At 34.1% G+C, this 230,686-nt stretch carries 220 protein-coding genes, 9 tRNA genes, 3 rRNA genes and 4 pseudogenes (2 of these 236 only partly in view); 98 read left to right on the top strand and 138 right to left on the bottom strand.

Annotated elements, in window-relative coordinates; translation table 11 throughout:
- From rpsH to carA, 20 genes are all read right to left on the bottom strand, one after another.
- On the bottom strand, nucleotides 1-101 hold the start of the coding sequence (gene rpsH / locus AAGD65_RS05330) for a 30S ribosomal protein S8 (protein ID WP_007302546.1). Its footprint begins 295 nt before the window's first position; only the first 101 of its 396 coding nucleotides appear in the window; the start codon lies at nucleotides 99-101; its stop codon lies off the left edge, out of view.
- A gap of 22 nt (nucleotides 102-123) precedes the next feature.
- A complete protein-coding gene (gene rpsN / locus AAGD65_RS05335) occupies nucleotides 124-432 on the bottom strand; it encodes a 30S ribosomal protein S14 (RefSeq protein WP_007302545.1) in 309 nt (102 codons plus the stop codon).
- A gap of 12 nt (nucleotides 433-444) precedes the next feature.
- Nucleotides 445-981 carry a 50S ribosomal protein L5 gene (rplE, locus tag AAGD65_RS05340; protein WP_052265060.1) on the bottom strand — a complete coding sequence of 179 codons (537 nt, stop codon included), beginning with the start codon at nucleotides 979-981 and terminating at the stop codon, nucleotides 445-447.
- A 6-nt stretch (nucleotides 982-987) separates the two neighbouring features.
- The gene (rplX, locus tag AAGD65_RS05345) at nucleotides 988-1,305 is read right to left on the bottom strand and encodes a 50S ribosomal protein L24 (protein WP_010404700.1); all 318 of its coding nucleotides are present in this window, start codon (nucleotides 1,303-1,305) and stop codon (nucleotides 988-990) included.
- A complete protein-coding gene (gene rplN, locus AAGD65_RS05350; protein WP_007302542.1) occupies nucleotides 1,305-1,664 on the bottom strand; it encodes a 50S ribosomal protein L14 in 360 nt (119 codons plus the stop codon). Before rplN ends, rplX begins: the two co-directional genes overlap by 1 nt.
- Before the next feature lie 18 nt (nucleotides 1,665-1,682).
- On the bottom strand, nucleotides 1,683-1,913 hold the full coding sequence (rpsQ, locus tag AAGD65_RS05355; RefSeq protein ID WP_010404696.1) for a 30S ribosomal protein S17: 231 nt from the start codon (nucleotides 1,911-1,913) through the stop codon (nucleotides 1,683-1,685).
- Nucleotides 1,906-2,109 (bottom strand): 50S ribosomal protein L29, encoded by a 204-nt coding sequence (rpmC, locus tag AAGD65_RS05360; RefSeq protein WP_007302540.1) that lies wholly within the window; start codon nucleotides 2,107-2,109, stop codon nucleotides 1,906-1,908. The genes rpsQ and rpmC overlap by 8 nt, the downstream gene beginning before the upstream one ends.
- Before the next feature lie 11 nt (nucleotides 2,110-2,120).
- The gene (gene rplP / locus AAGD65_RS05365; protein ID WP_006012233.1) at nucleotides 2,121-2,534 is read right to left on the bottom strand and encodes a 50S ribosomal protein L16; all 414 of its coding nucleotides are present in this window, start codon (nucleotides 2,532-2,534) and stop codon (nucleotides 2,121-2,123) included.
- Nucleotides 2,535-2,545: 11 nt separating this feature from the next.
- Nucleotides 2,546-3,166, bottom strand: coding sequence for a 30S ribosomal protein S3 (rpsC, locus tag AAGD65_RS05370; protein ID WP_264682345.1), 621 nt, complete (start codon nucleotides 3,164-3,166; stop codon nucleotides 2,546-2,548).
- 39 nt (nucleotides 3,167-3,205) lie between these two features.
- A complete protein-coding gene (gene rplV / locus AAGD65_RS05375; RefSeq protein WP_007302537.1) occupies nucleotides 3,206-3,556 on the bottom strand; it encodes a 50S ribosomal protein L22 in 351 nt (116 codons plus the stop codon).
- 9 nt (nucleotides 3,557-3,565) lie between these two features.
- On the bottom strand, nucleotides 3,566-3,850 hold the full coding sequence (gene rpsS / locus AAGD65_RS05380; RefSeq protein ID WP_010404687.1) for a 30S ribosomal protein S19: 285 nt from the start codon (nucleotides 3,848-3,850) through the stop codon (nucleotides 3,566-3,568).
- Between the two features lie 3 nt (nucleotides 3,851-3,853).
- Nucleotides 3,854-4,678: a 50S ribosomal protein L2 gene (rplB, locus tag AAGD65_RS05385; protein WP_264682342.1), complete on the bottom strand. Its 825-nt coding sequence runs from the start codon at nucleotides 4,676-4,678 to the stop codon at nucleotides 3,854-3,856.
- A gap of 1 nt (nucleotide 4,679) precedes the next feature.
- Entirely contained in the window at nucleotides 4,680-4,967 is a 288-nt protein-coding gene (locus tag AAGD65_RS05390) for a 50S ribosomal protein L23 (protein ID WP_015588346.1), read from the bottom strand.
- Nucleotides 4,964-5,578, bottom strand: a complete 615-nt coding sequence (gene rplD, locus AAGD65_RS05395; protein ID WP_006012216.1) for a 50S ribosomal protein L4 — start codon at nucleotides 5,576-5,578, stop codon at nucleotides 4,964-4,966. The genes AAGD65_RS05390 and rplD overlap by 4 nt, the downstream gene beginning before the upstream one ends.
- A 2-nt stretch (nucleotides 5,579-5,580) precedes the next feature.
- Complete coding sequence (gene rplC / locus AAGD65_RS05400; RefSeq protein ID WP_264682337.1) at nucleotides 5,581-6,303, bottom strand: 50S ribosomal protein L3; 723 nt, start codon at nucleotides 6,301-6,303, stop codon at nucleotides 5,581-5,583.
- 9 nt (nucleotides 6,304-6,312) lie between these two features.
- Nucleotides 6,313-6,633 (bottom strand): 30S ribosomal protein S10, encoded by a 321-nt coding sequence (rpsJ, locus tag AAGD65_RS05405; protein ID WP_264683408.1) that lies wholly within the window; start codon nucleotides 6,631-6,633, stop codon nucleotides 6,313-6,315.
- 14 nt (nucleotides 6,634-6,647) lie between these two features.
- Nucleotides 6,648-7,820, bottom strand: coding sequence for an elongation factor Tu (tuf, locus tag AAGD65_RS05410; protein ID WP_264682335.1), 1,173 nt, complete (start codon nucleotides 7,818-7,820; stop codon nucleotides 6,648-6,650).
- Between the two features lie 77 nt (nucleotides 7,821-7,897).
- A tRNA-Gly gene (locus tag AAGD65_RS05415) sits at nucleotides 7,898-7,968 on the bottom strand.
- Nucleotides 7,969-7,972: 4 nt separating this feature from the next.
- Nucleotides 7,973-8,054 (bottom strand) — tRNA-Tyr (locus tag AAGD65_RS05420).
- Between the two features lie 109 nt (nucleotides 8,055-8,163).
- Entirely contained in the window at nucleotides 8,164-9,252 is a 1,089-nt protein-coding gene (gene carA, locus AAGD65_RS05425) for a glutamine-hydrolyzing carbamoyl-phosphate synthase small subunit (protein WP_264682333.1), read from the bottom strand.
- A gap of 289 nt (nucleotides 9,253-9,541) precedes the next feature.
- Here carA and AAGD65_RS05430 point away from each other — a divergent pair, with 289 nt between their 5' ends.
- Complete coding sequence (locus AAGD65_RS05430; RefSeq protein ID WP_264682331.1) at nucleotides 9,542-10,171, top strand: SDR family NAD(P)-dependent oxidoreductase; 630 nt, start codon at nucleotides 9,542-9,544, stop codon at nucleotides 10,169-10,171.
- 132 nt (nucleotides 10,172-10,303) lie between these two features.
- The gene (locus AAGD65_RS05435; RefSeq protein WP_264682329.1) at nucleotides 10,304-10,771 is read left to right on the top strand and encodes a hypothetical protein; all 468 of its coding nucleotides are present in this window, start codon (nucleotides 10,304-10,306) and stop codon (nucleotides 10,769-10,771) included.
- 553 nt (nucleotides 10,772-11,324) lie between these two features.
- Here the strand turns inward: AAGD65_RS05435 and fsa are convergent.
- The gene (gene fsa, locus AAGD65_RS05440; protein ID WP_007302527.1) at nucleotides 11,325-11,969 is read right to left on the bottom strand and encodes a fructose-6-phosphate aldolase; all 645 of its coding nucleotides are present in this window, start codon (nucleotides 11,967-11,969) and stop codon (nucleotides 11,325-11,327) included.
- A gap of 408 nt (nucleotides 11,970-12,377) precedes the next feature.
- On the opposite strand from fsa, the gene AAGD65_RS05445 reads away from it, so the two are divergent.
- Entirely contained in the window at nucleotides 12,378-14,660 is a 2,283-nt protein-coding gene (locus AAGD65_RS05445; protein ID WP_264682326.1) for a hypothetical protein, read from the top strand.
- 368 nt (nucleotides 14,661-15,028) lie between these two features.
- Here AAGD65_RS05445 and AAGD65_RS05450 read toward each other — a convergent pair whose 3' ends face one another.
- The 3 genes from AAGD65_RS05450 to pstC all read right to left on the bottom strand — a co-directional run bounded on the left by AAGD65_RS05450 (nucleotide 15,029) and on the right by pstC (nucleotide 17,995).
- A complete protein-coding gene (locus tag AAGD65_RS05450) occupies nucleotides 15,029-15,370 on the bottom strand; it encodes a F0F1 ATP synthase subunit epsilon (protein ID WP_264682324.1) in 342 nt (113 codons plus the stop codon).
- Between the two features lie 5 nt (nucleotides 15,371-15,375).
- Nucleotides 15,376-16,812, bottom strand: coding sequence for a F0F1 ATP synthase subunit beta (gene atpD, locus AAGD65_RS05455; protein ID WP_264683407.1), 1,437 nt, complete (start codon nucleotides 16,810-16,812; stop codon nucleotides 15,376-15,378).
- A gap of 94 nt (nucleotides 16,813-16,906) precedes the next feature.
- Entirely contained in the window at nucleotides 16,907-17,995 is a 1,089-nt protein-coding gene (gene pstC, locus AAGD65_RS05460; RefSeq protein ID WP_264682322.1) for a phosphate ABC transporter permease subunit PstC, read from the bottom strand.
- Nucleotides 17,996-18,102: 107 nt separating this feature from the next.
- Between pstC and rpmH the strand changes: the two genes are divergently transcribed.
- The 3 genes from rpmH to AAGD65_RS05475 all read left to right on the top strand — a co-directional run bounded on the left by rpmH (nucleotide 18,103) and on the right by AAGD65_RS05475 (nucleotide 18,881).
- Nucleotides 18,103-18,237 (top strand): 50S ribosomal protein L34, encoded by a 135-nt coding sequence (rpmH, locus tag AAGD65_RS05465; RefSeq protein WP_010404613.1) that lies wholly within the window; start codon nucleotides 18,103-18,105, stop codon nucleotides 18,235-18,237.
- A complete protein-coding gene (rnpA, locus tag AAGD65_RS05470; protein ID WP_080589533.1) occupies nucleotides 18,221-18,598 on the top strand; it encodes a ribonuclease P protein component in 378 nt (125 codons plus the stop codon). Before rpmH ends, rnpA begins: the two co-directional genes overlap by 17 nt.
- A gap of 73 nt (nucleotides 18,599-18,671) precedes the next feature.
- Nucleotides 18,672-18,881: a hypothetical protein gene (locus AAGD65_RS05475; RefSeq protein ID WP_264682317.1), complete on the top strand. Its 210-nt coding sequence runs from the start codon at nucleotides 18,672-18,674 to the stop codon at nucleotides 18,879-18,881.
- 123 nt (nucleotides 18,882-19,004) lie between these two features.
- Here the strand turns inward: AAGD65_RS05475 and AAGD65_RS05480 are convergent.
- The 3 genes and pseudogenes from AAGD65_RS05480 to AAGD65_RS05490 all read right to left on the bottom strand — a co-directional run.
- Nucleotides 19,005-19,724: pseudogene (locus AAGD65_RS05480) on the bottom strand (IS66 family transposase); the annotation flags it as partial.
- Between the two features lie 191 nt (nucleotides 19,725-19,915).
- A 5S ribosomal RNA gene (gene rrf, locus AAGD65_RS05485) occupies nucleotides 19,916-20,022 on the bottom strand.
- A 67-nt stretch (nucleotides 20,023-20,089) separates the two neighbouring features.
- Nucleotides 20,090-22,854: ribosomal RNA gene (locus tag AAGD65_RS05490) — 23S ribosomal RNA — on the bottom strand.
- A gap of 331 nt (nucleotides 22,855-23,185) precedes the next feature.
- Here AAGD65_RS05490 and AAGD65_RS05495 point away from each other — a divergent pair.
- From AAGD65_RS05495 to ruvX, 3 genes are read left to right on the top strand one after another with little or no spacing between them, the layout of a single operon-like run.
- Nucleotides 23,186-24,256 (top strand): methyltransferase domain-containing protein, encoded by a 1,071-nt coding sequence (locus tag AAGD65_RS05495; protein ID WP_264682315.1) that lies wholly within the window; start codon nucleotides 23,186-23,188, stop codon nucleotides 24,254-24,256.
- A gap of 48 nt (nucleotides 24,257-24,304) precedes the next feature.
- The gene (locus AAGD65_RS05500; RefSeq protein WP_264682313.1) at nucleotides 24,305-26,089 is read left to right on the top strand and encodes a ribonucleoside-diphosphate reductase subunit alpha; all 1,785 of its coding nucleotides are present in this window, start codon (nucleotides 24,305-24,307) and stop codon (nucleotides 26,087-26,089) included.
- 57 nt (nucleotides 26,090-26,146) lie between these two features.
- Nucleotides 26,147-26,614, top strand: coding sequence for a Holliday junction resolvase RuvX (ruvX, locus tag AAGD65_RS05505; RefSeq protein WP_341810911.1), 468 nt, complete (start codon nucleotides 26,147-26,149; stop codon nucleotides 26,612-26,614).
- Between the two features lie 25 nt (nucleotides 26,615-26,639).
- Here the strand turns inward: ruvX and ruvC are convergent, their stop codons facing one another.
- The 13 genes from ruvC to pheS all read right to left on the bottom strand — a co-directional run bounded on the left by ruvC (nucleotide 26,640) and on the right by pheS (nucleotide 35,893).
- Nucleotides 26,640-27,128, bottom strand: a complete 489-nt coding sequence (gene ruvC, locus AAGD65_RS05510; protein ID WP_127464096.1) for a crossover junction endodeoxyribonuclease RuvC — start codon at nucleotides 27,126-27,128, stop codon at nucleotides 26,640-26,642.
- On the bottom strand, nucleotides 27,129-27,956 hold the full coding sequence (locus tag AAGD65_RS05515; RefSeq protein ID WP_264682306.1) for a cytochrome c oxidase subunit 3: 828 nt from the start codon (nucleotides 27,954-27,956) through the stop codon (nucleotides 27,129-27,131).
- 47 nt (nucleotides 27,957-28,003) lie between these two features.
- Nucleotides 28,004-28,663, bottom strand: a complete 660-nt coding sequence (locus AAGD65_RS05520; protein ID WP_341810912.1) for a TenA family protein — start codon at nucleotides 28,661-28,663, stop codon at nucleotides 28,004-28,006.
- 39 nt (nucleotides 28,664-28,702) lie between these two features.
- Nucleotides 28,703-29,368, bottom strand: a complete 666-nt coding sequence (locus AAGD65_RS05525) for a TenA family protein (RefSeq protein WP_007302512.1) — start codon at nucleotides 29,366-29,368, stop codon at nucleotides 28,703-28,705.
- A gap of 109 nt (nucleotides 29,369-29,477) precedes the next feature.
- Nucleotides 29,478-30,644 (bottom strand): methionine adenosyltransferase, encoded by a 1,167-nt coding sequence (gene metK / locus AAGD65_RS05530; RefSeq protein ID WP_007302511.1) that lies wholly within the window; start codon nucleotides 30,642-30,644, stop codon nucleotides 29,478-29,480.
- Between the two features lie 39 nt (nucleotides 30,645-30,683).
- Nucleotides 30,684-30,760: transfer RNA gene (locus AAGD65_RS05535), tRNA-Ile, on the bottom strand.
- A gap of 8 nt (nucleotides 30,761-30,768) precedes the next feature.
- Nucleotides 30,769-31,038, bottom strand: a complete 270-nt coding sequence (gene rpmA / locus AAGD65_RS05540) for a 50S ribosomal protein L27 (RefSeq protein ID WP_006012184.1) — start codon at nucleotides 31,036-31,038, stop codon at nucleotides 30,769-30,771.
- A gap of 10 nt (nucleotides 31,039-31,048) precedes the next feature.
- Nucleotides 31,049-31,351, bottom strand: coding sequence for a 50S ribosomal protein L21 (rplU, locus tag AAGD65_RS05545; protein WP_007302510.1), 303 nt, complete (start codon nucleotides 31,349-31,351; stop codon nucleotides 31,049-31,051).
- Nucleotides 31,352-31,569: 218 nt separating this feature from the next.
- Nucleotides 31,570-32,034: a P44/Msp2 family outer membrane protein gene (locus AAGD65_RS05550; RefSeq protein ID WP_264682297.1), complete on the bottom strand. Its 465-nt coding sequence runs from the start codon at nucleotides 32,032-32,034 to the stop codon at nucleotides 31,570-31,572.
- 234 nt (nucleotides 32,035-32,268) lie between these two features.
- A complete protein-coding gene (locus tag AAGD65_RS05555; RefSeq protein ID WP_007302508.1) occupies nucleotides 32,269-32,739 on the bottom strand; it encodes a P44/Msp2 family outer membrane protein in 471 nt (156 codons plus the stop codon).
- A gap of 235 nt (nucleotides 32,740-32,974) precedes the next feature.
- Complete coding sequence (locus tag AAGD65_RS05560; protein WP_264377670.1) at nucleotides 32,975-33,535, bottom strand: P44/Msp2 family outer membrane protein; 561 nt, start codon at nucleotides 33,533-33,535, stop codon at nucleotides 32,975-32,977.
- A gap of 78 nt (nucleotides 33,536-33,613) precedes the next feature.
- Nucleotides 33,614-34,849, bottom strand: a complete 1,236-nt coding sequence (locus AAGD65_RS05565) for an NTP transferase domain-containing protein (RefSeq protein ID WP_264682292.1) — start codon at nucleotides 34,847-34,849, stop codon at nucleotides 33,614-33,616.
- Nucleotides 34,850-35,893 (bottom strand): phenylalanine--tRNA ligase subunit alpha, encoded by a 1,044-nt coding sequence (pheS, locus tag AAGD65_RS05570; RefSeq protein WP_264374605.1) that lies wholly within the window; start codon nucleotides 35,891-35,893, stop codon nucleotides 34,850-34,852.
- Between the two features lie 642 nt (nucleotides 35,894-36,535).
- Between pheS and AAGD65_RS05575 the strand changes: the two genes are divergently transcribed.
- From AAGD65_RS05575 to AAGD65_RS05585, 3 genes are read left to right on the top strand one after another with little or no spacing between them, the layout of a single operon-like run.
- Entirely contained in the window at nucleotides 36,536-38,440 is a 1,905-nt protein-coding gene (locus AAGD65_RS05575; RefSeq protein ID WP_264682640.1) for a hypothetical protein, read from the top strand.
- A 40-nt stretch (nucleotides 38,441-38,480) separates the two neighbouring features.
- A complete protein-coding gene (locus AAGD65_RS05580; protein WP_264682639.1) occupies nucleotides 38,481-39,077 on the top strand; it encodes a riboflavin synthase in 597 nt (198 codons plus the stop codon).
- A 57-nt stretch (nucleotides 39,078-39,134) separates the two neighbouring features.
- Nucleotides 39,135-39,722: a CvpA family protein gene (locus AAGD65_RS05585; RefSeq protein ID WP_064085309.1), complete on the top strand. Its 588-nt coding sequence runs from the start codon at nucleotides 39,135-39,137 to the stop codon at nucleotides 39,720-39,722.
- Nucleotides 39,723-39,852: 130 nt separating this feature from the next.
- Here AAGD65_RS05585 and AAGD65_RS05590 read toward each other — a convergent pair whose 3' ends face one another.
- Complete coding sequence (locus AAGD65_RS05590) at nucleotides 39,853-41,178, bottom strand: phosphomannomutase/phosphoglucomutase (protein ID WP_264682638.1); 1,326 nt, start codon at nucleotides 41,176-41,178, stop codon at nucleotides 39,853-39,855.
- A 129-nt stretch (nucleotides 41,179-41,307) separates the two neighbouring features.
- Between AAGD65_RS05590 and AAGD65_RS05595 the strand changes: the two genes are divergently transcribed.
- The 4 genes from AAGD65_RS05595 (at nucleotide 41,308) to AAGD65_RS05610 (ending at nucleotide 46,795) form a co-directional block, all read left to right on the top strand.
- The gene (locus AAGD65_RS05595) at nucleotides 41,308-43,335 is read left to right on the top strand and encodes a hypothetical protein (RefSeq protein ID WP_264682637.1); all 2,028 of its coding nucleotides are present in this window, start codon (nucleotides 41,308-41,310) and stop codon (nucleotides 43,333-43,335) included.
- Between the two features lie 190 nt (nucleotides 43,336-43,525).
- Nucleotides 43,526-45,079 (top strand): hypothetical protein, encoded by a 1,554-nt coding sequence (locus tag AAGD65_RS05600; RefSeq protein ID WP_264682636.1) that lies wholly within the window; start codon nucleotides 43,526-43,528, stop codon nucleotides 45,077-45,079.
- 226 nt (nucleotides 45,080-45,305) lie between these two features.
- Nucleotides 45,306-46,013 carry a uroporphyrinogen-III synthase gene (locus AAGD65_RS05605; RefSeq protein WP_264682635.1) on the top strand — a complete coding sequence of 236 codons (708 nt, stop codon included), beginning with the start codon at nucleotides 45,306-45,308 and terminating at the stop codon, nucleotides 46,011-46,013.
- The gene (locus AAGD65_RS05610) at nucleotides 46,013-46,795 is read left to right on the top strand and encodes an exodeoxyribonuclease III (RefSeq protein ID WP_264682634.1); all 783 of its coding nucleotides are present in this window, start codon (nucleotides 46,013-46,015) and stop codon (nucleotides 46,793-46,795) included. Before AAGD65_RS05605 ends, AAGD65_RS05610 begins: the two co-directional genes overlap by 1 nt.
- A gap of 37 nt (nucleotides 46,796-46,832) precedes the next feature.
- Here the strand turns inward: AAGD65_RS05610 and AAGD65_RS05615 are convergent, their stop codons facing one another.
- From AAGD65_RS05615 to AAGD65_RS05640, 6 genes are all read right to left on the bottom strand, one after another.
- A complete protein-coding gene (locus tag AAGD65_RS05615; RefSeq protein ID WP_406721740.1) occupies nucleotides 46,833-47,699 on the bottom strand; it encodes a hypothetical protein in 867 nt (288 codons plus the stop codon).
- Between the two features lie 714 nt (nucleotides 47,700-48,413).
- Complete coding sequence (gene polA, locus AAGD65_RS05620) at nucleotides 48,414-50,942, bottom strand: DNA polymerase I (RefSeq protein WP_264682633.1); 2,529 nt, start codon at nucleotides 50,940-50,942, stop codon at nucleotides 48,414-48,416.
- 111 nt (nucleotides 50,943-51,053) lie between these two features.
- Nucleotides 51,054-52,520 (bottom strand): Asp-tRNA(Asn)/Glu-tRNA(Gln) amidotransferase subunit GatA, encoded by a 1,467-nt coding sequence (gene gatA / locus AAGD65_RS05625; RefSeq protein WP_264682632.1) that lies wholly within the window; start codon nucleotides 52,518-52,520, stop codon nucleotides 51,054-51,056.
- Between the two features lie 186 nt (nucleotides 52,521-52,706).
- Nucleotides 52,707-55,079: a DNA topoisomerase (ATP-hydrolyzing) subunit B gene (gene gyrB, locus AAGD65_RS05630; RefSeq protein WP_264682631.1), complete on the bottom strand. Its 2,373-nt coding sequence runs from the start codon at nucleotides 55,077-55,079 to the stop codon at nucleotides 52,707-52,709.
- 221 nt (nucleotides 55,080-55,300) lie between these two features.
- Nucleotides 55,301-56,533, bottom strand: a complete 1,233-nt coding sequence (locus AAGD65_RS05635) for a hypothetical protein (RefSeq protein ID WP_264682630.1) — start codon at nucleotides 56,531-56,533, stop codon at nucleotides 55,301-55,303.
- Nucleotides 56,534-56,603: 70 nt separating this feature from the next.
- Nucleotides 56,604-57,470: an ankyrin repeat domain-containing protein gene (locus AAGD65_RS05640; protein WP_264682629.1), complete on the bottom strand. Its 867-nt coding sequence runs from the start codon at nucleotides 57,468-57,470 to the stop codon at nucleotides 56,604-56,606.
- A 234-nt stretch (nucleotides 57,471-57,704) separates the two neighbouring features.
- On the opposite strand from AAGD65_RS05640, the gene AAGD65_RS05645 reads away from it, so the two are divergent.
- Genes AAGD65_RS05645 through plsY form a run of 5 tightly spaced genes read left to right on the top strand, consistent with a single transcriptional unit; the run spans nucleotide 57,705 to nucleotide 62,572 of the window.
- Nucleotides 57,705-58,388: a phosphatidylserine decarboxylase gene (locus AAGD65_RS05645; RefSeq protein ID WP_264374591.1), complete on the top strand. Its 684-nt coding sequence runs from the start codon at nucleotides 57,705-57,707 to the stop codon at nucleotides 58,386-58,388.
- The gene (locus AAGD65_RS05650; protein WP_264682628.1) at nucleotides 58,385-59,155 is read left to right on the top strand and encodes a CDP-alcohol phosphatidyltransferase family protein; all 771 of its coding nucleotides are present in this window, start codon (nucleotides 58,385-58,387) and stop codon (nucleotides 59,153-59,155) included. The genes AAGD65_RS05645 and AAGD65_RS05650 overlap by 4 nt, the downstream gene beginning before the upstream one ends.
- 22 nt (nucleotides 59,156-59,177) lie before the next feature.
- Nucleotides 59,178-60,515, top strand: coding sequence for an alanine/glycine:cation symporter family protein (locus AAGD65_RS05655; RefSeq protein ID WP_264683422.1), 1,338 nt, complete (start codon nucleotides 59,178-59,180; stop codon nucleotides 60,513-60,515).
- A 2-nt stretch (nucleotides 60,516-60,517) separates the two neighbouring features.
- Entirely contained in the window at nucleotides 60,518-61,984 is a 1,467-nt protein-coding gene (locus AAGD65_RS05660; protein WP_319803469.1) for an amino acid carrier protein, read from the top strand.
- A gap of 12 nt (nucleotides 61,985-61,996) precedes the next feature.
- On the top strand, nucleotides 61,997-62,572 hold the full coding sequence (plsY, locus tag AAGD65_RS05665) for a glycerol-3-phosphate 1-O-acyltransferase PlsY (RefSeq protein WP_052264701.1): 576 nt from the start codon (nucleotides 61,997-61,999) through the stop codon (nucleotides 62,570-62,572).
- Here plsY and AAGD65_RS05670 read toward each other — a convergent pair.
- From AAGD65_RS05670 to AAGD65_RS05680, 3 genes are all read right to left on the bottom strand, one after another.
- Nucleotides 62,567-64,378, bottom strand: coding sequence for a hypothetical protein (locus AAGD65_RS05670; protein WP_264682626.1), 1,812 nt, complete (start codon nucleotides 64,376-64,378; stop codon nucleotides 62,567-62,569). The genes plsY and AAGD65_RS05670 overlap by 6 nt on opposite strands.
- A 55-nt stretch (nucleotides 64,379-64,433) precedes the next feature.
- Entirely contained in the window at nucleotides 64,434-65,330 is an 897-nt protein-coding gene (locus AAGD65_RS05675) for a cation diffusion facilitator family transporter (RefSeq protein ID WP_341810913.1), read from the bottom strand.
- Nucleotides 65,331-65,358: 28 nt separating this feature from the next.
- Nucleotides 65,359-65,431: transfer RNA gene (locus AAGD65_RS05680), tRNA-Val, on the bottom strand.
- A 487-nt stretch (nucleotides 65,432-65,918) separates the two neighbouring features.
- On the opposite strand from AAGD65_RS05680, the gene AAGD65_RS05685 reads away from it, so the two are divergent.
- Together AAGD65_RS05685 and AAGD65_RS05690 are read left to right on the top strand one after the other, a co-directional pair.
- The gene (locus AAGD65_RS05685) at nucleotides 65,919-69,425 is read left to right on the top strand and encodes a peptidase M2 (RefSeq protein WP_264682624.1); all 3,507 of its coding nucleotides are present in this window, start codon (nucleotides 65,919-65,921) and stop codon (nucleotides 69,423-69,425) included.
- A gap of 299 nt (nucleotides 69,426-69,724) precedes the next feature.
- Nucleotides 69,725-71,677 (top strand): hypothetical protein, encoded by a 1,953-nt coding sequence (locus tag AAGD65_RS05690; protein ID WP_264682623.1) that lies wholly within the window; start codon nucleotides 69,725-69,727, stop codon nucleotides 71,675-71,677.
- A 309-nt stretch (nucleotides 71,678-71,986) separates the two neighbouring features.
- Here AAGD65_RS05690 and rlmB read toward each other — a convergent pair whose 3' ends face one another.
- A complete protein-coding gene (gene rlmB / locus AAGD65_RS05695; RefSeq protein WP_264682622.1) occupies nucleotides 71,987-72,754 on the bottom strand; it encodes a 23S rRNA (guanosine(2251)-2'-O)-methyltransferase RlmB in 768 nt (255 codons plus the stop codon).
- Between the two features lie 92 nt (nucleotides 72,755-72,846).
- On the opposite strand from rlmB, the gene AAGD65_RS05700 reads away from it, so the two are divergent.
- The gene (locus tag AAGD65_RS05700; protein ID WP_029237658.1) at nucleotides 72,847-73,338 is read left to right on the top strand and encodes a Smr/MutS family protein; all 492 of its coding nucleotides are present in this window, start codon (nucleotides 72,847-72,849) and stop codon (nucleotides 73,336-73,338) included.
- Between the two features lie 11 nt (nucleotides 73,339-73,349).
- Here AAGD65_RS05700 and uvrC read toward each other — a convergent pair whose 3' ends face one another.
- The 14 genes from uvrC to secB all read right to left on the bottom strand — a co-directional run bounded on the left by uvrC (nucleotide 73,350) and on the right by secB (nucleotide 93,236).
- Nucleotides 73,350-75,167, bottom strand: coding sequence for an excinuclease ABC subunit UvrC (uvrC, locus tag AAGD65_RS05705; RefSeq protein WP_264682620.1), 1,818 nt, complete (start codon nucleotides 75,165-75,167; stop codon nucleotides 73,350-73,352).
- The gene (glyS, locus tag AAGD65_RS05710) at nucleotides 75,151-77,259 is read right to left on the bottom strand and encodes a glycine--tRNA ligase subunit beta (RefSeq protein WP_264682619.1); all 2,109 of its coding nucleotides are present in this window, start codon (nucleotides 77,257-77,259) and stop codon (nucleotides 75,151-75,153) included. The genes uvrC and glyS overlap by 17 nt, the downstream gene beginning before the upstream one ends.
- Before the next feature lie 3 nt (nucleotides 77,260-77,262).
- The gene (locus AAGD65_RS05715) at nucleotides 77,263-78,102 is read right to left on the bottom strand and encodes a glycine--tRNA ligase subunit alpha (protein ID WP_264374578.1); all 840 of its coding nucleotides are present in this window, start codon (nucleotides 78,100-78,102) and stop codon (nucleotides 77,263-77,265) included.
- Between the two features lie 44 nt (nucleotides 78,103-78,146).
- A complete protein-coding gene (locus AAGD65_RS05720) occupies nucleotides 78,147-78,905 on the bottom strand; it encodes a phosphatidylglycerophosphatase (RefSeq protein WP_264682618.1) in 759 nt (252 codons plus the stop codon).
- A gap of 591 nt (nucleotides 78,906-79,496) precedes the next feature.
- The gene (gene hemB / locus AAGD65_RS05725) at nucleotides 79,497-80,495 is read right to left on the bottom strand and encodes a porphobilinogen synthase (protein WP_010404406.1); all 999 of its coding nucleotides are present in this window, start codon (nucleotides 80,493-80,495) and stop codon (nucleotides 79,497-79,499) included.
- Complete coding sequence (nuoH, locus tag AAGD65_RS05730) at nucleotides 80,488-81,513, bottom strand: NADH-quinone oxidoreductase subunit NuoH (RefSeq protein ID WP_264682617.1); 1,026 nt, start codon at nucleotides 81,511-81,513, stop codon at nucleotides 80,488-80,490. The genes hemB and nuoH overlap by 8 nt, the downstream gene beginning before the upstream one ends.
- Complete coding sequence (locus tag AAGD65_RS05735) at nucleotides 81,497-81,946, bottom strand: hypothetical protein (RefSeq protein WP_341810914.1); 450 nt, start codon at nucleotides 81,944-81,946, stop codon at nucleotides 81,497-81,499. The genes nuoH and AAGD65_RS05735 overlap by 17 nt, the downstream gene beginning before the upstream one ends.
- Nucleotides 81,930-83,978 carry an NADH-quinone oxidoreductase subunit NuoG gene (nuoG, locus tag AAGD65_RS05740; protein ID WP_264682615.1) on the bottom strand — a complete coding sequence of 683 codons (2,049 nt, stop codon included), beginning with the start codon at nucleotides 83,976-83,978 and terminating at the stop codon, nucleotides 81,930-81,932. Before nuoG ends, AAGD65_RS05735 begins: the two co-directional genes overlap by 17 nt.
- Before the next feature lie 5 nt (nucleotides 83,979-83,983).
- The gene (locus tag AAGD65_RS05745; RefSeq protein ID WP_006279675.1) at nucleotides 83,984-84,196 is read right to left on the bottom strand and encodes a hypothetical protein; all 213 of its coding nucleotides are present in this window, start codon (nucleotides 84,194-84,196) and stop codon (nucleotides 83,984-83,986) included.
- 257 nt (nucleotides 84,197-84,453) lie between these two features.
- Nucleotides 84,454-85,911, bottom strand: a complete 1,458-nt coding sequence (locus AAGD65_RS05750) for a leucyl aminopeptidase (RefSeq protein WP_341810915.1) — start codon at nucleotides 85,909-85,911, stop codon at nucleotides 84,454-84,456.
- Nucleotides 85,912-86,046: 135 nt separating this feature from the next.
- Nucleotides 86,047-86,688, bottom strand: coding sequence for a protocatechuate 3,4-dioxygenase (locus tag AAGD65_RS05755; protein ID WP_064085711.1), 642 nt, complete (start codon nucleotides 86,686-86,688; stop codon nucleotides 86,047-86,049).
- Nucleotides 86,689-86,854: 166 nt separating this feature from the next.
- Nucleotides 86,855-89,995, bottom strand: a complete 3,141-nt coding sequence (gene putA, locus AAGD65_RS05760) for a bifunctional proline dehydrogenase/L-glutamate gamma-semialdehyde dehydrogenase PutA (protein ID WP_264682613.1) — start codon at nucleotides 89,993-89,995, stop codon at nucleotides 86,855-86,857.
- Between the two features lie 127 nt (nucleotides 89,996-90,122).
- Complete coding sequence (gene acnA, locus AAGD65_RS05765; protein WP_264682612.1) at nucleotides 90,123-92,726, bottom strand: aconitate hydratase AcnA; 2,604 nt, start codon at nucleotides 92,724-92,726, stop codon at nucleotides 90,123-90,125.
- A gap of 6 nt (nucleotides 92,727-92,732) precedes the next feature.
- Nucleotides 92,733-93,236 (bottom strand): protein-export chaperone SecB, encoded by a 504-nt coding sequence (secB, locus tag AAGD65_RS05770; protein WP_264682611.1) that lies wholly within the window; start codon nucleotides 93,234-93,236, stop codon nucleotides 92,733-92,735.
- A 164-nt stretch (nucleotides 93,237-93,400) separates the two neighbouring features.
- Here secB and AAGD65_RS05775 point away from each other — a divergent pair, with 164 nt between their 5' ends.
- From AAGD65_RS05775 to AAGD65_RS05785, 3 genes are read left to right on the top strand one after another with little or no spacing between them, the layout of a single operon-like run.
- The gene (locus AAGD65_RS05775) at nucleotides 93,401-94,060 is read left to right on the top strand and encodes a Tim44/TimA family putative adaptor protein (protein ID WP_264682610.1); all 660 of its coding nucleotides are present in this window, start codon (nucleotides 93,401-93,403) and stop codon (nucleotides 94,058-94,060) included.
- The gene (gene dnaQ / locus AAGD65_RS05780) at nucleotides 94,060-94,764 is read left to right on the top strand and encodes a DNA polymerase III subunit epsilon (protein ID WP_264374568.1); all 705 of its coding nucleotides are present in this window, start codon (nucleotides 94,060-94,062) and stop codon (nucleotides 94,762-94,764) included. Before AAGD65_RS05775 ends, dnaQ begins: the two co-directional genes overlap by 1 nt.
- Before the next feature lie 35 nt (nucleotides 94,765-94,799).
- Nucleotides 94,800-95,399 (top strand): SCO family protein, encoded by a 600-nt coding sequence (locus AAGD65_RS05785; RefSeq protein ID WP_264682609.1) that lies wholly within the window; start codon nucleotides 94,800-94,802, stop codon nucleotides 95,397-95,399.
- Nucleotides 95,400-95,451: 52 nt separating this feature from the next.
- Here the strand turns inward: AAGD65_RS05785 and rnc are convergent, their stop codons facing one another.
- Both rnc and AAGD65_RS05795 read right to left on the bottom strand, forming a co-directional pair.
- Entirely contained in the window at nucleotides 95,452-96,144 is a 693-nt protein-coding gene (gene rnc / locus AAGD65_RS05790) for a ribonuclease III (RefSeq protein ID WP_012481989.1), read from the bottom strand.
- A 92-nt stretch (nucleotides 96,145-96,236) separates the two neighbouring features.
- Complete coding sequence (locus tag AAGD65_RS05795) at nucleotides 96,237-97,304, bottom strand: quinone-dependent dihydroorotate dehydrogenase (RefSeq protein ID WP_264682608.1); 1,068 nt, start codon at nucleotides 97,302-97,304, stop codon at nucleotides 96,237-96,239.
- A gap of 103 nt (nucleotides 97,305-97,407) precedes the next feature.
- On the opposite strand from AAGD65_RS05795, the gene AAGD65_RS05800 reads away from it, so the two are divergent.
- Together AAGD65_RS05800 and AAGD65_RS05805 are read left to right on the top strand one after the other, a co-directional pair.
- Nucleotides 97,408-97,755 (top strand): transposase, encoded by a 348-nt coding sequence (locus AAGD65_RS05800; protein WP_264336399.1) that lies wholly within the window; start codon nucleotides 97,408-97,410, stop codon nucleotides 97,753-97,755.
- 28 nt (nucleotides 97,756-97,783) lie between these two features.
- A complete protein-coding gene (locus AAGD65_RS05805; protein ID WP_252154099.1) occupies nucleotides 97,784-98,266 on the top strand; it encodes an IS630 family transposase in 483 nt (160 codons plus the stop codon).
- 31 nt (nucleotides 98,267-98,297) lie between these two features.
- Here AAGD65_RS05805 and AAGD65_RS05810 read toward each other — a convergent pair whose 3' ends face one another.
- The 17 genes from AAGD65_RS05810 to AAGD65_RS05890 all read right to left on the bottom strand — a co-directional run bounded on the left by AAGD65_RS05810 (nucleotide 98,298) and on the right by AAGD65_RS05890 (nucleotide 116,308).
- Nucleotides 98,298-99,095: a hypothetical protein gene (locus tag AAGD65_RS05810; protein WP_006015735.1), complete on the bottom strand. Its 798-nt coding sequence runs from the start codon at nucleotides 99,093-99,095 to the stop codon at nucleotides 98,298-98,300.
- 107 nt (nucleotides 99,096-99,202) lie between these two features.
- Nucleotides 99,203-99,274 (bottom strand) — tRNA-Cys (locus AAGD65_RS05815).
- A gap of 5 nt (nucleotides 99,275-99,279) precedes the next feature.
- On the bottom strand, nucleotides 99,280-100,176 hold the full coding sequence (locus AAGD65_RS05820; protein ID WP_264682607.1) for a class I fructose-bisphosphate aldolase: 897 nt from the start codon (nucleotides 100,174-100,176) through the stop codon (nucleotides 99,280-99,282).
- Between the two features lie 59 nt (nucleotides 100,177-100,235).
- Nucleotides 100,236-101,234 carry a molecular chaperone DnaJ gene (locus AAGD65_RS05825; protein WP_264682606.1) on the bottom strand — a complete coding sequence of 333 codons (999 nt, stop codon included), beginning with the start codon at nucleotides 101,232-101,234 and terminating at the stop codon, nucleotides 100,236-100,238.
- Nucleotides 101,235-101,290: 56 nt separating this feature from the next.
- Nucleotides 101,291-103,570 carry an AAA family ATPase gene (locus tag AAGD65_RS05830; protein ID WP_264682605.1) on the bottom strand — a complete coding sequence of 760 codons (2,280 nt, stop codon included), beginning with the start codon at nucleotides 103,568-103,570 and terminating at the stop codon, nucleotides 101,291-101,293.
- A gap of 297 nt (nucleotides 103,571-103,867) precedes the next feature.
- Nucleotides 103,868-105,076, bottom strand: coding sequence for a DEAD/DEAH box helicase (locus AAGD65_RS05835; RefSeq protein WP_341810916.1), 1,209 nt, complete (start codon nucleotides 105,074-105,076; stop codon nucleotides 103,868-103,870).
- Nucleotides 105,077-105,128: 52 nt separating this feature from the next.
- On the bottom strand, nucleotides 105,129-105,380 hold the full coding sequence (locus AAGD65_RS05840; RefSeq protein WP_007302456.1) for a cold-shock protein: 252 nt from the start codon (nucleotides 105,378-105,380) through the stop codon (nucleotides 105,129-105,131).
- A gap of 174 nt (nucleotides 105,381-105,554) precedes the next feature.
- Nucleotides 105,555-106,889, bottom strand: a complete 1,335-nt coding sequence (locus tag AAGD65_RS05845) for a TldD/PmbA family protein (protein WP_264682603.1) — start codon at nucleotides 106,887-106,889, stop codon at nucleotides 105,555-105,557.
- Between the two features lie 18 nt (nucleotides 106,890-106,907).
- Entirely contained in the window at nucleotides 106,908-107,780 is an 873-nt protein-coding gene (gene atpG, locus AAGD65_RS05850) for an ATP synthase F1 subunit gamma (protein ID WP_063630933.1), read from the bottom strand.
- A gap of 166 nt (nucleotides 107,781-107,946) precedes the next feature.
- The gene (locus tag AAGD65_RS05855; RefSeq protein WP_264682602.1) at nucleotides 107,947-109,167 is read right to left on the bottom strand and encodes a tetratricopeptide repeat protein; all 1,221 of its coding nucleotides are present in this window, start codon (nucleotides 109,165-109,167) and stop codon (nucleotides 107,947-107,949) included.
- Nucleotides 109,164-109,895, bottom strand: a complete 732-nt coding sequence (locus AAGD65_RS05860) for a hypothetical protein (protein WP_264682601.1) — start codon at nucleotides 109,893-109,895, stop codon at nucleotides 109,164-109,166. The genes AAGD65_RS05855 and AAGD65_RS05860 overlap by 4 nt, the downstream gene beginning before the upstream one ends.
- Nucleotides 109,888-111,117 carry a lipoprotein-releasing ABC transporter permease subunit gene (locus AAGD65_RS05865; protein ID WP_264682600.1) on the bottom strand — a complete coding sequence of 410 codons (1,230 nt, stop codon included), beginning with the start codon at nucleotides 111,115-111,117 and terminating at the stop codon, nucleotides 109,888-109,890. The genes AAGD65_RS05860 and AAGD65_RS05865 overlap by 8 nt, the downstream gene beginning before the upstream one ends.
- A 116-nt stretch (nucleotides 111,118-111,233) precedes the next feature.
- Entirely contained in the window at nucleotides 111,234-112,535 is a 1,302-nt protein-coding gene (locus AAGD65_RS05870) for a sugar phosphate nucleotidyltransferase (protein ID WP_264682599.1), read from the bottom strand.
- 109 nt (nucleotides 112,536-112,644) lie between these two features.
- On the bottom strand, nucleotides 112,645-113,886 hold the full coding sequence (locus AAGD65_RS05875) for a hypothetical protein (RefSeq protein ID WP_264682598.1): 1,242 nt from the start codon (nucleotides 113,884-113,886) through the stop codon (nucleotides 112,645-112,647).
- A 76-nt stretch (nucleotides 113,887-113,962) separates the two neighbouring features.
- Nucleotides 113,963-114,328: a succinate dehydrogenase, hydrophobic membrane anchor protein gene (gene sdhD, locus AAGD65_RS05880; RefSeq protein WP_052264670.1), complete on the bottom strand. Its 366-nt coding sequence runs from the start codon at nucleotides 114,326-114,328 to the stop codon at nucleotides 113,963-113,965.
- Nucleotides 114,325-114,702 (bottom strand): succinate dehydrogenase, cytochrome b556 subunit, encoded by a 378-nt coding sequence (sdhC, locus tag AAGD65_RS05885; protein ID WP_264682597.1) that lies wholly within the window; start codon nucleotides 114,700-114,702, stop codon nucleotides 114,325-114,327. Before sdhC ends, sdhD begins: the two co-directional genes overlap by 4 nt.
- Nucleotides 114,703-114,804: 102 nt before the next feature.
- Nucleotides 114,805-116,308: ribosomal RNA gene (locus tag AAGD65_RS05890) — 16S ribosomal RNA — on the bottom strand.
- Nucleotides 116,309-116,461: 153 nt separating this feature from the next.
- Here AAGD65_RS05890 and AAGD65_RS05895 point away from each other — a divergent pair.
- Nucleotides 116,462-117,079 (top strand): hypothetical protein, encoded by a 618-nt coding sequence (locus tag AAGD65_RS05895; RefSeq protein WP_029237695.1) that lies wholly within the window; start codon nucleotides 116,462-116,464, stop codon nucleotides 117,077-117,079.
- Between the two features lie 532 nt (nucleotides 117,080-117,611).
- Here AAGD65_RS05895 and AAGD65_RS05900 read toward each other — a convergent pair.
- The 11 genes from AAGD65_RS05900 to AAGD65_RS05950 form a co-directional block, all read right to left on the bottom strand.
- The gene (locus AAGD65_RS05900) at nucleotides 117,612-117,764 is read right to left on the bottom strand and encodes a hypothetical protein (RefSeq protein WP_029237694.1); all 153 of its coding nucleotides are present in this window, start codon (nucleotides 117,762-117,764) and stop codon (nucleotides 117,612-117,614) included.
- 24 nt (nucleotides 117,765-117,788) lie between these two features.
- Nucleotides 117,789-117,932, bottom strand: coding sequence for a hypothetical protein (locus AAGD65_RS05905; RefSeq protein WP_029237693.1), 144 nt, complete (start codon nucleotides 117,930-117,932; stop codon nucleotides 117,789-117,791).
- A 13-nt stretch (nucleotides 117,933-117,945) separates the two neighbouring features.
- The gene (locus AAGD65_RS05910; RefSeq protein WP_341810917.1) at nucleotides 117,946-118,092 is read right to left on the bottom strand and encodes a GDSL family lipase; all 147 of its coding nucleotides are present in this window, start codon (nucleotides 118,090-118,092) and stop codon (nucleotides 117,946-117,948) included.
- A gap of 616 nt (nucleotides 118,093-118,708) precedes the next feature.
- Nucleotides 118,709-120,607: an RNA polymerase sigma factor RpoD gene (gene rpoD / locus AAGD65_RS05915; RefSeq protein ID WP_264682595.1), complete on the bottom strand. Its 1,899-nt coding sequence runs from the start codon at nucleotides 120,605-120,607 to the stop codon at nucleotides 118,709-118,711.
- Nucleotides 120,608-120,746: 139 nt separating this feature from the next.
- Entirely contained in the window at nucleotides 120,747-121,049 is a 303-nt protein-coding gene (locus AAGD65_RS05920; protein WP_010404276.1) for a cation:proton antiporter subunit C, read from the bottom strand.
- Nucleotides 121,046-121,465 (bottom strand): Na(+)/H(+) antiporter subunit B, encoded by a 420-nt coding sequence (locus AAGD65_RS05925; RefSeq protein WP_264682594.1) that lies wholly within the window; start codon nucleotides 121,463-121,465, stop codon nucleotides 121,046-121,048. Before AAGD65_RS05925 ends, AAGD65_RS05920 begins: the two co-directional genes overlap by 4 nt.
- Nucleotides 121,458-121,982, bottom strand: coding sequence for a DUF4040 domain-containing protein (locus tag AAGD65_RS05930; RefSeq protein WP_213863894.1), 525 nt, complete (start codon nucleotides 121,980-121,982; stop codon nucleotides 121,458-121,460). Before AAGD65_RS05930 ends, AAGD65_RS05925 begins: the two co-directional genes overlap by 8 nt.
- A gap of 11 nt (nucleotides 121,983-121,993) precedes the next feature.
- Nucleotides 121,994-122,266, bottom strand: a complete 273-nt coding sequence (gene mnhG, locus AAGD65_RS05935; RefSeq protein WP_264682593.1) for a monovalent cation/H(+) antiporter subunit G — start codon at nucleotides 122,264-122,266, stop codon at nucleotides 121,994-121,996.
- 6 nt (nucleotides 122,267-122,272) lie between these two features.
- Nucleotides 122,273-122,518, bottom strand: coding sequence for a monovalent cation/H+ antiporter complex subunit F (locus tag AAGD65_RS05940; protein ID WP_319803468.1), 246 nt, complete (start codon nucleotides 122,516-122,518; stop codon nucleotides 122,273-122,275).
- Between the two features lie 29 nt (nucleotides 122,519-122,547).
- A complete protein-coding gene (gene rpoZ, locus AAGD65_RS05945; RefSeq protein ID WP_264682592.1) occupies nucleotides 122,548-122,940 on the bottom strand; it encodes a DNA-directed RNA polymerase subunit omega in 393 nt (130 codons plus the stop codon).
- 60 nt (nucleotides 122,941-123,000) lie between these two features.
- Nucleotides 123,001-123,297 carry a helix-turn-helix domain-containing protein gene (locus tag AAGD65_RS05950; protein ID WP_064085421.1) on the bottom strand — a complete coding sequence of 99 codons (297 nt, stop codon included), beginning with the start codon at nucleotides 123,295-123,297 and terminating at the stop codon, nucleotides 123,001-123,003.
- 862 nt (nucleotides 123,298-124,159) lie between these two features.
- Between AAGD65_RS05950 and purE the strand changes: the two genes are divergently transcribed.
- The 8 genes from purE to AAGD65_RS05990 all read left to right on the top strand — a co-directional run bounded on the left by purE (nucleotide 124,160) and on the right by AAGD65_RS05990 (nucleotide 137,658).
- Complete coding sequence (purE, locus tag AAGD65_RS05955; protein ID WP_264682591.1) at nucleotides 124,160-124,660, top strand: 5-(carboxyamino)imidazole ribonucleotide mutase; 501 nt, start codon at nucleotides 124,160-124,162, stop codon at nucleotides 124,658-124,660.
- Nucleotides 124,660-126,489, top strand: coding sequence for a DNA mismatch repair endonuclease MutL (mutL, locus tag AAGD65_RS05960; RefSeq protein WP_264682590.1), 1,830 nt, complete (start codon nucleotides 124,660-124,662; stop codon nucleotides 126,487-126,489). Before purE ends, mutL begins: the two co-directional genes overlap by 1 nt.
- Before the next feature lie 407 nt (nucleotides 126,490-126,896).
- Nucleotides 126,897-127,922: an FtsH protease activity modulator HflK gene (gene hflK / locus AAGD65_RS05965; RefSeq protein ID WP_264682589.1), complete on the top strand. Its 1,026-nt coding sequence runs from the start codon at nucleotides 126,897-126,899 to the stop codon at nucleotides 127,920-127,922.
- A gap of 2 nt (nucleotides 127,923-127,924) precedes the next feature.
- The gene (gene hflC / locus AAGD65_RS05970; protein ID WP_264374549.1) at nucleotides 127,925-128,797 is read left to right on the top strand and encodes a protease modulator HflC; all 873 of its coding nucleotides are present in this window, start codon (nucleotides 127,925-127,927) and stop codon (nucleotides 128,795-128,797) included.
- A gap of 3 nt (nucleotides 128,798-128,800) precedes the next feature.
- Entirely contained in the window at nucleotides 128,801-130,264 is a 1,464-nt protein-coding gene (locus AAGD65_RS05975) for a DegQ family serine endoprotease (protein WP_264682588.1), read from the top strand.
- 372 nt (nucleotides 130,265-130,636) lie between these two features.
- The gene (locus AAGD65_RS05980; protein ID WP_264682587.1) at nucleotides 130,637-135,103 is read left to right on the top strand and encodes a collagen-like protein; all 4,467 of its coding nucleotides are present in this window, start codon (nucleotides 130,637-130,639) and stop codon (nucleotides 135,101-135,103) included.
- A 4-nt stretch (nucleotides 135,104-135,107) separates the two neighbouring features.
- Nucleotides 135,108-136,430: a hypothetical protein gene (locus AAGD65_RS05985; RefSeq protein WP_264682586.1), complete on the top strand. Its 1,323-nt coding sequence runs from the start codon at nucleotides 135,108-135,110 to the stop codon at nucleotides 136,428-136,430.
- Nucleotides 136,431-136,563: 133 nt separating this feature from the next.
- Nucleotides 136,564-137,658 carry an AAA family ATPase gene (locus tag AAGD65_RS05990; RefSeq protein WP_264682585.1) on the top strand — a complete coding sequence of 365 codons (1,095 nt, stop codon included), beginning with the start codon at nucleotides 136,564-136,566 and terminating at the stop codon, nucleotides 137,656-137,658.
- 672 nt (nucleotides 137,659-138,330) lie between these two features.
- Here AAGD65_RS05990 and AAGD65_RS05995 read toward each other — a convergent pair.
- Nucleotides 138,331-139,464, bottom strand: coding sequence for an alpha/beta hydrolase (locus tag AAGD65_RS05995; protein ID WP_264682584.1), 1,134 nt, complete (start codon nucleotides 139,462-139,464; stop codon nucleotides 138,331-138,333).
- Between the two features lie 68 nt (nucleotides 139,465-139,532).
- On the opposite strand from AAGD65_RS05995, the gene terL reads away from it, so the two are divergent.
- On the top strand, nucleotides 139,533-140,930 hold the full coding sequence (terL, locus tag AAGD65_RS06000; RefSeq protein WP_264682583.1) for a phage terminase large subunit: 1,398 nt from the start codon (nucleotides 139,533-139,535) through the stop codon (nucleotides 140,928-140,930).
- A 130-nt stretch (nucleotides 140,931-141,060) separates the two neighbouring features.
- A complete protein-coding gene (locus AAGD65_RS06005; RefSeq protein ID WP_006013204.1) occupies nucleotides 141,061-141,582 on the top strand; it encodes a pyrimidine dimer DNA glycosylase/endonuclease V in 522 nt (173 codons plus the stop codon).
- A 208-nt stretch (nucleotides 141,583-141,790) separates the two neighbouring features.
- On the opposite strand, the gene trmB is transcribed toward AAGD65_RS06005, so the two are convergent.
- Nucleotides 141,791-142,435 (bottom strand): tRNA (guanosine(46)-N7)-methyltransferase TrmB, encoded by a 645-nt coding sequence (gene trmB, locus AAGD65_RS06010; protein WP_264682581.1) that lies wholly within the window; start codon nucleotides 142,433-142,435, stop codon nucleotides 141,791-141,793.
- Between the two features lie 103 nt (nucleotides 142,436-142,538).
- Here trmB and AAGD65_RS06015 point away from each other — a divergent pair, with 103 nt between their 5' ends.
- Genes AAGD65_RS06015 through AAGD65_RS06025 form a run of 3 tightly spaced genes read left to right on the top strand, consistent with a single transcriptional unit; the run spans nucleotide 142,539 to nucleotide 144,850 of the window.
- Nucleotides 142,539-144,191 carry a 30S ribosomal protein S1 gene (locus tag AAGD65_RS06015; protein ID WP_264682580.1) on the top strand — a complete coding sequence of 551 codons (1,653 nt, stop codon included), beginning with the start codon at nucleotides 142,539-142,541 and terminating at the stop codon, nucleotides 144,189-144,191.
- A 19-nt stretch (nucleotides 144,192-144,210) separates the two neighbouring features.
- Nucleotides 144,211-144,489, top strand: a complete 279-nt coding sequence (locus AAGD65_RS06020; protein ID WP_010404234.1) for an HU family DNA-binding protein — start codon at nucleotides 144,211-144,213, stop codon at nucleotides 144,487-144,489.
- Between the two features lie 43 nt (nucleotides 144,490-144,532).
- Nucleotides 144,533-144,850: a cell division protein ZapA gene (locus AAGD65_RS06025; RefSeq protein ID WP_010404232.1), complete on the top strand. Its 318-nt coding sequence runs from the start codon at nucleotides 144,533-144,535 to the stop codon at nucleotides 144,848-144,850.
- Here AAGD65_RS06025 and AAGD65_RS06030 read toward each other — a convergent pair.
- Nucleotides 144,828-145,094 carry a succinate dehydrogenase assembly factor 2 gene (locus AAGD65_RS06030; protein WP_010404229.1) on the bottom strand — a complete coding sequence of 89 codons (267 nt, stop codon included), beginning with the start codon at nucleotides 145,092-145,094 and terminating at the stop codon, nucleotides 144,828-144,830. The two genes, AAGD65_RS06025 and AAGD65_RS06030, sit on opposite strands and share 23 nt — an antisense overlap.
- 99 nt (nucleotides 145,095-145,193) lie before the next feature.
- Here AAGD65_RS06030 and rseP point away from each other — a divergent pair, with 99 nt between their 5' ends.
- From rseP to ffh, 8 genes are all read left to right on the top strand, one after another.
- Nucleotides 145,194-146,309, top strand: coding sequence for an RIP metalloprotease RseP (gene rseP, locus AAGD65_RS06035; protein ID WP_010404225.1), 1,116 nt, complete (start codon nucleotides 145,194-145,196; stop codon nucleotides 146,307-146,309).
- 7 nt (nucleotides 146,310-146,316) lie between these two features.
- Entirely contained in the window at nucleotides 146,317-148,671 is a 2,355-nt protein-coding gene (gene bamA / locus AAGD65_RS06040; RefSeq protein ID WP_264682579.1) for an outer membrane protein assembly factor BamA, read from the top strand.
- Entirely contained in the window at nucleotides 148,672-149,232 is a 561-nt protein-coding gene (locus AAGD65_RS06045; RefSeq protein ID WP_264682578.1) for an OmpH family outer membrane protein, read from the top strand.
- Between the two features lie 4 nt (nucleotides 149,233-149,236).
- Complete coding sequence (fabZ, locus tag AAGD65_RS06050) at nucleotides 149,237-149,668, top strand: 3-hydroxyacyl-ACP dehydratase FabZ (protein WP_264682576.1); 432 nt, start codon at nucleotides 149,237-149,239, stop codon at nucleotides 149,666-149,668.
- Nucleotides 149,669-149,713: 45 nt separating this feature from the next.
- Nucleotides 149,714-152,527 carry an FAD-dependent oxidoreductase gene (locus AAGD65_RS06055; RefSeq protein ID WP_264682575.1) on the top strand — a complete coding sequence of 938 codons (2,814 nt, stop codon included), beginning with the start codon at nucleotides 149,714-149,716 and terminating at the stop codon, nucleotides 152,525-152,527.
- An 85-nt stretch (nucleotides 152,528-152,612) separates the two neighbouring features.
- Nucleotides 152,613-153,017 carry a hypothetical protein gene (locus AAGD65_RS06060; RefSeq protein ID WP_264682574.1) on the top strand — a complete coding sequence of 135 codons (405 nt, stop codon included), beginning with the start codon at nucleotides 152,613-152,615 and terminating at the stop codon, nucleotides 153,015-153,017.
- 627 nt (nucleotides 153,018-153,644) lie between these two features.
- Nucleotides 153,645-155,204 (top strand): proton-conducting transporter membrane subunit, encoded by a 1,560-nt coding sequence (locus AAGD65_RS06065; RefSeq protein ID WP_341810918.1) that lies wholly within the window; start codon nucleotides 153,645-153,647, stop codon nucleotides 155,202-155,204.
- A complete protein-coding gene (gene ffh, locus AAGD65_RS06070; protein WP_264682570.1) occupies nucleotides 155,189-156,532 on the top strand; it encodes a signal recognition particle protein in 1,344 nt (447 codons plus the stop codon). The genes AAGD65_RS06065 and ffh overlap by 16 nt, the downstream gene beginning before the upstream one ends.
- A gap of 259 nt (nucleotides 156,533-156,791) precedes the next feature.
- Here ffh and AAGD65_RS06075 read toward each other — a convergent pair whose 3' ends face one another.
- Complete coding sequence (locus AAGD65_RS06075) at nucleotides 156,792-157,493, bottom strand: ABC transporter ATP-binding protein (RefSeq protein WP_010405332.1); 702 nt, start codon at nucleotides 157,491-157,493, stop codon at nucleotides 156,792-156,794.
- On the bottom strand, nucleotides 157,486-158,268 hold the full coding sequence (locus AAGD65_RS06080) for an MlaE family ABC transporter permease (protein WP_029237671.1): 783 nt from the start codon (nucleotides 158,266-158,268) through the stop codon (nucleotides 157,486-157,488). Before AAGD65_RS06080 ends, AAGD65_RS06075 begins: the two co-directional genes overlap by 8 nt.
- A 234-nt stretch (nucleotides 158,269-158,502) precedes the next feature.
- Between AAGD65_RS06080 and rpmF the strand changes: the two genes are divergently transcribed.
- From rpmF to AAGD65_RS06100, 4 genes are all read left to right on the top strand, one after another.
- Nucleotides 158,503-158,685 carry a 50S ribosomal protein L32 gene (gene rpmF, locus AAGD65_RS06085; RefSeq protein WP_006014434.1) on the top strand — a complete coding sequence of 61 codons (183 nt, stop codon included), beginning with the start codon at nucleotides 158,503-158,505 and terminating at the stop codon, nucleotides 158,683-158,685.
- An 8-nt stretch (nucleotides 158,686-158,693) separates the two neighbouring features.
- Complete coding sequence (gene plsX / locus AAGD65_RS06090; RefSeq protein ID WP_264682563.1) at nucleotides 158,694-159,731, top strand: phosphate acyltransferase PlsX; 1,038 nt, start codon at nucleotides 158,694-158,696, stop codon at nucleotides 159,729-159,731.
- A complete protein-coding gene (locus AAGD65_RS06095; RefSeq protein ID WP_264377619.1) occupies nucleotides 159,724-160,680 on the top strand; it encodes a beta-ketoacyl-ACP synthase III in 957 nt (318 codons plus the stop codon). The genes plsX and AAGD65_RS06095 overlap by 8 nt, the downstream gene beginning before the upstream one ends.
- 142 nt (nucleotides 160,681-160,822) lie before the next feature.
- Nucleotides 160,823-160,896, top strand: a tRNA-Arg gene (locus AAGD65_RS06100).
- Between the two features lie 8 nt (nucleotides 160,897-160,904).
- Here the strand turns inward: AAGD65_RS06100 and AAGD65_RS06105 are convergent.
- Nucleotides 160,905-161,855 (bottom strand): complex I NDUFA9 subunit family protein, encoded by a 951-nt coding sequence (locus tag AAGD65_RS06105; RefSeq protein ID WP_179945645.1) that lies wholly within the window; start codon nucleotides 161,853-161,855, stop codon nucleotides 160,905-160,907.
- Between the two features lie 48 nt (nucleotides 161,856-161,903).
- On the bottom strand, nucleotides 161,904-163,280 hold the full coding sequence (locus tag AAGD65_RS06110; RefSeq protein ID WP_264336529.1) for a UDP-N-acetylmuramoyl-tripeptide--D-alanyl-D-alanine ligase: 1,377 nt from the start codon (nucleotides 163,278-163,280) through the stop codon (nucleotides 161,904-161,906).
- A 184-nt stretch (nucleotides 163,281-163,464) separates the two neighbouring features.
- Here AAGD65_RS06110 and AAGD65_RS06115 point away from each other — a divergent pair, with 184 nt between their 5' ends.
- From AAGD65_RS06115 to mdh, 7 genes are read left to right on the top strand one after another with little or no spacing between them, the layout of a single operon-like run.
- Complete coding sequence (locus tag AAGD65_RS06115) at nucleotides 163,465-164,199, top strand: hypothetical protein (protein ID WP_264375987.1); 735 nt, start codon at nucleotides 163,465-163,467, stop codon at nucleotides 164,197-164,199.
- 3 nt (nucleotides 164,200-164,202) lie between these two features.
- Complete coding sequence (locus AAGD65_RS06120) at nucleotides 164,203-164,484, top strand: hypothetical protein (protein ID WP_010403548.1); 282 nt, start codon at nucleotides 164,203-164,205, stop codon at nucleotides 164,482-164,484.
- A gap of 6 nt (nucleotides 164,485-164,490) precedes the next feature.
- The gene (locus AAGD65_RS06125) at nucleotides 164,491-164,859 is read left to right on the top strand and encodes an HIT domain-containing protein (protein WP_006014413.1); all 369 of its coding nucleotides are present in this window, start codon (nucleotides 164,491-164,493) and stop codon (nucleotides 164,857-164,859) included.
- A 17-nt stretch (nucleotides 164,860-164,876) separates the two neighbouring features.
- The gene (locus AAGD65_RS06130; RefSeq protein WP_006014410.1) at nucleotides 164,877-165,230 is read left to right on the top strand and encodes an NADH-quinone oxidoreductase subunit A; all 354 of its coding nucleotides are present in this window, start codon (nucleotides 164,877-164,879) and stop codon (nucleotides 165,228-165,230) included.
- On the top strand, nucleotides 165,221-165,724 hold the full coding sequence (locus AAGD65_RS06135) for a NuoB/complex I 20 kDa subunit family protein (RefSeq protein ID WP_264330817.1): 504 nt from the start codon (nucleotides 165,221-165,223) through the stop codon (nucleotides 165,722-165,724). Before AAGD65_RS06130 ends, AAGD65_RS06135 begins: the two co-directional genes overlap by 10 nt.
- Nucleotide 165,725: 1 nt before the next feature.
- The gene (locus tag AAGD65_RS06140) at nucleotides 165,726-166,301 is read left to right on the top strand and encodes an NADH-quinone oxidoreductase subunit C (protein WP_017532371.1); all 576 of its coding nucleotides are present in this window, start codon (nucleotides 165,726-165,728) and stop codon (nucleotides 166,299-166,301) included.
- 3 nt (nucleotides 166,302-166,304) lie between these two features.
- Nucleotides 166,305-167,249, top strand: coding sequence for a malate dehydrogenase (gene mdh / locus AAGD65_RS06145; protein WP_264682559.1), 945 nt, complete (start codon nucleotides 166,305-166,307; stop codon nucleotides 167,247-167,249).
- Nucleotides 167,250-167,254: 5 nt separating this feature from the next.
- Here mdh and AAGD65_RS06150 read toward each other — a convergent pair whose 3' ends face one another.
- Genes AAGD65_RS06150 through AAGD65_RS06160 form a run of 3 tightly spaced genes read right to left on the bottom strand, consistent with a single transcriptional unit; the run spans nucleotide 167,255 to nucleotide 169,113 of the window.
- Nucleotides 167,255-168,043: a TatD family hydrolase gene (locus AAGD65_RS06150; protein WP_264682557.1), complete on the bottom strand. Its 789-nt coding sequence runs from the start codon at nucleotides 168,041-168,043 to the stop codon at nucleotides 167,255-167,257.
- Nucleotides 168,033-168,521: an RNA pyrophosphohydrolase gene (locus AAGD65_RS06155; RefSeq protein WP_264682555.1), complete on the bottom strand. Its 489-nt coding sequence runs from the start codon at nucleotides 168,519-168,521 to the stop codon at nucleotides 168,033-168,035. The genes AAGD65_RS06150 and AAGD65_RS06155 overlap by 11 nt, the downstream gene beginning before the upstream one ends.
- Complete coding sequence (locus AAGD65_RS06160) at nucleotides 168,514-169,113, bottom strand: AAA family ATPase (RefSeq protein WP_064085464.1); 600 nt, start codon at nucleotides 169,111-169,113, stop codon at nucleotides 168,514-168,516. Before AAGD65_RS06160 ends, AAGD65_RS06155 begins: the two co-directional genes overlap by 8 nt.
- A gap of 128 nt (nucleotides 169,114-169,241) precedes the next feature.
- On the opposite strand from AAGD65_RS06160, the gene rsfS reads away from it, so the two are divergent.
- Together rsfS and tyrS are read left to right on the top strand one after the other, a co-directional pair.
- Nucleotides 169,242-169,559 carry a ribosome silencing factor gene (gene rsfS, locus AAGD65_RS06165; RefSeq protein WP_007302263.1) on the top strand — a complete coding sequence of 106 codons (318 nt, stop codon included), beginning with the start codon at nucleotides 169,242-169,244 and terminating at the stop codon, nucleotides 169,557-169,559.
- Between the two features lie 230 nt (nucleotides 169,560-169,789).
- On the top strand, nucleotides 169,790-171,052 hold the full coding sequence (gene tyrS, locus AAGD65_RS06170; RefSeq protein ID WP_264682551.1) for a tyrosine--tRNA ligase: 1,263 nt from the start codon (nucleotides 169,790-169,792) through the stop codon (nucleotides 171,050-171,052).
- A gap of 102 nt (nucleotides 171,053-171,154) precedes the next feature.
- On the opposite strand, the pseudogene AAGD65_RS06175 reads toward tyrS, so the two are convergent.
- Nucleotides 171,155-171,382: pseudogene (locus AAGD65_RS06175) on the bottom strand (ankyrin repeat domain-containing protein); the annotation flags it as partial.
- A gap of 388 nt (nucleotides 171,383-171,770) precedes the next feature.
- On the opposite strand from AAGD65_RS06175, the pseudogene AAGD65_RS06180 reads away from it, so the two are divergent.
- Nucleotides 171,771-172,152: pseudogene (locus AAGD65_RS06180) on the top strand (IS4 family transposase); the annotation flags it as partial.
- Between the two features lie 79 nt (nucleotides 172,153-172,231).
- On the opposite strand, the gene AAGD65_RS06185 reads toward AAGD65_RS06180, so the two are convergent.
- Nucleotides 172,232-172,642: a hypothetical protein gene (locus tag AAGD65_RS06185; protein WP_264682549.1), complete on the bottom strand. Its 411-nt coding sequence runs from the start codon at nucleotides 172,640-172,642 to the stop codon at nucleotides 172,232-172,234.
- Nucleotides 172,643-172,744: 102 nt separating this feature from the next.
- Nucleotides 172,745-173,596, bottom strand: coding sequence for a hypothetical protein (locus AAGD65_RS06190; protein ID WP_264682548.1), 852 nt, complete (start codon nucleotides 173,594-173,596; stop codon nucleotides 172,745-172,747).
- Between the two features lie 79 nt (nucleotides 173,597-173,675).
- Between AAGD65_RS06190 and AAGD65_RS06195 the strand changes: the two genes are divergently transcribed.
- From AAGD65_RS06195 to AAGD65_RS06210, 4 genes and pseudogenes are all read left to right on the top strand, one after another.
- On the top strand, nucleotides 173,676-174,695 hold the full coding sequence (locus tag AAGD65_RS06195) for an Mrp/NBP35 family ATP-binding protein (protein WP_264682546.1): 1,020 nt from the start codon (nucleotides 173,676-173,678) through the stop codon (nucleotides 174,693-174,695).
- 66 nt (nucleotides 174,696-174,761) lie between these two features.
- Nucleotides 174,762-175,109, top strand: a complete 348-nt coding sequence (locus tag AAGD65_RS06200; RefSeq protein ID WP_264336399.1) for a transposase — start codon at nucleotides 174,762-174,764, stop codon at nucleotides 175,107-175,109.
- Nucleotides 175,110-175,137: 28 nt separating this feature from the next.
- A complete protein-coding gene (locus tag AAGD65_RS06205) occupies nucleotides 175,138-175,620 on the top strand; it encodes an IS630 family transposase (RefSeq protein ID WP_252154099.1) in 483 nt (160 codons plus the stop codon).
- A 145-nt stretch (nucleotides 175,621-175,765) separates the two neighbouring features.
- Nucleotides 175,766-175,990 (top strand): annotated as a pseudogene (locus AAGD65_RS06210) (IS5/IS1182 family transposase); the annotation flags it as partial.
- Nucleotides 175,991-176,185: 195 nt separating this feature from the next.
- On the opposite strand, the gene AAGD65_RS06215 reads toward AAGD65_RS06210, so the two are convergent.
- Genes AAGD65_RS06215 through AAGD65_RS06225 form a run of 3 tightly spaced genes read right to left on the bottom strand, consistent with a single transcriptional unit; the run spans nucleotide 176,186 to nucleotide 177,793 of the window.
- Nucleotides 176,186-176,749 carry a DNA-3-methyladenine glycosylase gene (locus AAGD65_RS06215; RefSeq protein WP_264683418.1) on the bottom strand — a complete coding sequence of 188 codons (564 nt, stop codon included), beginning with the start codon at nucleotides 176,747-176,749 and terminating at the stop codon, nucleotides 176,186-176,188.
- A gap of 60 nt (nucleotides 176,750-176,809) precedes the next feature.
- The gene (locus AAGD65_RS06220; RefSeq protein ID WP_264682543.1) at nucleotides 176,810-177,349 is read right to left on the bottom strand and encodes a hypothetical protein; all 540 of its coding nucleotides are present in this window, start codon (nucleotides 177,347-177,349) and stop codon (nucleotides 176,810-176,812) included.
- A gap of 24 nt (nucleotides 177,350-177,373) precedes the next feature.
- Nucleotides 177,374-177,793 (bottom strand): hypothetical protein, encoded by a 420-nt coding sequence (locus tag AAGD65_RS06225; protein WP_264682541.1) that lies wholly within the window; start codon nucleotides 177,791-177,793, stop codon nucleotides 177,374-177,376.
- Between the two features lie 156 nt (nucleotides 177,794-177,949).
- Between AAGD65_RS06225 and mraY the strand changes: the two genes are divergently transcribed.
- Both mraY and AAGD65_RS06235 read left to right on the top strand, forming a co-directional pair.
- Nucleotides 177,950-178,930 carry a phospho-N-acetylmuramoyl-pentapeptide-transferase gene (gene mraY, locus AAGD65_RS06230; RefSeq protein ID WP_264682539.1) on the top strand — a complete coding sequence of 327 codons (981 nt, stop codon included), beginning with the start codon at nucleotides 177,950-177,952 and terminating at the stop codon, nucleotides 178,928-178,930.
- A 5-nt stretch (nucleotides 178,931-178,935) separates the two neighbouring features.
- A complete protein-coding gene (locus AAGD65_RS06235; RefSeq protein WP_264682537.1) occupies nucleotides 178,936-179,529 on the top strand; it encodes a ribonuclease HII in 594 nt (197 codons plus the stop codon).
- Nucleotides 179,530-179,536: 7 nt separating this feature from the next.
- On the opposite strand, the gene virB9 is transcribed toward AAGD65_RS06235, so the two are convergent.
- From virB9 to AAGD65_RS06250, 3 genes are all read right to left on the bottom strand, one after another.
- Nucleotides 179,537-180,322 (bottom strand): P-type conjugative transfer protein VirB9, encoded by a 786-nt coding sequence (gene virB9, locus AAGD65_RS06240; RefSeq protein ID WP_007302273.1) that lies wholly within the window; start codon nucleotides 180,320-180,322, stop codon nucleotides 179,537-179,539.
- Nucleotides 180,323-180,562: 240 nt separating this feature from the next.
- A complete protein-coding gene (locus AAGD65_RS06245) occupies nucleotides 180,563-180,928 on the bottom strand; it encodes a histidine phosphotransferase family protein (protein ID WP_264683417.1) in 366 nt (121 codons plus the stop codon).
- A complete protein-coding gene (locus AAGD65_RS06250; protein WP_012481935.1) occupies nucleotides 180,913-181,188 on the bottom strand; it encodes a hypothetical protein in 276 nt (91 codons plus the stop codon). Before AAGD65_RS06250 ends, AAGD65_RS06245 begins: the two co-directional genes overlap by 16 nt.
- A gap of 137 nt (nucleotides 181,189-181,325) precedes the next feature.
- On the opposite strand from AAGD65_RS06250, the gene purM reads away from it, so the two are divergent.
- Nucleotides 181,326-182,363 carry a phosphoribosylformylglycinamidine cyclo-ligase gene (gene purM, locus AAGD65_RS06255; RefSeq protein WP_264682534.1) on the top strand — a complete coding sequence of 346 codons (1,038 nt, stop codon included), beginning with the start codon at nucleotides 181,326-181,328 and terminating at the stop codon, nucleotides 182,361-182,363.
- Here purM and purC read toward each other — a convergent pair.
- The gene (gene purC, locus AAGD65_RS06260; RefSeq protein WP_264377528.1) at nucleotides 182,360-183,082 is read right to left on the bottom strand and encodes a phosphoribosylaminoimidazolesuccinocarboxamide synthase; all 723 of its coding nucleotides are present in this window, start codon (nucleotides 183,080-183,082) and stop codon (nucleotides 182,360-182,362) included. The genes purM and purC overlap by 4 nt on opposite strands.
- 65 nt (nucleotides 183,083-183,147) lie before the next feature.
- Here purC and trmD point away from each other — a divergent pair, with 65 nt between their 5' ends.
- The 4 genes from trmD to AAGD65_RS06280 all read left to right on the top strand — a co-directional run bounded on the left by trmD (nucleotide 183,148) and on the right by AAGD65_RS06280 (nucleotide 186,521).
- A complete protein-coding gene (trmD, locus tag AAGD65_RS06265) occupies nucleotides 183,148-183,846 on the top strand; it encodes a tRNA (guanosine(37)-N1)-methyltransferase TrmD (RefSeq protein ID WP_211907678.1) in 699 nt (232 codons plus the stop codon).
- Nucleotides 183,843-184,220 carry a 50S ribosomal protein L19 gene (gene rplS / locus AAGD65_RS06270; RefSeq protein WP_264682533.1) on the top strand — a complete coding sequence of 126 codons (378 nt, stop codon included), beginning with the start codon at nucleotides 183,843-183,845 and terminating at the stop codon, nucleotides 184,218-184,220. Before trmD ends, rplS begins: the two co-directional genes overlap by 4 nt.
- Nucleotides 184,221-184,473: 253 nt before the next feature.
- Entirely contained in the window at nucleotides 184,474-185,727 is a 1,254-nt protein-coding gene (locus AAGD65_RS06275; protein ID WP_064085769.1) for a PstA family ABC transporter permease, read from the top strand.
- Nucleotides 185,724-186,521 (top strand): phosphoribosylformylglycinamidine synthase subunit PurQ, encoded by a 798-nt coding sequence (locus AAGD65_RS06280; protein WP_064085770.1) that lies wholly within the window; start codon nucleotides 185,724-185,726, stop codon nucleotides 186,519-186,521. Before AAGD65_RS06275 ends, AAGD65_RS06280 begins: the two co-directional genes overlap by 4 nt.
- Nucleotides 186,522-186,609: 88 nt before the next feature.
- Here the strand turns inward: AAGD65_RS06280 and pdxH are convergent, their stop codons facing one another.
- The 3 genes from pdxH to AAGD65_RS06295 are packed head-to-tail and all read right to left on the bottom strand — an operon-like array spanning nucleotide 186,610 to nucleotide 188,270.
- Nucleotides 186,610-187,194: a pyridoxamine 5'-phosphate oxidase gene (pdxH, locus tag AAGD65_RS06285; protein ID WP_264682529.1), complete on the bottom strand. Its 585-nt coding sequence runs from the start codon at nucleotides 187,192-187,194 to the stop codon at nucleotides 186,610-186,612.
- 15 nt (nucleotides 187,195-187,209) lie between these two features.
- The gene (gene mutM / locus AAGD65_RS06290; protein WP_264682527.1) at nucleotides 187,210-188,025 is read right to left on the bottom strand and encodes a bifunctional DNA-formamidopyrimidine glycosylase/DNA-(apurinic or apyrimidinic site) lyase; all 816 of its coding nucleotides are present in this window, start codon (nucleotides 188,023-188,025) and stop codon (nucleotides 187,210-187,212) included.
- 17 nt (nucleotides 188,026-188,042) lie between these two features.
- Entirely contained in the window at nucleotides 188,043-188,270 is a 228-nt protein-coding gene (locus AAGD65_RS06295) for a hypothetical protein (protein ID WP_341810919.1), read from the bottom strand.
- Between the two features lie 13 nt (nucleotides 188,271-188,283).
- On the opposite strand from AAGD65_RS06295, the gene AAGD65_RS06300 reads away from it, so the two are divergent.
- A tRNA-Thr gene (locus AAGD65_RS06300) sits at nucleotides 188,284-188,356 on the top strand.
- 141 nt (nucleotides 188,357-188,497) lie between these two features.
- On the opposite strand, the gene AAGD65_RS06305 is transcribed toward AAGD65_RS06300, so the two are convergent.
- The 3 genes from AAGD65_RS06305 to AAGD65_RS06315 all read right to left on the bottom strand — a co-directional run bounded on the left by AAGD65_RS06305 (nucleotide 188,498) and on the right by AAGD65_RS06315 (nucleotide 190,363).
- Nucleotides 188,498-188,773, bottom strand: a complete 276-nt coding sequence (locus AAGD65_RS06305) for a hypothetical protein (RefSeq protein ID WP_052264961.1) — start codon at nucleotides 188,771-188,773, stop codon at nucleotides 188,498-188,500.
- Between the two features lie 121 nt (nucleotides 188,774-188,894).
- On the bottom strand, nucleotides 188,895-189,149 hold the full coding sequence (locus AAGD65_RS06310; protein ID WP_264682522.1) for a hypothetical protein: 255 nt from the start codon (nucleotides 189,147-189,149) through the stop codon (nucleotides 188,895-188,897).
- 65 nt (nucleotides 189,150-189,214) lie between these two features.
- Nucleotides 189,215-190,363, bottom strand: coding sequence for a peptidase M61 (locus AAGD65_RS06315; RefSeq protein ID WP_341810920.1), 1,149 nt, complete (start codon nucleotides 190,361-190,363; stop codon nucleotides 189,215-189,217).
- 104 nt (nucleotides 190,364-190,467) lie between these two features.
- On the opposite strand from AAGD65_RS06315, the gene AAGD65_RS06320 reads away from it, so the two are divergent.
- The 3 genes from AAGD65_RS06320 to AAGD65_RS06330 all read left to right on the top strand — a co-directional run bounded on the left by AAGD65_RS06320 (nucleotide 190,468) and on the right by AAGD65_RS06330 (nucleotide 192,770).
- On the top strand, nucleotides 190,468-190,665 hold the full coding sequence (locus AAGD65_RS06320) for a hypothetical protein (RefSeq protein WP_230609272.1): 198 nt from the start codon (nucleotides 190,468-190,470) through the stop codon (nucleotides 190,663-190,665).
- 435 nt (nucleotides 190,666-191,100) lie between these two features.
- Entirely contained in the window at nucleotides 191,101-192,648 is a 1,548-nt protein-coding gene (gene ltrA / locus AAGD65_RS06325; RefSeq protein WP_019236826.1) for a group II intron reverse transcriptase/maturase, read from the top strand.
- Nucleotides 192,645-192,770 (top strand): hypothetical protein, encoded by a 126-nt coding sequence (locus tag AAGD65_RS06330; RefSeq protein WP_255324780.1) that lies wholly within the window; start codon nucleotides 192,645-192,647, stop codon nucleotides 192,768-192,770. The genes ltrA and AAGD65_RS06330 overlap by 4 nt, the downstream gene beginning before the upstream one ends.
- Before the next feature lie 634 nt (nucleotides 192,771-193,404).
- Here AAGD65_RS06330 and AAGD65_RS06335 read toward each other — a convergent pair.
- Together AAGD65_RS06335 and AAGD65_RS06340 are read right to left on the bottom strand one after the other, a co-directional pair.
- The gene (locus AAGD65_RS06335; RefSeq protein ID WP_264682516.1) at nucleotides 193,405-194,931 is read right to left on the bottom strand and encodes an acyl-CoA carboxylase subunit beta; all 1,527 of its coding nucleotides are present in this window, start codon (nucleotides 194,929-194,931) and stop codon (nucleotides 193,405-193,407) included.
- Between the two features lie 124 nt (nucleotides 194,932-195,055).
- Nucleotides 195,056-195,880: a hypothetical protein gene (locus AAGD65_RS06340; RefSeq protein ID WP_264682514.1), complete on the bottom strand. Its 825-nt coding sequence runs from the start codon at nucleotides 195,878-195,880 to the stop codon at nucleotides 195,056-195,058.
- A 135-nt stretch (nucleotides 195,881-196,015) separates the two neighbouring features.
- Here AAGD65_RS06340 and der point away from each other — a divergent pair, with 135 nt between their 5' ends.
- The 4 genes from der (at nucleotide 196,016) to lpdA (ending at nucleotide 201,143) form a co-directional block, all read left to right on the top strand.
- Entirely contained in the window at nucleotides 196,016-197,341 is a 1,326-nt protein-coding gene (gene der, locus AAGD65_RS06345; protein WP_064085773.1) for a ribosome biogenesis GTPase Der, read from the top strand.
- Between the two features lie 132 nt (nucleotides 197,342-197,473).
- Entirely contained in the window at nucleotides 197,474-198,502 is a 1,029-nt protein-coding gene (locus tag AAGD65_RS06350) for a hypothetical protein (protein WP_264682511.1), read from the top strand.
- Nucleotides 198,503-198,600: 98 nt separating this feature from the next.
- Nucleotides 198,601-199,080, top strand: a complete 480-nt coding sequence (locus AAGD65_RS06355) for a disulfide bond formation protein B (protein WP_264682509.1) — start codon at nucleotides 198,601-198,603, stop codon at nucleotides 199,078-199,080.
- Nucleotides 199,081-199,757: 677 nt separating this feature from the next.
- A complete protein-coding gene (lpdA, locus tag AAGD65_RS06360) occupies nucleotides 199,758-201,143 on the top strand; it encodes a dihydrolipoyl dehydrogenase (RefSeq protein WP_264682508.1) in 1,386 nt (461 codons plus the stop codon).
- A gap of 1 nt (nucleotide 201,144) precedes the next feature.
- Here lpdA and AAGD65_RS06365 read toward each other — a convergent pair whose 3' ends face one another.
- Nucleotides 201,145-201,504, bottom strand: a complete 360-nt coding sequence (locus tag AAGD65_RS06365; RefSeq protein WP_264682507.1) for a hypothetical protein — start codon at nucleotides 201,502-201,504, stop codon at nucleotides 201,145-201,147.
- Between the two features lie 73 nt (nucleotides 201,505-201,577).
- Between AAGD65_RS06365 and murG the strand changes: the two genes are divergently transcribed.
- Nucleotides 201,578-202,600 (top strand): undecaprenyldiphospho-muramoylpentapeptide beta-N-acetylglucosaminyltransferase, encoded by a 1,023-nt coding sequence (gene murG, locus AAGD65_RS06370; RefSeq protein ID WP_264682506.1) that lies wholly within the window; start codon nucleotides 201,578-201,580, stop codon nucleotides 202,598-202,600.
- Here murG and gshB read toward each other — a convergent pair.
- Nucleotides 202,585-203,511, bottom strand: a complete 927-nt coding sequence (gene gshB / locus AAGD65_RS06375) for a glutathione synthase (RefSeq protein WP_264682504.1) — start codon at nucleotides 203,509-203,511, stop codon at nucleotides 202,585-202,587. The genes murG and gshB overlap by 16 nt on opposite strands.
- Before the next feature lie 63 nt (nucleotides 203,512-203,574).
- On the opposite strand from gshB, the gene bcp reads away from it, so the two are divergent.
- Together bcp and recF are read left to right on the top strand one after the other, a co-directional pair.
- Nucleotides 203,575-204,042 carry a thioredoxin-dependent thiol peroxidase gene (bcp, locus tag AAGD65_RS06380; protein ID WP_264682501.1) on the top strand — a complete coding sequence of 156 codons (468 nt, stop codon included), beginning with the start codon at nucleotides 203,575-203,577 and terminating at the stop codon, nucleotides 204,040-204,042.
- 8 nt (nucleotides 204,043-204,050) lie between these two features.
- Nucleotides 204,051-205,130, top strand: coding sequence for a DNA replication/repair protein RecF (recF, locus tag AAGD65_RS06385; RefSeq protein ID WP_264682499.1), 1,080 nt, complete (start codon nucleotides 204,051-204,053; stop codon nucleotides 205,128-205,130).
- Nucleotides 205,131-205,145: 15 nt separating this feature from the next.
- On the opposite strand, the gene AAGD65_RS06390 is transcribed toward recF, so the two are convergent.
- The 3 genes from AAGD65_RS06390 to AAGD65_RS06400 all read right to left on the bottom strand — a co-directional run bounded on the left by AAGD65_RS06390 (nucleotide 205,146) and on the right by AAGD65_RS06400 (nucleotide 208,695).
- The gene (locus AAGD65_RS06390) at nucleotides 205,146-206,306 is read right to left on the bottom strand and encodes an aspartate kinase (RefSeq protein WP_264682497.1); all 1,161 of its coding nucleotides are present in this window, start codon (nucleotides 206,304-206,306) and stop codon (nucleotides 205,146-205,148) included.
- Nucleotides 206,307-206,398: 92 nt separating this feature from the next.
- A complete protein-coding gene (locus tag AAGD65_RS06395; protein WP_264682495.1) occupies nucleotides 206,399-208,117 on the bottom strand; it encodes a monovalent cation:proton antiporter-2 (CPA2) family protein in 1,719 nt (572 codons plus the stop codon).
- A gap of 5 nt (nucleotides 208,118-208,122) precedes the next feature.
- The gene (locus AAGD65_RS06400; RefSeq protein WP_052264880.1) at nucleotides 208,123-208,695 is read right to left on the bottom strand and encodes a thioredoxin family protein; all 573 of its coding nucleotides are present in this window, start codon (nucleotides 208,693-208,695) and stop codon (nucleotides 208,123-208,125) included.
- A gap of 106 nt (nucleotides 208,696-208,801) precedes the next feature.
- On the opposite strand from AAGD65_RS06400, the gene tmk reads away from it, so the two are divergent.
- Nucleotides 208,802-209,404 (top strand): dTMP kinase, encoded by a 603-nt coding sequence (gene tmk / locus AAGD65_RS06405; protein WP_264682490.1) that lies wholly within the window; start codon nucleotides 208,802-208,804, stop codon nucleotides 209,402-209,404.
- Between the two features lie 426 nt (nucleotides 209,405-209,830).
- On the opposite strand, the gene AAGD65_RS06410 is transcribed toward tmk, so the two are convergent.
- Nucleotides 209,831-210,022: a hypothetical protein gene (locus AAGD65_RS06410; RefSeq protein ID WP_341810921.1), complete on the bottom strand. Its 192-nt coding sequence runs from the start codon at nucleotides 210,020-210,022 to the stop codon at nucleotides 209,831-209,833.
- 453 nt (nucleotides 210,023-210,475) lie between these two features.
- Nucleotides 210,476-210,552 (bottom strand) — tRNA-Met (locus AAGD65_RS06415).
- A gap of 96 nt (nucleotides 210,553-210,648) precedes the next feature.
- Here AAGD65_RS06415 and AAGD65_RS06420 point away from each other — a divergent pair.
- Genes AAGD65_RS06420 through AAGD65_RS06430 form a run of 3 tightly spaced genes read left to right on the top strand, consistent with a single transcriptional unit; the run spans nucleotide 210,649 to nucleotide 215,474 of the window.
- Entirely contained in the window at nucleotides 210,649-212,667 is a 2,019-nt protein-coding gene (locus AAGD65_RS06420) for a ComEC/Rec2 family competence protein (protein ID WP_264682488.1), read from the top strand.
- Between the two features lie 45 nt (nucleotides 212,668-212,712).
- Complete coding sequence (locus tag AAGD65_RS06425; RefSeq protein ID WP_264682486.1) at nucleotides 212,713-214,521, top strand: coiled-coil domain-containing protein; 1,809 nt, start codon at nucleotides 212,713-212,715, stop codon at nucleotides 214,519-214,521.
- A complete protein-coding gene (locus tag AAGD65_RS06430) occupies nucleotides 214,521-215,474 on the top strand; it encodes an RluA family pseudouridine synthase (protein ID WP_395460862.1) in 954 nt (317 codons plus the stop codon). The genes AAGD65_RS06425 and AAGD65_RS06430 overlap by 1 nt, the downstream gene beginning before the upstream one ends.
- A gap of 6 nt (nucleotides 215,475-215,480) precedes the next feature.
- Here AAGD65_RS06430 and AAGD65_RS06435 read toward each other — a convergent pair whose 3' ends face one another.
- From AAGD65_RS06435 to AAGD65_RS06450, 4 genes are all read right to left on the bottom strand, one after another.
- Nucleotides 215,481-215,828 carry a diacylglycerol kinase gene (locus AAGD65_RS06435; RefSeq protein ID WP_264682484.1) on the bottom strand — a complete coding sequence of 116 codons (348 nt, stop codon included), beginning with the start codon at nucleotides 215,826-215,828 and terminating at the stop codon, nucleotides 215,481-215,483.
- A gap of 301 nt (nucleotides 215,829-216,129) precedes the next feature.
- On the bottom strand, nucleotides 216,130-219,426 hold the full coding sequence (carB, locus tag AAGD65_RS06440) for a carbamoyl-phosphate synthase large subunit (protein ID WP_264682481.1): 3,297 nt from the start codon (nucleotides 219,424-219,426) through the stop codon (nucleotides 216,130-216,132).
- A gap of 422 nt (nucleotides 219,427-219,848) precedes the next feature.
- Nucleotides 219,849-220,589: an SDR family oxidoreductase gene (locus AAGD65_RS06445; protein WP_264682479.1), complete on the bottom strand. Its 741-nt coding sequence runs from the start codon at nucleotides 220,587-220,589 to the stop codon at nucleotides 219,849-219,851.
- 10 nt (nucleotides 220,590-220,599) lie between these two features.
- Nucleotides 220,600-221,415: a YihY/virulence factor BrkB family protein gene (locus tag AAGD65_RS06450; protein WP_264682477.1), complete on the bottom strand. Its 816-nt coding sequence runs from the start codon at nucleotides 221,413-221,415 to the stop codon at nucleotides 220,600-220,602.
- A gap of 128 nt (nucleotides 221,416-221,543) precedes the next feature.
- Between AAGD65_RS06450 and AAGD65_RS06455 the strand changes: the two genes are divergently transcribed.
- From AAGD65_RS06455 to AAGD65_RS06470, 4 genes are all read left to right on the top strand, one after another.
- Complete coding sequence (locus AAGD65_RS06455; RefSeq protein ID WP_214303143.1) at nucleotides 221,544-221,897, top strand: TrbC/VirB2 family protein; 354 nt, start codon at nucleotides 221,544-221,546, stop codon at nucleotides 221,895-221,897.
- Nucleotides 221,898-222,125: 228 nt separating this feature from the next.
- On the top strand, nucleotides 222,126-222,425 hold the full coding sequence (locus tag AAGD65_RS06460) for a transposase (protein WP_264682471.1): 300 nt from the start codon (nucleotides 222,126-222,128) through the stop codon (nucleotides 222,423-222,425).
- Nucleotides 222,426-222,456: 31 nt separating this feature from the next.
- Nucleotides 222,457-222,675: a hypothetical protein gene (locus tag AAGD65_RS06465; protein ID WP_264682469.1), complete on the top strand. Its 219-nt coding sequence runs from the start codon at nucleotides 222,457-222,459 to the stop codon at nucleotides 222,673-222,675.
- Nucleotides 222,632-223,066: a transposase gene (locus tag AAGD65_RS06470; protein WP_341810922.1), complete on the top strand. Its 435-nt coding sequence runs from the start codon at nucleotides 222,632-222,634 to the stop codon at nucleotides 223,064-223,066. Before AAGD65_RS06465 ends, AAGD65_RS06470 begins: the two co-directional genes overlap by 44 nt.
- Before the next feature lie 596 nt (nucleotides 223,067-223,662).
- Here AAGD65_RS06470 and AAGD65_RS06475 read toward each other — a convergent pair.
- The 3 genes from AAGD65_RS06475 to mnmE all read right to left on the bottom strand — a co-directional run bounded on the left by AAGD65_RS06475 (nucleotide 223,663) and on the right by mnmE (nucleotide 226,290).
- Nucleotides 223,663-224,667, bottom strand: a complete 1,005-nt coding sequence (locus AAGD65_RS06475; RefSeq protein ID WP_264682707.1) for an NAD(P)/FAD-dependent oxidoreductase — start codon at nucleotides 224,665-224,667, stop codon at nucleotides 223,663-223,665.
- Between the two features lie 162 nt (nucleotides 224,668-224,829).
- A tRNA-Ser gene (locus tag AAGD65_RS06480) sits at nucleotides 224,830-224,914 on the bottom strand.
- Nucleotides 224,915-224,961: 47 nt separating this feature from the next.
- On the bottom strand, nucleotides 224,962-226,290 hold the full coding sequence (gene mnmE, locus AAGD65_RS06485) for a tRNA uridine-5-carboxymethylaminomethyl(34) synthesis GTPase MnmE (RefSeq protein WP_264682706.1): 1,329 nt from the start codon (nucleotides 226,288-226,290) through the stop codon (nucleotides 224,962-224,964).
- A gap of 189 nt (nucleotides 226,291-226,479) precedes the next feature.
- On the opposite strand from mnmE, the gene nuoI reads away from it, so the two are divergent.
- The 3 genes from nuoI to infC all read left to right on the top strand — a co-directional run bounded on the left by nuoI (nucleotide 226,480) and on the right by infC (nucleotide 229,580).
- On the top strand, nucleotides 226,480-226,962 hold the full coding sequence (gene nuoI, locus AAGD65_RS06490) for an NADH-quinone oxidoreductase subunit NuoI (RefSeq protein WP_012481971.1): 483 nt from the start codon (nucleotides 226,480-226,482) through the stop codon (nucleotides 226,960-226,962).
- Between the two features lie 185 nt (nucleotides 226,963-227,147).
- Complete coding sequence (thrS, locus tag AAGD65_RS06495) at nucleotides 227,148-229,049, top strand: threonine--tRNA ligase (RefSeq protein WP_264682705.1); 1,902 nt, start codon at nucleotides 227,148-227,150, stop codon at nucleotides 229,047-229,049.
- Between the two features lie 12 nt (nucleotides 229,050-229,061).
- Nucleotides 229,062-229,580, top strand: a complete 519-nt coding sequence (gene infC, locus AAGD65_RS06500) for a translation initiation factor IF-3 (RefSeq protein ID WP_341810923.1) — start codon at nucleotides 229,062-229,064, stop codon at nucleotides 229,578-229,580.
- Nucleotides 229,581-229,602: 22 nt separating this feature from the next.
- On the opposite strand, the gene nuoF is transcribed toward infC, so the two are convergent.
- Nucleotides 229,603-230,686, bottom strand: partial view of an NADH-quinone oxidoreductase subunit NuoF gene (nuoF, locus tag AAGD65_RS06505; protein ID WP_064085745.1) — the 3' portion only. The gene runs 170 nt beyond the window's last position; 1,084 of the gene's 1,254 nt are visible here — the last part of the coding sequence; its start codon lies off the right edge, out of view — the gene reads right to left on this strand; it ends in the stop codon at nucleotides 229,603-229,605.

Raw genomic sequence — 230,686 nt, forward strand, 5'->3', positions numbered from 1 at the left:
GAATTCACTTTAGAGAATAGGACTCTTGTTTCCCTATGCATTGCCAATTGAGCATTACGTATTCTTGTTAAAAAATCACCAATACCATCAGATAACGACACTATTACACTCCTTATATCACATTTACCAACTAGATTTTGTAACCCCTGGAACTTGTCCAAAAGAACACAAATCACGTAAAACAATCCTACATAAACCAAATTTTCTATATACTCCTCTCGGCCTACCAGTTAAAGCGCATCTATTCCTAATTCTGATTTTAGAAGAATCTCTAGGCAATTTTTTAATCAGCTTACTTTGAGCTGCAAACCTTTTTGCAATAGATAAATCCTTATTATTCATTATAGATTTTAATTCTTCCCTTCTCTCCCTATACTGATCGCATAACTTTATTCTACGAAGATTCTTCTGTATCATGGATTTTTTTGCCATATATATTTTCTCTCAATTATCAAAAAAAGGGAATTTAAGAGCCAGTAATAATTCCTTTGCTTCCTTATCACTAACTGCACTTGTTATAATATTAATATCCATACCTCTAATTTTACTTATTTTATCATAGTCTATTTCTAAAAATGATATATGCTCCTTGATACCAAGGGAAAAATTACCATGACCATCAAATTGCTTCACACTAAACCCTCTAAAATCTTTTTCCCTTGGCAAAGCAATATATATTAATCTTTCTAAGAATTCATACATTTTATTTCTACGCAAAGTCACTTTACAACCTACAGTTGCACCTTTTCTAATTTTGAAACCAGAAATAGATTTTTTTGCAAAGGTTAACACAGGCTTTTGCCCAGTAATCAAATGTAGATTATCAAATGGCTCATTTATCGCTTTATTGTCCGTAGCAGCATCTCCAACGCCCATATTGATACACACCTTGACAAGTTTAGGCACTTGCATTACATTGCCGTAATTAAACTTATCCTTTAAGGATTTTACTATATTATCTTTATACAATTGTTTAAACATATCAACCTAATCTATCACTTCTCCAGAAACTTTTGCAAAACGCACTTTTCTACCATCTATAATCTTAAATCCTACTTTAGTTGGAGTTTTACACTTAGGATCCAATATTGCAACATTGGATACATCAATAGCTAACTCTTTATTCAATATACCACCACCACTACCAGCTCTTGGTTTAGTATGTCTCTTACACACATTTACGCCAGAAACAACTACTTTCTTTTTAGCATCACGTATTATAACTTTGATTACCTTACCAATTTTTCTCTTATCTTTACCAGTTAAAACTATAATATCATCACCACTTTTTATTTTAGCACTCATTATAAAACCTCATCAGCTAATGACATTATTTTCATAAAAGAACCAGATAACAACTTTTTTACTGGACCAAACACCCGAGTGCCAAGTGGTTCACCTTGATCATTAATTAAAACCACAGCATTGCTAGAAAAACGAATTACAGAACCATCAGATTTCTTAACACTATTTTTTACTCTAACAACAACTGCTTTATATACTTTTCCTTTTTCAACTTTACCTTTTGGGTTAATAGACTTAGTAGATATAATAATCGTATCACCTACAGATGCAGATTTCCTACCACCTAACAAGCCAATACAAAGCACTGCACGCGCACCAGAATTATCAGCTACTTCTAACAATGTATTTTTTTGAATCATATAAATACCTATTCCTTTTTAGCTATTGATAACAACCCATTTTTTAGTAACAGAAATAGGCTTATGTTCCTGTATTAAAACCCTATCTCCCTTTTTGCAACTATTATTCTCATCATGTGCTGTATACTTCTTGTATTTTTTAATAACTTTTTTATACAGCCTATCCTTATACACTTGTAACACCGAAACCTTTACAGTCTTATCAGACTCAGCATTAGTTACGACACCACAAAAAACCTTCTTAGGCATTTTTTCCCTCTCTCTTTCTTCTATTTAATACAGTTAGACTACGAGCTATGCTCTTTCTTATTAAGCTAAAACGCGAAAAATTGTTGCACTGGCCCAGCTTTTTTTGAAAAGCCAAATTAACAAATTCTTTCCTCAAATTCACAAGAAGTTCATGTAATCCTTGTGAAGATTCTGATTCAAATTTAACTATATCCATTGCAACTCCATTCAATTATGATTAGATATAAATTTACACTTCATAGGAAGCTTAGCAGTCGCTTTTTCAAGCGCCAATCTTGCTAAATGCATGGGAACATCACTACTAATTTCAAACAAAACCCTACCGGGCTTAGCTTTAAATACCCAAAATTCAACACTACCTTTCCCTTTACCCATACGTACATCTGCTGGCTTTTTACTAACCGGGGTATCAGGAAAAATTCTTATCCACACTTTACCAGAGCGTTTTAACGTTCTAGATATTACGCGCCTTGCAGTTTCAATATGCTTAGACTGAACCTTACCTACTTCCATAGCTTTTAATCCATAATCTCCAAAAGACAGCGTGCTACCACCCTTAGCATTACCCTTGATTCTCCCCTTAAATACCTTTTTATATTTACTCTTTTTGGGAACAAACATTTCAATATACCTTAACTACCAACATAAACCCAAACTTTAACTCCTATAATACCACATATAGTCTTCGCTTCACAAAAAGCATAATCTATATTAGCACGCAAAGTGTGTAAAGGCAAACGACCTTCTTTGTACCATTCAGTACGAGCTATTTCAGCTCCGCCAAGACGCCCAGAGCAACTTACTTTAATACCCTCAGCACCCATCTTCAAACAATTTTGAATAGCTTTTTTCATCGCTCTTCTACATGAAATCCTTTTTTCTAGCTGATGTATAATACTCCTTGATATTAAAACTGCATCTATTTCAGACTTTTTAACTCCTACTACATTCACTTCGACACTACTTTCTACTTTTTTAGCTATTTTTTGCTTTATCTTCTCAACATCCAAACCTTTCTTACCTATTATAACTCCAGGCTTAGAAGAATGTATTATCACAGACACTAAATTAATTGTACGCTCTACAGTTACTTTAGAAATACCAGCATGCTTAAAGGATTCATTTATATAACTGCGAATAAATAGATCTTGATGCAATTTCTGTTTATAATCGTCTGTAGCACACCAAACAGAATCCCAGGTATTACTATTTATTTGCAATCTAAATACTTTAGGATTAACCTTCTGTCCCATATTTTTACACTTTCCTTATTAATTTTCCATTTCTATAAATCATACAATTTCTTTCAATTTTATAGTTATATTACTATAAAATTTGCTCATTCTATTAGCCCTACCCATAGCTTTTGGATATACTCTACGCAAAGTAAGTGACTTACCTATTAAAATTTCCTTTATATATAAATTATCAACGTTCAATCCATAATTATTTTGAGCATTAGCAATTGCAGAATTCAACACCTTCATTATAAAACCGGCAGCCTTTTTTTCACAAAATCTTAATTGTACATTAGCAAAAGAAACTTTTTTATTACGCACTAAATCAGCAACCAAATTTAATTTGCGAGGAGTTGATCTTAAAACCTTAGAACCAGCCTCAACTATTATATCCCTATTTTTCATATCAATTACCTACCTTCTTGTTGCCTTTTTATCACCACCGTGCCCAGTAAATTTACGAGTAGGTGAAAATTCACCAAATTTATGACCTATCATATTCTGATTATCAACACTAACAGGAATGTAATCTTTACCATTATAAACAGCAAACTTTAAACCCAAACAATTAGGAAGAATTACAGAAGCCCTGGAATGAATTTTTATCACCTTATTAATAGAACCCTCTTTTAAAGCTCTCTGAACTAATCTTAGTACAGATGGATGTAAAAAAGGTGGTTTCCATACAGATCTACTCATAAATTAACCTTTCAATTTTTTTATATACTTATCACTAGATTTATTTTTTTTCCTAGTTTTCTTTCCTTTTGTTGCAACACCCCAAGGAGTAACAGGATGACGACCGCCAGAAGTTTTTCCCTCTCCACCTCCATGAGGATGGTCAACCGGATTCATTGCAACTCCACGTACAGTAGGTCTAATCCCAAGCCACCTACTTCTCCCAGCTTTACCCAACTTTCTATTCTTATGGTCAGGGTTAGATACTACACCAATAGTAGCCTTGCAAGAAGATAAAATCAACCTAATTTGACCAGACCTGAGTCGTAATAAAACATATTGGCCATCACGACCAACGATTTGTGCATAACAACCAGCAGCTCTAGCAATCGCAGCACCATTACCTGGCTTCAGCTCAATATTATGAACGAAAGAACCAACAGGTATATGCTTGAGTAATAAACAATTCCCTGGCAAAATATCAGCATCATCTCCAGCTATCACAACATCACCAGGCTTCATACCTTGAGGAGCTAATATATAAGATTTAGCATCATCTTCCTTATATGATACTAATGCTAAAAACCCACTTCTATTTGGATCATACTCTATTTTCTCAACTATACCCTGATCACTTCTATTACGTTTGAAATCTATAACTCTATACTTCTTCTTGTGACCACCACCTCTATGACGAGTTGTAATTCTACCATGATTATTTCTTCCACCACTGGATTTTTTACCAAATACAAGAGACTTCTCCGGCTTATCTTTTGATAAACCAACTTTACTTATTAATACAGTCCCACGAGAAGACGGAGTAACAGGATTAAAAAATTTCATACCCATATTAAACGCTCATTATATCTAATTTTTGACCATCTATCAAAGAAAAATAAACCTTTTTTCTCTGTTTTTTACAACCAATCACACCCCTAAACCGTCTATATTTAGGTTTAACTCTAATAACATTTATAGAAGAAATTCTGACATTAAATAAAGACTCTATTGCCGATTTTATTTGACGCTTATTTACATTTACAAAAACATACAAAGAGTATTTATTAAACTTCTCTCTTAAAAGAGAAGCCTTTTCTGTGATTACAGGAGATTTTATTATATTATTATATTTAATCATAACAATCTACCTTCAAGATGCTTTAAAGTGTCTTTTGTTAACATCACGCATTCATGATTCAATATATCAAAAACATTTAACCCAATAGGTTTGATTAAATCTACATAATGCAAATTTTTAGCAGCACGTAACAAATCATCTCCATAATCACCAACTATTAAAAAAGAAGAAAATTTAAAATTTTTAATATATTCACACATTTTAGATGTTTTCTTCACATCAACATTTAAACTATCAAGAACAATAACTTGATTATTTAAATATTTTAGAGATAAAGCAATTTTCAAACCAAACTTACGTACTTTTTTATTAAGAGAATAAGCATGACTCCTCACAACAGGACCAAAAATAATTCCACCACCTCTAAACTGAGGAGATCGCAAGCTCCCCTGTCTCGCCCTACCGGTACGTTTTTGACCATACGGCTTAGCTGTTGTACCAGAAACATCACTGATACCCTTTGTTTTATGAGCACCAACTCTTCTCTTTGCTAATTGCCATCTCACTATATCATGCAAAATACTCAATTTTTGCTTGGCAGAAAATATCAAGGGATTAAGCTCAACACTACCTACATTATTATTAGATAGATCAACTAATTCACATTCCATAACTAACTCACCAAATTATTAGCATCATCACTCATATTCAACAGCAGACCTGCTGGAAAAGGAACATCTTTATGTAAAGGCTTTTTAACTGCATCTCTCACAAAAACATAAGAGTTTTTAAACCCAGGAACATTATTACCCTTTACAGCAATTATGCTATCTTCATAATCAATGGATAATATTTTCATATTCTGTACAGTTACTCTGCTATTACCTAAATGACCAGCCATTTTCTTCCCCCTGAATACTCTACCAGGATCTTGACATTGACCAGTAGAACCTTGTGATCTATGAGCAATAGAAACGCCATGAGATGCCCTAAGCCCACTGAAGTTATGCCGCTTCATCACACCAGCAAACCCTTTGCCTAAAGAATAACCCGTAATGTCAAGATATTGACCAACCACAAAATGATTGATTCCCACTTTTTTACCACATTCTATTCCCGACAGGTCATTTAATCTACTTTCGTATAACTTACATTTATTATTTATACCCTTTTTCTTTAAATATTCCAACTGAGGTTTTGCTATATTTTTAAAATCTCCTGTGCCTAAAATGACTGAATTATAACCACATTTATCTTGTCCTTTTATATCAATAATATAAGTTTCGCTGAGATGCAATAAGGTTACAGCCATGCGACTATTATCAAAATACATAGCAGTATGGCCAACATTCGTCATTAACAAACCAATTCTCCTAAGCGAATTTATTCTCTTCATTTCCTTTTCCTAAATATTAACTTCCTTAACCTTTAAATCCACTTCTACACCAGCAGAAAAAGATAAATCTGCAAGCATCTTCATCAGAGTAGAAGTAGGATTATGTACAACAATTAACCGCTTAGAAATTCTCATTTCAAATTGCTCACGAGATTTTTTATCAACATGAGGAGACCTATTAACAGTAAATTTAGAATCTTTTCTTGGCAACGCAATCGGACCAGATAAATCTGCATTAAACTGCTTTAATTGATCAATAAACTCGCGAATACACTTTTCCAACAAAGAACAATCGAAAGCTTTGATTCTAATATATATATCTTGCTTCATCTTAGTTATTACACTCATTCTAAAATTTCCGAAACAACGCCAGAACCAACAGTTCTACCACCTTCTCTTATCGCAAAACGCAATCCTTTATCCATTGCTATTGGTACTTGCAACTCCACTTCTATACTCACATTGTCCCCTGGCATTACCATCTCCTTTCCATCTAGCAATTTTATGCTCCCAGTTACATCCGTTGTCCTTAAATAAAACTGTGGCTGATAATTTCCAAAAAATGGTGTATGCCTCCCTCCTTCTTCTTTCTTCAATATATACACCTCCGCCTTAAACTTTCTATGCGGGGTTATTGTCCCTGGTTTTGCCAATACTTGCCCCCTCTCCACTTCTTCTCTCTTTGTTCCTCTTAGTAGTATTCCTACATTGAGTCCTGCACTTCCCTTATCTAGCAACTTCTTAAACATCTCAACACCAGTACATATCGTCTTTTGCGTCGCTTTCAGACCTATTATCTCTATCTCATCTCCTGCCTTTATCTCCCCCTTCTCTATTCTTCCTGTTACTACCGTCCCTCGACCCGATATTGAAAATACATCTTCTATTGGCAACAAAAACGGCAAATCTATAGGCCTTGGAGGTACTGCCACATACTCATCTAACTTCTCCATCAATTTATCTATTGATTTCTTTCCATACTCACTACTATCATCCTCTAATGCTTTTAACGCAGACCCAACTATCATAGGCACTTCATCACCTGGAAATCCATACTTACTCAGCAACTCTCTCACTTCCATTTCTACCAAATCTATCATATCAGCATCAGCAACATCAGCTTTATTTATATATACCACGATATATCCAACACCCACCTGTTTTGCCAGCAATATATGCTCTCTCGTTTGTGGCATCGGCCCATCAACCCCTGATACTACCAATATCGCTGCATCCATCTGTGCTGCACCTACTATCATATTCTTTACATAATCAGCATGTCCAGGGCAATCAACGTGTGCATAGTGTCTCTTTTCTGTTTGATATTCAACATGCGCTGTTGCTATTGTTATACCTCTCTTTCTTTCTTCTGGCGCTTTATCTATTTGATCATATGCTACAAAATTACCATAATGCTTTGTTATCGCCGCTGTTAACGTTGTCTTCCCATGATCCACATGTCCTATCGTTCCCACGTTTACATGCGGCTTTCCAAATGCTTCTACTATCGCTGTCATAATTTTAACTCTTCTACCTAAAATACAAATACATCAACAAATAATATGTTGATTTTATATAAATACAACAAAAAAAGAGCGGATAGTGGGAATCGAACCCACGTCACTAGCTTGGAAGGCTAGAGCTCTACCATTGAGCTATACCCGCACAATGGAGGAGGTAGGATTCGAACCTACGTACGCAATGCGGACAGATTTACAGTCTGTTACCTTTAACCACTCGGTCACTCCTCCACAAAAATCTGTTAAGAGAACACTACCTTAACTTAAGTTTTATTATTCCTAATATTAAACATCCAAATCCAAAAGATCAAGTAATAAAAGCTAATCTAACTGATTTCAGTTAGATTTTACTTTTATATAACAAAATATTGTCAATAAAACGCCCAAATAAGTAATGTGAATCATGTGTACCTGGCGCTTCTTCTGGATGGTATTGAGTAGAAAAGACTGGGTAATCCTTCATCATTATCCCCTCTACACTATTATCAAATAGAGAAATATGAGTAACTTCAACGTTACTTGGAAGAGAAGCTGAATCAACAACAAAACCATGATTTTGGCTAGTTATCTCAACTTTTTTACTCTCCAGATCATAAACTGGATGATTACTCCCTCGATGACCAATATCCATCTTGACAGTCTTTGCTCCCAAAGTAACTGCAAGTAATTGATGGCCCAGGCATATGCCAAAAACTGGTATTTTAGATTTCACAATAATTTCTATTTCTGAAATTACACTCTCTCCTATCTCTTGTGGATCACCAGGGCCATTTGAAAGCACTATACCATCTGGATTCATGCTTAATATTTTGTGAGCAAAACCTGTATCTGGTTTGACTAATTCAACCGTACAATCAAGTTCTACTAAGCGTGAGATTATACTATTTTTTACACCGAAATCAACAATTACAACCCTATATTTTGCATTAAGAGCGCTTTGAAAGTTATTACTTAAACTGACTTTCTTAGTTATTTCTATTCCATTTACAGATTTGTATTTCTTCAATTCATCTAATATATGTGCCTCACTTGACGGACATATCATTCCATTTTGAGATCCATGTTTTCTCAAATATCTCGTCAAAGCTCTAGTATCAATTCCCGATATCCCAACTACATTATTTTTCTCCAACCAATCATTTAAACTAATATATGAAGAAGAGTGAGACATAGGAGAAAGTTCACGCATAACCACACCACTTGCAAAAACTTTTTCTCCTTCATTATCTTTGTGATTTATTCCAACATTACCAATATGAGGAAAAGTGAACGCTATTATTTGATCAGCAAAAGAAGGATCTGTTATAGTATGCTGATAACCTGTCATACCAGTGGTAAAACAAACTTCACCTATGCATTTGCCTCTTTTACCTACCGATTTTCCCAAAAAGCACTTGCCATCTTGTAAAACTAAAGCTGCATCCTGCATTTAATTCTCTCAACTCATTTAAAATATTATATAAGAATTTTAAATTACAAGTAAGCAAATACTAAACTTCCCTTTAAGTTTATATAAAATTCAAAATTATAAGTAGCTTTCTTTTTTTATTATTTAGCAAAATTATAGCAAACTTAACTTGTGTGAATAGGCAATAGTCATTACATTCATACTTCATGTTATATAAATTCACATGGATAGAAAAACTTGTCTCATTACAGGAGCATCATCTGTCATTGGAGAAAGTCTAGCACGGTTGCTCATTAAATATGGATGATTTGTGGTTGGCATTGCAAGGCGCACTGAAAAACTGGAAAAATTAAAAGAAGAATTAGGTAGTAATTTTTTACCTATAACATGTGATGTAAGCAAAAGTGAAAATATTAAAAACTCGTCTGATTTTTTAAAAAAGCAAAATATTATACCAAATCTCTTTTTTCTTAATGCAGGATGTGGCGAAATAGAAGATAAGTTTCATACCAACATTCATAGAAAAACATTTGAAACTAATTATTTTGGAGTTATCAACTGGATTGAAGAATGGATTCATCATAATTCCTTGGCAACTTTTGCGGTTATATCTTCTCTTGTTGCTATGCATGCAACACCACATGCTTCTGCATACTGTGCCAGCAAAGCAGCACTAAAAAGTTGTTTTCAATCACTAAAAATCCAATATGCTAACAGTAGCACAAAGTTTATCACCATAATGCCAGGGCCAGTAAAAACAGATATGTTTAAGTCTAATAAACCACTTCCCTTCATATGGGAGCCAGAAAAAGCTGCAGCATATATTTTAAAAAGTATATTTAAAGGAAAGAAAGTTATAGCGTTTCCAATTTTCTGGCGGTTATTTTTTCATATTTTACAAATTCTTCCCACTAAAATGACTGCAAGAATCTTACGATAATCACCAAATCTACCATCTTGTAAAGCTAAAGCTCTTCAAAACTCAATCGCAAGCTTCTCCACACAAAAACATCTTGACTATCGCATGTTTCATATTATATGAATAAACTATTAATGAAAGTGGAGGGTTGCAATGCCTAATAATACAGGTCAGTCTAAAAAAATAAATGAGAAATGGTTGTTTATAGGAGGTGCTTCACTGTTTCTTGTAATAATGCTACCATCAATTTTTCTCTTAGCAAAAATAGCTATGATGTTTGTTATAATCTCAACTACAGCAATAGCAATAAAAATTGCCTCAAAAGCAATATCAAACGTTTTAGAGGATAAAGAGAATCAATCAACACAAAATAAAATTATAAACCTAGCTATTGGAGCAGTGTCCATACTTGCGGGTGGGATATCATTACTTATTACAGCAAAAATTGGTTTCATCGCAATATGTTCAACTATAGCTATTTTAGCTCTGTACGAATATATTAAAGATGAAAAAATAGGTAAGGATATAAATGATAAATTCGATAAAATAGCTAATAATACAACTGAGTTTTGCGTCAACAGCATTGAAAAACTTATTCCATCACAAAGTTGTGAAGTGTAATCTTTTGTTTATAAATTTTTAGATGAATGGCTAACCAGTGCTTCTTCTCTTGTCATCCCAGTGCTTGACACTGGGATCCATCATCACTAGAAGCATTGCATTTTAACATTACTTTTATAGTCATAAATTTAACTAGATTCCAGTGTCAAGCACTGGAATGACATTGTTTATTATATGCCGTATTGCAATATTCGTACAGCTGTGTACGTAAAACTGGAATGACATGTTCGTAAAATTACGATAAAAAATTACTTGACAAACTCTAATAGTTTTGTTACCATGCACAGTGAAGGTGTTCTAGAGCTCGGAATCTATCTTCGTCTGCAGACTTTTCAATTCAATTAATCTATAATCTTCAGTTAAAATATATTTTAGCTATACTTCGGTCGTAGCTGTATACATTTTTCTCAATCTTTTTTATTAGTGGAGGACTATCATGTTTAAAACACTGAATTACGCATATCATTGACCTACATGTCTTTAAAGGACAGATGGTACCTATGTCCTTTTTATATAAATTATTGTGTTTTTATGTCTTTTTTAGCAATGTCATTTATTGTTTTACGCCCCAGTCTTTTTCAAATATTGCGAGCCCTTGATCAGTAAGTGGATGATTAATTAACTGTCTAAGTATTTTTGCTGGCACAGTAATTGAATGAGCACCAAGCCGTGCAGCTTCTATTACATGTGCTGGACTTCTTACTGATGCAACAAGAACTTTTGTCTTAAAATTATAATTAGAATATATAGTGCATATATCTTCTATTAGCGATAAGCCATCATAGCTTATATCATCAAGGCGACCAACAAAGGGAGAAATAAAACAAGCACCGGCCTTAGCGGCAAACAGTGCTTGTCCAGGAGAAAAACATAATGTAATGTTAGCAGGTATTTTATGTTCTGTCCACAACTTTTTACAAGAAATTAATCCTTCATGTGTAAGAGGTAACTTTACTACGATATTACTAGCGATTTTCGCTAACTTAAGGCCTTCCTTAACCATATCTTCATGGCTATCTGCAACAACTTCAACACTAACAGGCCCTTTTATAATAGAGCATATTTCGCTTACTAAATCTTCGTACTTATCTTTATGTCCAGATTTTGCTATTAAAGAAGGATTAGTTGTTATGCCATCAATGAACTCTTTTAGCTCCTTAATTTCATTCAAATCAACACTATCAAGAAAAATTTCCATATTATTGTCCTATTAAAAACCTATTTTTACAAAATATTGTCATCTTTGAAAAGTATTAAATAAAATCGGATTTTTAACTCAACTCAATTTTCAGTCCGTTAGGAAAGAAAATATTGCACTGAGACACAGTATAGCGCTTTCCTTAATTGGTTGCATTTTATTAACAAAATTAGCATAACCAATTTCTGAAGTTTACTAGCTTTACGTTCAATAGAAATTCTTGCATAGCCTAAAACTTAGTGCTACTATTAGTATAGTAACACAAATAGGTAGTGAGGAACAATAAACAAAATGACTAAGTTCGAGTTTAACGCTCGCAATTAAATTCAACTAAAAAGGTTAATATAAAAGGAGTTAATCACTCCTAAAGTAAATATATTATCAGAACAATAGTAATAGGGGTATACTATGTCAACAAATTTCCCGACATTGAAAAACATATTAGCAGAGCTGAAAAGAAAAAATAGCATTACTGTTTTAGAAGAACATTGTCAGGAAAAATGGGAGGTTTATGACTTGCTCATGGATTTAACAAATGATGAAAATTTTAAGCAAGCATATATAGATCTATCTTTCAACAAGAGCTTTAAAAAAAACTTTATAGAATTAGCAAATCAGGCAAAAAAAGCTGTAAGTAAGTATTTTAGAGACAAAGACATAGACCTTCGAGCTTTTTATGTAGAAACTAACAATTCTGATAAAGTGTTAAACATTAATCTTATTAATTACAATAGAAGTGAGCCAATAAGAATTAGTGATATCTTACAGCAAGAAAGGGATATTAGCACATTGAATATCTATTGCGATAAAAAGCATGACATATACGCTTACCGAAAAGGTAAGGAAAGACATTATGAATTTAAAGAGGGTGCATATTATGAAATGACAAGCACTTGGCCTGTGCAGGACAAGGATGGGAAAACTTTTACCTGTACTATGGTTATGAATGTAAGTAATTCTGGTATAACTAAAGTACTACAGTTTAATGGTAAAGATTTTGAATCGCCACCTGAGGAGTTTTTGGAATTAATAAGACAAAATGAAGAATTATATATTCAAGGTCTCTCTCTACATGACGCTGTCAAAGCATTATTGAAAAAGAACAAAAATGCTAACATTGCACCGGCTGTTAGTAATCTGCAAAATAACGAACATATCGTAATCAATCAAGACGAAAAGATGAAAGATCTTGAAAATGATGCTAAAAGCAATCCTATTCTTTCTTTCACTAGCAACAATGTATCAGAGGTTAATCCACAGCAGATTGCAACTCAGGCAATTGCAACTCAAACAGAAGTTAATTCACAACAACTAGATCAAAAGCTTACAAAAGCTGAGCAAGAAATTAGAGAATTAAATGAGCAGAGGAACAATTTACAGCATAGGCTCGAAGAGGCCAAGCAAGAATTTGAAGAGCATAATAGTGATTTACAGAATAAACTTGGAGAAGAAAAGCAAAAAAATGCAAAATTACAAACTGAACTGACACAAAAAGATGAAAAACTAGCAAATATGTCAACAGAGCTGCAAGAAAGAGCGCAAGAACTTGAAGGTGCATATGAAGAAAAGAAAGACCTGAAGAAAAAGCTGGAAGTTGCCAATGCAGGAAAAGAAGAGTTGATAAGTGAGTTAAGAAAATTGCACGAGGAATTAAATCAACTGAAAGAAGAAAAGTATAGTTTGGAAGACAAGCTTGATCAATTAGAACACTATAGCAATAGTACAAAAGAAAGCAGTGAACAACAAATATCAGATTTGAAAGAAGAGTTATTATTACTAAAAGAAGAAAATCAAGTGTTAAAAGCAAAGCAAGTAGAATCAGAACAAGAACTCGTGGAGGCTAAGCAAAAAATTGAGGAATTGGAGGAACAGTGCAATGATTTACAAGTTGAGTGTAAAGAAAAGGAACAAAGACTTGAGAAAGAAATGAGTAAAACAGATGAGCGAATAATCCAGCTCAATAAGGAGCAAGAGCAGAAAATTCAAGAAATTTATGGAAAAAATAAGGAACTGGAAGAAAAGGTAGAAGAACTGAAGGAAAAGCTAAAAACTGCTAATGTAGAACAAGAGAAACTACAAGGTAAATTGAACCAGTTTGAAAAAAAAGAGGAAGAGATAGAGGAAGCAGAACACATGATAAGTGCAAGGGATAAGTGTATAGCGAGTTATAAATCTCAAATACAAAATTTAGAAAATGAGCATAACGCACATTTGGAATCTGATGAACAAGAGGCAGATCAGCTAACGTGGGATTTTGAAACGTTAAAGAACGAGCTAGAGCTTAAAGATGAGCAGATCGAGACAATAAGAGGGCAATTACGGCAGGAGATAGAAGAAGAAATAGTTAATAAGTACCGTCCATCACTGGAATTAAAGTTTAAAGAATATGAAGATGAGATTGAAAGATTAATAAGAGAAAAAAAAGAGCTAAAAGGTACAGTGCAATACTTAAATAGCCAAGTAGAACTGTTAAGTCCAGTAATTGATCAAGTACTTGTTAATAAAAAGGAAGTTTTTGATAACAATTCAAAAATGTTTTACCAGCTTACAGAGGAAATTGATGATTCAGAAAAAAAACCTAGGTCTTTAAGCCTTGATAGCGCATTTCATAGCGATCACTGTAATTCACTTCTAGACTTAATCAGCAGTCCATCAAAGGTGTGTAGCCAAAGTCAGCGTGGAAATTCTTAAAGATGCATATGAAACCAGCGGCTTCTTTATTCAAGTAGCCCCTCTTGTCATCCGAGTAGTGTGACACATAGCTGTACGAACATTGCAATACGGCACATAATAAACAATGTCATCCCAGTGCGTGACACTGGGATCTGGACATAAAAACATTTGCAAATTATGCAATGGACAACAGATTCTAGGAACATATGTTAAAATCATATCCATGATGAAAATAAGATAGATCCCAGTGTCACGCACTGGGATGACAAGAAGGAAGATACTGGAATGACATCTTCCCTGAACCATAATGTTCGTACAGTTGTGTGTCAGCTACTTGAAGTGGGAATGACAAGAGTAAACTCATTTCTTGAACACAAAAAGAGCCCCTAAAGAGATTTGACATCAAGATAACTTAAATATATACCAACTCTCTTATCTTTTAATGATTCCTCATCATGAGTCAAATGATCAAAAACCTGAATTTGATTCGTTATAATGCTACAATTATTATTTGCAACCTCTAATATACCATTATCAATTACAACTTTTTCCTTTGTCTGGTTACTCATTTGAACAGTAATTATACCAGGCAATAAATAAATTAAGTAAGGAGAATGGTAAGCTAAAATCACTAGCTCTCCTTCAAGCCCATTCACTGAAAGCGAAACCACTTCATCGAATGAAATTCGATTATCAGGAGAAAAAAATTGCACCTTAAAAGTGTTCATAATCTTTAATGTCCGGCTCCAACTTCAGCTTTTATTGATTCAGCCTTTTCTATTGCTTCACTTATACTTCCCACCATATAAAAAGCAGCTTCTGGCAGATGATCATATTTACCTTCAATAATTCCTTTAAAACTAGAAATAGTATCAGAAAGTGAAACAAATTTGCCAGACATGCCAGTAAATACCTCCGCAACATGAAAAGGTTGAGAAAGAAACTTCTGAATTTTACGAGCTCTATCAACAATAATTTTATCTTCATCAGATAGTTCATCCATACCAAGTATTGCGATAATATCTTGCAGCGACTTATAAGTTTGCAATATACGTTTCACTTCAGAAGCCACATTATAATGCTCTTCACCAATGATTTCAGCAGATAAAGACTGAGAAGTTGAGTCAAGTGGATCAACAGCAGGATATATACCCATTTCAGCTATCTGCCTTGACAATACTGTAGTGGCATCAAGATGAGAGAATGTCGTTGCTGGAGCTGGATCGGTCAAATCGTCTGCAGGAACATATATAGCCTGTACAGAAGTAATAGAACCAGCAGTAGTTGAGGCTATTCTCTCTTGCATAGCGCCCATATCAGTCGCAAGAGTTGGCTGATAACCAACAGCCGACGGTATTCTTCCAAGCAAAGCAGAAATTTCAGAGCCAGCTTGAGTAAAACGGAAGATATTATCTACAAAAAATAGAACATCTTGATTTTCATGATCACGAAAATACTCCGCCATAGTTAGTGCTGTTAAAGCAACCCTAGCCCTTGCTCCAGGAGGTTCATTCATTTGACCATAAACCAAAACGGCTTGAGATTTTTCGTGCTCATTTATATCTATTACATTCGAAGTAATCATCTCGTTATAAAGATCATTACCTTCACGCGTTCTCTCTCCTACTCCAGCAAACACAGAAAATCCTTTATGAGCTTTTGCTATGTTGTTAATCAGCTCCATTATCAGAACTGTTTTACCAACACCAGCTCCACCAAATAAGCCAATTTTTCCTCCTTTAAGATAAGGAGCAAGAAGATCTATAACCTTTATTCCTGTAACTAAAACTTCTTCCTGTATCTTCTGCTCAGTAAAACTTGGAGGTGATCTATGTATAGGTTCTAAATCATACTTTCCTTTTAGCGGACCACACTCATCTATAAGCTCCCCTACAACATTAAAAATCCTTCCTAAAGTTGAGCGTCCAACCGGAACTGATATTGGTGCACCTGTATCAACAAACTCATCACCTCTTGACATACCATCTGTGCTATCCATAGCAATGCAACGAACTATATTGTCACCTATATGTTGTGAAACCTCTAAAACTAGTTCCTTGCCCTTACATTTTAGTTTGCTTTTTAAAGCATTAAATATCTTAGGTAACTCGCCTTCAAATTTTAGATCAACAACTGCTTGAGTTATCTTAACCGTTCTACCTATATTCATCTCTTTCATCACCTAACACTATAATTCTATAAAAGAACTTCTAAAAAATAAATCTTATATTATTAACAGAAATTTTGCAATATTAAAACACTTACTAGTTACGTTTCATTATAAATAGTGCAAATGCATTTAATAGCCAAGTAATAACAAATAACACTAAACTAAGCGCATAAGCAGCAAGAGTTTGCACACTATTGAAATCCTGATCTCCGGTAAGTAATGTAGCAATTTGTACAGTGATAGTAGTAACTGAATTGAGAGGATTAAAGGTCAAATTTGCATTGATTCCCACAGCCATTAGTACAATCATTGTTTCACCTATCACTCTTGAAATTGATAATAAAATTGCACTTAAAATTGTAGGCATTGCATAAGGTATTGTTATATGCCATATAGTTTCCGCTGGAGTTGCACCAAGCGCCATAAAACCATAACGCAAACTTTTTGGAACAGATCTTATAGCATCTTCAAGCAAAGAAATAATAAAAGGAAGAATCATTACCCCGATCGATAAACCAGCAATCAAAGCACTTTCTGAGTGTATACTTAAATTAAAAAAATTTGCTACCTGCTTTATAAAAAAAGACAAAAATACAACTGAGAAGTATCCATATACAACAGTAGGAATAGCAGACAAAACCTGTAAGGCTGTATTAGTAACATAACGCACTTTTTCACTCGCATACTCACTAATATATATTGCAGAAAATAAACCAAGCGGCACCGCAACTAACATTGCTACAATAGTTATAAGTAATGTCCCCACTAAAAGTGGCGCTATACCAAAACACCCCACCTCTCCTTCGCCAATAATAGCTACATTATGCTTCCATTTTAAGCAAAATAAGAATTCTGAAATAGCTACTTTATTAAAAAAAGAAATGGACTGAACAAAAATAGATAGCATTATAAATAAAGTGATAAAAAGTGATATTGCTAAAGCCATAAATAACAAAAATTTTACCATCTTATTTCTTTTACCTTTAAAGATAAAAATCAGCATAAAAAAAAGTAACGCTATAGAAATAGAAGTTATAAAATAACCATCATAGAATGCTAACAAACAAGGTAGCATCCACATACAACTCAAATATATATAAGACTTAACTTTACTTACTGCTTGAAACTTACTCAAACAAAATAAAAGGATTAGTAAAACAGGTACGCCTATAATTAAATTCATTTTTCCATATATCAAATTTTATTCAACAAGAATGCCATAGAAGTTGACCATTATTTGACAATAGAGCAAAATAATTTAAAATAAATAGTTATATTAATATAAAAACAATGAAAAGAACATTTCAACCAAAAAATTTAAAAAAAAAGCACAAACATGGATTTCGTTCACGTATGTCAACAAAAGCTGGAAGAAAAATTCTTAATAAGCGTCGCTCATTAGGGTGTAATAAATTATGCGCATAGTAAGCATAAAAAAAAAGAGTTTTCCTTTGCTTTTAAAAACAGATTAGCACCTGACAGTCTTTTTTATCGAGGGGTATATATATCACTATATGCTATAAAAGAAAGAGAACCTGAAAAGTATATTCATGTTATTAGAGTAGGTCTGGCTATCAGTAAAAAAGTCGGAAAAGCAGCAAAAAGAAATAAAATAAAAAGGCAATTACGAATGCTAGCTAAAGTTAGCATTTCTAATATAAGTAATGTAGGATACTATTACATAATACTAACCCATAAAAACATTATGCAAGCAGGCTATAAAAATTTACAAAAAGACCTCAATATTTGCTTAAAGAAAGATAAAATAAGAAGAAATTTTCACTAAAGTATTTACAGATATATTTTTTATGATAAGATGAGTAAACTTTTTAAAATAAATTAATAGATGTGGGTGCTTGATGGTAGAGAGTATAAGAAAACAAGATAAAAAGCTCGATACAAATAATGCTGAAGAGAGTTTTTCTGAATATAGAAAGTCTAGCTATCGTACACAATGGGGAATGGCATTTGAACAAAGCCAATACTTAGAACAAAATAAGTATGATCCTACAGGGAAGTTGCTAAATTTGAATATAGAAGCAACTTATTACAATAAGAGAATGGTTTGATAAAAGTAAAAGTACCCGTTCAAGGGAGTGGTTCAAGAAACGATAGGCAGGGGATTGTATAGTTCTCTTTATTTCCATGTTAAGTATAATGAAATTATCCTTTCAAGTTCCTAGCTCTGATTACGTAAAATATGAGCTTTTACAGTAAACGATATAATGCCTAATTTGCTGTTCAGCGTGATAGTGGAATACTTTCTGGTTTACTTAAAAAATTTCACATTATTCTTTCAGATTTTAAAATATTTTTCGCAACTTGAAAAGCTCCAGTTGCTTCAGATAGGTAGCTTCAAGTAATACCTTATACGTTTTGCAACTTTCTTACACTTCTGTTTCATTTTTTAATAAAGCTTTTTTTAGCATAAATAATTCAGTGGATGCGTTTTTTAAGTAACAGCCCAGAATTTTAACTTCAATAGTCCAGCTATGTTTCAAAGTACCTGTCAGCGACTATTACGATTGCAACATACACTGTCTTTTAAATCTTCTTTTCCTTTAAAACTTGCAGTATTGCTTCAGCACTAACCAAGTTTACCTTTATTATAACACGTTGATGCGCAAAACCTCACTTTTCTTATTCGATTTGCTCATACACCTTTTTGCATTTTGAGGGAATTCTATATTCACTATTTGATACGCTTTCAATTCACATTAAAAACATCACTTATAATTTTCACGTTTTGAATTTTTATAAAATCCACTGAGTGCTACAATTATCACCTAACTATTGGACCAAATGTATCTGCTTTTTGGTAGTTTGCTACTTCTTCTTTCTCCTCATCTCCAACAACTTAATTAATATTGAATTATATAAAGTTTGATTTTCGGAAGATCAATTGTTTGATGATTTGTTAAATATTGCTATCTCTCCTCCTCATTTGCAAATAGGTGACAAATTCTACTTTTAAATTTTCTACTTTTATTTTAAAGTTTTCGCAAAATTCTAAAAGATCAGTTATATTACCTCATAGCTACTCTATGTTTACCTTGTTTCATCGCTCTACTGAACAGATATAAATAAAAAGAAATTTTTATAAACTTGGCAACGACCTACTTTCCCTTTTTAAGTATCATCGGCGCTAAAAAGTTTCACTTCCGAGTTCGAGATGAGATCGGGTGGTTCATTTTTGCTATAGTCACCAAGTCAATAAAAATTTCTGACTTAACAAATTTCAATTTAATATTTAACACTGCATATGCACATATAGAAAGCAAATAAATCAATCAGGCTATTAGTACCAGTTAGCTTCACATGTTACCATGCTTCTACACCTAGCCTATCAACGTGGTAGTCTCCCACGGCCTTAATTGGGAAATTTTTTTGAAGAGGGTTTCTTGCTTATATGCTTTCAGCAATTATCCCATCTATACATAGCTACCCAGCGATGCTATTGGCATAACAGCTGGTACACCAGAAGTATATCCATCTCGGTCCTCTCGTACTAGAGTCAGATCTTCTCAAATTTCCTTCACCCACGGCAGATAGAAACCGAACTGTCTCACGACGTTCTAAACCCAACTCACGTAACACTTTAATCGGCGAACAGCCGAACCCTTGGGACCTTCTCCAGCCCCAGGATGTGATGAGTCGACATCGAGGTGCCAAACGGTGTCGTCGATATGAACTCTCGAACACCATCAGCCTGTTATCCCCGGCGTACCTTTTATCCGTTGAGCGATGACCCTTCCATACAGAATCACCGGATCACTATGACCGACTTTCGTCTCTGCTTGGCTTGTCAGCCTCGCAGTCAGGCAAGCTTATGCCATTGTACTATCAAGCTGATTTCCGACCAGCTCTAGCTTACCTTCGCACGCCTCCGTTACTTTTTAGGAGGCGACCGCCCCAGTCAAACTACCCACCATACAATGTCCTAGTCCCAGATAATGAAACATAGTTAGATATCAAAAGTGTAAAGGGTGGTATCTCAAGGTTGACTCCATTATAGCTAGCGCCATAACTTCAAAGTCTCCCACCTATCCTGCACATCACACTTTTAATAGCAATGTAAAGCTATAGTAAAGGTGCACGGGGTCTCTTCGTCTAACCGCGGGTACCCCGCATCTGCACGGGGAATTCAATTTCGCTGAAATGATGTTGGAGACAGTGGAGAAATCGTTACGCCATTCGTGCGGGTCGGAACTTACCCGACAAGGAATTTCGCTACCTTAGGACCGTCAGTGTTACGGCCGCCGTTTACTGGGGCTTCAATTTGGAGCTTGTACCCCTCCTATTAACCTTCCAGCACCGGGCAGGCGTCAGACCCTATACTTCCACTTACGTGTTTGCAGAGTCCTGTGTTTTTAGTAAACAGTCGCTACTCCCTATTTTGTGCCACCTACTCATAGTTGCCTAAAAGCAGGTTACCCTTCTTCCGAAGTTACAGGTATAATTTGCCGAGTTCCTTCAACATCATTCTTTCAACACCTTAGTATACTCTACTCATCCACCAGTGTCGGTTTACGGTACGGCCTCATAAATATAAGTGCTATTTCCTGGAGCTTCTTTTAAGCATAGATCAATCCAATAAGACCTATACAAATACAAAACCCGTCACACTTAAGAGGTTTAGGAATATTAACCTAATTGCCATCGACTACTCCTTTACGGACTCGCCTTAGGAACCGACTAACCCTACGCAGATTAACTTAACGTAGGAACCCTTAGATTTTTGGTGAGAGTGTTTTTCACACTCTTTTACGCTACTTATGTCAGCATTCTCACTTCCGATATCTCCAGCAGTTTTTACAAACCGCCTTCACAGACTTACGGAACGCTCCGCTACCGCGCCTATTAATCGAAATCAATAAGCACCCACATCTTCGGTATACAGCTTTAGCCCCGGTACATTTTCGGCGCAGAAAAACTTATTTAGACAAGTGAGCTGTTACGCTTTCTTTAAAGGATGGCTGCTTCCAAGCCAACCTCCTAGCTGTAATGGTTTTTCTACTTCCTTCCCCACTTAGCTGCAATTTTGGGACCTTAGATAGTGATCTGGGCTGTTTCCCTTTCCACCACGGACTTAGCACCCGTAGTGTGTCTGCTGTATAATTAATTGTTGGTATTCGGAGTTTGGTTAGATTTGGTAAGATGATGAATCCCCCTAGTCTATCCAGTGCTCTACCCCCAACAACATACATACAACGCTCTACCTAAATAGATTTCGCGGAGAACCAGCTATTTCCAAGTTTGATTGGCCTTTCACCCCTAATCACAACTCATCCAATAATGTTGCAACATTAACTGGTTCGATCCTTCAGTATGTTTTACCATACCTTCAATCTGGTCATGACTAGATCACTTGGTTTCGGGTCTAATCCATAAAACTAAACGCCCTATTCAGACTTGCTTTCGCTACGCCTACACCTACCGGCTTAAGCTTGCTTCATAGATTAACTCGCTGACCCATTATGCAAAAGGTACGCTGTCACTCTAAATATCAATAAATTGATATAGAGCTCCAACTGTTTGTAAGCACTTGATTTCAGATTCTATTTCACTCCCCTCCCGGGGTTCTTTTCACCTTTCCCTCACGGTACTTGTTCACTATCGGTCGTTAAGGAGTATTTAGGCTTGGAGGATGGTCCCCCCATATTCAAACAGGATTTCACGTGCCCCGCTCTACTCAAGGATTTAAAAACTTTCTATTTATACAGGACTATCACCTTCTATGGTTACCATTTCCAGAGTATTCTAATTCTTATTTTTAAATCACTAGCCTTTTCCGCTTTCGCTCGTCACTACTAACAGAATCTCGGTTGATTTCTTTTCCTTTGGCTACTTAGATATTTCAGTTCACCAAGTTTGCTTTATATACTTAGTATATAATAACTAGCTAAGCTAGTTGGGTTTCCCCATTCGGAAATCTGCGGATCAAAATTTGTTGACAATTTCCCACAGCTTATCGCAGCCTGCCACGTCCTTCATCGCCTCTTAACGCCAAGGCATCCATCAAGTGCTCTTAATAATTTATTTATCTGACTATATGTAGAATATGCAGAGTTAAATATTAACTTACAATTGAATTGAGATTAAATAATCTCTACCATAAAACTTTTCAAACATCTAAAAACTAATCTTTTATATGTTACAATCTGATAAATCATATGTCAACGCCTTTTTACACAAAACATTTACCTATTATTATCAACAACAATATACCAGCAATCTAAAACAGTACAATCTGAGAAATATTCGACAAATTGATATGTACAGAAAAATTAATGAAAAAGATATTTTGTAAGATAAAATGTGTTAAAATTAGTTACCTAAAAATGAAAATGAACATTTGGAGTATTTCTAATGTATGAAAAGTAATCTATCTTTTATAAAAAACTTTGCTTTAAATTGTATATCTAAGCTCACTGGCTTATTAAATATTAAAAAAGTAAAAAATTTCATTATGGATAAATACAATACTCTCCATAAAGAAATTGTAGTGTTTCTTGAAAAATCTAAAAACCTGTTAAATACCAACATTGAAATCGGGTTATATCACTTCTATAAAGGTAATATATCAGATGCAAAGTTAAGATTTTGGTTAATTAGCATATTCTACCCCAATTTACCTATAATCTGGTATAATATTGGAAGATGTCATTTTGCAGTAGGAAATACTAATAAAGCTTATAATTATTTAACAAAGACACTAAAATTAGATAGTAGTCATAAAGAAGCTTCTTACTATATAAAGAAAATAACAAACACATCAGATATCGTGGAATTGCCTGAAAATCTCATAAAGCAATATTTTGATTACACAGGTGAATATTTTGTTGAGCATTGGCTAATTGCCAAACAATACAGAGGACATGAACTAGTACATATGATAATCAAAAAAATCTTTCACAACTCCACTTCTGAACTGAATATACTTGACCTTGGTTGCGGTACTGGAATATGTGGTCACTTCCTAAAAATAAATAATATTAGAAGTCGCATAACAGGAGTTGACATCTCAAATAGAATGCTCAATATTGCAAGAGGATGTCTTATAAAAGGTAAACCTGTTTACAATGAGTTAATACATACAGAAATGAAAGAGTTTCTTAAACAAGAGAAGAACCAGCAGTATGATGTAATTATCTTTGCTGAAGTGCTACACTATCTACATGATTTTCTAGCAGAATTGGAACTAGCAAAAGGATTGACAAACAAAAAAGGGGTTATTGTATGTTTAGTAAGAAGAAAGGAAGGTAAAGGTATTGACTTTGTAAACAAAGGAGATTATTTTCGTCATTCAGAAGATTATATTCAGCATGTTGCAAAAGAAACAAATATGCAAATAAGTCAAATGAGTTACTGTAAAATATATGGCAGTCAGGTTGATGGTATCTTATTTGCATTACAACATCCACAAACAAATTCAACAACTTAATCGAGAAATCGCTCAAATAAATTTCTATATTATCATAAAAGGAGCCTTATGAATTACATTACTATTAATTACGCAAAAGATAGTAAATTAACCGATTTTGGAAAAGCAGTTCTATTGGATAGGTATTTAATAGAAAATGAAAGTTATCAAGATCTCTTTATACGTATTGCTAATTACTATTCTGATGATAGAAAACATGCACAACGTCTTTATGATTACATGAGCAACTTGTGGTTCATGCCTTCAACACCAATACTTAGTAACGGCGGTACCAAAAGAGGATTGCCTATTTCCTGCTTTCTTAATGAAACTGAAGATAGCTTGAAGGGAATAGTTGATCTATGGAATGAAAATGTTTGGCTCGCTGCACGTGGTGGTGGAATAGGTAGTTATTGGGGAAATTTACGTTCAATTGGTGAAAGTGTCAAAGGTAGCGGTAAAACATCAGGAATTGTGCCATTTATCGTAGTACAAAACGCTCTGACGCTTGCAATCAGCCAAGGATCCTTAAGAAGAGGAAGCTCAGCAGTTTATCTTCCTGTATGGCATCCAGAAATAGAAGAGTTTCTAGATTTACGTAAGCCAACTGGTGGTGACCCAAATCGCAAAGCATTAAATATACATCATGCTGTAATAGTAACAGACAAATTTATGCAAGCTGTTGAGAATGATCAAGAATGGAATTTAATAAGCCCTCATAACAATAAAGTTATTTCAACAGTAAAAGCACGGGATATATGGATTAAAATATTAACAGCAAGAATTGAAACTGGAGAACCTTATATTATCTTTCTTAATGCAACAAATAACAATAAACCAGAACCTTACAAAAAGCTCAATTTAGATATCAAAATGTCAAACCTATGCAGTGAAATAACTTTAACTACAGGTTACGATCACCTGAACAAGTCGCGCACTGCTGTATGTTGTTTATCATCCGTAAATCTTGAATACTACGAAAAATGGAAAGATAATGAGCTTTTCATAGAAGATATAATGCGTTTTCTTGATAATGTATTAGAGGATTTCATAAACCACGCACCAAATGAAATACAGCGAGCAAAATATTCCGCAATAAGAGAGCGTAGTATCGGTCTTGGTGTGATGGGCTTTCATTCATTTTTACAAAGTAAAATGGTTCCTTTTGAATCAGTAACAGCCCAACAATGGAATAAAAAAATATTTAAGCATTTGCGCGAGCAAGCAGATGTAGTTTCTAAAAAATTAGCAGAAGAAAAAGGGCCATGTCTTGACGCTAAAGAAATCGATCTAATGGAAAGGTTCACACATAAGCTCGCTATTGCTCCAACTGCCTCAATTTCGATTATCGCAGGCAACACTTCTCCTGGAATAGAGCCGTATGCAGCAAACGTATTTATACAGAAGACACTTACAGGTTCATTTGTAGTACGAAATAAATTCTTGCAAAAACTACTAGCAGAAAAAAATCAAGACAATGATGAAACATGGTCCTCAATTTCAACAAATGAGGGTTCTGTTCAGCATTTAGATTTTCTTAGCAAGCATGAAAAACTGACATTTAAAACAGCATACGAACTTGATCAACAATGGATCATAGAACATGCAAGTGATAGAACTCCTTATATTTGTCAATCTCAATCAGTAAATCTGTTCTTACCTGCCAATGTGCATAAACGTTACTTACACAAAATACATATGCTTGCTTGGAAAAAAGGATTAAAAAGCTTGTATTACTGCAGATCACAATCAATGCAGAGAGCTGACAAGGTCTCACATGACATATTCAAAAAAAGTGAAATATTGCAACAAAAAACAGATATTAATTATGATGAATGTCTATCATGCCAGTAGACTGTACATACCTTACTGTCACAAAAATACAATTGTACAAAAGTTATGTTTTCATAGATGCTACATAGAAATCCAGATGAATTTCTAAAGTCTATTCCAAGAGATAAACGTATAATGTGCCTTGATATGGGAGAAAAACAAATAGGCATAGCATTTAGTGATAAAACACAGCTTATAGCTACAGCTCATAGTATATATTATAGAAGAAATATGAGCAAAGATTTAGGCTATCTAAATAGAATGCTTAAAGAAAATGAAGCTGGATCAATGGTAATAGGACTACCATTCACAATAGATGAACAAGAGACCGAATGGTGCAAAGTAATAATCCAGTTTGCAAATAAAATAATAAAAAAATGCAAAGTACACATATACCTACAAGACGAAAGTCTATCAACATCTCTTGCAACTCACGCACTAAAAATTATTGGAATATCAATCACAAAATCAAAAAAAATAGATGATAAAATTGCTGCATGTATTATTCTGCAACGAACATTGGATAAGATAAATGCCATCAAATAGTTTTTTAAACTGAATTCATGTAAAACTACTCAATAAAACAAGAATTTCTCGTATAAGCATGACAAATTGCTGTAGCAAGAGCATCAGCAGTATGGTGACATTTTATATTTGAGCTTTTAACTATTTGCTTTACCATAAATATAATCTGACCCTTATCAGCATGACCATTTCCAGTAATGCTCTTTTTTATATAGTTTGCATCATATTCATTCATGGGTAAATCCGTCATTCGTAATATTAAAATTGCAATTGCTCTTGCATATCCTAAAGTTAGCGAAGATTTTGGATTCTTATTAATAAAAATTTTTTCCACAGCAGCTTCATTTGGAGAGTATAGGAAAATTACTTTCTTTAATTGTTCAAAAATTATATGTAGACGTTCACCTACACCCAATTTACCATCAGTTGATATGGTACCGCCACCCAAAAATTTAATATTATTCTTTTCTTCCAGTCTAATAATGGCCCAACCAGTCTTACTCATCCCTGGATCTAGACCTATTATTTTAATCACTTAATAAAGGCTTAACCAATAAATAAACAGAAATAAAAATATCCAGACTAGATCGACAAAGTGCCAATACCAAGAAGCAAACTCAAAGCATAAGTGATCTTGAGGTGTAAATTGATCTTTTCGAGCTCTAAATAAACATACTGACAAAAATATTATTCCTATTATAACATGCACACAATGAAAACCAGTAATCATGTAAAAGTTGGATGTATAAATAAGTTTTTCTCCTGTTTCTCGCAAAGAAAAACTTGCTTCATGATATTCGATTGCTTGCACTATTATAAAGAACATCCCAAGCAATATAGTTATAGACAGCATTTTAATCATGCTTTTTTTATCATTTTCAAGTAAAAAATGATGTGCTGAAGTAATTGTTGTACCAGAAAGCAATAATATTAGTGTATTCATAAATGGTAACGACCACGGATCCGGTGGTAAAATCCCTTCAGGGGGCCATTCAACTTTTTTTGTAGGAGAAAACGCTTCAAATAAAAAAACCGGATCAAGCCAGGCTTTAAAGAATGAACAAAAGAACGCTATAAAAAACACAACTTCCGAGAGGATAAATAAGTACATTGCAAGCTTGAGTCCATGTTTTACAATGGCAGTATGGCATTTATCATAAATTGCTTCTCTTATTACATCTCTCCACCAATAAAACAGTACACCTGATACTGCAGAGATTCCTAAAACTAAACCAAATATTCCAGAAGTTTGTTTATGAAATACACCAACTAACCCAAGTGCAAGAACAAAAATTGCTGCTGATATAGCAATTGGCCAGGGGCTTGGATCCACTAAATGAAAATCATGTTCTTTACTTTTCATATCATCTTCAAAAATACGTATTAAGCATACAAATTAGCTTAAAATTGTCAATATTTCTTAGGAAATTGATTAAATCTTGAAAAATTATATGCGCTGTTCCAAAAGTCTAACTCAAATTGTGCAGTTATTTTAAATAATTCAAGCATTCTGGTTCTTTCACTTTCCCTTGCTTTGTTACAATACTCGTCAACAATATCTTCCAAAGCAACACATCCAGATTCCATCAAACTACCGCCAAAAAAATCAAACCAATCCTTATATCTATTATTTTTTTTAATTTTATTTCTCATATTATCAACAATAATTTTATATATAAAATGGCAAGAGTAAAGAACTGTTACAGCTTCATAAATGTCGCTATACGAAGTAGACAAAAGAAAGTTAGTAAAATTGAAACATTCAAGCGACTTTTCTCCATGATTTATGGAGTATACAGTAAAGTAGTGGTCGTATAACACTCTCATAATCTCTATTCCTCCTTTAGCCACCCCAATCAATGGAACAATGTTATTACAACTCTCCATTTTTGATGCAGTCATTAAAACAGTACGAACATAATCAGCTAAAAAGAATGCATCTTGTTGTATATAAAATTTGAAGTTTTCTATGTTTAAAGTATTATTTGCTAATTCAACATTGAAAGGATGCTCAATAATATCCTTTAAAAGATTTGACCCATAATAACTCTTAATTATACCACTAAACATCACATAAACTAGAATATAATTTAGTGTTAATACTACAGATTATGCTAGAGAATACATCTCATCCCAAAACATTATTTCTAGCTCTAGACCTCTCTTAAAAAACTCACGCATCTTTTTCCTCTCACAATCACCAGCCTTTGCATATAGATTATTTGCAACGTCAGTAACTTGATTAATCGTAGCATTCATTACTGTGTTATTATAGATATCAATCCACCCTTGATATCTGTGATCTTCAACTTTTTTAGGCATAACCTCTCCTACCATATGATTTATAATAATTTGGTATATATTAAAACAAGGATAAGACGCTGCTAAAGCTTCAGCAACAGAATTATGATATGCAGCACGCATAAAAAAATCAGTAAAAGCAGAACAAGATTTTGATTTTTTATGATTATCGGATAAATCACAAGTCTCAAAATATTCAGTATACTGCTTTCGAACCGCAAATGTTCCCCTTGCTACATTAACCAAACTGCCCATTATTTCAATGTCATCAACTTTAGCTGCAATAATCAATAAAGCACGAGTACAGTCCACTAAATATAAAAAATCCTGCTGAAGATAAATTTTGAACTTTTCATAATCTAGCGTATTGTTTATCAATTCAACATTGAAAGGATGTTCTTTTATTTCTTCAATAAGATCAGATGATTCTTTTATAGCAATATCATAAAATTCTTCTTTTGGTTTGTTGGACATCTTGTAAGCCTCATAAATATTAAAACTAGTATAGTTACTAAAAAGTTACTTACAATTTATAATAAGTTATTATATCAGTATCAAGCTAGAAATAAAAGAGTTTAATAGTTTAAAGAAATTCTCTCTTTTCTTCTTCTATATTAAATTCTTTACAAAAATCAGTAGATAAGTCCACACCTTCCCAAGAAAATCCACCATCACTTTCTAACTTTTTACCAAAATGCCCATAGCAGGCTGTACGTTTATATATAGGACGATTAAGTGATAAATGTCTTATTATGCCTTTAGTTGATAAATCTATGTTACCTTCAATAAACCCTTTAATCCTCTCTTCATCTATTGTATTCGTGCCAAATGTATCAATGTAAAATGAAGTAGGTTTTGAGACACCAATTGCATAAGAAAGCTGCACAAGACAACGTTCAGCTAAACCTGCAAAGACAATATTTTTAGCAAGGTATCTCGCCATATAAGCTGCGGATCTATCAACTTTTGTTGCATCTTTTCCAGAAAAGGCTCCTCCACCGTGTGGAATATAGCCTCCATAAGTATCAACCATAATTTTTCGTCCGGTTAATCCACAATCACCAACTGGTCCACCAATAACAAATCTACCTGTTGGATTGACTAAGAGATTTTCTTTAGGGCACATCCACCCTTTAGGTAAAGATGAAGCTATGTAAGGATAAATTATTTCCTTCACTTTCGATTGACTCAGATCCTCAAGATGCTGTATTGAAACAACAATACTTTCAGCACGCACTGGAAGGTTATTCTCATACGCCAAAGTGATTTGCGATTTTGCATCCGGACCAAGCTTTACCTCTTTGACCATACTCATGATATTTCTCAGAATCGAGTGTGCATAAAAAATGGGTGCTGGCATGAGGCTTTCTGTCTCTATTGTTGCATAGCCATACATTATGCCCTGATCCCCAGCACCTTGATCCACACCTATTGCAATGTCATTTGATTGTTCATGTAGTAATATATTTACTTTCACTGTTTCCCAGTGGAAACCATCATGCTCATAACCAATATCTTTTATTGTATTCCGTACAATACTTTCAATCTTGCTATTTTCAATGTTCGGCCCAAATACTTCCCCAGCTATAATAACATTATCTTTAGTAACTAAAGTCTCTATTGCAGTACGAGAGGAAGAGTCATTAAAAAGGTATTCGTCAAGTATTGCATCTGAAATCTGGTCTGCTACTTTGTCTGGATGACCGGCTGCTACTGATTCACTGGTTACTGAATTCTTATGTAAAACCATCGTTTAGTTACACGATATCAAAACTATTGCAAATTTAAATGGTGGGTCTGGGAAGAGTTGAACCTCCGACCTCACGCTTATCAGGCGTGCGCTCTAACCACCTGAGCTACAGACCCGTATCTATTCAAGCCAAGGCTTGCATATCATCTGTAGGCACAACATCAATAAACGTCTTTTTATTTGCTGATTTTCTAAAACTCACCCAGCCTTTCGTTTTAGCAAAAATCGTATGATCTTTACCCATACCAACATTCTTTCCAGGATGAAATTTTGTACCTCTTTGACGTACAATTATGTTACCTGGAATAACCTCACCATTCTTCTTTATCCCGAGCCGACGCCCTGCCGAATCTCTACCATTACAGGAACTACCACCTGATTTTTTAGTTGCCATATCTTACCTCTTACTTTTGAAGACTAATTTCATTGATACGAAGAACAGTAATATACTGCCTATGACCATTTTTCCTACGGTAATTTTTTCTTCTCTTTTTCTTAAAGATTATAATTTTTTTATCTCTACACTGCTCCAGTACTTCAGCTTTAACAACAGCATTAGATGAACAAGATAAGCCATTGTTTGAAACACAAATCACTTTATTGATTTCCACTTCCTCTTTTTCTTCAGCTTGTAATCTTTCTACTTTAATTATGCTGCCTTTTTTTACTAAATACTGCTTTCCACCAGTTTCGATTACTGCAAACATGACAAATATCAATTATTGTTATTAACACTAATCGTAAATGATGTCACACATACTGTCAATATAAATAAAAACATGAAATACTTCTACCTTTATCTGCTTTTCCTCGTGGAGAGTAGTCAAGTTTTAAAACTTGACTACTCTCAAATTCTCTTAGTCTCATGAAAACTTTACGACGTTAATAAAAACTCAAGCTTTCACTAAAAACATTCAATCAGAGCTTATAAATTAAAACTCATTCCAAGTTCAAACCCATGAAAAAAATCACTGAACTTGTGAAGTTTATAGCCAGCGAAAACATTCGTTCTCTCAGAAAGTGGAAGATTAATACCAGCACCTATCTGGTAGGAAAAAAACCCTTCTTGTTTTTGAGACATTGCAATAATGCCTCCTGTGCCAAAAGTAATATAAGGAGTAATATCCGTACTTTCAAATTGATGATGATAATGAAGCTTTGCCATAAGCCCCAACTCTAGTCCAGCAAGGTTATACTGACTATTGAGAGTAGGTTTAACTACAGAACCAACCGAAATTTTAACACTATCTGTATAGTGATAACCAAGATCATAATTAACACCAAGATTGCCATATGACGACGAAGTATAGATTCTATCTCTAATCCAATCAACTCCAAAAGACGGTGCTGACAGAGAACAGCAGACTACTAAAGTAAGTAATTTTTTCATTTTTACCCTCTAACCATGAATATACGCATATATACTCACAGAAAAGTTAAAAATTACATAACTTACATAATAAAATCGGAATCACTTTCTTAGCTACTTGCCTTTCTCTTGCAATTGCCAAACTTCTCTTTGTCACATTTTGTTACCTACCGCAATCATCATTTTAGCCTATATCACTTGCTTTTTTTCAACAAAAATTCAAACCAGACTTCACTAAAAACATTCAATCGGAGCTTACAAATTAAAACTCATTCCAAATTCAACCCCATGCGAAAGTTCATGAAACTTCTGCAGCTTGTAGCCAGCAAAAACACTTGTTCTCTCAGAAAGTGGAAGATTAATACCAGAACCTATTTGATAAGAAAAAAATTCTTCTACGTCTGGCCCTTGATTTTCTGAAAGAGGAATTTTAGCAACTCCTCCTACACCAAAAGTAACATAAGGAGTAATATCTGTATTTTCAAATTTATAATGATAATGAAGCTTTGTCATAAGTCCCGCGTCTAAAATCCCTTCACTCATAACAAGTTTAACTGCAGGACCAAATGAAATTTTAATGCTATCTGTACAATGATAGCCAAGATCATAATTAATACCAAGCATACCATACGACGAAGAGGTGTAGGTTCTATCTTTAACCCAATCAACTCCAAAAGACGGTGCTGACAAAGAACAGCAAGCCAAGAAAGTAAGTAACTTTTTCATTTTTATCCTCCAAAGATTAATATATGCATATACAAGCATATAAATATTAAAAATAGTATAAATTGCAAGTAAAAAATTGGAATTATTTTATTTTTTTTGTTATTTGTCTTTCTCTTGCAATTGCAAATTGGCATATCTTTCACTATCTGCTGCAATCATCATTTGAGTCTACATCACTTACTTTCACTTCAATATAATTTCCCACTAGCCTTTACTAAAAATATTCAATCAGAGTTTATAAATTAAAACTCACTCCTAGCTCAATTCCATGGAAAATTTTATGAAACCTTTGCAATTTGTAGCCAGCAAAAACACTTGTTCTTTCAGAAAGTGGAAGATTAATACCAGAACCTATTTGATAAGAAAAAAATTCATCATTGACTACAGCTTTGAAAGCCTCTCCAAGTAGAGCACTTATGTTTTCACCTATACTATCAGCTCTACCTACATTAGGTTTAGCCTTCATTGTACGCACTATAACAGCACCAACACCAGCAGTAATATAAGGAGTAATACCCGTATTTTCAAATTTATGATGATAATGAAGCTTTGCCATAAGCCCCACCACTGCTCCAAATTCTTCATCAAGAGTAGGTTTGATTAGAGAATTAATAATAGGTTTGATTACATAGCCAACTGAAATTTTAACGCTATCTGTATAGTGAAAACCAACGTCATAATTAACACCAAGTCGGCTATATGACAAAGAAGTATAAATTCTATCTTTAATCCAATCAACTCCAAAAGACGGTACTGACAGGAAACAACAGACCACCAAAATAAGCAACTTTTTCATTTTTAACATGTATATTGATATACATGTATACTAATATATATGTTAAAAATAACATAATTCGTGTAATAAAAATTAGAGTTATTTTATTTTCTTAGTTATTTGCCTTTCTCTTGCAATTGCAAGACTTTTCTCTGGCACATCCTCTACTATAACGCTACCTGCTGCAACTAGAGAGTCATCATGAACATTAAGCGGTGCAATTAATGAACTATTGGCACCAATAAAACAATTGCTTCCAATATTTGTTTTATGTTTTTTTTTTCCATCATAATTACAAATAACGGTACCTGCACCTATGTTACTCCCCTGCCCTACCTGAGTATTTCCTATATAACTTAAATGCTTTATCTTAGTATTTATACCTATATCACTTGCTTTTGTTTCAACAAAATTACCTATGATTGCACCATCACCTATTGTTGTATTTTCACATTTGGCAAATGGACCAACCCTAACACCAGATCCTATTTTTACTCCAGGACCAAAAAAAACGTATGGGTAAACAATCGAATCCATACCAATTTGCGTATCAAGAGAGAAGAAAACAGTTTCTGGAGCAACAAGCGTTACTCCAGAGTTAGTGAAAAACTTTCTTTTTTCTTCTTGAAAGTAAAACTCGGCCGTTGCAAGGTCATTCCTATTATTTATGCCAGTTGCCTCCTCCTCATCAGCAATAACATAGCCGACATTTAAATTACTCTTTACTGCAATGGAAACGATATCGGTCAAGTAATATTCATGAGTTTGGTTATTACACTCTATTTTCTCCACCAATTCACATAAATCTTTTGCACGCGCAACCATTATTCCAGCATTAGCAAGAAATTCCTCATCATTATTTCTACCATTTTGTGCTTCTACGATTTCTCTTAGGGAACCGTTCTCAATAATTAGTCTACCGTATCCTTTATTATTAGTTTTAAACCCAAGACAAACTAAAGCATTGCTCTCTCCTAAGCAGCTTATCATTTTAGTTATTGTGCTGCTTTTTATTAGTGGAGTATCCCCATACTGCACAACAACTATATCTGACAATTCTTTCAGGTTTCTCATTGCAATTTTGACTGCATCCCCTGTACCGAGCGTTGACTCTTGTGTAATTAATTTTATATCCTTAAAGCATTCCAGCCTTTGAGTTAAAGGCAAATCGACTACAATAGCTATTTTTTCAGGATTTAGCTGCTTTGCATTGTAAATGACGTGCTCAAGCATGGAAAAATTACCTATTTTGTGCAAAACCTTAGGCAAGCTTGAATTCATTCGTTTACCATGCCCAGCAGCAAGTACAACAAATGTATAAGATTTATTTGTCACTTATCTTAAAGACAAAAAATGAAAACCATAATGGTTGAGCCAACTAACTCTATTGTCGTAAAAGCTCCTTAGATCACTAATTTGATATTTCAGCATTGCTAGCCTTTCTATACCAATCCCAAATGCAAAGCCACTGTATTTAGTATGGTCTATTCCAACATTTTTAAAGACATTTGGATGCACCATACCACATCCAAGTACTTCAATCCATTTACTACCTTTATAACTTATGTCCACTTCTGCAGAAGGCTCAGTAAAAGGAAAAAAACTATTACGAAAGCGTATTTTTAGACCTTTATCTCCGAAAAATTTACTAAGGAAGCGATGAATAGTAAATTTTAATTGGCCCATATTGACATTTTCATTAACATAAAGCCCTTCTATCTGATGAAACATAGGAGTGTGAGTTGCATCAAAGTCATTTCTGTATACCCTGCCTGCAGCTACTATTTTAATTGGAAAAGCTTTTGTCTTTTCCATAGTTCTAATCTGCACAGATGAGGTATGAGTGCGCAGCACCATTCTTTTATCGTTTATTTTATTCTTTAAGTAGAAGGTATCTTGCTCCTCTCGCGCAGGATGATGACTTGGAGTATTTAGCGCATCAAACACGTGAAATTCATCTTCAATATCAGGACCATCAACTGCTTTGAAGCCCATATGTGCAAAAATGAGCTTTACTTCACTTATAACTTTGCTCAGTGGATGAATCTTGCCAATTCTTTCTGGTCTGACAGGCAGTGTGATATCAACTGCTTCATTTTGCAGTTTTAACTTAACTTCTTTATCTTTTAGTTCATTTTCTTTGCTTGTTATAAGCTGGTCTATCTTATTGCGTAAAACATTAATCACTGCACCTAGGTCGCGTTTTTCTCCTGCATCATCTATATTCTTTAAGTCATCGAAATAAGCTTTTACTACACCCTTTCTCCCCAAGTATGACAACCTAACTTTTTCTAAATCCTGCAAAGAAGCAGCATTTTCAATCTCAGAAACTGCCTTATCTTCAAGTAAAGGTATTTCACTTATTAGCTCTTTATTCACCTTAAAAACGCTAGCTTAAACTTTCATTATAGTGCAATCTTTAATATCATCAATAAAACTATTTGGATAAAAAGGTGTCATCAGAGTACTTTCCTTCTTGTCATTCAAGTAGCTGACACATAGCTGTATGAACATTGTGATTTGGGCTAAAAAGATGCAAGTAGCCCCTTCGGTGTCATCCCAGTGCTTGACACTGGGATCCATAACAGGTAGTAAGAAGTGCTGGAATGACATCTCTATAGGACTCCTAACTAATTCAAGATATTAAAAAATTTACCAGGCGAAAAAAAAAGGCAAAAGAATCCCCCAGTAGTGAGTTTAATAATGTAAATTGATAATGTGCTAACAAGCGGATTTTGGCTGAATGTAGAAAAAATAAAAAAGCCGCTATAATTTTATGTAATTTGCCAATAAATATCTGAGTTTTTTACTGAATTTTGTTATTAAATCCGCGGAGATTAAAAACAAGGATAAATACTCTTATTGTCATGATAAGGAAACTGATGAGGTTTGTAAAGTAACTTCTTCTGCTCTTATTGAGTCCAACGCGCCGCTGTTATGCAAGGGCGCTATAATTATTAATTTATTGATTAATTATGTTTTTTTGTTAATATTATATTAATAAATTAAAAAGTTAGAAATATGCACAGTAATAATACCACAACTCCGTGGGAGCAAACAAAAAATTCATTTAAGTCTTTTATAGATAAGTCTAAAAAAACCATACATACAGCAGCTTCCGAAATTCAAAATAAGGTAACACATGAGATAGAAGATTTCTCTAAGTCCTTTAAAAAAGATTGTGAAAACATAAAGGAAGATGTTACTAACCTTAATACCACACTACAGAAACAAGCAAAGAATTTATTTAAAAATAAAGCTCAATACATAGAAAAAAATCTCACCAAAGTTGGAGCTGAGAAAAAATATGAGGTAGAAGATTTACCTAAATTTTTCAAAGATAAATCTAAAGAGATAGGCAAAGTATTTTCCAATGAAGTAATAGAAATCAGCACTATTCGCTCAAGAAGTGTTGTAAGTGATACACAAGAGTTTTCATTTAAGCTCAAGCTGCTAACAGAGGTAAACCCTAATACAATATTACTTCAAATAAAACATTTAATTGACTTTTTTAAAATCTGCCTTTCTCAGGAGAAAAACTTCACAGCCAATATAAAAGTACCAAAAGAAAGCGAAGAACTACACAATAACTACCATAAAGCTAATAAAACTGTAGAAGAATTCATAAGTAATGCTCCAATTCAAATCCTTCTGCAGGGCATAACAATAACGCTACAAACAGACGTTAAAAACATCAACCTCGGTAGCTTGCAACAAATCGAGATATTCTTGAATAAGGAGCTAAAACGTGTGGAAAAAACTAAAAATGAGGAGCAAAGTCAAGATACGTTACAAGCAGAAGAAACTGAAAATAAAAACGAAAATGTGGTTGAAAAAAGGAACAAGCAAGATAAACAAATTGTGCAAGGTTCGTTTGGCTACAATATAGTAAGTAACAGAAAGCAAATTACACGCGCACCAGTAATTGTTGCTGCAATGCATGAAAATATTTCCTGGTTTAGGTCTCTTTTTCAGCCATTCAATTTTTTTAATACGGCACAATTCTTTTTCCCACAACTGCCCAAATTTTCTATACAGAGTAACAATATGCCACCTGGTGTTATTCCAGCACTTGACCAAAAAGAAAAAGAACCAGTGTTAGACACTCGGATAACAGAGGGTAGTATAGGAAATTTAGTCCCTCAAGAAACAGAGCGGGATATAGGTCAAATTAGGTCACACACAGATTATTTTAAGGATAATAGAAAAAAGGAATCCGAAAAGCAGGCTAAAGAATCACTGAGAGAAGAAAAACAATCAATCATAAAACAAGCTCAATTTTATGCTAGAGTAGCCATGACAGATCATTTGGCTGAGCACAAGGAAAAAAAACTCGATGAAATATTTATTGAAGTGATGAATAGATACAAAAATCAAGATCCAGAAATATTTCACAATATTTCCAACTCAGTGTTTAATATTATTTATTTCCAAGATAAACAACTACATGAAATATTAGAACCGAATGAGATATCAGAAGCATTAGAAATGCTGAAGATACCACAACCAGGCGGCAAATCTCATTTTCCAAAAGAGTATTTACACAAGCAAGTATATAGAAAAAAAGAGCAGTTGATTGAATTAGTTTCAGGCCAACCTTCTCCACAGCCTAAAAATGTTTCTCATATTACTTTAAAATCACCATTAAAAACTGTATTTTCCTCAAAAGAAACCTATTTTTGCCTATTTTTAGTAGCAGCTTCTATATCAGCACTCTGCCTATGGCACTTGCCGCTGGGAAAAGTGTCAATTTTAAAGGAATTGGTGCCAACAGAAAAAAGGGAAAGTATCGGTCTAACATTAAACATAGGGTTACCAATATTAATTACACTGTGCGTTTTGAACCTGGCTTACTTTCTATATTCTGAATATTCTGTAGAATCTATTGAGCAGATAAGTAAAAAAGATCTTCCTTTGCGCACCTAACAAATAAGATCTTTTGTGATATAATTATTTATTTTATTGCATGTTTAAAGGAATTATTAAAGATATTGGTACTATAACTGATATCACTATCCACCCTAACTCTGATCAAATCTTCCATATTGAGACACAAAATTTATCCTCTATAAACAAAGGAGATTCAATATCCTGCTCCGGAGTGTGTTTAACTGTTGTCAACATAATGAGCAATGTATTCACAGTTCAAGTATCTCAAGAAACCATGAAGGTTTCTAACTTAAATACGTGGAAAACAGGGAAAAAAATAAACCTAGAACAAGCAATGAAACTGAGTGACAGAATTGACGGCCACTTGGTTCAGGGTCATGTAGATGACATAGCAGAAATTTTAACAATCAATCAAAATTTAGAATCTCATGAAATCAGACTATCATGCCCACAAGAATTAATTAAATTTGTTGCAAAAAAAGGTTCTGTAACGCTAGATGGAGTTTCCCTTACAGTAAATTCAGTTGCCGATCAAGAATTCACTGTGAATATCATTCCCTATACATGGAAAAACACAACTTTTCAGCATAATAAAATAGGTAATTACCTAAATTTAGAAGTTGATATGATTGCTCGGTACTTAGACCAGCTGATAAAATATCAACACAATTAATTTTACAACTTTGTTATTTACAACTATTATATCTTGAAAATCATATAGATAAAAAATATGTTTTTCGATAGCCTAATTATCTTTATTATTGTCTTGTGTGTAATAATATCGATAACTAGAGGTTTTATAAAAGAGCTATGTGCATTAATGTTCTTGCTCTTATCAGTCTTTTTGACAGCTAGTTACTATGATTTTTTTATTATAAATTATAGTAAGTATTTTGACTCTAAAGTTACACAAAACATACTTTCTACAATCTCTGTATTTATTATACTTAATCTTACATTCATGACAATGAATAACTGGCTAATGTACATATTATCACCCATAAGATTGGGATTAATGGATAGAGTTACTGGAATCTTTGTCGGAGCACTCAGAGGAATATTGCTTTCTTATGTACTATTTTTTGCTGTGCACTTATATTGCCACACAGTATACGATAAAAAAGAGGGAGAGTCTAAAATAGACGCAGAAGACATATTGCCCAATTGGATAATAAATTCACACTCTTATCAGGCTTTATTTGTGACAACAGAAGAAGTAATTAACATGTATGTACCAGAGTCATTGATACTAAAAATAAAAGAGATTGGTGAGGAAATGGTTGATCAAGAAAAATCTCAAAACAATAAAGAAAAGTGAGTGTTCATTTTCTATAGCTAAATTAGCTTAGACAGCTGTTATCCACAGCAGTGCGCCATAGGTTACCAATTCCTATTACTAATCAAACAAAACTGCAAACATTGACGAATAAGTAAATCATCAAAAAAATTTAAATGTATAATTTTAGTTCATCAATGTAATAAAACAAAACTTTTTTAGTGAGTTCAAAATCTTCTAAGGTATTTCCTTCACATCTTGCTGTTATGCAGTTTTGCGTATTTGATACTCTAAGAAGCCACCAACCTTTATCATCAGTTACCTTAATTCCATCAAGCTCTGAAAATACAATGTTTTGCTGCTTTAGTGTCTCCTTGATTGATTCAATTATTTGAAATTTTTTCTCATCCTTCACCACAATTTTCACTTCATGAGTGATATATAACTTTGGTAAATCTTCAATCGCCTCAGATAGGCTTTGGTTTTTCTTAAGTAAAATGTCAATGGCTTTAATAGCAGAATATAGTCCATCATCAAAACCTAGCTCAGAAAAGAAAAAATGTCCACTCAGTTCACCGGCAAACTTTGCTCCTTCTTCTACCATCTTTTTCTTAACTAGTGAGTGTCCAGTGGCACAGGTAATTATTTGCCCTCCTAATTTGCTAACGAAATCATGCACTTTCATACTCATTTTTACGTTGGCAATAACCTTGCTTTTTGGGTGTTCCGCCAATACTTCACGTGAAAAAATCATAAACAAGTGATCATTGGAAACAACATTACCTTTATTATCAATCAAGCGTACCCTATCACCATCACCATCAAGTGCAATACCAAGATCACATTTATCTTTCTTGACAATACTGATTAACTGAGCAAGATTTTTTTCTTCTATGGGATCTGGGTCATGCAGTGGAAACGTCCCATCTATAGAGTTATTGGTTATGATGTGTATATGACTTGGTAAAACTTTTTCAATATACCTTACAATTGTTGGACTATTGCCAAAATCCCAGGCTATCTTTAGCTTGCGTGTAGTATTATTTTTTAGTGCATTTTTTAATATGTTAACGTACTCACTATATATATTCGTGTTAATTAAGCTTCCAATTTTCGTGCTGTTTTTAATTGTACTGCCTATAATTTCCTTCATTTCTTGATCTGAGTAAACTTTTTTACTACTGAAAAATTTAAAGCCGTTATATTCTCTGGGGTTATGAGAAGCAGTGATCATAATCCCAAGATCTACCTGCATTGTTGCAGCGTAGAGCATAGGTGAAGAACAGAGCCCAACGCGTATAACATTTGCACCGGATAAAATTAAGCCTCTGATTAATTCTTTTTCTATACTTGGTGAATCTATCCTGCTGTCATAGCCTACACAAACGTTAGCTGCAGTTTGACCGAATTTTCTACCTATTTCATACCCATCACTGATTTGCAGGTCTCTGCCTACCACACCTCTAATATCGTATTTTCTTATAATAGTATTGTCCATACTGCACTTCTTGGAGTGGTTAATATATAACATTCCCGCCAAATACTCAAGTTTATTTAACTATAAGATTAGTTGATTTTTTAAGAAAATATGCTAATATTATAATATAGTTCTCTAAAAATAGAAATTATGCTAAAAGAAAACTTATTTATAGCTGAAAATCAAGGTTTAGATGTAGATGAGCAAAAGAAAAATGATATTTTAAGTTTCATTGAACCTTGCAACAATTTTCAGGATTTTATAAAAAAATTAGAGGAAGAAAACTTAATTTGGTATTTTATTGGCCCTTTACGCAAAGATAAAGACATTAAAGAACAGATAAATTTAAAGTGGGAAAATGAGTTTCAAAAGTTTGAGCAATCAATAACTGCAACACATAAAAAATTTGAAGAATCTCTACCAGGTGAAAATTTCTTAGTATATACAACACAAGATAATGAATTTAAAATTAGATTTGAAAATAAAGAAAAACCAATAGAGATTAGCGCCCTTTTAAGAGCCAGCGACGAAGGTAAGGTTTATAACCTATCTTTAGGGAAAGATAGTCAAATAACTGCAACCAAAAAAGGCAGCGAAAGGCACTATGATTTTACTGGTTCAAGCTCATGTGAGATGACCATTAACTGGCAAGCTAAGGATTCTAAAGACAATAGCGTAGATTGTAGCATGACTGTAGAAGTAAGTTCTAAGGGCATAAAAAGAGTGATTGATGAACCAAAATTTGGAGAAATAACTGACCCAGAAGAGGTATTAAAATTAGTTGAGCAGAATAAAGAAGTTTTTATCAATGGCAAAACTCTATATCAAACTTTCACTGACATGGTCAAAAGTGTGAACGAGCAGCAAACACCAGCAGAGGAAACATTTACAAAAGATTCACCACAGTCAGCTACACCAAGTAGCAGTGGATATTCTTCTCTTAATACACCTTCTTCACGCAGAAGTTCTTTGTCTATTAGTAGTGAATTTAATGGTGAAGATGAAACATTTGAGAGCAACACGTTTGATGAAGAAGAGAACAAACAAGAAGGAAATGAGTTAGAGGATAGAATAGGGGAATTAGAGGAAGAAAACACATATCTCAAGGAGCAAAGCGCAAAGTTAAAAAAACATAATACAAGGATAACAGAAGAAGGTGATGAGGAACTAAATAAATTAACCAAGGAAAAGCAAGATTTGGAAAAAGAAGTCACAAGACTTAAAGATGAATTGAAAAGAAAGGAAAAAGAGTTAGCTGAAAAGGATAAAGACATAGATCGATTAGCACAAAAAGTAACCGTACTAGAACAAAGTCAAAAAGATAAAAATGCTAGAATAACAGATTTAATTAATCAATTGAAAAATAAAGAAAGTGAGATTCAGTCAACAAATAGAATAAATGAAGAGCAGCAGGAAAAATTAGAGCAAAGTGAAGCTAAGTTAAGTGCACTAGAAAAAAAGAATGCAAATTTGGAAAATAATCTAAAGAAAACATTGGAAGAAGGTTCACAAGATAATCATGAAAAGCAGTTGGCAGAACAGTTGATGGAAGCAAAAAATGAAAACGAAAAATTGACTGATACAGCAAATCAATTAGCTGAAGAATTAAATCAACTGCAAAAAGAAGTTTTGGAGGAAAAAATTCGACAACTTGAACCCGGAAGATCACTTGCGGATGAGTTCAGTGAAGTAAATGCGAAAGTAGCTACTTCAACTCAAACTGAAGCTAAATATGAAAGTAGAGGAATCCAGGCAAGTAATCACGAAACTACAGTTCCTAAAACACAAGACCAAGGTACACAAGCTGCGGATAAATCTTCAAGCAAAAGAATTAGTAAATTAGGAAAGGAAAATAAAAGTTTGGCTAGGGACAAACTAATGATATCTGAACAATTAAAACAAAAAACAAAAGAGATTGATGAGTTAAAGAAAAATTTAAAACAATTACAAGAAGAAAATACACAACTAAGACAAAAAGCTACTAAAGATAAAGGAGTTAATGCATCATCTTCAACAGATCAAAAAAAGACTAAAGAAATAGAAATTCAAACTGACGTGCAAATGAATGATTTTCATGATTTATATGATAAAGAACGCAAATATGTCAGAACAGAACTATCAGATCCAAGCGCAGTCTCTGCTCAGGCTTCAGAAAAATCTACTCCTTCAAAAGGATGAGTTTTTACTTCAACTATAGCTAATCCAAACGAAACATCATACCGCAACAATCACTAATTTTCTGTCCTTTCAAAAAAACACATCAAGCAAAATCATTTGAAAGCAAGTGGACATTGTTAGGTGAATTAACCCTAACTTAAGAATCAGATATATACAATATTAGTATGTTTAATTAATAGTGAGGTTAAAAATGTCACCTAGTGAAAAAAACTCTTCAAATTTTGTTGAAACTAAGCAAGATGATCTTAAAATGATTCAAGATTCTTCATTAAATTCAGATATCATTCACGATCCCAAGAAGCTAAAAGACAGAATTATGGATCTGGTAAAAGGAGATACAGAATTCTCTAAAATGAAGCAAGGAGATAAGGCCCTTGTAGTAGGTACAGCAAGTGGATTATTTACAGCAGTGCTACCACTTTTGGCAGTTGGTGCAACACTTGCTATACCAGGTGCTATAGTTGGTCTTACTCTATTTTTCGCTGTGAAAGTTGCTGTAAAAGCAGTTCAATCTGGATATAAAGGACTCAAATGGTCAGCAGAAAAAACAGTTGAAGGAGCGAAGCATATTGGCGGAAAAATCAAAGATGGTGCTGTATATGCCAAGAATTCGGTAAAAGAAACTGCAAGTTCTGTAAAACAGGCAACACAAGAGAGAGCTAGCTCTACATTAAGAAAAATGGGGGATAACATTCAAAACCTTGGAAGGAAGATGAGTGATAGTGGTGCAAGCATGTCTAGTTTAGATGTCATCCCATATTCAATAGGTAATGAAGATCAAACTGTTATTTTGAAAACAGAAGAAAAAACAAGAAATTTCAACAGTGTAAAGGAAATGCTTACCAAGAAAGTTTTTGGAGACAAGACCGTAAACGGCCCTGCTTTCACTAGGAAAATATTTTCTAAGCTGGGGGAAAAAATATCAGAGAAAGCTTATTTTGTTAATGTTCAACACAGTGCCAAAAACTACCAGTTGACCAACCGATTGAAACAGCAAATAGATTTTTGCAATAAATTAGATGCTAAGAAGTTGCAACATTTGTTAGCTAAAGATAATAGCAGCCTATATGAAATTTTTTCTGAACATCATGATGAGATTAAGGAAGTTATTGCAAAATGCAAAGAAGACCACATCCTAAAAGGATCGCTCAAAATGCGTAATAACATGTTTAAAGAAGGGGATAATAACAAACCTAGATCTTTTTCACTAAAGAGAAGTAACTCTGAACAATCTCACAACTTGTCAGGAAGCAGTTCAACGAGTTCTATAAGTACTGTTAGCAGCGAAGCGGAATTATTAAATCCTAATGAGCATAAGGAAGTAAAAGCACCTACTTCACTTTGGAGCAAGTTGTCATCATCACTAAAAGGTGGCAAAAAGCCAGAGGAAGTTACTTGCACAGGATATAAAAGGATTTCTGAGGATGAGATGCCATCTGCGGAGATAGGAAATAGCCGCTCTCGTGTTGCTCCGAAGAAACCGCCAAGAAGCAATTCAACGGGTTCTTTAAGTGCTGGCAGTACTGCTACAACTTCTAGCTTTGCCAGTTACCGTAGTAATTCTGATAGTGGGTTCAATTCACCAAGTTCTTCTACTCCACAAAGACACAGTCCTTCTCAAGAAACAAGATTTGGTCTAGTAGTTACGGAAGAGCTCACTCAGAAGTTGGCAAAACGACGTGCGATTGTAGATCAACCAAACGTAGAATCTGTTCAACAAAAAGCTGAGCCTAGTAAAGGATAAACAAAACCGCTTATCATTCTAAAAGGATGTTACTCAATGAGTAACATCCTTTTTTCCATTTAGTCAAAATGTTCACTTATTTAAGATCAGTTTTCTAGCACTGGGCCAATTATGGAGTTTCTTTTGCCTTTTTTCTAGATTATGCAAGAAACTTAAAAAATGAAAGTTTTTATTCAATAATTTGTGTATAAAGGATATTATTTTACTGCTAGTGAAATAAACCAGAATGAAGTCTATTTTATTGACAAGGCCTTTATTAGATTCGTTGAGCACAAGAAGCACGCTAAAAAAATATGGATACAAAGTTTTTATAGAGCCAGTATTCACAATAAAGTACTTAAATCCTGATATATCCGCGCACGAATTTGATGTTGTGATATCTACAAGTAAAAACAGTGTAAAGGCTTTCAGTCAAATATGCAAAGAGGATACCTTTTCGATTATTACAGTTGGTAATTCAACTATGCAGGCTGCAAAAAATTTGGGATTTTCCGATATAATCTCAGCAGACAGCAACGTTGATGGTCTGATATCATTCATAAAATCTCATTATTCAAATGCAATAAAGTTCTTATATATAAGGGGACAAGAAGTATCATGTGACCTAAAAAAAAGATTATCTGAAGAAGGTTTTAACGTAAGAGAAGTTGTACTCTATAAAACAATTACTAAAAGGAGTCTAACTAATAGGTGTAAAAATTTACTATTGGACGGTAAAATTGATAGCGTTGCTTTTTTTTCCTCACAAACTGCAAGGGTATTTTGTTCATTAGTTCTAAAAAGTGGGCTATCTCCTGTGATGAATAATACAGTTGCATATACCATGAGTAAAAACATTGCTGATAGTTTAAAGTTAATCAAGTGGAAAAAAATTATAACATCGAGGTTGCCCACAGGGGAGAGTTTAATTGATATAATTAATAAGGATTGTTGATGCTAAAGATTGCAACTTGGAATGTAAACTCCATACGTAAAAGAATTAACCAACTTTGTAGTTTTATAGTTGATAGTCAGATAGATATAGTTTTGCTGCAAGAGATAAAATGTACAGAAGAGCAATTTCCTTATGCAGAAATAGAAGAATTAGAATATGAATATGCTATCTATGGACAGGTTGCAAGAAATGGTGTTTGTGTTTTATCTAAATATCCAATACTGGAAAAATTAAAAATTGATGTTGTAGAGAGTCATCAAGAAGCACGTTATATAGAGTGTGTGATAAAACACACCAATAATAAGGTAAGGGTAGGAAGTGTATACGTTCCAAACGGTCAAAGCCCAGACTCTCATACTTTTGAGTATAAACTCAAGTTTTTTGATAACCTATATGAAAGGATGGGCACTTTGTTGAAAAATGAAGAGTTAACTATTATAGCTGGCGATTATAATGTTGCACTGGATGAAATTGATGTTTTTGATTCAAATTTATTAAATGGCCAAGTGTGCTTTCATATAAAAGAGCGTGAGAAATTAAGAGCGATCTTGAATCTTGGTTTTAAAGATGCATTTAGAATATCCCACCCAAATTTGCAACAATTCACTTGGTGGAATTATCAAGGCAATTCACTCAGAAACAATCAAGGAATGCGAATAGATTATATGCTATTATCGCCACAAGCTGCAGATAAATTGGAAATATGTTACATAGATGATAGGTTGCGTAAACTAGAAAACCCATCTGATCATACTCCCGTTGTATGTGTTATAAAACAATAAAAGACCTATTACACAATTCACCTTTGGCAAATAGGTCTTACTTGACTGCTGTCTTTTCTGTGCTTTTGGCTGGCTGATCTATAGTAATTTTTCCATCAAGCATAGTAAGCTGCTTACCCCCTTTATTTCCCACCTGAGAAGCTTGTTTCGGAGTAGGTTGTTTTTTACTCCCGTCAGCAATTGTTTCAAGAGGTCTTTCAATTGGGGTTTTTAAAATATCATCAATGCCATTGCGAATTTTTTCATTCAATTTTTCTCTCTTTTCTATATCATCTTTATCTGGTGAGCTAGGGTCATATAAAGTACCTGGCCTATTATTTGAAAAAAGAACTTCAATTCCTCCCTTTACAGCAAATATTGTACCAATAACAGCAGCAATTATCGCAAGTGTAGTAGGACCAAAAATTAATATTGAAGCAATGGAAAAAAGAATAGGAAGAAAAACTTTACGTAAGAACTTTGTTACCATCTCTTCATCACTAAGTAGTGGTTTATCCTCTCCTTCCTTAACATCTAAAACTTTTCCAAGACCTGGTATTTCTTTTAATAATCCTCTTCCAGGTATTTGACGCTTAAAAAAATCAACAACCCAATCCCAAGCTTCTGTACCACGTATATCAGCTACACAATCATCTACTAATTTCTTTATTTCAACATTCTTGACATTCTCTTTGTTCGCTAATTTTTTCTCTCTAACTTCTTTAAATACAGAAAGTAAAAACTGAGAAAAATTCTCCTCACTGAGTGATTTTATATCTTTTGGATTGACATTATTAAGTAGTATGTCCTTATAAGCTGATATAAAATAATCATTTATTCCTTTGTCCTTCTTTAATTTGGCTTTAACTTCTAATACTTTCACAAAGTCATCATAAATTACCCTATGTTCCTCCTTGAGGACCATCTCATTTTTCTCCACCGCCTGAACAGGTGGCTTCGAAGGTTCCTGATTCTTTGATTGTGAAATTGGTATTCCTGTCATAACTGATCTATCCGTACTAACCTATGCTTTAATTATAGCATATTTTTCGCATTAGTTCAAATTTCCTAAAACCTGTATCGAAAGGGGAAAAAGAAAAGAATAAAGCAAAAAAGAAGAGTAACAAATGATATAAGTGATAAGGGAACGTAAAAAATTGCTTCCATATATTTTAAATCTGATTATAATGACAATTAGAGATATTTTGAGAGCTCAAAAACTTATCTTTGTCTGCAGACTTTTTCTACTAAACAATCAAATTAATTAAAAAATGTAGTGTATCTTCTTCAGTGTATACACGTATACTTAATCTCTGTCGTATGTGCGCTGCACTTTTTTCTAATCTTTTTTACACAGGGGGATTTTATGTGCAGAATTCCAGATACTTGACCTTTATTTTAGCTAAAAACCAATAGGCGCCTATTGTTTAACGCTAATTAAAATAAAAATTTTTCTAATATATAGAAAAATCACTGTTTACTGAAAACGGTGCAAGAAAGCTGCTAATGTCACAGAATTTTAGGTAAATGTTGTTTGCGTGACGTATGAGCGTGCTCTCCTTACTTCAAGAAATATTTAATATGACTATGCTTGTTAATTAAGTCCTTTCAAGACAGGTTCTTAGGGTCTACGGTATAATTAAGAAAAGCCCCAGTTGTCGCTAATTTTTATTTCTACTTCAAGTGGTATAGAAATTTCTACTGCATTTTCCATTATATCTTTCATAAGTTTTGCTGTTTCTTGCACTCTGCTCTCTTCCACTTCTACAAGTAATTCATCATGAACCTGGAGGATTATTTTACCTGACTTTAACTGATCAAAAAGCCGAATCATCGCGCGTTTTATTATATCAGCGGCAGTTCCCTGCAGTGGTGCATTTATTGCTGCCCTTTCTGCAAATTGTCTTAGATAAGGAATTTTATTGTTGATGTCTCTTACAAAACATCTTCTACCAAACAAAGTCTCTACATAACCATGATTTCTCGCGATAGATACTGCTTTTTCCATATAGACCTTTATTTCTGGGTAACAAGAAAAATAGTAATTAATGTATTCAGCAGCCTCTTGAAAGGTAATGCCAAGTCGCTTTGCAAGGCCAAATGGACTAATGCCATATATAATGCCAAAATTAATGGTTTTTGCTTTGCGTCTTAATTGCTCATCTATTTCTTGCACTCCAAAAACTTGTCTTGCAGTGATATCATGAATATCTTGCCTGTTTGCAAAAGCTTCTTTAAATGCGGTAACATTTGCAACGTGTGCCAGGAGTTTTAATTCTATTTGTGAATAGTCAGCAGAAATTATCTTGCACCCTTTTGGCACAATAAACGCTTGCCTGATAAGACTACCTTCTTCGCTTCTGATAGGAATATTTTGTAAATTAGGATTGCTAGAGCTCAGCCTTCCAGTTGCAGTCACAGTGATTGAAAAGCTTGTATGTATCCTACCATCAAGCGGATCAACCTGTTTTATTAACGCGTCAGTATAGGTACCCTTTAATTTACTTGAATGTCGCCAACTTAAAATTTTACCTGCGATTTCTGTCCCCTCCTCTTCAAGTGCCTCTAGAACTTCAGAGTTTGTGCTATAAGACCCAGATTTTGACTTTTTCTTTTTACTTAGCTCCATTTTATTAAACAAAACATCACTTAATTGTTTTGGCGATGCAATGTTGAATTTTTCTCCTGCTAAATTATGTATATCGTTTTCAAGTACAGCAATTAGCTGCTCAAACTTATCAGACAATTCCTGTAGTTTTTGAATATTGAGCAGTATTCCATTTTTCTCCATATCAAATATTACTTTCATGAGAGGTCTATCAAAGCGCTCGTAAATCGTAAAAAGTTTTTCCTGAAATAATCTTTGTGTCAGTTTCTCATGGATCGCTATTAAAATTTTTGCCGAGAAAGTTTCTACATTTTTACTTAAATTGTGTGCAATTATGTTTGGAATGCTGTGATCATGCTTACCTGTGTCAAGGCTGTATGACATGATCATCAGGTCATCAATTGAGTCTAGCACTCTCTCTATTGTAGGAAATATTTCTCTGATCTTTCTAATATCATGTACTATTTTAAGCACCCCATTTGAAAATAAAGTTGAATTTATTATAGTAAGTGCATCTTGTAGGCAGCTTTGATCTATGTAGAAAATATTATCCTCACTACAAGATAAGGAGATTTTGTTCAATCTATTGTTTTCAAAGTGGCAATGAATTGCAATTTTACCTTCATATCTGCAATGCTCCAAAAATTTTTCTAATTCTTCACTACTATATTCTATTTTCTCTTTTGTGCTAGATCCACTATAAGAAAAGAGCTTTTCTACTTTTCCTATCAATGAATTAAATTCATATTTCTTCAAAAAGGATAACAATTTTTCCATATTTGGAGGATGGACTTCATATTTTACAATATCATGTTGAAGATCTACTTTTTTGCATAGTGACAAAAGTTCTCTTGAAATTAGTGCTTTTTCCTTATGCTCAGTAAGAATATTACGAACTCTTGTTTGCTCAATGTTATTGATGTTTTCTATAATGTTATCCAACGAATCAAATTTATCCAGCAATTTAGCTGCAGTTTTTGGGCCTATTCCTGGAACACCTGGAATGTTATCAGATGCATCTCCAGTTAGAGAAAATAAATCAAGAAGCTTATTTGAATTTACACCAAATTTTTCTATCACTTGTTTTTCATCTACGTATATATTTTTAATAGGATCAAATATTAGAATGTTGTAATTCAAAAGTTGAAATAAGTCTTTATCTGATGAGACTACTACTACTTTAAAGTCTTCGTGGTTGGCATATTTTGCAGCTAGTGTTGCAATTATGTCATCTGCTTCATAGCCTTCAATCTCTTCATAGCTGAAGTTAAAAGCTTCTACCGCTTCTCTCAGTATTGTAAATTGTGGAATTAGATCCTCAGGAGGTGTTACTCTGTTTGCTTTGTACTCAGAATATAAACTGTGCCTGAAATTTTTTTTGCCAGAATCAAGTGCTATAGTTAAGTAGTCCGAATGGGAAATATACTTCAGAACCATATTAAGAAAACCGTACACAGCACCTACTGGAATACCAGCTGTGGTAGTCAAATGATGCAAAACGTAATAAGCTCTGAAAAGAAAACCATAACCATCAATGATTGTGAAAGTTTTTTCTTTCATTGTAGATATTTATGTGTGCCTTTGATGGTCTGTTATTTAGCTATAAAAATCAAGCTCTTGTTTCCTATAGCCAAAATAATCATAATGCTATAGTTACTATAAGAAAACATATTACGTAAGGGAATTAACTATTCTGCCACAATTTTGCTCTATCACACTTGCCATATTTAATATTCCAGCTTCATCGTAATAATTTCCAATTACTTGCAAAGCAAGTGGTAAGCCTTCATTGGAAAGTCCAACAGGAACAGAAATAGCAGGTAACCCCGCTAAGCTTGCCGGCACGGTAAACACATCATTGATGCACATAATTAGCGGGTCTGGCTTTTCATTTAAGCCAAAAGCTTCTGTTGGAGCAGATGGCACAAGTATGTAATCTATTTTTTCAAACGCTTTTATAAAATCATTTCTAATTAATGCCCTAATGCACTGTGCTTTTTCATAATACTCATTGTAATGACCTGAAGAAAGCGCATAAGCACCAATTAAAATTCTCCTTTTCACTTCTTTACCAAAACCTTCTGCTCTTGTTAGCGAATACATTTCTTCAAGGGTATCAGCATCAACCCTGAATCCGTAACGTACACCATCATAGCGAGCAAGGTTAGATGAAGTTTCAGCAGAACAAATTAGATAGTAAACCGGTATCGCATATTTAGTATGAGGCAGAGTAATGTCAACAACTTCAGCACCGTTTTCTTTTAAATAGGAAGCAATTTTTTCCCAATTATGAACTATTTCATCTGAAATTCCATCCATTCTATATTCTTTTGGTATACCAATGCGCTTACCATTGATATCACCATTTATAAGATTAGAGAATTTAGGCACTGTCCTTTTGCTCGATGTTGAATCTTTTTCATCATAGCCACAAATTGTTTCCAGCATTAACGCTGAATCAGAAACGGAACGAGTAATTACTCCTGCTTGATCAAGAGAGCTCGCAAATGCAATCATACCAAAACGCGAACACCTTCCATAAGTTGGCTTTATTCCCACTACTCCGCAATAAGCTGCTGGTTGGCGTACAGACCCACCAGTATCGCTTCCTAATGCTCCAGCGCATAAAAACCCAGCAACTGATGCTGCAGATCCACCAGAGGACCCACCAGGAACAACTTTTTCTCCGTCACTTTTTCTAATCCACACATTTTCAACAGGACCAAAATAGCTGTTTGTGTTCGCAGAACCCATAGCAAACTCATCCATGTTAAGTTTACCAAGCATGGCTGCTCCATTTTTTAAAAGCAAGTTAGATACCGTAGATTCATAAGTCGGGATGAAATTTTCCAGCATTTTTGAGCATGCTGTTGTTTTTATTCCTTTTGTACAGAATAAATCTTTAACACCAACTGGTATGCCCATAAGTGGTGAAATATTATCTTTTTGTTTCAAAAAGTATTCATCTGCTATTTTAGCAGCTTTTATCGCGATTTCTGGGGTTTTTGTTACAAATGCATTTAGTTGCTCATTTTCAACTGCATTAACATGCGTCTCTACAAGCTCAACAGCAGAAAAATCTCCCCGCCTAAGTCCATCATGCATCTCTGTAATACTTAGCCTTCTCAATTCATTCATTAATATTCAACTTTAGCGAGGTATTAATTATAACAACAATAGGGCAGAAAATCTATATATTTATGATCGCAAACAGGAATACAACCGAGATCAATTTAGATTTCTGAAATGGATTGGTTAGTAGTACATTTTAAATAGCCGGTTTGGCACACAATGCTGAGCCATAAGGGTTTAGCGTTTCTAAAATCAAATATCAACATCATGTACGTTAAGTGCATTATTATTTATAAAATCACGACGTGGTTCAACTATATCACCCATTAACACCGAGAATATGCTATCTGCTTCCTCACAATCTTTTATTTCAACTTTTAGCAGAGTTCTAGTTTCTGGATTGAGTGTAGTTTCCCAAAGCTGATCAGCATTCATTTCACCAAGGCCTTTAAATCTCTGCAGGGTTAAACCTTTTTTACCATAATCCATCACTATTTTTGCGAGTGCACTTGGAGACTTTATTTTTATTTCAGTTTCTTGCGACTGTAAAAATGAATCACCATTAAATAAGTCAATTATGTTATCAAGAGAACTCAATATATTCCGTATTTCTTTACTTTCAAGCATACTAAGCGAGAATACATATTTGTCTGCTAACCCTTGAAACAATTTAGCAATGTGAATTTCCTCATCTTTTACTTCTACTTCCCAATTATATTCACTATACATCAATTTTAAATATTTTAATATCTCATCAGCAGACAATAGAGCATTCTTTTTGCTTAAAATTAGCAATGATTCTAAGAGATCTTTTGGTATTTCCCTATCATAATTTTTGCTAATGTTTGAAATACTGAGGCACTTATTCAAAACGAAACGCAAATCTTTGCCTACACCATTTAATGTTAATTTTTTAATCGCTGAATTTACTATATACTCTTCAAAATTTTCATCATCTTTGATATAAGTATCTTTAGCATTTTTTGTAACTTTATAGAGCGGTGGCTGCGCTATGTATAAATATCCTTTTTCAATTACTTCACGCATATGTCTAAAAAAGAAAGTTAGAATCAAAGTTCTTATATGCGAGCCATCAACATCTGCGTCTGTCATAATGATAATTTTATGATACCTAGTTTTTTCAATATCGAAGTGCTCACTCCCTATTCCAGCCCCAATTGCCGTGATCAGAGAGCCAATTTCTGCAGATGAAAAAATACGATCCAGCCCTGCACGTTCTACGTTTAGAATTTTCCCTCTTAAAGCAAGTACCGCCTGTGTTTTACGATTACGTCCCTGCTTTGCAGTACCACCTGCGGAATTACCCTCTACTATAAACAATTCCGATAACTCAGGAACTTTTTCCTGACAATCGGCAAGCTTTCCAGGTAGAGTTGCAATATTAATATTGTTTTTATTTTTAACTAACTCTCGTGCTTTTCTTGCGGCTTCTCTTCCTTTTGCTGACCTAATCGCTCTTTCTACTATACTTGCTGCTAACTTGGGGTCAGTTTCAAGTATTGTACTCAACTTGTCAAAAACTATGCTCTCTACAACTGCCCGCGCTTCAGAACTGACCAATTTATCTTTTGTCTGTGAAGAAAATTTAGGATCAGGCATCTTGAGAGATAAAACACAAGTTAAGCCTTCTCTAACATCTTCTCCAGTCAAATTCACTTTTGCCTTCTTCAAAAAACCTTCATTGTTTGCATAGTTATTGATACATCTGGTTAGTGCAGATCTAAACCCTGCCAAATGCGTACCACCATCCCGTTGTCTTATATTATTTGTGAAGCATAGCATATTCTCATAGTAGGAATCATTCCACTCCATTGATATTTCTACACTGGTACCTAGATCTTTTACATCATCTCTAATGCTGGCAATTTTAGTAACATGTGTCTTATTCTTGTCTAAGTACCGTACAAAATTAGCTGTACCAAAATTATCTTCAGACTCTTTACTATCGTTAAAATGAGACTTTACATGTGGTTTATTACGGAGATCACACAAAATGATCTCAATATTTGAGTTTAAAAATGCCAATTCTCTGATGCGACTCTCAAGAGTGGAGTAACTAAAATCAATACTACTAAAAGTCCCCGTTGATGGCATAAACGTTACTCTAGTTCCTCTTTTATTTGTGTTTTCATTAATTACCTTTAAAGATTCAACAGACTCACCATCTTCAAAGCGTATGAAATATTCCTTCTTATTGCGCCAGATGGTTAATTCCAGCCAACTCGATAACGCATTAACAACTGAAATTCCAACACCATGTAATCCTCCAGAAACCTTATAGGTATTGCTGTCAAATTTACCTCCTGCATGCAATTGGGTCATTATTACTTCTGCTGCTGATATTCCTTCCTCTGCATGAATATCAGTTGGAATGCCACGACCATTATCGGTTACAGATACTGAGCCATCTTCATTTATGCTAACTTCAATCTTACTACAATAACCAGCTAAAGACTCATCTATCGCATTGTCAACAACCTCGTACACCATATGGTGCAGACCAGATCCATCATCAGTATCACCAATGTACATACCTGGACGCTTTCTTACAGCATCAAGACCTCTTAGGATTTTTATTGCGTCAGCGTTGTAGTTACTTTCCATGAAATTGCTTTATTTATAAATATTAATTAATATTACATTTGTATGTGCTGATTAGCAACATCTTTAAGTTGAGAGAAGGATCCTTGACATGTAGATAAAACATAACATATCACCTACACGAAGTGGTTTTACATGTTATTTCAATACATAAACTTAAGTTCAAATAATCATACAAAACTCTGCTTCATATTTTAAAATAAATGGCGACAATCAAATACAATTTACCTTCTCCTTTCAATTGTACTTTCTAGCTCAACACAGGATAAGTTGCTCATACACTCTTCTAATATTTCATTCTTTTTATCATTGTTTAATCTATTGCTGAACTCTTGACACCTTCTCTCAAGAGCTGAATGCGTAGTCATAATATACCTTACTGTTTCAGATGATAACTCTGGTAACTCGCTACGGATCCTTTCTTGTTCTGTTCCAGAGAAATTGGTGAAATTGGCTCTGGCCATTTCAGGGAATTTTTGTGTGATCGCTTGTTTTATCATTTCTCTAGCCTCTTCTTCATCGAGTGTAATAACCACTGATGGATGTAAGCCAGATAAAGACTCAAATAATTTATTGTATGTTCCACCTGCACAACTTTGACCTTGATTACCGTAAGTTGTTGCAGCGTCTACAAGACCTTTTACAAACATATCTTTTCTGTTTTTTATGTCTTCATCATTCAAAGGAGTGCTTTGATTTTCTGTCCCTGTATTTCTATCATTGCAGGCTTTCCAACACAAAATAGCTGCTTGCTTTAGTGTTAACTTACTATGATTGTCTTTAAAATTATCTCCTGTTCTATTGATAAATCTTAAGCATTCAAGTGCATGAGATTTATCGCCTTCTGTAAATTCATTTGATTGTTTGATGTACTCTTCAATGTCGGTTGTATCACTCCTATTTAGCTGTACATAGAATTCATCTTTATTTAGATTCTCTTTATACTTTTCTATGAGTTTATCAACACTCAAGTTTATACTAGCAACTGCACTTGAGTGATGAGTAGTTTGTGCCATAAAAGGAATGGCTGCTAAATCTTGAAAGAAAATAGGCCTTTCTTCCTCTGGAATTTGTTGTATTAAATCGTTAAACTGCTGTATTTCTTCAATGAGTGATTTGTTTAGCAACCATAAGCACAATATAGGCAGTACCAAAAGCACACAGGAATTAATAATGTGTATAATTAAAAAAATGCTTAATGTTATTCTAATAACATTTTTTGGCCACGCTGATAATCTTTTTTCATTTTCCCTTGATTTGAAAAAATAATTTACTAATGATAAATACAAAGAGAGCTGTACAAGAAGAAAAAATGAAGGAATCATACTTACTAATAAAACTATATTAATGAATCTTTTAATTTTATTAGTGTTGTTGTAAGCATTTTGCACTCTTTCTATTAAAGCCCGTACTCTATTTCTATTCTGCTGTTGATTATTATTTTGACCTGCAAACATACCCTATTCTAACATTAATATGTCATACTATAGAAAGAATGTAAAGAAAGCAAGAAATTTAGAGCTGCTTTTATTTTTGCTTGATTGGGGATATCACTTCTACACTTTCTGCTCCATCTAAGGTACTATTTGGTTTTTTTGCAGTAATCTTGTGAGTTACTTTATTCTCGATATCTGCTCCATATGAGCTAAGTACTTCAATGGCCTTTTCATTTCCACTATTGAGTGCAATATCCAAAGCATCTATTCCATCTTTATTTTTGTGGTTGATAAAATCCTTCAACTGATCTCTACCAAAGCTTTCTATATATTGTTTAATGATGAGTTCCACTACTTTTCCAGGACAATTATTAGCAGCAGGAAAAAGTATTGTGTTGTTATTATTATCTTTTTTCGTTATGTCTGCTTTGAGTTTATTTATCACATACTCGATAACTTCTATTCTGCTATCATCCTCTGCTTCAGTGCATTGCCTAATAGCTAAAAATAAAGCTGTACGCCCATTATTATCAATATCTTCAATATTCTGTCCCTTATCAACCAAGGCTTGCATTACACTTTTATTTCCATATAAAGCAGCAAGGTGAAAAGGTGTACGTCCTTCAGTGCTTTCCCTTTCATTAATTGACGCACCATTGCTAGCTAGCAATTCTATAAACTCTGGCGTGTTTGCAAAAATTGCAAGGTGCATTGGTGTTAAGTCGTCTTTACCATGATTTCCAGTTTTTGCGTTAACGTTTGCTCCGTTATTTATCAGCAATTTCGCTATTTCAAACTGCTTATACCCGATAGCAACATGCAGTGGCGTACGATTACGTTCATAATTATCATTGACATTTGCACCAGACTTTATTAGTAGCTCTGTAGCTTCAATATCACCTGCCTTAATTGCAACGTATAAAGAAGGAGATTCATCTTTTTCTATTTCCCCTGTCATACGAAATTGCGAACATATTAATTCATAGATTATTAAGGATTATTATTAAGTTTTTATTAAAATTATATTAATAATAGTTAAAAAACTTCAATTTTTATTAAAAAATTTACATCTATCAGCGATTTTATAAGCAAATGTTTATATAATAATTCGAAAAGTGAAACAGTAAAAAAAAGCTTTTCATGAGAAATTATAAATGATAAATTGTTAATAATGAATTATTGAGAATAAGTTATGTGCTTTGGTTTGCCTAACATAAACAGAGAAGGTTATTTATTTATAATTGTTTCCTTTATAGTAACGTGTATAGCATTTTCTATATCTTGGGGGACTGGCATTACTTGCTTATTACCAACACTACTATGTACTTATTTCTTTCGTGATCCAGCAAGAGCTGTACCAAACAATAAGGATTTTATATTAAGTCCCGCTGATGGTGTGGTTTCAAAAATTGAAGAAGTTAGTTACCCTTTATCAGAAGAGAATAGAGAAGAGAAAAAGTTTACGCTTGTCAGCATATTTCTAAGTGTTTTAAATGTTCATGTGAATCGTATACCAATATCTGGTACGATAAAGGAAATGAGCTACAAGAAAGGCAAGTTTGTTTCTGCAATGAGTAATAGGTCCAGTAATGAAAATGAAAAGCAGGTTATTGTGATTGAGTATGAAAAGGAAAAAGAAATCATTGTGGAACAAATAGCTGGATTTATCGCACGCCGCATTGTTTGTAATTTAAGAGCGTCTCAGAATGTAAAAGCAGGTGAAAGGTTTGGAATTATAAGATTTGGCAGTAGAGTAAATATTTATATCCCTGCTGGAATAGAGGTAAGAGTCTCAGAAGGCCAAACTGTTATTGGTGGTGAGACAGTTATAGCAGATTTAAATAAACAAGAGAAGCTTACCTTTGACATTGTATGAATAACGATGAAAGTAACGGTAAATCCTTACCTATTACCAAGTTATTTCCAAATTTTATAACTTTACTGGGTTTATGTGCTGGCCTTACTTCACTTAAATTCACATTTAATGAACAATGGGAATTTTCAGCAATTTTTATTATCATTGCAGCAATAATAGATGGAATGGATGGCAGAATAGCAAGAATTCTAAAATCAACTAGCGATTTTGGAGCACAGCTTGATTCTTTTGCAGATTTTCTAAATTTTGGTTCAGCACCTGCTTTTCTTTTATATTTTTGGAAATTAAAGGAAATTAAAGTTGTAGGTTGGATCTTAGTAATGATATATGTAATCTGCATATCAATAAGACTTGCAAGATTCAATGTTTTACTACATTCAGAACAATTATACTGGAAAAAATTTTTCTTTTCCGGCGTTCCAGCTCCTGTATGCGCTTTACTTGCTCTGTTACCAATAATTATTACCTTTCAATCTCATGAGAGTGAATACTTACTTCTTATAGAGCAATTTTTTAACGTACAGAATACAGCTTGTTACTTTTTGGCCATTTCATTTTTTTCGATAAGTCATATTCCAACTTTCTCTGCAAAGTACATTTATGTTCCTAGAAGCCTATCCTATATATTTGTGTCGTTTTTTGGAATATTGATCATACTGTTTATAAGCAAGCCCTGGATAACACTACCAATTTTAGGTGCATTGTATATACTTACTATTCCAATAAGCACTGGACTTTATATATACTACACATATAAAACTCATTAGCTATATAAAAGTAGTGAGCAGCATGATTGTAAAAGCAACTGATCTATTAAACTCTTTTTTATATATAAAGATATTCAACATACCATTTATAATTATTTGGGTAATTGCAACTGGGGTTTTTTGTACGATTCGATTCAAATTCATTAACTTTAGATTATTCAAGTATGGAATAAAGACGCTATTCAACCTAAAATGTAATGGTAATAACAATGGTATAATCACTCATATTCAAGCGTTTACAACAGTCATTTCAGGAACAGTTGGTCTTGGAACAATATCAGGAGTTGCAATAGCTATTACAATAGGGGGGCCAAGTGCAGTTTTTTGGATGATAATTACCGGAGTACTTGGCATGTCAATAAAATTTGCTGAAGTAGTGCTTGCATTTACTCATCGCTCTGAAAACACAACTGGTGGGGCTTTTTATTATATGGAACATGGACTTGCAAAGATTGGATTTATGAAGACTGGCAAATTCCTTGCATTTATCTACGCAGTTATGCTGCTTGTTGCAATGATTCTAGGCGGCATACCATTTCAGGCAAATCAAATTGCAGCGTTGTCAAGTAACTTATTTGAATACAACACATCTGTTATTATCTCGCTATTTGTATTAATTGTAATACTGGGAGGAATAAAGCGAATTGCTTTAGTTGCAACAGGTTTAGGGCCGATCATGATAATGTTATATATAGGCATGTGTATATATTTAATCTGTGTAAACGGAAATAATCTACTGAATGCTCTATCTATAATATTTCAAGATATCTTTAACAAATCAGCTATAGGAGGTGGAGTATTGAGTGGATTAATAGCAGGGGTAAGAAGGTCAGTGTTTGCTAATGAAGCAGGTACTGGAACAGCAGCTATAGCACATTCGATTGTAAAAGAGAAAGACCCAGTTAAAGTTGGAAGTGTTGCAATGATTGCACCATTTGTAGACACAATATTAGTCTCATTTTTGACTGGTATTGTGATAATTATCACCGATATGCATAGCACTAATACCGTAGGTGATATTACGTTAGTTAGCTCAGCATTTTCAACAGCCTTGCCTTTATTGAGCAAGCTAGCTCTTCCGCTGATAATGTTTTCCTTTGCATTTTCCACAATAATAGCTTACTATTACTACTGTGAAGTTGCCCTGTTGTACTTATTTGGTAACAAAAAAGTACTGATATTGTTCCAAATTCTTATAGTGGGTTCAGTGTATATCAGTTGTATGTCAAAAAATATAGAATTTATATCTTATTTAGGCGATAGCCTGTTTATGTGCCTTATGATTCCAAATGCTGTTGCAATATATCTACTGAGAAGGGAAGTCTTAAATACAATAGATTCTTATTACAAAAGGTATTAAACATGATTTATAGATTGCTTTGCATGATGTTATTTTGCCTATCGTTTAACGATGTATACGCTGCTTCAGTTTTTCATAAAAGTTATGACACTGCATTAAATGGAGTAAGCAACTTCATGAATGAAGTGTTGTTTTTCAAGATCTTTCACGTACCATTTATAATTCTTCTATTGGCTTTTGGTTATATATTTCTAACACTACGTTTTAAATTTCTCAACATAAGGATGTTTAAGCATGCATTCGCTATTTTATGTGGAAAATATGACACAGATCATCACGATGGTCACATTACTCATTTTCAGGCATTTGTAACCGCGCTATCAAGCACAGTAGGTCTTGGAACTGTTGCCGGTGTTGCAATTGCAGTTTCAATGGGAGGACCAGGAGCGGTACCTTGGATGATGATTACAGGCTTTTTTGGTATGTCAGCAAAATTCGCTGAAGTGACTTTAGCATTCAGGCACAGAACAGAAGGTCAAGAGCAGTTATTTAGTGGTCCTTTTCAATATATAAGAAATGGGCTAGAGGAATTTGGATTTAAAAAACTTGGTATCGTACTGGCTGCAATATATGCAGCGGTTTTTGTATTATCAGGTCTTGGTGGAAGTGTAGCGTTTCAAACTAACCAAATGGTTTCAATATTATCTGGTTATTCAAATTGGATAGATGGTCATCCTTGGTTTCTCTCTTCCATAATTTCTACGTTACTTGCTCTGGTGATTATCGGTGGAATCAGGAGAATAGCTAAAGTCTCTTCTGCGCTGGTGCCTATTATGTCACTCATATATATTTTGAGTTGTTTCACGATTATTGCATTCAATATTCACAATTTTAGCAATACATTAAAAATATTGTTTTCCAGTATGATAGACTTCAATGCTGTTGGTGGTGGAGTAGTAGGAGCATTTGTCGCTGGGATTCAAAGGGCAATTTTTGCCAGTGAAGCAGGTGTTGGTTCTGCTGCAATTACTCACGCTGTAGCTAAAGATGAGGAGCCGGTTAGGACTGGTCTAGTTGCTATGATAGAACCATGCTTCGATACAATGTTAATTTGTTGTTTGACAGGAATAACAATAGTAATAACAGGTGCATACCAGACCAGCACTGGCGAGGGAATACTGATCACCCAAAAAGCATTTGAGACAGTTTCTTCTTGGTTTCCTATCCTTTTAACAATAGCTGCGCCTTTGTTTGCATTTTCTTCAGTAATTTCATTTGTCTATTGCTGTGAAATGGGATGGTTATATTTATTTGGTCCAAAGAGTATAGTGATATACCGAATATCGGTAATAATTGTGGCATTTTTCTCTGGTCTTTCTAAAGATATAATGGCTATTGCCAATATTGGTGGAACTTTATTCTCTTGTTTAGCTCTCATCAACATGACAGCGCTCATACTGTTCAGTAATCAGATTAATGATGAAGTTCAATGCTATCTAAAAAGACTGAGGAATAACAAGATCAACTAGATTTTTAGTATAATGGAGAAATATATAATTCTTATATTATCTTACGTAATCGGTTCAATACCGTTTAGCTTAATTATTGCAAAAATAAATGGTATAAATTTAAGAGAAGTAGGTTCAGGAAACATTGGTGCTACAAATGTTGCAAGAACAGGAAATAAGAGACTTGCTGTCCTCGCATTATTTTTAGACTCTTTGAAAGGATTTGTCGCGGTTTATACAGCACAACAATTTTGTGATAATAACGATTTTTATATATATGTATCTGCAATTTTAGCAGTTCTAGGGCATATGTTTCCTATTTGGCTAAGGTTCAATGGAGGAAAAGGGGTTGCAACAACTTTGGGAGTTTTGATAGCACTTAACATTTCTATAGCATTAGCATTTGTATTTGTCTGGCTAATAGTATTTTTTATCTTTCGGTACTCCTCTCTTGCTTCCTTGGCTGCTACTGCAGCAGCTGTTATAGCATCTTTCTTTTTTCAAAAGGAGTTATTCCTTATACTACTCACTGTAGCGATATTAATTTTCTTGAAGCATTACAAAAATATTGCAAATCTTCTGCAAGGCAGAGAACGTAAGTTTTTATGAGCTATGTCTCATTCCTTCTGCTACATTACTAGCGGATACTCCATGTGAGAGACGACTTGAGACCACTTCTTCTACTTCTTTTATTATTTCTTCCATGTTTTTTCCACTTTTTTTACATGCATCATCAAGTGCTAATTTTAGCTTACGTATATCATACTCTTCTAGCATCTTATTCATTTCTTCTTTCGTTATCTCTAATTTTTTTAGTAAGATGTTCTCCATTATTTCTCTTTCACCACCTTTATATTGTCCATTTAGTCTGTTATATGCAATGCAACACTTCCTTTCTCGTGGCAAGGCTGACAGATTTTGCAATGTAGCATCTATTTGAGCTTCTATAGGGTTAACTTTCCTAGCCTTTTCAGCAGTTTCTGACCTAAATTTCTCTACTTCTTCTTTTATTATTTCGTCAGCTATTCCCTTAGCTTCAGTTAAAGATGAGTCCTTGAGAAAAAAATCTGTTCTAAGTAAATTTTGGTTTAAAAGCTTCAAAAAGACTTTTTCTTTGATATTTTCGAGTTGATCGTCTAAACCATCCCCCTGTAGTTTATTTGTTATGTGCTGAGACAGCGCAAAGTGCTCTAATTTATTTAACTTTACAGAGTTAATATTTTTCATTAACGTCAGCACAATTTGTTCACTATATTGAGAAGTAAAACTCAGTAAATTTCTCATTAAAGGAACGCTTACTTCTGCAATAAAATCATCAACTATTTTTTGACTTTTATCATCTTCATAATTATTTTGGGCGTTATGCCAAGCCCTAAGAATTTCTTTACTGTTCTTCTTATTTTTTAGCCTGTCTAACATAAACTTACGTGCTTCATTTTCTGCTTCTGTAAGGAGCATTTGTCTAGGTGGTGTAAATTTAATCTCTGGATCGGAATGAATACCCTCTAATGTACTTAACATTCTGTAGATAACACCAGTAAAACATGTGTTAGGAATTCGTTCTTTTCTAGAGAAAGTTTGACTATCCAGTAAATTTGCAATTAACGCGTCTTTTTTATTTTTTACAGCTTCTCTATCTCCATCATTGCAGGCTCTAAGAACTAACAGAAGAATTTGTCCACCAGTGAAGCCAGAGCTATGTTTCTCATTACCTTTGCAAAAATCTTGCAAAAACATTACTAATTTTCCCTTATTCTCATTACTAAATGGTTGACCATCAAGCATATGTAAATAATTTATATATTCAATAAACTCTTTAAATCCCTCATTATTAATAGTGTCTTCTGGTACTGGATCATATTTGCGTATTAACTTACCAATATTATTACTAATATCGTCATTCAATTGATGGGGCAGTAAATGCTCATAAGTACCATCAAACTTATTTGTCATACTGCGAGTATTTTCTTTTATGCCTTCTAAAAAGAAACTAATAGCAGCTTTGAGTAACGTAAATGGATTAAAATCCTTTGGCCTTAATTCACTTTGTAATAGAATTAAAACCATTGCAAGTGGTATTGTTGCAAGTAACGAAACGAGCAGAAAAGTAGTTGTAAAGGTTAGATATGTTACAGAAGCAAAAAATAAAAGGAAAGATGCTATTTTGATTTTATTTTTCTCAAAAAATATTTCCCAATATTCCTTTTTACTTATTTTTTCCTGCTTTGCAGCTTTTATGTCTTTATAAACGTAAAAAGTTTTTATTTCAGATCTAAAAAACAATGTGGCAAAAGATAAAAAGACATTGGCAGGATTAACTAAAATGCTTAAAGAAACAAAAGCTGCGAAGTAACTTGCTGTCTTTAATCTGTAAGAATCCTTTCCAGGAAATTGTATTTGGGAAATACCTATCATAGCCTACTCTCTATAATATTATGATATTGTAGTAATAACAAATAGCCTATAGATGTCAATGCTTAAGTATTTTACTGTCTACGCACTCATCGTATTCAATTTCAACTGTAGAGTGCGCAATTTCGAACCTATTTAATAGTATTTTTTTTATCTCATACAAAATATTAGTGTGTTGTCCATTTTGCTTTATCTTGGCATGCATAGTAAGTATAAAATAATTATCAGATAGTGACCATGCATGTATATGATGCACATCTATCACTTCAGGTAACTTAGATACAATCTCACTTTTTATCTCCTCAGCAGATACACTCTCAGGTGTACCTTCAAGGAGTATATGGCAAGAATTCTTGAGAATTTTATAGCCACTGTTTAAGATTATTACACTGACAAATACTGACAAAATAGGGTCCACTATTTGCCATCCGGTAAACATGATAATTATGGATGCAAGTATAGCAGCTACAGAACCTAAAATATCTCCGATAACATGCAATACAGCACTTTTTATGTTTATATTACTTTCGCATTTACTATGTAATATAAAAAAGACTATAATGTTAGAGATTAGGCCAAGTGTGGCAATTATTAGCATTACTTTCCATTCCACATTGACCGGACAAATGAATCTCTTTATTGATTCAATTATAATGACCGCTGCAATGAAAAATAGAGTTAAACCATTAACAAATGCTGCAATTATCTGCAATCTGTGATACCCATATGACCTCTGTAAATCAGATTTCTTAGCTGAAAATTTGTGCGCTACCCAGCTTAAAATCAAGGCAAAAAGATCAGTGAGCATATGCCCTGCATCTGATAACAGAGCAAGCGAGTGTGAAATTACTCCACCTACTATCTCCATAAGCATTGTTATTGCGACTATTATTATGGAATAAATTAAGCGCTTGGACTCTTCTATTGAGTGTTTGCCATTGTGCACTGCTGTCATACAAAATCTTTTTATGAGCAAAAAAACGTGGGTAACACTGGGCTCGAACCAGCGACCCCTTGCACGTCAAGCAAGTGCTCTACCAACTGAGCTAATTACCCATCTTAACCTTAGTATAGTGCTTCAGTGAAATGAAAGTCAATTTGCTTTTAGACTTCTTGCTGAATGAAACTCCTTGACAAACCTTCCCACTTTCCTTATCATACCAATAAGAGTACTTATCCTTGTTTTTGATCCTCGCGGGTTCAACAACAAAAATTCAGTAAAAAACTCAGATATTTATTGGCAAATTACATAAAAATTATAGCGGCTGCATGTCTTTTTTATTTTTTCTACATTCAGCCAAATCGCGCTTGTTAGGACATTACTACAACGCCAATTTACATTATAAAACTCGCTACTAAAGGATTTTTTTACCTTTTTTTCTACTCAGTAAATTTCTTAATTATAATTCCGCTACTTATTAACAGCCATGGAATTTTAGCTATATTCTCGATTTTTCATATTGAGTTAACTATCTATACTTTTTTATTAAGATATAAATTATATCAATATGAGAATTTACACTTTCTTAGCGGAAGTAGCTTTATGCTTGATATTGTGGAGACTAATAAATTAGAGGTTAAAGTTATGACAATCAGTCAACAAGTAAATAAAAATATAACTAAAGAAGAATATTTTAACAATAAGCATATCATAGAAGTTAAAGATTTAAATATCAAAGTAGAGGTTCATTCTCATGATTTAAGAACAAGTAAAGTTGCTCACATTGAAAGTGAGATAAGAGAAACAGCTACTAATTTTAAAGATGCATTTAAGCTGGAGCCTGGTAGCTCAGAACAAACATTCAAAATTTATGTGTTTGATGATAAGGCTGATTACACTCACCTTGGTGGAAGCGAACGTTTTGGTTCTTACCTTGGAGATGAAGGTGGTAAATGTTACTACAAAGGAGAAGCTGATATTTTTGCTGAGATGTATGTCTATCAGCAAGGTGGCGTTCATAACCTTCAGCATGAATTTGCACATGGTTTAACTTACTTGGCTACAGGAGGAAAATCTCTACCTACAGTATTAATGGAGGGAATTGCAGATTACTTTGAACATCATTCAGATCACAAGTTCAATGCTCAAGGGTCAAGCATTGATAAAACTGAAGCCGCAAATTTGGATCTAGGTGGAATTTTAAATTTACAATACTCAGCCAATGGTGAAGAAAACAGTTTAGTGTATAAAACTGGTCATGCGTTGATAATGTACTTACAGGAAAAAGATCCTAGTTTATTAAGAGACTACCTAGATGCTTTACGTCAAGGTAACTCAGATGAATCAAAAAGTTTCTTGAAAGACATAAAAGGACATGATGCTGACTTCAAAAGTTGGCTTGCTGAGAATGATACAGAAACTGCAATGGAACATCTCAACGCTTTGCAAGTTACAAAAGGAGATTTTATAGCAACTGGTCAAGAAATAGTGGGTGGAGAAATTAAAGATGTATCGTATTATAAAGCAAATATAGAAAAAATAGATGGAGAAAACGTTGGAAGTTTCTCTGCTGTAGAGCATGTGTCATTTTACGATTATGCTCGTGCTGTTAATAGGGCAACAAATGATACCCTCGATATATCAAAGGAATATCATTTCTTAAAGGCAGTAAAAACTACTGATGGGCAGGTTAAGCTGACTTACTCTGATCAACAAGGTAATGAATATCAAAACAGTCAAGAGTATAAAATGCAAGCTTTGAGGATATTATCAAAATATGGTGAAGATCTTAGAAAATCTTACTATGATGGGAAAGAAGACTTAGATAAGCAGAAGGATATAAAATATAATGATGTGTTGAAAAGCCTTCGTGAACAGGAAGAAACACAGCGTCATGATGCATACGAGCAATACAAAAGAGGAGAGATCTCTTATGAGAAATTTGTAGAAAAATGCAATTCAGCCAGCACTAATTATCATAATGAAGATAAGAGATTATATAATGCTACACAGGACAAATATACACAACTGAAAGATGATTTGCTTGATAAAACCATAAACGCTGGCTTGAAACAAGTAAAAGAAACTCAGAACATTGACGTAGAAAAGATGTTAGAAGAGATGGTTAATATCGATCCAAACCTAATCAGAGGTGCTCATATTAATCTACAAGAAGGTAAAGTTTTCTCTATCAAAGCTCTTGGTCACGGAGATATGGGTGCACTATCTATATATGATGGGAATACAAAGCTTGGAGAGTTGTCGAGCGAATCGGGCTTTTTTAAGCAAGTTGAAGGTCAAACTAAAGAAACTTTTGTTTTTGAGGACATATTGCACAACTTGAATACTCAATATGACGGTGGTGCTTATATGGCTATTACAAAAGAAAATGGTCATTATAAAGCTTCTCTAATAGATGGCAGAACAGTTGAACGTGATGAATACTTTGATGAAGCACATTTACATGAAAATGAATTGTTGCATCCTAGCACTGGACACATTCAAAAAGATTTAGATTCTCTACTTCTTAGAGGGACCAAAATTCTAAATCATCAGGATTCAAAGCATGCTCAATATTCTGATGAGCAAAGAGAAAGCGGCGTAATCGTAGAAAAAGGAACATTATTGGATGATAAAGGGACTGATAGAACAGACGACGATGTATACGAAGCGATTGTAAAGCAAGAAGGCGAAAATCTACATGCATTCAAAAATATGGGCTTCTATATCACTGAAGAGATGAAAAATGAAAGAGGTGAAGTTATAAATGAAAGTAACTTGTTCATTCATGATCATGGAAAAAACGTAAGGTTTCAATTGCCAGGCAATGTTACTCACCTAAAATTGGTGGAAAAAGATGGACAATATAAATTAGCACCATCTGATTCTGAAGGAAGAGAATACAGTAGCATACCAGACGAATACAAATATATTGACCCAGTATTTGCACATGAATATGAAAAGAGAGATTATTCTCATAAACATATAAATGTGGGCCTTATAAACTTAGAAAAATATGCCCCTGGTAAACTTTTTACCATTAAACATGATCCAAATGATTATCAGATACAAAGAAACTCGAGTGGTGAAATAGTGAGAATCAACAATCAAAGATATTTCACTAAAGTAAAACTATTTGATGGTGATACTGATGAAGAAATAGGAATGTTATCTAATAACTTCCATAACTTCAAAGGGCAAATATTCTTTTCTGCTGATTATAACTACAGCTATAATGATTTCCTCGCATCTGTTTCTCCTCAAGTTGAAATTGAGAATATGGGAAATGGAAGCAAAAAAATAACTTTTGATCAAGGCAGTGGCGATATCGGCGATACTAACAGAGGCTACACGGACTATCAGAGAATATTCACAAAAGAGAAACAAACCGAAAGTCCAAAAGGGCAAGTAAGTGAAACTAAAACAGAAGTTCATAGTACTACTAATGTTGTTGCTGAAGAGAGAACTGTATCAAACGACAATAGTGAAATACAGTCTGATCAACCACAAATTCCAACAAGGGCAAAAAGGTCAGCTTCAGTGGAGGAGAAAGAGCAGGTAGTGTTGAAAGACACAATCTTGAAAATAGAAAAGAGCTATGATAGAGATGTAGAAGGAAAGCATAAGGCAAATGTAATCATAGATTATAATGATGTGAAAGCCTTGTATAATAGAGCAGAAGGAGCAGATAAGCAATCTGTGTTAGATTTTTGGAACAAACTGCATACATCGGATTATAAGATTGGTGCTTTGCCGGAAGACAAGTATTACTTTAAAGATGGCAAATTTCTAATTCACGATAGTGACACGAAAAAGCTTATAGTGTTACCTGAAGATAAGGTATCCATCAAAATAATGAAGGATGGTGATAGTTATAGTTTGGCTATATCAAATGGTAATGGCAAAGTAATAAGCAGCATTAGTAAAATAGATAATCCAAATTACGAATTGCTATCAGATTCAAGTCACTTCAGCTTAGAAACGCAAGATAACATTGAGTTATTAGATCAACATCATGAATATAATCTCTATCTAGAGAATGGTTTTGTGAAAATGTTCGACTGCGCAAGCGATCACGTTTATCACGATCATAACTCAGCCTATATCTAATATACAAGGAGGGCCCTGCCCTCTTTTTGTTATTCCAATGCCCAGACACTGGCATCCAGTTAAATTTGCTAGTATAAAAGTAATCAACGTTTCTTATGATGGAAAAATGGATTCCAGTGTCAAGCACTGGAATAACACCAAAGGGGCTACTAGGATGACATCGTCTGCTACATACTTAGATCACAAGAGAAGAATTCTGAAGCGAAAAGCTTCAAGGAAATCTTATGCAAAATCTAGTATTTACGGAATTTATATTATTTTCATGCACATTATGGTTTTTATAATTAACGGAAAGTGATATGGCTAGTTTAACTTTTAAAGACAACTCTGGAGCAAATGTACCATCCCCTAACATTAAAAGCATAATTTATGAAGATGCTGCACAGAATAAGTATACCTTTGGTGTAGACAATGCTACTAATGTTTTCAACACTTTTAAGTATGAACCTAATGGTGCTGCTGAAATAGATTACAGTGCTACAGCAACAAACTTCATGACTGGAGGTGCAATTGCTACATTATTAGGTATTGGAACTAACGTAGATGAAATAAAAACTAAGACTGATACTATTCCAGCTGACTTAACAGCTAAAGTAACTGCTATAGAAACTGCTACAAATGCAGCTAATTTAGGAAATAAGGTTACTGCAATACAAACTAAAACTGATAAGATTACAGATACCTTAGGAGCTGATGTCACTGCTATAAAGGCTAAGACTGTATTTATTCCAGATACCTTTACTGCTGATGTTGCTGCTATAAAAGATGCTACAAATGCTGCTAATTTAGGAGACAAGGTTACTGCAATACAAACTAAGACTGATACTATTCCAGCTGACTTAACAGCTAAAGTAACTTCTATAGAAACTGCTACAAATGCTGCTAATTTAGGAGACAAGGTTACTGCAATACAAACTAAGACTGATAAGATTACAGATACCTTAGGAGCTGATGTCATTGCTATAAAGGCTAAAACTGATACTATTCCAGCTGACTTAACAGCTAAAGTAACTTCTATAGAAACTGCTACAAATGCTGCTAATTTAGGAGACAAGGTTACTGCAATACAAACTAAGACTGATAAGATTACAGATACCTTAGGAGCTGATGTCACTGCTATAAAGGCTAAAACTGATACTATTCCAGCTGACTTAACAGCTAAAGTCACTGCTATAGAAACTGCTACAAATGCTGCTAATTTAGGAGACAAGGTTACTGCAATACAAACTAAGACTGATAAGATTACAGATACCTTAGGAGCTGATGTCATTGCTATAAAGGCTAAAACTGATAAGATGCCTGACGATCTAGGAACTGAGTTAGGTAAGTTAGCAAAATCTGCTGAACTAGCTCCTTTAGTTAAAACTGCTGAATTAGATCCTTTGGCTAAAACCGCTGAACTAGCTCCTTTAGCTAAAACTGCTGATGTTACTGCAATAAGGGCTAAGACTGATAAGATTCCTGACGATTTAGGAACTGAGTTAGGTAAGTTAGCAAAATCTGCTGAACTAGCTCCTTTAGTTAAAACTGCTGAATTAGATCCTTTGGCTAAAACCGCTGAACTAGCTCCTTTAGCTAAAACTGCTGATGTTACTGCAATAAGGGCTAAGACTGATAAGATTCCTGACGATTTAGGAGCTGAATTAGGTAAGTTAGCAAAATCTGCTGAACTAGCTCCTTTAGTTAAAACTGCTGAATTAGATCCTTTGGCTAAAACTGCTGATGTTGCTGCTATAAAGGCTAAGACTGATAAGATCACAGATACCTTAGGAGCTGATGTCATTGCTATAAAGGCTAAAACTGATACTATTCCAGCTGACTTAACAGCTAAAGTAACTTCTATAGAAACTGCTACAAATGCTGCTAATTTAGGAGACAAGGTTACTGCAATACAAACTAAGACTGATAAGATCACAGATACCTTTACTGCTGATGTTGCTGCTATAAAAGATGCTACAAGTGCTGCTAATTTAGGAAATAAGGTTACTGCAATACAAACTAAGACTGATAAGATGCCTGCTGACTTAAACGCTGAGTTAATTAAGTTAACTACAATAGGAAATGCTATAAATGGTAATGGTCACGTCACTGAAGCTGCTAAAGCTGTACTAGAGAGCAGTTTCAAGCAAGCTATCACGGATGCTGGGCAAGAAGGTAGTGAATGGCTTAGAAATGAGATAAAAGAGATAGTGTCACAGCCATCCTTCGAGATTCCAACAGATTCAAGTTCACCTCTTTCTTGGGATTGGTAATGTAAGTGCCAGTAGATGATATCTCGCTATGTCATTTACTGTTGTCATTACAGCATGTGATACACAGCTGTACGAACATTATTCTGTAGGAAGATGTCATGCCAGTGCCCAGACACTGGCATCCATTTTCCCATCATCATAAGAAACGTTATATTTTAACATTACTTTTATACTCGCAAATTTAACTGGATCCCAGTGTCACGCACTGGGATAACATCTTCCAGCTGTGCATGTGAAGCTAAAATGGCATTCTTTTTTCTAGATTCCAACGGTCTTGATAACAGGCAAGAAGTATATTTTTCATTGCAACTAATTTCCAGCGATTTTTGTTTTAATGTAAATGGAATATAGTCCTATTGCTGCTGCGTTTGAAACATTTAGACTGTTAATTACGTTTGACATTGGGATTTTTAAAAGATAATCACAATTTTCTTTAACTAGTCTCCGCATTCCTTTCTCTTCAGAACCAAAAACAATTACTCTTTTTTGCCCAAAATTCTTTATTTCATCTATATTTTCCTTTGCATTGCAATCAAACCCATAACACCAGTAGCCTATCTTTTTTAAAGACTCCATCGTCTTTACTATGTTTGTAACGTATATTAGAGGGACAATATCCAGTGCTCCACTTGCTGCTTTTGCGATAGATGCATTTTCGCCCGGCGAATGGTGATGTGGTAAAACCAATGCATCAATGTTGAAACAAGCTGAGGTTCTTAAAATCGAACCTATATTGTGTGTATCAGTAATTTGATCTAAAATGACTATAGTAGAGTTTTCACCTGATCTTTCAGCTATTTCTTCAATATTTAAGCTGTGAAAAATAGGAGTAACTTTTAAAGCAATTCCTTGGTGATTTACACCTTTGGGTAAAACATCATTGAACATTTTGTTCTCTACCAGTCGAGCTTTAATGCCCTTACTATCTGCACATTGTTTAATTTCTTTCTCAAATTCTCTGTAGAAATTTTCTGTTACTAACAGTTCTATACACCGCCTATTTTTGTTTCTTAATGCTGAAATACAAGTGTGCTTTCCATATATCCAACAGTTTTCATTAGCTTTTGATGATTTCATCTCATTATTAAAAATCAGATTTTTATAGAGTAAGCAATATTTTACTGTGTTTATATATTGTTGTAAAATTATGCAGTTCAATTAATGAATTTATGTCAGATGATGAGTTAGATTGGCAAAAAAATGTTAAGCCAATAGAATGTGGAAAAGTTACTTTGAAAGTTGATCACAAAGTAAATATAAAATCTATGATTGATAAAGGTATCTCTGGCTTACAAGAAAATTTTCTTAATACTGATAATGGTGATTCATCATTTTGTCTTGACTACAATACAAAATTAAAGATCGATAGGGGCAAATATTTTATAAGCGATAAACTCGATTTGCATGGCTATAGTATAGATGATGCTTATTGTAAATTGATAGATTTTATTATCAAAAATTATCAAGCAAGGAATAGGTGCTTATTGGTAATTACGGGGCATGGTAATAGTACAGATAAAATAGACACTATAAAGAATAGCTTAAATAAGTGGTTGAATGATACAAAAGTTCGAAATATGATCTTATACTATCAGCAAGCCATAAAAAAACATGGTGGCAAAGGAGCTTTTTATGTCTTATTAAGAAGAAATAAAGGTTAATTTTAGAGTACCTATTTAGGAGTACCTTTCTTAGAATTCACGTGTTGAAGAATGATTTCTGCTAAACCTTTACTAATTCCAGGTACGTTTTGAATTTCAGCTAGAGAAGCTTTGCTTATATTTTCTACAGAACCAAAATGAGACATGAGTGCCTTCTTTCTTTTACTGCCAACACCGGATATTTCACTTAATTGTGAAGCAAAAAACTGTTTATCGCGTTTTTTTCTATGCGAAGTTATCGCAAAACGGTGAGCTTCATTACGCAGCAATTGTAAATAAAGCATGACCTTACTGTCACTTGCTAGAGTAAATTCTTCTCTGTCCGGCACATAAAATCTTTCATTTCCTGCATTACGATCATGACCTTTCGCCATACAAGCAAAAGGAACTTTTATATTCAATATTTCCAATACATTCTGCACTATGGAAACATGTCCTGGACCGCCATCAATCAGTAAAAAATCAGGGATTATATCTTTTATATTGCCAGAGAAACGTCTAGTCAGCACTTCTCTCATCATTTTATAGTCATCACCTGAAATTTCTTCTTTTATAGTAAATTTTTTGTATTCACTTTTTAAAAAACCTTCCTGCCCTGCAACAATCATCACACCAACTTGTTGATTTCCAGATATATGGCTATTATCATAAACCTCGATACGCTTTGGAATATTTGGTAACAAGAAAATCTTCCTAAGCTCTTCGAGCTTTTCTAGGTTATTTCTATAATCAGTAAGCTTCTGCTCTAGGCTATGCTTAGAATTATTGTAAATAAAATTCAACAAATCACGCTCTTTACTATTTTTCGCATACAAAACTTTTATTGATTTTTGAGTAAGAGCATAAAGTGCTTGTTCTATAATTTCCTTATCCTTAATAAAATCGGGAACGTAAATTTGTGCTGGTGGTGTGCTAACTGGATTATACAAATTGACCAAAAAGGTGGATAAAATTTCATTATTTGGATGATCACTACAATTCTCAATGAAGTAAGGAATGCTTCCATAGTTACCTTTATCTCTGAAAGATAGTACACCAATGCATGCTAAGTCTGCCTCACGTACAATGCTGAAGAAATCTGCATCTTCTTCAAAAGAAAAATCCATTGGCTGCATTTGAATTTGCTGAAGAAATTTCAATCGATCTCTATAGACAGCAGCAAGCTCGTAGTTCATCTCCCTACTGCACTTTTCCATTGTAGAAAATAGCTGTCTTTGCACTTCTTTATTCCTTCCTAGCAGAGTATCTTGTGCTTGTTTTACTGATTTGCAGTAATCATCTTTTGTAATTTTATCTACGCATGGTGCTGAACAGCGCTTAACTTGATACTCAAGACATGGTCTTTTTGTTGAAGAGAAATATTGATCTGAACATACTCTTAAGAGAAAAGCTTTTTGCAATGATAATATAGTGTTCTTAACAGCAGCAGCAGATGGAAAAGGGCCGTAGTAATGAAACTCATTCTTCTTAAACTTACCTCTATATTTCGCTATTCTTGGATAATCATGCTTAGAAATTGTTATATAAGGATAAGATTTTCCATCCCTAAGCAAAATATTATAAGATGGTTTTAACGATTTTATTAACTGTGCTTCAAGAAGCAATGCTTCGATTTCATTCTCAGTGATGAATATTTCAACCTTAATAACCTGTGAGATCATTACTCTGATTCGTTCAGAAAGGTTTTCGAATTGAAGGTAGTCGGATAATCTCGACTTCAAGTTTTTTGCTTTACCAATGTATAAAACCTTACTCTTATCTCCAATCATCTTATAAACGCCACAGGATTGTGGAGATGATTTGATTTGTTCCTTATATTGCCTGAGCATTTATCAATTGTTTAACCTGTATAAGGTTAAACTCTGCTACTAAATGAAAGGTAGAAACAACATTTGCAAGCAAAGATAACCTGTTTATTCTAAGCTCATTAGAATCACAGTTAATCTTTACACTGTCCATAAATTGATTGATAAACGGAGCAAAACGAGCAAGTTCATCAAGCGCTGTATTAAAGTCGTTATTTTCTATCGCTTGTTTGATGTTTTTACAAGCAGCTATAGCACAATTTGATAGCGCAATCTCCTCATCTTCAATCAAAAACTTCTTACTGTAAGATGCATTATAAGTAGTGCCATCACTTTTTCTCACTTTGCTCATCATGTTACTGGCTCTTTTATAAGTGCTTAGAACCTGTTCACCTTCTTTTGTACTAAGATAACGATCCAATATCACAGTTTGCTTTTCCGCTTTCAGCAGATCATTAATATCGACTTTATATAGTATTGAATCTACAACATCTTGCCTTATATTTCTATTTTTTAAAATAATCTTGAACCTTTCTAAGCAGAATTTAAATACTAGTTCTAAAATTTGTTTTTCACTTGGCTTATCAACTGGAGTTATATTTTTATTCAATAGAAGCCTTGAACATAAAGATACTGACTTATCTATCAGCAATCTAATTGGAATATGCAAATTATTTTCAAGTATTGTTCTAATTATACCAATTGTCATTCTCCGCAAACCAAACTGATCATACGAACCAGAGATTTTCTCACCTGCTGCAATTAAGCCAACCAAACTATCCATTTTGTCTGCAATAGCTACAGCAATCGCAGTAGGAGATTTAGGGCATTCTTGGTCCGATCCAATTGGCTTATAGTGCTCAGTTATAGCTTCCACTACTTCTTTATCCTCTTGAAAATAAGAAGCGTAGTATCCACTCATTACTCCTTGCAATCCCGGAAATTCTTTCACTATCAACGTTGCAAGATCTGCCTTTGCTAAATATGCAGCACGTTCAACTTTAATTAATGAAGCATGTGGAATAAATATCGCTATATACTTTGAAAGAGCGATAATACGCTTCACTTTTTCTTCTACGCTACCGAGCGAAGCATGAAATGAAATAGAGCTCAATTTTTTGACATAGTAATCTAGGTTTTCCTTCTTGTCTTGAGATATCAAAAACTGGGCATCAGCAAGACGTGCTTCTAATATTCTTTCATGGCCTTTGACAACTTCATTGTTGTTAACATTTACAACAGTAACAAAATGTGATATTTTCTGTCCATCACTTAAAGCAAGATACTTTTGCTGCGTATTAATTATACTAAGTATTACTTCCTTCGGTAATTCTGATGATTTTACTTTACCAAATAATACTATTGGCCACTCTATAAGCCCTGCCAATTCATTAAGTAAATAATCATTTTTTTCAAGTTGTAAGTTCTCCTCTTTTGTAAACTTATTAATCTGATCTAGTATAAATTGCTTTCTTTTGTCCAACTGGAGAATGACATTATTTTTTTCTAACAATTCAAAATAGTCTTTGGGTGTTTTAACAGTAAGTACTGCATCACCTGAAAGAAACCTATGACCATACGTCACGTTGCATGCTGTAACCCCTGCAAAAGATATAGGTATTATTTCGTCATTTAAAATACATAGAATATTTTTAATTGGCCTAACCCATCTCTCTTTTCTTTCACTCCATCTCATACTCTTTGGCCAAGAAAAGTTTTTTAGCATTTCCTCCAGTTGATTTTTGAGAAACCCGTTGATGTTAAATAAGCAGCTTTCTCTCTTAATGAAGTAAAAATCTTCATCATTTACTTTGTGAATGAGTAAATCTTCTTCACCTTTCCGATTTTTTCTCAAAAAACCTTCGATAGCACTTTTCGGTGCATTAACTCTTGGTCCTTTAATCTCATTGTTAGAATCTTTTAGCTCCAAAGCACTTATGCCATCAATAAAAAGAGCAATGCGACGTGCAGTCACATAAACTTCTATAGATGCAAATTTCACATTATTTTTACTAAAAGCATTAGTGATATAGCTCTTAACCTGAGCTGCAGATGAATTCTGCATTCTTGATGGAATTTCTTCTGAAAGACATTCAAACAATAATTGTGACAACATATTCTACTTTGCTCTATATAATTCACAGCATTTTTTTGTTAACTCTCTCACTCTACCAATATAGGCTGTACGTTCATTCACACCAAGCACACCTCTTGCATCAAGTAGATTAAGTAGATGGCTCGTTTTAATACATTGGTCATAAGCTGCTATCGGCAATTCTTTTTCAACAAGGAATTTACACAGTTTTTCTGTATCCTCAAACTGCTGTTGTACTACTTTAGTATCATAATAATCAAGTGCCAGGTAAGAAAACTCTCGCTCTCTTTGTTTAAAAATATCTCCATAAGTTGCACCGCTACCGTTCCACATTATGTCGTAAACATTATCTACACCCTGTATGCACATTGCTAAACGCTCTAACCCATATGCTACTTCACCAGGAATTATTCTGCAGTCAATACCTCCCACTTGCTGTATATAAGTAAGTTGTGTTACTTCCATTCCGTTGCATGTAACCTCCCAACCAAGACCGGATGCACCAACACTTGGGTTTTCCCAATCATCTTCAATAAACTTAATATCATATTCTTTTGTCGATACACCAAGAGCTTTTAAGCTATTTAAGTAAATATCTTGCAAATTGCTGCCAGATGGTTTTATTATAACTTGGTATTGATGATGCTGATATAAACGATTAGGGTTGTCGCCATAGCGTCCGTCTGCAGGTCTGATTACTGGTTGTAGATACGCAATTTTTGTTGATTTTTCGTCAATCGCTGACATGATTGTTGCGGGATGTAGTGTTCCAGCCCCAACTTCAGACGTATATGGATGAAGTATAGTACACCCTTCATCTGCCCAAAAATCTTGTAATCCCTTTATTATATCCTGTAGATTCACGCAAACTGTATATCTTTTAAACTGAATACATAAGCAAATAAGTACTATTCTATACTTATTTTTTTAATAGTGCCATGAAAATAGTCACTCAAGGCTATTGAACTTTCTTTTACATACTCAAATATGCTTTTATTTAAAACAATCGCATCATGCATAGTCAGATCGCAGAATATAAATGCAGTCAAGTACAATAAAATCACTGCATAAAACACATGAAAAATCCCTTCAAATGTGATTGATATTGCATTGTTATAACTAAGCTGTATCGTACTTATCGGCCATGGTTTTATTACTTCTACAATATTAAAAAATAAATAAGGTATTATAAAGAAAAAGAACAAATGCATAAGATCATTAAACCAAAATGGACATTGAAGTATTGCTTTACATATACTTAGATAGAATTTACTTACAATATAATAAATTGACATTATTGCCGGCATCGAAAGCGCAACAGTCATCACCTGTCCTGATGCTATTTGTATTACTATATTCTCATCACTGCTGGCTGAAGGATCTTGAGTATGAAAAATAGATATGCCAACTAATTGCAGCACTAACATAACTATTGCTAGCTTGGTAAAAATAGCAGCTACAACTATGCCTGAATTCGGCATTTTATATAGTATAAAATCACCTCCGTATGTAAGCATTAATATAATGTCGGTAATAAATAATATTAGAAAAGAAGACCAATAATGCTGCCAACCCGGTAAATATCCTACTCCTAAAAAAGAGCTTACTATTTTGGCAGGAAAAACCTTGCCTAGCACCTTACCCAAAAATTGAAAAAAAATCCCCATGTCCTAACTAACACTTGACTTATATTTTTCACAATACTGAATTGTAATGGACTTATCAATACACTTCTTGCATAGAAAAAAGGCAAATAGTTAAAAACGATCTAAATTTACCAATAACCGTTATCCCTTCTTTCTTCATATTAGTGCCTCTATCCCAGTGCTCCTTTTCCTGTCATTCAAGTAGCCCTCTGTGGTGTCATTCCAGTGCCCAGACACTGGTTCTTTTTTTCTAGATTCCAGTGTCAAGCAGTGGAATGATATCCTGAAATTTTAGCTATAAATATTAAAAAATTTACCAAATAAAAAAAAGGCAAAAAATCCCCGTGTAACGAGTTTTGACCCTATAATAATTTAAATTGGCATTGTAATAATGTGCTAACAAGCGCGATTTGGCTGAATGTAGAAAAAATAAAAAAAGCCGCTATAATTTTATGTAATTTGCCAATAAATACCTGAGTTTTTTACTGAATTTTTGTTGTTAAATCTGCAGAGATTAAAAACAAGGATAAATACTCTTATTGATATGATAAGGAAAGTGGGAAGGTTTGTCAAGTCACTTCGGCCAGCTACCTACTTAGATGTTCCACACTGCTAAGTAGATACCAAATTTTTTGCAACATCAAGTGCAGCATAGGTAAATATTGCACTTGCACCTGCACGTTTAAAACCAATTAAGGACTCATAAATCACTCTGTTATAATCCAGCCAGCCATTATTTGCTGCAGCTTTTATCATTGCGTATTCACCGCTTACTTGGTAAGCAAAAATCGGAAAATTAAACTTTTCACTTGCTGTTTTTATTACATCTAAGTATGGCATACCCGGCTTTATCATAATAAAATCTGCACCTTCATCTATATCCATTTCGATTTCGCAGATTGCTTCACGTGCATTTCTATAATCCATTTGATAACCACTTTTGTCGATGAAATTTGATGATGCGCACGAACCGACAACTTGCCTGAACGGCGCATAGAAGCTAGAACAGTACTTTACTGCATAGGACAATATTGACACATTCTGAAAGTTATTATCATCCAATGTTTTTCTTATTTTTCCTATCCTGCCATCCATCATATCAGAAGGAGCAACTATATCGCATCCTGCTTTTGCTAAAACAAGTGCTTGCTTACATAATGCTGACACAGTCTCGTCATTTTCTACATCTATCCTACTGCTTTTTAAAATGCCATCATGACCGTGAGTAGTGTATGGGTCTAGTGCAATGTCTGCAATAATGCCAATATCCGGTACATTTGATTTTACAGCACAAATTGCTTTACAGATTAAATTGTCAGGATTGTACGCTTCCTCGGCGTTTTCAGATTTTAGTTTACTATCAACTACAGGAAAAATTGCAACAGCATTAATCCCCGAGTCCTTAGCTTTCTGAATTATAGAAATTAATCCATCTATTGAATAACATTTGATATCAGGTAAGCCAGAAATTGGCTCAATTGTTTCTTCTCCGTCATGAACAAATAAGGGAAAAATCAAATCATTTACTGATAAAGTGCTTTCACTTGTTAAATTGCGAATCCACTTGCCTGAGCGCCTACGCCTTAACCTTGTATTTGGGAAATTAAACATTGGATCCAGGCAAATTCCCAGTAAAAAGCAACACTCCTGAAATGAGTATTACCCAAAGTACCGATATTGGCAAAAATACTTTCCAACCAAGACGCATTAATTGATCATAACGATAACGAGGTATTGTAGCTCTAATCCAAACAAATATAAACAAAAGTACAACTATCTTCAAAACAAACCAGATTAAACTAGGAATTTTATACAGCAAACTAAGCTCTAATGGAGGATACCACCCTCCTAGAAAGAATATTGTCATCATAGCGCTTGCTAAAATCATATTTGCATATTCTCCCAAGAAAAAGAGAGCAAAAGGCATTGATGAATACTCGACGTTATACCCAGAGACGAGCTCTGCTTCAGCTTCTGGTAAGTCAAATGGGTGACGATTAGTTTCGGCAAGCAAAGAAATAAAAAATATTATTCCTATAGGAATTAGTAATAAATCAATCCAAAATGGCATATTATGTTTCGCTACCACCATCTCTCCAAGATTTAATGTGCCAGTTGTAATAACAACTGTAGCAACTATTAGACCTATTGAAACTTCATATGAAATCATTTGAGCAGCTGACCTTATAGCGCCAAGAAATGCATAATTAGAATTACTAGACCAGCCTGCAATAATAATGCCATATATTCCCAAAGAGGATATAGCTAGCACATAAAGCACTCCAACATTAATATTTGCTATTACCTTAGGGATTATTACCTGCTGTCCATTTTCTGTAATTATTTCAGCTCCAAATGGTATAACTGCCCAGGAAATTAATGCTAAAATAAAGGTGAGCATTGGAGCCATAATAAACAGTATGGTGTTTGCTCTAAATGGTATTATCGGCTCTTTAATTATCAATTTGATAGCATCTGCAAATGGCTGTAGTAGACCAAATGGCCCTACTACACTTGGACCATGCCTTAGTTGAATTGCACCAATAACTTTACGCTCAAAGTACACTAAATATGCTACTGAAAGCAAAAGTGGAATAAGAAGAAAAAGAATATCAAATATCAAGTACATGCAACCCTAAATCAAAAAAATAGTTCATAATTGTGGCAATAAAAAATACAGCAAATGCTCTAGACACAAAAGACAATGTCCATATTGAAATCAATAGGACAACACTTTTCTGTACAGCATTTAGCTTAATAGAATAGTAAAATGATATGCATATGAATGACACTAGTGACATCATAATTAAGATCATTGTAAGAGGCAAATAATTCCCTCTTCCCTCGGTAACTATAATAAATGTTATTGCCATCCATACATATCCTTCCGTAAATAGTGCAATAATATCATTGATAAAATCAACTAGCTTATAAACGAACTGTTTTTCTAATGTATTTTGTTCTTTACACAAAAATATAGAGTTTAATTTTCGTTGAAAATATACCAGAGTTATTAGTAATAATGGTGTTAGAATAAATAAAATATTAAGTAGAGTGTTCATAAAAATCCTTAGTACAATCTGCCATTATTTTTGAAGCGCGACTTATTGAGTCTGTCATATAAAAATTACACTTTTTTAGAGTGAAAGAGATATTACTTAATTTTATTTCATCACAGGTAATTGGTACCCATTTGTTTTTCACCACTTGGTCAGCATCTCTAAACTGTGGACCAATAGTGTATAATTTCTTCCTCACATCAAATAAATTATCGTATAGTAAGGAAAGGCCCAAATATTGGGATAAATTTTTTATAATCAACCAATCTTCCTTTGCTTCACCAGGAGGAAAAACAGCTAAATTTGTTCTCTGTACTCGCCCTTCAGTATTTACATAAGTTGCATATTTTTCTGTGTATGCAGCTCCAGGTAGAATGACATCTGCTATATGCGCTCCCCTATCACCATGGTGGCCTTGATAAATTACAAATGTATTTTCTAATTTTGATGTATCAATTTCATCTGCACCAAGAAGATAAACAACTTCCACCTCGCCACTTTCTGCCTGTTTTAGCATCTGATTAATGTCTTTTCCACCTTTGCTAGGAACAAATCCAATATCGAGTCCACCAACCCTTGCTGCAGCCTTATGCAGTACGTTAAAGCCATTCCAGTTATCTCTGATCATGTTAAATTTTTCTGCAATTTTGCCAGTTAGCGCTAAAATTGATTCAGAATCATCTCTTACTAATGCATCTTGACCGATGATGAGCATCGGATTTGAGGCAACACTCAGCAGCTTGCAAAATTTATGATTTCCTTTTGCTATTTCGTCTAAGATATTTGGGTTATTGCCTAACCTCTCAACATGGTATAAATACTCAACGTTAGGGCCAATGCTTGCAATAGGAAAATTGCCTTGTAAATATCTCTTTCTCAATCTTGCATTAATGATTGGTGCTTCTATCCTTGGATTCGTATTGATTAGCAAGCATAAATCTGCACTTTCTATACCCTGAATAGTGGTATTGAACACATAAGATCCACGATTACTTGATATAAGATTTGCACCATCTTGCCTGCAGTCTATATTCCCCGAACCAAGCTTCTGCATCACTTCTTTGAGTAGAAGCATAGACTCACAATCTGCTAAATCACCTGCAATTGCAGCTATTTTGTTTGATTTCGTACTCTTTAATTTCTTTGCAGCAACAGTTAGTGCTTCATTCCAATCAACTGGGGCTAATTTACCATCTTTTTTTACATAAGGTTGATCAAGACGCTGAACTTTTAGTCCATCATAGGCAAAACGGGTTTTATCTGATATCCATTCTTCGTTCACTTCTTCATTGAGTCTTGGCAATATTCGCATAACTTCAGGACCACGACAATCAACTCTAATATTACTTCCCACAGCATCTAGCACATCTATAGTCTCACAATGTGATAGCTCCCATGGACGCGCTGTAAAGGAGTAAGGCTTTGAAGTTAAAGCCCCTACCGGGCAGAGATCTATGATATTTCCAGATAATTCAGAACTAATATGCCTTTTTATGTAAGTGCTAATCTCTACATTTTCTCCCCTTCCGATTCCTCCAAGTTCATTTGTACCTGCAACATCAGACAAAAATCTAACACATCGAGTACAATGAATGCATCTATTCATTGCAGTTCCAATCAGTGGACCAAAATGTTTTTTTGGCACAGCTCTTTTATGCTCATCAAGTCTGCTGGTTCCTTTCCCATAAGCCATCGTGATATCTTGCAAATCGCATTCACCACCTTGATCGCAAATTGGGCAATCAAGCGGGTGGTTAATTAGCAAAAACTCAAGCACACCTTCACGTGCTTTTTTAACCTTAGGGGTATCAGTGTGAATAACCATCCCTTCTGCAACTGGCATTGCACAAGAGGCTACTGGTTTTGGAGGTCCACCCTCCACTTCAACCAAACACATTCTACAGTTACCAGCAATTGCTAAACGCTCATGATAACAAAAACGTGGAATTTCAACGCCCACAACTTCACAAGCTTGAATTATAGTGAGCCCATGCTCTACTTCACATTCCTTAGAATTAATAGTAACTTTAACCACAACTATTATACAGCTTCCCACTTTATAGGATTGCCGCTCACCTCATCTTCAACCAGATTGCCGTTGTCATATTGAGCAGACATATAATTCATGCGCGAATCACGATCTATATATCTAACAGGTTTTACCGGTTTATCTTTATACATTTTTTGCTCGGCTTTCTTACGCTGAGTAGGGTTATTTTTACTAGCTGTCTTTGCTTTCCCACCTGCTGCCATATAAACTCCTAAAAACTTCTTATTTTATTTTAACACTTAAGTATACACCGTCAATGCTAAATAGCTTTAAAGTTTTAATAGTCCATCATTACAATCATCATTTGAACAAAATACTTTCTCTTGATGCTGCTCAAGTGTGTAACTTTAGAATCCCCAAAAAAGAAAATGTAAGTTACTTTGATGATATCATTTTCTACGTCTTATAAATAGACATTCATGTAGCCGTAAATTAAGCTATAAACTCAATACAAAGATCCTTAATTATTAATCTCATAGTACTTCTCAACCAACTTATTTAGCAACCTTACACCGAAACCTACTGCCCCTCTTGGAGAAATATCAGTGCCTTTTTCGTGCCAAGCAGTGCCTGCAATGTCTAAATGTGCCCAACAAGTGTCGTTTACAAAACGCTGTAGAAACTGTGCAGCCATTATACTATCTCCACCAGAACCTGCAGGAGCTATATTTTGCACATCAGCAATCGGCGAATCAATAATTTTGTTATAAGTTTCATTCATAGGAAAGCGCCATAATTTTTCATTTACTTCATTTCCTGCATCAATCAGATGATTTGCTAATTCATCGTTATTTGAAAAAAGACCAGCATATTCATTATTTCCAAGCGCAACCACTATAGCACCAGTTAAAGTTGCAAGATCAACCATAAATTTAGGTGAGAATCTGTCTTGCGTATACCACAAAGCATCTGCAAGTATGAGCCTTCCTTCTGCATCAGTGTTCAACACTTCTATCGTCTGTCCAGACATCGAAGTTACTACATCACTTGGTCTTTGAGCATTACCGTCCACTGCATTTTCTGCAAGTGCAACTACACCAACTGCATTTACCTTTGCTTTTCGTCCAGCTAGAGTACGCATCACCCCAACCACAGTAGCAGAACCCGCCATGTCATATTTCATTGACTCCATGCCACGCGAAGGCTTGAGTGACACTCCACCAGTATCAAACGTTATGCCTTTACCCATAAAAGCTACAGGCTTTTGTTCCTTGGAAGCTCCATTCCATTTGATCACTACTAATTTTGGCTCTTTACTACTTCCCTGTGCTACCCCAAGCAATGCTCCCATTTTTTTCTCTTCCATCTGTTTCTTACCAAGCACTTCGATTTCAAGGCCAAGCTTAGTAAGCTCGGTTTTTATATAATCAGCATAGGATTCTGGATATAAAACATTAGGTGGTTCAATGGTAAGAGTACGTGCAAGAAATATGCCTTCACCTTCTTGTCTTAAACGCTCAAATGATTTTTCAGCACTACTGAATTGCTCATCTTTCGTTAGCACTGTGATCTCCTCTACTTCTGTAACTTTTTCATCCTTTTTGGTTTTATACTTATCAAATTTAAAACTGCGCAAAAATGCACCGTATGCAACATTTGCTGCATTGCCTTCGATTGAGATTGCCGCTCGCTTGATTCTTAATCTGCTTAGCTCACAATATATTTTACCACCAATATTTAATCCTTTGCTTTCATCCCATTCATCTCTCATTCCAAGACCAGCAACTATAATATTTTTTCCCTCTGATGAAGTAATGGAGAAAAATTCACCAAAACCTCCATTAAAACCACTAAATTTCTTGATGTTATCTATAGCTTGCTTATCTTGTAGAACATTAGTTATAAACTTATCACCCTCAAACAAACCTACCACTAGCGTCTCAAAATCGGGTAAAGCTTTAGAAATTGTTATCTTCATCGTTGACATCTCCGTTGCAAATAATTGTAAGCTGCACATAAAACATAGTAAAAACATTAGTAAGATATTTTTCATATACATTTTAAGTACAATAGCGCTTAAGACTACTATGAACTCCCCTGATATGCAAGGGCTTTATCTTTTATCAGAAAATTTGTTATGCCCACCTAGGGTTATATTAAATGTGTAGGTCTTCATGGCCTGATTGTTATAAGTAAATGGTGCTATCAGAAGGCTTGCAAGTCCACTCTCAATAAGATTACCAAGAAGAAGATCATCACAGTTATCGCAATTATGATCAGCAAAAAACATTTGTGTTGTGAATTCTGGAAAATCTGGATGTTGGACCAAAAAGTTGATGTGTGGAGCCCTATCACCAATTTTACCTGGTACTATTGTAATAAAATTATAATAGCCAAGGTTATTTACTACAAATCTTCCTGATCCAGCAAAATTTGGATCAAGCTCCACATTTTCATCATAATAGCTCATGCCAAGTGAGTCTGCGTGCCATATAGAAACCACAGCATTTTGTATCGGTAAGCAATTTACATCAGTAACTCTACCCACTACATTTATTAATTCTCCTGCTGCATTATTTGGAGAGCCAGGTTTTCTTCTTAAATTATTTGAAGAGTTAAAGCTTTTTGGCCTTGTTTCAAGATCATAAATCCCTGGAGTTTCAATACAATTAAGCAAAATAGGATCAGCTGCAAATAATGACAAATCGAATATAAACTGTACTAAAAACGCTAATAAGATATTTTTTACATTCATTTTGTTTATAGTGCTTTTATCAGAATTATAGCAACCTTTTTCTTTTATTAAAGACAAGACTTTCTTTGAAGCCTCCTTAGAATCACAACTATCCTTTCAGTGTATGAGTTTTAGGTTTTAGTACTGCATACACAACTGCACGGACTTCCAATTTAGAAATTGCAAATCAATCCAAACACGCAAGTGTAATGTTACCGCCACATGCTGTAGTGTTGACACTTACAACCTTTTCTATAGAAAAACGTTGCAGATAATTAGGACCACCAGCTTTTGGTCCGGTACCTGACAGTCCTCTACCGCCAAATGGTTGTATTCCAACTGCTGCACCTATTTGATTGCGATTGATGTATACATTTCCAACTGATATTTTCTTGCTTATTAAATCGATCTGACTTTGTACACGGCTTTGCAAAGAAAACGTAAGTCCATATCCTGTATTGTTTATATCACTTATAACTTCATTTAACTGCGACTTATTAAAACGTATGATATGTAAAATAGGCCCAAACACTTCTTGCTTTAATTGCGAAATTTTTTGTATCTCATAAATGTACGGAGGAAAGAAATAACCATTATAAGAATTTGTATCCATGGGTACCTTGGACAAAAGGTTTGAATCTTCATCCCTTGATATCTTTTCCGTATGTTTAGTGAGCATATCAATAGATGCTTTGTCAATTATTGGACCAATATCTGTGCTCAGTTGTATTGGGTCACCTATCTTTAGTTCTTGAGCTGCATTGCATATCATTTTTATTTGTTTTTCTGCTATATCTTCTTGAATAAATAGCACTCTGAGAGCAGAACAACGTTGACCGCCACTGCGAAATGCAGAAATTAAAACATCCTTAGTTACCTGCTCTAAAAGAGCAGAACTATCAACAATCATAGCATTTAATCCACCAGTCTCAGCGATAAGTGGCACAATAGGACCATCTCTACTAGCAAGCATTCGATTAATTATTTGAGCAGTTTGTGTTGAACCAGTAAAAGCTACACCGGAAATTCTATTATCTGGCACTAATGTTTTACCTAAATACCAACCATCCCCTGGAATAAGGTGTAGCACATTTTTTGGTATTCCAGCTTCGTGTAGTATCTTAACGGCTTCACAGGCAATAATCGGCGTTTGCTCTGCCGGTTTTGCCAGCACTGCATTACCTGCTGCAAGTGCAGCTGAAACCTGTCCAATGAAGATAGCGAGTGGAAAATTCCACGGTGATATGCATAAGAAAACTCCTCTGCCTTCAAAAAAGATGAAGTTATCTTCACCTGTTGGACCTGGCAATTTTTTCCAGTCATTCAGTTCATTTTTTGCTATCATTGCATAATAGCGCAAAAAGTCGATTGCCTCTCTTACTTCTGCTATTGCATCGGATAAAATTTTTCCTGCTTCTACAATCAGAATATAAATTAACTCTTTCATCCTTTCCTCAAGCAAATCTGCAGCTTTTTCAAGGCATTTAGCGCGCTCTTCTGCTGAAACATTCTGCCACTTAGTAAAAGCACTATGTGCTATTTCAAGAGCATTTAAAGCCTGAGCACTTGTTGCACTTGACACTTCTCCAATTACATTTTCCAAATGTGCAGGATTCACTACTTCGGTAAATTCCGCACTGTCAAGAAACGACTCTCCATCAATTATTGGGCCAACTTGCCATTTCTTTTCACTAAATTCCCTTATATCATTTGCAAATTGTGAAACTGCAATTGAATCGCTAATATCCATCCCCAAGGAGTTTTTTCTTTCCTCTCCAAAAATATCTCTTGGCAACGGGATGCTTGGATGAGGCTCATATTCTAAGCTTTTAGCTTTTTCTAATGGATCTGAGACTAATTCTTCAATTTTAACGTCAGAATCATTTACTTGATTGACAAACGAGCTATTAGCTCCATTTTCAAGAAGGCGCCTAATAAGATATGGTAATAAATCACTATGTTTACCAACCGGTGCATATATACGACAATTGATGCTTGTTGCAAGTTCTGAAATTGCATAATCATACAAACTTTTACCCATTCCATGTAAGCGCTGAAACTCAAACCCAGGATGATTTTTATCGGCAAGCTCTATTATAGTAGCAAAAGTATAAGCATTATGAGTTCCAAAACATGGATAAAAGTGATTCTCTTTGCTTAAAAGTTTCTGCGCACAGGCAAGATAGCATACATCTGTGTGGCTTTTTCTAGTAAACACCGGATAACCAATTAACCCTAATTCTTGTGTGCGCTTGATTTCTGAGTCCCAATATGCTCCTTTTACAAGCCTCACCATAATTTTATGCTTTGATCGAATGGCAACATCTTCAACAAAATCAAGAACAGATAAAGCACGTTTTTGATACGCTTGCACAGCCAAGCCAAGCCCCTCCCACTTAGAAAGTGAATCATCAAGACGCAATTGCTCAAATAAAACTAATGACATCTCAAGTCTTTCTGATTCTTCTGCATCTATACAAAGTGAAATGTTATATTTCTTCGCTTCATGACACAGTTCCAGCAACTTAGCTCTCAGCTCTTCAGCTATATTACCAAATTGGCTAAATTCATAACGTGAGTGCAGTGAAGACAATTTGATTGAAACCCCTTGAGATTTAAAGCAATCATTTATGTCAGCAGATTCACCTATGGCTTTTATTGCATGCATGTATAAATTAAAATACTCTTCCGCATCCTCAACTGTGCAAGCAGATTCACCAAGCATATCAAAAGAGCATAAATACTTACTGTAGTCATCTGATTTCACACTTTCCAATGCTTTTTCTATAGTTTCTCCAACAATAAAATGCTTGCCAAGAATGGATATTGCTTGTTTCACCGCTTTGCGGATTATTGGCTCTCCTAAATTTTTCAATAACCTGGAAATTATGTGATAGAATTTTGAATCCTCTTCATTGTTTCTCAATATACTGCTTCCTATAATTAAACTCCATGTAGAAGCATTAACAAACAATGAAGAGGAACGCCCCAGGTGTTTATTCCATTCTTGGTTGGCAATTTTATCTTTGATCAATTCATCTATTGTGTAATCGTCTGGTATTCTAAGTAATGATTCAGCAAGACACATTAGCGCTACTCCTTCTTCGTTAGAAAGTGAGTACTGTTGTATAAAAGAATCTATAATGCCTAATTTACTACCTCTAATCTTTTCGACAATTTGTTTTGCAATATTGTAAATTATGTTTTTTGAATCAGCCGAAAGTTCTGATTTTTCTACAAGATAGCGTACGTGACTTTTTTCATCAGCACGATAAAATGCCTGCAATCGTTTTCGTAATGTGTTAGGTTCTTGTATAGAACTGATCATAATTATCTACAAAACACCCTTTACCATATATAAGATAAGATTATATCATAACTTTACATCGAATAAATTACTATTTAAATAAAGAGCCAGAATCGATTCAAAAAACCTAGTTGATGACTGTGATAGCTCAAAAGGACTGCGCAAGTATATAGCTCAACACTCCACCACTAATCAAGTACTTAACCTCAGTTGCAGTTTGTACACAGCACTTGAGTTGAATGGATTGCTCTGAATCATCCTTTCTTTTAATGATACATTCTAGATTTCCATTTGGTACTACTTCACCTTTTATGCTCACTATCTCACTACCATCAAATATCTTTCTCGTTACTCCATCCTGAAATGCAAGTGGAAGAACACCCATACCGACCAAATTGGACCTATGTATGCGTTCAAAACTTTCTGCAATCACAGCTTTAATTCCCAGCAATGCAGTACCCTTTGCTGCCCAATCCCTACTTGAACCCGTACCATATTCTTTTCCTGCAATGACAACTAATGGAACAGCTTCTCTTTTATATTGCATTGCTGCATCAAAAATTGACATAGTTTCTTGAGAAGGAATATGTTTTGTATAGCCACCCTCAGCGCTCACCATTTTATTTCTTATTCTGATATTAGCAAAGGTTCCACGCATCATTACGTTGTGGTTACCGCGGCGAGATCCATATGAATTGAAATCTTGCGGTTCAACTCCAAGACCTTTTAAATATATGCCTGCAGGACTATTTGAGGCAATATTTCCAGCAGGGGAAATGTGGTCGGTAGTGACGCTATCGCCAAACATCGCTAGTATTTGCGCATTCTTTATATCAACTATGTTGCTTTTATTGTTCTTAGTCGATAAATTATCAAAATAGGGAGGGTTTTGTATATAAGTGCTTTTCGCGTCCCAATCATAGATTTCACTTTTCTCACACTTTATCTTTTGCCAATGCTCATCACCAGAAAAAACATCCTTATACTTTTGTATGAACATTTCACGCGTCACAACACTTTTAACACAGCTCTCAACTTCACTATTTGTTGGCCATATATCTTTGAGATAAACATCACTTCCATTCTTATCTTTGCATATAGGATCTTTTGTCAGGTCAATTTGTACAGTACCTGCAAGTGCATATGCAACAATAAGTGGCGGAGATGCCAAGTAATTAGCTTTGACTAAAGGATGGATTCTTCCTTCAAAGTTACGATTACCGGATAAAACTGCTGCAACAGTCAAGTTTTTATCCTTAATATCACTTTCTATATCTTCATTAAGCGGACCGGAGTTTCCAATACAAGTTGTACAGCCATACCCAACCAAATTAAAACCCAAAGCATTTAGATCTTCCTGTAACCCTGACTTTTCTAAATATTCTGTTACAACTTGTGACCCTGGAGCAAGAGAAGTTTTAACCCAAGGCTTTGATTTTAATCCAAGGTTGACTGCATTACGCGCTACAAGTCCAGCAGCAATCATTACACTTGGGTTTGAAGTATTAGTGCAGCTTGTTATTGCTGCAATAACTACACTTCCATCTTGGAGTTTATCGCTTTCCTCTGACTCATTAACTGGAAATGATTTAGAAAAAGATTCTGCCACTTGCGAAAGAAAAACCTTATCTTGCGGTCTTTTTGGACCGGCCATTACTGGCTCTACGCTCGATAAATCAAGCTCCAGTGTGTCAAAGAACGCCAATTCGTCATTACTACGCCACAGCCCTTGTTCTTTTGCATAGACTTCAACCAATTTAACCAACTCTTTTGGCCTTCCGGTTAAGTTTAAATAATCTAGTGTCTTCTGATCAATTGGAAAGAATCCACAAGTTGCACCATACTCTGGAGCCATATTAGCTATGGTTGCTCTATCTGCCAAAGATAAACAATCTAAGCCATCACCATAAAATTCCACAAATCTGCCAACAACGCCTTTTGTTCTCAGGATATTAGTAATCGTTAGCACTAGATCAGTTGCTGTTACTCCCTCTGAAAGTCTTCCTATTAATTTAAACCCTACTACTTCTGGAATTACCATACTAATTGGTTGACCAAGCATCACAGACTCAGCTTCTATGCCTCCAACACCCCAACCAAGGACTGATAACCCGTTAATCATTGTAGTGTGACTGTCAGTACCAACTAAAGTGTCAGGATATATGACCCCATCATTATTACACACAACTTGCGCTAAATACTCAAGGTTTACTTGATGGCAAATTCCAGTACCTGGTGGCACTACTCTAAAATTTGTGAAGGATGACTCTCCCCATTTTAAGAATTGATATCTCTCCAAATTTCTTTTTACTTCCAGTGCAACGTTTTTACCAAATGCAGAAGTGTTTCCGTAACTATCTACTTGAACAGAGTGATCGATCACAAGATCAACAGTTACAGATGGATTTATTTTGCTTGGATTACCTCCGTTTTTCTTCACATAATTACGCATTGAAGCTAAGTCAACGACAGCAGGAACTCCTGTGAAATCCTGCATCAAAACCCTTGCTGGCTTGTAGCTAATTTCGTGATTAATGTGTTTCTTGACGCAATTTGCTAATATCTTTATGTCATCTAATTTAACGCTTACTCCATCTTCGTTGCGCAATAAATTTTCAAGCAATACCTTGAGTGAACAAGGCAATTTGGTTAAATTTACTCCTAAGAATTTACCAGCGTTACTTAGGTTAAAGTAGTTATATAACCTTCCATCAATATTTAAAGTCATCTTTGCATTTAAAGAATTGTTCATCCTGTATTAGTTAAAATTGGAATTACTAGCGCTACTTTTTTGTTGTTGACTTTGCTGCTGATACATAGTTTCAAAATCTATAGGATCTAGCATAAGTGGAGGAAACCCACCACTACTTGTAGTTCTTGCAATTATTTCTCTTGCAAAAGGGAAAAGAAAAGTAGGTCCACCAATAAATAAAGCTTGTCTCACCTCTTCTTCACTTAGCTCTGTAAAGTTTTCTATTGAAAAAATACCGCAATACTTTACCTCGCAAATGAAAGCTATATCATCTTTTACATCTTCATCTTTTACCGTTGCTTTGGCTTCTATATGCAAAGTAATTTCATGAAAAGGCTTTTCTTCACTTATTCCTTTTTTATTTTCTGTTCCTTCTAATTTTGCTGAATTAATATTAACCATTACATTAATATCAGGAGCTTTACTAGAAGGAAGGAATGGCGAATTTGGATTCTCAAACGAAAAATCTTTGACATACTGACCATGAATTTTCATTTTGTGTTGTAACATTTCTTACTTCTCCTTTAATTAAGTTGAGATATTTAATACTTTCTTATATAATATATTCATTTATAAACGAATAGCAAACCTAACTATAGGCTAATATGCAAAACATATTTTTATCAAAAATTAATAATATTTAGATACTTTATATACCAAGGGGTTAAGTTACCATGATAGAGCTTGTAATATATGCTTTACTAGCGGCGTTTATTTTTTCACGCTTATATAATTCTTTAGGAAAATCAGCCAGTCTCAACCTAAAAAAGCTAACAGGTGTATTGGATGTAAGTCAAAGTAAAGAGGATGTAGTAGAAAATATCGAAGATTATATTTATAGCAATGACAAAAGTTCAATAGAAGCTACTTATGAACAAATATTACAAAAAAACAGAGAGTTCTCTATTTCCAATTTTATCGAAGGTTCAAACATAGCTTTTGAATTAATAATTAAATATTTTAACCAAGGAAATTTACCTCAATTAAAATCCCTTCTGGACAAAGATTTGTATAACAGCTTTGTGGACAAAATTAAACATCGTAAAGAGGTACACGAGTCTATAATTGTTTCTATCGTTTCACAAAAGATCTTAGAAATAAAACTAGTAAAAAACGTAATATTTGTTGCAGTATATTTCCTTTCAGAGCAAATTAACTTTGTTAAGAATAATGAAGGAGACATCATATCAGGTAGTATGTCTACCATTAACAAAGTTGAGGATGTATGGCAATTCAAAAAAAATATTAATTCATCAGACCCAACTTGGTTACTTGTTTCTATTAACTATAAGAAGGCAAGTAATGATAAAAATTTAACAACAAATGACAACTGATGGAAAGTAGGCTACGAGAAATAGTACTTGATACTGAAACTACAGGTCTTGACACTGAGTCTGGTCATCGAATTATTGAGATAGGATGTGTGGAATTAATTAATCGTATTCCAACAGGTAAAACATTTCATCGATATCTTAATCCAGAAAGAGATATACCTTACCACTCATTTAAGATTCATGGTATTAGTGAGGAGTTTTTGGAAGATAAACCACTATTTTCAGATGTTACACTTGAATTTCTTGACTTCATATCTAATGACATTTTGGTAATTCATAATGCTGAGTTCGATGTTAAGTTCCTTAATATGGAATTAGGCAAGTTAAATGCTAGGTTAATTTCCTCAGATAGAGTGCTAGATACATTGCCACTTGCAAGAAAAAAATTCATAGGGTCACCTGCTTCTTTAAATGCATTATGTAAACGTTTTGATATATCGCTGGAAGGTAGAGAGTTACACGGAGCATTAGTTGATGCTCAATTGCTTGCAAAGGTCTATGTTGAGCTTACAGGAGGATTGCAAACCTTTCTGTTTAATAATGAATGTGATCAGGACAATAACTCCACGTTTATCCAGCACAAAGTGCGAAATTTAGCTCGCAGAGAACACTCACCAAGTAGTGAAGAATTTGATGAGCATAAGAAACTGTTAGACAAAATTAACAATCCACTTTGGAAGGAATATGTTGAATCAGTCAACTAGTTAATATATGATTTAATTTTATTAGGAACGCTTTAATGGTAAAGTCTATAAGGTTATTGTCTAGTCTACTAATAGCATTAGCAGCTGTCTTCTTAGGTTATTGTTATTTTACTAAGAAAGGCATCTTTGTCCCATACAATACAGAAATTAAAATAGGTGGGGATTTTTCTTTGATTAACCAAAACGGGCAAATAGTACGCAGTAGTGATTTCAAAGATAAGTATATGATGATTTTTTTTGGATTTTCCTCATGTAAAAGAATTTGCCCTATGAACCTTGGAATAATTTCAGAAACACTTGCAAAGTTAGACGAGAAAACTGACAACAAGCTACAAACATTTTTTATCACAGTTGATCCTGAGCGCGATAATACAGAAAGGCTTAAAGAATTTCAGCAGCAATTTGACCATAGAATACAAATGCTCACTGGTGAAAGACAAAAAATAGATGAAGTAGTTGCAAAGTATAAAGTATATGCAAGTAAAGTAGATGGAGAAGAGGAAATTAACCATTCTTCAATGATATACCTTATTAGCCCTGAAGGAAAATATGTCACACACTTTGTAGCTGATTTAAATTCAGATGAAAGTCAATCTGATAAGATTCTGGCTGAGATAAAAAAATATGTAAGCTGAACTAAAGAGCTTAGCTTACTTTAAATTTATGCTAACAGCTATTTTGATTAAACTAAGTCGTTTTTTTAATTTTTTCTAGGATCAACTCAGCAGCTTTTTGTTCAGCAATTTTCTTACTAGGAGCGCATGCAGAAACTTTGTCATAACTCTCTATGCAAACTGATATAGTAAATTCAGGATTGTGTGCTGGTCCAGTTTGTTTTACAAGCTCATACTTTGGTAAAGGTAATTTATTTCTCTGAGTCCATTCTTGCAGTGAAGTTTTAGGATCTTGAGGAGGATCGAGGATGTCCTTAGCTAGCTTTTCCCAATGTCGGATAATAAATTTCTCAACACTCTCAAGTCCGCCGTCAATATAAATTGCACCTATTAGTGCTTCAAGCGAATTTTCTAAATTTTTTAAGTTACATTTTCCTCCGTTACAACGTTCACTATTATTCATGATAATAAAGTTACCTAACTCTATTTCTTTAGCAACATTAGCAATGGTACTGCCACAAACTAAATCCGTTTTTCTTTTTGCCAATGCTCCTTCTTTTTCTTCAGGAAACATTTTAAACAGCATAACAGACACAACCATATTCAAAACACTATCGCCCAAAAACTCTAGCCTTTCGTAGCTTACAACCTGGTCTTCGCTATTTCTCTTATTTACGCTTGGGTGGGTTAATGCCTCTTCTAATATTGCATAATCTGTAAATTTATAATTAATAACTTTAGATATTGTATCGTTCAAAACTCTCATATTAATCATTCAATAGAAAAGCACTCTCTATCATACCTCTACACTAAAAAGTTAGCTCTACTTTACTAAAACAATATCAATAACTTCCAAAATTAATGTATACAACCCACTGCTTCAGTAATGTTACTAAATCCATCTCTTTTTACCAATTCTGCAAGCTCCAGATTGATTTTGTTCACAACTTGATGCCCCTGGTATACAAGAGCAGTGTACAGTTGTACTAAAGAGGCTCCTGCCTTTATTTTTTCATATGCATCAACACCACTTGAAATTCCTCCGCATCCTATCAATAGAATTCTGCTTTTAGTAAGCTTGTACATGTCACTCAATAACTCGGTTGAAAGTTGAAATAATGGCCTGCCGCTCAACCCACCACTCTCATTATAGTAAGAATCTCGACTTATCGTAGTGTTGCTTACTATTAAGCCGTCAATTTTATATTCTAGTGTAAGCTCAGCGATATTTTCTTTTGTTTGCTGATCTATATCTGGAGAAATTTTTAATATTATCGGTATGGATTCAGAGCTATCGATTGATTTCCGGGTTAGAGTGATAGATTTCAACAATTTGGATAATTCTTGTTTATTGTGCAAATCGCGCAAGTTAGGTGTGTTTGGGGATGAGATGTTCAGTACTATATAATTGCTCTTTCCATATACTATCTTTATTAAGTCAACATAATCGCTGATTTGGTCCTTTGATGTACTGTTTCTTCCTATATTTATACCAAAAATACAATCACCAAGTTTAGTTTCACTTATCTGTTTAAGAAAATAGTCTACTCCTTTATTATTAAATCCCAATCTATTAATTATTCCTTCATCTTTAATTAATCGAAAAATTCTCGGTTTTTTGTTTCCATATTGGGGATGTTTAGTTACAGTACCAGCCTCAATAAATCCAAAACCAAATGAGAGCATCGGCTTTACAACTTCCGCATTTTTATCAAAACCTGCAGCAAGACCTACAGGACTCCTAATTTTATTACCAAAAAAGTTTACATTTAAAGACTTAGGTAGTTCTATAGGTTTCCTACAGGGCATCTTTTTTAACGCCGTTATTACCAAGGAGTGAGCAATTTCAGGCGGCAGTAAAAACAATAAATTACGTAATATCATTTTGTAAAACACTTTGCTTATTTTTAGTTTATTTTTTACCATGCAACAAGAATAACTTAGAAAGCTTGAGGTTTATCAAAATAGTAAGTATATATAGTATTTCCTAAAGTAAATGATAAAGGTATAATGAAGTATTTGAGTTATAATGGCATATAGTGTGGATTTAAGGGAAAAGGCAGTATTGATGATAGAAAAAGGGAAGACAAAGGTTGAGATAGCAGAGCTCATGGAGATAGGAATAGCAACTCTGTACCGCTGGTTAAAAAAGAAAGCTGCTGGTGAAAGCCTAAAGCCATCTAAAAACGGTAGCTTTATTCGAAAAATAGACCCAAAAATACTCGAAGAATATGTTACAAAGAATCCAGATCATACTCTGGCAGAGATGAAACAAAATCTTGGATTTGGAATAAATTCAATTTGGTATAGACTAAAACAGCTAAAAATTACTTTAAAAAAAAGTCACACTATATCAAGAGCGCAATCAAGAAGATAGGCAGCAATTTATTGATAAAATCTCAAAAATAGACCATTCCAGCATCTTATATATAGATGAAGCAGGAGTTGATAATAAGTTATACCGAGAATATGGACGTGCTCCAAGAGGAAAGAAAATTTATGCAGATATTCCAGGGAGAACTCGAGAGAGAATCAGTATAGTAGCCGGGTGGATTGGAATGAGATTTATTGCACCAATGACTTTCAAAGGTGGGTGTGACAAAGAGGTATTCAATATATGGTTGGAGAAGATGTTATTACCTAAATTGCCACTTGGCACAACCATAGTTATGGATAATGCTACATTTCATAAGACCACTAAAACAAAATCATTAATAGAGTCTTTTGGCTGTCATGTGCTGTATCTTCCAACATATTCACCAGATTTGAATCCCATAGAACACTGTTGGCATACCATCAAAAGCCGCCTCAGACCTCTAATGTATAAATGTACAGACTTACAACTTTTGGTTGGTAATACCATAATGGAAATTTATCATTCATTTTAGAAAATACTATAGTTTCTATGAGTAGTAAAAACTAATTTTTCTGAAGGGAAACCAGAACTTGATCAGTATTTTTATCTACTAATTCGAGGTAGCCAAATTTGTTAATTTGAGATTTTATTAGTATAGGAATCTTATTTCGATTTAAATAAAATCCCTGTTTTGATTGTTTATTAATCCGCAACCTTACATCCCCATTTTTCCAAGCAAGCATCTTATTTATTCCAGATTTTTCTTTACAATTATCTTCATTTACAAATCCTAAGTATTCATCTTCTGAAGAAGATATTGCAATCTTGCATATTCTATACCCTACCCAATTCCCTAGATATGGATCAGTATCGTCTTTTTCGTGAAGCTTGAACTCTCCTTTGACATACTCCCATGGAGCTTTTGCATCACCTACCTTTTTTAGAAAGAGTACGTCCTGATCAAAGTTTATAATGGTCCTTGTATGAAATGTTGTTAAGCTTGTGTCCCATAATAGTTTTTCTGTGATGCTAAAATGCTCTTTATCCTTTTGCATATTTTGAAATGATACGATTATCACATCTGCTCCAACTTCTCTTCCATAGTTAACATATTGACTAGCACGCCCATGTTTGGCTGTGAATGATGACTTACCTATTAACAGAAAGTCATTAAATAACGCATTATATATAGTCTGTGCACTGTAAGCTGTACCGACGTAAACCGGCTGTTTGTTGGATGAAGGGTACTTTTCTGGTGCAAGATGAGTATACGAGCTCTTTAATAAATAGTGAAAAGTGCAACTGGTAAGCAAGAAGGGCAAACCAATCAATAATAAAACTTCTGTTAATCTCTTTGGCATTTTACTGCTTATATTTTGAATATAGTATCTTATTTTTTTAAATATTTCATTAAAAGCCACACTTCTTGTTAAAATTTCAGAAGAAAAAACGATCTAATTGGAGTAAGAGGCCGGGACCGGAATTGAACCGGTATAAAAGGATTTGCAGTCCTCCGCATAAGCCATTCTGCCACCCAGCCGTTTTTTATGCGTAGATATCCATTATATCTTTTAGCATAGATAAAGCATCCTCTCTTTTTCTTTGAAAAGTGTTACGCCCGATAATTGAACCATTACCACCGCCTTGCTTAATTTCTTTCGCTTCATTGCATATGTCATTCACTGATTTCGACTCGCCACCAGAAAAAACTACTACTCTTTTCCCTGCAAAACAAGATCTTTTAACATATTCAATTCTTTTAGATAATGACTCAATATTTTCTGTTTCTATTTTCTCCCTTTCCAAATAGTTAATTGGAAGTTTTACTTTGATTATATTAGCGCCAAGTAAAGCTGCTATGTGCGCAGCATAGGCAATAACATCAACTGCTGTTTCGCCTTCTTTGGAAATTCCTTCACCGCGTGGATAAGACCATAGCACTACGGCAAGGCCGCAAGACTTAGCCTCAGCTATAATTTCGCGAGCTTCTTCCATCATATCGAAGCACTTAGCAGAACCAGGATATATAGTAAACCCAACAGCTACGCAACCCAAACGCAGGGCATCTTTTACAGAAGCAGTTATTGCTTGATCTGAAGTTAAGCTTTTTGAGTGCAAAGAGTTAGCGCTATTAAGCTTCAAAATAAGTGGTAGCATTCCAGCATAAGTTGAAGCACCAGCTTCGATCATACCAAGCGGAGCAGCATATGCACTTACTCCTGAATCAACTGCAAGCTGAAAATGATAATGTGGATCGTAAGCATCAGGGTTAACTTCAAAACTTTTTATTGGTCCGTGCTCAAATCCCTGGTCTACAGGGAGAATTACTAACTTGCCAGTTCCACCAAGTTTCCCATGCATAAGAATGCGAGTAAGATTCGCTTTTACTCCAGGGTTTTCACTTTCGTAGTAACTTAGGATTTGTTTTACTTCTTCACTCATTAATATCTTCAAATTTATTTAAAGTGTAGCAAAAAACTATAGTTGAAGCAAAGACCTTTTTATGCTCTTGTTCCTACGCCTATATTTAAAGGTGTAACTTTAGGATCAGTAGTATTCTGTCGTGGTTTTTCTTGAATTAAATCTTCAAAATACATTTTAACAATAGGAAGAACGAGCGGCATAAGTACTAACTTATAGTCATACCATGCAAATTTTTCTTTATAACTAAATTCTGCCTCTTCTTTGTATAAACGCTGAATGCAGTGTTCACTATACATTTCCGAAGCTTTTACAAAAGTCCTAAGTAAAGCAATAAGTAATAAATGTAATGGTAGATTAGCCATAAGCACCATTCCATATTGAACAGGCCAGCCATTTTGTGCAATTTCCGATGCTAAACTGCACACAGCAAACGCTGCTGCCATACATATCACATAATTATCAGCAGCAATAAGTAGATTGTATCTCTTATTTAACCTATCCAGATCTTTTTCTTGTGAGCCTCTTTGTTTACTTGCTGCATAAATAATACTACAAAAGGATATAATAAATAACCATGGCCAAATCCCGATGCTGAATGCATAAAATTTATAAGCAACGTTTTGCACCTTGCCACCATTAGCAAGCTGCGATAAGCAATATTCTACTTTAGGCGACGGATTAAGTACCACATTTGCTAATATAAAAAATAAACATGCTCTATTCACAGCTTTCTCTCTACGTGATAGAATCTCATTGATTCTCTTTTGTTTTTCTCGCACTTCTTGCTGTAATGGTTTAGATATGCCAGCTGCTTTTAAGTCGTTAAGATATTTCTCTAGCTTATCTTTACCTACACTAAGTTTTTTAAACTTTTCTTCAGCTATTTTTTTCTCTTTCTCTCCTACTACTTTATCAGGGTGACATTTTAATGAAGCTTTTCTAAAGCGCCGTTCAACTAACTTAAGTACATCATCAAACTCCTGGCTTATTACTTCTTCTGCTTTTATTCCCAGCCTTGAAAATAAGTTCTGTAAACCTTGATTACTGTAATATTGATTTCTGGTTAAACTTGCCACTATAGCCTCATTAAAAAATAGTGACTATACTACAAATTTAATACTCAAGCAAGAATTTAAACTATATCAAAAGCAATTCCGTGTTTACCAATATAAATCCTTAATTTCTTTCCTTTAATTAGTCGACGATTCAGTATTTCTTCAGCCAAATGACTTTTTATCTCTTTTTCAATCAGCCTCTCTATTGGGCGTGCTCCCATTTCTTTGCTATAACCTGTTTGCGCAAGATAAGACTTTACTTCTTCTTCCACTGAGCAGCTTATACCCTTTTGCACAAGTTGTTTTTTTAATTCCTGAATAAATTTATCCACAATGTGCAAAATGACATCCGCATCCAAATCAGAAAAGGAAATGACTGCATCAAGACGATTACGAAATTCAGGGCTAAAAACCCGTTCCATTGCTTTTTCGCTGTCACTGATGTTAAAGTTTTTATACCCAAAGCCAATAGAACTTTTGTTACGTTCAAATGCCCCTGCATTGGTTGTCATAATTAAAATCGTATTGGAAAAATTAACCTTACGTCCGTAAGTGTCTGTAACACAACCATAATCCATGATTTGTAGTAATATATTATAAATATCACTATGAGCTTTCTCAATTTCATCAAGAAGTACTACGCTATATTGATTATTAGATACAGATTCTGTAAGCAATCCACCTTGGTCGTAACCCACATATCCAGGAGGGGAACCAATCATTCTAGATATTGTGTGAGGTTCCATATACTCAGACATATCAAACCGAATAAGGTTCATACCCATATTTTGTGCTAGTTGCTTCGCAAGCTCAGTCTTACCTACACCAGTTGGCCCTGCAAAAAGATACTTTGCCAAGGGTTTATTGTAACTTCTCAGACCAGATTTAGCAATTTTAATAGAATTAACGAGAAACTCTATCGCTTGCTCTTGACCAAAAATGGCCCTATTGAGATTTTCTTTCAAAGATTTTACTCTTTGCATATCATCAAACCCGCAAGGTACGTTTGTAATCCTAGCGATAGTACTCTTAATGTCTCTACTGTTTATAATTTTTCGCCTGCTTTTTTGTAACTTACAATATGCCCCTGCTTCATCTATAACATCAACTGCTTTATCAGGTAATATTCGCCCAGTAATATACTTGTGTGAAAGTTCAGCTGCAGATTTAATGGCATGTTTCGTGTAATATACTCCATGATACCTTTCATAGTAATGCTTTATACCATCTAGTATCTTTACTGTATCATTAATAGAAGACTCTTTTACATTAATTTTTTGAAACCTCCTTGCTAATGCTTTATCCTTTTCAAAGCTATTGCTATATTCTCTATATGTAGTTGCACCTATACAACGCAACGCACCTCTTGCAAGTGCAGGTTTGAGCAGATTGCCAGCATCAAGAAAGCTGCCACTTGTTGAACCTGCTCCAATAATAGTGTGTATTTCATCAATGAAAAGAATAGCGCCAGGTTTTGCCTCAATTACTTTTATTATAGATTTTATTCTCTCTTCGAAGTCACCTCTATAGCGCGTTCCTGCAAGAAGTGATCCTAAATCCAAAGCATAAATTATGCTGGATCTCAGTGCACTCGGAACACTACCTTCAATAATTTTCAATACCAAGCCTTCAACTATTGTTGTTTTACCAACACCTGGTTCTCCGACATATAAAGGGTTATTTTTTCTGCGTCTTAGCAAGATTTCTATAGTGCGATTTAATTCATAATCACGACCAATGACATAATCTATTTTTTTGCTTCTTGCATAATCATTTAAATTTCTACAATAATTTTGTAGAACTTCTTCATCTTTTAATAATTCACCTTTATTTGCTACAGTAGAGATATCGTTATTCTTATCAAGTTTTATCTTGCGATTAGTTACATATTCTTCTATATCACCTGAATATTTTATATTGGATATGTTATAAATCAAATTAGAATCCTTTGCATTCTGTTTGCATAATAGCTCTTCAATGTATAAATCTTGCTCAGACAGAATCTCTAATAGAATACTTGCTCCATTTATTTCTTTTCTTCCCAGACGATGAGCTCGTATCATGGCTTTATGTATTATGCGTTGAAATAGCACATCAGGCTCAACTTTATTGACAGTTAATTCGGAGTTGTCTTGTAAAAAACCTTTTGTATTATTACCACGATCATTCCTTAATATAATATTATCTATATTTATGATTTCACCAGCTCTGATGTTACATCTTGATAAAACATAATTTACATCCACATCTTTGGTTAATGCTAGCAACAAATGTTCCACTTTTGCATATTTAAGCTTACAATCAGAAGCAATCTGTAACGCTCTATTTAAACTTGCCTCTAAATTTTTAGAAATCATCTATTCTCTTTAAAAGTGTAAATTTATATATAATTAGTAGCACACAATTATTAAAAAAACTGAAATCTAGCAGCTCGTTGTAGCCAAATTGAATTAAGCTACAGATTATAGTCCACACAGCCTAACATTATACCGTTGTGATAATCTCAAAACGTTATAAGCAGCAGAATTAAGATTATCAAATTGTAGGTAAATCTAATTTGGGCTAGCTATATATTCTTTCTACCATCCTGCAATCACTTCACTTTGCAGCAAGCTTACTGGAGCTTTTAAAGAATAGAAGAATAGTTAAGTACATTAATACGCTTTTTCTAGTACTCTGCTTTTCTTCTTAAATACATTGATCTTTTTTCTACCGTATTTAGCCTTTAACGTACTTGGCCTTTTAAAGATCTTTTTGCTGTTACGTTTTTGAGATTGCATACTACAATCAAAATTTGGCTCTCCTTCTTTATCTGCTAGTGAAGGCAGTCTTCTCTTATCTTGAGGTGTAACAAAAGATAATGCAAATCCTTCAGCTCCCGCACGTGCAGTTCTACCTATACGATGAACATAATCAGCTTGCGATTGTGGTACATCATAATTGATAACATGTTGAATGTGCGGAATATCAAGGCCGCGAGAAGCAACATCTGTTGCAACCATGATTTGATTGCGGCCACGACGAAAAGAATCAATGACTCTTTCACGCTTGTGCTGCCTTAAATCACCATGAATTGCCAAAGCGCTATAGTCATCTTTGTGCAATTTGTCAGCTAGCTGATCCGCTCCTCGCTTTGTTTTGACAAAAATAATGATCGATCCTTTGCGCTGACATAATTGTGTAACAAGCTTGCCATATTTTTCTGATTCTGATGCATAAACAACTTCTTGTTTAATTTTTACAGAAGTTGTAGCCTGGCAATCGACAGAAACACGCTCTGGTTGATTAAGATATTTTTCAGTAAGTTTTACTATTTCTCCAGGAAGAGTTGCAGAAAACATAAGAGTTTGCCTTATTTTAGGCAAATGCTTCATAATTTCTTCAATCTGAATTCCAAAGCCCATATCAAACATACGATCCGTCTCATCAAGCACAAGAATACTAACATTCCGAGTAACTAAAGTTTTACGCTCAATATGGTCTATAATACGACCAGGAGTACCTATTATAATTTGTGGTTTTTTCTGAAGCTGATTTAGCTGCCTAAAAATAGGCTCGCCTCCGATCAACAAAGCAACTCTTAGTAAAGAACTTTGAGATAAGAGTTTTCTTATCTCACTTGTTACCTGATGAGCAAGCTCTCTGGTTGGCACGATGACTAAAGCTGAACCAATGCTTGGCTCATTCATCAATTTAGCAACCAGTGGAATAGCAAACGCTAAGGTTTTTCCAGTTCCCGTTTGAGCAGACCCAAGAATATCTTTGCCCTGAAGAGCTAGAGGAATCGCTTGCACCTGAATCGGGGTTGGAACACAAAGATTATTTTTACTTAGAGCTTGCCTAAGCAAAGTTGGAAGCCCCATTTCATGAAAATTACTCACAATACATTACCCTATTAAAAAGCTTCACGATAGACTAATCTTCCAATCTTAAATTTATTGCAGACTTTTTATCTTCTCCGTTCCTACCACGCTCTTCTTTAAGCTCATAACTTACTCTTTCCCCTTTCATTCCTCTCTTTTTATCCTCTCCTCGAAGTTCATCAGGTCTTATTCCTGAACGTTCTAATGTACTAACATGTACAAAAACGTCCTCACCTTTACCTTCTGGCTTGATGAAACCATAGCCTTTTTCAACATTAAACCATTTTATATTACCAAATTCCATATGGATAACTCCTAAACTATTAACTAACATTATTAATGTGATGAAAAACTTTGAAATTACGATTTAGAATGCTTTAAGCTTAGTTACTGCAACTAAACTTCTATACTCCATAGTCTATTCTTAACATTACATAGTAATAGTACACAATTATTGTACTTAATGCAACTAAAATTTTTAATCACTAAGTGAACCTGCTACTGTCATTTCGCTAACTTTAATCGTTGGTGAATTAAACTGCCCACAGAAAGTTAGGTCATTTGCAACAACTAAATTGCTAAACATATTTTTCAAATTGTCGGCAACAGTAATCTCGTGTATTGGATACGTTATTTTACCATTTTCTATAAAAAATCCGCATGCACCTTGACTATAATCGCCATTGATTAAATTAACACCAAAACCAAATAAATCAGTTACATATATTCCTTCTTTTACTTCCTCAATTAATTCCTTAAACGATCTATTACCATTTTTGAAATAGAAATTACTAGCTGAAGGAATAATTGCAGCATTACTTGCACGAGTTGCATTTGCGGTCGTTTCCAAGTTTAATTTCCTAGCCGAATATAGATCTAAAATCCAGTTTTGCAGTACTCCATTTTTTACAAATTCATTTCTTCTGCTCATTATTCCTTCCCCGTCAAACGGTCTTGATGTTATACCCCTTGGTAACAATGGGTCATCAATAATGCTAATCTCAGTATTAAAAATTTGATTATTTAAACTATTTCTCAAAAAAGAGCTATTATTTACAATATTGCTACCATTTATGGCAGAAGCAAAGCTCTTTACTAGCTCTTTTGCTGCTCTTTTTTCAAAAACAACCGGAAATTTGCCTGTCCTGATTGTACATGAACCCAATTGATCTATTGCTCTTTTTGCTGCTTCTTTCCCTATTGACTCCGGTGTTTTTAAATCACTGAAGTTGCATGCTACATCGTAATCGTAGCCTATTTTCATTTCACTCTTTTCTCCAGCAACAACAGAAACCTGATTAACAAAAGTTGACTTACTAAATGAACCAACAAAACCAGAAACGGTTGATAATACTGTATTTACTGAAGTATGTGAAGATGAAGCTCCTTCGGAATTAATAATATTTTTATGTGCAAGAGCTGAATTTTCTGTAGCTTCAGTAATTTCTTTTAATTTATCAATTGTTACAACATTATTATCTGAGATATTTAAATCTGCAGAAGAGATATAATTACTGCCATCTACAGCAAAACTAATATAAGGATCTTCCTGGGCATTCTTTGCCATTTCCACCACTTGGCTCACTGCACTACTAAGATTATTCAAATCGTTTGTGGAAATATACGCAGCTTTGTTCTTACCTGCTATAGCTCTAATTCCGACAGTACAGTTTCTAGATTGTGATATTTGTTCAATTTTTGATAGACGCTGAGAAACCGAGGTCTTATTAGTTTCATATATTGTAACTTCTGCGTCTTGATTCTGCTTTTTTATTAGTTTAGTGATATCTGCTGCAATATTTAATATATTCATTTTTCATTCCTTGAGTTTCTATAAAGATTCTGCACCACCTATAACTTCAATCAAATCAGTTGTAATTGCTGCTTGACGAGAACGATTATAAAGTAATGCTAGTTTATTTAGCATTTCTTTTGTATTTCTGTTTGCTGATTCCATAGCAACCATCCTAGCACTATTTTCACTTGCTGCACTTTCAAGTAAAGCAGAATAAAGAGCAGCTGTAACATAATCTTGAGTCAAAGATTTTAAAATAAACTCAATATTTTGTGGTTCATACTCATAGCTGTAATCTGTTAGAGGACTAACTACAGAATTATCAATTAATAATGAGTCTTTACTCCATGGTTTTATTGTTTCTAATATTGGCTTTTGCATGAAGGTATTATAGAATTTACTGTAAAAAACCTTAACTTTATTGTATTTACTTAGATCTATATCACTAACCAAGGCTTCCACACGCTTTAGTGTGATTCCCTTACTATTTTCAACCTTCAAGATATTTTTAGAATTAAATCTATTTTTGCCTGTCTCAAAAGCTTTCTTACCAAAAAAAACAATGTCTACTTTCTTATCATTTGCAATTAATTTGTTTATATGCTCCTGACTGAATTTAACAACAGAGGAGTTAAAGCTGCCACATAAACCACGATCAGATGCAATAATAAATACTAGGAAAGAATCTTCATTATTGATATTTAGAATTCTTGCTAGTAACTCTTGATCCGCTGATAGCGCTAGTGAAGAAATAATGCTATGCAGCTTAGATATATGCAATTTTGAATTTGATAATTTCTTTTGGCTTTGTAATAATTTTGCTGCAGAAACCATTTGCATTATTTTCGTGGTTTTCTGCACAGACTTAATATTTTTAATTCTTAAGGATAATTCCTTTAAGCTCTTCATTTTGTATATAATTCTAATTTATTAAAATATATAACTGGTAATGTCTAAAGACAAGTTTTTTTGACATTGGAGTCAAACCTAACTAAGAAACTCACAGATTTACTGTTTTGAGATAAAGATTATATTAAAGCAATCTCGATGTAAAAGTATCAAACCTTATGGAGTCTTATAATATAAGGTAAATACAATTAAGACTATTGCAACTTGAGCACTTATAATCCCATTGCTTTAGCTCTTTATTACAATCAGCACATTTCCAACCTGGATCAGGCACAGCTTCTGAGTCCATCCTGTTTAACCAATAAATTGCTTGATCATACTCTTGCAACATAATCTTGAGCTGTACCATAACAAGGTAGATTGATATGTAATTAGCTTTTTTCATAGCAATATCTAAATGCTGACTTGCAAGATCATATTTCCCTAAGCTAATTGAAGACAAAGCAAGCAAGCAATAACTAAAATAATAATCAGGGCGTAAGTTATATAGTCTTTCAGCGCCTTTATTATTTAACTTGATATACATTCTAGCTGATTGAGGAGTAGGATTTACTCTATACTCTTCCTCTAATACTGTGGAAGCTTTTCTGATTTTTTCAAGCTTGATATATAATTCTGCCTTTAAATAATTGATGGGCTGAAAAGTTGCATAATAACTTTGTGCTTTAGCTAAATAATCTATAGCTTTGTAAAAACTTCCTTTACTTTCGTATTGCTTTGCTAAAGCGCAATAAAAAACCGCTAACATCTTTTTACGATCAAAGGGAAGAAAAATATTGAATTTGATAGCTTCCTTTAACTTTGAAATTGCATTTATCCAATCTTCTTGCAATATACAATGCTCTATTTGAAATGGAATAGACAAAATTTTATCATTAATTGAACTAGAGCAATATTCTATAAATTTTTGAAAGACTAACCTTTCTTGCTTTAGGTGAATAATCAGTTTATTGATCAGAAGTAGAGCTAAGTTGCGATTTTTACTTGCAATACTCGTTAAATTATGGCTGAAAAAGCTGTAATTTCCCGTTTTACCTGAATTAAAGAGCTTTACTAAAGATAATTTATCACTTTCTTCATTTAGATTTTTAATTAGCTTATTGGTGTTCTCTATATTACCTAAGTCTAAGCTAAAGAAAGCTTCAAAGAGAAGCAATTCTTCCCTACTTCTTCTTCTATTTTTTATGTTAGCAAATGTTGATGAAATAGAAGAACAAAAACGTGCAACTGCAATCAATAAAAATAATAAGACTACGCAAGAAAGAATAACGAAATATAGATCAACACTTATAGTGTAATTGCCTAATTCCAGTTTTATTACTTCACCACTTACCTTGATCCATATACCAAATAAAAACGAAAAAGCAAAAATTATAAAATAAATCATGAGATGTATTGTAATAAGTGATGATATATTATTGAAGTATTCTTGAAAGCTACAATAAAATCATTCAATTTATTAAGCCATGGCTTGAATTCTGGGTATGTTAAGTCACTTATTGCGGTGGCTATGCTCTGCCAATCATTATCGCTTATTAATTCTTCAATTTCCGCAAGCTTTAACCTGAGTGGATCACTACGATCATCTATCTTTATCCAATTTGAAATGATTTTTTTAAACAAGTTACTTTTATTGTAGTTAATAACAGTCATGTTCTTCTCAAAAGACAATTTCAACCCGCGTAAAGTATCTAACTCTTTCAAATTTTCCAATTTATTTACTGCATTTTCTATCTCTGGATCGTCAAGCTCTGATATCAAAGGCTTTATTGAATTTATATGATTATCAAACTTGGCTTCTCGCAATAACGAATTCTTCATCTTAATCACAAGTAGCAGCAACTTTGCGAGGTTCTTATGCCTTAAACTACCATCACCTTGCTCACATTGAGTGTGCAGATTTCTCTTTAAGTCAAATATCCTTTTCTCTACCCTAGATTGATTCACTTCAAGCAATACTCTAAGTTCATCCATCTTTTCCGTTAAACCATTTATACTATTTTCACTTTCTTGCTGATTTATTTTGAAAAATATTATGTTATTTATTGCAATATGGCTAACAAATAACAATATAATTAAGAACCAACCTATGCATTTTTTTCGAGTATCATTCATAACGTAATATCTCCGCTGGGTCTTGTGCAGCTGCCTGCAATGCAGGAGGAATTGTTGCTAAAAATGACAAGAACAATGCAAGTGCAGAAATGTTCACTACATCTTGAGAAACTAATATCACTGGCAAACTTGAAAAAAAGTATATCATAGGATCAAATAGCTTGATGTTGGTAATGTTTTCTAAAAACACTCTAATATTTTCAATGTTGAGAGAAAAAATAACTCCTATAACAGAGCCAAGACAAGTTCCTGTAAAACCAATTAACAGCCCACAAGCACAAAATATGCGCATAATGCTTCCACTTGTTGCACCAAACGTACGCATAATTGCAATTACGGATTTCTTTTCTTGCACTATCATCATCAAACTTGAAACAATATTGAATGCTGCCACAACTATAATCAAAGTAAGAATTAAAAACATCACATTTCTTTCAGTTTTTAAAGCATTAACATAATGGCTTTGCTGAGATTGCCAACTTTCAGCTTTCATTCCTGTTTCTTCTACTATAGCATTTGCTAGCTTATTAGCCGCAGCAATATCGTCTATGAACACTTCTATATTTCTCACACTATCTTTATAATTAAAAAAAGCCTGAGCTGATTTCATGGGCATATACATCAAGGTATTGTCGTACTCAAACATACCCATATCAAATATTGCTACAACTTTATATTCTTTCATTTTTGGTATTTCACCAGACAGTGCGTCAAATCCTTCAGGTGATATAAGCATAATGTTATCACCATAATCAATATTCAAAGCTTCTGCTAATCTTGCCCCTATTATGATACCTTCATCGAATTTTTCCACGTTACCCATAATTACATTATTCTTAACGGTAGTATTATTAAGTAAGTCTTTAGTTGACACACCACGGACTACGCTACCCACAATTCCACCATTTGATGCAACGATCACTTGATCATTGGTCATAGAAGTAGCTTTTAATACACCTGGGATTTTCTCAATAGATTTTAACACTGCGTGGTAATCTGAATTTATGCTTCTATCAAAGTAAACATTAATATGGCCATTAATGCCAAGTACAGAGTCGAGCAGCTTTGCTCTGAACCCATTCATTACAGACATTACTACTATTAGCGTTGCAACTCCAAGAGCAATACCAATAATAGAAAACAAGGCCATTATAGAGCAAAATCTAGAATTCTTTGCTCGCAAATAACGAATAGCCATAGTAAATTCAAAGGCAATAGACATTATACTAAGATTTAAATATCATACTTTTTATGCTTCATATAACTGTAATTTTTCCTTTACCTCAAATTAAGTTGTCTAAATTTAGCAAGCTTATAGAATATATTCAATATTCTATATTAAGACCTTCCATATATATCGTCCAATCTTACTATATCATTATCAGATAAAAACTTTCCTACCTGAAACTCAACTATCTCAAGAGGAAATCTTGTACTTTTATTCTCAATTTTATGAAACACCTTCCTTGGAATCTCTATTACATGATTTTTCGTTATAGCATATGTTTTGTCATCTAAACTAACATATCCAACTCCTGATAGTATTATATGGTACTCATCTCTATAGTGGTGAAATTGCTTAGAAGTGCAGCTTAGTGGATTTATAAAAAGATATTTTATAAGAAAATCCTTGCCCATTAAAACTACACTATAAAATCCCCATGGCTTAATCTCTTTCCTTATTGGCTTTACTTCCTTAACTTTATTAATGAACAACATTAGGCTCTTACTTGGCCGTTTATAAACTCTACCTAGTAAATTTTTTGCATCATTTTCTGTCATTAAAACTGGCTCTTTTCCTTTGGTTACAGCTTGAAACGACTCAAAATTCTTATTAAATCTCTTACTTAACTCTAAAACTGAACCCCAAGTGCCAACATCCATCCAATCGAAATTGGCTTCTATCATTACAATATTTTCTGCTTTTTCTATCACTAGGTGATCAATAGATGTATCACCCATTCCTGCACAATTTTGCTGTTCTAAATACAGAAATCTCTCTCGTGGTACAAAATGCTTCATACTTTCACAACATAAATTATAGAGAGTCGGAGCAATTTTTTTTATCTCATCTATATAGCGTTTTGCTCTAAACACAAATATTCCAGAGTTCCAATAATGATCGTTACTTACCTTACGCTCGGGTTTTTCTGTAAAATCTTTTACTATATGACATTTTTCTTTCTGACCATATACTGCATTTATATAGCCGTATTCAGAATTGAATTCATGAGGCTTTACCCCAAAAGTGACTATAGAGTCAGTTTCAGAGGCTAGCTTAGACGCTTTCTCAATAGAAACATAAAAACTATTCAAATCACCTATAAAATGGTCTGAAGGCAGAACTAAGATTGTCTCGTTCCTATCGCAGAGAAGCACAGCAATTAGTATTGCTGCCGCTGTCCCAATTTTAACTGGTTCAAAAACTACTTTACATTCCTGTAATGCATGTAATTCCTGCATCAATAATGACTCATATTGTATATTTGTGGTAATGATGGGTGGCATATAATCGCCTTTTAGCCTCAACAAAGTGTTGTGAAACATAGTATTCTGACTAAATATTTTCTGAAATTGCTTTGGCTTAGATAGAGGCCAAAGTCTGCTGCCACTACCACCACACAGTATTACAGGGCGCATTTAATTAAGATATTAACTATTTGATTAATATCTTATACTAACGGCAAAATGCATGCAAGTTTTTATTGTGAGATGATTAAAGTAAAAAGTAATTTAAAGTGATGGTTGACTACGAGCGTGATGGAGTCCCTACATTTCGTGATGAGTCTTGTCTTCTTTCTATCTCTCTATCAATATGAGGAGTGTTGCTTTTTTGATTAACGGCTGCAGCTATTTTTTCATCAGTTTTGTTTTGCAACTTTTCCTTTAAGCTTTCTCCAACACCTAGTTCTCTAGATTTATCTATACTTTCACTATTTTTGCTCAACCCCTTCTCTAAGTTTTTTTCAATACCTAGACTTCTAGCGTCAAGCTCATCCCATGTGCCCACTATACTGAGTGGCTTATGATCCTTCTGCTCCGGCTTTAGCCCTTCTTCACCTTTAATAATATTAAAGTCACTTTTTGCCTCTTTCCAACATTCTTTCAATTGGTGTTTCGACATAGTAAGATAAGCATTACCATACTTTTTCTCATTTTCTACAAATAATAAAATTGGAACCTTAAGTATTGTAGCTCCCATATTTACTAAATTTTTTACTACCACTGCAGGAGTGAAAAAAAGATAACCAAAAGATTTTGCAACTCGATTTTTTCTAGCTATCAAATTCTCTCCTAATTTCATAGGAATAAAAGTCAGCATTCTAGCACAAATCTTAGCTAAACCCGCAACAAAAACAATAGGAACAGATATCAGACTTTTATCTAGCTCTAGATTACCATCCTGATCTCTAATTTCTGAAAAATGGGTGCTTAGCTTCTTGTAATCACTAGCGTATAGTAATTTTCCATTTCTTCCTTTTTCATCTCTATCTTTCTCATCAACTTCTCCCGTGTCATCATTGATGAAGCAGCCTTTTTTAGCAAGAAAAGAGGAATTAGTTAGCTCAAACTTATCATCTTTTTCCCGAGCTTCAAAAATTGGAATATGTTTTTCAAGATCAATTTTTGAAAACCCAAATGGTTTATAGTAGCAATCATAATGCTTAACATCCTTGTTTTTTTCCCGATTAACTAAAAAGTCAATGGTAAAATAAGACCTATCATCCGTTTTCTCGACAAGAGCTAATTCAAAAGTTTTCTTGTCATACAAAAGTTTATATATAGTCTCACCATCACTATTCTTACTTTCTATAACTTTCCAAGATTCTACAATCTGATCGTAATTCTTTGGATATTTGCATTTTCTTCCATCTGTATAGGTCATTACCTTTCTAAGATCCTTGACATAAATTTGAGATTCAGATGAAGCAAATAAACCTTTTGCTTTAAGTGTAAAATCTGTTACTGCTTTTTTTAACACTCCGAACATGTTGTCAAACCAAAATCGCTATAGTTCAATAATAAAACTAGTACACTAATAATATATTAACATAAAACTGGTAACTTTACAAGAAAATATGCCTATAAAAGAAAAAAGTCGTAAAAGCAAGGACTATATAAGTAATGCTTGATAAGTATTTTATGCATGTAATTGTAAAAATCCTTAGAGGTACGCTGTCTATATAATCTTCACACACTACCTGCATTCCAAGAACTGCATGCCAAAAAATGCAAAACACCAGTATAACAAAAAACAAAAGCTCTAGTGGATGATTAATAGCCTGAAATAATTTTTCATTAAAAGATAAAGGGCTATCAACATAAAATGTGCAAGAAAATGAGTAAATAAACCAAGGAAATAAAAATAACAAAATCACCGCAGAAACACGCTGGATCCACCAATGATGTACTGAATTTACAGATTGACTCATATAAATATAAATAAAAAAGCCATAGTAGAAAGAAATAGCATTATTGTTAGTAATATAGCACTTTTTAAAACACTAGCAATTTCTAAATTAAGCCCAGCATCCCACAATAAATGACGAATACCATTAAGAAAATGATACATAAAGCTTACAAAGCATAAGATATAAGCTAATTTAGCAACAGGAGTGAACAATAATGCATTTAAGCACCTTACTATAATTAACTTAGGGGAGTAAACATATAATATAAAATACCAAGAAAGTATGATTAATAAAAGAAATAGCAAGATACCAGTCAATCTATGCATAATAGAAAAAAAACTAGTAACTTGTATTTTATATATTTGTAAATGTGGGGAAAGAGGCCTGTTACTCATAAAATTTCGTTATCGAGAAATTAAAAAATAAAGTAGAAGTAAAGACAGCAGTATAGTACATAATGACACTATTATTTGAAATGGTGAATTACGTACGAAGCCTAAGGAGGTAATCCAGCTGCAGATTCCCCTACTGCTACCTTGTTACGACTTCACCCCAGTCACTGATCCCACTTTAAATAACTCCTTCCTTGCGGTTAGGCCATTAGCTTCGAGTGAAACCAATTCCCATGGCGTGACGGGCAGTGTGTACAAGACCCGAGAACGTATTCACCGTGGCATGCTGATCCACGATTACTAGCGATTCCAACTTCATGTACTCGAGTTGCAGAGTACAATCCGAACTGAGATGTCTTTTAGGGATTAGCTTAGGCTTGCGCACCTTGCAGCCCATTGTAGACACCATTGTAGCACGTGTGTAGCCCACTCCATAAAGGCCATGATGACTTGACATCATCCCCACCTTCCTCCAGCTTATCACTGGCAGTTTCCTTAAAGTACTCAGCATTACCTGATAGCAACTAAGGATGAGGGTTGCGCTCGTTGCGGGACTTAACCCAACATCTCACGACACGAGCTGACGACAGCCATGCAACACTTGTGTAAAATCCGGCCGAACCGACCCTATCCCTTCGAATAGGTATGATTTCCATGTCAAGAAGTGGTAAGGTTTTTCGCGTTGCATCGAATTAAACCACATGCTCCACCGCTTGTGCGGGTCCCCGTCAATTCCTTTGAGTTTTAATCTTGCGACCGTAGTCCCCAGGCGGAATGTTTAACGCGTTAGCTGTAATACAGAAAGTAAACTTCCCATATTTAACATTCATCGTTTACAGCGTGGACTACCAGGGTATCTAATCCTGTTTGCTCCCCACGCCTTCGCGCTTCAGCGTCAGATTTGAACCAGATAGACGCCTTCGCCACTGGTGTTCCTCCTAATATTTACGAATTTTACCTCTACATCAGGAATTCCTCTATCCTCTTTCAATCTCTAGATTAATAGTTTTAAAAGCAATTCCAAGGTTAAGCCTCGGGATTTCACTTTTAACTTATTAACCAGCCTACGCGCCCTTTACGCCCAATAATTCCGAATAACGCTAGCCCTCTCCGTATTACCGCGGCTGCTGGCACGGAGTTAGCCAGGACTTCTTCTGTGAGTACCGTCATTATCTTCCTCACTAAAAGAGCTTTACAACCCAAAGGCCTTCTTCACTCATGCGGCATGGCTGGATCAGGCTTTCGCCCATTGTCCAATATTCCCCACTGCTGCCTCCCGTAGGAGTCTGGACCGTATCTCAGTTCCAGTGTGGCTGATCATCCTCTCAGATCAGCTATAGATCATTGCCTTGGTAGGCTATTACTCCACCAACTAGCTAATCTAATATAGGCTCATCTAATAGCAATAAATTTTTCCCCCGTAGGGCGTATACGGTATTAGTTGCCGTTTCCAACAATTATTCCGTACTACTAGGTAGATTCCTATACATTACTCACCCGTCTGCCACTAAGTTATACCATAGCAAGCTACAGTATAACTCCGTTCGACTTGCATGTGTTAGGCCTGCCGCCAGCGTTCATTCTGAGCCAGGATCAAACTCTCAAATTTAGACTTCAACCTATAAAAGGTTGAGGGTACATCGGATAAATCCGACAAAAAATAATTTAGCTTAATACTGCTGTCTTTATTTCTACTTTAGAAATATTTTAATCTCCAACTATTCAAACAACTCTAAGAATATTATTATGTGATATAATCACTATGTCAATATGTTTTTGCAAATCAAAAGCATTAATGTATAAATATATAACTATTTGGAATATTACCATGAAAAAATACATCTTTCTGCTTGCACTCGCGCCAATGTTAGTTGGCATCACATTATACTTATTGCGCAACATTGATAACACAAAACAATCTATAACTGCAGGTGACAAGTTTTACGAAGTATTATTCTTAAAAAAAGATAATAAGTCACTGCTAGAAGAAATAGATTCAAATTGGGAGTATTTAGCAAATTTTGAACGCGCATTCAATCATATCTCAGATTCAATGCCAACAGACACAGCATCTATTATTTATAATGATTTGGCAGACGATAAAGATGCTCCTGATGTTTTGCGTGAGTTAGCACAATACTTAGAAGTAATGAGCTTACTTCACTCCAGCGGTGAAAAAACAAATAGAGATAAAATTAGTAATTTAGAATCAAATGCAGTGTACCCTTATTCAAGCCAAGAAGCTATCGCTATAGTAAAGATACACAGTAACGACATTAAAGGTGCAATTGAAATATTGCATTCATTATTAAATGATAGAGAATGTCCGACTCTAATCAAGGCCAATGCACAAGAATTACTTCGGATATACGAAAACTAAAAAACTTGCTTGCATAACAATTTGGCAGCGCATCTGATGAAATAAAGAACTTTACTTGACAAACCTCCCTATTTTATTATGGCACTAAAAGTATTTATGACTCAAAATTTGTTTTTGACCTGCAGAATCAATCACAAAATCCAGTAAAAACTTAGGTGTTTATTGGTAGATTACGTAAAATTATAGCGGTTTTTTAATTTTTTCTATACTCAGCCAAGTCACGCTTGTTAGAACATCATTACAGCACCACTTACAGTAATATAGAGTCAAAACTTTACTACTCAGAGGTTCTTTTACCTTTTTTATTTAGTAAGACTTCTCTATATTTATAGTTAATATATCAAAGAATAAACTTCACTCGCAGAATGTCATTCTAGCACTAAAATGACAAAAAGAGGATAAAATCGCAATAGCTATGTATCAAGCACCGTTGTATTTTCTCTATATTTTAGATTACTTTGTTTACCCCCCTCCCTTTACCATTCAGCTACGCAGATAGTTACTACAAACCGTAAAGATGTTTAAAAGAAATCTAATTTTTTATCAACTCATACATTTCATTACCAACTTCACAATAAGGTTCTGCAGTTGGATAAAAATAATCAAAAAAGAAATAATCCTTTAGTATTTCTGTGCTGCATCCAGAATTATAGTAAGTATCAAGCCTTCCTTTAAATATCAACAAGAGTATCTTTATACTTTTTCCAAATCACCCTCCCCCAAACTGGTCTACGATGTTTGATAGGTATGCATCTCGATCATTTAACCCTTTGCTCTTATATTTACCAAGCATACTTTTCATTTTAGAATTAAGATCGAATGCTTTTATTTCAAGATCTGCACCTTTCTTCATATAATCTAAATCATTAGCTAATTTTGTATTGAAACTCTGTGTAAGCTTTGCAGCCAGCTCTCTTGCTTTTCGTCTTTATTAAATCTAGTATCAAACCAACCTCAGTCACATTTGCAACAATCACATGCTTTACACCATATTCATTTAGAACCAAATGCATTACATATTTCACTAACCCCTTTATTTCAATACTTTTTCTGCTTTAACATTGTTATAAGCAGTGGTACCCATAATATTATTTCCTCGATTATAATGAAAAATAAAATCTCCTTTACCTACGTCTGGATGATGTTTAATTACTGCGTTTAGCTGATTAACTAAACGAAATTTATTGAGGAAATAAGAAAAAATAGGGTTAAGAATTTCAGATGCTGTTGCATATAAAATCGCATAGTTATGACCTTACTGTTCATAGTATCGATCAAAAAATGAGCATCTCCATGATGACTTAAATTCTTCTAAACCTAAATACCTTGCTACATATTCAACAACAGTAAGGCCATTGCTAAAAATCCTCCTTAATAAAAAGGGGCATTAAGTTTCACGTTTCTTACAAAGGATAAGTTATTAAAATTTCAATAATTACACCATTATCAGATAAACTATCACCCAGAACACAAAAATTTTTACACTTTGAATTAGAGTTATTCCTTTCATTTGCCATAACATTCAATATCTAATCATACTGCTCTATGAAGCCTATAAAAAAAGAAAAATAGGGTAAAATTATAGAACTTTGGCTGAATTTTACCTATTTTTTGAGCAGCCCTTCTGCCTTAAAAGAAACCTCTAAGTTTTTTAGCACGGCTTGGATGTTTCAACTTACGTAGTGCTTTTGCCTCTATTTGCCTAATTCTTTCACGTGTAACATTAAAAATTTTTCCTACTTCTTCTAAGGTATGCTCCTTTCCATCTTTACCAAGGCCAAAGCGCATCCTTAGAATTCTTTCTTCTTTTGGTGTTAAAGTTGCAAGAACATTGGTCGTAATGCCACGCAAGTCGGCAAGTATTGCAGCATCCTCTGGTTTAGAAACTCGCTTATCTTCTATACAATCACCGAAGGTACTACTATCATCCTTTCCTGTTGGAGCTTCAAGACTTACTGGATCTCTTGCTATTTTCATAACTTTACGTATTCTTTCTATCGGCATTGCCAATTCTATACTTAATTCCTCTAATGTTGGCTCTCTACCCATTCCATGAGTCATCTTTCTTAATGCTTTATTGATTTTACTGATAATTTCCACCATATGAACTGGTATTCTAACTACTTTAGACTGTTCAGGTATTGCCCTAGTTATTGATTGTTTTACCCACCAAGTACCATAAGTCGAAAATTTATATCCACGTTTGTAATCAAACTTATCTACAGCCTTCATAAGACCAATATTGCCTTCTTGTATCAAGTCAAGTAGATCAAGTCCTCTTTTTGAATACTTTTTAGCAATTGAAACCACTAGCCTTAAATTAGCCTTTATCATCTCTTGCTTTGCTTCAGAGACTTCTCGTTCGTGTTTTTGTATTCTCTTGATTAGCTCCTTAAACTCTTGTACTTTATCTCCTTGTACATAACTCTTAATATTTCTTAAGGCACTAGCTATATATTCATAGTTATCGTTTATAAACCTTAAGAATTTATTTTTTAATTCACCTGTAAAAAGGGACTGATTTTCATTCTTCTTTAAAAGACTGATTTCGCTCAATTCGTGCTCTAAAAGCACAGCACAATAAATATTATAGAAACTTTCTCTATCAATATCGTACTTTCTAGCCTCAGTAATAAGATTAGCTTCTTCAAACGTGATTAGTCTATTTATTTCGTAAAGTTTTTGTGTAATTCTGGCAATAGCAGCATCACTAAACTGAATTTGTAATGCTACAGACCATATTTGATTATATAAATTTTCTAGCTCATTAGAGAAATCTTTAGAATTTTTTTTCAATACCAATGCTTCATTTGTTAAAGTAATGATCTCATCCAATGCTGTGATAACCTTTGGCAATAAATCACTTTCCATTTCAAGAACAGAAATGTTTAAATTCGCTGAACTTATATCTTCACTCTCATTTCCCTTTTCATCGTTGCCTTTTTCCTCATCATCAACATAATCTTTAACATCTTCAGCTTCACTTTCTTCTTTGGCTACCATATTGAAATCAGAGTTATAAATTGCATCTAGATTTATCATTTCTCTCAGCAAAAAAGTTCCCCCACTTAAATCATCACGCCATGTTTTGATCATGTTGAATGCCACTGATGTTTCAATTATTGCACGTAACATGTTATGCTTTTCAGATTCAATTTTTTTTGCTATCTTAATTTCATCTGCTCGTGACAAAAGCTTTACAGAGCTCATATCTTGTAAATAAATCCTTACTGGATCATCATTTTGCACTAAAGTTGTAGTAGTATTCAACGATGTCTCATCATCATCAAGCTTATTACCATCATCATTAGAAGGAGCTTCTTCCTCATCTTCACTACTTTCGAGTATGTTAATTCCAGAGTCTTGCAATAAAGCTATAGTATCATCTATAAAATCAGGTGGAAAACTTTCATCTGACAACTTATCATTTATATCATCAAAAGTGATAAAACCGCCCTTTCTTATACTTTTGGTTACAAGATCTTTGATGATCTTTTTCCTATCTTCCGTACCATTAATAGTTGACATCATTACCTTTACAGTTTATAATTTTATTTCTTATTTATCAAATAAACTTACAATTAGCAAGCTTATAGTTTTATTCTTAATTTATAGTTACTTGCTACTTCATATAGTTTAAGATACTGTCAATTTATTCACACTCTTCTTAATCAACTAATCTCTCCATTCTTACTACTATGGACAATCCAACTGAAAATGTTGCAATTCCAACCACTATAGCAGTAAGCATTAAGACGTGAGGTATAGGATTGGTATATAAGTGAAAATTTGAAGTCAATATAGGAGGTAAAGAACTTTTTACATACCCTAAAGATATGTAAAACAACAAAACAGATGCTTGTAAGACACTTAATCCCATCATTTTTTTGATTAAGTTTTTATCATTTACAATGATATAGAAACCTAGCACCATCAATATAGTAATGCCTACATAATTATATAGAGTCATTGTTTTTTCTTGCGAGCAAAATTTATATATATGATTAACATGGAAGAAGAGACGGTAAGCAATACACCCAGCTCCACTAAGAAAATACCCAATTTTTGACCTGTTCTACCATCAGCTGACAATATACTATAGGATAAAAAATTTTGGCCAAATAAAACTGTTATAATACCAGCTCCTCCATAGGTTAAAATACCTAGTACGTTAGTAAATTTGATAATAGAGTAAGGTATTGCTTTTAAAGTTGTAGGTACATCAAATAACATAGAATATAATATTATCCCAGAAGCAATAATTATTCCCGCCTGAAAACCTCCACCTGGAGTATAGTCACCATGAAACTGTATGTATAAACCAAACAAAATGATAAAAGGTATCATCAAAAATGTTACTGCACTTAATACCGGATCTTTAATCACTTTCTTTCTCTTCTAATATTAACATTATACAAAGTGCAGCAGTAAAAACTACTATAGTTTCTCCAAATGTGTCATAGCCACGAAAGCTTGCTAAAACAGCTGTCACTATATTAGGAATACCAATAGCTTTTTCAGTATTTTCTACATAATAAGGAGCAACGTGCAAGTGAACTGGAGCATTATGACTGCCAAAATCTGGTAATTGAATCATAAAGTATGATAAACATGCAGTCAAAAATAACATAAAAAAAAGTGTTGTGGGGCTATGAGATAAATTTGCTTTGTAATTCTTTACCAAAGAGAGTGCTGCAAACGTAAAGACTGTGCTCAATCCTGCACCAACAGAAGCTTCAGTAATTGCAACATCTGGCGCATTCATAATCAAGTACATAAGTGCAATAAGTGCACTAAATACACACATTAGAACAGCACTTACAACCAAATGTTTCGAAAGAACTATAAAAACTGTAACCGTGAGTAACAGCAAAAGTAATATTAGATTCAGTATTTCTAGCATCTTAACCTTCTTTAATAGTCTTTACTTTTATAATAAGTACGCGCTAAAATATAACTGTTAGTTGAATTGGCTATCCATATTATAAAAATCAATAATATAACTTTAATAGTATTGATTGAAAATTCATTTTGCCAAGCAAAACCAATCAACAACAACATTGCGCCACTAGAATCTGCAATACCTGCAGCATGTAGTCTAGTATAGAAATCAGGAAATACTACTACTCCTACGCTTGAAATGACTATTAAACAAACACCTAAAAATATGAGAATGGATGCTATCATAAATTATCAAAACAACATTAATCTCATTAGCGCTATAGTTGATATAAAGCTGATGCTAGCATATAGTAATGCTATATCAATTAAAAAAAAATCATTCAGAGTAATCGATATTGCTGTTATGAGTAAAACTACTTGTGTTGATAAACTATTGAATGCTAAAATCTTATTGTACACATCACTTGACCTAAATACTATACAACATAACATTACACTCATACAAAACAAAAGCACATAGATAGCAATACTAATCATTTATAAGCTATTATAACCTCTGCAGATTTCTAAATCGGTACTTCTTCACCACTATCTTGATCATCTATTTCATCATCGTGGCTTTCTTGACTTACATCCAGACTTGTGTTAAGTTGATGATCAGAAAAATTTAACAAATTTGCTAGCTTACTTGGACTATTAATATAAGTATTATCTGTGTTTCCTTTCATGTGCTCCTTGCACCTTTTCACCAAAAGGTTAAACAACTCATGAGTATTCACCTTCTTTTCTGCTATTTCATATAAAGAAACTATCGTATCCTTATGATCTTTAAACTTAACCATTTCAACGGGATCGCTTGCCCCTGTACTCAAATCATGCGTTCTTTGACTTGCTAGCAGAACCAATTTAAAACGGTTGTGTACCTGTTCTACACACTTTTCTACAATAGACTCAATCATAAAATACTACCTTGATAAACTTTATACTATATCACAAAAAATAAGATGTCAACTTCGGATCTATTGAGATCCAATTCTACATTCTACTTTTTCTTCTTTAGCTTTTACTGATTGATTTTCTGTTATTGTAATTGTTATTTCATGATCAAGCTTTTTCAAAAAACCTAACAGTCTCTCTAAAGAAAAACCACTTGTCTTACCACTTTTAATTTGTGACACCTTTGGTTGATCAATACCAAGTTTCTCAGCCGCACAAGCTTGAGTCCAAGTATTTTTTCCTATAATTTTACTTATTATGCTCAGCAATTTTTTTTTTATTGCTTCACTATCCAGATTGTTTAATGATATTGTTTCCATAATTTTTACTCTCACATACCAACTAGCTTTATTAAATATTATATCATAATATTTAATATACCAATATATTAATATTATATAATTTGTCAATAACTATAATGATATACTGATACTCAAAATTTTAAATTGACTATAATTTTTATCAAAATACTAGTAATTTCAAACTATTATTTTGTAAAAAACTTACTATTAAAGAGAATAAGTTGAAATTGCAAAGTTTAAAATACAGAAATAATCATTTTACAAACTCGTTTTAGAGACTGTACATGATCTCAAGAAAGGAATAAAGCAGGAGATAGAGTATGTAAATTATGAAAACAGAGCAAGATGAGTAGGAGAAAAACTGAGTAGAGTTCTGTAGAAAGAAACAAAATCAAGAAGATTTAGGATATATTTTACATAGTGTTACAGGTCCTAAAAAGTGGCTTCAGTGAATCAACAATGTTTTCAAAATGGCAAGATTATTTTAATAAATTAAGTAAAAAACATAGCGGAAGTAAAGAAAGTGTTTTGAAATATATATAAAAAAGTAATTGCAAAGAAACAAATAAAAGGATGTAACTGTAGAAATCTTTGCCGTATTGTCAAAAGGTAAGTCTCTAATACTCTTATAGAAAAGTGTAGACAATTGTGATAAGCAAAATTCAATACTAGCTTACAAATCGTCTTCTTGCTTCCACCGCTTTGCTTCTAAAAAGATTATGAATAGACCCTTATATCCGAAATTTATACCTCTATATTTTAATATAGGGATTCATTTCAATTTTTAAAGTTTCTATTTAATAAGAATGCTATATCATATTCGTAATTTAATTTAAATATCTGTTGCTTCTGAAATACTATTTGGTTAGTAAATAAAATCATGTCTAATACAGAAAAAATGAAAAAGGATGTTGCTGTAATTATGGGAAGCGAGTCGGATTATGGCACTATGGTGCATGCTATTAACCTATTAAAAGAATTGGGAATTTCACATGATGTATTTATAATATCCGCACACAGAACACCAGAGAGACTCTTTAATTTTACTAAGTCTGCTCAAGAAAAAGGCTTTAAGGTTATTATAGCTGGTGCAGGAGGAGCGGCTCATTTACCTGGTATGACTGCATCGCTTACTTATTTACCTGTTATCGGTATTCCTGTGCATAGCAAGCAATTAAATGGGCTAGATAGTCTATTATCTATAGTGCAGATGCCAAAAGGTGTTCCAGTTGCAACAATGTCTATAGGAGAGAGTGGAGCATGCAATGCCGCTATTACTGCTGCATCTATATTGTCGATTTCTAATAGTGAAATTGCAGATAGATTAAAAAAATGGAGAGAGAGGCAAACTAAAGCAGTAAAAGAAAAACCAACATTATAATGGCAATAGTTCTTTTAGATACAAAAACCATAAATCGTATAGCAGCAGGAGAGGTAATAGAAAGGCCTGCAAGTGTGGTAAAGGAATTAGTGGAAAATGCAATAGATGCCAGAAGCTCAGAGATAGAAATTAAGATAGAAAGTGGTGGGCGTAACCTCATTACTGTAATCGATGATGGTAGCGGAGTAAAAAAGGATGATTTAGAACTTGCGTTTATGCGCCATGCTACTTCAAAATTGAGTGACAGTGAATTGATAGAGATCAAGCATCTTGGCTTTAGAGGAGAAGCTTTGCCTTCAATTGCAGCAGTAAGCAGAATAAAATTATCATCTAAGGCAAGCAAAGCAGATCAAGCATGGTCTATAAGGTATGAGGGGGGAGAACAAATAGGAGAGCTTGTTCCTTATCCTTTATCGATAGGAACATATATTGAAGTACGAGATTTATTTTTTGCCACACCAAATAGACTAAAATTTCTCAAAACCGAAAGGGCAGAAACACAAAGCATTGTTGATATTGTAAACAACTTAGCAATGATCAATTATGGAATTGAGTTTACTCTTATCTCCGATAATAAGAAGCTTCTTAAGTATGCTAAGCAGAACTCATTATTTAGCAGGCTATGCGAAGTAGAAGAAGAATTTCATGAAAACTCTTTGCAAATTAGTGAAGAAGAAGATGGCATTAGACTTACAGGATACATCTGTAAACCCACTGTCAATCGTAGCAATTCAACTCAGATCTATACATTTGTTAATGGTAGACCAATTAAAGATAATCTACTTATTGGTGCAATTCGTTATGCGTATCACGACCTTATTCCAAGCAATAGATATCCTTTTGCAGCGCTGCACTTAGAGATACCGTATGATCAAGTTGATGTAAATGTGCATCCAAATAAATCAGAGGTAAGGTTTCAGAACAAGAGGCTAATATATGAAATAGTGAGAAGAGGGCTAATAAAAGTGCTATCAAAGAGAATAGATCTTGCAGAAACTGTATTGGCCCAGAATGGAACAACAACGAATCATCTATCATCAGATCCTTTTAGTAGGTCTAGTCTTAAAAATGAATTTTATGGAAGAAGGTCGGATCCTTTTGAAAACCAGTTAATGAGAAAATTTACTTCTCCAAATATAGAGACAAAAAGCTTATCAGAACATTCAAAATCGTTTGATTATACTGGTATGCAAAAATCTCCTCCACGAGCAGAAACTACAATTTTGGAAAGGAAACAAACCGATCTAATAAGGGACTATCCACTTGGGTTTGCACACTGTCAAATCTACAATACTTATATTATTGCCGAGGTAAGAGACAAACTAATTATAGTAGATCAGCATGCAGCCCATGAAAGACTAGTATACGAGTGCTTAAAGGAGAAATCAAGTATAAAAAGACAAAAACTTCTTTTGCCTGAAATGGTTGAAATCAAAAGTCAAGCCGGTATGGAAATGATAGAAGTTTATAAGGATAAGCTTTTCGAAATGGGCTTTGATATCGAAATTAAATCAGAAAATGCGATCATAGTAAAAGAAATACCTGCAATCTTAGGGTCAATAGATGTGAAGAAAATGCTAATTGATATAGTGGATAGATTAATAGAAATAGAAGATACTCTACCTATAGAGGATAAAATAAATAAAATACTAGCTACAATTGCTTGTCATGGATCAATTAGAGCAGGTAGAAAGATGAAATTAGAGGAGATGAATGAGTTGTTGAGGCAAATAGAAAAAACACCATACTCTGGACAATGTAATCACGGAAGGCCAACCTATATAGAAATGAAATTAAGCGATATTGAAAAGTTATTTGAGCGAAGGTGAGAAGTTATCACAAATATGTATAGATTATACAACCCTAGTTTCGTCATCTCAAAACTCAGATACACAATTGTTTGAACATTGCAATTTGCAGGTAATTTGCATAGTAGATAATGTCATTCCATCACTTGACAATGATTTATTACGCAGCTACTTGATTAAAATTAAGTTTCCTAAATCCCAGGCATTGTCTTTTATGTTAATAATTAATATACAACTAAAAATACTTATCAAAAACGACAATAAAGAGTTTAAAAAAAGCCAGAAAATTCTATAGAATCAACCGTACTATATAGAGAAAAGAAAGTGTATGATAATATTCTTCGTTTCAATTTGCAAACAAAATAGTTTTGCATTTTTCGATAAGATTAAGTAATATCAGCGTATTAGTTATACAATTAATAATTTTTATGGATGAGCGTAATCCTTGGAATCTTGGAAAGAAACCGTCAGGTCCAAGTAATGAAGATATTTTAAGTAAAGCTGTGTCTGATATAAGATGCTTTTTTAATGGCTTAACCAGAAATAGAGGGAAAAAACCTTATTTCATCATTTTCATTGTTTTGTTGTTTTATTTTTGTACTGGTTTCTATATTGTCCATCCGAGTGAGGAAGGTATAGAACTTACTTTTGGCAAATATTCCAATACAGAAACATCTGGTTTGCGTTATCACTTTCCCTACCCTATTGGTAAGGTTTTTAAAGTGAATGTTAAAGAAGTAAATCGTGAAGAAATTGGGATAAGCAGCTCTTATGGGCGAGATACAGATCGTGGTGAAGGAGTGATGCTTACCGGAGATGAGAATATAGTCAACGTTAACTTTGAGGTCCAGTGGCGAGTTAGAGATGCCAAAGATTATTTATTCAAAGTGCGGGATTATAAACCTGGTTTTAGCGTTAAAAATGCTGCTGAAAGTGCTATGAGAGAAATAATAGGTAAGAATACGATCTCTTTTGCACTCGAAGGTCAAGGCAGAGCTGAAATTTCCAGAGATACTATAATTTTATTGCAACAGATTCTTGATGGATATCAAATGGGTATAGAGATTTTATCCGTTCAAATGAAAAAAATTGATCCACCAGAAAAGGTGATTAGCTCATTTAGGGATGTACAAAGTGCTCGCGCAGATAAGGAGCGTACCATAAACGAAGCATACGCTTACAGTAATGATATTATACCTCGTGCAAAAGGTGAAGCAATAAAGATAAAATTAGATGCAGAAGCATACGAGAATGAAATAATAAATGAAGCAAAAGGTAATGCAAATCGCTTTTTATCTCTTTACGAAGAATATAGACAAAATCCTTCTCTTGTTAAGAATCGTATTTATCTTGAAACTATGGAAAATATTTTCAGCAAGGTAGATAAGTTTGTTATAACAGACGATCTGAAAGGTATGTTCTCTTATTTACCTCTTACAAATTTAGGAAAATAGCCATGAGTAGTAATATAAAAATTGTTTTTGCTTTTATATTTGTTGTATTATTGATTGCCTTATCTAATTCAATCTTCGTTGTTCAAGAAACAAAACAAGCAATAGTTATACAACTCGGTAAAGTCGTAAAAGATGTTAGGGACAGTGGTTTATATTTTAAATTGCCATTTATAAATAACGTAGAATTTCTTGATAAGAGAATTTTAGATTTAAGTCCTGATAAAACTCCAAGGGAAGTGATAACTGCAGATCAAAAGCGTATTATAGTAGATGCTTATGCAAAATATAAAATAATAGATCCTATCACTTTTTATCAAACTGTGAAAAATGAATCAGGGCTAGTTAGAAGATTATATCCTGTCATAGAAGCTCACATAAGGGAGAATATAGGAAGATTTTCATTAATTAGTTTGTTGAATGAAAAGAGATCAGAAGTTATGCAATTAATTCAACGTGGAGTTTATTCTGAAGCTGGAAAATTTGGCATAGAGATAATAGATGTAAGAATTAAGAGAGCAGATCTACCAGAAGAAAATAGTTCTGCAATATTCCGCCGCATGCAAACTGAAAGAGAAAAGGAAGCAAAAGAAATTAGAGCAGAAGGAGAACAAGCTGGACAAGAAATTAGATCAAAAGCTGATAAATTAAAAAGGGGAATTGTCTCTAGTGCAGTAAAAGAATCACATGAAATAAGAGGCCGTGGTTATGCTGAAGCAACTAGAATCTATAATGAGGCATTCAAGGTTGATGAAGAGTTTTTTAACTTTTATCGCTCTATGAAAGCTTATAGTAAATCATTTGCTAAGGATAATACTAAATTTGTGCTTTCACCAAATAATAATTTCTTAGATATTTTGAACAAGGGATGGAAATAGTTTATGAAAAGTAAAGCATTTATTTTATCTATATTTGCATATTTTTTAATTTCATTTTCTTCATATGCTAATCTGTTTGCAAAAACAGTTGCAGATCCTGTATGTAGTTGTAATAAAGGGCTTGCTGATATAGTGGAAGAACTTATTCCCGCAGTTGTAAATATTTCAAGTGAGCAAATAGTTAAGCAAGAAAATAACAGTAGAACTAAAATTCCCTTTACGCCAAGAAATAATTTCTTTGATGACTTTAGAGAATTTTTCGAGCATTTTGATCAATTTTTCGATAGAGCTCCTAGCATTAATAGAGAAGTGACGTTACTTGGGTCTGGATTTATTATAGATAAAAGTGGAACCATAGTAACCAACTATCACGTTATTAAAAATGCCCAAGATATTACAGTTACTATGAACGATAATACTTATTTCAAAGCAGAAGTTTTAGGCTATGATGCAAAAACTGATCTTGCTGTGCTTAAGATTAATTCTGATAAAGATCTTCCTTTTGTTGAATTTGGTAATTCTGATAAAGCAAGAGTTGGTGATACAGTTATTGCAATAGGCAACCCTTTTGGTTTGGGTGGCTCTGTAAGTACAGGAATTGTGTCTGCAAGATCTAGAGACATTAGTATTGGTACTATGAATGAATTTATTCAAACTGATGCTGCAATTAATAGAGGTAACTCAGGGGGACCACTATTTCATCTAAATGGAAAAGTTATAGGTATTAATACTGCTATTTATTCCCCATCTGAGTCTGGCGGTAACGTGGGTATAGGCTTTGCTATACCATCTAATCTAGCTATTTCAATTATTGACACATTAAAAAGTGGTAAAAAAATAAAACATGGTTGGCTTGGCGTGCAAGTTCAGCCTATAACAAAAGAATTTGCTGAATCCTTGAGTTTAAAAGATATCAAAGGTGCATTAGTTGCAAGCGTAGTAAAGGGCAGTCCTGCAGAGAAAGGAGGAATCAAAGTAGGTGATATACTATTAGAGTTTGACGGCAAAAAAATTGATAGAATGACGCAATTACCTCATATGGTTTCACGAACTGAGCCCGGAAAGAAAGTACAGGTTAAGTTACTTAGAAAAGGTAAAGAAGTCAATATCAAGGTTGCAATCGAGGAATCTGCAAACGATGATTCAGGTAATAATCAAGAAGAAAATAAATCAACATCTAGTTATATAAGTGGTTTAACCGTTTCAAATTTGCCAAAAGAACTAAAAAAAAATGCACCCACAAAGGGTGTAGTAGTTACTAGTGTAGATAGTAGTAGTAATTCTACACTACGTGTTATTAAGAAAGGTGATATAATTATCCAACTAGATGGAATCGATATTGAAAATACTAATGATTTTCAAAAACAAATTGATTCAGCAGTAAAAAAAGACGGCAAAGATTCAGTAATGCTGCTTATTTACCGCAACGGCAATCAATTTTTCACCTCAATCAAATTGAAGAAGTAGCTATTTATCTAGCTGGTCATGAAAAAATTGCTTGACAAATTTAACTAGCTTCTTTACCCTAAGGGTGAGGGCTTTTCTGTAGATTAATAAAATTTATCCCTATACTGAAAACGTTTCCAACGAGATTATGGAAGAACTAGATTTCAGTATCAAGCACTGGAACATCATCATCTATAAGATGAAAGAGCTGTAGTGGTAAGAAACTGGATGATATAAAGCCTTTTTATAATCAGTTTAAAAAGGATAACTTTCTTTCACAAATTAATTTATAACTAAATTAGTATAAAGCATAATCATATTTACTTATCATCATTATTAATCAATAATTAATACCCATAAATTAATTACATCTAATCGCAAAGGGAGGTGGAGATGCGTTTTAAACTAGAAAAAGAAGATATTCCACAAAACGATTGTAATAATAGAACTGGTCGTAGGGTACCTGCACAAATAAGATTAAATAACAAAACAACATTTAGCCTGCCTAGTGTATCTTACATTATTCAGGATGACGCTACTGGTCAGCGTTTTGAAATTTGGGATTGCAAGCATGACGTGGCAAGTATACTAAACGACTTATCTCAAGAGCTACAACTAAAGCTAGAAAGCGTAAGAAATGATTACAAATTCGCTTTAGTTACTACCTCTGATCAACCTTATTATTATTACTATGATGGCAACGATACTATGATAGATACTATTGATCGTATACCTCATGGTTACACAAATGGTTTCTATGTTAACGCATATAATCGTGAAAACTGTAGTATTTATTATGAACTGCTAGAAAACAGGAAGGTTTTAATAGATCCAAAAGACATAATTAGTAGCGAAAATGTCAGTCTTATTTTGGAAGATCTTAAAAGTTCACCTGATAAAAGACTCAAAATAAAAATAGGAGACTATTTGTTTAAAGAATCAAGAAATATGTACAAAGGATATAGGAGCGCTCAGGTATATAATTTAACTGGTGGAAAAGTTGGCATATTGAATAATATCCTTTCAGTATTTACTCGTATAAGCAATACATTCCAGTTATTCCCTTTTCATGAAATGGAGAGCTTGAAAGCACAAGATACCTATTTCGCAGTAAAAAAGTTAGGCAATAGTTATGTTGGTTGCATATCGTATGAAAATAGCACATGCAAAAATTTTTATAATTTTAACCCTAATTCTTTTGGGTATGAGAACGACAATAGACCAGGTCCATATCCTTATTATTATAACTTAGAAAATTTTGATAACTTTTTGGAGGTTGATGTGAATATTCAAGAACATATAAATTTAGAAACAGAAATTGAACTTTTAAAACGCAGAATAGACAGATTAGAACGTACTGGTGTACAAGGTCCTAAAGGTGAGCCAGGTGAAAGGGGACAAAAAGGTGATAGAGGCTTCTATGGAGAGCCTGGTCCTCAAGGTATACAAGGTCCTCCAGGACAAAAGGGCGAACTAGGTTATACCGGTGCACCCGGTGAACCGGGGTTCCACGGTAAACAAGGTTCCAGAGGTGATAAGGGTGACCGAGGTTTTCCTGGTCCTCAAGGTAACAAGGGGGATACTGGATCGTCAGGTGCGCATGGATCAAAAGGCGATAAAGGACCTAAAGGAGAAAAAGGAAATCAAGGCACTAATGGAATAACTCCAAGTATTAATCAAGTTGTTACCGAATTTTCTTCTAACAGAGCCCATCTATATCCTTTAGCAGCAGCTATAATGGAAGAAGATAAGCGTAATTCCATGGGATTTTCAGAAAGAATAGCACATTTTTTTGGTGAGCGTGTAAAGCGAGAAGATTCTTTAAAAGCGTTAGTTAAAGGCGTACAAGGTCCTCCAGGCCAAAAGGGCGAACCAGGTCGTAACGGTGAACGGGGGTTAAAGGGCGAACAAGGTTCCAGAGGTAATAAGGGTGACCGAGGTTTTCCTGGTCCAGAAGGTTCTAAAGGAAATACTGGCTCAAAAGGTGAGAAGGGAGATGCCTCAAGTGCTATAGAAATTGCAACTGAATTAGTTACCAGTAAAAAAGCTGAGCTAGGAGAAGCAGTTCTTAACGCAAATGGTATCAAAGGTGAAAATCTTGCAACTCAGATTGCCGGTAAAATTAATCTTAATTCGCAGGAACTTGTGAATAAAATTGATGTAGCAAAACTTACTGAAGGAGTAGTAAGTAAACTTTCTTTAGAGGAAGCAAAAAACATTACAAAAGATACTATGAGTAAGATAACAAGCGATGCCACAAAGAAAAATAATCCCGATCCTATAGCCTTCCAAAAATATGAAAAATTTGCAGAAAAGCTTGCTGAACTACTTGTTAATAGAAGCAGTATGAGCGAGATAGAAGCTCACAATCTTATACAAGGTAAGGTGAGCGATTGGGCACTTGCTAAGTATCTTCTGCTTCATAGTGATTTAAATAATCAGCCAAAGGCTCTAGAAATCGTGAAGCAAGAAATAGACAAGGAAAAATTAGTTGAGTATTTGCTTGAGTATGCCAAATTAAAAGGCGATGTGAATGCAGCAAAAACAATAGTTGAAAATATTGTTCATCAGTTCTTTGACACTCAAAAAGTAGGTGAATTAGGAAGAGCAGTACTAGAAGCAAAAGATGATCAAGATAAAAAAGTGCTGGTAAATGATCCAGTCTTACGTGAAGGAATAGCAGAAGAGTTGAGACAAAATCCAGGAAAGATAAAAGGTCCCAAAGGAGATACTGGTTCTAAAGGTGATAAAGGAGATACTGGAACAGATGGATTGCCAGGTGCACAAGGTCCTAAGGGAGAGCCAGGCATAAAAGGTGAGCCAGGTATAAATGGAACAAAGGGAGATATTGGTCCTAAAGGATTAGACGGAGCCATGGGAATAAAAGGTGATATGGGTGAGAAAGGAAAGATAGGTTCTAAAGGTGACAAAGGAGATACTGGGTCTAAAGGTGATAAAGGTAGAGATGCAAGTCCTGAAGAAGTTGCACAAAAATTAATTAATAATGGCACTATTGCTAATCAGGTGCTTGAATATCGTGACCAAGGCGGAGATTTAGTATTAGAGAAGCAAGTTGCAGGAAGAATTATTAGTAATCAAGATATTCAAACAGGAATAGCCATTGCATTAGCTGATAACAGAATGGAAGAGCTAGCAGATGTGTTACTAAGTGATGCTAATCATACATTAGTAGAAAACCTTGCAAATAATACCGAGCTAACACAAAGCATTGCAAAAGAACTAAGGAAAAATCCAGGAGAAGTCCAAGGTCCAAAGGGAGAAAAAGGAGATATTGGTCCTAAAGGATTAGATGGAGCCATGGGAATAAAAGGTGATATGGGTGAGAAAGGAGAGATCGGAGCTCCAGGTGCAAATGGATTGCAAGGTCCAGAAGGTCCTAAGGGAGAGCCAGGTCTGAGGGGCTTCAATGGTACACAAGGTCTTACAGGTAACAAGGGTGAGCCCGGTATAGACGGATTAAAAGGAGATATTGGTCCTAAAGGCATAAAAGGTGAGCCAGGTATAGATGGAACAAAGGGAGATATTGGTCCTAAAGGATTAGACGGAGCCATGGGAATAAAAGGTGATATGGGTGAGAAAGGAGAGATCGGAGCTCCAGGTGCAAATGGATTGCAAGGTCCAGAAGGTCCTAAGGGAGAGCCAGGTCTGAGGGGCTTCAATGGTACACAAGGTCTTACAGGCAACAAGGGTGAGCCCGGTATAGACGGATTAAAAGGAGATATTGGTCCTCAAGGCATAAAAGGTGAGCCAGGTATAGATGGAACAAAGGGAGATATTGGTCCTAAAGGATTAGACGGAGCCATGGGAATAAAAGGTGATATGGGTGAGAAAGGAGAGATCGGAGCTCCAGGTGCAAATGGATTGCAAGGTCCAGAAGGTCCTAAGGGAGAGCCAGGTCTGAGGGGCTTCAATGGTACACAAGGTCTTACAGGTAACAAGGGTGAGCCCGGTATAGACGGATTAAAAGGAGATATTGGTCCTCAAGGCATAAAAGGTGAGCCAGGTATAGATGGAATAGGTGCTACATTAGCTGATCAGTTTTTACGTGAGATAAGAAAAGCAAAAAATGAAACTCTGGATGCTAAAAAAGCAGCAGAGGCAGCTAAAAATGCTTCAGAAGGTTTTGCAAACAAAGTCGAAAAACTGCACAATAAAACAGCTATTTTTACAAAAAATGCTAAAAGTTTTAACACTCAAGCTTTGCGATCGCAAAGAGACACAGAGGCGCTCTATAGTAAAACAAAAGATATATTTTGTAGAACAAGTCCAGCAGATCAAATTTGTGGTGCACGTAGAAGAAGGAGGGAAATTAAAAAATCATCAGTGACAAGCGGAGCAAGCAGACCAACTTCATTTATATCTCAAGTAATAAATTTCTTTTACCCTGCGGTAGGACAGGATGAATATAAAGTAAAAAATGAAATACAGGAAGTAGCAAAAATAATAAATGCAGCAGATATTGTAATACAATTTGAAGAAGTATTAGGAGCAACAGCTGTGAAATGTGGCATTTCAAAGAGAAGTCTAAATTTTGATCCAATGGAACTGCAGTCAACCATTATCAATAAGTCATTACTTAATGATGAAAATCATAACGAGTTGTTGAAGTTCTTGTGTGTAACTGCGAAAAAATCATTCCCTAATTACAAACAAACCGGTAAATGTTTGGCTATTTTTAAAGATCATATGGAAAAAAGATTAAATGAGCAGCAAAGAGCTTTCGTTAATACTGAAAAAATAGTGGCAGATAATGAGCAGCCAAGGAGTTTTATGAGTTATGTTGCTCCTCCTAGTAGCCTCAGTGCCATTAATCAGCAAGTTGTTGGTTATTTAAGGTAATATCATGGAAAAACATATATTTAAAATAGACGATAAAAATCCGCTTTATAAAAAATTGATTAAACTTCCCACTGCATATTACATAGTAAAGGAAAATGGTAATGTTAATACTGTTTCTTCACATATTGGTACAGTTGAAGTAGGGAATATTAATGATTTAAAGTTAAAGGAGCAGGGTGATGAGATAGTTTTATTTACAAACAACTCACCTCTGAAATTAAATGGCACGGACTTTATTATAGAACAAAAAGCTATCATAGGCGAGAATCAAGAGAATATTATAAAACAGCTTAAATTAGGAGAAGAAGCGTTAATTTCACGTAAGTACATAAAAGACAGTAATAATTTTGTTATTGAACTCATAATGAGTAATGATGATGGAAATAATTTTATTGGAATGCTCAATTTTATCAATTTTAACGATGAAAATGACCCAGTACTACAAAAAATTCAAGAAGAAAAAGGTGGACTTTATTTTACAATAGAAGGTGATTATATCTATATATCAGATGAAGAAGGAAAATGTCTTCCAGTATGTGAAGATGGTAGTTGCTATAAGTATCAATACACAAAAAATGAACATGATATATTAGAAATTAGTGAGATATCAACAATAATAAAAAACTTAACTAAAACTGAGCAATGCAGTGCACCAGCTAAGGCAGGGCAGGATTTTACTTTGCAGAAGGGAAAAGAATTATCGGATGATATCTATCAAGCAAATATCATGTTGAATGGTGAGCTTGTAGCTACTTTACCGAAAATAGGTTACTGCATGCTTGATGACCAATTGGTCATACATAATCACGTTACAGAAGAAGAGATAAAAATTCCTAGAGACTTTCATTATCTTAAAGTAGTCAAGTCCAGTAGTAATGATGATTATAAATTAACATTTTGTAATTTCTTAGGTAATGAGTTTTTTGAACATAAAAAGTATGATTCTCAATACTCAAATGTTCCAGATGAATACCAGTATACAAGTTTAAACTATATGAAAAAGGGATATAAGCCAAATTTCTGCAAGTTGCTTAACGATAAACCATCTTTTTTTATTGCAAAAGGAACTACTAATCAAGATTCTTCAGGCCACTGCCCAGCTGATGTATTTGAATTAACAAAAAGTGGAAAAGGTAAGAAAATGGCTACATTAATTGATCAATTTGGCTCTTTCAATAAAGAGGGTAAGTTTCAATATTGTGATTACCATACAAAAGCAGATTACGATGTTTATGATTCTTATAAAATTAATAAAGAGTACAAAACAACAGATGAATTTCTCTTCAATGAGAACATAGTTCTTTATACTATTCCAGAGCTATCTTAACCACGCACAAAGTATATTATAATTGCTTTTTAAAAGTGAATTTAGTAGAATTCAAAGAAGTGTAAGGTATATTTTTTTAGTATTTAATCTAAATAAAATTGTTCTCAGTTTAAAATCGATATAAGACAGTAAGATGAAAAAAATTGAAATCTCAGAATTACTCAAAAGAATTGCTATCTGTTTACTATGCATAGCAATTATGGTCTCTATTGCTCTTTTGTTTGCCTATATGCATACAATGTTTCTCAGTAAAGGATATGAGCTGGCTGCACATTATATTAGCGAAGCTATGCCTTCTGTGTTACTCACTGTTTTCTTTTTTATCGCTTGGTTTATATATGATCAAATATTTAGTAAAATGAAGGAAGTAGAGCTGCCTATAGAAATAGAATTAGCTAATTCAGATAATAAAACAACATTTGCTAATGTTATAATTGACGATTCCTTAAAACAACGATTGCAGATTATTTGCTGTAACCAAATGACAGAAGAAATGCGTGAGATGTTTGGAAGTGAAAGTATTAACTCACTAAAAGGTTATATACTGCACGGCCCTCCTGGAAATGGTAAAACACTTATCGCCCGCGCAATTGCAGGTGAATCAAATATGAATTTTATAAGTATCTCAGGTCCAGAACTTATTGGAGTATATATTGGTCATGGTGCACATGCTGTACGCGAGCTTTTTAAAGTAGCGAGAAAATATTCTCCTTGTATAGTATTCATAGATGAAATAGATGCAGTTGCCCAAAAAAGAAGTACCGCTAATAACTCAGCTTACCACTGTCGAGAGAGCTTAACACAGTTACTAACTGAAATAGATGGATTTAAGAGCAGAAAAGATATAATAGTAATTGGTGCAACTAACCTGGTCAATGAGATAGATCCAGCACTTATTAGGCCTGGACGCTTAGGTCAAAGGGTTCATATACCTAATCCAAATGTGGAAACGAGACAAAAGATATTGGAGCTTTATACCAAAAATACAAAAACTGATGGAAGGCTAAATATTCAAGATATTGCAGAAAAAACAGAAGGCTATTCTGGAGCTGAGTTAGAACAATTAGTTAATGAAGCAAAAATATACGCTGCTCTTGAAAGAAAGTCCAAGGTAGTGAGTAAGGAAGATTTCAACCACGCGTTTCACAAGCTAAATCCAGGACAAGGAAGAGGGAGAATAACATTAGCTTCATGTCAGACACAGACAGAAGCCCCTTTTGTACAATAAAAACTGGAAGTGTAGCAAGATGTGCCAAATTTCGTTATTGAAAATAAAATTTAAAACTTGGATTTGCTATCATTTTGCCACTCGTTAGTACCACAGTGGTTTTGTAATAGAACGCAAGCTGCAAAAACTTAAGGAAAAAATGGTCAGTGCTTGACACTGGCATCTAGTTCTTTCTATCAAAAATGCTGTAAAGTGTTTACCAATTTAGTTGGATCCCAGTGCTGGGATGACATCATGAGGGCTGGGATGACATTATGAAGGCCTAGCAGTTTATGACGGTGTCATTCCAGCGCGTGGCGCTGGAATCTAGTTCTTATTACCTGAGTCTTCTGGGTCCCAGTACTCGGATGACAAGAAAAGGGAGTATTGGTTTCAGCATTAGCCGTGCATCTGGATCCCAGTATCAAGTACTGGGATGACAAGAGAAAGAGGACACTGGGATAAAATTATGAAGGCCGGGATAAACACTATGAGGACTGGAATGACATTATGAAGACCTCTAGCAGTTTATGACGGTGTCATTCCAGTGTGGAATCCAGCTTTTTTGTAACTTCATTGAAAATATCGTATAGCTATTTGTTCACAATTAATTCTTCTGAATCCCAGTACTCGGATGATAAGAAAAGAAACACTGGTTTCAATATTTGCATGCATCTGAACAGATACAGATGGCTAAAATATTGAAGAAAGCATACGCGTCAAGTTAAGAGCAACTAGCCTTCTTTGACTTGTCAAGAAAGGTCTTTTTTCCCCAGATTCTATTGTCACATGCTGAAATGACATCTCTTGCTTCTTCATGTAATTATGCAAAAAGTCCTTTGAATTTTTGCAGCTTGAAAAATCTTTATAAAATTTACTTTCTTTAAATGCTTTAATCTTCTCTTCATTATTTAATGAGCCATGTTTAGAAAAATACTCATCTGTCATTTGAATATATAAACTAATCAGCTCAGGAAAAGTATAATCAGTTTTGTTGGAAGACTTTAAACACGTAATTGGCAATTTATGTATATCTTTATCAGCTTTTTTAGAATCAATACATTTATCATTCTTTCTTAATGTTGTATGCTGCTTAAAAAAGCCTTCATATTCCTCAAAATCTTCAAATACTTCTTTTTTTTGGTAATCTTTTCTTCTACCGCTTTGATCTATTTTTTCTATTTCTGTTGCAAGTTGCGCTGGCTGTTTTATCGTTTTATCTCCCTCTCGATTAAAGTACATTGTATAAGGAGTAATTGAATTTACGATTTTATATGTCTTCCAGTGGCAGCCAAAAATCTTTAGTACTAATTTGATTATCGGAGCAAGAAAAATTTTTAATTTTGCTATGAATCCAAAATAATAAAGAGAAGCTTGTTTAAGTGAACTTGCAGCATTGCTAACGATGCATCTTAAATGTATATCCTTATACTTAAAATTTTTATGAACCTCTGCAGCCACATGTCCACCTAGGCAGTCTCCAAACAATATAATATCATCTGGTTTTATACCTTTTTCCAACAAGTTAGTTACAACTGCTATACCAGATTTAACTCTATTGCTACGTATCAATGAACTGTTTTTACTTAAACCAAGTCCAGGATAATTAAAAAGATGTACAGTAATTCCTTGATCTATAGCCCAATTCCAGTTTTGGGAATAATCTTTACTAGGACTTAATGCTCTATTTCCGCCAATAAAGTATATCAGATGTTTTTCACCTCGATTATTGTTTTGATTTTTACCAAGGAGCGTCATTGTCTCTATTTTCATCCCGTTTTGAGTTCTTATAAATTCTCTCTCAGTTTGCTCTCTTATTTCTTTCATATTTTAACTCTCACTATGCTGGTTTAATTACACAACAAAATCTTAAAAAAATCAACAAACCTTAATTTATGAACAATATAAACCTTCTCAAATTCATTGAATTATGCTTTCAAACGGTAGTGCCGGGATGTGAGTATAATGATTATCAATATATAAAAGTCATAGCAGACAGGCTTGAAGCAGCAAGCGCTGGTGAAGCAAGAAGAATAATATTCAATATGCCGCCGCGTTCAATGAAGTCCATTTGTGTAAGTGTTGCATGGCCCGCATGGATACTTGGAAATCAGCCAACTGCAAGAATAATAGTTGCAAGTTATTCTCGGTTGCTTAGCGAAAAGCACTCACTCGATACAAGGTGCATAATGCAATCTGATTGGTATAGAGAGCTATTTCCGAAAGTAGAATTATGCAAAGATCAAAACACTAAATATAAATTTCAAACAGTGCAAAGAGGATGTAGGATTGCAACATCAGTTGGGGGAACATTAACCGATGAAGGTGGAGATTTCATTATCGTGGATGATCCACTAAGTCCCGCACAAGCTTTGAGCGAAACATTTAGAAAGCGTGCTGCAAACTGGTTTGATCAGGCTTTAGTAACCAGGCTCAACGACAGAAAAAAAGGAGTTATCGTTCTTGTGATGCACAGACTCCATTTAGAAGATTTAACTGGTCACCTCCTCTGTAAACCAAGAAACATATGGCATCATGTCTGTTTACCAATAATAGCTGAAGATAAGGAGATTATTTATTCAGTTAATAATCATATTCCAGAGCATGAACAGGAAATATACTCAAGAAAAGAAGGTCAATTGTTGTATTCCCTAACTGAAGGAAAAGAAGAAATTGAGATGATAAAAGCTGAACTTGGGAGTTATGGTTTTGCTGCTCAATACCAACAAAACCCTCTACCACTTTCAAGTGCTATAATTAAACGAGAGTGGTTGAAGCGCTATAAAAATTTTCCTGATAGCCTCTTGCATGTAACACAAAGTTGGGATACTGCAATTTCAACAAACAATACAAGTGACTTTAGTGTCTGCACTACCTGGACAAAAGTAGATAATACATTCTATTTACTCGATGTATATCGCGCAAAACTTGAATATCCAAAACTTAAAGAGAAAGTTCTGTCGCTGGCTGCAAGGTGGAAGCCACACGCAATTTTAATCGAAGCAAAAGCAAGCGGTCAGCAATTGGTTCAGGAGCTCAGGAAAAACAGTGATTTACCTATTATTCAAATAGTACCACATGATGACAAATTAACTCGATTTCACCGAATTGTCCCAATTATAGAATCTGAGCGGGTTTTTCTCCCTAACCAAGCAGTATGGCTTAGCGACTTTGAGTATGAGATTTTAATGTTTCCAGAAATCCGTCACGACGATCAAGTAGACAGTACCGTGCAATATCTTCAGTGGGTGAGAAATAATATTGCTAGAGTGGTAGCTATACGTTCATTGTAGCTTGAAAAGGTTCCTCGGAATTGTGTATAATTTTTTTAACTGAGCTTATTTAACTTATCCATTTTCTGAATGATATTTTAGGGTTTATTGAAATAAATACTACGCAAAAATTCTATCTCTGGGTGCTTAGATGAATATCTTTATATTAGACGAAAATCCTGTAACTGCAGCACAAATGTTATGCGATAAGCACATAGTAAAAATGCCGCTAGAAACTGCTCAATTGCTTAGCAGTGTTTTTTCAATAGCATTAAAAGAGCCAAATCCTTTAGTCAGCATTACAAACCAGAATATAGAAGTTCCATATAAACTTACTCACAAAAACCATCCTTGTTCTTTATGGGCTAGACAATCAAAAGGAAACTTTGATTGGTTAATAAAACATGGAAAAGAATTGTGTATAGAATATAGCTTGCGATACAAAAGAACGCATAAATCCGAAGAAGTTATAGATTGGTGCGATAATAACAAGGATTTGCTAATATTTCGATCAGCTGATATACAAGCTTTTACACAAGCGTTACCTGATCGATATAAATGTAGTAACCCAATAGAAGCATATAGAGAATATTACCTAAAAGAAAAGATGAGATTTGCTAAGTGGGAAAAAGGTAGAGAAGCACCAGATTGGTTGCTAGACAAAATGCTATAGGTTATAAAATTATCCAAACCGATCATAAAAAAGGTAGAATTGAAGTTGCAAAAGCAATGCTGGCTGATAATGTTGATGTTTATCAAGTTTATTGATCTTTCTATTTGTGAGATTAAAGAATTCAGTAAACTGTTATTCCCAGTATATGGTAGGCTACTTGCACTATAGAGTGTCATGTACACATCTGTACTAACAAGCAGAGGTAAATCTAAGTCAGTTTAGATATAACATTTACTTTAAAAAACTTTATTTTACGCTGATATTCTAGCGCTCTTCTGTGGTATTTTGTTGGGGTATAATTTGCAAAACTATCTTCCTTATAGGTTAAAAAATTACACTGCTTTATATGTAACTCTATCCACTCTGCATAATCCTGATGATCAGTTGCAATAAATATTTCACCTGTGACAAGTATTTTTTTTGCTAATAAATTTAAAAATTCCGTGTTAATTAACCGTCTTTTGTTGTGACTTCTTTTTGGCCATGGATCTGGAAAGAGAATAAAGAATTTTTCAACACTGTGGTCAGGAAAATTGACAATTAATTCTCTTGCATCTTCTGTCCATATTAAAATATTTTTTATGCTGTGTGCTTCTATGCTTTTTAGCAAGGAAGAGACCCCCTTTAAATAAGGCTCACATCCTATAAATAATAGATCAGATTCATTGAATGCCTGATGGAGCATATTTTCACCATTACCGAAACCTATTTCTACTCGTATTCTTTTTTGTAAGTCTACGATCTTTTTTATAGATTCCTTGCTGTTTTTAATAGAATACTTCTCCAGAACATTCAACTTCAACCTAGATCTTCTGGAAAATGACCTAATCCAATTATTATTCCTAGATAACATATCTTACATAACTTAATCTTTTATAGCTTAAACAATTCTCGAAATGAATTAATGAGAATTTACTTGTCACTAATTATTAATATTATATAATATATGAGTTCTAATGAAGTTAAAATTAAAAGGTATGGAAAGTACAGTTGCTATCAAGAGGCTATCATCAAATAGGTTCATAGAAGAGATATTTCAAGATCAATTTGATAATCAAGACAATGACTTTTGTGAAGATTCTTTTGCTAACAAAATCAAAGAAGGAGATGTGGTAGAAGGTATAATCACAAGAAGAAATTCTAATGATATTGTGGTTGATGTTGGTTTAAAGTCAGACGGAAGAATTCTGATTAAGGAGCTCGGTTGTAATGATGATATCACTGTTGGCTCGAAAATTAGAGTTTATGTTGAAAGAATTGAAGATTACCATGGTAATGTTGTTCTTAGTCGTGAGAAAGCAATCAGAGACGAAAAATGGAATAAATTGGAAGAAAGCGCAGTTACAAAAGATGAAGTAACAGGAATCATTAAACGCTCAATTAAATGCGGTTTTATTGTTGATCTTGGTGATGGAATAAGTGCGTTTTTACCGCTGAGTCATGTGGATTTGAAGCAAATAAAAGATGCTAATCACCTTATTGAAACTGAACAAAAATTCATCGTGCTTAAAATGGATAAGAAGCAGGGGAATATTGTAGTATCAAGAAAGCTGGTATTAGAGAAATTGCATGCTGGTGAAAAAATTAAGTTTTTAGAATCTTTAAATGAAGGTGATGTAGTAGAAGGCAAAATAAAAAGCATCACTCACTACGGTGCATTTGTTGGCATTCATGAATCAGATACAGTGGGAGTTATAGATGGGCTGCTACATATTACAGATATCTCTTGGAGTAATGTAAGTCATCCATCTGCAATTTTTTCTTATGGTCAGCATATAAAAACTAAAATTATAAAAATAGATAGAGAAAATGGAAAAATCTCCCTGGGTGTAAAACAATTAGGAGACAATCCTTGGCAAGATCTAGAGTCAAAATGTCCAATTAACAGCGTACACAAAGGATGTGTAACGGGTATAAAAGATTGTGGATTCATTGTTGAGATTAAACCTGGGATTGCGGGTTTGGTACACTCATCAGAAATAACTTGGAGTAAGAGTAATTTACCAATCAGTAGTTTTGTAACAATAGGACAAGAAGTGGATGTAAAAATTCTCGGTATTGACATTATTAAAAATAAGATGAGTTTAAGCACAAAAAGGTGCGTAGAGAATCCTTGGCAAGTATTTATTGATAAATATCCTCTTGGTTCTATTGTTTCTGGTAAAGTTAAAAGCAACAATGGTTCACAAATATCTGTGACTTTTGATGATTCTGAGATATCTGAGGATGTAGAAGGAACAATTTATATGCAAAATCTAAGTTGGTCGAAAAACAATTCAGATGAGATAAAAAAGTATAATGTAGGTGATGAAATAGAAGCAAAAGTGATAAGGGCTAACGTAGATCGGACAAGAATTTATCTTGGAGTAAAGCAAATAGAGTATGATCCTCTTGAAGAACTGATAGAGAAAGTTAAAGTAGGAGATAAAATTCAGGTTACTGTAAGTAAGAGAGAGGAAAATGGTCTAATCGTTGAGGTTGAGAACAATGTAACCCTTTTAGTAGATCAAGAGCATTTACCAGAAAATAAAAAGTTTTCTATATCAGAAAAAATACAAGTTGAAGTAGTAGGTGTTGAAAAATATAATATAATATTATCTGCCAAATAACTTCTTGTGCTTCATATAAATGGCAACGAAATCTGATATAATAGCAAAAGTGGCAAAAAAACACCTTTTGTTAGATAAGGTCATTATAGCAGACATAGTTGATAGTTTCTTTCGAGTGTTTTCAAACACGTTGAAATATCATAATAGAGTTGAAATCAGGGGGTTTGGTTCTTTTTCAATTAGAAGCTATAACTTGAAAGAAGCAAGTAATTTGACGTCACAGAAGGTTGCAAAACATCAATACTTTAAAACTTATTTTCGTAGCAGTAAAAAGTTATCCCTCTTGATAAATGAATAAAAATCTATATTGTAAATTTGAAAGTTGTACAATATAGCATCATATGCAAGTAGTAGAAATAGTTATACATAATAACACATATAAAATATCTTGCGAAAGTAAAAAGAAGGACCATTTATTACAACTTGCTAATAGCTTCAACAAGCTAGTTAGCTCCATATCTCAAAGAACTGGAGGTAAGGGCTCAGATGCATTAAATTTCTTACTTGCAGCATTGACTCTCGAAGACAAAATTTTAGAATTAACAAAGCGATTAGACGAAATAAATCAAGAATGCAAAAAGTATAGGGAGGAAAAAAGAGTAGAATATGCTGAAGTATTAGATAGGGTAAACAAGATTATTGGGTGCATAAGTGATTAAAGCAAGCAATCAAATCGACTACCTCACTACTCAAATCAGGGGGGAGAAGTTTCTTACGAGTGATGTAACAATATAATTCGCAATCATCAAGATCAACTATTTTTTCGTATTCAATTAGTTCACTTAAGGAAAATTTATCAAGATATTTCAATGCAAAATGCCCTAAAAGTATATCAGTTTCTTTACAACCCCTATGCCAACTCCTATACATCAGTTTTCTTCTTAATAAGGAGATATCTATCATTGTCATTAAACTTTTTTTTAATTTAAAGACTAAACTAAATACTTGTCAAGCAAGGCACATTTTAATATACTCAACGTTTGATTAAGATTTAAAACATAGGTGGAATTAATTTCTCATCAACTTAGCGCTGGAATATATTATTTTTTATCGTTTTCTTTAATAATTTCTATCATAGTATTCGTGCATGAATGTGGGCATTATATTGTCGCTAAAGCATGCAAGGTTAAAGTTGAATCTTTTTCTATAGGCTTTGGTCCTGAAATTTTTGGTTTTAACGACAAGTCTGGAACTAGATGGAAATTAAGTGCCTTTCCATTGGGTGGCTACGTTAAAATGTTAGGGGATACTAATGCAGCAAGCGTTCCTGTTGATCAACAAAAATTAACTGAAGAAGAAAAATTATACTCATTCCATACAAAACCTCGATATCAAAAAGCAGCAATAGTTTTTGCAGGGCCTTTTGCAAACATGATATTTACCGTTATAGCTTTCACAATATTTTTCAGCGTGGCAGGTTATTATCGTACTCCACCAGTAATTGGTAATGTAATTGAAGAAAGTGCAGCAAAACAAGCTGGCCTATTACCAGGTGACACTATTACACAGATCAATGAGTACAAAATAAAATACTTTGAAGATATTTCACGCGTGATAATGTCCAACCCTGAAACAAGAATAGAAATTAAGTATAGAAGAAATAACGAAGAGTACAGAACTATTCTAACTCCGTTTACAGTTGAGGATAGAGATGTCTTTGGTAACATAATAGAAAGAAAAACTATAGGAATTACCTCAATTAATATGATAGGGTTAAAACAGTCATCTTTTCTTGGAGCTGCTAGCCTATCAGTGAATGAAACCTACCACACTATGTGTTTAACAATCAAAGCACTCTTTCAAATTGTTGTTGGTAAAAGGAGTATAAATGAAATAGGTGGGCCAATAAAAATTGCAAAATATTCAGGGCAATCAGCTAAAAAGGGACTTATGATGGTTCTATATTTTATGGCAATTATTTCAGCTAATTTAGCTGCAATTAACTTGCTGCCAATACCACTACTAGATGGTGGGCATTTATTTCATTATATTATAGAAGCAGTTATACGTAGAGATTTGAGTTTGAAATATCAAAAATATGCAGTCACTTTTGGTGCTACCATACTGTTTTTGTTGATGGCAGTTGCAATCACAAATGATATTAGGCATCTTTTTTAAGATACATATGAAAAAGTTATTTCACATACTAATAATAATATTTATTTCTTTTCCCACTCTACTTGTTGCTCTAGAAAATAAAGAAAAAGTACAGATAAAAAATATTAAGTATATTGGCAATGAGCGAGTAAGTGATCAAACAATAAGGTTTTATACAAAATTAGAACCAGGTAGTCATATAAATGATGATGATGTAGATTCAATTATAAAAGATTTATATAAAACAAAGTTATTTGCTAGTATTAACGCCTATATCGATGATGAAAAAAACTTAGTAGTAAAAATTCATGAGAATCCATTGATTAACAAAGTAATATTGAAAGGCAATAAGTTATTTAACAGTAAAGAGTTGCTAAATAACGTTATCCAGTCAAAATCACTAACTATTTTCACTGAAACAAAATTACAAAACGATTTAATAAATCTAGCTACTCTTTATAGGAACAGTGGTAAAATTGGTGTTAAAATTGCATATGAGCTAGATAAGCTTGGTAGCAATAGGATAAACCTAATTTTTAAGATAAAAGAAGGAAGAACGTCTAAAATTAAGGGTTTACGATTCATAGGTAATAAAAACTTTTCAGCAAATGAGCTAGAGCAAGTTATCAAAAGGCATAGCAACGATATATTTAGTAAGTTATTTAGAGCCATTTTTAAAAGCGGAACTCATTATTCACCTCAATATCTACTGATTAACACAGAACTGCTTGATCGCTTCTATTCATCTAAGGGATATATTCAAAATAATATCCAACCAATTGTTGAGGTTGATAATAACAACCAAATAGAGTTAACTTTTTTGATTGATGAAAAGCAGCAATACTTATTTGGAAATAATGAAGTTGATATTGAAACTGAGATTCAGGATTTAAGTTTAAGGGAAGAAATATTAGAATTTATCAAAGAGGAAAATAATCAAATATTTAATAGGGTTAAAATTAACAATACAGCAGAAAAAATAAGTAAACATTTAAACGAAAAAGGATATATATTTGCAAAAGTTAATCCAGAATATACACAACGTAACAATATTGTGGATGTAACTTACAAAGTGCTACCAGGTAAAAAGATTTATATAAACCAAATTACTATTGATGGCAATGACCGCACTTTAGATAAAGTAATTAGAAGAAAACTTAGCATGGCAGAAGGCGACGCATATAACACATCTGAGATTCAAAAATCACGTAGAAAACTTATATATAGCGATTTTTTTGAAACAGTAAAAATAAATAGTTATATAGTGGATGAAAATGCAGTAAATCTTGATTTAAATGTCAAAGAAAAAAGAACTGCCTCGTTATCTTTAACAGGTGGCATGTCTCTTCCTGGTGGAGTATTTGTTAAAACCGATTTCACAGATCGTAATTTATTTGGTAGTGGTAAAGAGGTATCTTTTGCTCTTGAAAAAAGTCAATATGTTCTTTCTACTAGTATAGACGCTGTTGAAAATAATTTTAACGATTCTGATACGTCATTAGGCGTAGGTATATTTTATGAAAAACAAGATAAGCCAAACACCACTTTTGATACTTGTGACTGGGGAGGAACAGTAAAATTATCTTATAAAATTTTAGAAAATCTAACCAACTCTATTCGCTATTCTTATAAATATAACCATATACATATGGACAATAAGAGTGGAAAAGATGAGGATATCTCTGAGATAATAAGAGATCAAAAAGGTGAGTATCAGATCTCATCAGTTGGATACACGTTAGCGTACAATAAATTGGATAATCTATATACTCCAAAGGAGGGGTACTTGTTGCGCTTAAATCAGGATATTTCAGGATTGGGAGGAAATGTAAATTTCCTAAAATCTGAGTTTTTGTCTTTTTATACACGCCCTATACTAAGCAAAATTGATGATGATATAACATTGCGCTTTAAAATAGCAGCAGGTCATATTTTCTCTTATACCGATAAAGAGCTAAATATTGGCCAGCACTTTTTTAAAGGTGGTAATGAAATTAGAGGGTTTGATCTTTCTGGTATTGGACCAAGAGTAAAAGATAAGAAAGGTAAAGAAGGTAAAGAAGATAGAAGCTCATTAGGAGGCAAAACTTATTTTAATTTAACACAGCAAGTAGATTTTCCATTACCTAAATTATACGACTACACTGGTATCAAAGGCTCATTATTTGTTGATTATGCAATGCTTTTTGGCTTAGATGAAAAAGTAGGGTATAAAGGAAAATATTACGACAGTAAGCTTATAAGAGTATCACCAGGTTTTGGCTTTTCAATGCCCTCTCCTTTTGGTAGACTTAGATTAGATTTTGGGTTTCCCTTAGTAAAGGAAACTTATGATATAATACCATCACCAAACGTTAAAATTTCTATTGAAGCGGGGATTTAAATGAAATATATACAGTTATTTACATCAGTTATTGCCTTAATTATTTCCTTGTTTGTGGGGTATAAGTTTGTAGGGTATCAACCTCAGAGCACGCTTAATACAAAGGCTGCCATTATTGATAGTGACAAAGTTATCAACGAATCTCTGGCTCTGCAAAATATACAACAACAAATAAAGGAGCAGAATTCTAGATTACAGCAAGAATTTGAAAATGAGTTAGAAAAATTTAAGCCATCGAAAGAAGAATTTGACCTTTTGTCAGAGGAAGCAAAAAAAGAAAAGACAGAACAATTTAGTAAGCATACTGTAAGCGTTAGGGATAATTACGCTAAGAAAATGTCACATTTAGAAGAAAATTATAGAGAAGCAGTAGAAAGTGTCTTTAACAAGATAAAAGAAGTTGCTAAAAGAACGGCAGAAAAAAACAATATAGATTTAGTACTATTTATTTCAAAAAAGAATCAAGTTTTATACTCCATGGATGAAGTCGATTTATCGGATGTGGTATTAAAAAATGTAAACAAGGAAATACCTGAATTTGCTTTGCAAAGCATTGAGTAGGCTTATGCAATGTAATATCAATGATATTATAAAAATACTACCACATTCTTATCCTTTTCTCTTAGTAGATAGGGTTATAGAATGCGAACCTGGTAAAAGTATAAAAGCAATCAAAAATGTGACTTTCAACGAGCAATTTTTTATTGGTCATTTTCCTGGCCATCCGATAATGCCAGGAGTTTTGATAATTGAGTCTTTAGCTCAGGCATCTGCTATATGTGTTCTCGGTAAAGAAACAATAGAAAATAAAGTTGTTTACTTTATGTCTATTGAAAACGCAAAATTCAGAAGACCAGTTATTCCAGGGGACACGTTGGTTCTTCAATCCAATATAAAAAATGCGCGTTTGGGTGCACGCAAATTTGAGTGTGTTGCATATGTTGGGGAAGAAAAAGCTGCAGAAGCAACAATCTTAGCAAGACTGCAAGACAAATAAAATCTTCATCTGTAAGAAACAGTATGTACACTGTATAGTATAACAATGCAACTGAATTTCAAAATCTCATTTTCAAACTTATACACTTGTAGTGGATTAATAAAATTAGATGAGACGTTTTTAGATTATATAAAATCGTGCGATGAAAGCTTGTTTTGTTCATTAATTGAAGCAAGAGAAAAAGCAGCTTCTTCTTTGATGTCATCCCAGTGCTTGACACTGGGATCCATAGAACAACCAATGTTGGCCACTCAAATGACAGATAGTCAGTTAATAATAGACCTCTCATATTTACTTGATGAATTTATTGCAAAACTTTTTAATATTGGAAAAGAAGCAGAGGAGCTAAAGAAAAAGCACAACGACTTTGCTGCAATATATAAGTGTAAAAGGTTATTTGTTCAACGCTATGCATTAAAGAAGTACACTGATATAGCAGATATAGATATTGATTATGTTACCAGCAAATTAAATCGCTTTCTTGCCCTACCAACAACAGAAAAAAATTTTGCTGAGCAGGTGATGCGTTGGTTGGAAAATAAAGAGGATCACAAAGAAGAAATAGAACTTGCAGCGCAATATGCAGCGTGGAGAGTGAAAAATAAACAGAGTATACTTTTTAGTATTCACAGAAAAATTGATCACGAAAATCTCGTATCGTTCTTCAAAAAAGAAGTAGACGAAGTTGAGGTATTGTATTCAAGCAAAACAAAAAGACGACATGGTTTTGATCTGACAAGTGAAAAGGTGAGTTTGAATAAAGCATTGGATAATGCTCATTACTGCATATTTTGTCATAAGCAAAATAAGGACAGTTGTTCAAAGGGGCTAAGTAATAACGACAATACCTTTAAACAGTCCCCACTCAAAGTTGAATTGCACGGCTGTCCACTAGAACAGAAAATATCAGAAATGAATCTGGTGAAAAGCGAAGGGTACAGCATAGCAAGCCTTGCAATTGTGGTAATAGATAACCCATTATGTGCAGCTACTGGGAACAGAATATGCAATGATTGCATGAACTCATGCATATATCAGAAACAAGAACCTGTAAATGTGCCAATGATTGAAACAAGGATTCTAGATGATGTGCTCAGTTTACCGTATGGATTTGAAATATATTCTCTGCTTAGCCGTTGGAATCCTTTAAATTTTCAGCGTCCATTGCCAAAAGGAAACACAGGAAAAAACGTCCTAGTTGTAGGGCTTGGTCCTGCGGGTTTTAATTTAGCTCATCATTTATTAAACGATGGGCATAACGTTATCGCCATTGATGGACTAAAGATTGAACCTTTGATCGATAATTTTCAGCTAATTAAAGATTTCGAGCATGAAAAACTAAGTGAACGCACAGCTGGTGGATTTGGTGGAGTAGCAGAGTATGGCATAACCTCTAGATGGAACAAAAATTATCTAAAAATCATTAGATTTTTGCTGGAAAGACGTGAGAATTTCGCACTTTATGGAGGCATTCGTTTTGGCAGCACGATAACTGTTGATGACGCATTTAACTTGGGTTTTGATCACATTGCCTTGGCACTTGGCTCTGGTAAGCCACGAATGATCAAAATAAAAAACATGCTAGCTCGTGGAGTGCGCATGGCATCTGACTTTCTTATGTCATTACAACTGACTGGCGCTCTTAAATTTGATTCTATAGCAAATCTGCAAGTTCGTATGCCGATAGTTGTTATAGGTGCGGGGCTTACTGCGATTGACACTGCCACTGAAGCTTTAGCGTATTATCCAATTCAAGTAGAAAAATTTCTTCTTCGTTATGAAATATTGGTTGATAAGTACGGAAAAGACTGTGTTGAAAAAGATTGGACAGAGGAAGAACACAAAATTGCAAATGAGCTGATATCGCATGCACAATTGATCCAAAAAGAGCAAGAATTAGCAAAAAAAGAGAATAGAGGAGCAAAAATACTGGAGTTAATGCAGAGCCTTGGGGGAGTGAAAGTTGTATATAGAAAAGAGCTAAAAGACTCACCAAGTTATCGATTAAATAGTGAAGAGGTGCAAAATGCACTGTCAGAAGGGATTTACTTTATTGAAAATTTAGAGCCAGTTGAAGTTGTGACGGATAAATATAACCATGCTGAATCAATAAAACTAATAGACAAAAAATCCGGCGAAATTAAATGCATGAAAGCACGTTCTATTTTTATAGCAGCAGGTACTGAGCCAAATACAGTTATTGCAACAGAAGATAAAAAGCATTTTAAATTAAGTAATGGGTATTTTACTCATTTGAATTCATCAGGAAAAGAAATAGACCCAATATTTTCTCCTAAAATGCAAAATAAAGATAGAATATTAGTGTATAAGCAAGGCAATAAAACAATTAGCTTTTTTGGTGATCTTCATCCTTCGTATAGTGGCAGCGTCGTGAAAGCTATGGCAAGTGCTAAGAACGGCTACCCTATTATTTCTCAGCTTTTGAGTGGAGTGATCCAAACAGCTAATCAGCCAGCGTCACGAGCTGGAGTGACGCTGTTCCGTCAAGCTAACAAAGAATTCTTCAATAGAATCAAAGAGCAATTCACTGCAAAGGTTATAAAAGTTCAATATTTAACAGACAAAGTTGTGGAAATAGTGATCAAAGCACCACTTGCGGCAAAGAATTTTAAACCTGGACAATTCTTTAGGTTGCAAAATTTTGAAACCAATAGCAGAAAAACTCACCTCACTATGGAAGGTATAGCAGTAACCGGCACTGAAGTAGACAAAAAAAAAGGAATTATTTCCACTATTGTGCTTGAAACTGGCGGTTCCACTAATTTATGTAAATGTTTTAAAAAAGGTGAACAAATAATTCTTATGGGTCCAACTGGCAGTCCTACTGAGATTGGTTAAACCTATTTTGTACTAATTATACCATAATGTATATTATTTATTAATAAATCTATACTATAATAATGATTTTTATTAAGGTAGTATTATGACACATAAGTTAAGATTCACACTTCCAAAAGAAAGCTACTCTATAGATATAGGACCATGTTCTGCAAAAAGTAGAAAGTGTAAGGAGTTTATAGCAAAAAACGAAGACGTAGGTATGAAATTTCTTATTTCTACTAAAGATGATACTGGCAAAACAGGAAAAATGTACCTTTGTAAAGATAATAACGGTCAAGATGAGTGTACAAAATCCTACACAGTTCAATCTCCAGTAATTTATAATGATCTTTTTAATGATAGCTTTAAATACGTAAGTGTTCTTTTGGATCATGATAAAGGACATTTCACTAGGATGCGCAATGAATTCGATAAATATGATATTGATTACACAGTTATGGATGACGGTAAAACACAGAATATGCTGTCAGAGGATTTTATGATCTAATTTTCATTATACAGCTACTAAAGAGCTTTGTTGATTCCAGTGTCCGCTACTCGAATGCCGTCATTACAGTACTTGATACAGGGATCTATAGCTAAAACAATTTAAGATTCCGCTACGTGTTAGTGGAATCTATGCTGAGACACCGCGGCGGTATCTAAAAAAAGCGTTAAAGACTAGATTAGCAAAGAATTCTTTAATAGAATCAAATATTGCGAAGAGCATAAAAGTCGAATGAGTGCATTGAAAACTGGCAGCTCCATTAGATTTATGCAGATACTTAAAACAAAGAAAGTAAATCACTCTCAACTATCAGACTTACTGAAGTTCTGGATATTGAATTGATGCCAAATTTTATTTCAAAAAGTAAATAATTTACTAACGCTCGTGCACAAATTAAAAATAAATTATGCACGAGTGTAGCACTGTGAATTAGGAATGCTATATTAAAGCTTACCTCACTATTAAAGCTATCGGTCAGATTAGATTAAAAACCTAATCTGACCGGTTTCTCTATAACCTTCTAAACTCTGATATAATTATATGGTAATTAGCTTAACTAGTGGTTAATATGCAAATTGATTTTATTTGTATGTTGAGGTAGCATAAACCATACTGTTTTACATCATTGTGCAACTTTATAAATTTTTATTGCTATTTCTGTTGACTACATTAATAGTGATAGTCCTAATATTACCTGAAAATTTAGGTACTACACTGAATTGCTCTCATCCAGTTCTAAATTTTGATTTATCTTTTCGTATCGTACTAATATCTTTTTTATCAGTTGCATTTTTAGCTGTTCTACCAACACAAAATTTGACTTTTTCAGAGATGCTATCTTTTTTTGCTTATACTACCTGCTCACTCTGTGCAATTTTATCCAAGCAGATAATGTTGGTTATAATATTCTTTGAATTAATGACCATCAGTGCATTTTTTATTATCGCAGCTAGCTGTAGAGATAGTGGATCTGCAATAAGGTACGCTTGTGTACACTTTTTGGTTGGAGTTATATTGACAGCAGGATTGGCACTTCAAAGCACTAACCTGATAATTTTGGGTTTATTGATAAACTGCGCTTGTTTTCCTTTTTCGTTTTGGGTTGTTGATGCATATCCTGCTGCATCACTACATGGCACTACATATCTCTCTTTATTTACCACTAAAGTCTCTTTTTTAGTGATGCTTTTACACACTTACACCCTATGGCAAGATTGTACTGAAATATTAGCACTTGTAGGCGCCATCACTGTAATTTACAGCATTATATTTGCTTCTCTTGAGCAAAATATTCGTAGATTTCTATGCTATAATGTTGTAGGACAAATGGGCTTGCTGATTATTGCAGGAGGTTTACTCAGCCCTTCGGAAAAGGCAATACCAATTTTGATGCTACACATAATTTTCTCTCTTGTTTATCAATCATTATTGTTTGTGGTTAGCAATGCGATTATTTCGCGGACAAAAACAATTAGTTTTAATGGAGTGGGTAAATTGATGTCAGTCGAAGGCATGTGTGCTATAATTGCGATATTCACAGTGGCTGCATTTCCTGGAACCGTTGGATTTATTAGCAAATCATACATTACAGGCGAGATTGAAGCAAGTGGTGCTAATTTAGAAGTGTATAAAAATTTATACAAGATTCTAAATTTACTGCTTTATTTAAGCGTGGGACTCAAGTTTTTCTATTACATATTTATCGCTAAAAGCAAGTCCAAACCTTCAGAAGGGAAAGAAGGTAGAATAACAATGATTATTTTAGCATTCATATGTATAATTGCTGGCAACCCTTACTTGCCTATTTACAATAACCCTTCGATTTTCGATTTTGTGTACAACACAAAAAATATTTTGTCGCAATTTAATTTGTTATTATGTACCACTTTATTGTTTATTCCTTTACGCAAGTTATTTTACCCAAGAATAAATTTTAAAATGGATATTGATTGGATTTTTAGAGCTTTCGTACCCTATATTGTCTTGCTGTTCAATCAATTGGTCTTTAAAGTGAGAGAAATGTCTGCCAACGTACTGCAAAACTTGACTAATTCACTTACTAATTTATACTTTAATAATATTACTAAACTTAAAGAAGTGCTAAGTTATAACTCAGTGAGTTTTGTTTCAGCTTCTTCTCTCTTTTTAATGAGTATTCTACTAATGCTATTATGTTTAAATCGTTAACTGAAAGTTTAAATTCTGTATTTAGTAAACTGAGAGGAAAGTCGATCATTTCTGAAGATGATTTTAATCTTGCCATGCGTGAAATACGTATAGCTTTAATTGAAGCTGACGTTTCACTTGAAGTTGCAAAAAAATTCATCAACGACATTAAAGATAAAGTGATTGGGGAAAAAGTCATAAAAAGTGTTTCTCCAGCACAAATGATAATTAAAATTGTGCAGGATAATTTAGTTGCAGTTCTCGGATCAGAGAAAAGTGACTTAAATCTAGCAGTTAAACCCCCTGCTGTGATTATGATGGTGGGCTTACAAGGTGCAGGTAAAACAACTACCTCAGGAAAGCTTGCTTTCAAGCTAAAAAAGCAAAAGAAAAAAGTGATGCTTGCCTCTTTAGACATTTATAGGCCGGCTGCCCAGAAACAACTTGAGGTGCTAGGTAAACAGATAGACGTACAAACTTTATCTATAGTAATAAATGAGGAGCCTATTGCAATTACAAAAAGGGCACTGGCAGCAGCAAAGAACGATAATTATGATGTATTAATACTAGACACCGCAGGCAGGCTTCATATTGACAATAATATGATGAATGAGTTGAAAGCCGTAAAGGAAATAGCTTCACCTGCAGAAGTTATTTTAGTAGCCGACGCAATGATAGGCCAGGATGCGGTCAACATTGCCAAATCATTCAATGAGGTAATAGGTGTAACCGGCATTATTCTCACCCGTGTTGATGGTGATGCACGTGGTGGTGCTGCTCTTTCTATGAAAATGATCACCGATTGTCCAATTAAATTTATTGCTTGTGGTGAAAAATTAAGTGACCTCGATGATTTTTATCCCGATAGAATTGCAAAAAGGATACTTAGCATGGGTGATGTTGTATCATTGGTTGAAAAAGCTGCTGAGATTGTTGGTCAGGAAGAAATTGATAAGTTACAAAAGAAAGTAAAAAAGGGTAAATTCGACCTAAACGACCTAGTGGGAATGTTAAAAACTCTGAGTAAAATGGATGGCATTAGCAACATAATGAAATTCATCCCTAGTTCATTCACAAAAAAGCTAAGTAGCAGTGTGCCAGACGACAATAAAGTGAAAAAATATATAGCCATCATAAACTCAATGACCGAAAAAGAAAGGCAAAATCCAGATATTTTAAATGGCAAAAGAAGACTTAGAATTTCTAAGGGGTCCGGAACAAGTGTAACTGACGTTAATCTTCTAATTAAGCAGTATAATCAAATGAGCTCTATGGTGAATAAATTCAGTAAAATTGATCATAATAAACTCAAAGAATCTGATTTAATGGATATGCTGAGCAGAAAATAAATCAGCAGGTAGTAGAATGAAATAAAATCATCAGTTGTAATTGCTGTTGAGTAGTGAAGTAACAAATTCAATAAATTTCCGCAGTTGGAATTGGCATAATAATAAAAATTGATATAAGTTACTTTAGCTATATTTAATGCGTTGTTTTATAGCTAACACACCATACCACCGTGGCACTACACTAGTAACAGAACGACAATTGTCAGTAGCTCAAGTTAGGCTAGATATGGCATTCACAATATCGTTTGTAAACCTATAGCTATATATAATGAATGAATTTTTTTATATATTCGTTATTAGTATTTTGTATTTCTTGGACAGTTCCGTGGTAGATAATATTCCCTTCGTATAATACTGCTATTTTATCAGCTATTTTAAATGCACTATGAATATCATGTGTAATCGTGATAATTGTAGGGTTAAAGTCTTTAGATAATTTTATTATTATCTCATTTACCATATCTGACATAATTGGGTCCAATCCTGAAGTTGGCTCATCCAATACAATAATTTCTGGATTGTGCGCAATCGCCCTTGCAAGTGCTACTCTTTTTTTCATTCCGCCTGATAGCTCGATTGGAAACATATCTGCTATGCTTTCCTCCAGTCCAACATCATTTAACTTCTCGATTGCTAGCTGTTTTGCCTCCTTTTCGCTGATATTAAAGCGCTTTTTATAATTAAAAGATATATTTTCCCACACTGTAACGTAGTCAAATAAAGCAGAATTTTGAAATAAGACTCCAAACTTATTTTTGCTTTCACTATTTATTTTAATAGACCCTGAGTCTGGTTTTAGCAATCCAATGATTATTTTTGTTAATACAGATTTACCACTTCCTGAGCCGCCAAGTATGACTAATGATTCCCCCTTCGATATATTAAAACTTATGTTGTTTAATATCGTTCTATCATCAAAAGACAAGCTTAGGTTCAATATTGATATTATGGGGCTATACATGTATCAAAGTAATCAAGTAGTTTGCTAAAATGATCAATATGGACGAAAAAACAACAGTTGATGTTGTAGCAACACCTACTCCTCGTGCACCTTCTCTACAATGGTAACCGTAATAACAACTTGAAACAGAAATTATAGCACCAAAAGCAGTCGCTTTCATTAGCCCAACAACAAAATCGTTTATATTAAAGAATTGAGCTGTATATTTTATGTATATATTTAAATTGTGGTTAAATTCAAAGACTGCGGTGACATACCCTCCAAATATTCCTATTAGATCTGCACATACTGTAAGTATTGGAAATACTATAACTGACGCTAGAATTCTTGGTGCAATTAAATATTTGAAAGGATTGATGTCCAAAGTTGTAAGTGCATCTATTTGTTCAGTGATGCGCATCGTGCCAATTTCTGCTGCAATTGAGGACCCAACCTTTCCTACCATTATTAAGCTAATCAAAACTGGCCCTAACTCTTTAATGATAGTGATCGTAACAAGCTTAGGTACTACTTGTTCTTGATTAATCAATAGACCACTTAAGCTACTTTGTAAAACTATCACCGCTCCTATAAAAACTCCAGTGAGCCCAACAATTGGTAAAGAGAAAAAGCCTATCTCTATAATTTGTTTTGCTACATTGCTAAAATAATACGGTGGCACAAAGCAGTGGTATAGAGATTGAATAAAAAACACAAATGCGTTACCAAGCCTCAACAGAAAGTTGATAAAGCACCTACCGATTATTCTAACACTGTTTACATCAAAGGAACTCACTTTGCATTTATCTTAGCTAAAAATTAGTTTTACTGATTTTATTAAAATTTTTATTAACTCTATCGCAGAGTATAGTCAAGATATATCTTAAGTTCAATATACTTTGATCAAAATGCTTGAGTTTAAGTTTATAAGACTGAATTGTATAAGAAAACCTTACTTATTTCGCTATTTACTTCTTGTAAAAAACATGCTACTAATAAATTGTGTTATATAATTGAATTGGAGTAAGTTTTGGCAGTTCCGAAGAGAAAAAAGTCAAAGTCAAGGCGTAATATGCATCGTTCTCATCATGCTATTAAGCCTAAGAATATTGTGGTATGTGCAACAACTGGAGAATTCATGTTGCCTCACAACATAGCAGTTGACAATAGTTACAAAGGAAAACGTGTTTTCATTAAACAAAAGGCGGAGTAACTCATGATATGTTACCCACGGTCAACAACAACATAGTTATCGCACTTGATGCTATGGGAGGGGATTTTGCACCTCTTTCCGTAATTCAGGGTGCTAGTTTTTTCTTGGATAATCTTGTTGATCCAGGTGTTGAAGTTTTTTTTCATATTTATGGAGATCAGAAAGAAATATCTCCTTTGCTTTCAAAATACAAAAAAGTAATCGATAACTCCGAATTTACCCATTGCTCTGATAATGTTCTTCCAAATGATAAACCCTCTTTTGCACTGAAACATCGCAAAGATTCAAGTATGAAGGCAGCTGTTGAAGCAGTGAAAAAAGGTAAAGCTTTTGGAATGGTGTCTTCAGGCAACACTGGAGCATTGATGGCTATCTCCAGATTTATTTTAGGAACATTACCCAATATCTATCGTCCTGCTATTGCATCTGTCTGTCCAACTAAGACAAAAAGCTTTGCATTGCTTGATCTTGGTGCAAATGTTGACTGTAATACTGACTCATTATTTCAATTTGCATTAATGGGGAGTATATTTGCAAAAATAGCATTAAAAGTTGAAAATCCTGAAGTAGCTTTGCTAAACATTGGTACAGAAGAAGTGAAAGGTACTGACTCAGTAAGAGGAGCTTTTGAGTTACTCAAAAATGCTCCAAGTATTAACTTCAAAGGATATATAGAGGCAAGTGAATTTTTAGATGGTAATATAGACGTAATTGTTGCTGATGGTTTTGTTGGTAATGTAATGCTCAAGACAGCTGAGGCAACTGCTGGTACTTTTATCAGTCTAATAAAACAGGAAGTATTTAATTCATGGATGACAAAAATGCTTGTCGGCATATTGTTGAAATCCAAGCTAAATAAAGCATTAGAGCGTTTTAATCCTAAAATTAGAAGTGGAGCTATGTTTCTAGGGCTAAATGGTATCATTATAAAGAGCCACGGAAATTCTGATGCTATTTCTTTTGCTCACGCTATAAAATTTGCAGTAAATGCAATCAGTGAAAATTTAAACCAGAAGATAATTAACGGGGTAAGTCATATTGAATAAAAGTTTCATATTGAGCACTGGTTCTTACCTACCAAAAAAAATTTTGAGTAATAACGAAATTGCATCGATAGTTGAAACAAACGATGAATGGATAAGGCAAAGAACAGGAATAGTTCAAAGACATATAGCAGATGAAGGAGAACTAACGTCAGATTTAGCTGTTAATGCAGCGAAAAATGCTATAGAAAAAGCGAAAATTTCAATAGATGAAATTGGTTTGATCATAGTTGCAACAACAACACCTGACAAAACTTTTCCTAGCTGTGCAACGATTATACAAAGTAAATTAAAGTGTAAAAACGCATTTGCTTTTGATGTACAGGCAGCATGCTCTGGTTTTATATATGCAGTTACAGTTGCTGATTCACTTATAAAGTCTAACGATAGAATTAAATACGCGCTTGTTATTGGTGCTGAAATAATGTCTAGGATTGTTGATTGGGAAGATAGGTCAACTTGTGTACTCTTTGGTGATGGTGCTGGTGCAGTGATAATGAAATCAGAAATGAGTAGCAGTAGCATTATATCAACAAACTTACACTCTGATGGCAATGTGGACTTATTATGTACAAACGGAGGAATATCCTCTACTCGTGATTCTGGAAAGATACTTATGAATGGAAGAGAAGTGTTTAAACATGCAGTAGAGAAATTAACAGCCTCAGTAGAGGAAACTCTAAAATGCAATAGTTTGAAGATTACTGATATTGACTGGTTAATTCCCCATCAAGCAAACATTCGCATTATTGAAGCAGTAGTAAAGAAATTAGATTTTCCTATAGAAAAAGTAATTAATACAGTTGATAAGCATGCAAACACCTCAGCAGCGTCAATTCCACTAGCCTTAGACTATGCAGTACAAGAATCAAAAATAAAGTCAGGAAATCTGATATTGCTGATTTCAATAGGTGCAGGTTTAGCCTGGGGTTCTGTGTTACTGCGCTATTAGACTTCCTATTACCCACGCTTCTTTTTTCTCAATTTTATCGTTACATGCTGTACTGACAAAGTTTTGAGATATTATCACAAACATTATATTCACAAGAAATACTTGACTTCACGTGTACTAAGAAGCATTTTATATATGATGTGTGCCCGTAGCTCAGTTGGATAGAGCAACAGCCTTCTAAGCTGTGGGTCGTAGGTTCGAATCCTACCGGGCACATTCTTCTATCAATGCTTTCTATAAATTTTCAAGTATTCTGGTACCACATTTTCAATTGCTAGTGGTCTAATTTTCATTGTTTCGAGATCATCTGACTTTTCGATTGAACTACTCATCATAACTTTCACCTGATCTCGAGTAAGTATAGGGCTTGCATCTCCAGTTATAGGTTTTAACAGCACAGAAACAACTTTACTTTCTAAGAAAAAGGCTATCAATCTTGCCATTGGAAAAGGTACATTGATCAGTAGACACTTTCTGTTAGTCACATTCAGAATAAACTTTAATAAGCTTTTAAAAGAGTAAACTTTTGATCCACCTATATTATAAATTTTTTTATCTTGCTTATTAAAGCTGATAATACGGTATACCACTTCAGCTAAGTTTGTTACACATATCGGCTGAAACTTCGTTATTCCACTACCGATCAACGGCAAAAAAGGAAGAATTGTTGCTAATCTTGCAAATTTATTAAAGAAATTATCTTCTTTACCAAATACAAGACTGGGCTTAATTATCATTGCTCCTTGAAACGCCGAAGCTACAGCTTTCTCACCTTTCAATTTACTTTGGGCATATTTTGATAACTTATCATTTTCTATTCCCATGGCAGAAAAATGTATCATCATGGATACATTTTTTATTTGCGCAGCTTTTGCTATTCTTTCAGCTATTCCAACATGAACTGTATAGAAATCGTATTTTCTTTTTTCATATAATATTCCTACTAAGTTTATAACAACATCACACCCCTCCATACTTTCTAAAATTGATTTTTCATTAAAAAAATCTCCTTCAAGTATTGATATTTGCCCTAAGTTGCCACATAACTTTAGACAAGCAGCTTTTTCCTGATCACGAGTAAATATTCTTATTAAATACCCCGCCGCTGCCAAGCGTCTTACGATGTGTTTTCCTATAAATCCCGTTCCACCAAAAATAACTATACGTTTTATCACAGTTAAAACTTCCAATAACTTAACTTTAAATTAATACAATAGTTTTATTTAATATTCTATTGTGAATTCCTGCACTATAAGGTCCATTCTCATTCCATGAGAACCTTTAACTAAAATTACATCATTACCTTGAACAATATTAGCTAAATTACTTTTCAATTGGTTAGAATCATCGAAATGCATGCCTTTTATATTCTCCGGTAAAAGTTTATTCAATTCTAACATAAATTTACCAACTGTATGAACTTTATTCACATTTTGTTCTACTATAGAGTCAAGCAATTCTGTATGAAATACTATGCTTTCATTACCAAGTTCTAACATATCGCCGAGTAGTGCCACTTTTCTTAAATTAGAATATGTACCTAAAGTTCTTATTGCAGCCTTCATTGAAGTAGGGTTAGCATTATAGGAGTCGTTAATCAAATGTACTAATTTTCCATTGTATTTAGCTTGATGAACATTACCTCTACCTTCTGTTACAGTAAAATTCTCAAGTGCTAGTGGTAATTTCGATAAATCAAGTCCTAGACTTTGCACAACTGCTGTCACAACTAATGCAGAGTATGTAAAATGCTCACCCCGCAAACGTAAATTACAGTTTATAATTTGACCGTTGTGCGGTTTAATTTTTAAATTTATACCGCTATCGTTTCTTATTAGGTCTAACAAACGAACAGTAGCACTTTCATTCTTACCAAAGCTCACTACATTTCTGTCAGCATTTGATAAAAGATAATCATAATGTTTATTATCCTTGTTCAAAATCAAAGTACCATTATTTTTCATACCACATAGGACTTCTAACTTCGCTTGCGCAATATCAAGTAGAGATGAAAAATTTTCAACATGCGCAGGTTCGATGTTGGTAATAACTGCAATATCCGGATTGCTAATCTTCGATAGCTCTTTTATCTCACCAGCTCTATTCATTCCCATTTCAAGGATTAAGTACTGGCAGTTTTTTGGGACTTTTAGAATAGTAAAAGGTAATCCTATATTATTATTCAAGTTATCTTTGTTTGCATAAGACGCTCCATATTGCGATAGAACAGTGTGCAGCATGTCCTTTGTAGTCGTTTTCCCGACACTACCTGTAATTGTAATAACTTTAGCATTAACAAGAACATTTCTAATGTAATATGATGCCATATTATGCAAAGCTTTTAGAGTATCTTGCACAATAATTAGAGGAAAATTTCTATATTTATCTTCGCTTACTACCGCAGCAACAGCTCCTTTTAAAAATGCTTCATGTAGAAAATCATGCCCATCAAATTTCTTTCCCTTGAGAGCAATAAATAAATCGCCTTTTTTTATGCTTCTTGTATCCGTTGAAATATTTGAGCTATATACCGAATTACAAACACCCTCCCCTCTTCCGCCAGTAGCATCGATAATATTATTTGCGTTCCATTTTAACATAATTTATCTTTAAAGGTAATTTGAACAAGAAAAGCAGCAAAAATACTACATACTTTGGTAATGTACAAATAATGATTGCTATCTCTATAATTTCATCTTATAATAGATATACAAGCTTAAATATTTTCGTCTATAATTGGGTGTATTTTACTATCTGATTGTAGAAAGTGACTTGGAGGTATGTATGGCAAAAGATGAGTCAAATAAAAAGTCTATTTTGGCTAAGATAAAAGGCGTGTTTTTTCTTGTGCCTAAAGCACTTATTTATCCTATAAAGAAACCGTTTGCTTCAATTGATGAAATGAAGCATGATGCTAAAGTTTCATTAAAAAAGGCTGTGAGTGATGTACCTAAAGAAGAAGAGAAATATGACCCACCTATAAAAACCACAGAAGCTAGTAAGTACCTTGGCATACAAATAACAAAACAAGAAAAAGGTAAGGTAAGTTTTTTAGCGTCAAGAACTTTAACGGGGGATATACCTTACTTGAGTCCAGAGAAATTAGATAAAATAAGGAAAGATCTGCCAAATATAACTATTTTTAGAGAAGAAAACAAAATTGTAATTGAAGTTGATGTTGAGAAGATTATCCAAGAAATAAAAGATAAAAATCCAGGTATAGACGAAAAAGTAATGAAAAAGTACGCTCTTGAAGGAATTTATAATAAAATTGATTATGATCTCAAAAATTTGGCAAAAATTACTGGTGGAGAGTTTAAAGTTCACACAGACCGAAAGTTGCTGTATGATATTGCAGAAAAGTTGTATAGTGGATACGATAGTAAAAAGCAACAGTCACAAGAAGTTATAAGGTCTATAGGTAAAGAAAAGTCATCAGAGAAAATTTTAAATAATTGGCAAAAAGCTATTAAACAAGATTTTGAAAGTTGCGAAAGCATAAGAGGTAGGGGGAAATAAATTATGGAGAGTGTTATGAAAGAAGTTAAAATAGAGGAAAGGTATCATAGCCTAACTGTTCCTGGAGATATGTATCATTTACAACCAGAAGTTATTGCTGCAAGAAGGGCAAAAAGAATAGAAACGTTTTCAAAAAGACACCAAATGGACTATGGGTCAGTTTTGCGTGGACAAGATATACAGCTAAAAGACGTTTCAAGTCTTGAAGATGCTTCTAGCGAAGCAGCAATAAGCCCACCTTCTACACCAAATCATAAGCAAAATAGAAGAGGACCAGGAATTTAATAAAGTATGGGTAGTACAGCTTATGATGACACTAATATTTTTGCTAAGATATTAAGAGGTGAGTTGTCTTATGAGGAAATACATAAAAATGAAAATGTGCTAGCTTTTCGTGATAAGTATCCTGATGCACCAGTTCATATTCTAGTTATACCAAAAGCTCAATACGTTTCATACGATGATTTTGTTCTGAAAGCTTCCGAAGAGGAAATAGTAAGTTTTTTTAAAACTGTTAGAGAAATAGCACATAAATATAACTTAGAAAAAACAGGATATAGATTAGTTACTAATCACGGTAAAGATGGAGAGCAAGTTATACCGCACTTTCACATACATATTTTAGGTGGTAAAAGATTAGGAAAGCATGTAAATTCATAGTGTTATATGTTTTTTAAATGAGTGAATATTTAACCATATTAATTTTTATCTGTGTATCAATTGTAGTATCCTTTACTTTAGGTGTATTACCTATGTTTCTTGCAGTCAGTAACCCAGATGGTGAAAAGCTTTCTACATATGAGTGTGGCTTTAATCCTTTATCAAGAGCCAGAAAAAGTTTCGACATAAAATTTTACTTAGTTGCAATATTGTTCATAATATTCGATTTAGAAATTGCTTTTCTTTTCCCTTGGGCCGTTTCTTTATCTAAAATAAGCTATTGCGGATTTTGGTCTATGATGATATTCCTTGCAATACTTACTATAGGCTTTATTTATGAGTGGTGTAAAGGTGCGTTGGAATGGAAGTAAATTTATCTAATGGCGACTGGAATCGTTACAAAAAAGAAGGTTTTCTTATCACTAAATTTGGCGATTTAATAGATTATATAATGAACTGGGCAAGGTCTGGTTCATTGTGGCCAATGACATTTGGTCTTGCATGTTGCGCAGTAGAGATGATGCACACTGCATCCAGTCGTTATGATCTTGATAGATATGGCATAATCTTTCGTGCAAGCCCAAGGCAAGCAGATGTTATGATTGTTGCTGGCACGTTAACTAATAAAATGGCAGCAGCATTGCGTAAAGTTTATGATCAAATGGCAGATCCCAAATACGTCGTTTCTATGGGAAGTTGTGCAAATGGCGGTGGCTATTATCATTATTCTTACTCAGTAGTCCGTGGTTGCGATAGAATTGTGCCAGTTGATGTGTATGTTCCTGGATGCCCTCCAACTGCTGAGGCGTTGCTATATGGAATGCTATGTCTACAAAATAAAATAAAACGAACTAAAAATATATAGCATGGATAAAACTGCAAAATACATACAAAAAAAGACTAAATGTGAATGTATTCAGAAAAATGATGGCACTATTGTAATATATTCAGCTTTGAATGACATTGAAAATCACTTACTCTTTCTACGTGATGATGAAAAGTGTAGGCTTGAATTATTAGTTGACGTTTTTGGAGTTGATTACCCAGATAGAGAAAAACGTTTCGAGCTAATATACAATTTGCTCAGCGTTGTACACAATATCAGAGTGCACATAAAGCTTCAGTTATGTGAAGGTGATATACCTCTAAGTGTAGCAAAGATATTTAACGCAGCTTCGTGGTTTGAGCGTGAAGTATTTGATATGTATGGAATAGAGTTTTCTGATCACCCAGATTTACGTAGGATTTTAACGGATTATGGATTCAAAGGTCATCCAATGTTAAAAGATTTTCCTCTCACTGGCTACGAGGAAGTAAGATACGATATAGAGGCAAAAAAGGTTGTATATAATCCTATAGACTTACCACAAGATTTTCGTATGTTTGACAGCTTATCCCCTTGGGAAGGTAGTAAAGCCACAAAAGTAAATATAAAGGAGTAGAAAATGACAGCACAAAGAAAAAAAATATCTTTGATTGGTGCAGGAAATATCGGTGGGACTCTTGCCCATATGATTGCACTAAGAGAGCTAGGAGATGTTATTTTGCTTGATGTCAGCGATGGAATACCACAAGGTAAAGCGCTTGACATTACAGAATCATCTCCTATTGATCGATCTAATGTCAATATTACTGGTACAAATAGGTATGAAGATATAAAAAACTCTGACGCAATTATAATAACTGCTGGCATTGCCAGAAAACCTGGAATGAGCAGAGATGACCTTCTGCAAACTAATGCTGCAGTAATGAAAGAGGTTGGGGAAAATATTAAAAAACATTCTCCAAACGCATTTGTAATAGTGGTTACCAATCCTTTAGATGCTATGGTTTCAGTAGTATACAAATCTTCAAGCCTGCCAACTAATATGATTATTGGTATGGCAGGAGTGCTTGACTCTGCTCGTTTTCGTTATTTTCTTGCAAGTGAGTTAAATATTTCTGTCGAAGATGTATCTGCTTTTGTGCTTGGAGGACATGGTGACACTATGGTACCACTAATCAATTATGCTTCAATTGCTGGCATTCCACTTACCCAAATCATTGAGATGGGTTTGATTACGCGAGGAAAAGTTGATGAAATAGTTGAGCGCACTCGTAATGGTGGAAAAGAAATAGTTGATCTACTTAAATCTGGATCTGCATACTATGCTCCTGCATCTTCAGCCATAAGCATGCTAGAATCATACTTAAAAGATAAAAGGCGTATATTACCATGCGCTGCTTATCTTAATGGTGAATATGGTGTGAAAGACTTATTCATTGGTGTTCCTACTATTATTGGCAAAAATGGAGTTGAGAAAATTCTAGAAGTTAAGATGGATAATAGTGAACAAGAGATGTTCAATAAATCTGTAAATGCAGTGGAAGAGCTTTGTCGGCTAAATTAATTGCCCTATAGAATTTCTTTGAGCTCAAGTTTTGTAAACAGCCTAAAAAAATTATTTGTAGTTATTTTTGCTACTTGTTCCGGCGATTCATTCCATAATTCTGCTAAACAATTCACAACATATTTCACCATTGCCGGTTCATTTTTTCTTCCTCTGTAAGGCTCAGGAGATAGATAAGGTGCATCAGTTTCAACTAAAACACGCTCACGTGGCACATTTTGTGCAATTTCTCTTAGTAAGTTCGCATTTTTAAAAGTAATAATTCCAGAAAATGAAATGTATAATCCCAAGTCCATAGCCTTATAAGCAAGCTCTTTAGAAGAAGCAAAGCAATGCATTACTCCACTAAAAGCGTCCTTCTTCATTTCTGAATTTAACATATCAATCATCTCACTATCAGCATTTCTAGTGTGAATAACTAAAGGTAATCCTGTTACTTTTGCCGCTTCTATATGTGATGCAAAACTTTTTTTTTGATTGCTTTTGTTATCAGATTTATAAAAATCTAATCCGGTTTCACCGATACTAATTACCTTTTTGCCCTTAGTAAATTCAATCAATTCATCAGCATTTATACACTCACCTTTTTCCACATTAGTATCAAGCGGATGTATACCAACGGAGCAGTAGACTTGATCATAGGATGAAGAGATTTTTAATAATTTAGGGATATCATTAATGCTTATACATATGTTATGCAAAATTCTCACACCATTTTGCTCTGCTCTTGAAATTACCTTTGGTATTTCATCATCAGAAAAATAAATTAGATGACAATGAGAATCAACTATCATAAATAGATCCTTTTATGATAGAAGAAAACTCTTCTATCACTTTTTTATAAACTTCTTTTTTGAACGGTATGGCACTGGCTACCAAATCATCCACATTTTGCCAACGCCACTCTTTGAACTCTGGATGATCAGTATAGTTAATATTAATATCCTTATCCTTCCCACAAAATTTCATTAAGAACCATCTTTGCTTTTGGCCAGAATATCTCCCATTCCAGCATGTTGGTATAACTTCCTCAGGTAAGTTATAGTGTATCCACTCTTTATTTTTAGCCACAATTTCTGCTTTATCAGTACCAACTTCTTCCAATAGCTCACGTAGCGCTGCCTGCTCTAGCTCTTCACCATCGTCAACTCCCCCTTGCGGCATCTGCCAATAAGAGTCACTATCAAAGCGTTTTCCAATAAAAATATTCCCCTGTTTGTTAAATAGCATTATGCCAACACAAGGGCGATACTCTTTCTCCTCACTAATCACAAATACTCTCTGTTGCTAAATTATCTATCATAGAAGTTCCAACTACTTTTTTACTATTCATTTTTTCAACAATTTTTTTTGCAACTTCTTTTGCGCTTAAGTTTGAGTTATCAATTTCAAGTGAACCTTGAGGCACAAATAGTTTCTTTCCTTTAATTCTTCTCATAGCAAAATCTGAATCAGTAATTTTTCTCTCCTGCTCTCTTTCCTTTAATTGAACGCGCTTTACTAGTTCTCCACTATTACAATATAACACCACAGGGAGAATCTCCACGTTCATTTTTTTACTTAAATTCACCACTGAGTTATATACTTTTTGATCATAGGAATCACCTTTTATCAATTCGTTTGTAAATATATAATGCTTTGATTCTATATGGTATTTTTCCAATATTGCTAACATATTCTCTCTAATCACAAAAATTTCTTCCCATATTTCACTTGTAACCTCAGCGTTTCTGAAATCAATCATATCAAATATAATATTATTAAACAGGTTATTGTCTACTATCACCCCATCAATAATATTACACAGCTCTTTTGCAATCGTAAGTTTGCCACTACCCGGAAATCCGATTAAGTAAATGATCATACCATCAGAAAACTATCATATATTACAAATATATGTATTATAAACGTTACACTAGAAACATATCAAAAATAGTTCATATTCAGAAATTTTGAGTGTATCATTACAGATAAATTATATAATTTAGAATAATGAATGGTGATACAGAATCAATAAAAAATACAATTGTAGATGTAATAGATCAAAACAAAGGTCAAGATATAGTTACTTTTGATGTACAGAATAAAACTGTCATTGCAAAATATATGATCATTGCATCCGGTGATTCGAGCCGCCATGTAAAAGCATTAGCTGAGCACGTGATGAAAAATCTCAAGCAATATGATAAAATAGATGTAGAAGGTATGGATGAAGGTAACTGGGTGATTGTGAATTTTCAAGGTATAATGGTTCACCTATTCAGGCCAGAAGTAAGAGAATATTATAAGATAGAAGAGTTATGGAATTGATTATCCAGGTAGCTGGTATACACTTGCTCAAATGTTGTAATTTTGAAGGCAACCCTTATGAAGTTGGTGGTGTCATTCCAGTGCTTGACGCTGGAATCTAGAAAACTTAATCATAAACGAGCACACTATACAACATTTTTGATGAAATTTCATAATAAACTGGATTCCAGCGTCAAGCACTGGAATGACACCATCGTTAACAACACCGTTTACACACAAAATAACATATTATGAAACATAAATCCGAGTTTTTAAACTTCATTCAAGAAAGAGGATACCTATATCAATGTACAAACATTGATAGGTTAGACCAGCTATTATCACAAGATAATTATATAATTGCATACATTGGGTTTGATTGTACGGCACCAAGTTTGCATATTGGCAGTCTCATTCAAATCATGATGCTCCGTCACCTACAAAAATTCGGTTATAAGCCAATAGTTCTACTTGGAGGTGGCACAACAAAAATTGGTGACCCATCTGGTAAAGACAAAGCAAGAAGCGTCTTGCCGATAGAAGATATCAATCAAAATATACTTGGTATAAAGAAAACCCTCGAGAAGATGATATCTTTCGATTATGGAAAAACTGGTGCAATCATAGTAAACAACGCAGATTGGTTAGATAACATAAAATATATAGACTTTTTGCGTGATATAGGGACACATTTTTCTGTAAATCGCATGTTAGGCTTTGATAGTGTGAAAATTAGGCTAGATAGGGAGCAAAATCTAAGCTTTCTCGAGTTTAATTACATGTTGTTACAAGCCTATGATTTTGTCGAGTTGAATAAAAAGTATGGCTGTCGTCTCCAGATTGGAGGGTCAGACCAATGGGGAAATATAGTAAACGGAATTGAACTTGGCAAAAAGTTAAATTTACCTGAGCTGTTTGGTCTTACCACACCTCTTTTATTAAACGCACAAGGAAAAAAGATGGGCAAAACTGAAAGTGGAGCAGTATGGCTTGATGGCAGCATGCTAAATTCTTATGACTATTGGCAATATTTTCGCAATGTTGATGATCAAGATGTTGGTCGTTTCTTGAGACTTTTCACTGATTTACCAACTGATGAAATTAAAAAACTAGAGTCCTTGAAGGATCAAGAAATAAATGAAGCAAAAAAGGTCTTGGCAACAGAAGTGACAAAAATATGTCATGGTTGCAAAGAAGCTGAACTTGCACGATCTGCTGCAATCTCTGCTTTTGAAAATGAAGACAGTTCATTGCTTTCTGGTTACACTATCACAAGAGAACAAGTTGCAAATGGCATACTCCTGATAGACTTGCTTCATGACACCGGTTTTGAACCTTCAAAAGGTGCGGCAAAGCGTTTAATACAGGGAAATGGATGTAAAGTTAATGATAATACTATAAACGATGTTAACTATATAATAAATTCTGAGAGCTTCAAAGATCAGTCATTCATAAAATTGTCTGCAGGAAAGAAACGCCATATTAAAATTTTAGTGAGTGAAGTAAGAAAGTGAATTTGTATCTGTTCAGCAGAATAGCAAAATAAGGTAGCCAAGAAAAGATAATTATAGGAACAAATGGATATCATTGAAGCAGCTGACACTGTGGCAGAATCGCTAGGCAACCCTACTATCGCTAGCAGTTTCTTGCTGTCGATTTGCTAAGATTGGTTTATCAACTTGAGTATCAGGCTTTGACAATTTATATATAGCATTGCCAACTATTAGTGCTGTTGCTGTAATTGCAACTACTGCTATAACTATAGGTATTAACTCAGCTGTAATTGCTCCGGCTGTAAAAAGTGCTATAGATATAGCAGTACCTAATAATGCAGTTACTCCACCGGGGCTTTGTTGCATCACTATCTATGAAAGGCTAACTATACAAGCAGCTTATTGAAAATCTTATTTTTTGCAATCAATCTGATTAAATTTAAGAATAGTAATTTATTGTTTGTACTAGTAAATTTAATTCTACTTAAAATAGCTAAAGCATTGAAATTCTTTAATTCTAGCTAGATTAGTGAATGATAGTAAAACTTCTTTTACTTAAATTTAGATATTTACTGACTGTCCTTACTATAAATGCTAGAATAATAAGCTATTGATATTCTACATTTTATCTTTTATTCATCGTAGATAGCGATTCAACAAAGCCCAATAGCGTCAACTTAAGGAAAGATGTTAAGGAGTAAAATACTGTGAAAAATAGGACCTTTGGTTTCTATTTTATTTCAATAAAGAAGATATCAGTAAAGCTTATCTATTAAGGTGTCACATAGAGGAGTGCTATAAAAGACTCAAAGTAGAAGGAGAATTAGAGAATTTTTCTGAGATAAATTTAGAGATAAGAATTTTGTGCAAATTTGGTCATGTGCAATACTTCATATGTGTGATGCACAAGAGCCTTGGAACCCAGATCAAATTGCTAAGTATCGTTTAAATTTTTCAGTTTTATTTGCTATAATGAAACAAAAACTTTATCAGGTGCTTGTTGGAACCAAAAAATTTTCAAGCCCTTTTTAAAATACTCACTAAAGTTAACGTGAAGATTGTATAGCCGCAATAAAGTAGATAAGCCTAAACGCCATAATGTCTTTAGGAGAGCTTGCTAATTTATTCTCTTAAGTTAACGCCATTGCCTGAACAGATACATAAAAAAGTAGTACTTGCAAGAAAGAGTTACTTAAGAAATTAATTAACTTTGCTATTTTCTCTAACATACCTAGAAGAAATAGATACATTATCTAATGCACTACTAATCCTAGTATTCCTTTCATTAATCGCTGCAGTTGGTTGAAAAGTGGCATAGATATATTGTGGTATGTCATTAATTCGTACTATAATAGAATTAATACATTCAATATTACCTTTATGTATAGCGATGCCAAGTGGCGTTAAGCTGTACGTCTGACCAGTTGGAGATATTACAGCATTGTGATTAGCAAGAATATCTTGCAATATACCACTATTTTGAGCATGAGTTAAAATCGAATTAATATGTGCATGATTACCTTCATATATAGCAAAGCCAAGTGGTGTTAAGTTGTACTTCCAACCATCTGAAGAATACAAAGTATTTTTAGCAGTAAGAACTTCTTGCAATATACCACTATTTTGAGCATGAGTTAAAATCGAATTAATATGTGCATGATTACCTTCATATATAGCAAAGCCAAGTGGTGTTAAGTTGTACTTCCAACCATCTTAAGAATACAAAGTATTTTTAGCAGTAAGAACTTCTTGCAGCTTACCATTATTTTGAGCTTGTCTTAAAATAGAATTAACATATTCATTGTTATTTCTATATATAGCAAGGCCAAGCAATGTTAAAATGTATGTCCAATTATTCAGAATATCTTGCGATACAACATTATTTTGAATCATTGTTGAAATGTAGTTACAACATTCCTTATTATTTTCATATATGGCAAAGCTAATTGGTGTTAAAATATGCGTCAGACCATCTGAAAACTGTAAAATATTTTCAGCAATAAAAACGCCTTGCAGCATATCATTATTTTGAGCTTTTTCTAAAATAGAACTGATACATTCTTTATTACCTTTATATATAGAGAAACTGAGTGGTGTTAAAGCATACTCCTTAGTATTGAAATACTGTACAATATTTCTAGCAGCAAGAATATCTTGTAGTATTCCACTGTCCTGGGCTTTTGTTAAAATATCATTAATATATCTTGGCTTATTGTAATGTATAGCAAAGCCAAGCGATGTTAAGGTGTACATCAGACCATCTTGATAGTTTATAATATTTTCAGTATTAATAATCTCTTGCAGTGTACCGTTATTTTGAGAATGTATTAAAATAGAATTAACGCATTCGTTATTACATTTGAATATGGCGAGGCTAAGTAGTGTTAAAGTGCGTTCCCCACCTCTTGGAAATCGTTTAGTATATCCTATTGTAAGAACTTTTAGTAAATCATTCTCTGAGGCTCTTTTCAAGATATTACCAATTTCCTCACCATTTGATATTACCTTTTTCAACTTTAAATGCAAATTTCGTTGTGCTTGTGTTAAGTTGTTATCATTTAGCATATTCTTGTAACCTCGCTTTAAAGTCAGTGCAGTTTAATTATTCTATGTTAGTATACACCAATAGAAAAAATTTCATCATATGTTCTGGAAAAAATTTACACAGGTTAATGAGGAAATCGTAAGAGAGAGCCTAAAAAAGGTTATAGAGAAGAAAAGTGGTAAGAATGTTGGTGTAGTATCCTCAATTGTTATTAAGGGTAAAGATGTTGCTTTTGCTCTTGAAGTTACTGAGCCAAATGAAGAATTAAGAAAAAATTGTGAGCAAGCTGTTAAGGCGATACCGGGAGTAGGAAAGGTTACTGTAGTTGCTACTGGTCAAAAACAAGCTAGGCAACAAAAAGCTAAACTTCATATCGAAGGAGTGAAAAATATAATTGTCGTTGCTTCTGGTAAAGGAGGTGTGGGTAAGTCGACAGTTGCACTAAATCTAGCTCTTTCGTTAGCAGAATTAAAACATAAAGTTGCGCTAGTTGATGCAGATATATATGGTCCTTCGATTCCTAAAATGTTGGGCACTGAGAAATTAAAACCAGAAATACAGAGTGGTAAAGCAATGCCTATAGAGAAACATGGTCTCTATACTATTTCAATTGGCTATTTTATTGATAAGGACCGCGCAGTAATATGGCGTGGACCTATGATCACAAAAGCACTTTACAATTTGCTAATGGGAACAAGGTGGTCTGATATAGAATATTTAATCATTGATACACCGCCTGGCACTGGCGATGTACATTTAAGTCTGATGGAGAATTTTAGTTTAACTGGAGCAATAATAGTTTCAACTCCACAGGAGCTTGCTTTAGTCGATGCACAAAAAATTTATGATATGTTCACAAAGCTCAGCGTGCCAATTATCGGCATTGTGGAAAATATGAGCTATTTTGTTCAAGATAATTCAAAAATACACATATTTGGAAAAGGTGGTGCAAAAAAAATGTCTGAAGAGCTGGGAGTCAAACTCTTGAGCAGAGTTCCTCTAGATCCGCAAATATGTAGTGCTTCTGATTGTGGAAATCCTTCAATACTAAGTGAGGATTTAGTAAGGATTTATGAAGGCATTGCTAAAGATGTTAGGTCTTTTGTATGCAGTCTATAAAGTTTTTTTAAACTATAGTATTTCCTAAAGTAAATGATAAAGGTATAATGAAGTATTTGAGTTATAATGGCATATAGTGTGGATTTAAGGGAAAAGGCAGTATTGATGATAGAAAAAGGGAAGACAAAGGTTGAGATAGCAGAGCTCATGGAGATAGGAATAGCAACTCTGTACCGCTGGTTAAAAAAGAAAGCTGCTGGTGAAAGCCTAAAGCCATCTAAAAACGGTAGCTTTATTCGAAAAATAGACCCAAAAATACTCGAAGAATATGTTACAAAGAATCCAGATCATACTCTGGCAGAGATGAAACAAAATCTTGGATTTGGAATAAATTCAATTTGGTATAGACTAAAACAGCTAAAAATTACTTTAAAAAAAAGTCACACTATATCAAGAGCGCAATCAAGAAGATAGGCAGCAATTTATTGATAAAATCTCAAAAATAGACCATTCCAGCATCTTATATATAGATGAAGCAGGAGTTGATAATAAGTTATACCGAGAATATGGACGTGCTCCAAGAGGAAAGAAAATTTATGCAGATATTCCAGGGAGAACTCGAGAGAGAATCAGTATAGTAGCCGGGTGGATTGGAATGAGATTTATTGCACCAATGACTTTCAAAGGTGGGTGTGACAAAGAGGTATTCAATATATGGTTGGAGAAGATGTTATTACCTAAATTGCCACTTGGCACAACCATAGTTATGGATAATGCTACATTTCATAAGACCACTAAAACAAAATCATTAATAGAGTCTTTTGGCTGTCATGTGCTGTATCTTCCAACATATTCACCAGATTTGAATCCCATAGAACACTGTTGGCATACCATCAAAAGCCGCCTCAGACCTCTAATGTATAAATGTACAGACTTACAACTTTTGGTTGGTAATACCATAATGGAAATTTATCATTCATTTTAGAAAATACTATACTTTTAAAATAGGTAGAATGTAATTTTAGGTGAATAAAATATTTCAAATGGCAGCAGCTACCTCGTATCTGAACAGACAATAGACTTCTTGGATAACTTAAGAAACAAGTAGTAGAAGCAATATTAGGGAAGGTATAAATTTTGAGCAGATAAGTAAACTTGATGAAGAGAAGCTTCGAAGACTAAGAGGAGTAAAAAGAAAAACATTGGAAAAATAATAGAAATTTTAATAGAGGAAGAGGCCAAGAAAAAGGCAAGAGGAGGAAAACCAAATATATTTATTAATAGCACTCGAATATTTGTGTAAATACCGTACATATTTCCATATAGCGCAAAGCTATGGAATAAGTGAAAGTTCTTGCTAACGGCTGAATAGAAGATGCATTATCCAGATTTCAGGAAGATAAAGAGCTATTAAAGTTAAATAGGAGTATGCAAAAGTTTTATAAAAAGGGAATGTTCAACTCCCCCATAGAAGATCAAAAAATATCCTTAGGTTATCCAAGAAGTCTATTGTTGGTAAACATAAAAGGCTATTTGCCTTTTTATCTAGTTTATGCAGGAGGTCTATATTTATTGTTGAGTGTGATTTTAGGCATGTCTGCTAAAACGCAACTTTTAAATCGCCAAAATTTCTCCTTGCCTTTACTAATTCCGATTCTTGGAGTGCACACATAATCTGGTTTGAGGTGATATTCATAGAGACAAAATTCATGACTTATAGTAAGGTCTTGTTTATTATGTTCTTTTGTAATGTTTAATTTTTTGCACAGTATGCCTGGCCCGCCTAAATTTGCTTCAAGCGGTTCAGTGAGCTTTAATCCTCGTATTAACACTGCTGCTGGGAATCCTTCTGCTTCTGTTACAATATTTAGACAATAGTACATTCCATATATAAAATATACGTACGAAAACCCTGGCGTACCAAACATTACTGAGGTTCGATTAGTATAGCCTCTTGCTGCATGACAAGCTGGGTCATCCATTCCTATATACGCTTCAACTTCAGTTATTATTCCACTAAAATTAGAAAATTTCAGCATCTTCCCTAGCAGCTCCCCAGCTACGGTTAAAGTTGGCCGTTCATAGAAATTTCTTGGTAATATTGTGTTATTCATCATAGAAGTACAAGTTACTTACATTTGCAAGCAACTCATACTATTTTCGCTTTTCCTTATTTAGATAAGAGGATACCTACATCTCTGAGAAGTAGAAGTTGTTGTTACATCTTCCATATCTGTTGTAGGCTGTTGTAAAACTTTGACTGATTCAGAGCTTCTTTGTTGCAGCTGCGGTGCTAACGCTTCATATAAAGATTTTGGTTCACGTCTCTTACCTATTTTGACTTCTTTATTTGCACGCAACTGCTCCTCAGTAACACCATTGTCTTCAAGGAGAGTTACACCGTTCTTACCGTCAATGTTAACTTTAGTTTTGCATTCTTTTCCATCAACATACCACTTTAAAGTCATTTCATATAACCCACTAATTATTTCATAAACTCTTTCCTCATTATCACTATCATTATTAATATAGCAACATGCCCCTCTCTTTTTTTCTTGATTAGGATGACAAAATGTAATTGTTCTTACATCATACTCTTTACATATACTACCGCCTAGAAGTTTAGCTATATCTACTCCTTCTTTATTGGCATGTAGCACAACTCTCACGGTGGGGTAAACAATATTATCTTCCCTTTTGCCTTCTTTTATCATTATGGACTCTATGGTATATACCTTCTATATCTCTGCCTTAATTTGGTCAGCAATCTTGCCTACAATCTCTTTACCATGATAGTGAGATTCTCCTTTCTTCGGAGAAAAAGGTTCTTTGTTTGTAGTATTAGTGTCTGGATCATTCTGTAACTTAAAGAATTTATCCCATTCTTCATCACTGTCTAATTTGATATATCCACGCTTGTCCTTGCCTGATACTGCATTCTGAATACTAGACGATCCTTCTGTTACAGTTGTACCAGAGCTATTGCTTTTACCTTTTAGAAGAACAAGATGCTCTTCTGACCTTTCTTCCTTACTCAACTTTGAAGCTGCATCACCAAAAGAAGGTTTCTCTACTACATGCGTGTAAGAATTCTTAACTCTACTCTCATTATCAGGTACTGTAGTAGCCCACAAAAGCTTTTTAATATAATCTAACATATGCCACCTCTTACCATTAACAAAATATTAGTATGCAAACTTTGTCATAATTAATCAACAACTAATTTATCATAAATAAAATGAGCTGCTAAAAAGGTATAAATTGAGGTTAGGTAAAGCTTTTGGTATAATACCTAGTTAATTTTGAATAGGCAAGTGATCTTAGCTACAAAGACGTTTTTTATCTCATTTATTTTTGGGTTTATTCTCTTTCCCTATTTTATAAAACTTCTAAAAAAGATAAGTAAAGATGGACAACCAATCAGATCATATGGACCAGAAAGTCATTTAATAACAAAAAAGAATATACCACCTATGGGTGGAATAATAATACTCACTTCTGCTTTATTACCAATCCTGCTTTGGACTCAATTAACACAAGAAATTTTATTTTTAGTATTTATAACCCTATTTTTTGCTCTACTTGGATTTATTGATGACTATTTAAAATTGAAGACAAATCACCACCGAGGTTTAAGTGCAAAAACCAAAATACTTATTCAGTTTGTCGTTACTCTGGTCTGTATGTTTATACTTAAGCTACAATCTGCTGAAGGTTTTACAAAAATTTCTCTATTTAGAGAAGTAGCAATCGACCTTGGCTATCTATATCTTCCGTTTGCTGCATTTGTTATTGTTGGCTCTTCTAATGCTGTGAATCTTACAGATGGCCTAGATGGCCTTGCTGCAACTCAAGCCATTACTTCCTTTGCTTTTTTGGGGCTAATTGCATACATAACTCAGGCAGATGTAAACATTACTTTATTCTGCATTGCATTTATAGGAGCTATTTTAAGTTTCTTGTGGTTTAACACACATCCAGCAAAAATATTTATGGGTGATGTTGGAAGCCTATCAATCGGTGCAGCTTTAGGACTCACTAGTGTTCTAATTAAAAAAGAAATGCTTTTTGCCGTTATTGGAATAATCTTTGTAATAGAGACTTTATCTGTGATTATTCAGGTATCATATTTTAAATATACAAAATTTAGATATGGAGCAGGAAGAAGAATTTTCCTTATGACACCAATACATCATCACTTTGAAAAGAAAGGGTGGTCAGAAAATACAATAGTTATAAAATTTTGGATAATTTCTATCGTTTGTTCGATTTTTGCTTTAACTTTCTTATTATAGGAACTATGAAATATCCAGATTTCACATTAGAAAATACATTATCAGGAATTATAGCAGGAGTAGATGAAGTTGGAAGAGGTCCGCTTGCCGGTCCAGTGATATCTGCAGCTGTAATATTTACTGATAGAGATACGGTTATTGATGGAATAAACGACTCAAAAAAGCTAACCCCTAAGTGTAGGCAAGTTCTATACGAAAAAATAACGTCTGTTGCAAAATTTGGTATAGGAATGGCAAGCGTAGAAGAAATAAACTCATACAATATCTTGCAAGCAACAAAGCTTTCAATGAAACGTGCGCTGGTAAATTTAGATTTAGAACTAGATTATGTGTTAGTTGATGGTAACCAACCACTTGAAGTGAAATGGCAAACAAAGTCTGTAGTGAATGGTGATAGTTTAAGTATATCAATTGCAGCCGCTTCAATCGTTGCAAAAGTTACAAGAGATCGGCTTATGGAAGAATTGCATAATAAACATCCTCAATATAATTGGTATAAAAATAAAGGATATGGAACAAAAGAACACCTCAGCGCTATTGGCCTTCATGGAATTACGAAGCACCATAGAAAGAATTTTGCACCTATAAGAATACTATAGCCTTTAATCACTTACCTTTTTTGAAAGGTATGTTTTCATTAAACAGGCAGACTGTACTTGATCCGTTTCTTAAGGTAAATACCGAGCTTACTCTTTCAATTATCAGGTAGTCATCAACTGTACGAAAATTTATCAAGGATTCATATCCTGCAGAATCAACCATAAAAACTGCCGGGAAATCAGAGTTTATTTTATTAAATTGTAGATATGTAAATTTTCCGTCATCAAAAACCTTAATTGGTATTATTGATTGACTGCCTTTAACGTGCGAGATGGAATAGTTAAAATTCAAGCCTTTCTTTATAACCTCAATATCACTTATATCAGGGATAGTGGTATGACTAGCTTGCTCTAGAATATCACCGTTACTCGTTGAATAAATTTCATCACTGTTGAACAGTGGATAAAGAAACCTTACTTCATATGCTAACCTTGGATCATCTAGCCCGTTTGCTTCTTCAGCATGAAACTCGAAATAATAAACTCTTTTATTGGTAATTATAGTTGCATTAGTATCGGCAATATCATCTATAGGCTTAATAAATAATCTATTACCTTGAGGAAGGAGCTGCCAACCGGTTGCATCACCCATTGAAAGACTCTCTATTACCTCCCCTGGCTCAAACAATATGCTGGATTGATAACCATAAAAGCCCGTGTACTTATGTATAGCCTGTGGATTATAATTCATTACCTTTATGTGGTTATCACCAGCTATTGGTCTTGGTTCCTGTTTTGCAAGTGCATAACCACCACAAAAAAATAATAGTGCAACAAAGAGTACCCTAATCATAGTATCAAAATAAACTGATCTTCATTTTATCATTGATAGACATGCACTGCAACTGTTAAGCTATCCCAGTAGTAAGCGACAGAAAATGCAAGCTTCATAATAATTCATTACTGCAGGAAAAAGGGGAGTGTTAAATAAACTACAGATTTTATGTCTAAGTTACTCCACAAAATTTTTCCTTTCCTTATCCAAGATTCAAATTTATAGTATCGATTCCTTTTTATGAAATATGAAGCCACCTCAAGTTATAGTTAAGCCTATATTCAGTGAATTACTTTCACAAGTGCAATTGATTTGAGTGTTATACTGTTCTAACAGTAAAGAAGTCATATAGATAATAATGTCTTTTGTATCCAAACGAATATCATTTTTTTTTGTTAATTTGCTCACTAATAATGTACTTATTGATTTATGTTCATTTACTACTTTTATAGTGAGTAGTGTTTTATCTTCTGTTTTAGTCAGTAAAATAGACACTAATTCAATTTGTGCCACTGCACTGATTATAGTTATCACCATATTGGAAATTATCTTATTTATTTTTTCAATTAAGTTTTCTGTAGGACATTCACTTACTCTCCACTGAAGCTTTACTTTTTTTTTAATAAATAATTTTCTATATTGGATTTAGTCTTAACAAAGCTGCAATTATCTGATGAATGAGAATACGCTTGCTTCATAACTTTATATTTATATATTAAATCATCGGAGCTTTCTTTAAGCAATGACAATGCTTCGTTTTGCATATTAGGGTTGTTTTCTTCAAGCTCTTCCAATCCACCCACTATTCCTTGCATAGAACTAGCAAAATCATGAAGAATTCGTCCTGATAGGCACTCTGTTATTAACATTATGTTTTTATTCATTGGATAAAAGTATAAATGATTTAAGTTAACCCTATATTGGTAGGCATGTAGTAGTCAATTTAAGAGAAAGTTTCGTTGCGCTTTTTGTGTCAAAGCATTAATGTAGTATTAATAATTATAAGATTTATGAAGGCGCTATGAGTACTTATGCTAAATCTGGAATAGACCTTAAACTATATAATGAACTAATAAAAAAAGTTAAACCTATTATTGAAAAGACTAAAGGAGAAGAAGTAATTAGTGAAGTAGGATCATTTTCTGCATTGTTTGACTTTTCTTCGCTGAGTAAGAAATACGACCATCCAGTACTTGTTTCCTCAACTGATGGAGTGGGCACAAAACTATTAATAGCTCAAGAGGTGAATAAGCATGATACTATAGGTATAGACTTAGTTGCAATGTGTGTAAATGATTTACTTGCACAAGGAGCAACACCTTTATTTTTCCTTGATTACTTTGCAACAGGCGTTTTAAACAAAAACGTTTTATTGTCTGTAATCCAGGGCATTGCAGAAGGGTGCAAGGAATCTAAAATAGCATTAGTTGGTGGAGAAACTGCAGAAATGCCTGGAATGTATGGTAACAATCACTATGACCTTGCAGGGTTTGTGGTTGGTGTTGTTGATCGAAAGCAAATTCTTCCAAATTGTAGTATAATGAAAGCAGGTGACTGTGTAGTTGGTTTAGAATCAAATGGAATTCACTCAAATGGATTTTCTTTGGTGCGCCATATTTTTAAAAGCTTAGGTATAAATTATAATGATATATCTCCATGGAATAATAAATCTTGGGGTGAAATATTACTTAAGCCAACAAAGATATATGTTGATTCTTTGTTGCCTATTATGCCAAAGGTAAAAGGCATTGCGCATATAACAGGTGGCGGGTTAATAGACAATATTCCAAGAATTCTCTCAGGAAATTTATTTGTAGACATAAATATTAATTCTTGGAAATGGCCAGATATATTTTTATGGCTGAAAGAAGAAGGCAAAATAGAAAAGAGAGAAATGTTAAAAACATTTAATTGCGGCATAGGTATAGTACTGATTGTAGATCCCGATAATATCAAGGATGTGGAAAGCCATTTCCAAAAGCGTGGAGAAAAAATTGAGATTATTGGAAAACTTGATGAGGCATGTAACCCTCCACTTGATAGAGTAGTATTTAGTTAGTCTAACTTTACTGACAGTCTTTTTGCAACTTCTGAGTATGCTTCCTTTAAGTTTCCTAGATTTAAACGGAAAACATCTTTGTCTAGCTTTTTATGCGTATTTTTATCCCATAGCCTACAATTATCAGGGCTGATTTCATCGGCTAAAATGATTTTAGTGCTGTTGTTTATCAATTTGCCAAATTCTAACTTGAGATCAACTAAATATATATTTGCATTTGAAAATAGGTCGACTAAGATTTTGTTGATCTTTAAAGTTGTAGTTTTAACTTCTTCCATTTCTTTATGGGATAACCAACCAAAATATAATATGTGATTTTCATTCACCATTGGGTCGGCTAGGTCATCATTTTTGTAAAAAAACTCGATTATAGGAGATGTAAGTGTCTCACCTTCTTTGATATTAAAACGTTTGCAAAAGCTGCCAGCTGCAATGTTTCTAACCACTATCTCAAGAGGTATTATCTTGAGTTTTTTGACTAGCTGTTCTCTTTCGTTTAGAGTGTTTATAAAGTGCGTGCTAATTCCTGCTTCTTCAAGCTTTTCCATGATAAAAGCACTAACATGATTATTAATTATTCCTTTGCCCTCAATAATTTCATATTTTTCCTTGTTGAACGCTGTAACATCATCTTTAAAGTACTGTATAACAGTTGATGAGTCTTCAGTTTCAATAATGACTTTGGCTTTACCTTCGTATATCGTTTTATTCAGTGACATGATTGATTTAGCTGTATACTATAAGATAATATCAAATTGCTGCTTAGTTTACTACAAATTTGCTAATGACGTTTAGTGTTACAGTGTTAACCATATTTCCAGAAATGTTCCCCGGGTTTTTGAACTATTCTCTTGCCGGAAAAGCGTTAGAAAAAAAAATATGGAACCTTGAAGTAATAAATATTCGTTCTTTTGCAAAAGATAAACATTCAACTGTGGATGATGTTCCATACGGAGGTGGAGCAGGGATGGTTATGCGCCCAGATGTGATTGGTAATGCAGTTGATAATGTTCTTTCTGCTCATAAAAATACTAGATTTATTTATATGACTCCATCTGGTACAAAATTTAATCAGAGCATTGCAAAGGAGTTAACAGAAATTCCTCATGTAACAATATTGTGTGGTCGATTTGAAGGTGTTGACCAAAGAGTAATTGATGTGTATACTCCTTATGAGTTAAGTATTGGAGATTATATACTTTCGGGAGGTGAGCCAGCTGCAATGGTGGTTCTTGATGCATGTATTAGGCTTCTTCCAGGTGTAGTAAATAATTTCGATAGCGTTGCTGAAGAAAGTTTTAGTTATAGTGGTGGTATGCTTGAATATCCTCAATATACTAGGCCTGAGCAGTGGAGTAGGTACAAAGTTCCTGAGGTTCTCTTGTCTGGCAATCACAGAAAAATAAGTGATTGGAGAAGGGAACAGTCATATGTTAGAACAAAGGAACGTCGACCTGAATTGTTGAATGGAGATGATAAATGACAAACTTGCTTGAAAAATTTAACGAACAACAAGTACAAAGATTAGCCAAAGAGATGCCAGCTTTTTGTCCTGGCGATGATTTGAAGGTCACTTTTAAGGTAGTTGATAGTATGGGTGAGCGTATACAGATATTTGAGGGCGTGTGTATATCAAAAAGAAATCGTGGATTACACTCTTCTTTTTCAGTTAGAAAGGTAAGTCATGGAGAAAGTATAGTATCACAATTTTTTGTTTACTCTCCTGCATTAATTTCAGTACAAGTGATGAGAAAGGGAAAGGTCCGTAGAGCAAAATTATATTATCTGTGCAAGCTATTTGGGAAAGCTGCAAGGATCAAAGAACGTACTACTTATGTTAAAAAAAAATCTAAGTAGATACAATAGGGAGTGATGTCAATTGTATCATCTCAAAACTCTCTCTTATTATCCCAGTGTGTGGCGCACAACTGTACTTTGCCTCCTGCTGTGGTGTCATCCCAATGTTTGACACTGGGATCCAGATTCTCCTTTTGGTTTGTGCTTTCATGGAAAATATAAAAATTATTTGCAGGCAAAGCCTGTTAGATCTCAGTGTCAAGCACTGGAAAAAGGGGAAAGTCTTTTCAAATCCTCATGTAAAGAAAAGTAAATGGGTATAATAAAGAAAAACTTCCTTAAGTTACTTCAATCTAAGCGCGTACATGCTCGTGTAAAAAGAAAAAATAAAAAGAACAGCATTTTATGCTTTTGCTCTTTTACAGCACTGATTGTCTCAATTGGGTGTCCTATATGTATATTACTAAGTATATTAGTTAACTCTTACAGTGCTTTAACAGTAACGAAAATTTTATTGCCAGTTGAAATAAATGCTGATCTTATTTTAACTAATAATCCTGGTGATTTACGATATAAGTCCATTAGACTACTCAATAACTCTTTACATAAAGTGTTTGAAGGAATTGACTTTAAAGACAGTGACGAAATTTTAAGTCGTAACTCTTACAAGGAGCTAGAGAGGTTTTTTCTTAAGAGAGTAAAAAATAGTGGTGAATATGAGATTTGGTTTACCGCATCGAGTGTGATCAATTCACTATATAAAAATAAATGTTTGAATGATCATTATGCTAAATTACTTGATTGGTTAAAAGAGAAGGGAAGAGTAAGAAAATTTTTTAATAAGTCTCTGTTTCTTAAGTCTGATTCTTGTGAGCCTGAGAATGCAGGGATTTTAGGGGCATTTATCGGTTCATTAATGACAATTATAGTATGCTTAGCGTTGGCATTGCCAATAGGAATTATGTCAGGTATCTGTCTTTATGAATTTATGCCTAGAAATAGGCTAATAACCAGTATTGTAGAAATTAGCATGAATAACCTTGCTGCAGTGCCTTCGATAATATTTGGTGTGGTAGGACTGACTCTCTACTTGGGCATATTTGGTTTACCCCGTTCTTCACCGCTTGTTGGCGGGATGACTCTTTCATTTATGATGCTGCCTAATATTATTATTGCAACAAAAAATGCCTTTACAAACGTTCCTATTGCAATAAAAGATGCAGCGTTTGCGCTAGGTGCACCTCACATCAAGGTGATATTGGATCACTCTTTACCGATTGCGTTGCCACGGATAATACATGGTGCAGTGCTTGCAATTGCAAGGATTTTAGGCGAATCTTCCCCTTTACTTATGATAGGCATGGTAGCATTTATTGCTGATACACCTACATCCTTCTTCGATCCGGCAACTGTTTTACCTGTACAAATATACATATGGTCAAGTAGTCCTGAAATTGCATTTATTGAGCTTGCTGCCATTGCAATTATAGCTTTATTGTTAATGCTATTTGCTTTGAATTTAATAGCAAATTTTGTAAAAAGAAAGTTCGAGTTTTTTGATTCATGAAAATTACAATCCTATCTGGTTATGGCTTGAATTGCGAAAAAGAAACTGCATTTGCATTTATGGAATGCAGCAGAAAGCTTGGTATTAATAATATTGAAGTAAAAATCGTTCACATTAATGATATTATAGATAATCCAAGTGAACTGAAATTAAGCAATATACTTGCAATTCCAGGAGGTTTTTCCTATGGTGATGATACTGGTGCTGGTAATGCATTTGCTTTGCGTATAAAAAACAACTTGTTAGACGAATTTCAAAATTTCTTATCTCAGGATAAGCTTATTATAGGGATATGTAATGGTTGCCAGATATTAGTAAAATTAGTTCCAGAATTCTCTAATCTAGCTTTAACCTCTAATGATATAGGTAATTACCAATGTCGTTGGATTAGAGTGAGAGTTAATCCGCAGAGTAGTTCTGTTTGGCTACGGGGCCTGAGTGAGCTATATCTTCCTGTTGCTCATGGAGAAGGCAGGTTTTTTATGGATCAAGATATTTTAAATCAATTGATTGAAAATAATTCCGTTGCACTGCGTTACGTTGATGAAAATGGTGACTATGCAAATTTACAATTTCCTTACAATCCAAACGGATCTATATACGACCTGGCAGCTTTGTCAGACAAAAGTGGTAGAGTTTTAGCTTTAATGCCTCACCCAGAGAGAGGAATATTTTTTACTCAGCAGGACAACTGGCCTCTTGAAAAAGAAAAATGTAAACGTTCAGGAGTGGCTATGCCAAAATATGGTGATGGAATGCTCATATTTGAGAATGCACTAAAATATTTTGCGTAACGTTACATACAACAAGCCATAAAAAGTTACTTTCCTTGTTATGACAATAAATCCTTATCTTTGATCTGCAGAGTAGCTTTCTCTAACGTTAGGGATATAATTGTTCCACTTTCCAATTGCTTTTCTCAACAAGAGTATATCTAAATCTAGTGTGTCTCCTATATTCACCTTCTTGCCAAAATTCAATTACCTTTGGGATTACGCAAAATCCCACCCAAAAGTCAGGACGAGAAACTTGTGTATTGTGAAATTCTTTCTCTTTCAATTCTATAGCCTGCTCAAAATCTTGCCAATTTTTCAGAACTCTTGATTGTTTTGAGCACCACGCGCTAATTTGACTATCACGTGCTCGAGAAGAGAAATATTCGTCAGCCTTTTTGCCGCTTAGAAGCCTAACTTCTCCTTCAATTCGTACTTGTCTAGAAAATTCTGTCCAATGAAATACGAGTGCAGCTTTGGGGTTCTCAGTCAATTCTTTTCCTTTTCTACTGTTTACGTTAGTAAAGAACACAAAACCTTCTTTACTATATTCCTTTAGTAATACCACTCTTGCAGATGGAATGCAGTCTTTGCTACACGTTGCTAGCGTCATTGCAGTTGACGGAAAATTAAGTACTTCTTGATACCACTTTGAGAACAAATCAAAAGGATCTTTTTCAGGTAAGAGTGTCATATGCAAAAATAAAATTTAATTCTGACATGCATTGCAAAAATAAGTGCTACGACCATTTTGTCGTATAAGTGTTATGATATTGTTGCAGATTCTGCAAGGTTTTTGCACTTTACCATATACGTAAAAGTTATTTTGAAAGTATCCAGCAGATCCAGATGGTTGTGCATAATCTTTCAGTGTTGAACCACCAGCAGCAATTGCATCACTCAGAGTATTTTTTATTTCGATAGCAAGTTTTTCGCACTCTATATATGTTAAATCTTGTGCTAGCCTAAGTGGTGATATGCGAGCTCTAAATAAGCTCTCAGAAGCATATATGTTACCTACGCCAACTATTAGCTTATTATTCATTAATACTGATTTGATATTTGCTTTTCTGTTCTTTAGCAACTTCTGTAAATAATGTCCGTCAAATTCATTCGTGAGGGGTTCTATTCCTAGGTTATTAAAAAAATTTAGTTCTTGCTCTCTGTTTAAAACAATCACTAATCCAAACCTTCTTGGGTCATTAAAGATTAGTGAAGTGTTGTCAGAAAATAAGAATATCACATGATCATGTTTGTTCTGTGCTTGATTGTCTTCAGCATATATAAGCTTTCCGCTCATGCCAAGGTGTATGATGACAGCCATACTAGCATCTATATTCGAGATTATATATTTACCTCTACGCTTGATATCATTTATAACTTTGCCCTTTAGCAAATCATCCATATTCTTCGTTATTGGTACACGCAAATTACAATTATTGACTGTCACATTGCTTATTTTCTTATTTTTGATTTTATCAAATAAGAAGTTAGAGATGACTTCCACTTCTGGGAGTTCTGGCATGATACCTCCTTCAAAACTTAAGTTTCTGATAGTAATTTTGTCGTTAAAGCTTCCTCAAATACGTTTGGGTATTCTGCGGCGCTTTCTCCTAAAAATTCCTCACCACAAACAAATTTTGAAAGGGGTCTGCTTTGTCTACTCTGTTGCTGTTTTTTTCTTTTTAGAATATTTTGCTTTAAAGCTTTTGCCAATCTTTTTCTCTCTTCTTCTTTTTCCTTATTTTTTTTTATGTTATTCATTATCATAATACGTGAACTTGCCGTTGTAGCTCAGGTGGTAGAGTACGTCATTGGTAATGACGAGGTCCCAAGTTCGAATCTTGGTAACGGCAGTTTAGAGGACGATATTCATAAAGTCAACCCTCTAGATGCTAATTAGATTATAGAAAAACGTCTAGTAAATACCTTTTATACACTACCATTAAGCTGCTTTTTCAGTATTACTATTCAATAATACCTGCCGTAATTTTTCTTTAGAAAATCCATGCATTAAAAGAAATTGTATAATCCTTTGCCAAAAATCCCTCACAATATACTGAAGGATTATTAAAACTTACGTTGGCAGGGTTAAACCTGTTACCATAACTTCCCCCACCACAAATATTTTCATAACAACACTGCTTACAATCGTCAGGCCTATTTTCCATATCACTTAAAAAGTTATTAAAAAATTTATCTGATAAGAACTTAGCCCAACTAGTATTGCTGATGTTATATTCGACAAACTTATGAGGGACACATGTTCTCAAATCATCTAGTGGACCGAGATCACCATTATTGGAAACACATATTAACGGTAATACAAAAGGACTTCTTTTGCCAAATCCTTCAACTCTTGAATAATTACCGTAAAATAGCTCTAATGAAAAGTTATATAGAAATTTCTCTATCCTTTTTATGATAGTTCTCAGTCAGGTCTTCTTTTATCTTATCTGCCCAGCATATATTACCATGCCCTCCACCATCTCTATCAAACTGACAATGGCTACTGTGATTATTTCTACCATGAAAATTACTTGAAAGCTTTTCTATTCTTTTAAGTATGACACTACTACTAACTTGACCGATATTAGCGCTAAGACGCTCTAATAATAAATCCACTTGTTTTTCTTTATTGTTTACCATAATTACTTTGCTTTAAAATAGCAAAGTCTAGGTTTACTATAGCTTTTGTCAAGCATTTATCTGAGCTATTTATATATTGGAGTGCTACTCGTTATTTTGTTGGCTTTCAAATGTATAACTTTCGGTATCTTGTTTTCAAGGACTTTTAACTTAATATTACCACTATTAAAGTCAATACTATAACACTTTAGTTCTTGACCATCCTTGAGTCCCATATTATGGCAATCACTACCTAATTTAACCCCACGTATCTTTTGTAGCTCTAGACTTCTGGTTAAGTTAAAGCATATATCACTATACTTATCAGTATCTTGGAAAGTTAAATTTTTATTTAGTAATCTACTGGGTAATAGACTGAGAAGTATGCTAGAATCTCTTATAGAGGCTATGATGTCTTTTATAAGGTACTCTGGTAAGTAATGTTTTAAATGACTTGCAAATAAGTCAACATTAAAATTAACTTTCTTTGAAGTTATTTCACTTATTATACTATTTATAGTAGTCAATAAGTTATACCTTCCATTACTAACCTCATTTAATTTCTCATCAATTATTGTTGCAAGGATAAAACCTTTGTTATAACTCAACATGCTTATGTTTTGATCAAGTAAATGTTTTTTGCCTACCTTTTCAAAATTAATATCAAGTACTAAGGAGTTAAAATATTCTTTTAAAATAGCATTAATTATTTCTAAATATTCATCTTTATTAATAAGTTTCGTGTCAAGTAAGGTTTTCACTCCATAAAATTCCGTAAATCCTTCAAAAAACCACTTATATTTTATTTCATTTTTCTTATCGCTGTCTTGCTCTATTATATGTCCTATATATCTGTGAATTAATTCATGTGATATCACTCTAGTATAATCTTTGATATTTTTTTTTAAGCTTCCCTCAATAATTACATAGTCCTTTCCTGCAGCACCTGTAGTTCTACTAAGATTGGGATTATCAACAAGTACTATATTATACGGCTTACTTTCTAGTATGAATAAGTTATCTTGAGCTAAGATAATTTTATTAATAATATTTACAAGACTGATACTATTATGAGCATTGGTATAAAGCTTATTTCTTTTATCAAGATCAAAACTTCTAAAATCGTCAGTTCTAATAATTTTTTCTATATTATCAAAAGGTTTTCTAAAAGGTAAAAAATCAGGTAAGTTTTTTAAATGTGATGAAGAGTTATCTAAAGCAATAGCAGAATGCATATACTGAATGTATATAAGGAAAAAACAAACAATATAATTTAATAGACTGTGTACATTTTTAAGCTTAATGTTTGCCATAAATAAAACAGGACATTGAAGAAGTGGTGCGACCTGAAAGTCTTCGGTCATATTGTTTAAAAGGAGAGGAATTCATTCAGAAAGAAACTGAAAGGATTCTAAAACTTATTAAACCAGATGTTTTGCCGTCTGAGTCTACGCATCAGTGCGAATCGGGCAACCGGTTGGTGCCAAGCGATGCGGACAATGAACCTCCTCTTGAAAAAGAAGATGCTCAATCGTGAGAGGGGCATAAACTGCAAGCATCATGTGGTTGGAGGGCTAGGCTAGTGGTATGGTGAACGTAAGTGAAGCTTTATAAGTACCGATACGATGAAAGAGCTAAAGATGCTGATAAGCTCTGACCAAAAGGTAATGTGGATAAGTTACATTTTTCATTTCTAGATGTACGCAAATAATAACTCCACCGGTATAGAGAAGCCACCTAACCCACTGTTGTATGACTGGAGAAACAGGGTAAGCCTGTATTTTCGCCTACATGGCAAGCAAACCGCAAGGAATGCTGATGGAAGTGCAGGTAAAGGAGAATGGAGAAAGCGAATGCCATTTTGTAACGAAATGGATAGAATTTGTAACATTAATTCGCGTGAAAACGAGCAGACTTCCATTTGGTCCCTCGTGACAAGAAACTTTGTTAACCACTTAAGGTAGGAAAGCAGATGATTACAAGTAAACCTGTAAGTGCATCTACCGAAAGCTTTGAAGCATGGAAGCAATTGCCATGGAAGAAATGCCAGAAAGTTATTGTGAGGCTACAAAGACGTATTGTTAAGGCTGTCCAAGAAGGAAGATGGGGTAAGGTAAAAGCTTTACAACATCTTCTCACACGCTCTTTTAGCGGAAAAGCTTTGGCTGTTAAGAGAGTAACTGAAAACCAAGGAAAAACCACAGCAGGTGTAGATCGTCAACTATGGTCAACTTGCAATGCTAAATTTCAAGGAATAAAGCTGTTAAAACAAAGAGGATATAAACCTTCTCCGCTCAAACGAATTTATATCAGTAAATCTAATGGCAAAAGAAGGCCTCTCGGTATACCCACGATAAAAGATAGAGCGATGCAAGCATTATATCTGTTTGCTCTGGAACCGATAGCTGAAACGATCAGTGATCGTCACTCCTATGGCTTTAGACCTAAAAGATCCTGCGCGGATGCTATTGCTGCTTGTCACTTATTACTGGCAAGACGCAATCGACCACAATGGATACTAGAAGGTGATATCAAAGGGTGCTTTGACAACATTAACCATGAATGGCTTATGAAGCATATTCCTATGGAAAAGAAAATTCTTCATAGATGGTTAAAAGCTGGTTTCCTAGAATCGAAAACTCTGTATCCCACAACTGCTGGCACTCCGCAAGGAAGTATAATTTCTCCAATACTAGCTAACTTTACCTTAGATGGTCTTGAACAGTTATTAGAAAGTCGCTTTGGTAAATTAGGTAGCAAAAGAAGAGGAAAAATCAGAAGTGGAGTGAATGTAATCAGGTACGCAGACGACTTTATTATTTCAGGTTTCACACATGAAGTACTGGAAAAGGAAGTTAAGCCTTTAGTATCATCTTTTCTTCATGAGCGAGGTTTAATTCTGTCAGAAGAGAAGACAAAGATTACATCTATTACAACAGGGTTTGACTTTCTTGGTTGTAATGTACGTAGATATAATAAGAAGTTAATTATTAAACCTTCGAAAGAAAGTATTAAAAGACTTCTTAATAAAGCACGTACATTGATAAAAGCAAATATAGCGAACACTCAGGCTATAGTAATTAAGTCACTCAACTCTCTACTGAGAGGATGGGGAAATTACTATCACCATGTGTGTGCTAAAAAAGCGTTTAGAAAGATCGACAATGAAATTTGGCATAGTTTATGGAAATGGGCAAAGAAAAGACATCCTCGTAAAGGATTACGTTGGATAAAGAATCGTTACTTCAAAGTAATGGGTCAACGCCAATGGGTTTTTGCTGCACCCATATGCAAGAACAAACCAAAAGAGATACGGTATTTAAGACTGCTTAAGCTGATTGATATACCTATCAGACGACATGTTAAAATCAGAGCGGATGCAAATCCCCTTGACTTAAAATGGAAAAAGTATTTTGATGAGAGAGTGAAACGAACAAGAATGTTAGCAAGCTCCTTTTCAAGAGAAGGTTCTCTACTGTTGGTGTCACCATTAAGAATGATGTTTCCTGAGGAATCATGAAGGACAAGCCGGTTCTAGAAAAGAAGAACTTAGATAAGGGGCTCAAGCGTAGTGTGGGGAAACCTGCATGCTGCGTTTCTAAGGGAGGGGGTAGTAGTAATACTGCTTCCTTACCTGACTAAGTAATTACGATTAAGCAAATATAATTTATTGCTAAGTAGGTGATAAGGATAATTTTAATTATCTCTTTAAAACTTTACTCTTTCCATATTATTGAACACCTTATAATAAAGACTGAGAAGAAAGTTATAAAGGATTCCATATTCTTATCATCATAGCGCTGTTACTACAGTAATAACACTAAGAATAACTATAAGTTTCTTTGAATGATAGTTGAAGCTTGATTGAAATTTTGAGGCTATAAAAACCGCAGGTACCAGTTGGTTTTTATTAGCTAAAGTAAACGTCAAATATCTGGAATTCTGGACATAAAATCCTCCTTTGAAAAAAAGATTAGAAAAAAATGCAATGCACATACGACAGAAATTAAGTATGTGTGTATGCACCCACATACGCTGAAGAGGATACGCTACATTTTTTTATGAGTTTAATAAAAAAAGTCTGCAGACAAAGATAAATTTTTGAGCTCTAAAAGTATCTCTAATTGTAGTTATAATCAGATTTAAAATGTGCGGAAGTAATTTTTAGCTAAAGTAAGAATATATTGTAGAAAAAAGAATCCAAAAGTTAGCGTTATTGGTAATCCAACTTGGTGTAACGGCACTGTAGACCTTACAATAAAGACTGAGAGGAAAGTTACAAAGGAAGATTATCATGCTTCTTCCATATTCTTTCTACTTTCTTGTTTTTAAGTAGCTCTAATGCTTTGTGAAAGTGATGCCTTGTTTTGCTTGGCACTATTATATCATCAATATATCCATACGATGCAGCAAAAAATGGATTAGCAAATTTCTCTTTATATTCTTTGATTAACGTTTGCTGGTCTTTTTCATGCCTAAATATAATTTCAACTGCACTTTCAGGGCCCATTACAGCTATCTCAGCGGTTGGCCAAGCATAATTTATATCACCTTTTAAATGCTTTGAGTTCATAACAATATATGCACCACCATACGCTTTTCTAGTGATAAGGCTAATTTTCGGCACGGTCGCTTCAGCGTAAGCGTAAAGCAGTTTCGCTCCGTGTTGTATTATATTATTGTATTCTTGATTCGTGCCAGGTAAAAACCCTGGAACATCAATAAGTGTGATGATGGGAATGTTAAATGCGTCACAAAATCTTACAAACCTTGCAGCTTTTCTTGAAGAGTCAATATCCAAGCATCCTGCAAGGTGCATAGGTTGATTTGCAACAACACCAATAGTATTTCCTCCAATTCTGCCAAAGCCAATTATGATGTTACGAGCAAAATCGGGTTTTAGTTCAAAAAATTTCCTTTCATCACACACCTTTTCAATGAGTTCATACATATCATAAGGAGTATTAGGATTATTAGGAACTAGAGTGTTCAAAGATTCATCAACATCATCAATTAAGTCGCAGATTGGTACAGTTTTTGGCAACTCTTGATTATTTGCTGGCAAAAAGGTGAAGAATTTTCGCATTTCTAGTAGCATTTCAACTTCATTATTGAATGCAAAATCTGCTACTCCTGTTTTGCTCGTATGAATTTTTGCTCCACCGAGATCTTCGTGGCTTACGTTCTCGTATGTAACTTTTTTTACTACATCTGGTCCGGTTATAAACATGTATGAACTGTTTTTTACCATGAAAATAAAATCGGTTAGCGCTGGAGAGTAAACTGCACCGCCAGCACATGGGCCCATGATTAGAGATATTTGTGGTATAACGCCTGATGCATTTACATTCCTTTGAAAAATTTCTCCGTAACCAGCAAGGGAATTTACTCCTTCTTGGATTCTGGCTCCACCAGAATCGTTTAGTCCGATAATTGGAATTCTGGCATTAATTGCCATATCCATAATTTTGCATATTTTTTTTGCATGTGATGCACCAAGTGATCCACCAAAGACAGTGAAATCCTGAGAATAAACAAAAACTTTTCTGCCATAAATAGTACCATGGCCAATTACAACTCCATCACCTAAAAAATCAGCATTTTGCATGCCAAAATCAGTTGCGTGATGCTTCACAAACTTATCATACTCTTGAAATGAATTTTCATCGAGCAATATACTCAGCCTTTCTCTAGCGGTTAGCTTTCCTTTTTCATGTTGCTTGTTAACTCTATCAGGACCTCCTCCTTTTTCGGCTTCTAATATTTTGATCTTTAGAGTTTCTAGTATTTCAGAGTCTTGCATGTAGTAAAATAACTTTCAAATTGGTTGTAAACTTTATTGAGCTTACAAATCCTATTGATTATACACATACACCGTTGCTGCATGCAACGGTGTATGTGTACGATAATTAATGCGCTAGCAATTTCTATTTAATATTTTGAGAATGCTGAGACTCACTAACATTCTGTGCACTTGCACTTGTTACACCTGTTGATGGATTAATTGTTATAACTTCTCTTTCAATTCCTTGTAAGTTTGAAGCCAATGAGACCAATTTTGCTAGAGTCATGTCATTATATTTATCCATCTTCTTATTCTCATAATAGCCAATTTTTATTTTTACAGCTTTGTTTTCCTCGAAGTCCTTAGGACTTATATTATCACTTAAATCAGTACAAAATACGTTACCATTTTCACTAATATTTAAAGCAATACTGCAATCTCTATCACCCACTTTCCAGTTAAATTTAATTATACAAGACTCATTTAGTATTTGATAAAGCCTTACACCATCATCACTTTGTGAAACACGCACCAACCTTTTATCTTCTGGAGATACCAATGTAAAAGCTCCAATTTTTGGATTACTATCCTTTAAGGCTTTACCAGGAAATGAGTTATCAAATTTTAACTCACCTCTGCCTTCTTTTAACGATACCCATGCAGTAAATGATTTATCTTCTTTTCCTCTCAACCTCACATCTACAGAATCATTACCTGTATATTCAGCAATTCCTTTTCGAATTACACTCAGAAATTTCTTAGTTTCTTCATCATTGTCACTCAAAAAAAGCTCCTTATTTTCATGTGACCGGGATGGATCATTGAGATTCTCCAATGCTTTAGCTAAAGTTATATAGTTATATATACGTGTCCTGTTGTTATAAGGTGTCCCTAATTTATAAATTTGAGGAGTTAATTGAGCAACTTGATCGAAATTCATTATTAAAGTTTCATTTGCATTATGCATAGCGCCTCCAATTCTACATAATAAACTTAAGATAAAATATCCTAATTTTAGGATGGGTATATAATCTATCAAGTCAATAGTTAAACTAAAAAATTTTGATTATAATTTACTATGTATAAAATACGCTCTTAAACTATGCTGAAAATAGTAATAATAGGCCTTCCAAATGCAGGCAAGTCAACTCTATTTAATAGGCTAGTAAGAAGAAAAGCAGCGGTAGTTAGTGACATTCCAGGAGTAACGAGAGATAGGCGTGAAGGAATTGGAAGAATTAGTGATTTAGAGTTTAAAGTTATAGATACAGGAGGATGGAATGACCAAACCAGTTTTTCACTACAAGTTATTGAACAAATAGAGTTTTCTTTATTAAGCGCAGATGTAATTTTTTTTCTTGTTGATGCAAAAGTGCAAAACGAGCAGAACAAAGAGTTTGCAAAGTGGCTGAAGAGAAAAACGAACAAACCTGTAATACTAATAGCAAACAAATGCGAAAGTCATAAATCGGAAAATGTTGATTATTTGCAGTTCTTCAACTTCATAGGTCCGGTGTATATCTCAGCCGAACATAATCTTGGTATGATTGATCTTTATGATGTATTAGCTGGTGTTATTGAAGATTTTAACAAAAAAACTGAGCTGCCTGAAAGTGAGTCCATTAGACTGAGGATTGCAATCATCGGTCGCCCAAACGTTGGAAAATCAACTTTTTTAAACAGTTTACTTGCAGAAAATAGACTAATAGTAAGCTCAAAACCTGGTACCACGCGTGACTCTGTGGATATTTCATACGACCATAATGGAAAATTAATCACTCTCATCGATACTGCGGGAATCCGCAGAAAGGCAAATGTTGTTGATAACTTAGAATCAAGATTTGTTGAAAAAAGTATAGAGTCAATAAAGCGCTCTCATGTAGTGATCTTAATGCTAGATTCCTTGCTTGGCGTTGAGCAGCAGGATTTATCAATTGCTGAAGCTGCAATTAAAGGGGGGAAGGGAATTATCATTGTTTTAAATAAGTGGGATTTAATAGGTAAGGATGACAGAAGTAAGTTAATAAAATTTGTCAAACAACAGGAAGTGACTCGGTTATTTTTGGAAGTGCCAACTGTAACAATTTCTGCATTGAAAGGTATGCGCTGTGGTGATGTGATAGATAAGTGTCTTGAAGTGAGTGAATCCTTAAACAAGAAGATCAGCACTGCAAAACTGAATAATTGGCTAATAGATGCTGTGGAAAAACATTCTCACCCACTTATAAAAGGTAGAGCAATTAAAATGAAGTATATTGCTCAAATTGGCACCAAACCTCCAGCTTTTTCTTTGGTATGCAACGTCCCGGAAAGTGTTGATGAGAGTTATAAACGTTATTTGACTAATGGTCTTAGAAAAAACTTCTTTGTTGAAGGCGTACCAGTCAGATTGCTTTTGAAAAAGAATAAGAATCCCTATGTAAAGTAGGTAATCTTGTTTTATTAATAATATAGTTTTTTATCTTATTAATATTCTTAATAAGTAAATAATATTACTTAAATAAGTAGTTGATAAATTAATATTATATAGTAAAGTATTAACTTGTTTAGTACTTTTGCTATGAATTATAAAGGACAAGATTTAAGGCCTGGATCTCCACATACTTTCACGGTTGATACACCTTTAGTATTTCAGTGGCTTCCAAGGCGATATGGATACCTGATTCCAGAAAAATATTTGGAGAGATTGAGCGAATGGGCAAAAAGAGAAGATACGCGTGTAGTGAAGTTAGTAATAAATGGATCTGGTTTTACTCCTACGCAACGTAAAGAGTTGGAGAATAAAATATCAAACAGAGAGTTTAACCCAAACAAAAACATAGAGCTTATAGACTTTAATGAGCTGGATTTAGGAGAGTATGAATTTAGCTTTCACTTACAAACAGATAAGAAAACAGAACTATCTAAATGTCCTTTATACACTGTATCTCAATATTTCAAAGATCTATACTCTATTCCAGAAAGTAAAAGATTATCTTTTGGTGTTGAGATAGACAGTATGCGTATATTTATGTTGTTGGTATTGAAATCTCCTATGATCTATTTTGATTTTGATATCTCACCTAAAGAAGACAAGAAAGTTGGTAAGATTCATGCTAGGCAGGGCTTTTTGGTTGCTGAAAATGACAAGACAGGTCACGACTATGACGGTATAACAAATATTGAGAATGCTATAGTTGCTGTAAGTGATGCTGGTAAAGTAAAGGTTACGGAATTTTATAATGAGATAAAGCATAGATTTCAAAAGTATTATCCTACTCTCCGATCATCACCGCATCACATTTATACACTAATGGAAAATATTGTATATAACAGTCCTATTAATGAGGTTCTTCCTACTTCTGATTATACAAGTCTTAGCGAACATCTTAATAGATTACAAGAAGAGAAAAGATTGCTTATAAAAGAAACATTTGGGTTTAAAACCAATGGAGGAGAAGTTGATATTCAATATGACAATAGCTGGACGAAAAACAAGGATGAATTGTATACTAAAGAAGAGATTGCAAGAATAGATAGTGATACTAGGGTTGTAACTAGTATGCAAACTAAATCAGTATCTAGCTGTGAATACATGCATAGAGGCTAGATAAAAAAGTTATAGAGTGATATGTGTCGCTTTATAATTATATAGAACATTATTAAACAAAAGTTGACTTTTTCGGTTGTTGTGGTAATTCGTTAATTATGTCAGATATAAATAACAGTTCTACAATCTTTTTGCTGTCAAGTGCCGCTGCTCTGATTTTTGCATATGTGCTAGAGTATTTTTTCAATATGATACCGTGTAAGTTATGTATATACGAGCGAGTAGTTTACTATGTTGCAGGGTTACTTGCAGTTGCGTACATGTTCAAAGACAACAAAATTCTAATCTATGCAATGTTTTGCAGCTATCTCATTGGTGCAATAATATCTTTTTATCATATAGGTCTTGAACTTCACTTATTTCATGATGTTTTAGGCTGTACAGAGCAAGCAAGTGGCAACGTTAGCATAGAAGAGCTAAGAAATAATCTATTAAACCCTAATTACTCTCCATCTTGTGACAGGCCTCATTATATTTTTGGTGTTTCGTTAGCAACATGGAATCTTGTTTATCTTATAGTAGCTCTATTCTTATCAGGTAAAATGTATTGTGGAGAAAGAAATAAGGTACAACAGTAACTGGTATAGACGCTGTACTTGTTCGTTACTTGGTGCTGTCCGTAATTTAAAAATTTGGCAAGTCACACCCACTGATTCTTGCACAGCTGTACGAACATTATGGTTCAGCATGCCAGTGCCCTCTTTCTTGTCATCCGAGTAGCTGAAACTGGAAGTGCAGCTATCATCCAAATAACCTTTCATTGTTATGAAAGCAGCCTATTTCTTGTCATCCCAGTGCCCAGATACTGGGATTCAGTTTGTCCATAGTCTCACCAAAAACGTTGTATTTTAGCATAATTTTGTGCTCAATATGCTTATTTGTAGTAAAGATTTCAGCATCAAGTGCTGGCCTGAAGCTTTAGCTATAAATATTAATAAATTTACTAAGTAAAAAAAGGCAAAAGAATCCCTATATAGCGAGTTTTAATAATGTAAATTGATAATGTGCTAACAAGCGTGTTTTGGCTGAAGTAGAAAAAATTTAAAAAACATGTAGCCGCTATAATTTTTATGTAATCTGCCAATAAATATCTGAGTTTTGTTGTTAAACCCGCGGAGATTAAAAATAAGGATAAATACTCTTATTGATATAAGAAGAAAAGTGGGAAGGTTTGTCAAGCCGCTTCTATGCACCTGAGCATTGATCATACGGGTTCCATCTGTTATATATAGTCTTTTGCATACGAAGAAAACTGATGAATGAGTATGATATTACAGTTATAGGCAGCGGTCCTGGTGGTTATATAGCAGCAATTAGAGCGGCGCAGCTTGGACTTAAAACTGCAATTGTTGAAAAGGAGGAAAATTTGGGTGGTATATGCTTAAATTGGGGATGTATACCAACAAAATCGCTACTTAGAGCGTCTGAAGTTTATAGATTAATAAGAAGATCAGAAGAATTTGGCATAAAAGTAAAGGATACAAGTTTTGATATACAATCAATAGTGAAATATTCAAGGAACGTTGTTGATAAGCTATCAAGTGGTGTTGAGTATTTGATGAAAAAAAATAACATCAAAGTTCATCAAGGCTTTGGTAAACTTGCAGGTAACTATGTTGTAAAAATTCTTAATGATAAGAAGGAGGAGGAAATTTCTTCTAAGCATATCATTTTAGCAACAGGTGTAAGGGCAAGAAATCTTCCTGGAATCGAAGTAGATGGAGATTTAATATGGAATGCGCAGCACGCTATGACTCCAAAGAAGTTACCAAAATCTCTACTAATCATAGGTTCTGGTGCAATAGGAATAGAATTTGCAAGTTTTTATAGTACTTTGGGAGTTGATGTAACAATTATAGAAGTAAAAGACACTATTTTGCCGCTGGAAGATAAAGATATTTCAAATTTAGCACAAGAAATATTCACAAAACAAAGGATAAAAATATATACAAACAGTAGCGTAAAAGCTTTGACTAAAAATAAAGACTTTGCTCAAGTGTTACTAAGTAGTGGTGAGAGCAAAGAATTTGATAGGGTGATTGTTGCAGTTGGCGTGCAAGCAAACACTGAAAATATAGGTTTAGAAAATACAAAAATTAAGTTGAGTCCTTCTGGTTTCATTGAAACGAATGAGTGGTATGAAACAAGTGAATCAAGTGTGTATGCAATAGGTGATGTAGCTGGTCCCCCATGTTTAGCGCATAAAGCAAGTCATGAAGCTGTAATCTGTGTTGAGAAAATTGCCGGTAAAAATGCTCATAAGTTAAAAAAAGAGTGCATACCAAATTGCACTTACTCTCATCCGCAAGTAGCAAGCGTTGGCCTTACTGAGGAACAGGCAATAAAAAGTGGATACGATATAAAAGTAGGAAAATTTCACTCCAACTTTAATGGTAAATCTATTGCACTAAGTGAAACTGAAGGTTTAGTGAAAACAATTATAGACAAAAAAACAGGCGAACTTCTGGGTAGCCACATGATAGGTGCGGAAGTAACAGAGTTAATTAGCAATTTTGCTCTTGCAAAGCAACTAGAAGGAACAGACTTCGACATAAAATCTACGATTTTTCCTCATCCAACCATTTCAGAGATGATACATGAGTCAGTACTTGCTGCAGATGGTGAATCGCTGAATAGTTGAACTAACGTTCTATCGTTTTGGAGCTACAAGTATCCTGATTAGGCGATTCAATTCTAATAGATTGATTACCAATATCAGATTTTTCTAACTTTTCTTTTAACCCTTCAGCTGCTTCTTTCACTTCAAGCTTTTTTTCCCGATTAAGATCCTCTGGGCTTTTTCTTTTACTATCTAAACCTTGTTGTCTATCAATATTTTTATTGAGTTGTTCTTGTTGAGGTAGATCAACAACCGAATTGAAGAGAGCTTTTATTATGTTTTTTAATAAACCTCCTCTTCTGCTTTGTTCTTGAGGCTTGTTTTTTACGTTAGATTCTTTTTTACTGTCACTACTTTTAGGCATTTTTAACTCAACTATCATAAAGCTTGATAAAATTTTACATGCAAAGTATTAAAAAATAATTAACAATCTATTATCAAATTACTACTTACAGATGACTATTATTCTAGCAACAGGCGGTACAGGTGGACACATTTTTCCAGCTATAACCTTAGCAAGGGCACTAAAGGTACAAGGATACAATTGTATATTATTTACGGATCAAAAAACAATCAATGTAGAAAGTTATATTTTACCATTGTGCAAGCCAAGCGGCAACAAATTGAAGTTTCTCTTTTTGTTAATGTATAGTTGTGTATTAGCACTGTATCAAACAAGAAAATTAAAACCAAAGCTAATCATTGGTTTTGGTAGCTACGCCTCTTTTCCAACTCTTTTTGCAGCAAAGATTTTTTCTATACCTATAATTTTACATGAACAAAATATAGTTTTAGGGAGAGTAAATAGATTCTTTTTCAAGAGTGCAAAATTAATTGCAACTAGCTTTCCAGAGACTAAGTATGCAGAAGGTAGTAAATGCGTTTTTACAGGAAATTTTGTCGATATAGAAGTACAAGGCTATTCTAGAGCTGAAACAGTTTTAAACGTGTTAATAATAGCAGGCAGTCAGGGTGCAAATTTTTTTGATGATGTAGTGAGCAGCGTAATTTGTGATCTACCTGTTGAAGTAAAAGAGAGGATTAGAGTAACGCAGCAATGTACGAAGAAAAATATAAACAAGGTCAAGAGTCTATACAAAAATGAAGGAATTGATTGTGAGTTAAGTGAGTTTTTCGATGATATGGAAAATAAACTGGCCAATGCTCATTTGGTAATTAGCAGAGCAGGGGCAACTTCAATAGCAGAGATTACTCTTGCTGAGCGTCCTGCTGTATATATTCCTTATCCTCACTCAAAAGATAACCATCAATTTTATAATGCAAAACATATTGAAGATTCGGGAGCAGCTGTAATAGTTGAGCAAAATAGTAACGCGAAAAAGAATCTAGGAGAGTTGCTAGTTGATTTATTGCAAAATTGTCAAAAATTGCGTGATATGGCTAATAATACTAAGAAAACAAGAATAAGGAATGGAGTTACTGAATTTATTAAGGCAATAGCTCAAGAACTTAGTTGACGAATTGCTTTTTTTTCAAATGCATCCCATAGTTCTTTTTCTAGTGATTTACTATACAACTTATTGATATAAACTACTCCCGTAGGTGAGGTAGTATTAATTTCGAGCAGGAAGTCATCTATAATATCAATACCAACAAATATTAGCCCTCTTTTCTTTAGCTCAGGACCAATTTTATTACATATTTCAGTGTCTCTATCATTCATTTCAATAGATTCAAAACTTGCTCCAAGCCGCATATTTGTTCTAATTTCTCCGCTAGCTTTTGGAACTCGCTTCATTGCTCCTATTGGTTTACCATCTAGCAATAGTATCCTCTTGTCTCTGTCTATATTCTTGCAAAATGCTTGTGCAATTACAGGACATTCATATTTTGCAACCATGAGCTCTGCTACTACTTGAATACTATTTTTGTCCTGTATCCTTATTACGTCGTTTCCTCCATAGCTATATAATGGTTTTAAGATGATATCTTGATAGTTGTGGTAAAAATCTCTCATCATCGATATATTTTCAGTGATCAAAGTTGGAGGAATTAACTCTGGAAATAGTGAAGTAATTAATTTTTCAGGACAATTTCTTATCTCTGTTGGATTATTAATTATCAATGCACTGGTTTTTTCTAAAATATAGGTAGTTGTGATGTAACGCATATCAAAAGGTGGGTCCTGCCTGATAAATATGATATCAATTTCATTTAGGTTGATTACTACATCCTCTTTTGAAATGAAGCTACAATCATCAACGCTGACTTTCTGAGCAAGAGCGATTGGCTGATTTAACTTGAGTGCTAGATTATTAGGGACATAGACAAAAATTTCGTGCTTTCTCCTCTGAGCTTCTTTTATTAATGCAAATGTAGTATCACTTTCGAAGTTTATACTTTTATCCATTTGAAAAGCTACTTTCATTTATTCTTCCTTCTTATTACAATATACTATAGTACCATAAAAGTGTTATTAATGGAGCAAAGTATGGAATTAACAGTAGGAAATAATGCACCTGATTTTAGTTTGCCAACAGATTCTGGCGAGATTTTATCGCTGAGTGAATTTTTTGATAAAAAAAATGTAGTCCTTTATTTTTATCCTAAAGACGATACTCCAGGCTGTACAATGGAGGCAAAAGGCTTTAGAGACAAAATAGAAAATTTCTCTTCTCTTGACACAGTGATAATTGGTGTATCAAAAGATAGCGTTAAGTGCCACGCTAACTTCAAAGCAAAATATTCTCTGCCATTTTCTTTGATTTCTGATGAAAATGCTGAAATGTTGGGAAAATATGGTGTTTGGGTAGAGAAGAGCATGTTTTTTAAGAAGTATATGGGAATAGAGCGGACTACTTTTTTAATAGATAAAAAAGGTAAAGTAGTGAAGATTTGGAAAAACGTAAAAGTTAGTGGACATGTTGATGAGGTTCTAGAGGAAGTAAGGAGAATATAAATTAAAGAATGACTACCCATTGCTATATAAAAAAACTGAAATTATATAACTTTCGTAGTCATTCAAACTTTGAACTGGATTTAGATGATAGACCAGTTGTAGTAACTGGCAAAAATGGTATTGGGAAAACTAATATACTTGAAGCAATCTCATTGCTTGCTAAAAGCAACGGAATGAAAAAAGCAAAAGCAAATGAGATGCAAAATAGATTCAGTAATAAAGATTGGGCAGTACACTATGACTTTTTCAATGGAGCAGAGCTTAACTCAATTGGTATAGGAAAGAATCTTAATAAGAAATTAATACAAATTGATGGGAAAACGCAGTCAAGCTACTCATCTTTGTATAGAATATCTAATGTAATATGGCTAATTCCACAAATGGACTATATTCTTCTTAATTCTCCAAGCGACAGGTTAAAATTTTTAGACCGTATAGTTTCACTATTTGAAGAAAATTACACCTATTGCTACATGAAATATAGAAAAGCTAAACGTGAACGAAGTGAACTATTGAGAGAGAATATCTTGGATGAAAATTGGCTTTCTAGCCTTGAAAACGTCATGGCTACCAATGCAGTTGATATTTTACGTATGCGTTTGTCTGTTTTAAAAATACTACAGGGCACAATTGATAACCATTCTTGTGAGTTTTTTCCAAAGGCAAGTTTGAAATTTAGCAGTCAGCTAACTTTGAACGATACTGCAGAATATTTTCAGAATCGTCTAAAGGAAAACAGAGAAAAAGACTCATTAACTGGTAGAGTAACCTTTTCTGTACATAATGATAATTTTTGGGTTTTTTGCCAAAAAGGGGACATGCCAATAAATCTTTGTTCTACTGGAGAGCAAAAGCTATTACTGCTTTCTATCATCTTATCTAGTGTAAAAGCAAGGTGTATTCATTACAATAAAGCACCTCTTCTTCTGCTTGACGATATAATGTCGCATCTGGATAAAGATTACAGAAAGGTGTTAATGGAGGAGGTGTTAAGTATTCAATGTCAAACTTGGATAACCGATGTAAATCAAGATAATTTCAATAACTATCTTTGCTCTTTCAAGTTTTTTGAATTATCAAGTAAATAAATTTCAAGCGTGCTGTCATACATCAAGCTCATATTCGGTATGTAAATCTCTAATTAAAGCCTCAGCGTGTTTTTTTTGAACAACTATACTGATCTTGATTTCGGACATTGTGACAGCAAGTATTTCTATCTTTTTTTCGCTTAAAACCTTGAGTGTGCGGTACATCACTTCAGTGTTAGACATAACACCAATACCAATTATTGAAATTTTAGCTATATTATTGTTTACGACATAATTTTCATTTTTGTTAAATAACTTTGTCATTAAATCAACATCAAATTTAGAAATCAAAAAGCTTGACCCATGTATCATGTCAATTTTAACGTTTGCTCCTGCTATATCTCTTAAAGTATCCAGAGTATTTGCAAAGTTAGTAAAAGTTACAAGAGCTTCGTGAGTGCTATAAGTTATTCCAGTAATTAAGTATCTTTCCAGTACATCTTTTTCGTGTAGTACTGTAGTGCCTTCTACTTCCTCAAAAGTGGATAACACCTGCACCTTAATATTATGCTTCATTGCAAGTTGTACTGAACGATTATGCAATATTTTAGCACCAGATGACGACATCTCCAATATTTCATTGTAAGAGATAGATTTAAGCTTGCGTGCCCTTGGAACAATTTTTGGGTCTGCTGTATATATTCCGTCAATATCAGTAAAAATTTCACAAGTCCTAATACCAAAGACTACAGCAAAGGCAATTGCTGAGATATCAGATCCTCCTCTACCAAAAGTAGTGATTCTATCATCGTGTATACCCTGAAAACCAGCAATGATTGCAGCAGTATAACCCTCAGCAAAAGATCTTTTTACATGGTCAATTTTTATCTTTTTTATTTTAGACTCAGAATAAAAATTATCCGTTACAATTGGTAACTGCCAGGCGAGCCATGATTTAGCATTAACTCCGATAGATTGAAGAGTGATAGCTAATAATGCGCAAGAGATCTGTTCTCCTGCTGAAAGGAGAACATCATACTCTGATAACTCTTGTCTACAATTTAAATTTGAAATTTGCCTAGCTTGAAAAGCCATTTGGTCAGTGAATCCTGCAGCAGCAGATACAACAGCGATTACATTACAACCTTTCTCAATATCATTTTTTATCAGGTTTGCAACTCGATTTAAGTCAGTTAGTGAAGTCCCACCAAATTTTTTTATGATTATTTTGTTCATAGTTACAATAAGGTCAATTTTTCACCTTTCTAGAGAGTACAGTTGCTTAATTAAATGTGTTTTTTCTGGTCACTAATTAAAGTGATATAGGGCTATTCATCTTTATCATTACCAAGTTCTTTTAACATACTGTAGTTGCCTTTTCTAAATTTACCTTTTAAAGATGTAACTCCACTTTCGCTAATTCCACTTAAACTTAATGCTGCTCCACCTAGCTGCAATCCAATTTCAGATGTTTCGGGAATAATTTTACTAGCCCCTAGATCTTTATAAACCTCCACATTATTCAAATCTGGCAAACGTATTATAATATTTACATGCGGAAAATTTGCTGCAACTAGAGAAACTATTTTCTTTATAGTAACTTCGTTCTTTATCGAAACCACAAGAGCTTGAGCTCTTTCTATTCCTACTGATTTTAAAATTTCATATCTTGTAGCATCTCCAAGATATATAGGAAAACTGTCATTTTTTCCTTCTTTTACTATTTTTGATTGAATATCTACAACAACATAACTTAAATGCTCCGCAGTAAGCATTTTCGTTACCATATATCCCACTCTACCAAACCCGGCAACTATTACGTGGTTATAAAGATCTTGTGTGTCTGTTTCGATTGCTTCATCGTCTAGTATTATTTTTTCAGTGCTAAATGAATTTGCTATCCAGTCTCCAATTCCCGATAAAAGAGGAGTAAAAGCCATAGTTACTGTAGTTACCATCATAAGCACTTGAGCGATTTCACTTGATAGTACATCTAATTCATCTGCTAAACGGAATAAAATAAATGCAAATTCACCGCCTTGTGCAAGCAGTAATCCAGCTTGTATTGCAGGTGCACTTCTAAATCCAAAAAATCTACACAATGTATATATAATGGACGTCTTTAAAACGATAAGGATAATTGATAATAAAGTAACGAGTGGTAACTTATTGAGTAAAAGGTCAATATCAATAGACATGCCAACAGTCATAAAGAATAAACCAAGAAATAAGTCTTTAAATGGCAATACTGCATGTTCTACCGAATTCCTGTGTTCTGTTTCTGCAACTAGTAACCCAGCAACAAATGCGCCTAATGCCATTGATAAATGAAATTGTTCAGTAATAAATGCTGATCCTAATATTATCAGAAGTGTTGTTGATATAAAGATTTCATTACTCTCCATTTTGGCAATAACCGAAAACAATGGCCTCAGTAATAACCTACCAGTTACAAATATCAACACCAATGCAATAGCTGCTTGCACTAATGAGCCTGCCAACGAGCTTATTAAGCTGTGTTCAGAATTGCCAGTAAGCAGGGGCACTAGTACTATTAGAGGTACCACTGCAAAGTCCTGCATTAGTAGCACTGCTATTGACAATCTGCCAACTTGGCTTGCTTGAGAACCCTTTTCTTGCAGAACCTGCAACACTATTGCTGTTGAGGATAGTGCAAGTCCACCCCCAATAACTGCTGCCATGTTTGTACTCACTCCAAAGGCAAGAGCAATACACCATATTGCTATCATGGTAACTATAACTTGAAGGGAACCAAATCCAAACACATGCCTACGCATAGCGATAAGGCGTTCAAATGTCAATTCAAGACCTATAATGAACAATAGGAAAACTACGCCAAACTCTGCAAAGTTATCCATTACTTCAACTGAATGTATCAGATTAAATCCATGAGAACCAATCAATGCGCCTGCAACGAAGTAACCAAGCACTGGGCTAATATTCATTTTCCAAAACGCTATGACTATGAACACAGCAGCTGAAAGTAAGATTATAATATCAAACAAATGCTGAGAGCTGCTGTGCATGATATTTACCCTGTAGAATTAGACCACTTGATTGAGCAACCAATACTTGATTTTTGGTCAATTGGAGGATTGCTAGTTTTTGCAATAAATTTCATCGCTTGAAATAAATCACTACTTCCTATTTCATAATTTTGAACTTTCTCTTTTTTTGCATTGTTAAAACGTCCACGATAACGAAGTTTTAAATCAGCGTTAAACCCAAAGAAATCAGGGGTACAAACAGCACCATACTCTTTAGCTACTTCTTGGTTACTGTCAATTAAATATGGAAATGTAAACTTATTTTTCTCGGCAAAATTAATCATGTTTTCAAAGGAGTCTTCTGGGTACTTATTCACATCATTTGGCATGATTGCAACAGTGTTTACCTGATAATCTTTTTTCAACAAATTAACATCGCTTACTAGATTGCTAATAATTGATTGAACGTAAGGACAGTGATTGCATATAAACATTACAATAAGACCATTTTCCCCATAGCAGTCACTTAATGTATAATATTTGTTATCCACTCCCAAGAGATTGAAATTCTTTGCAGTAAAGTCTAAATCTATCTTAGGAGTGTCTAGCGTAACCATAGCTCATAGAGAATTGTATACCGTATATAATTTATGATCTTATTGCTTAAATGTCAAATGGTTTCTATGTACACTGTTTGCATTTAGCATTGTAATTATAAAATTTATGTTCATAACCTTCGAAGGAATAGATGGTTCTGGTAAAACAACACAGTCTGAGTTACTTGCAAATTATTTCAAGCAAATTCACGGTGAAAATAATGTCGTATTGACTAGAGAACCAGGTGGTACTGATTTTGCAGAAAAAATAAGAGGATCACTACTTAAGGATAATATTGATCCCATCTCTGAACTTTTATTACTTACCTCAATGAGATATGAACATATGAAAGAATTAATACTACCAGCTCTTAAAGAGGGAAAGACAGTTATTTGTGATCGATTTATCGATTCAACTATTGCGTATCAAGGATATGGGCTCGGTGTTGACTTAAGGCTAATAAAAGACTTACACAAATTAGTGGGCATTAAATATCCAGATGTCACATTTATTCTAAATATTGATGTTCAAGTTGGGCTCAGCAGAGCAAAGGATAAAAATAAATATGAAGAGATGGACGTTGATTTTTATAATAAAGTTCGAAAAGGATTTCAAGAAATAGCTGAAAAAGAACCCAACAGGTGCAGTGTTATTACTGAAATTGAAACAAAAAGTGACAATCACATACACAATGAAATTATTGATAAAATTACTATTGCAAGGGCTTAGGTATACTTATTGAACTTTTGCTAATTTAAACATTCACTATATTAACTTGTGGTAAAAAATTATCAATTTTAGGTGACGTTATTTCATATGAAAGATTCTCTTTTTGATTAGCTAAAAAACTTTGTATTTCATCTTTAGGTTTTTCACTTATTGTTCTATATGTTCTTGCGCAATTAATTAGCTCATTTCTACTATTCTTATTGCTTACTTCAGTTATGGTAAAAAATTGATCAAAGTGATTTAACAGATCCTCGTCTTTTATCGAGGATGCAACGCTATCAATTTCTCTTACATATAAAGCAAGTTTGTGCGCTTTGATACGATCCTCAAAACAAAAGTATGTTACAAAACTTATTTTTTGTGGTATCTCTTGTTTTTGCTAGCAAAGATTCGATCTCGTCTTGGCAACGCATTCTCTTAACTGACTCAGCAGATACCTAGAACATTTTCTACTACAGACTTTTTCTCACAATCAAAAAGAAACGTATAATATCCCATAGACAGAGTCAAGAGAAGGAATATAGCTGGAAGCAAGAATGGAGCAAGTACATTTTGCGATCCAGGAAAGATAAACCAGATAGCAGTTGCTGCTGATACAGCTAAAAATAACCCTGACATAACGAGTTTATTTTTCTTCTGTATCCGTTATCAATAACCGTATTTACGCCAATAAAAGCCACATCAACCATTGCTCATACCTCACTAAAAGTAATATTAGCTTAATAATAGCATTGTTGTGATAAGAAATCAATATTATGAATATTTTAATTAATTTATAAAATCATCCAACCAAATAGAAAAAAGGCAAAAGAAGTCCCGAATAGCGAGTTTTAATAATTTAAATTGATAATGTACTAACAAGCGTGATTTGGCTAAATGTAGAAAAAATAAAAAAGACATGCAGCCACTATAATTTAATGTAATTTGCCAATAAATGTCTGAGTTTTTTACTGAATTTTGTTGTTGAGCCCAAAAACAAGGATAAATACTCTTATTGATATGATAAGAGACTGGTAAAGTTTGTCAAGTGATTCTTCTATCCGAAATCACAATGTTTGTACAGTTGAAAGATGGTTGCGGGAGTAGGATTTGAACCTACGACCTTCAGGTTATGAGCCTGACGAGCTACCGAGCTGCTCCATCCCGCGTCGTTGCTTATTTATTATTATATGCGTAATAATAATAAATAAAAGAATAAAATCACACTATTACATATATTTATATATCTATTAACCTTTCTTAACATGATAGTAAATTATATACATAACAATCTGTGCAATGAAAAATATAACTTGATATTGTGGTTCCCTGTTTTTCAGTGTGCAGGAATTTTAACCTATTTCTCATTAAATTTTGAACCAAGCTGTGCTTTCACTATATCTATTTTTCTCTTGCTTTCACCTATACTAATTCTGATTGCAATATTATACAGGAAATACGCAATATTATGCATTTCTTTAATTGCAGTGCTCATAGGATTTACAGCCAGCAAATTCAGAACAGATTCAGTTAATACTCACATTCTTGATAAGGAAAGGTATGTGAAAGATATTGTTGCTACAGTGAAGGATATTAATAACAAGGGCTCGTATGAGCAATTTTTGCTTTATGAAATAAAAAACACGAAGTTTAAGTTAGATAGCATCAGAATATCAGTTAGAACCAAAGCGGAAGAAGGCATTAAAATAGGGGATCAAGTAAAATTATCAGCAAAACTCTTTCCTCCAAAAATTGCGCCTTCGGAATATGCATATGATTTTGCAAGAATAGCATATTATCAGAAAATAAATGCCACAGGCTTTGCAACAAGCAAAATAGTCCTGTACAAAAAGGCTGAAGCAAGAAAATTTCAAGAGTATATAGAATCTTTCCGTCAATATATCTATGAAAACCTACAGCAAAATACCAAAAAGCCACACGCGGACATAATCTCTGCATTATTAATTGGCAAAAAAGACGGGATAGATCAAAAAACTATGAATGCAATACGAGACTCAGGTATAGCACATTTATTCGCTATATCTGGTTTACATTTATCGTTTGTTGCTGGTCTATTTTTTATAATATTCCGTAATTTATTTGCAATATCTGAAACTTTGACTCTTAAATATAACACTAAAAAAATATCTGCATTCTTTACTATCTTGCCAACCACGTTTTATCTATTGATCACTGGTATGCAAATTTCCGCTCAGCGCGCGTATATTATGGTAATTTTAGTACTTGTTGCAATAATGATAGAGAGAAAATATCGAGGATTAATAGCAATTGCGTTTGCTGCTTCGGTGATACTCATAGTGGAGCCAGAAGCAATCTTAAAGCCAGGTTTTCAAATGTCATTTTCTGCTGTCTTAGCACTGGTTGCCAGCTATCAGATCAATGCCAACAAATTTTTAAAAATAATAAAATATTTTGTGTCGATAATGATCAGCTCAATAATAGCAAGTTTAGCAACGGTTCCGTACACAATATACAACTTTAATTATTTTTCAATCAGCGGCATTATCACAAATTTAGTTGCTATACCAATAGTTACACTCATTATTATTCCACTTGGAATAATCTATGTTTTATTGATTCCTTTAGGTACTCAGTGGATTATAACGCCTCTCATGGAACGCCCAATTGACAGCGTTTTATATATAACAAATGCAATAGCTAATCTTCAGTATCTGGTTATTCCTATTCGCACTTTTCCTGCATCATCGATCATTATAATAACGCTTGGGTTATTGTGGCTGTGCCTGTGGGAAAGGAATTGGCGTTTCTTTGGAATTTTCTTTATTCTGCTAGGTATTTTCTCTAGCGCTATGTATAGAACTCCTGATATTCTAGTCAGTGCTGATAATCTTGCTGTAAAAGAAGGTGACAATTTACTATATTCTCTTACTAGAAAAAACAGAAATTTTGTTGTCAAAACGTGGGCAAAGCAAAACGGGCAGAATCAAATTGTGAATCATACTAAATTCAGTAATTCAAACAAAAGGCTAAAATGTAATGATTATGGCTGTATATATAATAAAGGAAATAATAAGTCAGTGTTGCTAGCTCACAAAAGAGAAGATATTTTAGAAAATTGTAACAATGTCGATCTAGTAATTCAGCTAAGCAAATTCAATCACCCAGCTTGCAATACTAAAATCATCAAGTATTCTGATTTAGAAGTATATGGTACACATTCTATTTGGCTAACAAATAGTGGCGTAAACGTTAGTAAAGTGCGTTCTAATCGTCCTTGGCATAAGCCAAAAACTTGTTTTTAAAGTATCATTTATATATAATTACTTAATTAGGATGTAAGGAAATTTATGCCTTTAGATACAACAAATCCTTTCAATGTTAAAGTAGATCATAATTTTGCCAAAATAGATGATGCTATTGGTTTTTTTCCTAGGTTATGGCGTGCAACAAAGAAATATTCTGTAAGTAACACTCTACCCATAGCGATTGTAAATATTTGGCTTCAATTTTCTTTGGCTTATGTAGCTGCAATAATAATAACCCATAATGATCTAAGGTTTATTACAGATATTTTTAACCCAACATTCATGCCAATTTACACTTTGGTTTCTATTATTCTTTTAACAACTTTTGTAGCCTCTTCTGCTATGAGATATATGCATAAGCAGGAGATAAAAGAAGGAGAAAAGTTGATAGAGGAATTAATAAATAATAAAATTAGAGGTGGCAAAGACAACGAGATGAGTGAAATCGCTGAAAATGCTCTGAAAATAGAGATAAAACCAAATTTAAGTCTTATAGATTCCAAAAAAGCAAACTTTTCAATAGTTTTGCCAATTTCTGAAAATCAGAAAAAAATATTAGATAATCAAATACAAGAGAATAAAAATAAGGCCATTTTTCTTACCATACCATATGTAATTAGTGCTGTAATTATAGTTGGTGCGTTAATACAAAATAGATTGAGCTTTGCCAATATTCAGGCTTTGGAATGGGTTCCAGTTGTACTGGCTAGTATCATTGCTATCGTTGGAATATGTATAACATTCAGCAAGCTAAAAACCAATGAGATAAACAATAATCATAATATTGTTAAAAAATTTAATAATTTAGATATTCTCTTTCCATGCAGAAGAGGTGGTTTTGTATCGGTAATGGAAAAAAAGACAAAAGATGAGGAAGAAAATGATCCAATATCTCGATTAATAAAATTACTAGATAAGCACTTGACTAATTTTACAGATAAAATTGTTGACTCATTTGATAAGCGCTTAGATGAAGCTAAAGATCTACTTGATAGCAAACTTCTAAAACCTGCAAATGATGAAATTCAAGAAACACTTGTTCATCTACAAGGAATTAGAGGAGACATCAAAAAAGATTTAGATAAGTTGCGTAAGGAAATGATGGTCATTTTAAGCGAAGCTAAAGAGCTGGCAAAAAGAACAAATTCACTAAAAATTGAAAGCATTTTTTCTAGTTTAGAGAATACTATTAAAATCGCTGAAGATAAGGTTGAGCGATTTGAACCAAGCAGATTAGTTGGCTTTTTTCAATCTGGAGAAAGAACAATTAGCGATGATCGTGAGTTCATAGATACATTGGAAAAACAAAAAGAAGAAGCGGAAAAGATAAAGAACGAATTAGAAGAAGAACTAAAAAAAGTAAAAGATGAGCTAGCAGAATTAAAGAATAAACAGACTCAATCAAATGAACCTAATAGCAGTGAAGGCAGTATTACTGCTACTTCTCTTGAAAAACAGCGAGATGAAGAGAAAAAAGCAATAGAAAAACATAGATTATTAAAATCAAAAAAAAGGATGAAAGAGCTGGAGCAAGAAAATGCAAAATTGGAAAAAGAATTATCTGAACAAGAAAAAATGGATGAATGGAGAAAAAAAGTTAACGGTAAAGCAAGTGACTTTCTATATTATTTATTAGAGTCTATTAAGCTAGAAGAAAAAGATAAAAAAGAAGAAAAGAGGGAGTTAACGCTACGGGATTTTGATAATAAAATAATAATTTACTGGAAAGATGGCTCTCAAACAATTTGCCATATTAAAAAACAAGACGGCCTTCAAATTCAACCTAGTACAAAAGTTGATTTTGTGAATCCAGATGTTCATGCAGCATTCAAAGTAGCTTGCGCAGGGTAGTGACCATAGATATAACCTTAAATGTTAATAGTGACGAAAAAAAATTAAGGCTAGATACTTACATAGCTAAAAAGTGTAACATATCACGCAGTAAAGCACAAAGATTGATACAAGATGAGCGGGTAACATTACTTGGCACGCCGATAATTAATAATGACCACATAGTAAAACCAGGTGAAGAGTATATAGTACATCTCGTTCAACCTGACATATCCACATCAATTGAACCTAACTATAATATAAAGCTTGATATCATCTACGAAGATGGGGACATTATAGTTCTGAGTAAACAAAGTAGATTAACAGTACACCCAGGTGCTGGAACAAACAATGATACACTCCTGAATGCAGTGATCGCTCACCTTGGCAAAATTCCATATATAAATACAAGACCAGGAATTGTTCACAGGCTTGATAAAGATACTAGTGGACTCATGGTAATTGCAAAAAATGAACAATCCCACAGCTTCTTGTCTGAACTGCTATCAAATCGTAAAATAAAACGGGAATACTTAGCAGTAATTTGGGGAGCATTACCTAATCTGCAAGGAACAGTAAAAACCCATATTGCTCCAAAACGCAGTAATAAAGAAATGATGTGTGTCACAAAAACAGCAGGTAAATTAGCAATCACTCATTATTCAGTGAAGAAAATTATAGGGCAAGCAAGCCTGGTTAAATGTACTTTAGAGACAGGCAGAACACACCAAATTCGAGTACACATGAGCCACATAGGACATTCTGTAGTTGGTGATCAAGTTTACGGAAAAAATAGTAGTAAAAGTGAAAAACATGCTAAAAACTCTGACTTTATCCGTAATTTCAATAGACAGGCACTACATGCTCACACGCTAGGCTTATATCATCCAAAAAGTAAAGAATATATAGAATTTGTTTCTGATTTACCACAAGACATGCAAGTCTTAATCGGTGAATTTGAAAATATATCTTAACAACATTCATATCAATATTATCATCCATGTTATCAAGAAGTTAATTAATGAGAGAAAAACTGCTGCACTACCTAGATCTTTCACTTTTTTTGAAAGTATATGTTGTTCACTGGAAATACGCTCAATTATTGTTTCAAAAGCAGTGTTAATAATTTCTACAATTAACACCAAAAATAGGCTACTTACCATTACTGCACGTTCTAAATTACTTACATCTAAAACAAACAAAGTTGAAACACATATTATAAAAAGCAGTAACTCCTGTCTGAACGCAACTTCTGATACAAAAGCTGATTTTATTCCTTCACAAGAATATTGAATTGCCTTTACTAGACGAATAATACTTTTCTTCATTATCAATTTTGGAAACTCAATGAATTATACTTATTGCACTCAGGTAAAAAATGCATGAAAGCACCTTTCAGTAATGATTACTTGCAAAGCAGTCTATAAGTACAAAGATTTTTATAGTCAAAATCTAGCATATTGTTTGAATCAAGAGAATTAGTACAAAGCATTTCAACGAGCAACCAAATTCTCAAGGCAATTATATATCGACAACCATAATAAAATCTCTTTAATTGAATTTCTAACTCACTTGAACTTGCTACGTTACAAAATTCTCATTGAAGTAGAGTAATATTAGTTTTAATATTTAAACGTTTTGTACTTGCTGTAATGATTTCACTTCCAAAGTGCTATTCTTTACATACTGAATTGCAAGCACTAACGCTTTACTTCCAGAAGCTGTGGTGCTGTAAGCTATATTTTGCAAAATAGCAGTTCTGCGAATATCTTTGCTATCTGAAACTGACTTTACACCTTTTGAGGTATTGATCACTAGGTTTATTTTTCCATCTTTGAGCATATCAACTATGTGGGGTCTGCCTTCTCTCACTTTATTTACAGCTTTTGCAGCAATGCCGTTATTGTTCAGATACGAAGCTGTACCTTTAGTTGCATATATTTCAAAGCCCAGTTCTTTCAACATTCGTGCAACAGGCAATATATACTCTTTATCATCATCTTTTACTGAAACCAGAGCTGTTCCTTCTGTTGGTAACTTGTATCCTGCAGCCATGTGCACTTTTGCAAGTGCAGCTTCGAAAGATGAGTCAATTCCCATTACTTCTCCTGTTGATTTCATTTCAGGACCAAGTAAAGTATCAACTCCTGCAAAGCGGGTAAATGGAAAAACAGCAGCTTTAACTGCAAAATGATTGAAAGGCTTGTTTTCCTGATTCAATTTTTTACCCAAAATAACCTGAGTGGCAAGCTTTGCAATAGGAATGTTGATCACCTTGGAAATAAAAGGAACGGTTCGACTAGCTCGTAAATTTACTTCAAGTATGTATACATCACTCTCTTGAACAGCAAACTGAATGTTTATCAGACCTTTCACTTTTAATGCTAATGCTATTCTCTCAGTTTGGAGCTCGATCTCTTTTATTACTTCGTCACTCAATGTATTTGTCGGTATTGAACATGTTGAATCGCCAGAGTGGATACCAGCTTCTTCAATATGCTCCATAACCGCTGCAATGAAAACTCTTTCCCCATCACATACAGCATCAACGTCAACCTCAACTGCATTGACTAAAAATTTATCAAGAAGCAGCGAACCATGCTCAAAAATTTTAGTGTGATTCAGGACGTACTCTTTGAAGCTATCAATATCATGCAAAATTGACATAGACTGACCACCAAGGACATAGGATGGCCTCACTAATAATGGAAACCCCACCTTTTTTGCGTTGATTAACGCTTCTTCCACTGAATGACAGATAGAATTTTCAGGTTGTTTTAAATTAAGTTGCAAAGCAAGATTTTTAAATCTCATGCGATCTTCTGCAAGGTCAATAGAATCAAAAGATGTACCCAAGATATTAAAACCTCTTTCGTTCAGCACTTTGGCTAATTTTAAAGGCGTTTGACCACCTATTTGAACTATTACACCAACTAGTGTGCCATTTTCTTGCTCTTTACTTAGTATTTCAAGCACATCCTCTGCAATGAGTGGTGCAAAATATAAACGATCAGCGGTATCATAATCAGTTGAAACGGTTTCGGGATTGCAGTTAATCATTATTGTTTCGTATCCCATTTCTTTGGTGGCAGAAACTGCATGAACGCATGCATAATCAAACTCAATACCTTGACCAATGCGATTTGGACCACTTCCTAAAATGACAACCTTTTCTCGGTCAGAAATGTCCGCTTCGCATTCTGTCCTCTTTGTAATGTCTCCCTCATAACATCCATACATATAAGCAGTACTCGATTCAAATTCAGCTGCACAGGTATCTACACGTTTATAAACTGGATTAACACCAAATTTTTTCCTCATTGCTTCAATTTGCTCTGATGTCATTCCAGTGCGTGACACTGGAATCCACCTATTTTTTTCTTGGATCCCAGCTGGGATGACAGAGGTAGGTCTATTACTTAACTTTGCGAGCCTTGCATCTGAGAAGCCCATTTTTTTCAGCTCTAATATTTCATATGCAGTTTCAGGAAGGCCGTTTTCCTTGATTTTTTGTTCAGCTAATATAATTTGCTGTATATTTTGCAAAAACCATAAATCATAACCTGTAATCGAATTTATTTCTTCTATGCTAATTCCGTGGCGCATTGCGTCAGCAGCAATCAGTAATCTGTTTTGCAGCAATTTTGCTAATTGAGATCTAATGTGATCAATATCAGTATTTTCAGGAAATACTTCATCAAGTCCCGTTAGCCCTGTTTCAAGTGAGCGAAAAGCTTTCTGTAGTGACTCATTAAAAGTGCGGCCGATTGACATCACTTCTCCCACCGATTTCATGGAAGTTGATAATTCACAATTCGTCCCTTTAAATTTTTCAAACTCAAATCGAGGAATTTTAGTGACGATATAATCAATCACTGGTTCGAATGCAGCAGGTATAACTGGAGCGCAATCATTACGTATCTCATCGAGTGAATAGCCGATAGCAAGTTTAGTTACAACTTTTGCAATAGGATAACCTGTTGCTTTTGAAGCAAGTGCAGAAGAGCGAGAAACCCTTGGATTCATTTCAATCACAACGAGGCTTCCATCTTCTTTAGGATTCACTGCAAACTGAACATTTGCACCACCGGCACTAACATCAATTTCTCTTAGCACTGCTATAGATGCATTTCTCATCTGTTGGTATTCTACGTCACGCAGAGTCAGAGCAGGAGCAACTGTGATACTATCTCCGGTATGCACTCCCATTGGATCAATATTTTCTATTGAACACACTATTATACAGTTATCCTTACAGTCACGGATAACTTCCATTTCATATTCTTTCCAGCCGATAATTGATTCATCTATCTGAACTTCGTTTATTGGTGAAATTTTCAGAGCACTTTCTGCGATATTGAAAAATTCCTCTTTATTGTATGCTATGCCACTACCTGCGCCACCAAGAGTGAATGATGAACGGATGATTGCTGGTAATCCAATGTAATCCAAAGCCTTTTTTATTTGTTCTTGATTTTTTATAATGATACTTTTTGGGTATTTTAGCCCTATTTTATCCATGGATTGGCGAAATAATTCTCTATCTTCCGCTTTTTTTATTGCTTCTCTATTTACCCCTATTAATTCTACGTTGTATTTGTCTAACACTCCATCATCTGCAAGTTTTATTGCACAGTTCAGTGCTGTTTGCCCGCCCATTGTTGGTAATATTGCATCTGGCCTCTCCTTAATTATAATTTTTTCTATGATTTCAGGCAGTACCGGCTCAATATAAGTTGCATCAGAGAATTCAGGATCTGTCATTATAGTTGCGGGGTTGGAGTTAACCAAAATGACTTTATAACCTTCACTTTTTAATACTTTACAGCTTTGCGTTCCAGAATAATCAAACTCGCATGCCTGACCTATGACTATTGGGCCTGCTCCTATTACTAATATAGATTCTATATCTGTGCGTTTTGGCATAATTATAATAACAGTCTCGACTCAAATAATGTTACCAATCTTTCCTGCATATGTGAATTTTTATTAAACCTAACTGCTGTTAGGCTTGACGCATAACTGTACGAACATTGCAATTTGCGTGGCAGATTCCAGTGCTTGACACACAGCTGTACAAACATTCATTTTTGAAGGTAAATTGCACAGCAAATGATGTCATTCAAGTAGCTGACACTGGTTCCTTTATGACGGCAGTGCCCAGAGGTGTCATCCCAGTCTGGGATCCAGAAAACTTAACTTTAAATAAGTGGCCGCACAATAAAGACTAGATTCCAGACTGGAATGACACCATAGAGGCACTGGGATGACATCCTTCCTAGTGGACTCAAATCACAATGTTCATACAGTTGTGGGCTTAACGGTATCTTTGCAGATACTATGGTAATTTACTCGGTAGATTTGCTAAGTGGCAAGATTTGTCCTGATATACTGCAGTCATCAGAAGCCAACTCTACGAATTTATTTGTTAACTTCTCAGGCGATACTAATTCAGATATATCTTTTCCCGAAAATGCTTGCTTATACATCTCACTATCGATAGGCTCTTCCGAATACACGGCATTTATGCATAAGTTCGTATGCTTTGTCTCAGATGCATATATCTTCACCATTACTTCTAGTGCAGCCTTACTTGCAGCATATGGTACCCAATATGGATAAGAGGAAGGAGAAAGTGTTATCTCTGAGGTCATGAATATCGCTCTTCCAGCATTAGACTTTTTTAGTATTGGACCCAAATTTTTTAGCAAGTACCAACTGGCAGTAAAATTTGTATTCATTACGTTCTGTAGATCTTCAAGCTCACAATCATGAACAGAGCTCAACTTACCTAAAATTTCAGTGCATGTAATCAGTATATCAAGTGTTCCAGATTCTGATAATTTTGGGCTTTCTATCATATTTGCCAGTTTTTCTACGTTTTCAAAGTCTAAAAGATCAAGCTGAATTAGTTTCACAGAGCCTTCTTTAAGCTCTTCAATTTCGTTATACAATGGCTTGAGATTATCAAGAGATCTGGAAATCAGAATTACACATGCACCTTCTTTTACAAATCTTTTTGCAACAGAAGAACCTATTTCACCTGAAGCTCCGGTAATTAAAGCTATTTTACCTTCTAAGTCACCCATTTCTTTCTCCTTAGCAAGATCTATTGAAATATTTTAGCTGAAAATTAAATTTTGCTCCATATATAAAAATTAAACTTAGCACATAAAAAAATAGTAACGATACTACCACACCACCTAAGCTTCCATATATCAAATTCAGTTGGTCAAAGGAAGCTTTTAAATATTGCTTGAAAGCTGAAGCAGAGATCGTCCAAAGAATAACAGCCACACAAGATCCGGGAAATACGTCTGATAAGTTTTGTTTTATGTTTGGCAATGTGAAATATAGCCAAGATACTATAGTAAAAAGCACAAACTCAATAAGTAAATATCTAGTATAACTTAGCCCTTGGTAAGAAAAATCAATTAACATTGGCACTAATGTAAAAAATACTATAGTCAGAGTTGTAACAAGCGTAATTACTAAAAATTGTAATATACTGAGCACCCTTCTCCATATATAAGGCGATGAAACCGGAACTTTATAGGCCTTATTCAATATCGTTCTAAATCCTTCAATTGTCGATGAGGCAGTCCAAACAGCTCCTACAATTGCCAAGGTTAATAAGCTTTGCGGAGGGCCTGATATTATCTCCCTAATACGTGGCATCAAAGATGATAAAATATCCTGTGGCATGTTATCAATAATAAATGCCCAGCCGACATTGTATTGATCTAAGAAATTTGCGAACGTTGATGCCATGGCTATTAAAACAATAAGAAAAGGAAATATTGATAACAGGATTAAAAATGATAGATACCCTGCATGCTCCACTCCATCATTATAAATTGTGTCAATTAAAGCACGATAAAGGCAATAAACGATACTATAAAATTTCTGTAGCACTTGTAATATAAATAAACTAAGAAAAGTATTCTAAATGAAATAAAGCATACTTTTAAGCAAAAAATCCTCACCGTTTACTTAAATTTAATCAAAATGATAGATAATCCAGCGTTAAATACGGAGGCATAATGAAAAATTTTCTTCTACTTGTAGCTTTAATTCTTTCCTTTGCATTTGATAATGCTTTTGCTGCTGCTGTTACTGATGATGCAACAACCAATACAATATGCAAAATAGTAGGCTATACTCACGGTATAGGCGGGCCTATGATTACAATAGTGATAATAGGTGCAGCTTTGCTTGCGATATTTGGCAGAATGCCGTGGCCGGCGCTCTTTGCACTCGGTGCATTTACTGCTGTGTTTTTTGGTGCACCTGTAGTTGTTTCAAAAATAGTACCAGGTGGTGTGATCTGTAAAGATGGTGCAACTGCTTGCCCTGATGGTAAAAGATGGGATGCAACAAAAAATACATGCGTATAATAAGCATTAAAGCTTCAAAACATTAGCAAATGGTGCTTCTTAAAGAAGCACCATGACTGTACGAACTTGTGACTTAAGCCACCATAAAGGTGTTATTCGAGTAGTCCCTCCCTTGTCATCCCAGTGCGTGACACTGGGATGGCTTTGTTGCATCACTCAAGTAAAAAGAGCTAGCAGTTACTGACAAAATTCACTATAAGACAAGCATTTAACCTACGAAAGAAAAATATGTCACAAAAAATGAGAGTCAGTAACTGCCATGAATATAACAAATTTCTCCAAGAGAGGGGAAATATTTTTCATTATATCAACTACGCCATTGAAAATTGGCACGAAAATAGACCAAAAGTAGCAGGTGGGAACAATATTTACAGCGATAAAGTTGTGATTTTGGTTCATATAATAACTTATATATTTAGAATTGGCTTGAGACAAACTGTGGGGTTTATAAAAGGATATCTGGAGCAAATAGGAAAAATTTTGCAAGTTATCAGCTATTCACAAGCATCAAAAAAAACTCAATATTAAGATTAATGACTGCAGAGTTAACAAAAACGATATGAAGGATATTGAAATTGCCATAGATAGTACAGTTATCAGCATCTACAATAATATTCCGGGCCATAGTAAAGCAAATGGTACAGACAGAAAGTATCGCCGCTATGAGCAAACAAGAAAGCTACATGTAATGCTGGAGATAGGTAGCAAAAAAGTTATAGCTGCAAAATACAGTAGTGGAGTTTATTCCGACCACTTGCGATTTGCTGGAAAAATTTGATGTTAAATATGCTATAAAAGCACTATATGCAGATAGTGCATATGATAGAAAAAAGCTCTATAAGCTGTGTAATCAATATGGCATAAAAACGAAAATCCCTCCGAAAAATAATGCAGTAGAGCATCCAAAGTTAGACTATATGGCTGAGAGAAATTCTGCAATCAAGCTCATAAAGTCATATGATGAAGATGATATAAAGAAATGGAAAAAAGAGATAAATTATGGGAAGAGATCTTATATAGAAAGTTTTTTCTCGCGACTGAAGCAAACATTTGGGTTTAGTTTTAGGAACAAATCTGAGGTTAATCGTGAGAGAGAACTGCTACTCAAGTGTTATTTACTTAACAAATTTACTGAAATCGGCATGGCTAAATTTGAGATAGCTTCATGAATTTATTGTATGTTACCTACTATCCGAAGAGCTATGCAACAAAGCCCACTGGGATCCAGGAAATTTGATTGGATATTAAGTTTATGAGCATAGAAGCAGTTAATTGTATGTTAAAACACAACATTTTTGATGAGGCTGTATTAAGAGATGGATCCCAGCGTCAGCTACTCGGATGACACCATTTGCTACGCAATTTACTTTCAAAAATGAATGCTAGTACAGCTGTGTGTCAGCTACTTACATAACACCTCTCGAAAATTACTTTAGCTACAAATATTAAAAAATTTACCAAGCAAAAAAAAGCAAAAAAGTCCCCGTGTAACGAGTTTTAATAATTTAAATTGATAATGTGCTAACAAGCGTGATTTGGCTGAATGTAGAAAAAATTTAAAAAGCCGCTATAATTTTTATGTAATTTGCCAATAAATATTTGAGTTTTTTACTGATTTTTTGATTGAGCCTGCAGGTCAAAAATAAGGATAAATACTCTTATTATCATGGCAAGGGAGTTGGGGGAATTTGTAAAGTAATCTTTTTCGTTTGTATTCCCTTATGCTTGAGATAACTGCATGCAGGTTCATGGATCTCTTTACTCTTTAATTTCGATGAATTCCCTTTGAAGTTGAATATTGAAAATTAACTGGAGAATTGTGAATTACTTTGTATATGTGATAACAAGCCATGGCGCTCTCAGCAAAGCCATTTAGTATCAATTTTAGTTTGCCTGGATAAGTAGCTATATCTCCGATTGCATATATTCTATCTCTACTGGTTCTAAGTGTAGCTGGGTCGACAGTTATGCGGCCATGTTCTAACTCTATACCCCAACTGTTTATTGGCCCAAGATTCATTGACAATCCAAAAAATGGCAGCAAAAAATCAGCGGATATTTCTTTTTCTTCCTTAGAGGCAATGTTTTTTACTATCACTGCGCTCAATTGCCCATCACCTCCTGCTAGTTTGTGTAATTGATATGGCACTACCAGTTCTATCTTTCCATTATTTTCAAGTGATTCTAATTTATTTCTAGTTTCAGGAGTGCAGCGAAATTCCTTTCTTCTATGTATCACATAAATTTTCTTTGCAACTTTAGAAAGTTCTACAGTCCAATCAGCTGCAGAATCCCCCCCCCCTGCAATGACTATAGTTTTGTCCTGAAAATCAGAAATTTTATTTACATTATAAAATACAGATTTATTTTCATATTCTAATATACCACTTAAGGGTGGACGGTTAGGTTCAAACATTCCGTTACCTGCAGCAATGATAACGGCTTTGCATTTTACCTCTGTACCTATGTTCGTTATGATAGTAAAGTTTTCACCTTCGTTATTTGAAATCTTTTCCACTTTTTGACTTAAATGGTAAACAGGCTCAAACGGTGAAGCTTGCTCCATTAGTCGCTCAATTAATTTTTGGGCAGTAATTACAGGATAACCAGGTATATCATATATTGGCTTTTCTGAGTAAAGAGCTGTGCATTGTCCTCCTGCTTGATCCAAAACATCTATTACATGACATCTCATATTAAGCATTCCCGCTTGAAAAGCAGTGAATATTCCAACAGGCCCTGCACCTATTATTACGATATCGGTTTCCATATTCAGATGGTGATCTATTTATAGATATTAGCTTTCTTTGCTAACAAGGTCAATTTACAAAGTTTTAAAAGATGTAGCTAAATTGGATAAGATTTACAGCGTTACGAACCATCTAAATAAGCTCTAAAAATTAACTAACATTTTAAATCTGAGAAGTAAGTGCGGACGGAATGGGATTCGAACCCATGGTACGTTTCCGTACGTCAGTTTTCAAGACTGGTGCCTTAAACCGCTCGGCCATCCGTCCACCTCTTTTTTACCACAATATTTAATTTCAAGCAATCTATAAAAATCTTACTTGCCTACACAAAAGCTACTAAACACACTATCCAATATTTCCTCAACATTAATAATTCCAATTACTGCACCAAGTTCAAATGCAGCAAGCCTCAAGTCTTCAGATATCAACTCAATTGGATTATCGATATTAAAACGCTGTAAATGTTCCAGTGCTTTCTGCATGTGATTCCTATGTCTTTGCCGAGTAATCACAGGAGTGTCTCTATCATGCCCAAATTTTTCCTTTGCCTTCTCTTTTATGAGAGAGATCAATTTGTTTGTACCTATTCCCTTTAGAATAGAAATGGGTAAAAGATCTATGCCATTAATTTTTATATTGTGATTATTGATAACATCGTCAGCTTTGCTCAATACATAAATAGTATCGCTATTTACAACGGTGCAATTGATATTATGACGCTGTTCAAAAGGAAATAGTTCTATTCTTAAATCAGCTTCAAAAGACCTTTTTTTCGCTCGACTTATACCTTCTGATTCTATTGGATCTGAACTCTCACGAATTCCAGCAGTATCAGAGAGAATGATTGGGTATCCGCCAATGTCAATATGAGCTTCAAGTATATCTCTTGTTGTGCCTGCATATTCAGAAACAATAGCAATATCACGCTTGGCTAAGAAATTAAACAGAGTTGATTTACCGACATTTGGTTCACCAGTTATTACAATATGTGAACCCTCACGCAACCTTTCGCCCCGTCTATTATCATTTAAATGCTCTTGTATCAACTGCACAAGAGATTGCACTTCATTACTAATTTTTTCCAATTCATTTTTTTTTGCCCAAATATCTTCTGGAAAGTCTATATATGCTTCGATTTTGGATTGTATCGTTATCAATCTTTGCCTCCAATTGCTGTATAGTCTCTCCAATTCTCCTGATATCTGCTTAATCGCTTGTTTAGCTTGCATTTTCGTTTCAGCATCAATTAAGTCTGCAATTCCTTCTATTTGCGTTAAGTCAAATTTACCATTTAGAAAAGCCCTAAGTGAGAATTCTCCAGGCCTGGCCATAACGAAAATTCTTGATAATTCCTCCAAGATGATTTTTATGACGGCCTTGCTTCCATGCACTTGTAACTCTATAACATCCTCGCCAGTGAAACTGTTTGGAGCAGGGAAATAGATGATTATTCCATTATCTATCAATTGATTGGAATCATCATATAGATCAACTAAAGTAGCAAATCTTGGTTTAATTTTTTTCTTAATATGAAAATGATTTAAAGCTTTAAGGGCGTAGTTGCCTGAAATTCTGATTACTGCAACTCCTGACTTACCAAATACGGTCGACAAAGCAAAAATAGTTTCATTTGTGTTTGTCATTATTTATATAAACTACTTAGCAATTTAAAATACTTAATCTAAAAAATTTTTGCTTATATTACTTATTCATATTAATGCAGTATTAGTAAATATATTGTATAGAAAAACTACAAAAGTCATCCAGATGAAAATATTTATTTTGAAAACTGATAATATGATTTATAATGACTGACACAAGTTTTAAATATTATGCTCAAGAAATTAGCTTGGTATTGGTCTTCTGTAGAGTTAATTAAAGGGTTTGTTATTACATTAAAATATATGTTCAAACCAAAGGTTACTTTGAGGTATCCTATGGAGAAGGGCCCTTTAAGTCCAAGGTTTCGTGGTGAGCATGCGCTGCGTAGGTATCCAAATGGTGAAGAACGATGCATAGCTTGTAAGTTATGCGAAGTTATCTGCCCTGCTCAAGCAATAGTTATTGAAGCAGAGGAAAGAGAAGACGGTAGTCGCCGCACCACACGCTATGATATTGATATGACAAAATGCATATATTGCGGACTTTGCCAAGAGGCATGTCCAGTTGATGCAATTGTGGAGGGTCCTAACTTTGAATTTGCTACTGAAACAAGAGAGGAGCTAATGTACAATAAAGAAAAGCTATTGCGTAATGGTGAAGTTTGGGAAGAAGCAATTGCACTCAGGTTAAAAAAGAATAGGCCGTATTATTAACTAGGTATGTCAACAATTAAAATTTCTTACAGCAAGTATGTAATAGATCTCTTGTACAACTGTTATTTAACTAAAAGATCAGCAGCTCACCTTTTGGTGTCATTCCAGCGCGTGACGCTGGAATCTAGAAAAGAAAGAAACATGGATCCCAGTGTCAAGCACTGGGATGATAAAAGGTCTAATGAATGATAAAAGTTACCTTTTTAGCCGAACAAAAAGTAAAAGAATACAGTGGTAGAGTCACTGGCTTTGATATATTACAACCGGATGCTTTGAGAGAAGCAATTGCCTTTAAGGTAAATGGTGAGTTGTATGATCTCTCACGTGAAATTGAATCTGATACAGAGATAGAGGTAATACAACTGAGTGACGAAGCGGGTTTAGATATAATAAGGCATGATGCTGCTCATATAATGGCGCAGGCAGTAAAAGAGCTCTTTCCTAATACTCAGATTACTATCGGGCCAACAATTCAAGATGGTTTCTACTATGATTTTGCTACAGATCGTGCCTTTACCACGGACGATCTTACTGCAATAGAAAAAAAAATGAAGGAAATTATAAAAAGTAACCACAGATTCGTCCGAGAAGTTTGGACTCGTAAGCAGGCAATTGATTTCTTTAGTGATATAGGTGAAAGATACAAGGTTGATATTGTCTCATCAATACCAGAAAACGAAAACCTAACTGTTTATAAACAAGGCAACTTTGTAGACCTATGTCGTGGTCCGCACTCACCATCAACTGGCAGAGTTAAAGCGTTTAAACTTATGAAAGTAGCAGGTGCATACTGGCGTGGCGATTCTAAGGGCCCAATGTTGCAAAGAATATATGGCACCGCGTGGAGAAATAAGGATGAATTAAATACTTATCTTAAACGTCTGGAGGAAGCAGAAAAACGTGACCACCGCAAAATTGCTAAGGATATGGACTTATTTCACATTCAAGAGGAAGCTGTTGGGCAGATTTTTTGGCATGAACAGGGATATACTTTATATAATGTTCTTGAGTCTTACATCAGAAAAAAGTTAATGAACAATGGCTACTTTGAGGTAAAAACACCTATTTTAGTAAGCAAAGAGCTGTGGGAAAAATCGGGACATTGGGATAAGTTTCGTGAAAATATGTTCATTATTGATGGATCTGAAAGTAAAAAGCTAGCAATAAAACCCATGAATTGCCCTTGTCATGTGCAGATTTTTAATTCTCACACCAGAAGCTATCGTGATTTACCGATACGTATGGCAGAGTTTGGCACATGCCATAGAAATGAAAGCTCAGGCTCATTGCATGGAATGATGCGAGTGCGTGGTTTTACGCAAGACGATGCACATATTTTTTGTATGGAAAAACAAGTGAATTCTGAAACTGTAAAGTTTTGTGACCTTTTAAAAGAAGTATATTCAGAACTTGGGTTCAATGAAATTTCTGTGAAATTTTCAGACCGTCCAGATACTAGATCAGGTAATGATGAAGTGTGGGATAGAGCTGAAAGAGCACTGCTTGAAGCAGTTAAAGAAGCAGGGCTTAGTTATGAACTTAATCCTGGTGAAGGTGCATTTTATGGTCCAAAGTTAGAGTTTGTTTTGAAAGATGCAATAGGTAGAAATTGGCAATGTGGAACGTTGCAAGTTGATTTTATTTTACCGGAGCGGCTTGGAGCTTTTTATATAGGAGCAGACGGGCACAAGCATCACCCTGTCATGTTACATAGGGCAATTCTTGGAACTTTTGAGCGTTTTATTGGAATTTTAATAGAAAATTATGCAGGAAAATTTCCAGTTTGGCTTGCTCCAACACAGCTTGCTATTCTGACCATTACAAATGAGGCTGATGGTTATGCTAAAGAAATCAGCAACGTTTTAAAAGAACAAGGTGTGAGAATCAAAACTGATTTGACCAATGAAAAAATTAGCTATAAGATACGTTTGCATAGTTCAAGTAAGGTACCTATATTATGGATCATGGGCAAAAATGAAGTTACAAATAAAACTGTGTCAGTGAGAAATTTAGGATCGGAAAAACAGGAGTCTTTTTCTTTGGAGAATGCTACTGAATTGCTGTTAAAAATTATTAATTTGAATTAATGGAGCTAAAATTTGCAAGTCAAAAAGAACAATAAAAACAGAATTAATGAACTCATCACAGCTAAGGAGGTACGCTTAGTTGATCATAGTGGTGAAATGGTCGGAATTGTTCCAATAGAACAAGCTTTGGAAGTTGCACAAAGTGTTAATTTAGACTTGGTAGAAATCGCACCTGATTCAACTCCTCCAGTATGTAAGATACTGGACTATAGCAAACAAAAGTATGATATAAAAAAGAAGGCAAGTGAAGCAAAAAAGAAACAAAAAACATTAACTATAAAAGAAATTAAACTGGGTCCTAATATTGGTGATCACGACTACGAAACAAAATTGCGTCAAGCAAGGGATTTTCTTGTGCATGGACATAGAATTAAAGTCACAATGAGATTTAGAGGTAGAGAGCTTATAAATACTGAGGTTGGACTGGAAAAATTAGAACGGCTAATTAGAGACGCTGAAGATATTGCAAAAGTAGAATTAGCACCTAAAAGGGAAGGAAATCAATATTTTCTAACTCTGGTTGCTAAGTAGTAAAACGACTTAAAAGTGTAAGTTAAGTTACTGCCCTATCTTCAATTACATGACGAAAATGTCTGATTAGCCCTTGCACTGGCCAAGCTGCAGCATCGCCAAGCGCACAAATTGTATGTCCTTCTATTTGAGTTGTAAGGTCAAGTAGCTTATCTACTTCACCAGGTTTAATATTTCCTGCTACCATTCTTCTCATAATTCTCCACATCCATCCAGTACCTTCACGACATGGTGTACATTGCCCACAGGACTCATGCATATAGAAATGTGATAATCTTTCTATTGCAGCTATTATGTCAGTTGATTTATCCATCACTATTACAGCAGCAGTACCAAGCCCTGATTGTACAGCTCTCAATGAATCAAAATCCATTTCAATAGTATCGCATATAGATTTTGGAATTAATGGTACTGAAGACCCACCAGGTATTACAGCAAGTAAGTTATCCCAACCTCCTCGCACTCCACCTGCATATTTTTCAATTAATTCACGTAGTGAAATTCCTAGCTCTTCTTCAACATTACATGGATTATTTACATGCCCTGAAATACAAAAGACCTTAGTGCCAGTATTATTTGGTTTACCAAGAGATGCAAACCACTCTCCTCCGCGATTTAGGATATCTGGAACCATAGATATAGTTTCAACGTTGTTTATTGTAGTGGGGCAGCCAAAAAGTCCAACACCTGCGGGAAATGGAGGTTTCATGCGAGGAAAGCCCTTTTTTCCTTCAATGGATTCGAGTTGAGCTGTTTCTTCCCCACATATGTAAGCTCCTGCACCCCTATGGATAAACACATCAAGATCATAACCTGACTTGCAGGCATTTTTTCCAATTAAGTTTTCTTTATAGGCTTCCTCAAGTGCTTTTTTTAGAACTAAATGTTCATTATAAAATTCACCCCTGATATAAATATACGCAGCTGATGCGCTGATCGCTCTGCCAGCCAGAAGAATTCCCTCAAGTAGCTTGTGTGGCTCATATCGTAATATGTTTCTGTCTTTACATGTACCAGGTTCTGACTCATCTGCATTGACTACTAAATATGCTTTTGGAGGATTTTTAGGCATAAAGCTCCACTTAAGGCCAGTAGAAAATCCTGCA

This window comes from Wolbachia endosymbiont (group B) of Chesias legatella, assembly GCF_964026945.1.
Classification (GTDB): Bacteria; Pseudomonadota; Alphaproteobacteria; order Rickettsiales; family Anaplasmataceae; genus Wolbachia.

Coding starts and splice junctions, on each gene's coding strand:
- rpsN (WP_007302545.1), bottom strand. CDS start 432: ATGGCAAAAAAATCCATGATACAGAAGAATCTTCGTAGAATAAAGTTA.
- rplE (WP_052265060.1), bottom strand. CDS start 981: ATGTTTAAACAATTGTATAAAGATAATATAGTAAAATCCTTAAAGGAT.
- rplX (WP_010404700.1), bottom strand. CDS start 1,305: ATGAGTGCTAAAATAAAAAGTGGTGATGATATTATAGTTTTAACTGGT.
- rplN (WP_007302542.1), bottom strand. CDS start 1,664: ATGATTCAAAAAAATACATTGTTAGAAGTAGCTGATAATTCTGGTGCG.
- rpsQ (WP_010404696.1), bottom strand. CDS start 1,913: ATGCCTAAGAAGGTTTTTTGTGGTGTCGTAACTAATGCTGAGTCTGAT.
- rpmC (WP_007302540.1), bottom strand. CDS start 2,109: ATGGATATAGTTAAATTTGAATCAGAATCTTCACAAGGATTACATGAA.
- rplP (WP_006012233.1), bottom strand. CDS start 2,534: ATGTTTGTTCCCAAAAAGAGTAAATATAAAAAGGTATTTAAGGGGAGA.
- rpsC (WP_264682345.1), bottom strand. CDS start 3,166: ATGGGACAGAAGGTTAATCCTAAAGTATTTAGATTGCAAATAAATAGT.
- rplV (WP_007302537.1), bottom strand. CDS start 3,556: ATGAAAAATAGGGATATAATAGTTGAGGCTGGTTCTAAGGTTTTAAGA.
- rpsS (WP_010404687.1), bottom strand. CDS start 3,850: ATGAGTAGATCTGTATGGAAACCACCTTTTTTACATCCATCTGTACTA.
- rplB (WP_264682342.1), bottom strand. CDS start 4,678: ATGGGTATGAAATTTTTTAATCCTGTTACTCCGTCTTCTCGTGGGACT.
- AAGD65_RS05390 (WP_015588346.1), bottom strand. CDS start 4,967: ATGATTAAATATAATAATATAATAAAATCTCCTGTAATCACAGAAAAG.
- rplD (WP_006012216.1), bottom strand. CDS start 5,578: ATGGAATGTGAATTAGTTGATCTATCTAATAATAATGTAGGTAGTGTT.
- rplC (WP_264682337.1), bottom strand. CDS start 6,303: ATGAAGAGAATAAATTCGCTTAGGAGAATTGGTTTGTTAATGACGAAT.
- rpsJ (WP_264683408.1), bottom strand. CDS start 6,633: ATGAAGCAAGATATATATATTAGAATCAAAGCTTTCGATTGTTCTTTG.
- tuf (WP_264682335.1), bottom strand. CDS start 7,820: ATGACAGCGATAGTAGAAGCATTTGGAAAGCCGCATGTAAACGTGGGA.
- carA (WP_264682333.1), bottom strand. CDS start 9,252: ATGCAGGATGCAGCTTTAGTTTTACAAGATGGCAAGTGCTTTTTGGGA.
- AAGD65_RS05435 (WP_264682329.1), top strand. CDS start 10,304: ATGCCTAATAATACAGGTCAGTCTAAAAAAATAAATGAGAAATGGTTG.
- fsa (WP_007302527.1), bottom strand. CDS start 11,969: ATGGAAATTTTTCTTGATAGTGTTGATTTGAATGAAATTAAGGAGCTA.
- AAGD65_RS05445 (WP_264682326.1), top strand. CDS start 12,378: ATGTCAACAAATTTCCCGACATTGAAAAACATATTAGCAGAGCTGAAA.
- AAGD65_RS05450 (WP_264682324.1), bottom strand. CDS start 15,370: ATGAACACTTTTAAGGTGCAATTTTTTTCTCCTGATAATCGAATTTCA.
- atpD (WP_264683407.1), bottom strand. CDS start 16,812: ATGAATATAGGTAGAACGGTTAAGATAACTCAAGCAGTTGTTGATCTA.
- pstC (WP_264682322.1), bottom strand. CDS start 17,995: ATGAATTTAATTATAGGCGTACCTGTTTTACTAATCCTTTTATTTTGT.
- rpmH (WP_010404613.1), top strand. CDS start 18,103: ATGAAAAGAACATTTCAACCAAAAAATTTAAAAAAAAAGCACAAACAT.
- AAGD65_RS05475 (WP_264682317.1), top strand. CDS start 18,672: ATGGTAGAGAGTATAAGAAAACAAGATAAAAAGCTCGATACAAATAAT.
- AAGD65_RS05495 (WP_264682315.1), top strand. CDS start 23,186: ATGAAAAGTAATCTATCTTTTATAAAAAACTTTGCTTTAAATTGTATA.
- AAGD65_RS05500 (WP_264682313.1), top strand. CDS start 24,305: ATGAATTACATTACTATTAATTACGCAAAAGATAGTAAATTAACCGAT.
- ruvX (WP_341810911.1), top strand. CDS start 26,147: ATGCTACATAGAAATCCAGATGAATTTCTAAAGTCTATTCCAAGAGAT.
- AAGD65_RS05515 (WP_264682306.1), bottom strand. CDS start 27,956: ATGAAAAGTAAAGAACATGATTTTCATTTAGTGGATCCAAGCCCCTGG.
- AAGD65_RS05520 (WP_341810912.1), bottom strand. CDS start 28,663: ATGTTTAGTGGTATAATTAAGAGTTATTATGGGTCAAATCTTTTAAAG.
- AAGD65_RS05525 (WP_007302512.1), bottom strand. CDS start 29,368: ATGTCCAACAAACCAAAAGAAGAATTTTATGATATTGCTATAAAAGAA.
- metK (WP_007302511.1), bottom strand. CDS start 30,644: ATGGTTTTACATAAGAATTCAGTAACCAGTGAATCAGTAGCAGCCGGT.
- rpmA (WP_006012184.1), bottom strand. CDS start 31,038: ATGGCAACTAAAAAATCAGGTGGTAGTTCCTGTAATGGTAGAGATTCG.
- rplU (WP_007302510.1), bottom strand. CDS start 31,351: ATGTTTGCAGTAATCGAAACTGGTGGAAAGCAGTATTTAGTAAAAAAA.
- AAGD65_RS05550 (WP_264682297.1), bottom strand. CDS start 32,034: ATGAAAAAATTACTTACTTTAGTAGTCTGCTGTTCTCTGTCAGCACCG.
- AAGD65_RS05555 (WP_007302508.1), bottom strand. CDS start 32,739: ATGAAAAAGTTACTTACTTTCTTGGCTTGCTGTTCTTTGTCAGCACCG.
- AAGD65_RS05560 (WP_264377670.1), bottom strand. CDS start 33,535: ATGAAAAAGTTGCTTATTTTGGTGGTCTGTTGTTTCCTGTCAGTACCG.
- AAGD65_RS05575 (WP_264682640.1), top strand. CDS start 36,536: ATGCACAGTAATAATACCACAACTCCGTGGGAGCAAACAAAAAATTCA.
- AAGD65_RS05580 (WP_264682639.1), top strand. CDS start 38,481: ATGTTTAAAGGAATTATTAAAGATATTGGTACTATAACTGATATCACT.
- AAGD65_RS05585 (WP_064085309.1), top strand. CDS start 39,135: ATGTTTTTCGATAGCCTAATTATCTTTATTATTGTCTTGTGTGTAATA.
- AAGD65_RS05590 (WP_264682638.1), bottom strand. CDS start 41,178: ATGGACAATACTATTATAAGAAAATACGATATTAGAGGTGTGGTAGGC.
- AAGD65_RS05595 (WP_264682637.1), top strand. CDS start 41,308: ATGCTAAAAGAAAACTTATTTATAGCTGAAAATCAAGGTTTAGATGTA.
- AAGD65_RS05600 (WP_264682636.1), top strand. CDS start 43,526: ATGTCACCTAGTGAAAAAAACTCTTCAAATTTTGTTGAAACTAAGCAA.
- AAGD65_RS05605 (WP_264682635.1), top strand. CDS start 45,306: ATGAAGTCTATTTTATTGACAAGGCCTTTATTAGATTCGTTGAGCACA.
- AAGD65_RS05610 (WP_264682634.1), top strand. CDS start 46,013: ATGCTAAAGATTGCAACTTGGAATGTAAACTCCATACGTAAAAGAATT.
- AAGD65_RS05615 (WP_406721740.1), bottom strand. CDS start 47,699: ATGGTCCTCAAGGAGGAACATAGGGTAATTTATGATGACTTTGTGAAA.
- polA (WP_264682633.1), bottom strand. CDS start 50,942: ATGAAAGAAAAAACTTTCACAATCATTGATGGTTATGGTTTTCTTTTC.
- gatA (WP_264682632.1), bottom strand. CDS start 52,520: ATGAATGAATTGAGAAGGCTAAGTATTACAGAGATGCATGATGGACTT.
- gyrB (WP_264682631.1), bottom strand. CDS start 55,079: ATGGAAAGTAACTACAACGCTGACGCAATAAAAATCCTAAGAGGTCTT.
- AAGD65_RS05635 (WP_264682630.1), bottom strand. CDS start 56,533: ATGTTTGCAGGTCAAAATAATAATCAACAGCAGAATAGAAATAGAGTA.
- AAGD65_RS05640 (WP_264682629.1), bottom strand. CDS start 57,470: ATGACAGGGGAAATAGAAAAAGATGAATCTCCTTCTTTATACGTTGCA.
- AAGD65_RS05645 (WP_264374591.1), top strand. CDS start 57,705: ATGTGCTTTGGTTTGCCTAACATAAACAGAGAAGGTTATTTATTTATA.
- AAGD65_RS05650 (WP_264682628.1), top strand. CDS start 58,385: ATGAATAACGATGAAAGTAACGGTAAATCCTTACCTATTACCAAGTTA.
- AAGD65_RS05655 (WP_264683422.1), top strand. CDS start 59,178: ATGATTGTAAAAGCAACTGATCTATTAAACTCTTTTTTATATATAAAG.
- AAGD65_RS05660 (WP_319803469.1), top strand. CDS start 60,518: ATGATTTATAGATTGCTTTGCATGATGTTATTTTGCCTATCGTTTAAC.
- plsY (WP_052264701.1), top strand. CDS start 61,997: ATGGAGAAATATATAATTCTTATATTATCTTACGTAATCGGTTCAATA.
- AAGD65_RS05670 (WP_264682626.1), bottom strand. CDS start 64,378: ATGATAGGTATTTCCCAAATACAATTTCCTGGAAAGGATTCTTACAGA.
- AAGD65_RS05675 (WP_341810913.1), bottom strand. CDS start 65,330: ATGACAGCAGTGCACAATGGCAAACACTCAATAGAAGAGTCCAAGCGC.
- AAGD65_RS05685 (WP_264682624.1), top strand. CDS start 65,919: ATGCTTGATATTGTGGAGACTAATAAATTAGAGGTTAAAGTTATGACA.
- AAGD65_RS05690 (WP_264682623.1), top strand. CDS start 69,725: ATGGCTAGTTTAACTTTTAAAGACAACTCTGGAGCAAATGTACCATCC.
- rlmB (WP_264682622.1), bottom strand. CDS start 72,754: ATGAAATCATCAAAAGCTAATGAAAACTGTTGGATATATGGAAAGCAC.
- AAGD65_RS05700 (WP_029237658.1), top strand. CDS start 72,847: ATGTCAGATGATGAGTTAGATTGGCAAAAAAATGTTAAGCCAATAGAA.
- uvrC (WP_264682620.1), bottom strand. CDS start 75,167: ATGCTCAGGCAATATAAGGAACAAATCAAATCATCTCCACAATCCTGT.
- glyS (WP_264682619.1), bottom strand. CDS start 77,259: ATGTTGTCACAATTATTGTTTGAATGTCTTTCAGAAGAAATTCCATCA.
- AAGD65_RS05720 (WP_264682618.1), bottom strand. CDS start 78,905: ATGGGGATTTTTTTTCAATTTTTGGGTAAGGTGCTAGGCAAGGTTTTT.
- hemB (WP_010404406.1), bottom strand. CDS start 80,495: ATGTTTAATTTCCCAAATACAAGGTTAAGGCGTAGGCGCTCAGGCAAG.
- nuoH (WP_264682617.1), bottom strand. CDS start 81,513: ATGTACTTGATATTTGATATTCTTTTTCTTCTTATTCCACTTTTGCTT.
- AAGD65_RS05735 (WP_341810914.1), bottom strand. CDS start 81,946: ATGAACACTCTACTTAATATTTTATTTATTCTAACACCATTATTACTA.
- AAGD65_RS05745 (WP_006279675.1), bottom strand. CDS start 84,196: ATGGCAGCAGGTGGGAAAGCAAAGACAGCTAGTAAAAATAACCCTACT.
- AAGD65_RS05750 (WP_341810915.1), bottom strand. CDS start 85,911: ATGAAGATAACAATTTCTAAAGCTTTACCCGATTTTGAGACGCTAGTG.
- AAGD65_RS05755 (WP_064085711.1), bottom strand. CDS start 86,688: ATGAATGTAAAAAATATCTTATTAGCGTTTTTAGTACAGTTTATATTC.
- putA (WP_264682613.1), bottom strand. CDS start 89,995: ATGATCAGTTCTATACAAGAACCTAACACATTACGAAAACGATTGCAG.
- acnA (WP_264682612.1), bottom strand. CDS start 92,726: ATGAACAATTCTTTAAATGCAAAGATGACTTTAAATATTGATGGAAGG.
- secB (WP_264682611.1), bottom strand. CDS start 93,236: ATGTTACAACACAAAATGAAAATTCATGGTCAGTATGTCAAAGATTTT.
- AAGD65_RS05775 (WP_264682610.1), top strand. CDS start 93,401: ATGATAGAGCTTGTAATATATGCTTTACTAGCGGCGTTTATTTTTTCA.
- dnaQ (WP_264374568.1), top strand. CDS start 94,060: ATGGAAAGTAGGCTACGAGAAATAGTACTTGATACTGAAACTACAGGT.
- AAGD65_RS05785 (WP_264682609.1), top strand. CDS start 94,800: ATGGTAAAGTCTATAAGGTTATTGTCTAGTCTACTAATAGCATTAGCA.
- rnc (WP_012481989.1), bottom strand. CDS start 96,144: ATGAGAGTTTTGAACGATACAATATCTAAAGTTATTAATTATAAATTT.
- AAGD65_RS05795 (WP_264682608.1), bottom strand. CDS start 97,304: ATGGTAAAAAATAAACTAAAAATAAGCAAAGTGTTTTACAAAATGATA.
- AAGD65_RS05800 (WP_264336399.1), top strand. CDS start 97,408: ATGGCATATAGTGTGGATTTAAGGGAAAAGGCAGTATTGATGATAGAA.
- AAGD65_RS05810 (WP_006015735.1), bottom strand. CDS start 99,095: ATGCCAAAGAGATTAACAGAAGTTTTATTATTGATTGGTTTGCCCTTC.
- AAGD65_RS05820 (WP_264682607.1), bottom strand. CDS start 100,176: ATGAGTGAAGAAGTAAAACAAATCCTAAGTTACTACGAAAGTGAAAAC.
- AAGD65_RS05830 (WP_264682605.1), bottom strand. CDS start 103,570: ATGATTTCTAAAAATTTAGAGGCAAGTTTAAATAGAGCGTTACAGATT.
- AAGD65_RS05835 (WP_341810916.1), bottom strand. CDS start 105,076: ATGGGGCTTCCAACTTTGCTTAGGCAAGCTCTAAGTAAAAATAATCTT.
- AAGD65_RS05840 (WP_007302456.1), bottom strand. CDS start 105,380: ATGGAATTTGGTAATATAAAATGGTTTAATGTTGAAAAAGGCTATGGT.
- AAGD65_RS05845 (WP_264682603.1), bottom strand. CDS start 106,889: ATGAATATATTAAATATTGCAGCAGATATCACTAAACTAATAAAAAAG.
- atpG (WP_063630933.1), bottom strand. CDS start 107,780: ATGAAGAGCTTAAAGGAATTATCCTTAAGAATTAAAAATATTAAGTCT.
- AAGD65_RS05855 (WP_264682602.1), bottom strand. CDS start 109,167: ATGATTTATTTTATAATTTTTGCTTTTTCGTTTTTATTTGGTATATGG.
- AAGD65_RS05860 (WP_264682601.1), bottom strand. CDS start 109,895: ATGAATGATACTCGAAAAAAATGCATAGGTTGGTTCTTAATTATATTG.
- AAGD65_RS05865 (WP_264682600.1), bottom strand. CDS start 111,117: ATGTCTATTGCCTTTGAATTTACTATGGCTATTCGTTATTTGCGAGCA.
- AAGD65_RS05870 (WP_264682599.1), bottom strand. CDS start 112,535: ATGCGCCCTGTAATACTGTGTGGTGGTAGTGGCAGCAGACTTTGGCCT.
- AAGD65_RS05875 (WP_264682598.1), bottom strand. CDS start 113,886: ATGTTCGGAGTGTTAAAAAAAGCAGTAACAGATTTTACACTTAAAGCA.
- sdhD (WP_052264670.1), bottom strand. CDS start 114,328: ATGAGTCAATCTGTAAATTCAGTACATCATTGGTGGATCCAGCGTGTT.
- sdhC (WP_264682597.1), bottom strand. CDS start 114,702: ATGAGTAACAGGCCTCTTTCCCCACATTTACAAATATATAAAATACAA.
- AAGD65_RS05895 (WP_029237695.1), top strand. CDS start 116,462: ATGTCAATATGTTTTTGCAAATCAAAAGCATTAATGTATAAATATATA.
- AAGD65_RS05905 (WP_029237693.1), bottom strand. CDS start 117,932: ATGAAGAAAGGTGCAGATCTTGAAATAAAAGCATTCGATCTTAATTCT.
- AAGD65_RS05910 (WP_341810917.1), bottom strand. CDS start 118,092: ATGCATTTGGTTCTAAATGAATATGGTGTAAAGCATGTGATTGTTGCA.
- rpoD (WP_264682595.1), bottom strand. CDS start 120,607: ATGTCAACTATTAATGGTACGGAAGATAGGAAAAAGATCATCAAAGAT.
- AAGD65_RS05920 (WP_010404276.1), bottom strand. CDS start 121,049: ATGACTCTATATAATTATGTAGGCATTACTATATTGATGGTGCTAGGT.
- AAGD65_RS05930 (WP_213863894.1), bottom strand. CDS start 121,982: ATGCTAGAAATACTGAATCTAATATTACTTTTGCTGTTACTCACGGTT.
- mnhG (WP_264682593.1), bottom strand. CDS start 122,266: ATGATAGCATCCATTCTCATATTTTTAGGTGTTTGTTTAATAGTCATT.
- AAGD65_RS05940 (WP_319803468.1), bottom strand. CDS start 122,518: ATGATTAGTATTGCTATCTATGTGCTTTTGTTTTGTATGAGTGTAATG.
- rpoZ (WP_264682592.1), bottom strand. CDS start 122,940: ATGATTGAGTCTATTGTAGAAAAGTGTGTAGAACAGGTACACAACCGT.
- AAGD65_RS05950 (WP_064085421.1), bottom strand. CDS start 123,297: ATGGAAACAATATCATTAAACAATCTGGATAGTGAAGCAATAAAAAAA.
- purE (WP_264682591.1), top strand. CDS start 124,160: ATGTCTAATACAGAAAAAATGAAAAAGGATGTTGCTGTAATTATGGGA.
- mutL (WP_264682590.1), top strand. CDS start 124,660: ATGGCAATAGTTCTTTTAGATACAAAAACCATAAATCGTATAGCAGCA.
- hflK (WP_264682589.1), top strand. CDS start 126,897: ATGGATGAGCGTAATCCTTGGAATCTTGGAAAGAAACCGTCAGGTCCA.
- hflC (WP_264374549.1), top strand. CDS start 127,925: ATGAGTAGTAATATAAAAATTGTTTTTGCTTTTATATTTGTTGTATTA.
- AAGD65_RS05975 (WP_264682588.1), top strand. CDS start 128,801: ATGAAAAGTAAAGCATTTATTTTATCTATATTTGCATATTTTTTAATT.
- AAGD65_RS05980 (WP_264682587.1), top strand. CDS start 130,637: ATGCGTTTTAAACTAGAAAAAGAAGATATTCCACAAAACGATTGTAAT.
- AAGD65_RS05985 (WP_264682586.1), top strand. CDS start 135,108: ATGGAAAAACATATATTTAAAATAGACGATAAAAATCCGCTTTATAAA.
- AAGD65_RS05990 (WP_264682585.1), top strand. CDS start 136,564: ATGAAAAAAATTGAAATCTCAGAATTACTCAAAAGAATTGCTATCTGT.
- AAGD65_RS05995 (WP_264682584.1), bottom strand. CDS start 139,464: ATGAAAGAAATAAGAGAGCAAACTGAGAGAGAATTTATAAGAACTCAA.
- terL (WP_264682583.1), top strand. CDS start 139,533: ATGAACAATATAAACCTTCTCAAATTCATTGAATTATGCTTTCAAACG.
- AAGD65_RS06005 (WP_006013204.1), top strand. CDS start 141,061: ATGAATATCTTTATATTAGACGAAAATCCTGTAACTGCAGCACAAATG.
- trmB (WP_264682581.1), bottom strand. CDS start 142,435: ATGTTATCTAGGAATAATAATTGGATTAGGTCATTTTCCAGAAGATCT.
- AAGD65_RS06015 (WP_264682580.1), top strand. CDS start 142,539: ATGAAGTTAAAATTAAAAGGTATGGAAAGTACAGTTGCTATCAAGAGG.
- AAGD65_RS06020 (WP_010404234.1), top strand. CDS start 144,211: ATGGCAACGAAATCTGATATAATAGCAAAAGTGGCAAAAAAACACCTT.
- AAGD65_RS06025 (WP_010404232.1), top strand. CDS start 144,533: ATGCAAGTAGTAGAAATAGTTATACATAATAACACATATAAAATATCT.
- AAGD65_RS06030 (WP_010404229.1), bottom strand. CDS start 145,094: ATGATAGATATCTCCTTATTAAGAAGAAAACTGATGTATAGGAGTTGG.
- bamA (WP_264682579.1), top strand. CDS start 146,317: ATGAAAAAGTTATTTCACATACTAATAATAATATTTATTTCTTTTCCC.
- AAGD65_RS06045 (WP_264682578.1), top strand. CDS start 148,672: ATGAAATATATACAGTTATTTACATCAGTTATTGCCTTAATTATTTCC.
- fabZ (WP_264682576.1), top strand. CDS start 149,237: ATGCAATGTAATATCAATGATATTATAAAAATACTACCACATTCTTAT.
- AAGD65_RS06055 (WP_264682575.1), top strand. CDS start 149,714: ATGCAACTGAATTTCAAAATCTCATTTTCAAACTTATACACTTGTAGT.
- AAGD65_RS06060 (WP_264682574.1), top strand. CDS start 152,613: ATGACACATAAGTTAAGATTCACACTTCCAAAAGAAAGCTACTCTATA.
- ffh (WP_264682570.1), top strand. CDS start 155,189: ATGTTTAAATCGTTAACTGAAAGTTTAAATTCTGTATTTAGTAAACTG.
- AAGD65_RS06075 (WP_010405332.1), bottom strand. CDS start 157,493: ATGTATAGCCCCATAATATCAATATTGAACCTAAGCTTGTCTTTTGAT.
- plsX (WP_264682563.1), top strand. CDS start 158,694: ATGTTACCCACGGTCAACAACAACATAGTTATCGCACTTGATGCTATG.
- AAGD65_RS06110 (WP_264336529.1), bottom strand. CDS start 163,280: ATGTTAAAATGGAACGCAAATAATATTATCGATGCTACTGGCGGAAGA.
- AAGD65_RS06115 (WP_264375987.1), top strand. CDS start 163,465: ATGGCAAAAGATGAGTCAAATAAAAAGTCTATTTTGGCTAAGATAAAA.
- AAGD65_RS06120 (WP_010403548.1), top strand. CDS start 164,203: ATGGAGAGTGTTATGAAAGAAGTTAAAATAGAGGAAAGGTATCATAGC.
- AAGD65_RS06125 (WP_006014413.1), top strand. CDS start 164,491: ATGGGTAGTACAGCTTATGATGACACTAATATTTTTGCTAAGATATTA.
- AAGD65_RS06130 (WP_006014410.1), top strand. CDS start 164,877: ATGAGTGAATATTTAACCATATTAATTTTTATCTGTGTATCAATTGTA.
- AAGD65_RS06135 (WP_264330817.1), top strand. CDS start 165,221: ATGGAAGTAAATTTATCTAATGGCGACTGGAATCGTTACAAAAAAGAA.
- AAGD65_RS06140 (WP_017532371.1), top strand. CDS start 165,726: ATGGATAAAACTGCAAAATACATACAAAAAAAGACTAAATGTGAATGT.
- mdh (WP_264682559.1), top strand. CDS start 166,305: ATGACAGCACAAAGAAAAAAAATATCTTTGATTGGTGCAGGAAATATC.
- AAGD65_RS06150 (WP_264682557.1), bottom strand. CDS start 168,043: ATGATAGTTGATTCTCATTGTCATCTAATTTATTTTTCTGATGATGAA.
- AAGD65_RS06160 (WP_064085464.1), bottom strand. CDS start 169,113: ATGATCATTTACTTAATCGGATTTCCGGGTAGTGGCAAACTTACGATT.
- rsfS (WP_007302263.1), top strand. CDS start 169,242: ATGAATGGTGATACAGAATCAATAAAAAATACAATTGTAGATGTAATA.
- tyrS (WP_264682551.1), top strand. CDS start 169,790: ATGAAACATAAATCCGAGTTTTTAAACTTCATTCAAGAAAGAGGATAC.
- AAGD65_RS06190 (WP_264682548.1), bottom strand. CDS start 173,596: ATGCTAAATGATAACAACTTAACACAAGCACAACGAAATTTGCATTTA.
- AAGD65_RS06195 (WP_264682546.1), top strand. CDS start 173,676: ATGTTCTGGAAAAAATTTACACAGGTTAATGAGGAAATCGTAAGAGAG.
- AAGD65_RS06200 (WP_264336399.1), top strand. CDS start 174,762: ATGGCATATAGTGTGGATTTAAGGGAAAAGGCAGTATTGATGATAGAA.
- AAGD65_RS06215 (WP_264683418.1), bottom strand. CDS start 176,749: ATGAATAACACAATATTACCAAGAAATTTCTATGAACGGCCAACTTTA.
- AAGD65_RS06220 (WP_264682543.1), bottom strand. CDS start 177,349: ATGATAAAAGAAGGCAAAAGGGAAGATAATATTGTTTACCCCACCGTG.
- AAGD65_RS06225 (WP_264682541.1), bottom strand. CDS start 177,793: ATGTTAGATTATATTAAAAAGCTTTTGTGGGCTACTACAGTACCTGAT.
- AAGD65_RS06235 (WP_264682537.1), top strand. CDS start 178,936: ATGAAATATCCAGATTTCACATTAGAAAATACATTATCAGGAATTATA.
- virB9 (WP_007302273.1), bottom strand. CDS start 180,322: ATGATTAGGGTACTCTTTGTTGCACTATTATTTTTTTGTGGTGGTTAT.
- AAGD65_RS06250 (WP_012481935.1), bottom strand. CDS start 181,188: ATGAATAAAAACATAATGTTAATAACAGAGTGCCTATCAGGACGAATT.
- purM (WP_264682534.1), top strand. CDS start 181,326: ATGAGTACTTATGCTAAATCTGGAATAGACCTTAAACTATATAATGAA.
- purC (WP_264377528.1), bottom strand. CDS start 183,082: ATGTCACTGAATAAAACGATATACGAAGGTAAAGCCAAAGTCATTATT.
- trmD (WP_211907678.1), top strand. CDS start 183,148: ATGACGTTTAGTGTTACAGTGTTAACCATATTTCCAGAAATGTTCCCC.
- rplS (WP_264682533.1), top strand. CDS start 183,843: ATGACAAACTTGCTTGAAAAATTTAACGAACAACAAGTACAAAGATTA.
- AAGD65_RS06275 (WP_064085769.1), top strand. CDS start 184,474: ATGGGTATAATAAAGAAAAACTTCCTTAAGTTACTTCAATCTAAGCGC.
- AAGD65_RS06280 (WP_064085770.1), top strand. CDS start 185,724: ATGAAAATTACAATCCTATCTGGTTATGGCTTGAATTGCGAAAAAGAA.
- pdxH (WP_264682529.1), bottom strand. CDS start 187,194: ATGACACTCTTACCTGAAAAAGATCCTTTTGATTTGTTCTCAAAGTGG.
- mutM (WP_264682527.1), bottom strand. CDS start 188,025: ATGCCAGAACTCCCAGAAGTGGAAGTCATCTCTAACTTCTTATTTGAT.
- AAGD65_RS06295 (WP_341810919.1), bottom strand. CDS start 188,270: ATGATAATGAATAACATAAAAAAAAATAAGGAAAAAGAAGAAGAGAGA.
- AAGD65_RS06310 (WP_264682522.1), bottom strand. CDS start 189,149: ATGGTAAACAATAAAGAAAAACAAGTGGATTTATTATTAGAGCGTCTT.
- AAGD65_RS06315 (WP_341810920.1), bottom strand. CDS start 190,363: ATGCATTCTGCTATTGCTTTAGATAACTCTTCATCACATTTAAAAAAC.
- ltrA (WP_019236826.1), top strand. CDS start 191,101: ATGATTACAAGTAAACCTGTAAGTGCATCTACCGAAAGCTTTGAAGCA.
- AAGD65_RS06330 (WP_255324780.1), top strand. CDS start 192,645: ATGAAGGACAAGCCGGTTCTAGAAAAGAAGAACTTAGATAAGGGGCTC.
- AAGD65_RS06335 (WP_264682516.1), bottom strand. CDS start 194,931: ATGCAAGACTCTGAAATACTAGAAACTCTAAAGATCAAAATATTAGAA.
- AAGD65_RS06340 (WP_264682514.1), bottom strand. CDS start 195,880: ATGCATAATGCAAATGAAACTTTAATAATGAATTTCGATCAAGTTGCT.
- der (WP_064085773.1), top strand. CDS start 196,016: ATGCTGAAAATAGTAATAATAGGCCTTCCAAATGCAGGCAAGTCAACT.
- AAGD65_RS06350 (WP_264682511.1), top strand. CDS start 197,474: ATGAATTATAAAGGACAAGATTTAAGGCCTGGATCTCCACATACTTTC.
- AAGD65_RS06355 (WP_264682509.1), top strand. CDS start 198,601: ATGTCAGATATAAATAACAGTTCTACAATCTTTTTGCTGTCAAGTGCC.
- lpdA (WP_264682508.1), top strand. CDS start 199,758: ATGAATGAGTATGATATTACAGTTATAGGCAGCGGTCCTGGTGGTTAT.
- AAGD65_RS06365 (WP_264682507.1), bottom strand. CDS start 201,504: ATGATAGTTGAGTTAAAAATGCCTAAAAGTAGTGACAGTAAAAAAGAA.
- murG (WP_264682506.1), top strand. CDS start 201,578: ATGACTATTATTCTAGCAACAGGCGGTACAGGTGGACACATTTTTCCA.
- gshB (WP_264682504.1), bottom strand. CDS start 203,511: ATGAAAGTAGCTTTTCAAATGGATAAAAGTATAAACTTCGAAAGTGAT.
- bcp (WP_264682501.1), top strand. CDS start 203,575: ATGGAATTAACAGTAGGAAATAATGCACCTGATTTTAGTTTGCCAACA.
- recF (WP_264682499.1), top strand. CDS start 204,051: ATGACTACCCATTGCTATATAAAAAAACTGAAATTATATAACTTTCGT.
- AAGD65_RS06390 (WP_264682497.1), bottom strand. CDS start 206,306: ATGAACAAAATAATCATAAAAAAATTTGGTGGGACTTCACTAACTGAC.
- AAGD65_RS06395 (WP_264682495.1), bottom strand. CDS start 208,117: ATGCACAGCAGCTCTCAGCATTTGTTTGATATTATAATCTTACTTTCA.
- AAGD65_RS06400 (WP_052264880.1), bottom strand. CDS start 208,695: ATGGTTACGCTAGACACTCCTAAGATAGATTTAGACTTTACTGCAAAG.
- tmk (WP_264682490.1), top strand. CDS start 208,802: ATGTTCATAACCTTCGAAGGAATAGATGGTTCTGGTAAAACAACACAG.
- AAGD65_RS06410 (WP_341810921.1), bottom strand. CDS start 210,022: ATGTCAGGGTTATTTTTAGCTGTATCAGCAGCAACTGCTATCTGGTTT.
- AAGD65_RS06420 (WP_264682488.1), top strand. CDS start 210,649: ATGATAGTAAATTATATACATAACAATCTGTGCAATGAAAAATATAAC.
- AAGD65_RS06425 (WP_264682486.1), top strand. CDS start 212,713: ATGCCTTTAGATACAACAAATCCTTTCAATGTTAAAGTAGATCATAAT.
- AAGD65_RS06435 (WP_264682484.1), bottom strand. CDS start 215,828: ATGAAGAAAAGTATTATTCGTCTAGTAAAGGCAATTCAATATTCTTGT.
- carB (WP_264682481.1), bottom strand. CDS start 219,426: ATGCCAAAACGCACAGATATAGAATCTATATTAGTAATAGGAGCAGGC.
- AAGD65_RS06445 (WP_264682479.1), bottom strand. CDS start 220,589: ATGGGTGACTTAGAAGGTAAAATAGCTTTAATTACCGGAGCTTCAGGT.
- AAGD65_RS06455 (WP_214303143.1), top strand. CDS start 221,544: ATGAAAAATTTTCTTCTACTTGTAGCTTTAATTCTTTCCTTTGCATTT.
- AAGD65_RS06460 (WP_264682471.1), top strand. CDS start 222,126: ATGTCACAAAAAATGAGAGTCAGTAACTGCCATGAATATAACAAATTT.
- AAGD65_RS06465 (WP_264682469.1), top strand. CDS start 222,457: ATGAAGGATATTGAAATTGCCATAGATAGTACAGTTATCAGCATCTAC.
- AAGD65_RS06475 (WP_264682707.1), bottom strand. CDS start 224,667: ATGGAAACCGATATCGTAATAATAGGTGCAGGGCCTGTTGGAATATTC.
- mnmE (WP_264682706.1), bottom strand. CDS start 226,290: ATGACAAACACAAATGAAACTATTTTTGCTTTGTCGACCGTATTTGGT.
- nuoI (WP_012481971.1), top strand. CDS start 226,480: ATGCTCAAGAAATTAGCTTGGTATTGGTCTTCTGTAGAGTTAATTAAA.
- thrS (WP_264682705.1), top strand. CDS start 227,148: ATGATAAAAGTTACCTTTTTAGCCGAACAAAAAGTAAAAGAATACAGT.